This is a genomic window from Erythrobacter sp. NE805, from assembly GCF_046452355.1.
Lineage (GTDB): Bacteria > Pseudomonadota > Alphaproteobacteria > Sphingomonadales > Sphingomonadaceae > Erythrobacter.
This window is the reverse complement of the sequence record NZ_JBKFDI010000002.1, coordinates 166,537-387,954: the sequence shown is the minus strand read 5'-3', so window position 1 is coordinate 387,954 and position 221,418 is coordinate 166,537. Positions and strand designations below refer to the sequence as shown.

219 protein-coding genes, 3 tRNA genes and 2 pseudogenes (2 of these 224 cut by a window edge) are annotated in these 221,418 nt (G+C 68.8%); 133 read left to right on the top strand and 91 right to left on the bottom strand.

All coding sequences use genetic code 11. The features are described from left to right. The 3 genes from ACLBKU_RS09845 to ACLBKU_RS09835 all read left to right on the top strand — a co-directional run. On the top strand, positions 1–289 hold the end of the coding sequence (locus tag ACLBKU_RS09845; protein WP_410179374.1) for a class I SAM-dependent methyltransferase. The gene continues 446 nt to the left of window position 1, outside the view; 289 of the gene's 735 nt are visible here — the last part of the coding sequence; the start codon falls outside the window, past its left edge; the stop codon is at positions 287–289. Between the two features lie 97 nt (positions 290–386). Then, positions 387–1,790 (top strand): NAD(P)H-dependent flavin oxidoreductase, encoded by a 1,404-nt coding sequence (locus ACLBKU_RS09840; protein ID WP_410179373.1) that lies wholly within the window; start codon positions 387–389, stop codon positions 1,788–1,790. A 10-nt stretch (positions 1,791–1,800) separates the two neighbouring features. After that, positions 1,801–2,418 carry a hypothetical protein gene (locus ACLBKU_RS09835; protein ID WP_410179372.1) on the top strand — a complete coding sequence of 206 codons (618 nt, stop codon included), beginning with the start codon at positions 1,801–1,803 and terminating at the stop codon, positions 2,416–2,418. Here the strand turns inward: ACLBKU_RS09835 and ACLBKU_RS09830 are convergent. Next, entirely contained in the window at positions 2,415–3,425 is a 1,011-nt protein-coding gene (locus ACLBKU_RS09830) for a 2-hydroxyacid dehydrogenase (protein ID WP_410179371.1), read from the bottom strand. The two genes, ACLBKU_RS09835 and ACLBKU_RS09830, sit on opposite strands and share 4 nt — an antisense overlap. Before the next feature lie 84 nt (positions 3,426–3,509). On the opposite strand from ACLBKU_RS09830, the gene ACLBKU_RS09825 reads away from it, so the two are divergent. After that, positions 3,510–4,004, top strand: coding sequence for an SH3 domain-containing protein (locus ACLBKU_RS09825; protein ID WP_410179370.1), 495 nt, complete (start codon positions 3,510–3,512; stop codon positions 4,002–4,004). Positions 4,005–4,031: 27 nt separating this feature from the next. Here ACLBKU_RS09825 and ACLBKU_RS09820 read toward each other — a convergent pair whose 3' ends face one another. The 3 genes from ACLBKU_RS09820 to ACLBKU_RS09810 all read right to left on the bottom strand — a co-directional run bounded on the left by ACLBKU_RS09820 (position 4,032) and on the right by ACLBKU_RS09810 (position 6,316). Next, positions 4,032–4,430, bottom strand: a complete 399-nt coding sequence (locus ACLBKU_RS09820; protein ID WP_410179369.1) for a hypothetical protein — start codon at positions 4,428–4,430, stop codon at positions 4,032–4,034. Positions 4,431–4,506: 76 nt separating this feature from the next. Further along, the gene (locus tag ACLBKU_RS09815; RefSeq protein ID WP_410179368.1) at positions 4,507–5,703 is read right to left on the bottom strand and encodes a thiolase family protein; all 1,197 of its coding nucleotides are present in this window, start codon (positions 5,701–5,703) and stop codon (positions 4,507–4,509) included. 301 nt (positions 5,704–6,004) lie between these two features. Continuing rightward, positions 6,005–6,316, bottom strand: a complete 312-nt coding sequence (locus ACLBKU_RS09810; protein ID WP_410179662.1) for a GIY-YIG nuclease family protein — start codon at positions 6,314–6,316, stop codon at positions 6,005–6,007. A gap of 252 nt (positions 6,317–6,568) precedes the next feature. On the opposite strand from ACLBKU_RS09810, the gene ACLBKU_RS09805 reads away from it, so the two are divergent. The 25 genes from ACLBKU_RS09805 to ACLBKU_RS09685 all read left to right on the top strand — a co-directional run bounded on the left by ACLBKU_RS09805 (position 6,569) and on the right by ACLBKU_RS09685 (position 28,123). Continuing rightward, positions 6,569–6,877, top strand: a complete 309-nt coding sequence (locus tag ACLBKU_RS09805) for a hypothetical protein (protein WP_410179367.1) — start codon at positions 6,569–6,571, stop codon at positions 6,875–6,877. 207 nt (positions 6,878–7,084) lie between these two features. Then, entirely contained in the window at positions 7,085–8,515 is a 1,431-nt protein-coding gene (locus ACLBKU_RS09800) for a coniferyl aldehyde dehydrogenase (protein ID WP_410179366.1), read from the top strand. A gap of 145 nt (positions 8,516–8,660) precedes the next feature. Further along, positions 8,661–9,035 (top strand): NADH-quinone oxidoreductase subunit A, encoded by a 375-nt coding sequence (gene ndhC / locus ACLBKU_RS09795; protein WP_264394503.1) that lies wholly within the window; start codon positions 8,661–8,663, stop codon positions 9,033–9,035. A 35-nt stretch (positions 9,036–9,070) separates the two neighbouring features. Continuing rightward, on the top strand, positions 9,071–9,610 hold the full coding sequence (locus ACLBKU_RS09790) for a NuoB/complex I 20 kDa subunit family protein (RefSeq protein ID WP_206073190.1): 540 nt from the start codon (positions 9,071–9,073) through the stop codon (positions 9,608–9,610). A gap of 10 nt (positions 9,611–9,620) precedes the next feature. Next, the gene (locus ACLBKU_RS09785) at positions 9,621–10,412 is read left to right on the top strand and encodes an NADH-quinone oxidoreductase subunit C (protein WP_410179365.1); all 792 of its coding nucleotides are present in this window, start codon (positions 9,621–9,623) and stop codon (positions 10,410–10,412) included. Then, on the top strand, positions 10,409–11,620 hold the full coding sequence (locus tag ACLBKU_RS09780) for an NADH-quinone oxidoreductase subunit D (protein ID WP_410179364.1): 1,212 nt from the start codon (positions 10,409–10,411) through the stop codon (positions 11,618–11,620). Before ACLBKU_RS09785 ends, ACLBKU_RS09780 begins: the two co-directional genes overlap by 4 nt. Next, on the top strand, positions 11,617–12,048 hold the full coding sequence (locus ACLBKU_RS09775) for a hypothetical protein (RefSeq protein WP_410179363.1): 432 nt from the start codon (positions 11,617–11,619) through the stop codon (positions 12,046–12,048). Before ACLBKU_RS09780 ends, ACLBKU_RS09775 begins: the two co-directional genes overlap by 4 nt. 41 nt (positions 12,049–12,089) lie before the next feature. Then, entirely contained in the window at positions 12,090–12,758 is a 669-nt protein-coding gene (gene nuoE, locus ACLBKU_RS09770; protein ID WP_410179362.1) for an NADH-quinone oxidoreductase subunit NuoE, read from the top strand. Further along, positions 12,759–12,902 carry a hypothetical protein gene (locus ACLBKU_RS09765; protein WP_410179361.1) on the top strand — a complete coding sequence of 48 codons (144 nt, stop codon included), beginning with the start codon at positions 12,759–12,761 and terminating at the stop codon, positions 12,900–12,902. Next, the gene (locus ACLBKU_RS09760) at positions 12,899–13,075 is read left to right on the top strand and encodes a hypothetical protein (protein ID WP_410179360.1); all 177 of its coding nucleotides are present in this window, start codon (positions 12,899–12,901) and stop codon (positions 13,073–13,075) included. The genes ACLBKU_RS09765 and ACLBKU_RS09760 overlap by 4 nt, the downstream gene beginning before the upstream one ends. Beyond that, complete coding sequence (gene nuoF, locus ACLBKU_RS09755) at positions 13,075–14,367, top strand: NADH-quinone oxidoreductase subunit NuoF (RefSeq protein WP_410179359.1); 1,293 nt, start codon at positions 13,075–13,077, stop codon at positions 14,365–14,367. Before ACLBKU_RS09760 ends, nuoF begins: the two co-directional genes overlap by 1 nt. Before the next feature lie 116 nt (positions 14,368–14,483). Then, the gene (locus ACLBKU_RS09750; protein WP_410179358.1) at positions 14,484–14,732 is read left to right on the top strand and encodes a hypothetical protein; all 249 of its coding nucleotides are present in this window, start codon (positions 14,484–14,486) and stop codon (positions 14,730–14,732) included. Next, positions 14,725–16,740 carry an NADH-quinone oxidoreductase subunit NuoG gene (nuoG, locus tag ACLBKU_RS09745; RefSeq protein WP_410179357.1) on the top strand — a complete coding sequence of 672 codons (2,016 nt, stop codon included), beginning with the start codon at positions 14,725–14,727 and terminating at the stop codon, positions 16,738–16,740. The genes ACLBKU_RS09750 and nuoG overlap by 8 nt, the downstream gene beginning before the upstream one ends. Further along, positions 16,737–16,901 carry a hypothetical protein gene (locus tag ACLBKU_RS09740; protein ID WP_410179356.1) on the top strand — a complete coding sequence of 55 codons (165 nt, stop codon included), beginning with the start codon at positions 16,737–16,739 and terminating at the stop codon, positions 16,899–16,901. The genes nuoG and ACLBKU_RS09740 overlap by 4 nt, the downstream gene beginning before the upstream one ends. Further along, the gene (nuoH, locus tag ACLBKU_RS09735) at positions 16,901–17,965 is read left to right on the top strand and encodes an NADH-quinone oxidoreductase subunit NuoH (RefSeq protein WP_410179355.1); all 1,065 of its coding nucleotides are present in this window, start codon (positions 16,901–16,903) and stop codon (positions 17,963–17,965) included. The genes ACLBKU_RS09740 and nuoH overlap by 1 nt, the downstream gene beginning before the upstream one ends. 8 nt (positions 17,966–17,973) lie before the next feature. Continuing rightward, positions 17,974–18,462 carry an NADH-quinone oxidoreductase subunit NuoI gene (gene nuoI / locus ACLBKU_RS09730; protein WP_086607641.1) on the top strand — a complete coding sequence of 163 codons (489 nt, stop codon included), beginning with the start codon at positions 17,974–17,976 and terminating at the stop codon, positions 18,460–18,462. A 132-nt stretch (positions 18,463–18,594) separates the two neighbouring features. Beyond that, complete coding sequence (locus ACLBKU_RS09725) at positions 18,595–19,218, top strand: NADH-quinone oxidoreductase subunit J (protein WP_410179354.1); 624 nt, start codon at positions 18,595–18,597, stop codon at positions 19,216–19,218. After that, a complete protein-coding gene (gene nuoK / locus ACLBKU_RS09720) occupies positions 19,215–19,520 on the top strand; it encodes an NADH-quinone oxidoreductase subunit NuoK (protein ID WP_267619349.1) in 306 nt (101 codons plus the stop codon). The genes ACLBKU_RS09725 and nuoK overlap by 4 nt, the downstream gene beginning before the upstream one ends. A gap of 7 nt (positions 19,521–19,527) precedes the next feature. Next, a complete protein-coding gene (gene nuoL, locus ACLBKU_RS09715) occupies positions 19,528–21,585 on the top strand; it encodes an NADH-quinone oxidoreductase subunit L (RefSeq protein WP_410179353.1) in 2,058 nt (685 codons plus the stop codon). 14 nt (positions 21,586–21,599) lie between these two features. Beyond that, positions 21,600–23,162, top strand: coding sequence for an NADH-quinone oxidoreductase subunit M (locus ACLBKU_RS09710; protein WP_410179352.1), 1,563 nt, complete (start codon positions 21,600–21,602; stop codon positions 23,160–23,162). Continuing rightward, the gene (gene nuoN / locus ACLBKU_RS09705; RefSeq protein ID WP_410179351.1) at positions 23,162–24,640 is read left to right on the top strand and encodes an NADH-quinone oxidoreductase subunit NuoN; all 1,479 of its coding nucleotides are present in this window, start codon (positions 23,162–23,164) and stop codon (positions 24,638–24,640) included. Before ACLBKU_RS09710 ends, nuoN begins: the two co-directional genes overlap by 1 nt. Then, a complete protein-coding gene (locus tag ACLBKU_RS09700; protein ID WP_410179350.1) occupies positions 24,637–25,350 on the top strand; it encodes a biotin--[acetyl-CoA-carboxylase] ligase in 714 nt (237 codons plus the stop codon). Before nuoN ends, ACLBKU_RS09700 begins: the two co-directional genes overlap by 4 nt. A gap of 14 nt (positions 25,351–25,364) precedes the next feature. After that, entirely contained in the window at positions 25,365–26,159 is a 795-nt protein-coding gene (locus tag ACLBKU_RS09695; protein ID WP_410179349.1) for a type III pantothenate kinase, read from the top strand. A 24-nt stretch (positions 26,160–26,183) separates the two neighbouring features. After that, positions 26,184–27,839 (top strand): ribonuclease J, encoded by a 1,656-nt coding sequence (locus ACLBKU_RS09690; RefSeq protein WP_410179348.1) that lies wholly within the window; start codon positions 26,184–26,186, stop codon positions 27,837–27,839. Next, a complete protein-coding gene (locus ACLBKU_RS09685; RefSeq protein ID WP_410179347.1) occupies positions 27,839–28,123 on the top strand; it encodes a DUF1467 family protein in 285 nt (94 codons plus the stop codon). The genes ACLBKU_RS09690 and ACLBKU_RS09685 overlap by 1 nt, the downstream gene beginning before the upstream one ends. Here ACLBKU_RS09685 and ACLBKU_RS09680 read toward each other — a convergent pair. Next, entirely contained in the window at positions 28,120–30,555 is a 2,436-nt protein-coding gene (locus ACLBKU_RS09680; RefSeq protein ID WP_410179346.1) for an ATPase, read from the bottom strand. The two genes, ACLBKU_RS09685 and ACLBKU_RS09680, sit on opposite strands and share 4 nt — an antisense overlap. A gap of 68 nt (positions 30,556–30,623) precedes the next feature. Here ACLBKU_RS09680 and ACLBKU_RS09675 point away from each other — a divergent pair, with 68 nt between their 5' ends. The 4 genes from ACLBKU_RS09675 (at position 30,624) to ACLBKU_RS09660 (ending at position 34,648) form a co-directional block, all read left to right on the top strand. Then, positions 30,624–30,944 carry an Hpt domain-containing protein gene (locus tag ACLBKU_RS09675; protein WP_410179345.1) on the top strand — a complete coding sequence of 107 codons (321 nt, stop codon included), beginning with the start codon at positions 30,624–30,626 and terminating at the stop codon, positions 30,942–30,944. Between the two features lie 119 nt (positions 30,945–31,063). Continuing rightward, on the top strand, positions 31,064–32,269 hold the full coding sequence (locus tag ACLBKU_RS09670) for a hypothetical protein (protein ID WP_410179344.1): 1,206 nt from the start codon (positions 31,064–31,066) through the stop codon (positions 32,267–32,269). Positions 32,270–32,312: 43 nt separating this feature from the next. Then, positions 32,313–33,245, top strand: a complete 933-nt coding sequence (locus tag ACLBKU_RS09665; protein ID WP_410179343.1) for a hypothetical protein — start codon at positions 32,313–32,315, stop codon at positions 33,243–33,245. Between the two features lie 8 nt (positions 33,246–33,253). Further along, positions 33,254–34,648 (top strand): sensor histidine kinase, encoded by a 1,395-nt coding sequence (locus ACLBKU_RS09660; protein ID WP_410179342.1) that lies wholly within the window; start codon positions 33,254–33,256, stop codon positions 34,646–34,648. Between the two features lie 302 nt (positions 34,649–34,950). Here ACLBKU_RS09660 and ACLBKU_RS09655 read toward each other — a convergent pair whose 3' ends face one another. Both ACLBKU_RS09655 and gltX read right to left on the bottom strand, forming a co-directional pair. Continuing rightward, positions 34,951–36,237: a citrate synthase gene (locus ACLBKU_RS09655; RefSeq protein ID WP_410179341.1), complete on the bottom strand. Its 1,287-nt coding sequence runs from the start codon at positions 36,235–36,237 to the stop codon at positions 34,951–34,953. Between the two features lie 55 nt (positions 36,238–36,292). Further along, a complete protein-coding gene (gene gltX / locus ACLBKU_RS09650; protein ID WP_410179340.1) occupies positions 36,293–37,729 on the bottom strand; it encodes a glutamate--tRNA ligase in 1,437 nt (478 codons plus the stop codon). A 172-nt stretch (positions 37,730–37,901) separates the two neighbouring features. Between gltX and ACLBKU_RS09645 the strand changes: the two genes are divergently transcribed. Further along, positions 37,902–40,115, top strand: coding sequence for a ComEC/Rec2 family competence protein (locus tag ACLBKU_RS09645; RefSeq protein WP_410179339.1), 2,214 nt, complete (start codon positions 37,902–37,904; stop codon positions 40,113–40,115). 194 nt (positions 40,116–40,309) lie between these two features. Here the strand turns inward: ACLBKU_RS09645 and lexA are convergent, their stop codons facing one another. The 11 genes from lexA to ACLBKU_RS09590 form a co-directional block, all read right to left on the bottom strand. Then, positions 40,310–40,993: a transcriptional repressor LexA gene (lexA, locus tag ACLBKU_RS09640; protein ID WP_410179338.1), complete on the bottom strand. Its 684-nt coding sequence runs from the start codon at positions 40,991–40,993 to the stop codon at positions 40,310–40,312. Positions 40,994–41,184: 191 nt separating this feature from the next. Beyond that, a complete protein-coding gene (locus ACLBKU_RS09635) occupies positions 41,185–42,381 on the bottom strand; it encodes a molybdopterin molybdotransferase MoeA (RefSeq protein WP_410179337.1) in 1,197 nt (398 codons plus the stop codon). Next, a complete protein-coding gene (gene moaC / locus ACLBKU_RS09630; protein ID WP_410179336.1) occupies positions 42,378–42,863 on the bottom strand; it encodes a cyclic pyranopterin monophosphate synthase MoaC in 486 nt (161 codons plus the stop codon). The genes ACLBKU_RS09635 and moaC overlap by 4 nt, the downstream gene beginning before the upstream one ends. Next, positions 42,860–43,660, bottom strand: coding sequence for an indole-3-glycerol phosphate synthase TrpC (gene trpC / locus ACLBKU_RS09625; protein WP_410179335.1), 801 nt, complete (start codon positions 43,658–43,660; stop codon positions 42,860–42,862). Before trpC ends, moaC begins: the two co-directional genes overlap by 4 nt. A gap of 82 nt (positions 43,661–43,742) precedes the next feature. After that, positions 43,743–44,738, bottom strand: a complete 996-nt coding sequence (gene trpD, locus ACLBKU_RS09620) for an anthranilate phosphoribosyltransferase (RefSeq protein WP_410179334.1) — start codon at positions 44,736–44,738, stop codon at positions 43,743–43,745. After that, positions 44,735–45,346 (bottom strand): anthranilate synthase component II, encoded by a 612-nt coding sequence (locus tag ACLBKU_RS09615; RefSeq protein ID WP_410179333.1) that lies wholly within the window; start codon positions 45,344–45,346, stop codon positions 44,735–44,737. Before ACLBKU_RS09615 ends, trpD begins: the two co-directional genes overlap by 4 nt. Next, positions 45,343–45,897: a YcxB family protein gene (locus tag ACLBKU_RS09610; RefSeq protein ID WP_410179332.1), complete on the bottom strand. Its 555-nt coding sequence runs from the start codon at positions 45,895–45,897 to the stop codon at positions 45,343–45,345. Before ACLBKU_RS09610 ends, ACLBKU_RS09615 begins: the two co-directional genes overlap by 4 nt. 7 nt (positions 45,898–45,904) lie before the next feature. Beyond that, complete coding sequence (locus tag ACLBKU_RS09605) at positions 45,905–46,210, bottom strand: hypothetical protein (protein WP_410179331.1); 306 nt, start codon at positions 46,208–46,210, stop codon at positions 45,905–45,907. Positions 46,211–46,239: 29 nt separating this feature from the next. Continuing rightward, positions 46,240–47,115 (bottom strand): phosphodiester glycosidase family protein, encoded by an 876-nt coding sequence (locus ACLBKU_RS09600; RefSeq protein ID WP_410179330.1) that lies wholly within the window; start codon positions 47,113–47,115, stop codon positions 46,240–46,242. Further along, complete coding sequence (locus ACLBKU_RS09595; RefSeq protein ID WP_410179329.1) at positions 47,112–48,632, bottom strand: anthranilate synthase component I family protein; 1,521 nt, start codon at positions 48,630–48,632, stop codon at positions 47,112–47,114. Before ACLBKU_RS09595 ends, ACLBKU_RS09600 begins: the two co-directional genes overlap by 4 nt. A gap of 11 nt (positions 48,633–48,643) precedes the next feature. Next, complete coding sequence (locus ACLBKU_RS09590; protein WP_410179328.1) at positions 48,644–50,584, bottom strand: SurA N-terminal domain-containing protein; 1,941 nt, start codon at positions 50,582–50,584, stop codon at positions 48,644–48,646. 231 nt (positions 50,585–50,815) lie between these two features. Between ACLBKU_RS09590 and tpiA the strand changes: the two genes are divergently transcribed. From tpiA to ACLBKU_RS09575, 3 genes are all read left to right on the top strand, one after another. Next, positions 50,816–51,589, top strand: coding sequence for a triose-phosphate isomerase (gene tpiA / locus ACLBKU_RS09585; protein ID WP_410179327.1), 774 nt, complete (start codon positions 50,816–50,818; stop codon positions 51,587–51,589). A gap of 107 nt (positions 51,590–51,696) precedes the next feature. Next, positions 51,697–52,062 carry a preprotein translocase subunit SecG gene (gene secG, locus ACLBKU_RS09580; RefSeq protein WP_410179326.1) on the top strand — a complete coding sequence of 122 codons (366 nt, stop codon included), beginning with the start codon at positions 51,697–51,699 and terminating at the stop codon, positions 52,060–52,062. Positions 52,063–52,186: 124 nt separating this feature from the next. Further along, positions 52,187–53,824 carry a CTP synthase gene (locus ACLBKU_RS09575; protein ID WP_410179325.1) on the top strand — a complete coding sequence of 546 codons (1,638 nt, stop codon included), beginning with the start codon at positions 52,187–52,189 and terminating at the stop codon, positions 53,822–53,824. 424 nt (positions 53,825–54,248) lie between these two features. On the opposite strand, the gene ACLBKU_RS09570 is transcribed toward ACLBKU_RS09575, so the two are convergent. Beyond that, complete coding sequence (locus tag ACLBKU_RS09570) at positions 54,249–54,716, bottom strand: Hsp20 family protein (RefSeq protein ID WP_410179324.1); 468 nt, start codon at positions 54,714–54,716, stop codon at positions 54,249–54,251. A gap of 147 nt (positions 54,717–54,863) precedes the next feature. Between ACLBKU_RS09570 and grxC the strand changes: the two genes are divergently transcribed. The 4 genes from grxC (at position 54,864) to ACLBKU_RS09550 (ending at position 56,541) form a co-directional block, all read left to right on the top strand. After that, a complete protein-coding gene (gene grxC, locus ACLBKU_RS09565) occupies positions 54,864–55,127 on the top strand; it encodes a glutaredoxin 3 (protein ID WP_410179323.1) in 264 nt (87 codons plus the stop codon). Then, positions 55,127–55,957 carry a carbon-nitrogen hydrolase family protein gene (locus tag ACLBKU_RS09560; RefSeq protein ID WP_410179322.1) on the top strand — a complete coding sequence of 277 codons (831 nt, stop codon included), beginning with the start codon at positions 55,127–55,129 and terminating at the stop codon, positions 55,955–55,957. The genes grxC and ACLBKU_RS09560 overlap by 1 nt, the downstream gene beginning before the upstream one ends. A gap of 6 nt (positions 55,958–55,963) precedes the next feature. Then, positions 55,964–56,431, top strand: a complete 468-nt coding sequence (locus ACLBKU_RS09555; RefSeq protein ID WP_410179321.1) for a DUF1178 family protein — start codon at positions 55,964–55,966, stop codon at positions 56,429–56,431. A 33-nt stretch (positions 56,432–56,464) separates the two neighbouring features. Further along, positions 56,465–56,541, top strand: a tRNA-Arg gene (locus ACLBKU_RS09550). Here ACLBKU_RS09550 and ACLBKU_RS09545 read toward each other — a convergent pair. Together ACLBKU_RS09545 and ACLBKU_RS09540 are read right to left on the bottom strand one after the other, a co-directional pair. After that, positions 56,542–57,762: an MFS transporter gene (locus ACLBKU_RS09545; protein WP_410179320.1), complete on the bottom strand. Its 1,221-nt coding sequence runs from the start codon at positions 57,760–57,762 to the stop codon at positions 56,542–56,544. It lies immediately after the preceding tRNA gene. After that, a complete protein-coding gene (locus tag ACLBKU_RS09540; protein ID WP_410179319.1) occupies positions 57,759–58,676 on the bottom strand; it encodes a haloalkane dehalogenase in 918 nt (305 codons plus the stop codon). Before ACLBKU_RS09540 ends, ACLBKU_RS09545 begins: the two co-directional genes overlap by 4 nt. Positions 58,677–58,820: 144 nt before the next feature. Between ACLBKU_RS09540 and ACLBKU_RS09535 the strand changes: the two genes are divergently transcribed. The 4 genes from ACLBKU_RS09535 (at position 58,821) to ACLBKU_RS09520 (ending at position 63,055) form a co-directional block, all read left to right on the top strand. Beyond that, positions 58,821–59,990, top strand: coding sequence for an acyl-CoA dehydrogenase family protein (locus ACLBKU_RS09535; protein ID WP_410179318.1), 1,170 nt, complete (start codon positions 58,821–58,823; stop codon positions 59,988–59,990). 99 nt (positions 59,991–60,089) lie between these two features. Continuing rightward, positions 60,090–60,413 (top strand): FtsB family cell division protein, encoded by a 324-nt coding sequence (locus ACLBKU_RS09530; protein WP_410179317.1) that lies wholly within the window; start codon positions 60,090–60,092, stop codon positions 60,411–60,413. Positions 60,414–60,574: 161 nt separating this feature from the next. Next, positions 60,575–61,657, top strand: a complete 1,083-nt coding sequence (gene pdhA / locus ACLBKU_RS09525) for a pyruvate dehydrogenase (acetyl-transferring) E1 component subunit alpha (RefSeq protein WP_410179316.1) — start codon at positions 60,575–60,577, stop codon at positions 61,655–61,657. 3 nt (positions 61,658–61,660) lie between these two features. Then, a complete protein-coding gene (locus ACLBKU_RS09520) occupies positions 61,661–63,055 on the top strand; it encodes a pyruvate dehydrogenase complex E1 component subunit beta (RefSeq protein WP_410179315.1) in 1,395 nt (464 codons plus the stop codon). A 27-nt stretch (positions 63,056–63,082) separates the two neighbouring features. Here the strand turns inward: ACLBKU_RS09520 and ACLBKU_RS09515 are convergent, their stop codons facing one another. Genes ACLBKU_RS09515 through ACLBKU_RS09505 form a run of 3 tightly spaced genes read right to left on the bottom strand, consistent with a single transcriptional unit; the run spans position 63,083 to position 66,389 of the window. Next, a complete protein-coding gene (locus tag ACLBKU_RS09515) occupies positions 63,083–63,766 on the bottom strand; it encodes a TadE/TadG family type IV pilus assembly protein (protein WP_410179314.1) in 684 nt (227 codons plus the stop codon). Beyond that, positions 63,763–64,380 carry a TadE/TadG family type IV pilus assembly protein gene (locus ACLBKU_RS09510; RefSeq protein WP_410179313.1) on the bottom strand — a complete coding sequence of 206 codons (618 nt, stop codon included), beginning with the start codon at positions 64,378–64,380 and terminating at the stop codon, positions 63,763–63,765. Before ACLBKU_RS09510 ends, ACLBKU_RS09515 begins: the two co-directional genes overlap by 4 nt. Continuing rightward, positions 64,380–66,389 carry a pilus assembly protein TadG-related protein gene (locus ACLBKU_RS09505; RefSeq protein WP_410179312.1) on the bottom strand — a complete coding sequence of 670 codons (2,010 nt, stop codon included), beginning with the start codon at positions 66,387–66,389 and terminating at the stop codon, positions 64,380–64,382. Before ACLBKU_RS09505 ends, ACLBKU_RS09510 begins: the two co-directional genes overlap by 1 nt. Before the next feature lie 210 nt (positions 66,390–66,599). On the opposite strand from ACLBKU_RS09505, the gene ACLBKU_RS09500 reads away from it, so the two are divergent. Together ACLBKU_RS09500 and ACLBKU_RS09495 are read left to right on the top strand one after the other, a co-directional pair. After that, entirely contained in the window at positions 66,600–67,253 is a 654-nt protein-coding gene (locus ACLBKU_RS09500) for a hypothetical protein (RefSeq protein ID WP_410179311.1), read from the top strand. A gap of 71 nt (positions 67,254–67,324) precedes the next feature. After that, positions 67,325–67,765 carry a hypothetical protein gene (locus tag ACLBKU_RS09495; protein ID WP_410179310.1) on the top strand — a complete coding sequence of 147 codons (441 nt, stop codon included), beginning with the start codon at positions 67,325–67,327 and terminating at the stop codon, positions 67,763–67,765. Between the two features lie 4 nt (positions 67,766–67,769). Here ACLBKU_RS09495 and trmFO read toward each other — a convergent pair whose 3' ends face one another. Further along, complete coding sequence (gene trmFO / locus ACLBKU_RS09490) at positions 67,770–69,155, bottom strand: methylenetetrahydrofolate--tRNA-(uracil(54)-C(5))-methyltransferase (FADH(2)-oxidizing) TrmFO (protein ID WP_410179309.1); 1,386 nt, start codon at positions 69,153–69,155, stop codon at positions 67,770–67,772. Positions 69,156–69,226: 71 nt separating this feature from the next. Between trmFO and ACLBKU_RS09485 the strand changes: the two genes are divergently transcribed. Continuing rightward, complete coding sequence (locus ACLBKU_RS09485) at positions 69,227–69,892, top strand: lysoplasmalogenase family protein (RefSeq protein WP_410179308.1); 666 nt, start codon at positions 69,227–69,229, stop codon at positions 69,890–69,892. Between the two features lie 79 nt (positions 69,893–69,971). Beyond that, complete coding sequence (locus ACLBKU_RS09480) at positions 69,972–70,361, top strand: VOC family protein (RefSeq protein WP_410179307.1); 390 nt, start codon at positions 69,972–69,974, stop codon at positions 70,359–70,361. Here ACLBKU_RS09480 and gyrA read toward each other — a convergent pair. Next, complete coding sequence (gyrA, locus tag ACLBKU_RS09475; RefSeq protein WP_410179306.1) at positions 70,358–73,174, bottom strand: DNA gyrase subunit A; 2,817 nt, start codon at positions 73,172–73,174, stop codon at positions 70,358–70,360. The two genes, ACLBKU_RS09480 and gyrA, sit on opposite strands and share 4 nt — an antisense overlap. Positions 73,175–73,502: 328 nt before the next feature. Here gyrA and ACLBKU_RS09470 point away from each other — a divergent pair, with 328 nt between their 5' ends. Then, positions 73,503–74,852 carry a hypothetical protein gene (locus ACLBKU_RS09470; RefSeq protein ID WP_410179305.1) on the top strand — a complete coding sequence of 450 codons (1,350 nt, stop codon included), beginning with the start codon at positions 73,503–73,505 and terminating at the stop codon, positions 74,850–74,852. Between the two features lie 70 nt (positions 74,853–74,922). Here the strand turns inward: ACLBKU_RS09470 and ACLBKU_RS09465 are convergent, their stop codons facing one another. Next, a complete protein-coding gene (locus ACLBKU_RS09465; protein WP_410179304.1) occupies positions 74,923–75,633 on the bottom strand; it encodes an NYN domain-containing protein in 711 nt (236 codons plus the stop codon). Positions 75,634–75,723: 90 nt separating this feature from the next. Between ACLBKU_RS09465 and lipA the strand changes: the two genes are divergently transcribed. Continuing rightward, the gene (gene lipA, locus ACLBKU_RS09460; RefSeq protein WP_410179303.1) at positions 75,724–76,695 is read left to right on the top strand and encodes a lipoyl synthase; all 972 of its coding nucleotides are present in this window, start codon (positions 75,724–75,726) and stop codon (positions 76,693–76,695) included. Further along, on the top strand, positions 76,695–77,156 hold the full coding sequence (locus tag ACLBKU_RS09455; RefSeq protein ID WP_410179302.1) for a type II toxin-antitoxin system RatA family toxin: 462 nt from the start codon (positions 76,695–76,697) through the stop codon (positions 77,154–77,156). Before lipA ends, ACLBKU_RS09455 begins: the two co-directional genes overlap by 1 nt. Here ACLBKU_RS09455 and ACLBKU_RS09450 read toward each other — a convergent pair. The 3 genes from ACLBKU_RS09450 to ACLBKU_RS09440 are packed head-to-tail and all read right to left on the bottom strand — an operon-like array spanning position 77,117 to position 79,369. After that, on the bottom strand, positions 77,117–77,629 hold the full coding sequence (locus ACLBKU_RS09450; protein ID WP_410179301.1) for a CinA family protein: 513 nt from the start codon (positions 77,627–77,629) through the stop codon (positions 77,117–77,119). The genes ACLBKU_RS09455 and ACLBKU_RS09450 overlap by 40 nt on opposite strands. Before the next feature lie 4 nt (positions 77,630–77,633). Beyond that, positions 77,634–78,197: a hypothetical protein gene (locus ACLBKU_RS09445; protein ID WP_410179300.1), complete on the bottom strand. Its 564-nt coding sequence runs from the start codon at positions 78,195–78,197 to the stop codon at positions 77,634–77,636. Between the two features lie 11 nt (positions 78,198–78,208). Then, the gene (locus ACLBKU_RS09440) at positions 78,209–79,369 is read right to left on the bottom strand and encodes a bifunctional 2-C-methyl-D-erythritol 4-phosphate cytidylyltransferase/2-C-methyl-D-erythritol 2,4-cyclodiphosphate synthase (protein WP_410179299.1); all 1,161 of its coding nucleotides are present in this window, start codon (positions 79,367–79,369) and stop codon (positions 78,209–78,211) included. Between the two features lie 79 nt (positions 79,370–79,448). Between ACLBKU_RS09440 and dusB the strand changes: the two genes are divergently transcribed. The 7 genes from dusB to hflX all read left to right on the top strand — a co-directional run bounded on the left by dusB (position 79,449) and on the right by hflX (position 88,817). After that, positions 79,449–80,465 carry a tRNA dihydrouridine synthase DusB gene (gene dusB / locus ACLBKU_RS09435; RefSeq protein WP_410179298.1) on the top strand — a complete coding sequence of 339 codons (1,017 nt, stop codon included), beginning with the start codon at positions 79,449–79,451 and terminating at the stop codon, positions 80,463–80,465. 3 nt (positions 80,466–80,468) lie between these two features. Further along, positions 80,469–81,569: a two-component system sensor histidine kinase NtrB gene (locus tag ACLBKU_RS09430; protein WP_410179297.1), complete on the top strand. Its 1,101-nt coding sequence runs from the start codon at positions 80,469–80,471 to the stop codon at positions 81,567–81,569. A gap of 4 nt (positions 81,570–81,573) precedes the next feature. Continuing rightward, on the top strand, positions 81,574–83,016 hold the full coding sequence (locus tag ACLBKU_RS09425; RefSeq protein WP_410179296.1) for a sigma-54-dependent transcriptional regulator: 1,443 nt from the start codon (positions 81,574–81,576) through the stop codon (positions 83,014–83,016). A gap of 73 nt (positions 83,017–83,089) precedes the next feature. After that, the gene (locus tag ACLBKU_RS09420) at positions 83,090–85,315 is read left to right on the top strand and encodes an ATP-binding protein (RefSeq protein ID WP_410179295.1); all 2,226 of its coding nucleotides are present in this window, start codon (positions 83,090–83,092) and stop codon (positions 85,313–85,315) included. Between the two features lie 40 nt (positions 85,316–85,355). After that, on the top strand, positions 85,356–86,738 hold the full coding sequence (locus tag ACLBKU_RS09415) for a sigma-54-dependent transcriptional regulator (protein WP_410179294.1): 1,383 nt from the start codon (positions 85,356–85,358) through the stop codon (positions 86,736–86,738). Between the two features lie 163 nt (positions 86,739–86,901). Continuing rightward, a complete protein-coding gene (gene hfq, locus ACLBKU_RS09410; RefSeq protein ID WP_410179293.1) occupies positions 86,902–87,498 on the top strand; it encodes an RNA chaperone Hfq in 597 nt (198 codons plus the stop codon). A gap of 26 nt (positions 87,499–87,524) precedes the next feature. Then, positions 87,525–88,817, top strand: a complete 1,293-nt coding sequence (gene hflX, locus ACLBKU_RS09405; RefSeq protein ID WP_410179292.1) for a GTPase HflX — start codon at positions 87,525–87,527, stop codon at positions 88,815–88,817. Between the two features lie 6 nt (positions 88,818–88,823). On the opposite strand, the gene mazG is transcribed toward hflX, so the two are convergent. Genes mazG through ACLBKU_RS09360 form a run of 9 tightly spaced genes read right to left on the bottom strand, consistent with a single transcriptional unit; the run spans position 88,824 to position 96,778 of the window. Then, positions 88,824–89,591: a nucleoside triphosphate pyrophosphohydrolase gene (gene mazG, locus ACLBKU_RS09400; RefSeq protein ID WP_410179291.1), complete on the bottom strand. Its 768-nt coding sequence runs from the start codon at positions 89,589–89,591 to the stop codon at positions 88,824–88,826. A gap of 37 nt (positions 89,592–89,628) precedes the next feature. Next, positions 89,629–89,826 (bottom strand): hypothetical protein, encoded by a 198-nt coding sequence (locus ACLBKU_RS09395; RefSeq protein ID WP_410179290.1) that lies wholly within the window; start codon positions 89,824–89,826, stop codon positions 89,629–89,631. Then, entirely contained in the window at positions 89,823–90,605 is a 783-nt protein-coding gene (locus ACLBKU_RS09390) for an MBL fold metallo-hydrolase (protein WP_410179289.1), read from the bottom strand. The genes ACLBKU_RS09395 and ACLBKU_RS09390 overlap by 4 nt, the downstream gene beginning before the upstream one ends. Next, a complete protein-coding gene (locus tag ACLBKU_RS09385; protein ID WP_410179288.1) occupies positions 90,602–91,378 on the bottom strand; it encodes a TatD family hydrolase in 777 nt (258 codons plus the stop codon). The genes ACLBKU_RS09390 and ACLBKU_RS09385 overlap by 4 nt, the downstream gene beginning before the upstream one ends. Continuing rightward, complete coding sequence (metG, locus tag ACLBKU_RS09380; protein WP_410179287.1) at positions 91,378–92,928, bottom strand: methionine--tRNA ligase; 1,551 nt, start codon at positions 92,926–92,928, stop codon at positions 91,378–91,380. The genes ACLBKU_RS09385 and metG overlap by 1 nt, the downstream gene beginning before the upstream one ends. Then, the gene (locus ACLBKU_RS09375; protein WP_410179286.1) at positions 92,921–93,877 is read right to left on the bottom strand and encodes a DNA polymerase III subunit delta'; all 957 of its coding nucleotides are present in this window, start codon (positions 93,875–93,877) and stop codon (positions 92,921–92,923) included. Before ACLBKU_RS09375 ends, metG begins: the two co-directional genes overlap by 8 nt. Then, the gene (tmk, locus tag ACLBKU_RS09370; RefSeq protein WP_410179285.1) at positions 93,874–94,509 is read right to left on the bottom strand and encodes a dTMP kinase; all 636 of its coding nucleotides are present in this window, start codon (positions 94,507–94,509) and stop codon (positions 93,874–93,876) included. The genes ACLBKU_RS09375 and tmk overlap by 4 nt, the downstream gene beginning before the upstream one ends. Further along, on the bottom strand, positions 94,506–95,681 hold the full coding sequence (locus tag ACLBKU_RS09365) for a D-alanyl-D-alanine carboxypeptidase family protein (protein ID WP_410179284.1): 1,176 nt from the start codon (positions 95,679–95,681) through the stop codon (positions 94,506–94,508). The genes tmk and ACLBKU_RS09365 overlap by 4 nt, the downstream gene beginning before the upstream one ends. A 53-nt stretch (positions 95,682–95,734) precedes the next feature. Further along, the gene (locus ACLBKU_RS09360; protein WP_410179283.1) at positions 95,735–96,778 is read right to left on the bottom strand and encodes a lytic transglycosylase domain-containing protein; all 1,044 of its coding nucleotides are present in this window, start codon (positions 96,776–96,778) and stop codon (positions 95,735–95,737) included. Positions 96,779–97,086: 308 nt separating this feature from the next. Between ACLBKU_RS09360 and ACLBKU_RS09355 the strand changes: the two genes are divergently transcribed. The 6 genes from ACLBKU_RS09355 to ACLBKU_RS09330 all read left to right on the top strand — a co-directional run bounded on the left by ACLBKU_RS09355 (position 97,087) and on the right by ACLBKU_RS09330 (position 104,461). Beyond that, a tRNA-Ser gene (locus ACLBKU_RS09355) sits at positions 97,087–97,176 on the top strand. 134 nt (positions 97,177–97,310) lie between these two features. After that, positions 97,311–97,667: an Arm DNA-binding domain-containing protein gene (locus ACLBKU_RS09350; protein WP_410179282.1), complete on the top strand. Its 357-nt coding sequence runs from the start codon at positions 97,311–97,313 to the stop codon at positions 97,665–97,667. Positions 97,668–97,982: 315 nt separating this feature from the next. After that, the gene (locus ACLBKU_RS09345) at positions 97,983–100,820 is read left to right on the top strand and encodes a TonB-dependent receptor plug domain-containing protein (RefSeq protein WP_410179281.1); all 2,838 of its coding nucleotides are present in this window, start codon (positions 97,983–97,985) and stop codon (positions 100,818–100,820) included. 79 nt (positions 100,821–100,899) lie between these two features. Further along, positions 100,900–102,351, top strand: coding sequence for a putative basic amino acid antiporter YfcC (gene yfcC, locus ACLBKU_RS09340; protein ID WP_410179280.1), 1,452 nt, complete (start codon positions 100,900–100,902; stop codon positions 102,349–102,351). Continuing rightward, on the top strand, positions 102,351–103,577 hold the full coding sequence (locus tag ACLBKU_RS09335) for a cyanophycinase (protein WP_410179279.1): 1,227 nt from the start codon (positions 102,351–102,353) through the stop codon (positions 103,575–103,577). The genes yfcC and ACLBKU_RS09335 overlap by 1 nt, the downstream gene beginning before the upstream one ends. Beyond that, positions 103,577–104,461: an isoaspartyl peptidase/L-asparaginase family protein gene (locus tag ACLBKU_RS09330; RefSeq protein ID WP_410179278.1), complete on the top strand. Its 885-nt coding sequence runs from the start codon at positions 103,577–103,579 to the stop codon at positions 104,459–104,461. Before ACLBKU_RS09335 ends, ACLBKU_RS09330 begins: the two co-directional genes overlap by 1 nt. A 639-nt stretch (positions 104,462–105,100) precedes the next feature. Here ACLBKU_RS09330 and ACLBKU_RS09325 read toward each other — a convergent pair. After that, entirely contained in the window at positions 105,101–105,985 is an 885-nt protein-coding gene (locus ACLBKU_RS09325; protein WP_410179277.1) for a LysR substrate-binding domain-containing protein, read from the bottom strand. 87 nt (positions 105,986–106,072) lie between these two features. On the opposite strand from ACLBKU_RS09325, the gene ACLBKU_RS09320 reads away from it, so the two are divergent. From ACLBKU_RS09320 to ACLBKU_RS09305, 4 genes and pseudogenes are all read left to right on the top strand, one after another. Then, positions 106,073–106,768 (top strand): nitroreductase, encoded by a 696-nt coding sequence (locus ACLBKU_RS09320; RefSeq protein ID WP_410179276.1) that lies wholly within the window; start codon positions 106,073–106,075, stop codon positions 106,766–106,768. Beyond that, positions 106,765–108,576 (top strand): AMP-binding protein, encoded by a 1,812-nt coding sequence (locus ACLBKU_RS09315; RefSeq protein ID WP_410179275.1) that lies wholly within the window; start codon positions 106,765–106,767, stop codon positions 108,574–108,576. The genes ACLBKU_RS09320 and ACLBKU_RS09315 overlap by 4 nt, the downstream gene beginning before the upstream one ends. Positions 108,577–108,590: 14 nt before the next feature. Next, on the top strand, positions 108,591–109,445 hold the full coding sequence (locus ACLBKU_RS09310) for an SDR family oxidoreductase (RefSeq protein WP_410179274.1): 855 nt from the start codon (positions 108,591–108,593) through the stop codon (positions 109,443–109,445). A 49-nt stretch (positions 109,446–109,494) separates the two neighbouring features. Next, positions 109,495–110,225 (top strand): annotated as a pseudogene (locus ACLBKU_RS09305) (acetyl-CoA C-acyltransferase); the annotation flags it as partial. A gap of 142 nt (positions 110,226–110,367) precedes the next feature. On the opposite strand, the gene lpdA reads toward ACLBKU_RS09305, so the two are convergent. The 4 genes from lpdA to ACLBKU_RS09285 form a co-directional block, all read right to left on the bottom strand. Continuing rightward, positions 110,368–111,780 (bottom strand): dihydrolipoyl dehydrogenase, encoded by a 1,413-nt coding sequence (gene lpdA, locus ACLBKU_RS09300; RefSeq protein WP_410179273.1) that lies wholly within the window; start codon positions 111,778–111,780, stop codon positions 110,368–110,370. Beyond that, complete coding sequence (locus ACLBKU_RS09295) at positions 111,770–112,180, bottom strand: acyl-CoA thioesterase (RefSeq protein ID WP_410179272.1); 411 nt, start codon at positions 112,178–112,180, stop codon at positions 111,770–111,772. The genes lpdA and ACLBKU_RS09295 overlap by 11 nt, the downstream gene beginning before the upstream one ends. 6 nt (positions 112,181–112,186) lie before the next feature. Then, a complete protein-coding gene (locus tag ACLBKU_RS09290) occupies positions 112,187–112,873 on the bottom strand; it encodes a hypothetical protein (protein WP_410179271.1) in 687 nt (228 codons plus the stop codon). A gap of 71 nt (positions 112,874–112,944) precedes the next feature. Next, a complete protein-coding gene (locus ACLBKU_RS09285) occupies positions 112,945–114,402 on the bottom strand; it encodes a 2-oxo acid dehydrogenase subunit E2 (RefSeq protein WP_410179270.1) in 1,458 nt (485 codons plus the stop codon). Between the two features lie 139 nt (positions 114,403–114,541). Here ACLBKU_RS09285 and ACLBKU_RS09280 point away from each other — a divergent pair, with 139 nt between their 5' ends. Further along, a complete protein-coding gene (locus tag ACLBKU_RS09280) occupies positions 114,542–114,994 on the top strand; it encodes a universal stress protein (protein WP_410179269.1) in 453 nt (150 codons plus the stop codon). A gap of 1 nt (position 114,995) precedes the next feature. Here the strand turns inward: ACLBKU_RS09280 and rnr are convergent, their stop codons facing one another. From rnr to radA, 9 genes are all read right to left on the bottom strand, one after another. Then, on the bottom strand, positions 114,996–117,296 hold the full coding sequence (gene rnr, locus ACLBKU_RS09275) for a ribonuclease R (protein ID WP_410179268.1): 2,301 nt from the start codon (positions 117,294–117,296) through the stop codon (positions 114,996–114,998). A 113-nt stretch (positions 117,297–117,409) separates the two neighbouring features. Beyond that, complete coding sequence (locus tag ACLBKU_RS09270) at positions 117,410–118,759, bottom strand: M28 family peptidase (RefSeq protein ID WP_410179267.1); 1,350 nt, start codon at positions 118,757–118,759, stop codon at positions 117,410–117,412. 119 nt (positions 118,760–118,878) lie between these two features. After that, complete coding sequence (locus ACLBKU_RS09265) at positions 118,879–120,423, bottom strand: aminoacyl--tRNA ligase-related protein (RefSeq protein ID WP_410179266.1); 1,545 nt, start codon at positions 120,421–120,423, stop codon at positions 118,879–118,881. 61 nt (positions 120,424–120,484) lie between these two features. Continuing rightward, positions 120,485–121,066, bottom strand: a complete 582-nt coding sequence (gene phaR, locus ACLBKU_RS09260; protein WP_410179265.1) for a polyhydroxyalkanoate synthesis repressor PhaR — start codon at positions 121,064–121,066, stop codon at positions 120,485–120,487. Positions 121,067–121,135: 69 nt separating this feature from the next. Next, entirely contained in the window at positions 121,136–122,200 is a 1,065-nt protein-coding gene (alr, locus tag ACLBKU_RS09255) for an alanine racemase (protein ID WP_410179661.1), read from the bottom strand. Between the two features lies 1 nt (position 122,201). Then, positions 122,202–123,848, bottom strand: coding sequence for an MFS transporter (locus ACLBKU_RS09250; protein WP_410179264.1), 1,647 nt, complete (start codon positions 123,846–123,848; stop codon positions 122,202–122,204). A gap of 52 nt (positions 123,849–123,900) precedes the next feature. After that, positions 123,901–124,344 carry an iron-sulfur cluster assembly scaffold protein gene (locus tag ACLBKU_RS09245; RefSeq protein WP_410179263.1) on the bottom strand — a complete coding sequence of 148 codons (444 nt, stop codon included), beginning with the start codon at positions 124,342–124,344 and terminating at the stop codon, positions 123,901–123,903. Beyond that, positions 124,341–124,895 (bottom strand): CvpA family protein, encoded by a 555-nt coding sequence (locus ACLBKU_RS09240; RefSeq protein WP_410179262.1) that lies wholly within the window; start codon positions 124,893–124,895, stop codon positions 124,341–124,343. The genes ACLBKU_RS09245 and ACLBKU_RS09240 overlap by 4 nt, the downstream gene beginning before the upstream one ends. Positions 124,896–124,909: 14 nt before the next feature. Then, a complete protein-coding gene (gene radA / locus ACLBKU_RS09235) occupies positions 124,910–126,277 on the bottom strand; it encodes a DNA repair protein RadA (protein ID WP_410179261.1) in 1,368 nt (455 codons plus the stop codon). A 74-nt stretch (positions 126,278–126,351) separates the two neighbouring features. On the opposite strand from radA, the gene ACLBKU_RS09230 reads away from it, so the two are divergent. After that, the gene (locus ACLBKU_RS09230; RefSeq protein WP_410179260.1) at positions 126,352–128,679 is read left to right on the top strand and encodes a patatin-like protein; all 2,328 of its coding nucleotides are present in this window, start codon (positions 126,352–126,354) and stop codon (positions 128,677–128,679) included. Between the two features lie 97 nt (positions 128,680–128,776). Here ACLBKU_RS09230 and ACLBKU_RS09225 read toward each other — a convergent pair whose 3' ends face one another. From ACLBKU_RS09225 to dnaK, 3 genes are all read right to left on the bottom strand, one after another. Beyond that, positions 128,777–129,400 carry a DUF6445 family protein gene (locus ACLBKU_RS09225; protein ID WP_410179259.1) on the bottom strand — a complete coding sequence of 208 codons (624 nt, stop codon included), beginning with the start codon at positions 129,398–129,400 and terminating at the stop codon, positions 128,777–128,779. Continuing rightward, the gene (dnaJ, locus tag ACLBKU_RS09220) at positions 129,401–130,543 is read right to left on the bottom strand and encodes a molecular chaperone DnaJ (RefSeq protein WP_410179258.1); all 1,143 of its coding nucleotides are present in this window, start codon (positions 130,541–130,543) and stop codon (positions 129,401–129,403) included. A 91-nt stretch (positions 130,544–130,634) separates the two neighbouring features. Then, positions 130,635–132,557: a molecular chaperone DnaK gene (dnaK, locus tag ACLBKU_RS09215; protein WP_410179257.1), complete on the bottom strand. Its 1,923-nt coding sequence runs from the start codon at positions 132,555–132,557 to the stop codon at positions 130,635–130,637. Between the two features lie 171 nt (positions 132,558–132,728). Between dnaK and ACLBKU_RS09210 the strand changes: the two genes are divergently transcribed. Both ACLBKU_RS09210 and ACLBKU_RS09205 read left to right on the top strand, forming a co-directional pair. Beyond that, positions 132,729–133,217 carry a copper chaperone PCu(A)C gene (locus tag ACLBKU_RS09210; RefSeq protein ID WP_410179256.1) on the top strand — a complete coding sequence of 163 codons (489 nt, stop codon included), beginning with the start codon at positions 132,729–132,731 and terminating at the stop codon, positions 133,215–133,217. 56 nt (positions 133,218–133,273) lie between these two features. Next, positions 133,274–133,720: a vgr related protein gene (locus ACLBKU_RS09205; RefSeq protein ID WP_410179255.1), complete on the top strand. Its 447-nt coding sequence runs from the start codon at positions 133,274–133,276 to the stop codon at positions 133,718–133,720. On the opposite strand, the gene ACLBKU_RS09200 is transcribed toward ACLBKU_RS09205, so the two are convergent. The 3 genes from ACLBKU_RS09200 to hrcA form a co-directional block, all read right to left on the bottom strand. Next, positions 133,717–133,983, bottom strand: coding sequence for a glycine zipper domain-containing protein (locus ACLBKU_RS09200; RefSeq protein ID WP_410179254.1), 267 nt, complete (start codon positions 133,981–133,983; stop codon positions 133,717–133,719). The two genes, ACLBKU_RS09205 and ACLBKU_RS09200, sit on opposite strands and share 4 nt — an antisense overlap. Positions 133,984–134,088: 105 nt before the next feature. After that, positions 134,089–134,664, bottom strand: a complete 576-nt coding sequence (locus tag ACLBKU_RS09195; protein WP_410179253.1) for a nucleotide exchange factor GrpE — start codon at positions 134,662–134,664, stop codon at positions 134,089–134,091. A gap of 17 nt (positions 134,665–134,681) precedes the next feature. Beyond that, the gene (hrcA, locus tag ACLBKU_RS09190; RefSeq protein WP_410179252.1) at positions 134,682–135,725 is read right to left on the bottom strand and encodes a heat-inducible transcriptional repressor HrcA; all 1,044 of its coding nucleotides are present in this window, start codon (positions 135,723–135,725) and stop codon (positions 134,682–134,684) included. Positions 135,726–135,880: 155 nt separating this feature from the next. Between hrcA and rph the strand changes: the two genes are divergently transcribed. Both rph and rdgB read left to right on the top strand, forming a co-directional pair. Further along, positions 135,881–136,594: a ribonuclease PH gene (rph, locus tag ACLBKU_RS09185; protein WP_410179251.1), complete on the top strand. Its 714-nt coding sequence runs from the start codon at positions 135,881–135,883 to the stop codon at positions 136,592–136,594. Continuing rightward, a complete protein-coding gene (gene rdgB / locus ACLBKU_RS09180; RefSeq protein ID WP_410179250.1) occupies positions 136,591–137,217 on the top strand; it encodes an RdgB/HAM1 family non-canonical purine NTP pyrophosphatase in 627 nt (208 codons plus the stop codon). The genes rph and rdgB overlap by 4 nt, the downstream gene beginning before the upstream one ends. A 4-nt stretch (positions 137,218–137,221) precedes the next feature. On the opposite strand, the gene ACLBKU_RS09175 is transcribed toward rdgB, so the two are convergent. Beyond that, positions 137,222–137,728: a CAP domain-containing protein gene (locus ACLBKU_RS09175; RefSeq protein ID WP_410179249.1), complete on the bottom strand. Its 507-nt coding sequence runs from the start codon at positions 137,726–137,728 to the stop codon at positions 137,222–137,224. A 109-nt stretch (positions 137,729–137,837) separates the two neighbouring features. Here ACLBKU_RS09175 and hemW point away from each other — a divergent pair, with 109 nt between their 5' ends. Further along, the gene (gene hemW / locus ACLBKU_RS09170) at positions 137,838–138,989 is read left to right on the top strand and encodes a radical SAM family heme chaperone HemW (RefSeq protein ID WP_410179248.1); all 1,152 of its coding nucleotides are present in this window, start codon (positions 137,838–137,840) and stop codon (positions 138,987–138,989) included. Then, on the top strand, positions 138,986–139,876 hold the full coding sequence (locus ACLBKU_RS09165; protein ID WP_410179247.1) for a tyrosine recombinase XerC: 891 nt from the start codon (positions 138,986–138,988) through the stop codon (positions 139,874–139,876). The genes hemW and ACLBKU_RS09165 overlap by 4 nt, the downstream gene beginning before the upstream one ends. Before the next feature lie 4 nt (positions 139,877–139,880). Here ACLBKU_RS09165 and ACLBKU_RS09160 read toward each other — a convergent pair whose 3' ends face one another. The 5 genes from ACLBKU_RS09160 to rsmI form a co-directional block, all read right to left on the bottom strand. Next, the gene (locus ACLBKU_RS09160; protein WP_410179246.1) at positions 139,881–140,498 is read right to left on the bottom strand and encodes a DedA family protein; all 618 of its coding nucleotides are present in this window, start codon (positions 140,496–140,498) and stop codon (positions 139,881–139,883) included. Positions 140,499–140,562: 64 nt separating this feature from the next. Beyond that, entirely contained in the window at positions 140,563–140,952 is a 390-nt protein-coding gene (locus tag ACLBKU_RS09155) for a limonene-1,2-epoxide hydrolase family protein (protein WP_410179245.1), read from the bottom strand. Positions 140,953–140,985: 33 nt separating this feature from the next. Next, entirely contained in the window at positions 140,986–141,951 is a 966-nt protein-coding gene (gene gshB, locus ACLBKU_RS09150; RefSeq protein ID WP_410179244.1) for a glutathione synthase, read from the bottom strand. A 140-nt stretch (positions 141,952–142,091) separates the two neighbouring features. After that, complete coding sequence (locus ACLBKU_RS09145) at positions 142,092–142,484, bottom strand: YraN family protein (RefSeq protein ID WP_410179243.1); 393 nt, start codon at positions 142,482–142,484, stop codon at positions 142,092–142,094. Next, complete coding sequence (rsmI, locus tag ACLBKU_RS09140; RefSeq protein ID WP_410179242.1) at positions 142,481–143,338, bottom strand: 16S rRNA (cytidine(1402)-2'-O)-methyltransferase; 858 nt, start codon at positions 143,336–143,338, stop codon at positions 142,481–142,483. The genes ACLBKU_RS09145 and rsmI overlap by 4 nt, the downstream gene beginning before the upstream one ends. Positions 143,339–143,380: 42 nt before the next feature. Between rsmI and ACLBKU_RS09135 the strand changes: the two genes are divergently transcribed. The 4 genes from ACLBKU_RS09135 (at position 143,381) to ACLBKU_RS09120 (ending at position 147,702) form a co-directional block, all read left to right on the top strand. Beyond that, positions 143,381–144,583, top strand: a complete 1,203-nt coding sequence (locus ACLBKU_RS09135) for a penicillin-binding protein activator (RefSeq protein WP_410179241.1) — start codon at positions 143,381–143,383, stop codon at positions 144,581–144,583. A gap of 59 nt (positions 144,584–144,642) precedes the next feature. Further along, positions 144,643–146,643, top strand: a complete 2,001-nt coding sequence (gene parE / locus ACLBKU_RS09130; RefSeq protein ID WP_410179240.1) for a DNA topoisomerase IV subunit B — start codon at positions 144,643–144,645, stop codon at positions 146,641–146,643. Beyond that, positions 146,636–147,019, top strand: coding sequence for a hypothetical protein (locus tag ACLBKU_RS09125; RefSeq protein ID WP_410179239.1), 384 nt, complete (start codon positions 146,636–146,638; stop codon positions 147,017–147,019). Before parE ends, ACLBKU_RS09125 begins: the two co-directional genes overlap by 8 nt. A 146-nt stretch (positions 147,020–147,165) precedes the next feature. Continuing rightward, positions 147,166–147,702, top strand: coding sequence for a hypothetical protein (locus ACLBKU_RS09120; RefSeq protein WP_410179238.1), 537 nt, complete (start codon positions 147,166–147,168; stop codon positions 147,700–147,702). 1 nt (position 147,703) lies between these two features. Here the strand turns inward: ACLBKU_RS09120 and ACLBKU_RS09115 are convergent, their stop codons facing one another. Then, positions 147,704–148,891: a glycosyltransferase family 87 protein gene (locus ACLBKU_RS09115; RefSeq protein ID WP_410179237.1), complete on the bottom strand. Its 1,188-nt coding sequence runs from the start codon at positions 148,889–148,891 to the stop codon at positions 147,704–147,706. A gap of 121 nt (positions 148,892–149,012) precedes the next feature. Between ACLBKU_RS09115 and ACLBKU_RS09110 the strand changes: the two genes are divergently transcribed. The 3 genes from ACLBKU_RS09110 to ACLBKU_RS09100 all read left to right on the top strand — a co-directional run bounded on the left by ACLBKU_RS09110 (position 149,013) and on the right by ACLBKU_RS09100 (position 151,721). Further along, a complete protein-coding gene (locus ACLBKU_RS09110) occupies positions 149,013–150,341 on the top strand; it encodes a serine hydrolase (RefSeq protein ID WP_410179236.1) in 1,329 nt (442 codons plus the stop codon). Between the two features lie 83 nt (positions 150,342–150,424). Continuing rightward, a complete protein-coding gene (locus ACLBKU_RS09105) occupies positions 150,425–151,288 on the top strand; it encodes an AAA family ATPase (protein ID WP_410179235.1) in 864 nt (287 codons plus the stop codon). A gap of 13 nt (positions 151,289–151,301) precedes the next feature. Beyond that, a complete protein-coding gene (locus tag ACLBKU_RS09100; RefSeq protein WP_410179234.1) occupies positions 151,302–151,721 on the top strand; it encodes a GFA family protein in 420 nt (139 codons plus the stop codon). A 15-nt stretch (positions 151,722–151,736) separates the two neighbouring features. Here the strand turns inward: ACLBKU_RS09100 and ACLBKU_RS09095 are convergent, their stop codons facing one another. After that, positions 151,737–152,672 (bottom strand): L,D-transpeptidase family protein, encoded by a 936-nt coding sequence (locus tag ACLBKU_RS09095; RefSeq protein ID WP_410179233.1) that lies wholly within the window; start codon positions 152,670–152,672, stop codon positions 151,737–151,739. A 236-nt stretch (positions 152,673–152,908) separates the two neighbouring features. Then, entirely contained in the window at positions 152,909–154,309 is a 1,401-nt protein-coding gene (locus ACLBKU_RS09090; RefSeq protein ID WP_410179232.1) for a methyl-accepting chemotaxis protein, read from the bottom strand. A 143-nt stretch (positions 154,310–154,452) separates the two neighbouring features. Here ACLBKU_RS09090 and ACLBKU_RS09085 point away from each other — a divergent pair, with 143 nt between their 5' ends. Both ACLBKU_RS09085 and ACLBKU_RS09080 read left to right on the top strand, forming a co-directional pair. Further along, positions 154,453–155,637: a vWA domain-containing protein gene (locus tag ACLBKU_RS09085; protein ID WP_410179231.1), complete on the top strand. Its 1,185-nt coding sequence runs from the start codon at positions 154,453–154,455 to the stop codon at positions 155,635–155,637. Positions 155,638–155,714: 77 nt separating this feature from the next. Next, positions 155,715–156,074: a hypothetical protein gene (locus tag ACLBKU_RS09080; protein WP_410179230.1), complete on the top strand. Its 360-nt coding sequence runs from the start codon at positions 155,715–155,717 to the stop codon at positions 156,072–156,074. Here the strand turns inward: ACLBKU_RS09080 and ACLBKU_RS09075 are convergent. Next, the gene (locus ACLBKU_RS09075; RefSeq protein WP_410179229.1) at positions 156,071–157,363 is read right to left on the bottom strand and encodes a spinster family MFS transporter; all 1,293 of its coding nucleotides are present in this window, start codon (positions 157,361–157,363) and stop codon (positions 156,071–156,073) included. The two genes, ACLBKU_RS09080 and ACLBKU_RS09075, sit on opposite strands and share 4 nt — an antisense overlap. A 72-nt stretch (positions 157,364–157,435) precedes the next feature. Further along, positions 157,436–158,647 carry an exo-beta-N-acetylmuramidase NamZ domain-containing protein gene (locus ACLBKU_RS09070; protein ID WP_410179228.1) on the bottom strand — a complete coding sequence of 404 codons (1,212 nt, stop codon included), beginning with the start codon at positions 158,645–158,647 and terminating at the stop codon, positions 157,436–157,438. A gap of 89 nt (positions 158,648–158,736) precedes the next feature. Between ACLBKU_RS09070 and ACLBKU_RS09065 the strand changes: the two genes are divergently transcribed. Further along, positions 158,737–159,237 (top strand): TspO/MBR family protein, encoded by a 501-nt coding sequence (locus ACLBKU_RS09065; RefSeq protein WP_410179227.1) that lies wholly within the window; start codon positions 158,737–158,739, stop codon positions 159,235–159,237. Here ACLBKU_RS09065 and ACLBKU_RS09060 read toward each other — a convergent pair. Continuing rightward, positions 159,234–159,749, bottom strand: coding sequence for a hypothetical protein (locus ACLBKU_RS09060; RefSeq protein ID WP_410179226.1), 516 nt, complete (start codon positions 159,747–159,749; stop codon positions 159,234–159,236). The genes ACLBKU_RS09065 and ACLBKU_RS09060 overlap by 4 nt on opposite strands. A 77-nt stretch (positions 159,750–159,826) precedes the next feature. Between ACLBKU_RS09060 and tyrS the strand changes: the two genes are divergently transcribed. From tyrS to ACLBKU_RS09030, 6 genes are all read left to right on the top strand, one after another. Further along, a complete protein-coding gene (tyrS, locus tag ACLBKU_RS09055) occupies positions 159,827–161,056 on the top strand; it encodes a tyrosine--tRNA ligase (protein ID WP_410179225.1) in 1,230 nt (409 codons plus the stop codon). Positions 161,057–161,157: 101 nt separating this feature from the next. Next, the gene (locus ACLBKU_RS09050; RefSeq protein ID WP_410179224.1) at positions 161,158–161,496 is read left to right on the top strand and encodes a PilZ domain-containing protein; all 339 of its coding nucleotides are present in this window, start codon (positions 161,158–161,160) and stop codon (positions 161,494–161,496) included. A 72-nt stretch (positions 161,497–161,568) separates the two neighbouring features. Then, entirely contained in the window at positions 161,569–162,849 is a 1,281-nt protein-coding gene (locus ACLBKU_RS09045; RefSeq protein ID WP_410179223.1) for an MFS transporter, read from the top strand. Further along, positions 162,846–163,766 carry a cysteine synthase A gene (gene cysK / locus ACLBKU_RS09040; protein WP_410179222.1) on the top strand — a complete coding sequence of 307 codons (921 nt, stop codon included), beginning with the start codon at positions 162,846–162,848 and terminating at the stop codon, positions 163,764–163,766. Before ACLBKU_RS09045 ends, cysK begins: the two co-directional genes overlap by 4 nt. Further along, positions 163,763–164,467 carry a dienelactone hydrolase family protein gene (locus ACLBKU_RS09035; RefSeq protein WP_410179221.1) on the top strand — a complete coding sequence of 235 codons (705 nt, stop codon included), beginning with the start codon at positions 163,763–163,765 and terminating at the stop codon, positions 164,465–164,467. Before cysK ends, ACLBKU_RS09035 begins: the two co-directional genes overlap by 4 nt. 99 nt (positions 164,468–164,566) lie before the next feature. Continuing rightward, positions 164,567–165,106, top strand: coding sequence for a hypothetical protein (locus ACLBKU_RS09030; RefSeq protein WP_410179220.1), 540 nt, complete (start codon positions 164,567–164,569; stop codon positions 165,104–165,106). 163 nt (positions 165,107–165,269) lie between these two features. On the opposite strand, the gene ACLBKU_RS09025 is transcribed toward ACLBKU_RS09030, so the two are convergent. From ACLBKU_RS09025 to ACLBKU_RS09010, 4 genes are all read right to left on the bottom strand, one after another. Next, complete coding sequence (locus ACLBKU_RS09025) at positions 165,270–167,075, bottom strand: acyl-CoA dehydrogenase C-terminal domain-containing protein (protein WP_410179219.1); 1,806 nt, start codon at positions 167,073–167,075, stop codon at positions 165,270–165,272. Positions 167,076–167,129: 54 nt separating this feature from the next. After that, the gene (locus tag ACLBKU_RS09020) at positions 167,130–167,582 is read right to left on the bottom strand and encodes a MerR family transcriptional regulator (protein WP_410179218.1); all 453 of its coding nucleotides are present in this window, start codon (positions 167,580–167,582) and stop codon (positions 167,130–167,132) included. A gap of 30 nt (positions 167,583–167,612) precedes the next feature. Next, positions 167,613–168,008 (bottom strand): phosphoribosyl-AMP cyclohydrolase, encoded by a 396-nt coding sequence (hisI, locus tag ACLBKU_RS09015; protein WP_410179217.1) that lies wholly within the window; start codon positions 168,006–168,008, stop codon positions 167,613–167,615. 372 nt (positions 168,009–168,380) lie between these two features. Continuing rightward, positions 168,381–169,070, bottom strand: a complete 690-nt coding sequence (locus tag ACLBKU_RS09010; RefSeq protein WP_410179216.1) for a ComF family protein — start codon at positions 169,068–169,070, stop codon at positions 168,381–168,383. Between the two features lie 56 nt (positions 169,071–169,126). Here ACLBKU_RS09010 and ACLBKU_RS09005 point away from each other — a divergent pair, with 56 nt between their 5' ends. Beyond that, positions 169,127–169,891: a methyltransferase domain-containing protein gene (locus tag ACLBKU_RS09005; RefSeq protein ID WP_410179215.1), complete on the top strand. Its 765-nt coding sequence runs from the start codon at positions 169,127–169,129 to the stop codon at positions 169,889–169,891. On the opposite strand, the gene ppdK is transcribed toward ACLBKU_RS09005, so the two are convergent. The 3 genes and pseudogenes from ppdK to ACLBKU_RS08990 form a co-directional block, all read right to left on the bottom strand. Further along, positions 169,888–172,560, bottom strand: coding sequence for a pyruvate, phosphate dikinase (gene ppdK, locus ACLBKU_RS09000; RefSeq protein ID WP_410179214.1), 2,673 nt, complete (start codon positions 172,558–172,560; stop codon positions 169,888–169,890). The genes ACLBKU_RS09005 and ppdK overlap by 4 nt on opposite strands. Before the next feature lie 134 nt (positions 172,561–172,694). Then, positions 172,695–174,951 (bottom strand): annotated as a pseudogene (glyS, locus tag ACLBKU_RS08995) (glycine--tRNA ligase subunit beta). Then, a complete protein-coding gene (locus ACLBKU_RS08990; RefSeq protein WP_410179213.1) occupies positions 174,951–175,883 on the bottom strand; it encodes a glycine--tRNA ligase subunit alpha in 933 nt (310 codons plus the stop codon). The pseudogene glyS and the gene ACLBKU_RS08990 overlap by 1 nt, the downstream one beginning before the upstream one ends. Positions 175,884–176,024: 141 nt before the next feature. Here ACLBKU_RS08990 and ACLBKU_RS08985 point away from each other — a divergent pair, with 141 nt between their 5' ends. The 10 genes from ACLBKU_RS08985 (at position 176,025) to ACLBKU_RS08940 (ending at position 184,256) form a co-directional block, all read left to right on the top strand. Further along, positions 176,025–177,041: a TraB/GumN family protein gene (locus ACLBKU_RS08985; protein ID WP_410179212.1), complete on the top strand. Its 1,017-nt coding sequence runs from the start codon at positions 176,025–176,027 to the stop codon at positions 177,039–177,041. A 239-nt stretch (positions 177,042–177,280) separates the two neighbouring features. After that, positions 177,281–177,481, top strand: a complete 201-nt coding sequence (locus tag ACLBKU_RS08980; protein ID WP_410179211.1) for a helix-turn-helix transcriptional regulator — start codon at positions 177,281–177,283, stop codon at positions 177,479–177,481. After that, positions 177,478–177,933, top strand: a complete 456-nt coding sequence (locus ACLBKU_RS08975) for a hypothetical protein (protein ID WP_410179210.1) — start codon at positions 177,478–177,480, stop codon at positions 177,931–177,933. Before ACLBKU_RS08980 ends, ACLBKU_RS08975 begins: the two co-directional genes overlap by 4 nt. 48 nt (positions 177,934–177,981) lie before the next feature. Continuing rightward, a complete protein-coding gene (locus tag ACLBKU_RS08970; RefSeq protein WP_410179209.1) occupies positions 177,982–179,007 on the top strand; it encodes a TraB/GumN family protein in 1,026 nt (341 codons plus the stop codon). 26 nt (positions 179,008–179,033) lie between these two features. Further along, a complete protein-coding gene (locus ACLBKU_RS08965) occupies positions 179,034–179,921 on the top strand; it encodes a TraB/GumN family protein (protein ID WP_410179208.1) in 888 nt (295 codons plus the stop codon). 124 nt (positions 179,922–180,045) lie between these two features. Next, the gene (locus tag ACLBKU_RS08960; RefSeq protein WP_410179207.1) at positions 180,046–180,654 is read left to right on the top strand and encodes a 50S ribosomal protein L25/general stress protein Ctc; all 609 of its coding nucleotides are present in this window, start codon (positions 180,046–180,048) and stop codon (positions 180,652–180,654) included. Between the two features lie 90 nt (positions 180,655–180,744). After that, positions 180,745–181,326 (top strand): aminoacyl-tRNA hydrolase, encoded by a 582-nt coding sequence (gene pth / locus ACLBKU_RS08955; RefSeq protein WP_410179206.1) that lies wholly within the window; start codon positions 180,745–180,747, stop codon positions 181,324–181,326. Between the two features lie 10 nt (positions 181,327–181,336). Then, positions 181,337–181,843, top strand: a complete 507-nt coding sequence (locus ACLBKU_RS08950) for an AAA family ATPase (protein WP_410179205.1) — start codon at positions 181,337–181,339, stop codon at positions 181,841–181,843. Between the two features lie 71 nt (positions 181,844–181,914). Then, the gene (gene ychF, locus ACLBKU_RS08945) at positions 181,915–183,015 is read left to right on the top strand and encodes a redox-regulated ATPase YchF (protein WP_410179204.1); all 1,101 of its coding nucleotides are present in this window, start codon (positions 181,915–181,917) and stop codon (positions 183,013–183,015) included. A gap of 47 nt (positions 183,016–183,062) precedes the next feature. Then, entirely contained in the window at positions 183,063–184,256 is a 1,194-nt protein-coding gene (locus tag ACLBKU_RS08940; protein WP_410179203.1) for an ectonucleotide pyrophosphatase/phosphodiesterase, read from the top strand. A gap of 106 nt (positions 184,257–184,362) precedes the next feature. Here the strand turns inward: ACLBKU_RS08940 and mutL are convergent, their stop codons facing one another. Continuing rightward, complete coding sequence (gene mutL / locus ACLBKU_RS08935) at positions 184,363–186,258, bottom strand: DNA mismatch repair endonuclease MutL (protein ID WP_410179202.1); 1,896 nt, start codon at positions 186,256–186,258, stop codon at positions 184,363–184,365. A gap of 206 nt (positions 186,259–186,464) precedes the next feature. Between mutL and ACLBKU_RS08930 the strand changes: the two genes are divergently transcribed. The 6 genes from ACLBKU_RS08930 (at position 186,465) to ACLBKU_RS08905 (ending at position 192,505) form a co-directional block, all read left to right on the top strand. Beyond that, the gene (locus tag ACLBKU_RS08930; RefSeq protein WP_410179201.1) at positions 186,465–187,508 is read left to right on the top strand and encodes a rod shape-determining protein; all 1,044 of its coding nucleotides are present in this window, start codon (positions 186,465–186,467) and stop codon (positions 187,506–187,508) included. A gap of 35 nt (positions 187,509–187,543) precedes the next feature. Continuing rightward, the gene (mreC, locus tag ACLBKU_RS08925; RefSeq protein WP_410179200.1) at positions 187,544–188,491 is read left to right on the top strand and encodes a rod shape-determining protein MreC; all 948 of its coding nucleotides are present in this window, start codon (positions 187,544–187,546) and stop codon (positions 188,489–188,491) included. Next, positions 188,491–189,045: a rod shape-determining protein MreD gene (locus tag ACLBKU_RS08920; RefSeq protein WP_410179199.1), complete on the top strand. Its 555-nt coding sequence runs from the start codon at positions 188,491–188,493 to the stop codon at positions 189,043–189,045. Before mreC ends, ACLBKU_RS08920 begins: the two co-directional genes overlap by 1 nt. Further along, positions 189,045–191,177, top strand: a complete 2,133-nt coding sequence (gene mrdA, locus ACLBKU_RS08915) for a penicillin-binding protein 2 (RefSeq protein ID WP_410179198.1) — start codon at positions 189,045–189,047, stop codon at positions 191,175–191,177. The genes ACLBKU_RS08920 and mrdA overlap by 1 nt, the downstream gene beginning before the upstream one ends. Further along, the gene (gene rodA, locus ACLBKU_RS08910) at positions 191,174–192,313 is read left to right on the top strand and encodes a rod shape-determining protein RodA (RefSeq protein WP_410179197.1); all 1,140 of its coding nucleotides are present in this window, start codon (positions 191,174–191,176) and stop codon (positions 192,311–192,313) included. The genes mrdA and rodA overlap by 4 nt, the downstream gene beginning before the upstream one ends. Before the next feature lie 116 nt (positions 192,314–192,429). Beyond that, a tRNA-Lys gene (locus ACLBKU_RS08905) sits at positions 192,430–192,505 on the top strand. A gap of 125 nt (positions 192,506–192,630) precedes the next feature. Here the strand turns inward: ACLBKU_RS08905 and ACLBKU_RS08900 are convergent. Then, entirely contained in the window at positions 192,631–193,134 is a 504-nt protein-coding gene (locus ACLBKU_RS08900; RefSeq protein ID WP_410179196.1) for a PEGA domain-containing protein, read from the bottom strand. Between the two features lie 154 nt (positions 193,135–193,288). Here ACLBKU_RS08900 and ribB point away from each other — a divergent pair, with 154 nt between their 5' ends. The 4 genes from ribB to ACLBKU_RS08880 all read left to right on the top strand — a co-directional run bounded on the left by ribB (position 193,289) and on the right by ACLBKU_RS08880 (position 196,484). After that, a complete protein-coding gene (ribB, locus tag ACLBKU_RS08895) occupies positions 193,289–194,536 on the top strand; it encodes a 3,4-dihydroxy-2-butanone-4-phosphate synthase (RefSeq protein WP_410179195.1) in 1,248 nt (415 codons plus the stop codon). A 23-nt stretch (positions 194,537–194,559) separates the two neighbouring features. Next, complete coding sequence (locus tag ACLBKU_RS08890) at positions 194,560–195,072, top strand: hypothetical protein (protein WP_410179194.1); 513 nt, start codon at positions 194,560–194,562, stop codon at positions 195,070–195,072. A gap of 5 nt (positions 195,073–195,077) precedes the next feature. Then, a complete protein-coding gene (gene ribH, locus ACLBKU_RS08885; protein WP_410179193.1) occupies positions 195,078–195,500 on the top strand; it encodes a 6,7-dimethyl-8-ribityllumazine synthase in 423 nt (140 codons plus the stop codon). A gap of 531 nt (positions 195,501–196,031) precedes the next feature. Then, entirely contained in the window at positions 196,032–196,484 is a 453-nt protein-coding gene (locus ACLBKU_RS08880) for a MarR family winged helix-turn-helix transcriptional regulator (RefSeq protein WP_410179660.1), read from the top strand. Positions 196,485–196,489: 5 nt separating this feature from the next. Here ACLBKU_RS08880 and eno read toward each other — a convergent pair whose 3' ends face one another. Next, entirely contained in the window at positions 196,490–197,776 is a 1,287-nt protein-coding gene (gene eno / locus ACLBKU_RS08875; protein WP_410179192.1) for a phosphopyruvate hydratase, read from the bottom strand. 213 nt (positions 197,777–197,989) lie between these two features. Between eno and ACLBKU_RS08870 the strand changes: the two genes are divergently transcribed. The 6 genes from ACLBKU_RS08870 to ACLBKU_RS08845 all read left to right on the top strand — a co-directional run bounded on the left by ACLBKU_RS08870 (position 197,990) and on the right by ACLBKU_RS08845 (position 200,818). Next, positions 197,990–198,634, top strand: a complete 645-nt coding sequence (locus ACLBKU_RS08870; RefSeq protein WP_410179191.1) for a hypothetical protein — start codon at positions 197,990–197,992, stop codon at positions 198,632–198,634. 24 nt (positions 198,635–198,658) lie between these two features. Further along, a complete protein-coding gene (locus tag ACLBKU_RS08865) occupies positions 198,659–199,096 on the top strand; it encodes a phage holin family protein (RefSeq protein ID WP_410179190.1) in 438 nt (145 codons plus the stop codon). After that, on the top strand, positions 199,093–199,473 hold the full coding sequence (locus tag ACLBKU_RS08860; protein ID WP_410179189.1) for a hypothetical protein: 381 nt from the start codon (positions 199,093–199,095) through the stop codon (positions 199,471–199,473). The genes ACLBKU_RS08865 and ACLBKU_RS08860 overlap by 4 nt, the downstream gene beginning before the upstream one ends. Next, positions 199,470–200,015 carry a hypothetical protein gene (locus ACLBKU_RS08855; RefSeq protein WP_410179188.1) on the top strand — a complete coding sequence of 182 codons (546 nt, stop codon included), beginning with the start codon at positions 199,470–199,472 and terminating at the stop codon, positions 200,013–200,015. Before ACLBKU_RS08860 ends, ACLBKU_RS08855 begins: the two co-directional genes overlap by 4 nt. A gap of 84 nt (positions 200,016–200,099) precedes the next feature. Then, a complete protein-coding gene (locus ACLBKU_RS08850; protein ID WP_410179187.1) occupies positions 200,100–200,330 on the top strand; it encodes a DUF4170 domain-containing protein in 231 nt (76 codons plus the stop codon). 5 nt (positions 200,331–200,335) lie between these two features. Further along, complete coding sequence (locus ACLBKU_RS08845) at positions 200,336–200,818, top strand: GNAT family N-acetyltransferase (RefSeq protein ID WP_410179186.1); 483 nt, start codon at positions 200,336–200,338, stop codon at positions 200,816–200,818. A 267-nt stretch (positions 200,819–201,085) separates the two neighbouring features. Here ACLBKU_RS08845 and ACLBKU_RS08840 read toward each other — a convergent pair whose 3' ends face one another. From ACLBKU_RS08840 to carA, 5 genes are all read right to left on the bottom strand, one after another. After that, positions 201,086–201,373, bottom strand: coding sequence for a hypothetical protein (locus ACLBKU_RS08840; RefSeq protein ID WP_410179185.1), 288 nt, complete (start codon positions 201,371–201,373; stop codon positions 201,086–201,088). A 23-nt stretch (positions 201,374–201,396) separates the two neighbouring features. Continuing rightward, complete coding sequence (greA, locus tag ACLBKU_RS08835) at positions 201,397–201,873, bottom strand: transcription elongation factor GreA (protein ID WP_410179184.1); 477 nt, start codon at positions 201,871–201,873, stop codon at positions 201,397–201,399. A gap of 117 nt (positions 201,874–201,990) precedes the next feature. Then, entirely contained in the window at positions 201,991–205,317 is a 3,327-nt protein-coding gene (gene carB, locus ACLBKU_RS08830) for a carbamoyl-phosphate synthase large subunit (RefSeq protein WP_410179183.1), read from the bottom strand. Continuing rightward, entirely contained in the window at positions 205,317–206,105 is a 789-nt protein-coding gene (locus tag ACLBKU_RS08825; protein WP_410179182.1) for a hypothetical protein, read from the bottom strand. The genes carB and ACLBKU_RS08825 overlap by 1 nt, the downstream gene beginning before the upstream one ends. Positions 206,106–206,137: 32 nt before the next feature. Next, a complete protein-coding gene (carA, locus tag ACLBKU_RS08820) occupies positions 206,138–207,319 on the bottom strand; it encodes a glutamine-hydrolyzing carbamoyl-phosphate synthase small subunit (protein WP_410179181.1) in 1,182 nt (393 codons plus the stop codon). 142 nt (positions 207,320–207,461) lie between these two features. On the opposite strand from carA, the gene ACLBKU_RS08815 reads away from it, so the two are divergent. The 5 genes from ACLBKU_RS08815 to ACLBKU_RS08795 all read left to right on the top strand — a co-directional run bounded on the left by ACLBKU_RS08815 (position 207,462) and on the right by ACLBKU_RS08795 (position 213,697). Beyond that, on the top strand, positions 207,462–207,914 hold the full coding sequence (locus tag ACLBKU_RS08815; RefSeq protein WP_410179180.1) for a GatB/YqeY domain-containing protein: 453 nt from the start codon (positions 207,462–207,464) through the stop codon (positions 207,912–207,914). Between the two features lie 188 nt (positions 207,915–208,102). Next, a complete protein-coding gene (gene dnaG / locus ACLBKU_RS08810; RefSeq protein WP_410179179.1) occupies positions 208,103–209,959 on the top strand; it encodes a DNA primase in 1,857 nt (618 codons plus the stop codon). Positions 209,960–210,042: 83 nt separating this feature from the next. Continuing rightward, positions 210,043–212,076 (top strand): RNA polymerase sigma factor RpoD, encoded by a 2,034-nt coding sequence (rpoD, locus tag ACLBKU_RS08805; protein WP_410179178.1) that lies wholly within the window; start codon positions 210,043–210,045, stop codon positions 212,074–212,076. Next, on the top strand, positions 212,076–212,687 hold the full coding sequence (locus ACLBKU_RS08800) for a hypothetical protein (protein ID WP_410179177.1): 612 nt from the start codon (positions 212,076–212,078) through the stop codon (positions 212,685–212,687). Before rpoD ends, ACLBKU_RS08800 begins: the two co-directional genes overlap by 1 nt. A 110-nt stretch (positions 212,688–212,797) precedes the next feature. Beyond that, entirely contained in the window at positions 212,798–213,697 is a 900-nt protein-coding gene (locus ACLBKU_RS08795; RefSeq protein ID WP_410179176.1) for a sterol desaturase family protein, read from the top strand. 8 nt (positions 213,698–213,705) lie between these two features. On the opposite strand, the gene ACLBKU_RS08790 is transcribed toward ACLBKU_RS08795, so the two are convergent. The 3 genes from ACLBKU_RS08790 to ACLBKU_RS08780 all read right to left on the bottom strand — a co-directional run bounded on the left by ACLBKU_RS08790 (position 213,706) and on the right by ACLBKU_RS08780 (position 215,606). Further along, positions 213,706–213,888 (bottom strand): DUF3008 family protein, encoded by a 183-nt coding sequence (locus ACLBKU_RS08790; protein ID WP_410179175.1) that lies wholly within the window; start codon positions 213,886–213,888, stop codon positions 213,706–213,708. A gap of 76 nt (positions 213,889–213,964) precedes the next feature. Then, a complete protein-coding gene (locus tag ACLBKU_RS08785; protein WP_410179174.1) occupies positions 213,965–214,393 on the bottom strand; it encodes a DUF6766 family protein in 429 nt (142 codons plus the stop codon). Between the two features lie 67 nt (positions 214,394–214,460). Then, complete coding sequence (locus ACLBKU_RS08780) at positions 214,461–215,606, bottom strand: sterol desaturase family protein (RefSeq protein WP_410179173.1); 1,146 nt, start codon at positions 215,604–215,606, stop codon at positions 214,461–214,463. A gap of 103 nt (positions 215,607–215,709) precedes the next feature. Between ACLBKU_RS08780 and ACLBKU_RS08775 the strand changes: the two genes are divergently transcribed. The 8 genes from ACLBKU_RS08775 to ACLBKU_RS08740 all read left to right on the top strand — a co-directional run bounded on the left by ACLBKU_RS08775 (position 215,710) and on the right by ACLBKU_RS08740 (position 220,678). Further along, complete coding sequence (locus ACLBKU_RS08775; protein ID WP_410179172.1) at positions 215,710–216,189, top strand: RpiB/LacA/LacB family sugar-phosphate isomerase; 480 nt, start codon at positions 215,710–215,712, stop codon at positions 216,187–216,189. A 41-nt stretch (positions 216,190–216,230) separates the two neighbouring features. Beyond that, positions 216,231–217,508 carry a serine hydroxymethyltransferase gene (gene glyA / locus ACLBKU_RS08770; RefSeq protein ID WP_410179659.1) on the top strand — a complete coding sequence of 426 codons (1,278 nt, stop codon included), beginning with the start codon at positions 216,231–216,233 and terminating at the stop codon, positions 217,506–217,508. A gap of 13 nt (positions 217,509–217,521) precedes the next feature. After that, positions 217,522–217,737, top strand: coding sequence for a hypothetical protein (locus ACLBKU_RS08765; RefSeq protein ID WP_410179171.1), 216 nt, complete (start codon positions 217,522–217,524; stop codon positions 217,735–217,737). Positions 217,738–217,745: 8 nt separating this feature from the next. Continuing rightward, entirely contained in the window at positions 217,746–218,207 is a 462-nt protein-coding gene (gene nrdR, locus ACLBKU_RS08760; RefSeq protein ID WP_410179170.1) for a transcriptional regulator NrdR, read from the top strand. Positions 218,208–218,214: 7 nt separating this feature from the next. Further along, entirely contained in the window at positions 218,215–218,961 is a 747-nt protein-coding gene (locus tag ACLBKU_RS08755) for an RNA methyltransferase (RefSeq protein WP_410179169.1), read from the top strand. A gap of 90 nt (positions 218,962–219,051) precedes the next feature. Continuing rightward, positions 219,052–219,336 carry a hypothetical protein gene (locus tag ACLBKU_RS08750; protein WP_410179168.1) on the top strand — a complete coding sequence of 95 codons (285 nt, stop codon included), beginning with the start codon at positions 219,052–219,054 and terminating at the stop codon, positions 219,334–219,336. Between the two features lie 303 nt (positions 219,337–219,639). Then, positions 219,640–220,254, top strand: a complete 615-nt coding sequence (rpsD, locus tag ACLBKU_RS08745) for a 30S ribosomal protein S4 (protein WP_410179167.1) — start codon at positions 219,640–219,642, stop codon at positions 220,252–220,254. 142 nt (positions 220,255–220,396) lie between these two features. After that, positions 220,397–220,678 (top strand): AAA family ATPase, encoded by a 282-nt coding sequence (locus ACLBKU_RS08740; RefSeq protein ID WP_410179166.1) that lies wholly within the window; start codon positions 220,397–220,399, stop codon positions 220,676–220,678. A 55-nt stretch (positions 220,679–220,733) separates the two neighbouring features. Here ACLBKU_RS08740 and ACLBKU_RS08735 read toward each other — a convergent pair whose 3' ends face one another. Continuing rightward, positions 220,734–221,045 carry a chorismate mutase gene (locus ACLBKU_RS08735; protein ID WP_410179165.1) on the bottom strand — a complete coding sequence of 104 codons (312 nt, stop codon included), beginning with the start codon at positions 221,043–221,045 and terminating at the stop codon, positions 220,734–220,736. Positions 221,046–221,110: 65 nt separating this feature from the next. Continuing rightward, on the bottom strand, positions 221,111–221,418 hold the end of the coding sequence (gene tgt, locus ACLBKU_RS08730) for a tRNA guanosine(34) transglycosylase Tgt (protein ID WP_410179164.1). It continues 829 nt past the right edge of the window; only the last 308 of its 1,137 coding nucleotides appear in the window; its start codon lies beyond the right edge, outside the window; its stop codon occupies positions 221,111–221,113.

The window sequence follows — 221,418 nt, the reverse complement described above, 5'->3', positions numbered from 1 at the left end:
CCGCATCTTCATGGTGCATATGTACCACGAGGTCACCGAGCCCTACGCCTTCCTGTGGAACATGTGGCCCGCCCTGAATGCCGACGGGCAGATCGTGGTGGTGGAGAGCGAGAGCCGCGTCGGAAGCCACGGCCTGCCGCACACGCTGCTGTTTTGCGAGTTCGAGGCGGTCGGCTATGTGCTCGTCGAATATACCGAAAGGCCCGACATCAAGGGCTATTTCGCGCGCTTCCAGAAAGGCAAGGCGCGGCGCTCGCCCGAGGCGATCGAGGTGTGCAGCGCCTCCTGAAACGCCCGCGGCGCGCGAGGTTGCGGGGCGGGGCGCGCGCGACTATGGGCAAGATCTGATAAGCCGCGCCGCTCCCGGCGCTCGAGAGGATTGTTCGTTGTTCAAGGGATTGTCTCCGATCGTCTACGGCGGTCGCGAAGTCTGGCCGCTGGTCGAGGGCGGCAAGGGTGTTTCGGCCACCAACCACGCGAGCTCGGGCGCCTGGGCGGCCGCCGGCGGCATCGGCACGGTGAGCGCGGTCAACGCCGACAGCTACGATGCGGACGGCAACGTCATCCCTCAGGTCTATCACGGCCGCACCCGCGAGGAGCGCCATCAGGAGCTGATCCGCTATGCCATCGAGGGCGCCACCACGCAGGTGAAGAAGGCCTACGAGATCGCCAGCGGCCGCGGTGCGATCAACATCAACGTGCTGTGGGAGATGGGCGGGGCGCAGGCCGTGCTCGAAGGCGTGCTCGAGCGCACCCGCGGCCTCGTCACCGGGGTCACCTGCGGGGCGGGAATGCCCTACAAGCTCGCCGAGATCGCCGCGCGCTTCAACGTCAGCTACTTGCCGATCGTCAGCTCGGGCCGCGCCTTCCGGGCGCTGTGGAAGCGCTCCTACCACAAGGTCGCCGAGCTGATGGCAGCGGTGGTCTACGAGGACCCGTGGCTGGCGGGCGGGCACAACGGCCTCTCCAACGCCGAGGACCCGACCAAGCCCGAGGACCCCTATCCGCGCGTCAAGGTGCTGCGCGACACGATGCGCGCCGAGGGCGTCTCGGACGACGTGCCGATCGTTATGGCGGGCGGGGTGTGGTATCTGCGCGAATGGAACGACTGGATCGACAATCCCGAGCTCGGGAAGATCGCGTTCCAGTTCGGCACGCGCCCCCTGCTCACCCGCGAGAGCCCGATCCCGCAGATCTGGAAGGACATGCTGCGCACCGTCGAGCCCGGTGACGTGCTGCTCCACAAGTTCTCGCCCACCGGCTTCTATTCGAGCGCGGTCAAGACCCCGTTCCTCTACGACCTGATGCACCGCTCGGAGCGCCAGATCCCCTATTTCAAACGGGGCGAGGAAGAGGGCACGGTGCAACTCGGCGAGGACGGCAAGGCGAGGAGCTTCTGGGTCCGCCCAGAGGACAAGGCCCGCGCCGAGATGTGGATGCGCGCCGGCCACACCGAGCCGCTCAAGACCCCGGAGGGCACGATCGTCTTCGTCACTCCGCAAGCCCGCGAGACGATCCGCCAGGACCAGCAGGACTGCATGGGGTGCCTCTCGCACTGCCAGTTCTCGAGCTGGAAGGACCACGACGACTACACCACCGGCCGCCTCGCGGACCCGAGGAGCTTCTGCATCCAGAAGACGCTCCAGGACATCGCCCACGGCGACGACCCCGACCGCAACCTCGCCTTCGCGGGCCATGCCGCCTACCGCTTCAAGACCGACCCCTTCTTCTCGAACGGTTACACACCGAGCGTGGGCGAGCTGGTCGAGCGGATTTTGACGGGGGATTGAGAGGATTGAGATGGCTCGGCGCAGGCGTCGTCACGAGTGGGCTGACCATCCCGAGCTTCTGACTTCGATCCGAACGCCTTGGGACAAATACCAGAAGGCGGATTGGAACTTCGCCCGATATGAGGATGAGGTCTTCAAGCGGCCGTGCAACGCCGAAAATGTCTGCTTCACCGCGCTCGATTTCTGCGTTGCTCTGACGTCTCTTCGGGATTGGACAAGGGTCTCGCTCGCCAGAGATATAAGAGCCGGTCTCAGGCAACTGCCAATTGGCTTGGCAGGCCTATCTGAATTCGACGCATTCGCGCGACAGCTGATACCTTGGATGTTTGCTGTCGAAGCGATTGCCAACACGACAAAGCATGCTGAATATCGAGATACGGGTTGGCCAAGAGGCATAGCTATGCCTCACACGTTCGTTCCGATAAACCTGAAAGAAGAACACGACAACTGTCGCGATGGGCTAGACCTGTTTGCCTTCATGCATCGCCATAAAGATGTTGCTTGGTGGGATGTAGCACTTCGACAGCAAGGCGATGAAGAAGCGACACCCGGCTACATCGCGTTCGGCGACGCGCTGGAGGGTTGGGAGCAAGTCCTGACGACCCTTGGCTATAGGCCAGCGGACTAGCGCACCAGCGCAGTCAGCACCTGGTCAGGCGGGCGGTGGCCGTCGGCCCACATGCGGATGTTGGCGATCACCTTGTGCCCCGAATCCTCGCGGCCCTCGGCGGTGGCGCTGCCGATGTGGGGGAGGGTCATGACGTTGGGGTGGGCGAACAGGCGCGGGTCGACATGGGGCTCGTCGGGATAGACATCGAGCCCCGCGCCCGCGAGCTGCCCCGACTCGAGCGCCGCGATCAGCGCCTCCTGGTCGATCAATTCGCCGCGCGCGGTGTTCACGATGCTGCTGCCCGGCTTCATCAGCGCGAGCCGGCGCGCGTCGACGAGGTGGCGGGTCTCCTCGGTCAGCGGACAGTGGAGGGTGAGGATATCGGCCTCGGCCATCAGCGCGTCGACTTGCGCCACGTAGCGCGCGCCGAGCATCCGCTCGAGCGCCTCGGGGAGACGCTTGCGGTTGGTGTAGGCGATCTCGAGCCCGAAGGCGCGGGCGCGGTGGGCGACCGCTTGCCCGATGCGCCCCATGCCGACGATCCCGAGCACCTTGCCGGCGAGCTTCCGCCCGAGCAGGCCCGAGGGCGCCCACCCGGTCCACTCGCCGCGGCGGACCAGCGCGGTGCCCTCGCGGATGCGGCGCGGCACGCCGATGATTGCGGCCATCGCGAGGTCTGCGGTGTCGTCGGTGAAGACGCCGGGGGTGTTGGTGACGATGATCCGGCGCGCGGCGGCGGCGGCGAGGTCGATGTGCTCGGTCCCTGCGCCGAAGCTCGCGATCAGGCCGAGGCGCTCCCCCGCACCGGCGATCAGCTCGGCGTCGATCCGGTCGGTGACGGTCGGCACCAGCACGTCGCAGTCCTGCATCGCCGCGGCGAGCTCGGCGCGGCTGAGGGGGCGGTCGGCCTCGTTCAGCACCACGTCGAACAGCTCGCGCATCCGTGCCTCGACTTCCGGCATCAGGTGGCGGGTGACGATCACGCGCGCAGGGAAGGCGAGCGGGCGGGAGGGGCGCTGGGTCATGGCTGTGGGCTAATGCCAGTGGGGCGGGCGGGTCAAGGCTCATGGCCTTGAATCAGCGCCGCTGTCGGAGCTATCGGAGGGGGCATGCGGACCTTCCGGATCTTCACCATCTTCGCGCTTGTGACGCTTGGCATTGTTGGATGTCTCGCTCCGCTGAGGGCGCAGGACCGGGCGCTCCCCTACTGGGCGAGCCTGCGCTACGAGAAGGTCAACATGCGCGTGGGGCCGAGCAACGAATACCCCATCGCATGGGTCTATCTGCGCATCGGCCTGCCGGTGAAGGTCGTGCGAATCCGCGAGGGCTGGCGGCTCGTCGAGGACCCCGAAGGCACGCAGGGCTGGATCGCCGCAAGCCAGCTCGACCCCGAGCGCGGCGGGCTCGTCATCGGCGAAGGCCTCGCCGAGGTCCGCGCCCAGCCCTCGCCGACCAGCGCGATCAAGTGGCGCGCCGAGCCGGGCGTCGTCACCCGCCTCAAGACCTGCCGCGAGGGCTGGTGCGAGGTCGACATCCAGGGCCGCAAGGGCTGGATCGCCGCCGCGCGGCTGTGGGGATCGGAGCAGCTCCCGGGCGACGAGTGACCCCGCCGCCCGGCGCGCTCCTGCCGGTCAGGTCTTGGGCTTGACCGTGACGCTCTCGCCGTTCTCCGAGGTGGCCGTGAACGAGCCGTCGGCGCCCGGGGCGCTCTCGGTCCAGCAGGTCGGCAGCTTGCCTTCCCCGGCGGTGAAGCACGTTCTGCCATCGACCACGGCCCAGCGGCCTTCGGTTACCGCACCATCGGCCGCCGTGTCGACATAGGTGCCGTCGGCATTGAGCACGCTGGTGCCCTCGGTGCCCTTGGCGTCGACGACCGTGTAGGTCCCCGCCGGCGAGCCGTTGGCGGTGGTCATCGCCGCCGCAGCGGTCTCGGCCGCGGCCGGCGTCTCCTCGTCGGCAGGCGCCTCGGACGCAGGCTTGCTGCAAGCCGCGAGCACGGCGAACGAAGCCAGAATGGCGTATCTCTTCATGATGTTCCCCCTCCACTGGCCGATGCGGCCGGAAGGGGACTTATCACGAGCCGCAGCGCTGCGGCAAATCGGCCCCTCAGACGAGCTCGACCGCGACCGCCGTCGCTTCCCCGCCGCCGATGCACAGGCTCGCGACGCCGCGGGTCTTGCCCTGCTGCTTGAGGGCGTTGATGAGCGTGACGACGATCCGCGCGCCGCTCGCCCCGATCGGGTGGCCCAATGCGGTGCCGCCGCCGTTGACGTTGATCTTCTCGTGCGGGATGCCGAGGTCGCGCATCGCGAACATGGCGACGCAGGCGAAGGCCTCGTTGACCTCGAAGAGATCGACATCGTCGACCCCCCAGCCGGCGCGGGCGAGCACCTTCTGGATCGCCGGGATCGGCGCGGTGGTGAACTGCGCGGGGGCCTGGGCGTGGGCGGCGGTGGCGACGACGCGGGCGACGGGGCTGAGGCCCTTGGCCTCGGCGACGCTCGCGCGGGTCAGCACCAGCGCCGCGGCGCCGTCGGAAATCGAGGAGGAGGTCGCGGCGGTGATCGTCCCGTCCTTGGCGAAGGCGGGCTTCAGCTGCGGGATCTTGTCGGGGCGGCCCTTGCCGGGCTGCTCGTCATGCTCGACCACCACGTCGCCCGCGCGGGTCGAGACCGTCACCGGCACGACCTCGTCGGCGAAGGCGCCGCTCGCGATTGCCTTGTTGGCGCGGGCGAGGGACTCGATCGAATAGGCGTCCATCTCCTCGCGGGTCATCTGGTAGGCGTTGGCGGTTTCCTGCGCGAAGGTGCCCATCGCCCGGCCCGGCTCGTAGGCGTCCTCGAGCCCATCCAGAAACATGTGGTCATAGGCCGTGTCGTGGCCGAGCCGCGCGCCCGAGCGGTGCTTCTTGAGGAGGTAGGGCGCGTTGGTCATGCTCTCCATGCCGCCCGCGACCACCACGTCGATCGTGCCGCTGGCGAGCGCCTCGGCGCCCATGATCAGCGTCTGCATGCCCGAGCCGCACACCTTGTTGACGGTCGTCGCCTCGACCGAGAGCGGCAGCCCCGCCTTGATCGCCGCCTGCCGCGCCGGCGCCTGGCCGAGCCCCGCGGGCAGCACGCAGCCCATGTAGGCGCGGTCGATGTCCTCTACCGGCACGCCCGCGCGCTCGACCGCGGCCTTGACCGCGATGGCGCCGAGATCGGTCGCGGAGACCTCCGACAGCGCCCCCTGCATCGCGCCCATCGGGGTGCGGGCATAGGAGAGGACCACGATCGGATCGGCGGGGGAAAGCTGGGTCATGGCAAAGTCCTTGCGTGACGGGGGAATATGCCGGGCGATGTAATGCTGCGATGCGGCATTGGCAATGAGGGGGGGGAGTTTCAGCGGCGGGGCGATCCCTTCCGCCACCCCACTTTCGTCACCCCGCACGCGATGCGGGGTTAGGCGTCTCTTCGACAGGGCGCCTTCCTCCGCGGCAGCGAGAAGGCAGCCGAGCCCCGTGTCCCCGGCCTGCGCCGGGGCTGGCAGGCACGGGGCGACGCTGATTTTCCGGCTTGGTCTGCCTCCCACCCCGTCGCCCCGGGCTTGATCCGGGGCTTGGCTACTTCTGCCCGACCTCGGGCGCGAACCATTGCTCCCACAGATCCTCCCAATCGGGATTGTCCGCTTCGATCAGCGCGAACTTCCATTCGCGCCGCCATTTCTTGACCAGCTTTTCGCGGGCAATGGCGCTTTCGATGGTGTCGTGGCGTTCGACGTAGACCAGCCGCCGCATTCCGAAATCGAGCACATGCTGAGAGCCGCTGCCCTCACGGTGCTGATACACGCGGGCGATCGCATCGGCGGTCACGCCGACATACATCCCGCCGCGAAAGCGGTTCGCCATGATGTAGACCCAGCCACCCCTTTCTATTTGCCGAGTATCGCGCCAACGCCGAAAGAAGAAAAGCCAAGCCCCGTGTCCCCGGCCTGCGCCGGGGCAGGCAGGCACGGGGCGACGGTGATTTTTTGGCTCTGTCCCCCTCAACCCTCGTCGCCCCGCACTTGATGCGGGGCTTGGCTTTTGTCCAAGCGGAAGAGCAGGTTTGGCGGAATTTCGAGCGAAAGCGGAATTGCAGCTGTCGACCCCATTGCGGACATGGGAGCGCTCGGGCATTCACTCACCATGCTCATCGACCGAGTGCTCACATCTGTGCTGCTGTTATCGTTCGGAATTGCTTGCGCGCCTTCGAGCGATGCGACGATGTGCAAGGGATGGTCGAATTCGCAGTATATCGATCTCGCACGCAAGCAGAAGAAAGGCATGCTCAGCCGATCAGTGAAGGCCGAGGAAACAAACTTTGCTTCTGACGAAGCCACCGTGGCGGATGATCCGACTGGCTATGCAGCGAAAGTAAGCTTTCAGGGGAAAGACGGGCGCAGTTTGATCGCCCTGATCGACGAGGATTGCTACGTCGGGTGGACAAAAAGCTAAGGCAGCAATCCACCCACTAGCAGTCGTTCGCGGTGTTCAGCCCCCATACTGGAAGCCGACGCGGAGCCGTCGTCGCAGGGCGGGGGCAGCCAAGCCCCGTGTCGAGCACGGGGCGATGAAGGAATGGGGCAGCCCCGCTTGCGCCCCCGCGCGCTTTGCGCGACAACGCGTCGCAAATCAAAACGCATATGTCCTTGGGAGAACGACATGGCCGACGATCGCCGCGATGAACTCGAAGCCCTGCTCGCGCGCCAGCGCGCCGCCTTCACCGCCTCGCGCCCCGAGCCGCTCTCGCAGAGGAAGGACCGCATCCGCCGCGCGATGGCGCTGGTGAAGGACCATGGCGAGGCCTTCGCCAAGGCGATGAGCGCGGATTTCGGCAGCCGCTCGCAACATCAGTCGATGCTCACCGATATCGCCGCGACGGTGGGGGCGGGGCGCCATGCGCTCAAGCACATCGACGCCTGGTCGAAGCCGGAGAAGCGCAAGGTGCAGTTCCCGCTCGGGCTGATGGGCGCGCGCGCCGAGGTCCGCTACGAGCCCAAGGGGGTGATCGGCATCCTCTCGCCTTGGAACTTCCCGGTGCAGCTCGCCTTCGGGCCGCTGATGCAGGTGCTCGCCGCGGGCAACCGCGCCATGATCAAGCCTAGCGAATTCACCGAGCGGACGAGCGAGCTGATGGCCGAACTGACCGCCCAGTATTTCGCGCCCGAGGAAGTCGCGGTCGTGACCGGCGGGCCGGAGGTGGCGGCGGCGTTCTCGAGCCTGCCCTTCGATCACCTCGTCTTCACCGGATCGACCGCGACGGGCCGCCGGGTGATGCAGGCCGCAGCGGCGAACCTCGTCCCGGTCACGCTCGAACTCGGCGGCAAGTCGCCGGTGGTGATGGGCCGCAGCGCCGATTTCGCCAAGGCGGGTGAGCGCATCGCGATCGGCAAGATGATGAACGCAGGCCAGATCTGCCTCGCGCCCGACTACCTGATGGTGCCCGAGGACAAGGCCGACGAGGCGGTCGCGGGCGTCACCGGCGCGGCGGCGGCGATGTATCCGCGCCTCCTCGACAATGACGACTACGCCTCGATCATCTCAGACCGCCATTTCGAGCGCCTCCAGGGCCTCGTCGCCGATGCCAAGGAGAAGGGCGCCGAGGTGATCGAGGTCAACCCGGCGAACGAGGACTTCGGCAATGCCAACCAGCGCAAGATGCCGCTCACCGTCCTCAAGGGCGTCAACGACGGCATGACCGTGATGCAGGAAGAGATCTTCGGCCCCGTCCTGCCGGTGATGACCTACAAGTCGGTCGATCAGGCGATCGATTACATCAACGCGCACGACCGCCCGCTCGGCCTCTACTATTTCGGCGAGGACAAGGGCGAGCAGGAGCGGGTGCTGACCCGCACCATCTCCGGCGGGGTGACGACCAACGACGTGGTGTTCCATGTCTCGATGGAGGACCTGCCGTTCGGCGGGGTCGGGCCATCGGGGATGGGGAGCTATCACGCCATCGAGGGCTTCCGCGAGTTCAGCCATGCGCGCGCGGTCTATCACCAGCCCAAGATCGACATCGCCAAGCTCGGCGGGCTGAAGCCGCCCTACGGCAAGGCCACGGAGGGTGCGGCGGCGCGGATGATGAAGTAGGGGGCTCGCGAGGCGGGTCTGTCGCCCGCAACTTCTGTTCGAAATCCTGCAACTCAGCTCCGGGCTTTTCCCCGAGTCCGGCCCTTGCGCAAGCGGCGCGAGAGGCCTAGGTGGCGCCTCGGGATTAAACAGCTTGGACATCGCCGTGGTCGACCTCAGCCAGTATCTGCCGATACTGTTATTCGTGCTCGTTGCCCTCGGGCTTTCGGTGCTGTTCGTGGTCGCACCGATGGCGGTGTCGCGCCTCACCGGCGTGCACAATCCCGATGCCGAGAAGCTCTCCGAATACGAGTGCGGCTTCCCCGCGTTCGAGGACGCACGCAGCCAGTTCGACGTGCGCTTCTACCTCGTCGCGATCAGCTTCATCGTCTTCGATCTCGAGGCGGCCTTCCTGTTCCCCTGGGCTGTGAGCCTCGACGTCACCGGCTGGACCGGGTGGGGGGGCATGATGGTGTTCCTCTTCATCCTCGCCGTCGGTCTCGCCTATGAATGGAAGAAGGGGGCTTTGGACTGGGAATGACCAACATCGTTTCTCCTCCCCAGGGACTGCCCGACATGTCGAAGCTGGCCACCGCGCAGGGCGGCGAGGTCCGCGCGCCCGATGCGGACTTTTTCAAGGCGCTCCAGACCGAGGTCACCGACAAGGGTTTCCTCGTCACCTCGACCGAGGAGCTGTTCCAGTGGGCGCGCACCGGCAGCCTGTGGTGGATGACCTTCGGGCTCGCCTGCTGCGCGGTCGAGATGATCCACGTGAACATGCCGCGCTACGACATGGAGCGCTTCGGCGCCGCCCCGCGCGCCTCCCCGCGCCAATCGGACGTGATGATCGTGGCCGGCACGCTGTGCAACAAGATGGCCCCGGCGCTGCGCAAGGTCTACGACCAGATGTCGGACCCCAAATATGTGATCAGCATGGGCAGCTGCGCCAATGGCGGCGGCTATTACCACTACAGCTATTCGGTGGTGCGCGGCTGCGACCGCATCGTGCCGGTCGACATCTACGTTCCCGGCTGCCCGCCGACCGCCGAGGCGCTGCTCTACGGCGTGATGCAGCTGCAGCGGAAGATCCGCCGCGTGGGCACGATCGAGAGGTAAGGGCAGGGACATGACCGTTCTCCACTCCGCCCCGAAGTTCGCTTCGAACGAGGGCGTGATCGACGCCATCAGCGAGACGATCAGCGTCTGGCTGATCGAGGCCAAAGAGGCCCACGGCGAGGTGATCTTCCGCGTCGAGCGCGAGGCGATCGCCCGCGTGCTCCAGATCCTGCGCGACGACCACGCCTACCAGCAGCTCATGGAAATCGCCGGGGTCGACTACCCCAGCCGCCCCGACCGCTTCGAAGTCGTCTACATGCTCCAGAGCCTCACCAGGAACCACCGCGTGATGGTGAAGTGCTCGGCCTCGGAGGATACCCCCGTCCCGACCGTCACCACGCTGTGGCCCAACGCCGGCTGGCTCGAGCGCGAGGTGTTCGACATGTTCGGCGTGACCTTCGCCGGCAACCCGGACCTGCGCCGCATCCTCACCGACTACGGCTTCGAGGGGCACCCGTTCCGCAAGGATTTCCCGATGACGGGCTACACCGAACTGCGCTATTCCGAGGAGGAGAAGCGCGTGGTCTACGAGCCCGTCGTGCTGCCGCAGGAGATGCGGACCTTCGACTTCCTCAGCCCCTGGGAAGGCGCGGACTACGTGCTGCCGGGTGACGAGATGTCGCGCGGCACGCCGCCGGTCGCCGAGCCCAAGGTCACCGACAGCCCGGCCCAGACCGGCGCGGGCAAGGACGCCGACAAGGCCGCCAAGGACCGCCTCTCTCCGCCGCCGCCGACCCAGACCGACACCGGCAAACCCGCGCCCGGCGCCCCCGATCCCACCTCGAAGGAGGGTGGACGATGAGCATGAAGATCGAGGAATCGCCCACCACCGGGGGCGAGGTCATCACCAACTACACGATCAACTTCGGCCCCCAGCACCCCGCGGCGCACGGCGTGCTGCGCATGGTGATGGAGCTTGACGGCGAAGTGATCGAGCGCATCGACCCGCACGTCGGCCTGCTCCACCGCGGCACCGAGAAGCTGATCGAGCAGAAGACCTATCTTCAGGCGCTCCCCTATTTCGACCGCCTCGACTACTGCTCGCCGCTGTGCATGGAGCACAGCTACGTGCTCGCCATCGAGAAGCTGCTGAACCTCGAGGTGCCGCTGCGCGCCCAGTACCTGCGCGTGCTGTTCGCCGAGCTGACCCGCATCTGCAACCACATGCTCAACATGGGGGCGCACATCCTCGACGTCGGCGCCTTCACGCCGAACCTGTGGATCATGGACCTGCGCGAGGACTGCCTCAACTTCTTCGAGCGGGCGAGCGGGGCGCGGATGCATAGTGCGTGGTTCCGCCCGGGCGGCGTCCACCAGGACGTGCCGGAGAAGCTGCTGGTCGACATCGGCGACTGGCTCGACAACCGCTTCTTCCAGCTGTTCGAGGACGCGATGAGCCTCGTCATGGACAACCGCATTTTCAAGCAGCGCAATGTCGACATCGCCGTCGTGTCGCGCGAGGACGCGATCGCCTGGGGCTTCTCGGGCCCGATGATCCGCGCCGCCGGCCTGCCGTGGGACCTGCGCAAGAGCCAGCCCTACGACGTCTATGATCGCATGGAGTTCGACATTCCGGTCGGCACCAACTCCGACTGCTACGACCGCTTCATGGTGCGCGTGAAGGAAGTCTACGAAAGCGCGAAGATCATCCGCCAGTGTCTGCGCGACATGCCGGGCGGGCCGATTGCCTCCACCGACACCAAGGTCGTGCCCCCCAAGCGCGGCGAGATGAAGCAGTCGATGGAAGCGCTGATCCACCACTTCAAGCTCTACACCGAAGGCTTCCACGTGCCCGCGGGCGAGGTCTATGTGGCGACCGAGAGCCCCAAGGGCGAATTCGGCGTCTATCTCGTCAGCGACGGCACCAACAAGCCCTACCGCTGCAAGATCCGCCCCACCGCCTTCTCGCACCTTCAGGCGATGGACTTCATGTCCAAGGGCCACATGCTGCCCGATGCGACCGCCATTCTCGGCGCGATCGACGTGGTGTTCGGGGAGTGTGATCGGTGATTGGGCTTATCCCGCTTTTGGCCGCCGTCGCGGCCCAACCTGAACATAGTGTTCGAGAGATTGGCACTTTCGCGATCGAAAGCCTGCCCTTGGTCATTGGCTTCGATGAAGCACTGCAGGCACACGACGAAGTTGCGATGCGTGCGTTGGCAGCGGACGATCTCCAGATCGAACCGCTTTTTGGGCGGCTTCTGGACGAAAACAAGTCGCTCAAGTTCAAGGATTTGTATGATTTCGTGTCCCGTTGCACTCAAACAGGGCGAATGAGCGCCAACCATGTATCGGTTACGGTGCATTACGATTGTCCCAAAGAGATGCGGGGAAACATGGTTTTCAATTTCGACGACGGGAAGATTAGCCGCGTCGCGATAGGCGAACTGCCGACTGCTGACGTGGTAAAGATCTACCCGAAGGACCGAAAGAATTGACATGATTCTGCGCGACTTTCAAACCGAATGCAGGCCCATCAATGGCTGACCGTACCCCCGCTCCCGATACCCCCGAACTGCGTGCCCGCTGGGGAGGCTTCGCGTGGACGCCGGAGAACAAGAAGACCGCCGACTGGCACATCGCCAAGTATCCCGAAGGCCGCAGCCGCAGCGCGGTTATGCCGCTGCTCGATCTCGCCCAGCGGCAGGTCGGCGCGGAGACCGATACGCAGGGGTGGTTGCCGCTGCCGGTGATCGAATATGTCGCGAAGTATCTCGATATGCCGGTGATCCGCGTGCTCGAGGTCGCCAGCTTCTACTTCATGTACAACCTGAAGCCCGTCGGCAAATTCCACGTACAGGTGTGCGGCACCACGCCCTGCATGCTGCGCGGGTCTGACGACATCATGGCCGCCTGCAAGAAGCGCGGCATGGTGAAGGGCGGCATCTCGGCCGATGGCCTCTGGACCCTCACCGAGGTCGAATGCATGGGCAATTGTGCCACCGCGCCGATGGTCCAGATCAACGACGACAACTACGAGGACCTGACCCCCGAGCGCCTCGAAGCGGTTCTTGATGCGCTGGCTGCGGGGCAGCAGCCCAAGACCGGCACGCAGGAGCCCGGGCGCCACACCTCCGAGCCGGTCGGCGGGCCGACCACGCTCAGGGAGATGGTGAGCGGGAACCACGATTACCGGGGCGAGTGGTAAGTGACCTCGCTCGTCTACCTCCTTGGCGCGCTGCTGCTCGGCTTCATCGCCTTCAAGGTGCTGATGGGCGTGCTGCGCATCGGGGTGATCGTGTTGATCCTCGGCGCGCTCGCGGTGGCCTATTCGCAAGGGGCGTTCGGATGAACGGGCTGACGCTGCTCGTCGCGATCCTCGGCCTCACCGGCTTTGCCGGCGGGGCGGTGCTGAGCGCGACCGGGCAGAAGGAGATGGGCGTGGTGCTGATGGGCGCAGGGCTCGTCTTCCAGGTGATTTCGCTGGTGCGCATCAGGCGCGCCAAGGCAAAGGGAACGCAGTGATGCTCGCGGATAAGGACCGCATCTTCACCAATGTCTACGGCTTCCAGGACTGGGGCCTCAAGGCAGCGCAGGCGCGCGGCGACTGGGACGACACCAAGGCGCTGCTCGCGCGCGGGGCAGATGCGATCATCGAGGAGATCAAGGCGAGCGGCCTGCGCGGCCGGGGCGGGGCGGGCTTCCCGACCGGGCTCAAGTGGTCCTTCATGCCCAAGGAAAGCCGCGACGGGCGGCCGAGCTTCCTCGTCATCAATGCCGACGAATCCGAGCCGGGCAGCTGCAAGGACCGCGAGATTCTCCGCCACGATCCGCACAAGCTGGTCGAAGGCGCGCTGGTCGCCGGCTACGCGATGCGCGCGCGCGCGGCCTATATCTACATCCGCGGCGAATATATCCGCGAGGCCGAGACGCTCCAGAAGGCCATCACCGAGGCCTATGACGCCGGGCTGATCGGCAAGAACGCCTGCGGTTCGGGCTACGATTTCGACGTCTTCATGCACCGCGGCGCGGGGGCCTATATCTGCGGCGAAGAGACCGCGATGATCGAGAGCCTCGAGGGCAAGAAGGGCCAGCCCCGGCTCAAGCCCCCCTTCCCGGCGGGCGCGGGGCTCTATGGCTGCCCGACCACGGTCAACAACGTCGAGAGCATCGCGGTCGCCCCGACGATCCTGCGGCGCGGCGCGAGCTGGTTCGCGAGTTTCGGGCGCGAGAACAACAAGGGCACCAAGCTCTTCCAGATCTCGGGTCACGTGGAAAAGCCCTGCGTCGTCGAAGAGTCGATGAGCATACCCTTCGAGGAGCTGATCGAGAAACATTGCGGCGGGATTCGCGGCGGGTGGGACAACCTGCTGGCGGTGATCCCCGGCGGCTCCTCGGTGCCGCTGGTGCCCGCCGAGCAGATCCGCCACGCGCCGATGGACTTCGACGGCCTCAAGGAACTCGGCTCAGGCCTCGGCACCGCAGCGGTGATCGTCATGGACAAGTCGACCGACATCGTCCGCGCGATCAGCCGGCTCTCCTACTTCTACAAGCACGAGTCCTGCGGCCAGTGCACCCCTTGCCGCGAGGGCACGGGCTGGATGTGGCGCATGATGGAGCGCCTGCGCACCGGCGATGCGGCGGTCGAGGAAATCGACATGCTGCAGGAAGTCACCAAGCAGGTCGAAGGCCACACCATCTGCGCGCTCGGCGACGCGGCCGCGTGGCCGATCCAGGGCCTCATCCGCCACTTCCGCCCCGAGCTCGAGCGGCGGATCAACGAGCACAACGCCAAGTTCGCGGAGGCGGCGGAGTGAGAACTGCGACCGCAATCTCCATTCTTGCAGCAATCGCAGCCAGCCCTGCGCTCGCTTGCGTCCCAACGTCGCCGAATGCGGAAGCGTGGGCGAATTGCGCCTATGGAGTGGCGAAGGTGACCGGCGAACAGGATTTTCTGAAGAACATGGCACGCGCGATGGTCAACCAGAAGAAGTTGAAGCCCACTGCGATGCCGCGATGGCAGAAGCTACAAGCACGCATCGATGAAAAGTGCGGCGTGTATGCCGTGGTTCTGAAGCGCGACACCCAGCTTTACAGCAAGTCACACGATGTGCCGGCGGACCAGTTCAGGGCTATCGCCAACACCTTCTCACTTTACGAATCTCGGGTGCCCCATGCCTAAAGTCACCGTAGACGGTCAGGAAATCGAGGTCCCGGCGGGCGCGACCGTGCTCCAGGCGTGCGAGATGGCGGGCAAGGAGATCCCGCGCTTCTGCTATCACGAGCGGCTCTCGATCGCCGGCAACTGCCGCATGTGCCTCGTCGAGGTGAAGCCCGGGCCGCCCAAGCCGCAGGCCTCCTGCGCGCTGCCCGCTGCCGAGGGGCAGGAAATCCGCACCGACTCACCCATGGTCAAGAAGGCCCGCGAGGGGGTGATGGAGTTCCTGCTCATCAACCACCCGCTCGATTGCCCGATCTGCGACCAGGGGGGCGAGTGCGATCTCCAGGACCAGGCGGTCGCCTATGGCCGCGGCGGCTCGCGCTATCACGAGAACAAGCGCGCGGTGACCGAGAAGTACATGGGCCCGCTGATCAAGACGATCATGACCCGCTGCATCCACTGCACCCGCTGCGTGCGCTTCTCCGAGGAGATCGCGGGCGTGGACGAGATCGGCGCGCTTTATCGCGGCGAGGACATGCAGATCACCACCTACCTCGAGAAGGCGGCGGCGCATGAACTCAGCGCCAACGTCATCGACCTGTGCCCGGTCGGCGCGCTGACCTCGCGGCCCTATGCCTTCGAGGCGCGGCCTTGGGAATTGAAGAAGACGCTCTCGATCGACGTCTCGGACGCGGTCGGGGCCAACATCACGCTGCACTCGCGCGGCCGCGAGGTCATGCGGGCGCTCCCGCGCATCAACGACGACGTCAACGAGGAGTGGCTGTCGGACAAGGGCCGCTACCAGGTCGACGGGCTGACGAAGCGCCGCCTCGACCGCGTGTGGGTGCGCCGTGACGGCAAGCTCCAGCCGGCCGACTGGAGCGAGGCCTTCGGGATGATCGCGGGCGCTCTGGAAGGCGACAAGGCCAGCATCGCCGCGGTGGCGGGCGACCTGCTCGACGCCGAGACGATGTTCGCCGCCAAGGCGCTCGTGAACGCCTGCGGCTCGAACCTCACCGAGGCGCGCCAGACCGGCATGACCTACGACGTGTCGAACCTCGCGGCAGTCAACTTCAACAGCACCTTCGCCGGGATCGAGACCGCCGACGCGATCCTGATCGTCGGCAGCAATGTCCGCTGGGAGGCGGCGCTGCTCAACGTCCGGCTGCGCAAGGCGGTGAAGGCGGGCGCGAAGGTCTATATCGTCGGGCCGGAATGGGACCCGACCTATCCGGCGACCTTCCTCGGCTCCGACCTCAAGCTTTTGAACCGCATCCCCAAGGAGCTAGGCGATGCGATGAAGAATGCCCAGCGCCCCGCGGTGATCGTGGGCGCGGCGGCGCTCGCTAGGGGCGCGCTTCCGGCGGCGCTCAAGCTGGTCGACAAGTTCGATCTGGTGCGTGAGGGGTGGAACGGCTTCAACGTGCTCCACATCTCGGCGGCGCGCATGGCCTCGCTGATGCTCGGCTTCACGCTTCCGGGCGGGATGGGCGACATCGCCGCCGCTGCGCCGAAGGTGCTCCTGAGCCTCGGTGCGGACGAGATGGACTATGCGCCCTACGCGGGGAGCCTCAAGGTCTATATCGGCCACCACGGCGACAAGGGCGCGCATCACGCCGACATCATCCTTCCCGCCGCCTCCTATGCCGAGAAGGACGGGACCTACGTCAACACCGAAGGCCGCGTGCAGTTCGCCGAGAAGGCGGTCTTCGCCCCCGGCGACGCGCGCGAGGACTGGACGATCCTGCGCGCGCTCGCCGATGCGCTAGGGGTGACGGTCGGCTTCGACAGCTTCTCCGAGTTGCAGGCGCACATGATTGTCGCCGTCCCCGCCCTCGGGGAAGAGGGCCTCGCCGATTACGGCGCGCTGCCCAAGGCGGACAGCGCCGCCAAGGCCGAGGGCGAGATTGCGGGCTACCCGATCAAGGACTTCTACCTCACCAACCCGATCGCCCGCGCGAGCGCGGTGATGCAGCGCTGCTCGGACGAGCTGCTCCACGGGGCGGAAGTGCGGGAGGCCGCGGAGTGAGCGAGAACCTGACCATTTTGGCGGCAGTTGTGGCGGCGTTTGTCCTGATCATCGCCATCATCCGCATCTCGATGTGGGCGACCAGTCGCAAGCCGACTTCTTCCTTCAAGAAGGAGCGTCCCGATGCAACCGAAAGCAACAGCGGCGGATACAGCGTCTGATGACTAGTTTCTTCCAATCCCTCGGCCTGCCCTACGAATGGGCGTGGACCGTCGCGACGCTGACCGGGATCATCGTGATCTCGCTGCTCGTCATGTTCGCCGTCGCCATGGTGATCTATGTCGACCGCAAGGTGCTGGGCGCGATCATGCTGCGGCGCGGGCCCAACGTGGTCGGGCCCTTCGGCCTGCTCCAGAGCTTCGCCGACGGGCTGAAGGTCTTCCTCCAGGAGACCATCATCCCCTCGGCCGCGAACAAGGGCATCTTCCTGATCGCGCCGATCATCACCTTCACGGTCGCGCTCGCGGCCTGGGCGGTGATCCCCTTCGATGCGGGCGTGGTGCTCTCGGACATCAACGTGGGCCTGCTCTACATCCTCGCGATCAGCTCGATGGGCGTCTACGGCGTCGTCATGAGCGGGTGGGCGTCGAACTCCAAGTACCCGTTCTTCTCGGCGATGCGCGCCTCGGCGCAGATGATCTCCTACGAGGTCTCGATCGGCTTCGTGTTGGTCTGCGTGGTGCTGTTCGCGGGCACCTTCAACCTCTCGGGCATCGTGAACGCGCAGCAGGGCTTCGGGCTCGGGCTGATCAACGCCTATGCGGTGCACCCGCTGCTCTTCCCGATGTGGGTGGTGTTCTTCATTTCGGCGCTGGCCGAGACCGCGCGCGCGCCCTTCGACCTCACCGAGGCCGAGAGCGAGCTCGTCGCAGGCTACCAGACCGAATATTCCTCGATGAGCTTCGCGCTGTTCTGGCTGGGTGAATACGCCAACATCCTGCTGATGTGCTCGCTCAACACGCTCCTCTTCTGGGGCGGGTGGCTGCCGCCGCTGGACATTCCGGTGCTCTACTCGGTGCCGGGGATCATCTGGTTCCTGCTCAAGACCTTCGTGTTCTTCTTCATGTTCAGCTGGATCTGGGCGACCGTGCCGCGCTACCGCTACGACCAGCTGATGCGCCTCGGGTGGAAGGTGTTCCTGCCGATGAGCCTGTTCTTTGTCGCCGCTACCAGCAGCTGGCTGATGGCCACCGGTGGCTTCGGCGAACAGTTCGCGATCTTTTGAGAGCTTCGATGACCTCCGTCTCCCACCTCATCAAATCGTTCACCCTCTGGGAATTCCTCAAGGCGCACGCCTTGACGCTGAAGTATTTCTTCAAGCCCAAGGTGACGATCAACTATCCCTTCGAGAAGGCCCCGCTCAGCCCCCGCTTCCGCGGCGAGCATGCGCTCAGGCGCTATCCGAATGGCGAGGAGCGCTGCATCGCGTGCAAGCTGTGCGAGGCCGTGTGCCCCGCGCAGGCGATCACCATCGAGAGCGAGCCGCGTGAGGACGGCAGCCGCCGCACCACCCGCTACGACATCGACATGACCAAGTGCATCTTCTGCGGCTTCTGCCAGGAAGCATGCCCGGTCGATGCGATCGTCGAAGGGCCGAACTTCGAATATTCGACCGAAACCCGCGAGGAGCTGCTTTACGACAAGGCCAAGCTGCTCGCGAACGGTGACAAATGGGAAAGGGCCATCGCGGCCAACCTTGAAGCCGACGCCCCCTACCGCTAGGGCGCGCCGGACATAACGACAACCGCGGGGGCAGGGCGAAATCCTGCTCTCGCTCGAGACTATGGGATCAACAAGGACGACACTCGGGGCGGCGCGCATGGCGGGCGGCAATTCCGAAGGTTGGGGATCATCATGATACAGGCCATCGCCTTCTACTTCTTCGCGGCCATCGTCGTCGCCAGCGCCGTCATGGTGATCTGGTCGCGCAACCCCGTGCACTCGGTGCTTTGGCTGATCCTCGCCTTCTTCAACGCGGCGGGACTGATGGTGCTGCTCGGCGCGGAGTTCATCGCGATGCTGCTGGTGATCGTCTATGTCGGCGCGGTCGCGGTGCTGTTCCTGTTCGTCGTGATGATGCTCGACATCGACTTCGCCGCAATGCGCGCGGGCTTCGCGCGCAACGCGCCGCTGGGGCTCGCGATCGCGGGCATTCTGCTGGCCGAGCTGCTGCTGGGCGTGGGGGCCTATAACGCCGGCGGGCTGACCCTCGGCACGCCCGACGGCGCTGCGGTGCAGGCGGCGGATGCGAGCAACATCGAGGCGCTCGGCGCGCTGCTCTACGGCCGCTACATCGTGCTCTTCGAGATCGCCGGGATCATCCTCCTCGTCGCGATGATCGGGGCGATCGTGCTGACCTTCCAGCCGCCCAAGCCCGGCGCGCGCGCGCGGCAGGACGTCGCCAAGCAGATCAGCCGCCGTCCCGAAGAGGCCACCGTCATGAAGAACCCGGAAGTCGGGCAGGGAATCGAGCTATGATCGGCATCGAACATTATCTCACCGTCGGCGCGATCCTGTTCGTGCTCGGGGTGCTGGGTATCTTTTTGAACCGCAAGAACGTGATCGTCATCCTCATGGCGGTCGAGCTGATCCTGCTCGCGGTGAACATCAACCTCGTCGCCTTCAGCGCCTTCCTGAACGATCTCGCCGGGCAGGTCTTCGCGATGCTGGTGCTGACCGTCGCCGCCGCCGAGGCCGCGATCGGGCTCGCGATCCTGGTGATCTACTTCCGCACCCGCGGCTCGATCGCGGTCGACGACATCAACCGGATGAAGGGGTAAGATACTCGTGCATCCGATCCTCGTCATCGTTTTCGCGCCGCTGGTGGCTGCCCTTATCGCGGGGCTCGGCAACCGCATGATCGGCAATGTCGCGGCCAAGTCCGTGACCACCGCCGGGCTGTTTCTCGCCGCGGGCCTGTCTTGGCCGATCTTCCTAGGCTTCCTCGGCGGCACAGCCACGCCGGAAGTCGTGCCGGTGCTCAAGTGGGTCCAGAGCGGCACGCTGACCTTCGACTGGGCGCTCAGGGTCGACACCATGACCGGGATCATGCTGGTCGTGATCAACTCCGTGTCCGCGCTCGTGCACCTCTATTCCTGGGGGTACATGGAGGAGGACCCGGACCAGCCGCGCTTCTTCGCCTACCTTTCGCTGTTCACCTTCGCGATGCTGATGCTCGTGACGGCGGACAACCTCGTCCAGATGTTCTTCGGATGGGAAGGGGTGGGGCTTGCCTCCTACCTGCTGATCGGCTTCTGGTTCAGGAAGCCCTCGGCGGGCGCGGCGGCTATCAAGGCCTTCGTGGTCAACCGCGTCGGCGACCTCGGCTTCATGCTCGGGATCTTCGGCACCTATCTCGTCTTCCAGACGACCTCGATCCCCGAGATCCTGGCGGCGGCCCCAGGGATGAGCGGCTCGACGATCACCTTCGTGGGCATGCGCCTCTACACGATGGACATCCTGTGCATCCTCCTGTTCATCGGCGCGATGGGCAAGAGCGCCCAGCTCGGCCTCCACACCTGGCTGCCGGACGCGATGGAGGGCCCGACGCCGGTCTCCGCGCTGATCCACGCCGCCACGATGGTGACCGCCGGCGTGTTCATGGTGTGCCGCCTCTCGCCGATGTTCGAGACCGCGCCGACCGCGCTCACCCTTGTCACCATCGTGGGTGCTGCGACCTGCTTTTTCGCCGCGACGATCGGCACGACGCAGTGGGACATCAAGCGGGTGATCGCCTATTCGACCTGCTCGCAATTGGGCTACATGTTCTTCGCCGCGGGCGTGGGCGCCTACGGAGCGGCGATGTTCCACCTCTTCACCCACGCCTTCTTCAAGGCGCTGCTGTTCCTCGGCGCGGGCAGCGTGATCCACGCGATGCACCACGAGCAGGACATGCGCTATTACGGCGGCCTGCGTAAGCACATCCCGCTGACCTTCTGGGCGATGATGGCGGGGACGCTGGCGATCACCGGGGTCGGCATCCTCGGCGTGTTCGGCTTTGCGGGCTTCTACTCGAAGGACGCGATCCTCGAGGCGGCCTTCGCGCGCCACAACGGAGCGGGACAGTTCGCCTTCTGGGCGGGCGCGATCGCGGCGCTGCTGACGAGCTTCTACTCGTGGCGCCTGATGTTCCTGACCTTCTGGGGCAAGCCCCGCTGGGCGCTCTCCGAGCACATCCAGCACGCCGTCCACGACGGGCACCATGACGGCGACCACCACAACGCGCCGCACCAGGAGCACGCCGGGCACGACGCGCACCACTCGGTGCCCTCGGCCCACGAGGACGACGGCACTGCGGGCTACCACCCGCACGAGAGCCCGGTCTCGATGCTGCTCCCGCTCGGCATCCTCAGTCTCGGCGCGGTCTTTGCGGGCTTCGTGTTCCACCACCAGTTCATCGACGATGCGGCGTTCTGGAACGGCTCGATCTTCTATAATGAGGGCCTGATCCACGCGATGCACGGCGTGCCCACCTGGGTGAAGCTGACCGCGACCGTGGTGATGTTGGTCGGCCTCGCCGGTGCGTACCTCGCCTACATCGCGAAGCCCGGCATTCCCGCCGCTTTCGTGGCCCGCTTCGGAGCCCTGCACAATTTCGTGTTCCGCAAGTGGTACTTCGACGAGCTCTACGACGCGGTCTTCGTGAAGCCCGCCTTCGCCTTCGGCCGCGCCTTCTGGAAGCTCGGCGACATCGGCACGATTGACCGCTTCGGCCCCAACGGCATCGCCTGGGTGGTCGAGCGCTCGTCGGTCGCCGCCAAGTCGATCCAGTCGGGCTACGTCTACACCTACGCGCTGATCATGCTCCTCGGGCTGGTCGCCGCGGTCACCTACGTTCTGCTTTAGGAGCGCGCTTCGTAATGGAAGGCCTTCCCATCCTGTCGCTGATGATGCTCGTGCCGCTGGTCGGCGCGCTGGCGTGCCTGTTTGCGGGCGCGAGCGCGGCCCGCTGGATCGCGCTCGGGGCGACGCTCGTCACCTTTGCGCTCGGCCTCGTGCTGTGGTCGAACTACCAGATCGGCGGCCCGCAGTGGCAGTTCACCGAGCGCGCCGCGCTCTTCGCGGGCTTCAGCTACGCGCTCGGGATCGACGGGATCGCGCTGCTGCTCATCATGCTCAGCGTCTTCCTGATGCCGATCTGCATCCTCGCGAGCTGGGATTCGATCGAAAAGCGCGTCGGCGAGTACATGGCGGCCTTCCTGTTCATGGAGGTGCTGATGATCGGCACCTTCGCGGCGCAGGACCTGTTCCTGTTCTACGTCTTCTTCGAGGCGGGCCTCATCCCGATGTATCTCATCATCGGCGTGTGGGGCGGGGACAACCGCATCTACGCGAGCTACAAGTTCTTCCTCTACACGCTGCTCGGCTCGGTGCTGATGCTGATCGCGATGTTCTGGATGGTCGCCGAGGCGGGCACCTCCGACATCCCGACGCTGATGCAATACGGCTTCCCGCCGCAGGCGCAGACGTGGCTGTGGCTGGCCTTCTTCGCCAGCTTCGCGGTCAAGGTGCCGATGTGGCCGCTCCATACCTGGCTGCCCGACGCGCACGTGCAGGCGCCGACCGCGGGTTCGGTGATCCTCGCGGGCGTGCTGCTCAAGCTCGGCGGCTACGGCTTCATCCGCTTCAGCCTGCCGATGTTCCCCGAGGCTTCCGCGCAGCTCGCCTGGCTGGTCTTTGCCCTCTCGATGGTCGCGGTGGTCTACACCTCGCTGGTCGCGCTGGTGCAGGCCGACATGAAGAAGCTGATCGCCTATTCCTCGGTCGCGCACATGGCGATCGTCACCGTCGGCCTGTTCGCCTTCAATGTGCAGGGTCTCGAGGGGGCGATGATCGTGATGCTCAGCCACGGCCTCGTCTCGGGCGCGCTGTTCCTGTGCGTGGGCGTCATCTACGACCGCCTCCACACCCGCGAGATCGCGCGCTACGGCGGCCTTGCGATCAACATGCCCTATTACGCGCTGTTCTTCCTGCTCTTCACCATGGCCTCGATCGGCCTGCCGGGCACCAGCGGCTTCGTCGGCGAGTTCCTGTCGCTGGCGGGCATCTACCAGACCTCGAGCACGGTCGCGCTGGTCTCGACGACGGGCATCATCCTCGGCGCGGCCTATATGCTCTACCTCTACCGCCGCGTCGCCTTCGGCGGGCAGACGAACCCCGATGCCGCCGCCATGTCCGACATCAGCCCGCGCGAGTGGGTGATGATGGCGCCCATCGCCGCCGCGGTGCTGTGGATGGGGGTCTATCCCGAGAGCTTCCTTGCGCCGATGCGCGCCGACATCGCCGCGCTCGACGCGCGCCTTGCCGCCGCCGCTCCGGCCTCCGACGCGCGCCTTGCGCCCGGCACGCCGCGGGCCGAGGCCGCCAACGCGCTCCACCATGACACTGCCGAACATTCCGCCGCCGGGGAGGGCGCGCACTGATGGACTTCGCGCCTTCCTTCGCCCTGGTCCTGCCCGAGCTCGTGCTGAGCGGGGCGGGCCTCGTCCTGCTGCTGGTCGCCGCCTGGGGCGGTGACAAGGCCGCGCGCCCGATCGCCATCGCCGCCGCAGCCGCGCTGTTCGCCGCGGGCTTCCTGATTGTGCCCGGCCTCCACTTCGGCACCGACGGTCCGGCGACGCTCGCCTTCGGGGGGCTCCTCAAGGTCGACAGCTTCGCGCTCTTCGCCAAGGCGCTGATCTGGCTCGCCGCGATCGCCGCGCTGATGATCGCGCCCGCCTTCTTCGCCGGCCCCGCCGCCGGGACCGAGCGCGGGATGCGCGCCGAATATCCGGTGCTGATCCTGTTCTCGAGCGTCGGCATGGGGCTGATGGTCTCGGCGAACGACTTCATGAGCCTCTACCTCGGGCTCGAATTGACCAGCCTCACCTCCTACGTGCTCGCCGCGATCCTGCGCCGTGACACGCGCTCGGGCGAGGCGGGGCTCAAGTATTTCGTGCTCGGCGCGCTGGCGAGCGGCATTCTGCTCTACGGGATGAGCCTGCTCTACGGCTTCACCGGCGGCACGGGCTTCGCGGCGGTGCGGGCGGGCCTCGAGGGCACGCTGGGCTATGGCGCGCTGTTCGGGGTGATCTTCGTGCTCTCCGGCCTTGCCTTCAAGATCAGCGCCGTGCCGTTCCACATGTGGACCCCCGACGTCTACGAGGGCGCGCCGACGCCGGTCACCGCCTTCTTCTCGACCGCGCCCAAGGTCGCCGCCGTCGGCCTCACCGCGCGGGTCGTCTTCGAGGTGTTCGGCGCGCAGGTCGCCGCCTGGCAGCAGATCGTGATGTTCATGGCATTGGCCTCGATCGTCTTCGGCGCATTGGGAGCCATCGGGCAGGAGAACCTGAAGCGCCTGCTCGCCTATTCCTCGATCAACAATATCGGCTTCATCCTGCTCGGCCTCGCGGTGGCGAACGCCGACGGCGCGAGCGCGATGCTGGTCTATCTCTTCATCTACGTCGCGATGAGCATCGGCAGCTTTGCCGCGCTGCTCATGCTGCGGGGCGAGGAGGGGCAGCTCTACGAGACCTTCGCCGACATCCGCGGCCTCTCGGTCACCCGTCCGGCAATCGCCTGGGCGCTGCTGCTGTTCATGTTCAGCCTCGCCGGCATCCCGCCGCTGCTCGGCTTCTACAGCAAGTTCGTGGTGTTCCAGGCGACCATCGAGGCCGGGCTCGTCGCCTTCGGCGCGATCGCCATCGCCGCGAGCGTGATCGGGGCCTTCTACTACATCAAGTTCGTCAAGGTGATGTTCTTCGACGAGCCGGCGGGCGTGGTCACCGGCAGGAGCGGGGCGGCGCACTGGGTGCTGCTCGGGCTCACGGCGCTGATCGTCTCGCCATTGGGCTACCTCCTCACCCCGTCGCTGACCGACCTCGCCGACAAGGCCGCGGCCTCGCTGTTCCTCGCGGCTTGATCACGCTCGTCGAAGCGACCGGCTCGACCAACGCCGACCTCGCCGCCGCGGTCCGCAGCGGCGAGGGCTGGGCGGAAGGGCAGTGGCTCGTCGCTCGCCGCCAGACCGCCGGGCGTGGACGCCAGGGGCGCGAATGGTTCGACGGCGCGGGCAACTTCATGGGCTCGACCGTGGTGGTGCTCGGGCCCCGTGCCGGTCCGCCGCCCGCCTCGCTCAGCTTCGTCGCCGCGCTCGCAGTCCGCGACGCCGCCGCCGGGGTGATCGGCGAGGGTGCGGCGCTCGCCCTCAAGTGGCCCAACGACGTGCTCCTGGGCGGGGGCAAGCTCTCAGGAATCCTCCTCGAGATGGTGCGCGGTCACATCGTCGTCGGGATCGGGGTGAACCTCGCCCGCGCGCCGGACGTACCGGACCGCAGGACCGCCGCGCTCGCCGATGTCGCGCCGCCGCCACCCCTCGAGGAATTCGCCGCCAGCCTCGCCGCCTCCTTCGACCGCCGCCTCGAGGCGTGGCGCACCTACGGCCTCGCCGCGAGCCTCCAGGCCTTCCTCGCCGGTTCGATCCACGCCGCCGGCTCGCCGCTCACCGTCCACGACACCGACGGCTCGGTGCGCTCGGGCACCTTCGCGGGGCTCGACGAATCCGACGGCGCCTTGCGGCTGCGCTTGGCGGATGGCAGCGAACGTGTCATTCGCGCCGGGGATATTTCCTGAGAGGGACCACCACCATGCTGCTCGCTGCCGATGTCGGGAACACCAATGTCGTCTTCGCGCTGTTCGACCTCGCCGCGGACGGCACGCATACCATCCGCGCGCGCTGGCGGATCGCCACCGACCCGCGCCGCACCGGCGACGAATACGCGGTGTGGCTGCTCCAGCTGCTCAAGATCGAGGGGATCGAGCGCGACCAGATCACCCAGATCATCGTCGCCTCGGTGGTCCCCCGGGCCGACCACAACCTCACCGTGCTGTGCCAGAAATATTTCGGCAAGACGCCCTTGTTCGCCGGGCAGGGCGCGGCGCGGTGGCGCTTCGAGATCGACGTCGACCAGCCGAGTTCGCTCGGGGCCGACCGCGCGCTCAACATCCTCGCCGCGCACCACAAGTACGGCGGCGACCTCATCGTCGTCGATTTCGGCACCGCGACCAAGTTCGAGGCGGTCGACTTCACCGGCGCCTACAAGGGCGGCTCGATCGCGCCGGGGATCAACCTCAGCCTCGACGCGCTGGTCGGCAAGACCGCCAAGCTCCCGCGCATCGCGATCCGCGCGCCGGAGAGCCGCTCGGTGATCGGCCGCAACACCGAGGACCAGATGCTGATCGGCGTGTTCTGGGGCTATGTCGCGATGATGGAGGGCATGGTCGACAAGATGAAGGCCGAAATCGGCCGACCCGCAAAGGTTGTAGCCACGGGCGGGCTCGCCATATTGTTCGACGACGCGACCGACATCTTCGATCACGTCGATGCCGACCTGACCCTCGATGGCCTCGCGATCCTCGCGCGCCAGGCGCAAGACGGCTGACCCTCTCACAGAACCGGACAGAACTTGAAAAACGACTACACCCCCGAAGACGAACTCCTGTTCCTGGCCCTCGGCGGCTCCGGCGAGATCGGCATGAACGTCAATCTCTACGGAGCCCAAGGCAAGTGGATCATGGTCGATCTCGGCATGACCTTCTCGGGCAACGAATATCCCGGCGTCGACCTCGTCTTCGCCGACCTCGACTTCATCGAGGAGCGCCGCGACGACCTGCTCGGCATCGTCCTCACCCACGCGCACGAGGACCATATCGGCGCGGTGCCCTATTTCGCCGGCGACCTCGGCGTGCCGCTCTACGCGACGCCCTTCACCGCCGACCTCGTCGCGAGGAAGCTCGAGGAGGCGGGGCTGCTTGGGCAAGTGGAACTCAACATCATCGAGGAGGACCACGGCCAGCTCGAGCTCGGGCCCTTCACGATCACCTATCTGCCGCTCGCCCACTCGATCGCCGAGGGCAACGCGCTGCTGATCGACACCCCGCATGGGCGCGTCTTCCACACCGGCGACTGGAAGCTCGACGAGGAGCCGATCATCGGCGAGCCGACCACCGAGGAGGAACTGCGCCAGATCGGCAAGGAAGGCGTGCTCGCGTTGGTCTGCGATTCCACCAATGTCTTCAACCCCAACCCCTCGGGCTCCGAAGGCGCGGTGCACCGCGCGCTGATGGAGGAGGTCGCGCGCCACAAGGGCAAGCGCGTCGTCGTCACCACCTTCGCGAGCAATGTCGCGCGGCTCCAGACCCTCGGCGAGGTCGCGCGCGAGACCGGGCGGCAGATCGTCGTCGCGGGCCGCTCGCTCGACCGGATCATCGAGGTCGCGCAGGACAACGGCTATCTCGAGGACTTCCCGACCCCCGTCGATTTCGAGACCGCGATGGGCCTGCCCCGCGGCGAGGTGCTGATCCTCGCCACCGGCGGGCAGGGCGAGCCGCGCGCCGCGCTCGCGCGGATGGCGGAGGAGAACCACCCGATCGAGCTCACCGCGGGCGACGTCGTGCTGTTCTCCTCGCGCCAGATCCCCGGCAACGAGATCGCGATCGGCCGCATCCAGAACCAGCTCGCCGCGCGCGGGATCACGATGGTGACCGACCGGCAGGCGCTGATCCATGTCTCGGGCCACCCGGGCCGCCCCGAACTCGAGGCGCTCTACGACTGGCTGAAGCCGGAAATCCTCGTCCCCGTCCACGGCGAGATCCGCCACATGGCCGAGCAGGCGCGGGTCGGGAAGGCCTGCGGCATCCCCTCGCAGGTCGTGCAGAAGAACGGCGACCTCGTGCGCCTCGCGCCGGGCAAGCCCGGCAAGATCGCCGAAGTGCGCGCCGGGCGTCTTGTGCTCGATGGCGACATCATCGCGCCCGCCAATGGCGAGGCGATCACCATGCGCCGCCGCATCGCGGGCGAGGGCGTGCTGGTCGTGGTGCTGGCGCGCGGCGCCAGGCCGGTGATCGAGGCGGTCGGCCTGCCGCTCGACGAGGACCTGCCCGAGTTCCTCGAGGAGGCATCGAACGACGTGCTCGCCGCGATCAACCGCCTCAAGGGCCGCGACGCGAAGGACGAGGCGGCGATCCGCGAGGCCGCGCGCCTCGCCGCGCGCCGGGCGGCGCAGCGCTGGTCGGGCAAGCGCCCGCAGGTGCGCGTGGTCATGCCGGGGCTTGCCACCTGATGCAGCTCACCTCAATCGCGGCGATCTACTTCCTGTTCTGGGTGATGAGCGCCTTCGTCATGCTGCCCTTCGGCGTGCGCACCGCCGAGGAATTGGGCGCCGAGAAGGTTCCCGGCCAGGCCGACAGCGCCCCGGCCAATTTCCGCCCCGGCCGCCTTGCCCTGCGCGCGACCCTCGTCGCGGCGGTTCTGACCGCGCTGTTCGTCGCCAATTTCAGCTATGGCTGGGTGACGGCGGCCGACATCGACATCCTCCCCAAGCCGCCGTCCGCCGCCGCGACCTAGGTCCGCAGGCGCTCGATGGCCTGAGCGAGCGCGACATAGAGCTTGCCCATGTCCGAGCCGAGCATCGTCACGCTCAGCACATGCCCGTCGCGGGTCGAGAGCGTCTGGCGCAGCAGCGCCTCGAAGTCGTGGATGTAGCGGCTGACGTTCGCCTTGAAGCTCTCGTCGCTGGTGTAGAGCGCGGCGATGTCCTTGGCGGTCCCCTTGTCGAGGAGGCTCACCGCGCGGCGGGTGAAGATCCCGCGGTCGCCCTTGAGATAGGCATCCCACGCGGTATCCGCGACGTCGCTCGCCAGCGCGCCCGAGATGTCGATCGCGGCCGAGTTGAGGCTGTCGGTGATCAGCGCCATGCGCCGGGTGAAGTCGTTGCCGACCTGCTCCTCGGCCATCTCGCGGGCACGGGTGACGCGCTGTTCGAGGTTGCCGGTGAGCTCGTTGACCTTGACCAGCTGGTCGCGCAGCTGGATCGCCGCCTCGCGCCCGACGCCCGCGGCATGGGCCGCCGACTGTTCGAGCTTGCCGAGCGTGGTCGCGGTCTCGGTGCGCAGGGTCTTCTCGAGCGCCTCGACCGCCTCGCCGGCAAGGCTCGCGGCGAGCGCGGGCACCCGCTCGCGCGCGCCTTCGTCGAGTGTCGCGAAGGTCGCGAGGATCGCCGCCTCGAGCGTCCCGAGCGCCTCGCGCAGGGCCTTCTGCGTTTCCCCGGCGAGGGTTCCGCTTTCCTCGGCAAGCCGCGCGAAGCCGCCGCGCAGGCCATTGAGCCGCGCCAGCGCCTCCTCGGTCTCTGCGGCGAGGCGCGTGCGGAAGTCGGCGACAGCGCTGTCGGCGGCGTCGATCTCGGCCCGCGCGCGCAGCAGGTAGTCGGACAGGTCCCCGCCCGCCTGCGCGCTGCTCAGCATCAGCCCGTGGACATGACGCGCGCGCGCCTCGGCACCGTCGAGCGCGGCGTTGGCGACCTCGATCCCGGTCGCGAGATCCTCGCGGCAGGTGCGGCTGCCCGACTGGAGGATCTCGAGCAGGCGCACGCTGCTGTCGGTCAGCTGCACCAGCTGCGCCTCGGTCGCGGCCAGCGCCGCGCGCTTGTCGGCGAGCTGGCGTTCGAGCGTGCCGAGGCCTTCGCCAAGCGAATCCTTCGCCGCATCGCTGGTGGCGGCGACCTCGCCCACCACCCGGCCCAGTTCGGCGGCGCGCCGGGTCATGGCCTCGCCCTCGGCGGCCAGCTTCGCGATGTCGGCCAGCTGCGCCTCGCGGCGGCGGGCGAGCTCGTCGTCGAGCGCGGCGAGGCGCTGGGCGAGCAGCTCGCTCGCCTGCGCGGCCTGGGTCTCGAAGGCGGCGCGGCGCTGCTCGATCAGCTCGTCGAAATTGCGGTTCCTCGCCTCGATATGGTCGTCGAAGCGGGTCGCCTCCTGCCGCAGGTGGACGATCCGCGCCTGCGCCGAGGCGCTGGTGCTCTTGTCGAGCTCCTCGACGAGCCGCAGCTTCTCCACCAGGCTCTCGTGGAGTGCGGCGATGGCGGCGGCGAAGCTCGCCTCGGCGCTGCCGCTCGCCTCGGCGAGCCGCGCCGCGACCGCCTCGGTCGCGTGCGCGACCGCTTCGGAGCGCGCTTCCAGCGCTTCGAGCACAGCACCGAACTCGGCGCCGAGGCGCCCGGTTCGGGCCTCGCTCTCATGGCCGATCGCGGCAAGGCGCTCGAACCCGCCGGTCAGCTTGGCGACCTGCTCCTCGGCGACCCGGCCCGCGCTGCCGATCTGGTTGGCGACGTCGCGCGCGGCGTTGGCGATCACCGGCAGGTCGTCGCGCAGCCGGTTCATGTTGCCGAGCGCGGTCTCGCTGGTGGTGGCGATCGCCTCGACCTGCGCGCCGTTGGTGGCGATGAGGCCCTGCAACTCGCCGGCATGGGCCGAGAGGCGCTCGGCGGCGATCCGGCCGAGCGCCTCGAGGTCGCGCGCCTGCGCGGCGATGAACTCGCGCGCGAGGCTGAGCTCGCGGTTGACGACCTTGAGCCGCGCCTCGAGCGCCTCGCTCTCGCGGGTCATCGCGGCGGCGGTGGCGGCGAAGCGCCGTCCCTCGGCCTGCGAGGAGCGCATCGCGAGCAGCCAGGCGATCCCGATCAGCGCGACCGGCACGGCCCATTGGACGATCCACCCGGCCCATTCGCGCGGGGAAGCCCCGCTGCGGATGTCGGGGAGCAGCGCCCAGGCGAAGAACGCGGTCCAGCCCGCCACCGCGCCCAGCGCCAGCGCCGGGGCGAGCCAGCCGAAGCGGGTGGGGGAGGGGAGCGGGGCGTCATCGTCCTCGGCGCCGCTTTCGACCCACGCGCTGTCGAGCTCGAGCATCTCGTCGCCCATGCCGTCGCTCTCCGGAACCTCCGGCGCATCTGCCCCGCCCGAGCCGCTCCCGCGCCCCAAGGCGCGCATCTGGTGCCGTCCTGTCATGCCGCAGTCTTACCACACTGGTTCCGGCGATAAACCCCGCTTTAACCACTCGGGACTATGCCGGGGGCATGGCGTTCAACCACGGTGCCCTCGATGCGACCCTCGCGGCGGCGGCCGGCGACGATGCCGCGCTGCTGCGCGAGCTGCGCGCCGCCTTCCTCGAGAGCGCCACGCGCCAGCTCGACCTGTTGAAGCGCGCGCGCTGCGACGGGAACTGGCACGTCGCGGCGATGCGCCTCAAGGGCCTCGCGGCGAGCTTCCACGCCGAGGACCTCCTCCAGGCCGCCGAGATCGCGCTCCACGCCGCGCCCGGCGAGCCGATGGCGATCCGCGAGATCGACGGCGTGATCGCCCGCTTCGCCCGCGCCCAGGCGCGCGAGACGCGCTGACGCAAGCGCGCGCTCGGCGTCGGGCACAGCCGCGCCCGACACCTTGAACCTCGCCAGCGAAACCGCCACCCTTGCCGCGCGCCCCGCCGGGGGCACGGGTTCATGGCAAGGGAAGTGGCATGCGCATCGGCCTGATAGCCGCGCTGCGGCGCAGCGAGGAGGGGACCCTGCGCGCCGAGCTCCCGCTCGCCGGGCGCCCGGTGCTCGCCTGGCAGGCGGCACTGCTCGGCGAGCTCGGGGTCGAGCGGGTGCTGTGCCTCACCGACACGCCGACGCCGACCGGCGCGGTGCTCGCGCTCCAGCACGCGCTCGAGGCGAGCGGGACCGCGTTCCACGCGCTCAGGGGCTTCGCCGCGATCCCCGCGCTGGTGCGCGCCGAGGACGACCTCGTGATCCTCGCCGACGGGCTGGTGCCCGATCCGCAGGTGGTGCGCGCCGTCTTGGGCGGAGGTGAGGGCGCGCTCGTCCGGGCGGTCGCCACCATCCCCGCCGACCACCCGCTCGCCGCGGCGCACCCCGAGGATTTCGAGCGGATCGACGCCGCGCGCCACTGGGCGGGCGTCCTCGCGATGCGCGGCGCCCCGGCGCAGCAGCTTGCCGAGATGCCCGCCGATGCCGACGCGATCGGCCTCTTGCTGCGCCTCGCGCTCCAGGCCGGGACGCCGACCCGCGACCTCGCCGCGCGCGAGCTGGTGCCCGAGAGCTGGCTGCTCGCCGCCAACGCCGCCGTCGCCGCCGAAGCCGGGAGCGGCCTCATCGCCCGCGCCGCGCCGCCCGCCGATTGGCGCGCGCCGATGTCCGCGCTGGCCGCGAGGCTGGTCCGCGCGGTGGTGCCGCGCGGGCTCGGCGAGGGCCGGCTGATCGCCGGGGCGAGCGCACTGGTGCTGCTGCTCGCCGCGGTGCTGGTCGCCGCCTTCGGCCCGCCCGCCGCGGCGCTGACGCTCGCCGGGCTCGGGGCCTTCGCTGCCGAGGTCGCCGCGATCCTCACCGCGCTTGCCAATCGGCTCAGCCGAACGCCGGGCGACCGGCGCGGTGCGGCGGCGCTGGCGGCGGCGGTCGACGTGCTGGGAGGGCTGACCCTGTGGTTCGCGCTCGCGCCGTGGCCCGCGTGGCAGCCGCTCGCGGTGGTCGGCCCGCTGGTGGTCGGCCTCGCCCGGCTCGTCGCGCGTCGCCCGCACGGCGCGCTCGCCAGAGCCGCCTCGGATCGGGCGAGCCTGCTGCTCCTGCTCGCCGCCGCGAGCCTTGCAGGCCTGCTCCCCGAAGCGGCGGCCTGTCTCGCCTTGGGGCTGCTTGCAGCTTTGCTGCTGCACCGCGCCGGGGATTGATCTAACCCGTCCTTAACCAAGCGGGCACTATGTCCGTGTACCGATGGGCGAAGAGACGATGGACCTTGCCGCCGACCATGCTGTCGAGGCGATCCTGCGGGACGAGCTCGCGCGGGAAGCCCGCGCGCTGGCTGCGGTCGTGCCTGTCCTGCGCCACCTGCTCAGCGCCGATGCCGACGCGCTCGTGAGCGACGCCGTGCTCGCGCGGGTGCGGGGCATGATCCTCGATATCGCCGCGCAGCTCGACGCCGCGCTCGCGGGCCGCGATCCGGCGGTGCGCGAGGGCGGGGACCCCGCCGCGCGCGAGGCGCTCGCCGGCCGGCTGATGGGCGACGAGGCGCTGCTCGCCCATTGCCACGCGCTCGCCGCCGAGAGCCTGATCGCCGGTCGCCTCCAGCAGCGCCAGGCGCTCGATCCCGTCCTGAGCCCGCTGCTCCAGGAGCTGATCGCCTCGCCCGACCCCGAGGTCGCCGGCCTCGCGATGAGCGCGCTCGCCGCGCAGTCGCGCTTCGTCCAGGGGCAGCGGCGCATGGAGCTGCCGCTTTGGGAGCTTCCGGCCGAGCTGTTCCACGCGCTCGTCGCCCATGCGCAGGCTTCGGCGCCGGACAGCGGCGCGCTGGTGCGGCTCCAGGCGGGCTACGACGAAGCGGCGACGCGGATCGGCCTGCTGGCGAGGCTGGTCGCGGCGATGCGCCGCGGCGCGGTTGCGGCGCTGGCTCTCGACCATGCGGGCCTCGCGCTCTTCGCCAGCGCGCTCGCCGCCGCTGCGCGCACGGCGCGCGAGGCGGCGGTGCTCGCCTGCCACGAGGGGCAGGCCGCGCGGCTCGCCCTGCTGCTGCGCGCCGCCGGGCTCGGGTCCGAGGCGGCCGAGCGCCAGCGGCTCCTCCTCGCGCCCGGCGCGCCGCTGCCCCCGGGCCTCGCCGCGCTCTCGCCCGAGCAGGCCGCCGCGCTCGCCGGGGCCGCGACGGCGCGGTGACGACCGGCATGGACGCGACCCACAGCCTCCTCGGGGCCTATGGCCTCACCGATGCGCAGCACCGGCTGCTCAGCGCCGACGCGCCGCTCGCCGAACTCCAGGAGCGCTGCGGGGGCGACCTGCCCGGCACCCTCGCGATCCCCGAGCTGCTCGCGCTCGTCCAGCAGGCGCGCGCCATGGGCCTCAGGATCGCGCGTGCCTTCAGCGCCTTCGACGGCGATGCCGAGGTCTCGGGTTTCGCGCGCATCCATCCGCTGGGCGAGGCCGAGGGGGGCGGCTGCGAGGTGCTGGTCGAGAACTGGCAGCGCAGCCCGGTCACCCCGCCGAGCAGCCGCGACTTCGCCGAGCGCCTCGACGCGATCGACCGCGCGACCGCCGAGGTCACCGCGCGGCTCGACGCGCGCCAGCGGCTCCAGGTGCTGAGCGCCCGTGCCGCCGACGCCGCCGCGCTCCAGGCCGCCGCGCTCGCCGCGCCGGGGCAGGTGTGGAGCGAGCTGGTCGAACTCACCGGAATCGCCCACCAGCAGCCGCTCCACTGGCGCCTGCTCGACGGCGCCTCCTGCCGCTTCGCCGGCTCGCAGCGGCACTGGCGGGTGCGGCTCATCCCGCTCGGCCCCGACCCGCAGGCCCCGGCAGGCTTCGAGCTGCTGCTGATCGCCGAGGAGCCGCTGGACGAGAGCGCGCCGCCTTCGCCCGAGACCCCAGACGCCTCGCCTGCGCGGCTCGTCGGCACCGCGCTCACCCCGGTGCTGCGCCAGCCGGTGGCGCGGATCATCGCCAATGCCGAGACGATCCGCGCGCGCCTCGCCGGGCCCTTGCGCGAGGAATACAGCGACTACGCCGGGACCATCGCTAGCGCCGGGCAGCACCTCGCCGCGATGCTCGACGACCTCGCCGATCTCGAGGTGGTCGAGACTCCCGGCTTCACCACCGCGAAGGAGCCGGTCGACCTCGCCGACGCGGCGCGGCGGGCGGCCGGGATCCTCGGCGTGCGCGCGCAGAACCGCGAGACGGTGCTGGTGGTCGAGGGCGAGCGCGGCGCGGCGGTCGCCACGGCCGAATTCCGGCGCGTGCTGCAAATCCTCATCAACCTCATCGGCAACGCCATCGCCTACGCCCCGGCGGCGAGCACGGTGACGATCACCGCGCTCGCATCCCACGGCGAGGGGCGCGTGGCGGTGACGGTCGCCGACGAGGGGCCGGGCGTCACACCCGAGCAGGCGGAGCGGATCTTCGACAAGTTCGAGCGCCTGGGGCGCGACAGCGACGGCGGGCGCGACGGCGGCTCGGGCCTCGGCCTCTACATCTCGCGCCGCCTCGCCGAGGCGATGGGCGGCACCCTCACGGTCGGCGCAGCGCCGGGCGGGGGCGCGCTGTTCACGCTGGAACTTCCCTCGAACTGAAGCGGCAAGGCCGGCTCGTTCAGCAAGTACATGCGGGGCCGGGATTTCGGCGGTCCGTGTGTAGGATCGGCGTTCGGGCAATCCTTCCCGCTCGCATCAACTTCGGCGGCGCCATTCAACAAGTCCGATGAGAGACGCCCCGACCGCGGCAAGCCCAGCGCCTCGCCAGGCCCAGGTGCGCTCGCCGAGCATGATGCTGCCGCGCGGCCAGTCGAGCAAGCCCAGGCCCTGCAGACCCCAGATGCAACCGAGGGCGACAAGGAACATCCCTGCCGCCCTCAGCATAAGCATTGCTCAGGCGCTCAGCGCTGGCTGAGCGGGATATAGTCGCGCTGCGTCGGCCCGGTGTAGAGCTGGCGCGGGCGCCCGATCTTCTGGCCGGGGTCGCTGATCATCTCGTTCCACTGCGCGACCCAGCCGACCGTGCGGGCGAGCGCGAAGAGCGCGGTGAACATGGTGGTCGGAAAGCCGATCGCCGAAAGGATGATGCCCGAATAGAAGTCGACGTTGGGGAAGAGCTTCTTCTCGATGAAGTAGGGGTCGGAGAGCGCGATCTCCTCGAGGCGCAGCGCGGTCTCGAACAGCGGGTCGGTGACCTTGAGCGCATCGAACACCTCGCGCACGGTCTTCTGCATCACCGTCGCGCGCGGGTCGTAGTTCTTGTAGACGCGGTGGCCGAAGCCCATCAGGCGGAAGGGATCGTTCTTGTCCTTGGCACGCTCGATATAGTGCGGGATGCGGTCGGGGGTGCCGATCTCCTTGAGCATGTTGAGCGCCGCTTCGTTCGCGCCGCCATGCGCCGGGCCCCACAGGCAGGCGATGCCCGCCGCGATGCAGGCGAAGGGGTTCGCGCCCGAGGAACCGGCGAGCCGCACGGTCGAGGTCGAGGCGTTCTGTTCGTGGTCGGCGTGGAGGATGAAGATCCGGTCCATCGCCCGCTCGACTGCCGGGATCACCTCATAGGGCTCGGCCGGCACGCCGAAGGTCATGCGCAGGAAGTTGCCGGTGTAGCTCAGCGAGTTGTCGGGGTAGATGAAGGGCTGGCCGACCGAATACTTGTAGGCCATCGCCGCGATCGTCGGCATCTTGGCGATCAGGCGGTGCGAGCTGATCTTGCGGTGCTCGGGGTCCGAGATGTCGGTGCTGTCGTGATAGAAGGCCGAGAGCGCGCCGACCACGCCGCACATGATCGCCATCGGGTGCGCGTCACGCCGGAACCCGCGGTAGAAGGTCATCAGCTGCTCGTGCAGCATGGTGTGGCGGGTGATGGTGCGGCTGAAGTCGTCGAGCTCCTGCTTGCTCGGCAGTTCGCCGTTCAGCAGCAGGTAGGAGACCTCCATGAAGCTCGAATCCTCGGCGAGCTGGCCGATCGGATAGCCGCGGTGGAGCAGCACGCCCTCGTCGCCGTCGATATAGGTGAGCGCGCTCTCGCAGGCCGCGGTCGAGGTGAAGCCGGGGTCGAAGGTGAAGGCACCCGTCTGCGCATAGAGCTTGCGGATGTCGATCACGTCGGGGCCGGTGCTGCCTTCGAGTACCGGGTACTCGTAGGTCTTGCCGCCGATGTCGAGTTTTGCCGTCTTGTCTGCCAAGATCTGTCTCCTGTCCAAAAACCCTGTAGTGCCCCAGTGCGACGGGCCGATGTCCCTAGGCCGCCTGGGCGTCGAGGCGGGCGAGCGCCTCGTCGCGTCCGAGCAGGACCAGCACATCGAAGATGCCGGGTGAGGTGGTCGTCCCGGTCAGGCCTGCGCGCATCGGCTGCGCCAGCTTGCCGAGACCCAATCCAAGCTCCTCCGCAAGCGCCTTCGTAGTGGCTTCGAGCGCCTCGCTTGTCCAGTCGTTTTGCGCTGCAAGAACGTCGTGAATCTTGCGGAGGATCACCGGCGCGTCGCCCTTGAGCAGCTGGGCGGCCTTTTCGGTCATTGCGAGCGGGCGCTTGGCGAAGAGGAAGCCAGCGCCCTCAACCACTTCGCCCAAGTTCTTCGCGCGCACCTTGAGGACCGGCATGGCCCGGGTGAGCAGCGCCTCGTCGGCCCCTTCGCCGATCCGCGCGGCGACCAGCGCGGCGAGCCGTGCATCATCCGCCTCGCGCAAGTAGTGGCCGTTCAGGCTCTCGAGCTTCTTCATGTCGAACCGCGAGGGGCTCTTGCCCACCCCGTCGAGGTCGAAAAGCGCGATCGCTTCCTCGCGGGTGATCTCCTCGCGGTCCCCGTGGCCCCAGCCGAGGCGCAGCAGGTAGTTGAACAGCGCCTCGGGAAGGATTCCGAACTCGTCGCGATAGGCCTCGACCCCGAGCGCGCCGTGGCGCTTCGAGAGCTTCGCCCCGTCGGAGCCGTGGATCAGCGGGATGTGGGCATAGACCGGGTCGGGCCAGCTCCCCTCGATTTCGTTCATCGCCCGGATGACCGGCAGCTGGCGGAAGGCGTTGTTCAAGTGATCGTCGCCGCGGATCACGTGGGTCACGCCCATGTCGTGATCGTCGACCACCACCGCGAGCATGTAGGTGGGCGTGCCGTCGGCGCGCAGGATGACGTAGTCGTCGAGCTCCTCGTTCCGCACCGTCACCGCGCCCTGGACACGGTCGTGGATCGTGACCTCGCCGTCGAGGGGCGTCTTGATGCGAATGACGAAGGGCGCGCCCTCGGGCGCCTCGGCGGGATCGCGGTCGCGCCAGCGTCCGTCGTAGCGCAGCGGCTTCTTCTGGGCGCGCTGCTCCTCGCGCATCGCCTCGAGCTCCTCGGGGGTGGCGAAGCACTTGTAGGCGTGGCCCGCGGCGAGGAGCTGCCAGGCGACCTCGGCATGGCGCTCGGCGCGGTCGGACTGGAAGATCGGGGGCGCGTCGTAGTCGAGGCCCATCCAGTCGAGACCCTCGATGATCGCGTCGATCGCCTCCTGGGTGCTGCGCTTCCTGTCGGTGTCCTCGATGCGCAGCAGCGTGCGGCCGCCGTGGTGGCGCGCATAGAGCCAGTTGAACAGCGCCGTGCGCGCCCCGCCGATATGCAGGAAGCCGGTCGGCGAGGGGGCGAAACGGGTGACGACCTCGCTGGCGCCCTCGGCGGGGGGGGTGCTGCTTTCGCTTGCCATGAGCCTCACATTCCTGTTCTCTTTCGAACGGCTTGCATCTGCGCTGGCGGTGGGGGCGAGCCGGTCGGGGGGCAAGCCGATGCGCGATGTGCCGGTCATTCCGATGGGGGAGGAGCCCGGCGGAGAGCCCGCCGGAGAACCACGAGCGCGCCCTTGGCAAAGTGCGCGAGGCTTGTCCAGCATCGCCGCGGGCGCGCGGGCGGGGCGGGCGCTCGACGCGGCGGAGCGGTTCCTGGGCGAGGCGGGGTTCGAGCGCGCACCGTGGCTGGCGGTGGCCTTCGCTGCCGGGATCATCGCCTGGTTCGCGCTGCCGACGCCGCTTCACTGGATCGCCGCGATCGCGGGCGGCGCGGGCCTCGCGCTCGCCGCGCGCCTCGCCTGGCCGCCGGGGAGCCTGGCCGACGAGACGCGCGCCAACCTGCGCCTCGCGCTTATTGCCTGCGGACTGGTCTTCGCCTTCGGGGTGGCGGCGGTCTGGGCGCGCTCGACCATCGTCGGCGCCGAGCCGATCGCGCGGCCGGTGGTGGCGGTGATCCACGGCGCGGTGCTCGAGCGCGAGGACCAGCCTGCCGAGGGCCGCCTGCGCCTCACCCTGGCGATGCGCGAGGCGGAGAGCGGGACCGCGCGCAAGGTGCGGGTTAATGTGCCGCTCGAGAACCTCGCGGGCGGCATCCCGGAGGGCCTCGCAGAGGGCGCGGTGGTGCGGCTGCGCGCCCGGCTGATGCCGCCCGCCCACCCGATGCTCCCGGGGAGCTACGACTTCGCCCGCGCCGCCTGGTTCAGCGGGCTGGCGGCGACCGGCACCATCGTCGGACCCTTGGAGGTTCTGACCCCCGCGCCCGCGAGCGGCGGGATCGCCGCCGTCCAGCGCGCGCTCTCCGAGCACGTGCGGTCCCGCGTCCCGGGCTCGCCGGGCGCGATCGCGGCGGCCTTCGCGAGCGGCGACCGCGGGGGCATCGCCGAGACCGACGCGACGGCGATGCGCGACGCGGGGCTCACCCACCTCCTCTCGATCAGCGGGCTGCACGTCAGCGCGGTGGTCGCGGCGGCCTATTTCGCGGTGCTGCGCCTGCTCGCGCTGTGGCCCGCGCTCGCGCCGCGGGTGCGGCTCCCGGTGGTCGCAGCGACGGCGGGGGCGCTGGCGGGGATCGGCTACACGCTGCTCACCGGCGCCGAGGTGCCGACCGTGCGGAGCTGCGTCGCGGCGCTGCTGGTGCTCGGGGCGCTCGCGCTGGGGCGCGATGCGCTGTCGATGCGGATGCTCGCGCTCGCGGCGGGCTTCGTGCTGCTGCTGTGGCCCGAGAGCGCGATCGGGCCGAGCTTCCAGATGAGCTTTGCCGCGGTCCTCGCGCTGATCGCCCTCTCGAACGCCGCGCCGGTCAAGGCCTTCCTCGCCCCGCGCGACGAGCCGTGGTGGGTGCGCACCGGACGGCACACGGTGATGCTGTTCGCGACAGGGGTGGTGATCGAGCTGGCGCTGATGCCGATCGTCCTGTTCCATTTCCACCGCGCCGGGATGTACGGCGCGCTCGCCAACGTGGTCGCGATCCCGCTCGTGACCTTCATCGCCATGCCGCTGATCGCGCTCGGCTTTCTCGCGGACCTGCTGGGAGCTGGCGCGCCGGTGTGGTGGGTGGTCGAGCGCGCGCTGGCGCTGCTGCTGTGGATCGCGCACTTCACCGCCGGGCTCGCCGGATCGGTCCGGCTGATGCCGCAGATCGACGGGCTGACGGTGGCGCTCTTCGCCGCCGGGGGCCTGTGGCTCGCGCTGTGGCGGGGGCGGGTGCGGCTCGCCGGACTGCTCCCGGTGGCGGCGGCGAGCGTGCTCGCGGCGACGACGCCGATCCCCGACCTGCTGGTCGCCGGGGACGGGCGGCAGGTGGGGATCACCGTCGCCGGGCCCGATGGAGAGCGCCGCCTGCTCTCGCTGCGCGACAGCCGCTCCTCATATACCCGCGACAATCTCATGGAGCTTTCCGGGATCGCCGCCGACCCGGTGCCGCTCGCGCAGTGGGAGGGGGCGCGCTGTTCCTCGCAGTTCTGCACCCTGCGGCTCGAACGCGGGGGGAGGGAGTGGGTGCTGCTGCTCGGGCGGGGGCACGAGCGGATCGACATCCGCGACCTCGCCGCGGCCTGCCGCGAGGCGGACATCGTTGTTTCCGAAAGGTTTCTCCCCCGCTCCTGCCGCCCGCGCTGGCTCAAGGCAGACCGCCGCCACCTCGAGAAAAGCGGCGGTCTCGCGATCAATCTCGACAAGCCGGCGATCACCTCGGTCGCCGAGAGCCAGGGTGCACATGGCTGGTGGCGCGAGCCGCCGCCGTACCCCGTTGGACAAAAGCGCCCCTCCCGGCAAACCGGGCCCAAGAGGGGGGTAAATGGGGGCTAGAAGGGGTCTGAAGGGGGGATAACCGGGGTCTGGAGGCGGGCGAAGGCCAGCAAAAAGGGGCCTCGCGAAAGGCCCCTTGAATTCCAACAGCAGGTAAAGCCGCCGCCGGGGTGACGGGCCGCGCCCCGCGCCGCGAGCGCAGCGACCCGTCACCCGGCCGCGGCGCCGTCAGCGCCGTCGCGGCCCCCAAGGGCTCAGTGGTAGCGGCGCAGCAGCCCGGCGAGCTTGCCCTGCACCTCGACCTCGTCGGGGCGGTAGAACTGCGGGTCGTAGGCCGCGTTCGCCGGATCGAGCCGCACCTGCCCGTTTTCGCGGCGCAAGTACTTGAGCGTCGCTTCCTCGCCGCGCACCAGCGCGACCACGATCTCGCCGTCGCGCGCGGTGCTGGTGCGGCGGACCAGCGCGAAATCGCCGTCGAAGATCCCGGCCTCGACCATCGAATCCCCCGAGACCTCGAGCGCATAGTGCTCGCCCGGGCCGAGCAGCGCGGCGGGAACGGGGAGGGTCGACTGGCCCTCGAGCGCCTCGATCGGGGCGCCGGCGGCGATGCGGCCGTGGAGCGGCAGCTCGATCACGTCGTTGGCCGGCTCCGCCGCGCGCGGGGCTGGCGGGGTCAGCGGCACCACGTTGCTCGGCGCGCTCGCGGCGCGCGCGGGCGTCGTGTCGCCGGGCTGGCGGATCACTTCGAGCGCGCGCGCCCGGTTGGGCAGGCGGCGCAGGAAGCCGCGTTCTTCCAGAGCCGAGATCAGGCGGTGCACGCCCGACTTGCTCTTGAGGTCGAGCGCCTCCTTCATTTCCTCGAACGAGGGCGAGACGCCGGTCTCCTCCAGCCGCTGCTGGATGAAGACGATGAGCTCGCGCTGTTTTGCGGTCAGCATTGGTCTAGACTCCTGTGGTCGCACCCACGACGGACCCTGCGGGGAGCCGCCGTGCCAATCCCTTGCGTGCGCCAAGAGGCACCTTACCGGTGCGTTGCTGCACTCTGTTCGTTCTTAAGGTGAACGAACAAGGAACGAATAGGCAACTGTGGGAAAGCTGTCAACAGGCGCCGACGGCAAACCCGCGCAATTCAGCCATTCCGGAGCATGACGACCGTCACCGCAGCTCCAGCCGGCAGCGCGGGCGCGTGGGCGGCGCGGTCGATCAGGCAGTCCGCCGCGGCCAGTGCCGAGAGCGCCGAGGAGTCCTGCGAGCCGGCGAGCCGCACCGCGTTGCCGCTCCGCACCGCGCGCAGGAACTCGCGGCGCGGGCCGATCGCGGGGAGCTCCTCGCCCGCGACCAGCGTCTCGGCGCGGGGGAGCGGCGCGGGGTCCCCTTGCGCGGCGCGCACCAGCGGCAGGGCGAAGAGGAAGCCGGTGACGAAACTCGAGACCGGGTTGCCGGGGAGGCCGAGGATCACCTGCGCGCCCCCCTCCAATTTGGCGCGCGTCGCCACCAGCAGCGGCTTGCCCGGCTTGATCGCGACCCGCCAGAAGGCGGTCTCGGCCCCCCACTCGGCGAGCGCGGGCTTGACGAGGTCGTGATCGCCCACCGAGGCGCCCCCCGAGGTGACGAGGATGTCGGCGCCCTCGGCCTCGGCGAGCGCCGCGGCTAGCGCTGTGCGGTCGTCGGGCACCGGGCCGATGCGCGTGACCTCGCAACCGAGCTCCCCAAGCATCGCGGCGAGCATCGCGGCATTGCTCGCCGGGACCTGGTGGGGGAGGCAGGCGGCGGGATCGGGGCTGAGCTCGTCGCCCGAGTCCATCACCGCCACGCGCACCCGCCGGGTGACGGCGAGCGTCCCGTGCCCGGCGGCGAGCGCGAGGGCGAGCCGCCCGGGGGTGATGCGCGTGCCCTTGCCGAGCAGCCGGTCGCCCGCGTGGAAGTCGAAGCCGCGCGGGCGGATGTGGCGTCCGGGCGGGGGGAGATCGGTCGCGATGATCCGGCCGTCCGCGTCGAGGGCGTCCTCCTGGAGGAGCACGCGGTCGGCGCCGGGCGGAACCATCGCCCCGGTCGAGATGCGCACGCATTCGCCGGTCGCGAGCACGTCGCGATAGGGCGCCCCGGCGCGGCTCTCGCCGACCAGCCGCCACGGCCCCTCCCCGGGGGCGAGCGCATAGCCGTCCATCGCCGAGAGGTCGGCGGCGGGCTGGGTGCGCGCGGCGACGAGGTCCGCGGCGAGGATGCGGCCGAGCGCGGCGTCGGTGCGGATGATCTCGGAAGGGAGCGTAGGGGCGAGGGCGAGCAGGCGGGCCTGCGCCTCCTCGAGGCCGAGCGGCGCGTTCATGCGCCGAGGGGTTCCGGCGCGGTCCAGTCGCCCGACTTGCCGCCGGTCTTCGCGATCAGGCGCACCTCGGAGATCACCATGCCCTTGTCGATCGCCTTCGCCATGTCGTAGATCGTGAGCAGTGCGATCGAAGCGGCTGTCATCGCTTCCATTTCCACGCCGGTCTTGCCGGTCAGCGAGGCCGCGGCGGTGACGCGGATGGCGGTGTCTTCGAAGGCGAAATCGACCGTCACCGCCTCGAGCCCCAAGGGATGGCACAGCGGGATCAGCTCGCCGGTGCGCTTGGCAGCCATGATCCCGGCGATCCGTGCCGTGGCGAGGACGTCGCCCTTGGGGGCGTTGCCCGCGCGGATCGCGGCGAGGGCCTCCGGCGACATCGTGATGCGCCCGGAGGCGACCGCCCGGCGCTGGGTCGCGGGCTTGCCGCCGACATCGACCATCCGCGCCGCGCCGGTCTCGTCGAGGTGGGTGAGCTTGGTCATGCCGCCTGTTCTGTCCCGATGAGGGCGCGGGTGGCACTCGCAATATCGTCAGCGCGCATCAGGCTTTCGCCGACGAGGAAGGTGCGCACGCCTGCGGCGGCGAGGCGGTCGCAGTCGGCGCGGGTGTTGATGCCGCTCTCGCCGACCAGCAGCGTGCCTTGCGGCGCGAGCGGGGCGAGGCGCTCGGTGGTGGCGAGGTCCGTGGTGAAGGTTTTCAGGTCGCGGTTGTTGACCCCGATGAGGCGCGAGCGGAGATGCGCGGCGGCGCGGGCCATTTCCGCCTCGTCGTGGACCTCGACGAGGACGTCCATGCCCTGTTCGGTGGCGGCGGCCTCGATCTCGGCCATCTGCGCGTCGGAGAGGGCGGCGACGATGACGAGGATCGCGTCGGCGCCGATGGCGCGCGCCTCGAGGCACTGCCAGGGGTCGACCATGAAGTCCTTGCGCAGGACGGGCAGATTGCAGGCCGCGCGGGCGGCGACGAGGTAGTCCTCGTGCCCCTGGAAGTAGGGCGCGTCGGTGAGCACCGAGAGGCAGGCGGCGCCGCCTGCCTCGTAGGCCCGCGCGTGGTCGGCGGGGCGGAAGTCGGCGCGGATCAGGCCCTTGGAGGGGCTCGCCTTCTTGATTTCGGCGATGAGCGCGTAACCGGAGGCGGCGCGCGCGCGCAGGGCGGCCTCGAAACCGCGGGGGGCGGTCCGGGCGCGCGCGCGCTCCTCGAGCTGCGCGGGGGTGGTGGCGGCCTTGCGGGCGGCGACCTCTTCGCGCTTGGTGGCGCAGATTTCCTCGAGCTTGTTCATCGGTCCATGCCTTTGCCGTTCGCCTCGAGCGAAGTCGAGAGGCTTGTCCGGGGTGTCTCGACTTCGCTCGACACGAACGGGCCTACTTTGCGAGCGCGATCCACTTCTCGAGCAGGGCGAGCGCCGCGCCCGAGTCGAGCGCCTCGGCGGCCAGCGCCGCGCGGCTCTGCCAGTCGGACCCGCGCCCGGCGACGGTCAGCGCACCGGCGGCGTTGAACAGCACCGCGTCGCGGTAGGGACCGGGGGTGCCCATGAGGAGCGCCTTCAGGGCCGCCGCGTTGTGCTTCGCGTCGTCCCCGCGGATCGCCTCGATCGGGGCGTGGGGGAGGCCCGCCGCGCCCGCGTCGATGCGCTCCATGCGGAAGGCGTTGCCGGTCACCACCGCGACCTCGTTGCCGCCCGCGAGGCTGAGTTCGTCGAGGCCCTCGTCGCCCGAGACGATCAGCGAGCGGCCGGTGCCAAGCCGCGCCATCGCGCCCGCATAGATCGGGACATAGGCGGGCCGGGCGATGCCGATCAGCTGGCTCGCGACCCGAGCGGGGTTCGAGAGCGGGCCCATCAGGTTGAAGATCGTCCGCTTGCCGATCTTCTGGCGGATGGGCTGGATGCGCGCCATCGCCGGGTGGTGGTTCTTCGCGAAGAGGAAGCAGATGCCGACTTCGGCCAGCGTCTTCTCCGCGGTGCGCCCGGCTGCGTCCATGTCGAGGCCGAGCGCTTCCAAGGTGTCCGCCGCGCCCGCCTTCGAGGAGGCCGCGCGGTTGCCGTGCTTGGCGACCGGGACCCCGCAGGCGGCGACGACGAGGCTCACCGCGGTCGAGACGTTCAGCGTGTGGTGCCCATCGCCCCCCGTGCCGCAGACGTCGATCGCCCCCTCGGGCGCGCTTATGGGGATCAGCCGCGCCCGCAGCGCCCGGGCGGCGCCCGCGATCTCCTCGGCGGTCTCCCCACGCTCGGAGAGGGCGACGAGGAAGGCGGCGATCTCCTCCTCGGACGGTGCGCCGTCGAGCAGGATGCCGAAGGCCGCCTCGGCCTCGGCCTCGGTGAAGGGCTCGGGTCCGACCGCAGGGAGCAGGCTCATGCGGTGAGCCTTGCGGGGAGCACCGGATCGATCCCGCAAAGCCGCACGAAATTGGCGAGCAGGGCGTGGCCGTGTTCGGTGGCGATGCTCTCGGGGTGGAATTGTACGGAATGGATCGGGAGCGAGGCGTGGCGGAAGCCCATGACGCTCGGGTGATCGCTCCCCGGCGTCTCGGCGTGCGCGTTGGCGACGAGCTCTTCCGGTACATCGACCACCTCGAGGGAGTGATAGCGCGTGGCGATGAAGGGGGAGGGGAGCCCCTCGAACACTCCCGTCCCGTCATGCGTGACCGGCGAGGTCTTGCCGTGCATCAGCCCGCCGCGCTGGACCGTCCCGCCGAAGTGCTGCCCGATCGCCTGGTGCCCGAGGCACACGCCCATGAGCGGCTTGCCCGCATCCGCACAGGCCGCGACGAGATCGAGGCTGATCCCTGCCTCGTTGGGCGTGCAGGGGCCGGGCGAGATGAGGAAGCCTGCGGCGTTGGTCCGGATCGCCTCGGCCGCGGTCAGCGCGTCGTTGCGCTCCACCCGCACCTCTGCGCCCAGCTCCATGAGGTAATGGACGAGGTTGAAGGTGAAGCTGTCGTAATTGTCGATGACGAGGATCATGTGATGCCGCGTTCCACTTGGGCTGCGATGAGGTGATTTCGCACCGCGTCGATGATGGCGGGGTCGATCTGCGCCTTGGGCAGGAGCAGGGCATCCCTCTCGCTGACGGCGAGGGACATGACCTTCGCGTTCTCGTGCCAGCGCCTGAACTGCGGCCATGCGAGGGTGACTTCCGCGATCGCGGTCGTGAGGCGCAGGCCCTGCGCATCGATGGCCATGTCGGCCCCCGACCCGAGCCGCCGCGCCTCGGCCAGCGATTTGCGGACGCGGCGCGGCAGGAACGCAATCACCAGAACGACGATGAAGAGCCAGACGAACGCGCCGTATTGGGCGCCCTCGAGAAGGCTGCCCAGCGCCCGCTCGCGGTTCCAGCCATGGTTGTAGGTGTCGAGTCCGATAAGGAGCGCCGCATAGAAGATCCACAGACCAAGGAAGCCGAGGACCAGGCGCTGCAGACTCCAGCGGTGGCGCAGGAGCAGCCAGCTGGCCGCGCGCCAGTCCGCCTCAGTCGGCTCGATGCGGAATCGCAAGGGTTCGGCAATCTCGCTCATGCCGTCATCACTTGTTCTTCTTTTTCATCAGAAACATCCAACCGTCCTTCGATATGTACAAGATGCCGCCGATGATCACTACAAGGCATGCCGCCAAGAATTCAAAACTGTCAGCAGACTCACGCAAGAAGTAGATACCTACGAAACCGCACCAGAGAAATGCGAGGCCGCAGAAACGGAAAATATGTTCGTATGTTTCGAAGAAGATACGTTTCCTAACATCGAGAATGTGGTTCACGAAGTATTCGGGGGGGATTTTCCACTTGTATTGGTAATCCACACCGACCACCAAAAGCGTGATCGCGGCCACCATCAGAAGATCTTCCTCCATGCCGGACAAGGTCAATCTGCCGGAGATGAGGCAGGCTGGACAGCCGCGGGTGGAGACGCCGCCCCCCGCCTGGTCACCACGATGATCGGCCCGACGCGCCCGCCGTCCTGCCGCCCGCCTGCCGGGTCCCACAGCGAGGACACCGCGCCGTCGAGGTAGAGCGCGTTCTGAACCTTCAGCACATCGCGATAATAACGCGCGAGCTGGCCGAAGCTCACCGGCGTGTCGCTGATCACGAAATGCGCTCTTCCGTCCGGGCCGACGCCCACGGCGTTGCGGATTGCCTTGGAGGGGCCGTTGTCCTGCACCTCGGGGTGCATCTTGCCATTGTCGAGCAGCAGCGGGCCCGACTGGGTGCCGAACTCGGGCCGGTCGCCGACGGTGTTGAAGAAGGTGTTGCTCCCCATGACCTTCCAGGAGCCGCCGCTGCCGAAGAACACCCCGTTCGGCTTCATGTAGAAATTGCCGGCGCCCTCGCCCCGGTCGAGTTCCTTCATCCGCTCGCCATTCTCGACGTAGTAGCCGAGCGCCTTAAGGTCGTCGCCATACATCCCGCCGTTCATGGCGAAGGCGATGGTGGCGGGATCGACGGTCGCGGCGAACTTGGCGAGGCTGCCGAAGGGCTGCTTGTCGGGGCCGACATTCGCCATGCCGATGCGGTGCTGTGCGGGATCGGCGATGCAGTGAGTGAGCGCCGCGTCCTCGAACGTCACGCTTTCGCAGGCCGAGGGACCGAGCGCCTGCTCGGGCGTCGCGGTGGCGGCGGGCTCGGGGCTCGCCTCGACCGAGCCGTCGAGCGCGGTGCGCGTGACCGGCTGGCCCTCGGGACTCTCGGAGCAGGCGGCGAGGGCGAGGAGGACGCCCGCGAGGATCGCGAGGCGCCTCATTGCCCGTATCCCGGCTCGCCCGCGACGCGCACGGCTTCGCGCGCGGCGGCGATCAGCGCCCCGGCCTTGGCGCGGCATTCGGCGAGCTCGTAGTCGGGCTCGCTGTCGGCGACGATCCCGGCGCCCGCCTGAACGTGCATCACCCCGTCCTTGACCACTGCGGTGCGCAGCACGATGCACGAATCGAGCGAGCCGTCGGGCGCGAAATAGCCCACGCCCCCGGCATAGGCGCCGCGGGTCTCGGGCTCCAATTCGGCGATGATCTCGCAGGCGCGGATTTTCGGCGCGCCCGAGACCGTTCCGGCCGGGAACCCTGCGAACAGCGCGTCGAGCGAGTCCTTCGCCGGGTCGAGCCGCCCGATCACGTTGCTGACGATGTGCATCACGTGGCTGTAGCGCTCGATGGTGAAGCTGCCGGTCACCTCGACCGTGCCCGCCGCCGCGACCCGGCCGACATCGTTGCGCCCCAAGTCGAGGAGCATGAGGTGCTCGGCCCGCTCCTTGGGATCGGCGAGGAGGCTGGCCTCGTTGGCGAGGTCCTCCTCGCGGCTCGCCCCCCGGGGGCGGGTGCCCGCGATCGGGCGGATCGTGACCTCGCCCTCGCGGACGCGCACAAGAATTTCCGGCGAGGAGCCGACCAGCGCGAAGCCGGGGAGGTCGAGGAAGTAGAGGAAGGGCGAGGGGTTCACCCGCCTGAGTGCCCGGTACAGCGCCAGCGGGGGCAGGGTGAAGGGGCAGGTGAAGCGCTGGGCGAGGACCACCTGGAAGATGTCGCCGGCGAGGATGTAGTCCTTCGCCTTGAGGGCCATCGCCTTGTAGTCCTCGGGGGCGATGACGGGGGCGAGGTCGGGGAGGCTCTCGGGCAGGCCCTCGCGGACCTCGGCGGGCATGCCCGTGCCCAACTGGCTCAGCGTCGCATCGATCCGCTCGCCCGCGCGCGCGACCGCGGCTTGCGCGTCGCTCGCCTCCCAGATCGGCGCGATCGCGAAGAGCGCGTTGGTCAGCCCGTCGAAGACGAGGATCACCGTCGGCCGCACGAACAGCATGTCGGGCAGCTGGAGCGGGCTGTCAGGCGCGCGCGGCAGGGTCTCGACGAGGCCGATGGTCTCGTAGCCGAGATAGCCGACGAGGCAGGCGAGGGCGGGGGGGAGCCCTTCCGGCATGGGGTCGATGCGGCAGGCCGCGGCGAGCGCGCGCAGTTCGGCCAGCGCGTCGCCGGGGAGCGGGGCGAAGGCCGCGCGGTCGGTCTTCCAGTTGCGATTGATCTCGGCGCGCGGGCCCTCGGCCCGGAACACGAGGTCGGGGTCGAGCCCGAGCAGGCTGTATCGCCCGCGCACCTCGCCGCCCTCGACGCTCTCGAGCAGGAAGTCGCCGCGCCCGGGCACGATCAGCCGCCGCGCCGCGCCGACCGGCGTGTCGCTGTCGGCGATGATGCGGCGCCACACCAGCGCGGGCTTGCCCTCGGCGAGGCGGGGAATCGCGGCGGCGGCGTTCTCGGGCAGTCCGGCGGCGGTCACGGGGCTCGCGCTTACTGCTGCTGCTCGCCGGCGAGCTGGCGGCGGACCGCGGCGATGGCCTCGGCGTTGCGGGTCACGCCCAGCTCCTTGCGCATCGCGGCGGTCGCCTGTTCGCGATATTCCTCGGCGAGCGCCTGGCCGAGCTGCTGGCGGGTCTGGGCGACGAGCCCCGGCTCCTTGTCGATCGGCAGGGTGCTGATGTCCTCGAGCGCGACGATGTACCAGCCGATGTCGCGCGGCGCCTCGAGCGTCTTGGCGGTGCCCTCGGCCATGCTGAACAGCAGCACCAGCGGGGCGGGCACGCGCTGCTGGCGCTGGGCGAGGAGCTGGCGGCGCTCGAGGTCGATCTTCTCGCGCTCGAAGCCCGGCCTGTTCTCGGCGGCGAGCGCGGCGTCGAGGCTCATGCCGCCGCGCACCTTGGCGAGGATCCGGTCGGCGGCCTGCTTGGCGAGCACCGCGCCCTGCGCGCGCTTCCAGCCGGCGATCGCGGCCTCGCGCACCTGCCCGAGCGGCGGGGCGGAGGCTTCCTCGACCCGCGCGACCTCGAAGATCACGAAGTCGCGGCCCGGGACGACCTCGGCGAGCTGTGGCTCGCTCTCCTCCATCTGGAAGGCGGTCTGGAGGACGGGGGCGAGCTGGGGCACGATCGTCGCGCCCTGCTGGCCGAACACCGTGCCGTCGGCGAGCAGCGCCGGGGTGGTCTCGACCTTGAGGCCGTATTGCTTCGCGACCTCGGCGAGCGCGGTGCCGCCGTCGACCTCGCCCTCGATCTCGGCGACGAGGTCGGCGATCGCGGCGGTGCGCTTCTCGGCGGTGAGCGCCTCGGTGATCTCGGGGGTCGCCTGGGCGAGGCTCCGGGCGGCGATCCGCTCGACCCGGTCGACGCGGGCGACATACCAGCCGAGCTGGCCCTGCGCGGGCTCGACGACGCCGCCCTGCGCGGCGGCAAAGGCATTCTTCGCGAAGGCGCTGCTGGTCGCCGAGGCGAGCGCGGCCTGGTCGCGGGCCTCGCCCTTAGAGGCGGTGAAGCCGGCCTCGCGCGCGACGGTCTCGAGCGCCGCGCCGCCGCGGATGCGCGCGGCGAGGGCCTTGGCGGCGTCCTGCGTCGGGACGACGAAGCTGGTCAGCGCGCGCTTCTCGCTCGCGGCATATTTGGCGGCGTCCTTCTGGTAGCGCGCCGCGATCTCGGCGGCGGTGGGCGTCGCATTCACCTTCAGCGTGTCGGCGCCGAACACCGCGAAGCGCAGCGTGCGCCGCTCGGGGCGGATGAAGCGGGTGCGGTTCTCGGCATACCACGCGGTAAGCTGCGCGTCGGTCGGATTGCCCGCCGGGGCGAAGGCCGCCGCCGGGACCAGCGCGATCTCGCCCTTGCGCTTCTCGAGCACGAGCGAGGCATATTGACGCGCGATCTTCTCGGGGAGCAGCGGCGCGGCGACGGCGGGCGCGAGCAATTGCTGGGCGAGGAGGTCGCCCTCGAGCCCGCGGCGGAAGCTCTTGTCGGTGAGCCCGCGGCGCCCGATCGCGGCGAGATAGGCCTTCTCGTCGAAGGCCCCGGTCAGGCCCTGGAAGGCGCCGATCTTGAGGATCTCGCTGTTGACGAGGTTCTCGCCCGCGCGCAGGCCATGGGCTCGCGCATATTCGGCGATGACGAAGCGGTCGATGATCTGGCTCACCACCTCGTCGAAGCCGCCCCCGGCGACGAATTCGGGCATGGTCAGCGTCGGGTTCTGCTGGCGCACCTGCTCGAGCGCGGTGTTGGCGCCGGTGGTCAGCTCGGTGACCGGGATCGCCTCGCCGCCGACCACCGCCATCCGGTCGGTCGCGGCGATGCCGCCGAAGGTCCGCCCGGTGATGTCCGAGGCCGCGAAGGCGAGGCCCATCAGCGCCAGAAAGGCCAGCGCGATCGCGAGCCCGACCTTCGAGGCGAAAAAGCGGCGGAAGAAGGAAATCATCTGTGTTCGGACCCGATCCCAGGCTGGCTGACGGCACGGTGCGCCCGGCACCGCGTTTGCGGCACGCGCTTTAGAGGCCCTGCGACCGCGCGGCAACAGGTCACCGCGGGTTTTGACAGTCGCGCCGTCCCCGGCTAGCGGACGCGGCCCCGGGGCACTACAGCAAAACCGAGAATCACGGAGCCGCCCCCGGCTATCCCTCTCAATAATAACAAGGTGCAGGACAAAAGCATGACCCGCCGACCCTACATCGTCGGAAACTGGAAGATGCACGGCACCCGCGCGATGCTCTCCGAGGCGCGCGCCATCGATCGCGCGGCGCAGCGCCACATGAAGGTCGAGGTGGCGCTCGCGCCGCCCTACACGCTGATCCACCCGATCCACCGCGAGGCCGAGCAGATCGCGGTCGGCGCGCAGGACTGCCACCACGCCGACGGCGGGGCGCACACCGGGGACATCTCGGCGGCGATGATCGCCGATGCGGGCGCGACCTTCGTCATCCTCGGCCATTCCGAGCGCCGCCAGGACCACGCCGAGAGCGATGCGCTGGTGCGCTCCAAGGCCGAGGCCGCCTTCGCTGCGGGCCTCAGGGTCATCATGTGCTGCGGCGAGAGCCTCGCAACGCGCGAATCGGGCGGCGCGGCCCGCTTCGTGCGCGCCCAGCTCGCCGCCTCGCTGCCGCCGGTGGACGCCATGCCCGCCGAGCTCGCTGACCGCCTGTGCATCGCCTACGAGCCGATCTGGGCGATCGGCACCGGCATCGCCGCGACCACCGAGGACATCGCCGCGATGCACGCCGAGATCCGCGCGCTGCTCATCGAGCTTCTTGGGCCGGAGCACGGCCCGGAGGTGCGCATCCTCTACGGCGGCTCGGTCAAGCCCGACAACGCCGCCGCGATCTTCGCCGTGCCCGAGGTGGGCGGGGCGCTGGTCGGGGGCGCGAGCCTCACCGCCGACAGCTTCATGGGCATCGCGCTCGCCGCGAGCGACCCGCTCGAGAGCTGAGCCGGGAGAGCCGACCCGCCCGGGCTTGCCGGGAGGGGATTGCGGCCCTACATGGCGCGCAACAATCACCGGGCGTGTCGTGACGCGCCCAGCCGCGAGAGCACTTCATGTCCGTTTTCCTGTTCCTCACCGTGATCCAGGCCCTCGTGGCCGCCGCGCTGGTCGGCGTGGTGCTGATGCAACGCTCCGAAGGCGGCGGGCTCGGCATCGGCTCGAGTCCGGGCGGTGCCTTCGGCGCGCGGGGGGCAGCGGACTTCCTGAGCCGCTCGACCAAGTGGCTGGCGATCGCCTTCGTGACGCTCTCGATCATCCTCGCCGCGCTCGCGGTGCGCGAGAGCCGGGTCGGCGGGGTGACGAGCACGCTCGACCGCAACGTGCCCGCCGCCGCGCCCGACCTGCTCGCCGATCCGGCCCCGGCCCCGAGCGGCGCGGCCGCGCCTGCCGAGGCTCCCGCTCCGGCGCCCGCGCAGTAAGCGTCCCGAGGGAGCGCCTTACCGCTCCCTCGCTTCTCCCGGCCACACCGCTGTGGATGGCGCCGCGCGTGCGGCTGCAATCCGCTTGCCCCGAATCCTCTTGTTTGCTTAAGGCCCGAATCCCATGGCGCGGTACATTTTCATCACCGGCGGCGTGGTCTCCTCGCTCGGCAAAGGTCTCATGGCGGCATCGCTCGCGGCGCTGCTCCAGGCGCGCGGCTACAAGGTCCGCATCCGCAAGTTCGACCCCTACCTCAACGTCGATCCGGGCACGATGAGCCCCTACCAGCACGGCGAGGTCTACGTCACCGACGACGGGGCGGAGACCGACCTCGACCTCGGGCATTACGAGCGCTTCACCGGGGTCTCCTCGCGCCAGAGCGACAACATCACCTCGGGCCGCATCTACCGCGACATCATCGCCCGCGAGCGGCGGGGCGACTATCTCGGCGCGACGGTGCAGGTGATCCCGCACGTCACCGACGCGATCAAGGCCTTCGCGCTCGCCGACCAGGACGACCACGACTTCATCCTGTGCGAGATCGGCGGGACGGTGGGCGACATCGAATCGCTGCCCTTCATGGAGGCGATCCGCCAGCTCCGGAACGAGCTCGAGCCGTTCCAGACGGTCAGCGTCCACGTCACGCTGGTGCCCTACATCAAGGCGGCGGGCGAGCTGAAGACCAAGCCGACCCAGCACTCGGTGCGCGAGCTTGCCGCGCTCGGGATCAAGCCCGACATCCTGCTGTGCCGCGCCGAGCACCCCATACCCGAGAGCGACCGCCGCAAGATCGCGCAGTTCTGCAACGTGCGCGCCGAGGCGGTGATCCCGGCATTGGACGCGCCCTCGATCTACTCGGTGCCGCAGCAATACCACGCCGAGGGCCTCGACCGCGAGGTGCTGCGCGCCTTCGGCATCACCGACGCGCCCGCGCCCGATCTCTCCGCGTGGGAGGATGTCACCGACCGCCACTTCAACCCCGAGGGCGAGGTCACGATCGCGGTCGTCGGCAAGTATGTCGGCTTGCAGGACGCCTACAAGAGCCTCAACGAGGCGCTGATCCACGGCGGGCTCGCCAACCGGGTCAAGGTCAACATCAAGTGGATCGACGCCGAGATCTTCGAGGGCGACGACGACAGCGAGATCATCGCCGCATTGGAGCCGATGCACGGCATCCTCGTCCCCGGCGGCTTCGGCGAGCGCGGCAGCGAGGGCAAGATCGCGAGCGTGCGCTTCGCCCGCACCCGCGGCGTGCCGTTCTTCGGCATCTGCCTCGGGATGCAGATGGCCTGCATCGAGGGCGCGCGCGCGGCGGGCTTCGCGCACGCCTCCTCGACCGAGTTCGGCCCCACCGACACGCCGGTGGTCGGCATCATCACCGAGTGGATGAGCGCGGAAGGGCTCCAGAGCCGCGCCGAGGGCGGGGACCTGGGCGGCACGATGCGGCTCGGCGCCTATCCGGCGAAGCTCAGTCCCAACAGCCACACCTCGCGCATCTACGGCGGGGCGGAGCTGATCTCCGAGCGCCATCGCCACCGCTACGAGGTCAACAGCGCCTTCATCGAGCCGCTCGAGAAGCAGGGCCTGATCTTCTCCGGCATGAGCCCCGACGGGCTGCTCCCCGAGATTGTCGAGCGGCCCGACCACCCGTGGTTCGTCGGCGTGCAGTTCCACCCCGAATTGAAGTCGCGGCCCTTCGATCCGCACCCGCTGTTCGCCGGCTTCATCGCCGCGGCGCTCGAGCAGTCGCGACTCGTCTGACACCTTCCTGTCATATTTGGCAGGGGATAAGCCGTCGCCGCTGTCCCGCTCCGGGACGGCGCCGCGAAGCACCGGCAGGGTGATTTCGCTAAATGTTGCAAGCCCTTGTTTCGCAAGCATCAGTCCCGCTGCGAGGCTCGCAGGGCTTGCAGATAGGCCTTGCGCGCCGTCGTCATTCCGCATTAGACGGAGGGCAGCTTTTCACGTTTCGTGAGGCTTCAGGGGGCCATGGGTTCGCCGTCCCGGACAAGGGGACGCGCGGGCCGCATCACCCGCCTCCTGCCCGCGATCCACGAGCTTGCCTGGTCTTGTACGTCTTCTGCGACCCGGACGGACAGGACCATGCGAGGCGACGCAAGTCGCGGGGGCGGACCGCAAGGCCCGCCCCCATTTCATTTCTCGGCTTTCCGCTTGGCGCCCGGCCTCAGGCCGCGTCGCTCTCGCCCGAGGGCACCGCGGTGAGCGTCGCGGTTCCGCCGATCGCGATCTTGCGGGGCTTCATCGCGTCGGGCACCTCGCGCACGAGGTCGATGACGAGGAGGCCGTCGGCGAGGTCCGCGCGCTCGACCCGCACGAAATCGGCGAGTTCGAAGCGGCGCTCGAAGCCGCGGTTGGCGATGCCGACATGGATCAGCTCGGCGCCGTCCTCGCTCTCCTCGCGCTTCTTGCCCTGCACGACGAGCAGGTTCTGCTGCGCGGTGATGTCGATATCGGCCGGGCGGAAGCCGGCGACGGCGAGGGTGATGCGGTAGTTGTCCTCACCGCGGCGCGAGATGTTGAAGGGGGGGTAGTTGTCGCCCGCATTGAGCCGCGCCTGGTTCTCGAGCAGGTCGAACAGGCGGTCGAAGCCCACGGTGGAGCGGCGGTAGGGGGTGAAATCGAAACGGGACATAGGTGCAAATCCTCTGATGAGCGATGCAACGTGACGCGGGCCTGCCGGATGCAGCACCCGCCTTGGCGCCCCCGCGTCTCCCGGGACTGGCGAAACGCGGCGACCCGCCCTATCTGGTTCGGCGAGACACGCTTTCAAGAGGTCACGATGGCTGCCCCGAAGATCGACATCTACACCAAGTTCGCCTGCCCCTTCTGCGTGCGCGCCAAGCGCCTGCTGACCGACAAGGGCGCGGTCTTCACCGAGCACGACATCACCATGGGAGGCCCGGGCCGCGACGAGATGCTCGCCCGCGCGCCGGGCGCGATGACGGTGCCGCAGATCTTCATTGGCGACGTCCACGTGGGCGGCTCGGACGACCTCGCGGCGCTCGAACGCGCGGGCAAGCTCGACGTGCTTCTGGCGGGCTGATGCCGAGGATCGCGCTGCTCCAGATGACCTCGGGGATCGATCCCGAGGCCAATCTCTTCGCCATCGAGGAGGCGGCGGAGGAGGCTGCGGCGAAGGGTGCCGAGGTGCTGTTCACGCCCGAGATGTCGATCCTGCTCGACCGCGACCGCGAGCGGGCGCGCGGGTGGATCGAGAGCGGCGGACCGGGCGAGGTTACCGAAAGGCTCTTCAATCACGCCGGCGACTTCGGGATCGACATCGCGCTCGGCTCGCAGGCGGTGCGCAGCGCGGGCGGCAAGTGGGCGAACCGCTCGATGTATTTCAGCCGGCATGGCGAGGGAGCCGTGGATCCGGTCACCTACGACAAGATCCACATGTTCGACGTCGATCTCGCGAGCGGCGAGAGCTGGCGCGAAAGCAATGCCTACGAACCGGGCCGCGAGGTGGTGACGGTGGAGGGCACCCCGCTCGGGCGGCTCGGCCTCGCCGTGTGCTACGACCTGAGGTTCCCCGCGCTGTTCGGTGCATTGGGCGACCGGCGCTGCGATGCGATCGCGCTCCCCGCCGCCTTCACCAAGCCCACCGGCGCGGCGCATTGGCACGTGATGCTGCGCGCCCGCGCGATCGAGGCCTCGGCCTTCGTCATCGCCGCCGCGCAGGTGGGCCGCCACGAGGACGGACGCGAGACCTATGGCCACAGCCTCGTCGTCGATCCCTGGGGCGAGGTCCTGCTCGACATGGGCGGCGAGGCGGCGGGGCTCGGCTTCTGCGACATCGACCTCGCCCGCATCGCCGAGGTGCGCGCGCAGGTGCCCTCCCTTGCCAACCGCCGCGAAATCGCCAAATCCTGACCCGCCATGATCGTCTACGACCTTGCCTGCACCGACGGACACCGCTTCGAAGGGTGGTTCGGCTCCTCCGCCGACTTCGAGGACCAGCGCGCGCGCGGGCTTCTCGCCTGCCCCTCCTGCGGATCGGGCGAGGTGAGCAAGGCGCCGATGGCCCCCGCGGTGCCCGCCAAGGGCAACCAGCGGCAGGAGGTGCTCCCGGCCCCGGCCACGCAGCCGATGGCGAACACGCCCATGGCGCCCGAGGTCCAGAAGGCGCTTCGCCAGCTCGCCAAGGTGCAGGCCGAGGTCCTCAAGAACAGCACCTGGGTCGGCGACAGGTTCGCCGAGGAAACCCGCAGGATGCACTATGGCGAGCGCGACGAGGCCCCGATCCACGGGCAGGCGAGCCTCGCCGAGGCGAAGGCGCTGATCGAGGAGGGCGTGCCGGTCGCCCCGCTGCCCTTCCCGGTCGCGCCGCCGGACAAACGCAATTGAAAGGTAGGCCCCGGCTGCTATGAAGCGCCCCGGGACCCCGTAGCTCAGCAGGATAGAGCATCAGATTCCTAATCTGAGGGCCGCGCGTTCGAATCGCGCCGGGGTCACCATCATCCCTCCTGCGCGCGCCGCCAGCGCCGCTCGGCATGAAAGGCGAGCGCGACGACCGCGCTCGACATGGCGAGCAGCAGCCCGCAGGTCGCGCCCCAGCCGCCCCACTCGAACACCGCCGTGCCCGCCGCGCTGCCGATCGCGCCGCCGATGAACATGATGACGATGTAGCTGGTGGTGAGCCGGGTGCGGATATCCGGCGCGAGGGCGAAGAGCGTCATGCGCCCGGTCACGTCGATGCTCGGGCCGACGAGGTTGGTGAGGAACAGCGGCACCAGCACGGCCCAGATCGAGAAGCCCAGCGGGTAGTAGAGCGCGATGCCGGCGAACTGCACGCAGGCCGCCGCGATGCGCGCGCGGCGCGGGCCGACCCGGTCCGCCCAGCGCCCGATGCGCGGCGTGGTGACGACGCTGATCGCGGTGATCGCGGCGAGCAGCCCCACGTCGTCGGTACCGTAGCCCATCTCGGGCCCGGTGAGGTGCAGCGAGAGCGCCAGCCAGCTCGCGGTGAAGATCGCGAAATTCAATCCCTGCATCGCTGCCGAGAGCCGCATGTCGGGGTGCTTCGCGGCGAGGGTGAAGACCGAGGCGATCAGCGCGCCGTAACCCGCCGGCGGATGCTTGGGGCTGGTGGCCTCGCTCTTCATGGCGAAGGGGAGGAAGGCCGTCACCGCCAGCATCAGCACGAAGGCGCCGACATAGACCGTGTGCCAGTCGGTGCGCGCGGCGACCACCCCTGCGCCCACGCGGGCCACGAGGATGCCGAAGATCACCGCCGCGGTGAGCTGTGCCGTGACCTGCCCCAGCCGCTCGGGCGCGACCCGCTTCGAGGCGAAGGCCGGGATCAGGTAGGGCGCGATGGTGACGAAGCCGAGCAGCGTCGAGGCGGCGGTGAAGAGCGCGAAGTTCGGCGCGATCACCATGCCCCCGAGGCAGGCGGTCTGCGCGGCGACGAAGATCAGGCACAGCTTGCGGTTCGAGGCGAAGTCGCCGAGCGGCAGCAGCAGCAGGATGCCGAGCGCCAGCGCGAGCTGGTTGAGCGCCGGCACGAGCCCGATCTGCGCCTCGCCCACCCCGAAGCCCCGCGCGACGTCGCCGATGATCGGGTGGATGTAATAGGCGTTGGCGGTCACCACCGCGATGGTGAGCGCCAGCGCCCGCTCCTGCGTGCGGGTGAGGTAGGCGAGGGCAGGGGCGGGGGCGGGCGCGGTGGGGGTCAAGCGAGGAAGCCGGCCTTCCGCGCCGTGTCGATCACCCCTTGCGCGAGAGCCTCGGGGTGATCCTCCTGGCTGAAGTGCCCGCATTTCGGGAGCATCGCGTGGGGCTGGCCCGCGGCACCCTTGATGCGCTTCGCAAGCAGCGGCCCCGCGGACCCGAGCACCGGGTCGTCCTCGCCGAACAGCGTGAGGAAGGGCCTGTCGAAACCGGCGAGGCCCTCCCATGCCGCCTTGTTCTCGGCGACCCCGTCCTTGTCGTCCTCGACCGGGACGAGCTGTGGGAAGGCCCGGGCGCCGGCCTTGCTCGGCTCGTCGGGGAAGGGCGCGTCATAGGCGGCGATCTCTTGCGGAGAGAGCGTCGTCTGGCAGCCCCGGTCCATGATCCCGCCGATCTTGAAATCGGGCGAGGAGCGCGCGAACTCGCGCCACGCGAGGAACCCCGGCGAGGCCTGGCCGCCGCCGGTCGGAAGGAAGGTGTTGCTGGCGACGACGAAAGCGAAGCGCTCGGGCTCCTGCCCGACCATGCGCAAGGAGAGGAGCCCGCCCCAGTCCTGGCAGAACAGCCCCGCGATCTCAGGCACCACGGCGTTGCGCCACTGCTTCAGCCAGTCGACGTGGCGGGCATAGGTGTAGAAGGCCTGATCGTCCGGCTTGTCGCTCTTGCCGAAGCCGATGAGGTCGGGGGCGAGGCAGCGCAGGCCCGCCTCGACCAGCAGCGGGATCATCCTGCGGTAGAGGTAGGACCACGAGGGCTCGCCGTGGAACAGCAGCACCGGCGGGGCGTCCTTCGGCCCCTCGTCGAGGTAGTGCATCCGCGCCGACAGCCCCTCGCCGAGGTCGATGGTCAGCCAGTTCTCGGCGAAGGGGTAGCCGGGCAGGTCGGCGAAGCGTGCGGGGTCGTGAGCGATGATCTGCATGAGGATTCTCCCGTGTCCGTGCTGTTGAGTAGCAGATCGAAACCCGATTGCCAGCGCCCGCGTCTTGTCCGAAAGCAGGCAAATTGGTGAGGTGGACTTCGCCCCCGCGAGCGGGCAATCCCCGCCGCGAACAGGAGGATGCCCGTGCCGACGTCTGCCCACGAACCCGAGGAACTCGCCGAAATCCGCCGCGCGGTGCGCGCGCTGTGCGACGGCTTTCCGGGGGAATACTGGCGGGCGAAGGATGCGGCCCGCGAATACCCGGCCGAGTTCGTCGATGCGCTGACCAAGGCGGGCTTTCTCGCCGCGCTGATCCCGGCCGAGCACGGCGGCAGCGGCTTGAGCCTCGAGGCGGCCTGCGTGATCATGGAGGAGATCCAGGCCTCGGGCTGCAACGGCTCCTCGGCCCATGCGCAGATGTACATCATGAACACCCTGCTGCGCTATGGTTCGCCGGAGCAGAAGGCGGCCTACCTCCCGCGCATCGCGAGCGGGGAGCTGCGGTTGCAGGCCTTCGGGGTCTCGGAGCCGACCAGCGGGACCGACACCCTGAGCCTCAAGACCCGCGCGGTGCGGGACGGCGACGAATACGTCGTCAACGGCCAGAAGATCTGGACCAGCCGCGCCGAGCATTCCGACCTCATGCTCCTCCTCGCCCGCACCACCCCGCGCGAGGAGGCGGCGAGCAAGACCGAGGGACTCTCGATCTTCCTCGTCGACATGCAGGCAGCGCTCGGCAACGGCATGACCGTGAAGCCGATCCGCACGATGATGAACCACTCCTCCTGCGAGGTGTTCTTCGACGACCTGCGCATCCCCGCCTCCTCGCTGATCGGCGAGGAAGGGAAGGGCTTCCGCTACATCCTCTCCGGCATGAACGCCGAGCGCATCCTGATCGCCGCCGAGTGCATCGGGGACGCCAAGTGGTTCATCGCGAAGGCGACCGGCTACGCGAAGGACCGGAGCGTCTTCGCGCGGCCCATCGGCCAGAACCAGGGCGTGCAGTTCCCGATCGCGCGCGCCTATGCCCAGATGCGCGCCGCCGAGCTGATGGTCCACCACGCCGCGCGGGTCTATGACGAGGGCGGCAACCCGGGGGAGGAGGCAAACATGGCAAAGCTCCTCGCCTCCGAGGCGAGCTGGGCGGCGGCGGACATGTGCGTCCAGACCTTCGGCGGCTTCGGTTTCGCCGAGGAATACGATGTCGAGCGCAAATTCCGTGAGGCGCGGCTCTACACCGTCGCGCCGATCTCGACCAACCTCATCCTTTCCTACCTCGCCGAACACGTCCTCGGGCTGCCGCGCTCCTATTGAGAGCGGGGGATTCCCACGCATATCATCGCATTGTTCTTGCAGCACGGGGCCAAGTGTGATTCTGTGCACCCGCAGCATCCGGGGATTTTGGCAGGCACCATGCGCAGGGCGGGGACAGACAGCAGGCTGAAGCGGCTGGTGGCGCTCGCCGCGCTGCTGCTGCTCGCCGGCTTCGCGGTCGCCGGCCCCACCGGGCTCCTCGCCTGGAGCGAGAACGCCGCCGCGCTCGAGGCGCGCCAAGCCGAGATCGCCAAGCTCACCCACGAGCGCGACGGGCTGCGCAACCGCGTCAAGCTGCTCGATCCTGAGGCGGCCGACCCCGATCTCGCCAGCCAGCTGGTGCGCGAGCACCTCGGCGTGATGCGCGAGGACGAGGTGGTCATCACCCTCGACGAGGACGAGAAACCCGTCACCACGCCCTGATTTCGGCGCAAGGCCTTTTCGCATTGCCCTGATTTCGTATGCGGCTTCCGGTTTCTGCAACCTCTTGCCGTTGCGTCACCCTCATGCCCCTGACTATAGAGACAGGACTTGGACGCGCGCTTCTCCTCCCCGTGAGCGCGCCAATGAGAGGGATAACCGACTTGGCCCGAAAGCCCAAAGCGCCTCCAGGGGCGAGCTCATCCGTTGCCGCGAGCGACGATGCCGATTTCATCCTGCACTCGCTTCAGGAGGCCTTCGAGGCGAACAAGCGCTACGCCGCCTCCGAAGCCGAGATGCTCGAGTTCTACCGCCAGATGCTGCTGATCCGCCGCTTCGAGGAGAAGGCCGGCCAGCTCTACGGCCTCGGCCTGATCGGCGGCTTCTGCCACCTCTACATCGGCCAGGAGGCGGTCGCGATCGGGCTCCAGTCGGCGCTCGACAACGAGCGCGACTCCGTCATCACCGGCTACCGCGACCACGGCCATATGCTCGCCTACGGGATCGATCCCAAGGTCATCATGGCCGAGCTGACCGGGCGCGAGGCGGGGATCTCCAAGGGCAAGGGCGGGTCGATGCACATGTTCTCGACCGAGCACAAGTTCTACGGCGGCCACGGCATCGTCGGCGCGCAGGTGGCGCTGGGCGGCGGGCTGGCGCTCGCGCACCAGTACAACGAGGACGGCGGGCTGTGCCTCGCCTATTTCGGCGACGGCGCGGCCAACCAGGGGCAGGTCTACGAGACCTTCAACATGGCCGCCCTGTGGAACCTCCCCATCGTCTTCGTGGTCGAGGACAACCAGTACGCGATGGGCACGGCGAGCAAGCGCTCCTCGGCCGAGACGCGCTTCTACCGCCGCGGCACCGCCTTCCGCATTCCCGGCATGGAGGTCAACGGCATGGACGTGCTCGAGGTCCGCGCCGCCGCCGAAGTCGCCTTCGCCCATGTCCGCGCGGGCAAGGGCCCGGTGCTGATGGAATGCAACACCTACCGCTACCGCGGCCACTCGATGTCCGACCCGGCCAAGTATCGCACCCGCGAGGAGGTGCAGGAGCAGCGCGACCATCACGACCCGATCGAAGGTCTCAAGAAGGTGCTGATCGAGGCGGGCAAGAGCGAGGACGACCTCAAGGCCATCGACAAGGCGATCCGCGCCGAGGTCGCCGCCGCTGCCGATTTTGCCGAAACCTCGCCCGAGCCTAAGCCAAGCGAACTCTACACCGACGTTCTGGTGGAGGAATACTGAGCCATGGGGATCGAACTCAAGATGCCGGCGCTTTCGCCGACGATGGAGCAGGGCACGCTCGCCAAGTGGCTCAAGCAGGAAGGCGACCGGATCGAGCCGGGCGACATCATCGCCGAGATCGAGACCGACAAGGCGACGATGGAATTCGAAGCCATCGATGAAGGCGTGCTCGAGAAGATCCTCGTGCCCGCCGGGACCGAGGATGTCGCGGTCGGCGCGGTGATCGCGCTGATCGCCGGGGAAGGGGAGGAGCCCGCCTCCGCGCCCGCGCCCGCGCCTCCCGCGGCCGAACCCGAGGTCGCCGCGCGCGGCGAGGAAGGGAAGGGCGAGGGGAACAGCGCCCAGCCCGCCGCCGAGCCGCTCATGGCCAGGGCCGCGCCCGCGCACGACGCCGCGCTTCCCGAAGGCACGACCTTCACCAGCACCACGGTGCGCGAGGCCTTGCGCGACGCAATGGCCGAGGAAATGCGCCGCGACGGCCGCGTCTTCGTGATGGGCGAGGAAGTCGCCGAGTACCAGGGCGCCTACAAGGTCACGCAGGGCCTGCTCGCCGAGTTCGGCCCCAAGCGCGTGATCGACACGCCGATCACCGAATACGGCTTTGCCGGCATCGGCACCGGTGCGGCGATGGGCGGCCTCAGGCCCATCGTCGAGTTCATGACCTTCAATTTCGCGATGCAGGCGATCGACCACATCATCAATTCGGCCGCCAAGACCAATTACATGAGCGGCGGCCAGATGCGCTGCCCGATCGTGTTCCGCGGCCCCAACGGCGCCGCCAGCCGCGTCGCCGCGCAGCACTCGCAGAACTACGGGCCGTGGTATGCGAGCGTCCCCGGCCTCATCGTCATCGCGCCCTATGACGCGGCCGATGCCAAGGGGCTGATGAAGGCCGCGATCCGCTCCGAGGACCCGGTGGTCTTCCTCGAGAACGAGCTTGTCTACGGGCGCAGCTTCGACGTGCCCGATGTCGAGGACTACGTGCTCCCCATCGGCAAGGCGCGGGTGGTGCGCGAGGGCAGCGACGTCACCATCGTCAGCTATTCGATCGGCGTCGGCCTCGCGCTCGATGCGGCGACGAAGCTCGCCGAAGAGGGCATCGATGCCGAGGTGATCGACCTTCGCACCCTGCGCCCGCTCGACAAGGAGACCGTCCTCAGGAGCCTCGCCAAGACCAATCGGCTGATCGTCGCCGAAGAGGGCTGGCCGACCTGCTCGATCGCCTCGGAAATCATCGCGATCTGCATGGAGGAGGGCTTCGACCACCTCGACGCGCCGGTCCTGCGGGTGTGCAACGAGGACGTGCCGCTGCCCTATGCCGCCAACCTCGAGAAGCTCGCGCTGATCGATGCCGCGCGGATCGCCGAGGCGGCGCGCAAGGTCTGCTACAAGTCGTGACGGCTCGCTCGGCGGGTCGCCCGATCCTTACGGGCGGTTCGCCGAGTAGACGTTGCAGCGCGCCACGGGTGCTGCCGGCGTCGAGTTGTAGAGGCTGTTGAGATCGCGGTTGTCGCGCACGTTGAAGGCGGCGGTGTAGCGGATCACCTGGTTGTCGAAGAGGTTGAGCGGGGTGATCGAATCGAAGTCGTAGGCGACCTCGACGAACATCACCGCGGTTCCCGCCGAGGCGGTGATGAGCCGGCCGGGCTCGCCCATCCCGGCGAAGGAGGTGCCGGTCGCGCCGGCGCCCTCGACGCCGTAGCTCGAATTGAACACCTTGGCGCCGCGGCAGCGCTGCCACTTGATCCACTGCCCGCCCGAGGAATTGCGCTGCAGGCTCGAGACGATCACGCGGCCCTGCTGGAAGATGCGGATGTTCTCGCCCAGCTTCTCGGCGCCGATGAAGGTGTCGTTGACGTCGCTCTCGAACACCTTGCGCGCGGTGAGCACGTCCTGCTCGCCGATCCGCGAGGCGTTGTCGGCGACCTGCGAGGCAACCTGGCTGACCTGCATGTGGGTGATGACCATCAGCGCGGTGTCGGTGCCGAGCATCCCCATGCTCAGCACCAGCGGCGCGGCGAAGGCGAACTCGACCAGTGCAAGGCCCGAGGTGTCGCGTCCGAAGCGGCGGGTGAGGCGCCGCAGGCGATGGGCGGTGATCCGCGTCATGTGCAGTTCCTGACAGTCGTGATGCGCTTGTTCTGCTCGTCGAAGGGCTGGTTGCGCAGCGTGGTCGAGGCGGTCAGCGTGACGTTCTGCGAAAGCCCGATCATCGTGAACAGCGGGAAGATGCGCGGGTAGGTGACGGTCGCCTGGTAGACCACCACGTCGCGCGCGCCGCCGATCCCGTCCTTGCCGCGATCCGCGTCCCAGCGGCTGTTGTCGTTGCTGTCGACATAGGGCTCGTTGTTGTCGCAGCGCCCGTTGCTGTTCTGGTCGGTGTAGTCCTCGGGCTTGTCGACATCGGTGAAGTCGAAGTGCGAGAGCTTCTGGAAGGTCACCGTCGCGCCGCGCGGCATCACCGCGGCGACCTGGTCCTGCACCTTGGCGTCGATCGTCGACTGGCGGGTGAAGCCGCTCTCGAGCGTGAGGTCGCGGCCCGCCTTCTGCATCGCGCCGAACAGCACCGAGCTGGTGTACTGGGTGTGCGCCATGTCGAACAGGCCCATGATCATCAGGACCAGCACCGGGCCGACCATCGCGAACTCGACGATCGTCACCCCGTCGCGGTTACGCGCAAGGCGCCGCAGCGCGCGCGGCCTGAGGGAGGCCTGCCGCCGCATCACTGGGTGAGCCTCAGCTGCGCGATCTTCTGGGCGATTTCCTGGAACCGGGCCTGGAGCGTCGCGCTGTCGTTCGCCTGGAAGGCGCGGCCCGGCGAGGCGCAGGACGTGAGGTTGCTGGTCAGCGACGTCCCGAAGGCGACCACCCAGACGGTGATGTTCTCGGCCTGAGCGGCGCGGCAGATCGCCTGGAGACGCGCGGCGCGGCGGTTGAACTCGCGGGTGCCGTCCCCGTTGCCGGTGATGCGGCGGTCCCACCACTCGACGCCGTGGGTCGAATAGTTCTCGACGTTGTTGACCTGCACGCCGTCGGTCATGAACACGATGTGGCGGGCGATCGGGTCGCCGTTGGGCGCGGTCGCGTTCTCGCTGGCGAAGATGCCGCGCGGCGACAGGAAGCGGGCGCCCCACACCATCCCGATGTCGTGATAGGTGTTGCCGCCCGGGACCAGCGCGTCGACGTAGCTCTGGAGATCGGTGCGGGTGAACGGCTTGCCGGTCGCGATCTCGCGCAGCTTCAACGCGGCGGGCGGGCAGGCCCAGCCGGGACGCGACTGGGTGGTCGACTGGCCTCCCGCGGTGCGGTCGGCGTCGGTCACGGCCGCGGTGGTGCGGTCGTTGCTGCCGTCACGCCGTTCCCAGACGGCGTTCTGCAAAGCCGGGTGCCAGCGCTGTGCGTCGGTGGTCGGCACGAGGTTGATGTCGATGTCGAAGGCGTTCGCGGGCTGCGGGTTGTAGGTGTCGGTGAGGACGGTGTCGGGCTCCTCGATGCAGCCCGCCCAGCTGACGGCGGTCATCGCCCCGTTGGTGCCGATCGGCATGTTGACGGTGTAGGGACTCGCGAAGACCGTGGTGAGGTCGACCGCTTCCCAGCCGGACGGGCTGCCCGACGGGTTGTTGACGTTGCAGGGGTTCGTCGCGCCGGTGGTGACCTGGCAATACATCCAGTCGCGGAACTGCGGGGTGATATCGGTCTGGGTCGCAGGCCGGGTCTTGCGCACCCGCGCGCGGCAGCCGGCGCGGTTGTCGGAGCTGCCGCCCGACCACTGGTCGAGCACCCACTGGGTCGTCGCGAAGACCTCCCACGTCTCGTTCTGGCCGTTGACCGAGACCGTGTATGTGCCGGGATAGTTGGTGCACACGCTTTGCGCGGTGGTCCCGGCGCTGCCGTCGGTGCGGAAGCGGTAGTTGTTTGTGCCGCCGGTGTTGAAGTTCGCGGTGTTGCGCGGCAGCCACTCGGTCGCATCGCTGTAGGTGTAGGGGTCGCCGATATTGCCGCCCGGCAGCGCCGCCGGGTTGTAGCGCGCGACGCGCGACTGGTAGCTGTGGGTGTTGGCGAGGTGCGCGCGCGGGATCGAGAAGCCGACATTGACCTGCTGCGAATAGGGCACGACCCCGTAGCGCACCTGCGCGGCGGGCGAGGTCGAGGCCTGCACGGTGTCGTAGAAGCTCATCACCGCGCTGCGCAGCGCGACGATCTTCGAGCCCGAGCCCGAGTTGCAGTTCGACCCGTCGGGGCAATCGGCCATCGAGCCGGTGACGTCGAGCACGAACATGATGTCCGAGTTCGAGATGTTCACTTCCGCGCTGCACGTCGCCTGGAGCGAGAACTGCGTGTAGCCGAAGGCGCCCATGACGGTGGTCGGCAGCGTCGCGCTCGCGGTGCCGTTGACCCGGCGCGAGGTGTCCATCGTGAAGCTGCGGGTGCGGCCGGTGGTGCCGAAGATGCCGTCGTTGAAGTTCTGGTCGAAGAAGTTGAGCGCGACCTGCTGGTTGGCCGTGGTGAAGGTGTTGCCCGAGCCCATCGCCTGGCGCCCGGCGAGCGCACCGGCGTCGCAGGCGGCCTGGAGGCGGGCGGCGGCCATGTAGTAGCGGCTCGCGTCGATCCCGCCGCCGACCATCGCCAGCAGCGGCATCAGCGAGGCCGCGGCGATCGCGAGGGTGTTGGCGGTAACGTCGTGCAGCAGTCGTCCGAGGAACGACCTGCCAGCCTGATTGTCACGCCCCATCGGTTCGGTGCCCTTCCCCTGAAGCCCGCGCGCCATGCACGGACGATCCGGATTCACCGTCCGGCCTTAAGCGGGTCTGGTAAGCGCATCGCCAAGGATCATGGTTAGCAAGATCCTAACGCCGCCCCCCGGTCATCAAACTGGCCCATCGTCCCGGGACGGGACAGCCCGCTTGCAAAGCCGTCGCGCGTCTGGCTAGGCGCTTGCACCGTGACCGACGCCTCCGCCGACATCCTGCCCCCCGAGGCCGAGCTCGCGCTGGCGTGGAGCGGCGGGCGGGTGCGTGCGCCGTTAAGCATGGCTCTTCACCTCGATCGGCGCCTGGCGCGGATCGTCGCGCGCACCACCGAGCCGATGCTCGGGCAGATGCGGCTCGCCTGGTGGCGCGAGGCGCTCGGCAAGCCCGTCGCGGAGCGCCCGCGCGGGGATGCCGTGCTCGACGGGCTGGGGGTGCACTGGGCCGGGCGCGAGGCGGCGCTGGCGGCGATGGTCGACGGCTGGGAGGTGCTCGTCACCGCCGAGCGGCTCGGCCCCGACGAGGCCGCCGCCTTCGCGGCCGGGCGGGGTGCGTTCTTCGCCGCGTTTAGTGATGACGCCGCGACTGGTGAACGCCTGGGCGCGGCGGGGCGGTGCTGGGCGCTCGCCGATGCTGCCGCAGGGGTGTCCGACCCGGGCGAGCGCGCCGTGCTGGTCGCCGTCGGCCTTGCGGAGGGGGCGCGGGCAGGGCGCTTGCCGGCCGACCTGCGCGGCCTCGCGGTGCTCGCCGGCCTCGCGCGGCGCGCGCTCGCGCGCGGCGGGCGCCCGCTGATGGAGGGCCGCGGCGCGCCGCTCGCTGCCCTGCGGGCCGCTATCTTTCGCGCCTGATTGCGTGTAGTCAGGCCACCGGGATCGGGAGCAAAGAGGGGGGCAGACCTTTGCGACAGGCGGTGCTGGGAGTGCTCGGGGGGCTGGCCCTCGCCGGGATCGGGGTGTTCTGGTGGCAGGGCCGCGCTGCGATCGAGCAGGGCGCCCCGCCGCCCGCGCCTGCCTCGCCCAGGCCCGACCCGATGAACCTCCCGCTCGCCGATCCGGGCAGCCAGAAGGGCCCGCTCCCCCCGGAACTTACCGAACGCAGCCGCGAACAGCAGCGCTTCGATCACCTTGACCGCAATCGCGACAATCTGATCACCCGGAACGAGATGCTCGCCACCCGCACCGATGGCTTTCGCAAGCTCGACAAGGACGGCAACAACCTCCTCACCTTCGAGGAATGGGCGGTGACCACCGTCGACCGCTTCGAGGGCGCGGACAAGGACAAGGACGGGCGCCTCACCCGCGCCGAATTCGCGACCACCGCACCCAAGCCCGCGGCGAAGAAGCCCGCCTGCAAGTGCTGAGGGCTCAGGCGGCGACCGCCTCGCGGCGCTTGGCGATCCAGCGTGCAAGGTCAGCCTTGGCGCGGCTCGTATAGGCTTCCTTGCGCACCTTTTTGCCAACCTCGTGGAGCGGCGGGAAGAGCCCGAAATTGACGTTCATGGGCTGGAAAGTCTCGGCCTCGGCATCGCCGGTGATGTGGCTGAGCAGCGCGCCCAGTGCTGTCGTCGCGGGGAGCGGCTGCCACGCACGGCCCGCCAGCTCCGCCGCCGTCATCATCCCGGCGACCAGCCCGATCGCGGCGCTCTCGACATAGCCCTCGCAGCCCGTCACCTGGCCGGCAAAGCGGATATGCGGCGCGGCCTTGAGGCGCAACTGGCGGTCGAGCACCTCAGGCGAATTGAGGAAGGTGTTGCGATGGAGGCCCCCCAGCCGCGCGAACTCGGCGTTCTCGAGCCCCGGGATGGTGCGGAACAGCTCGATCTGAGCGGCATACTTGAGCTTGGTCTGGAAGCCGACCATGTTCCACAGCGTGCCGAGCTTGTTGTCCTGCCGCAGCTGCACCACCGCATAGGGCCAGCGCCCCTGCGGGAACTCCGGCGAGGTGTCGAAGGGGTTGTCGAGCCCCACGCCCTTCATCGGGCCATAACGCAGTGTCTCGACCCCGCGCTCGGCCATGACCTCGATCGGCATGCAGCCGTCGAAATAGGGGGTGTCCTTCTCCCACTCCCTGAATTCGGTCTTCTCGCCCTCCATGAGGCCGCGGTGGAAGGCGAGGTACTGCTCCTTGGTCATGGGGCAGTTGATGTAGTCCCCACCCTCGTTCGAGGCCTCGGTCCGCTTGTTCCAGCGCGACTGGATCCACACCTTGCTCATGTCGATCGAATCGCGGTGGACGATCGGCGCGATGGCGTCGAAGAAGGCGAGCCGCTCGCTTCCCGTGGCGCGCACGATGCTGGCCGCCAGCGCCTCGGCCGTCAGCGGCCCGGTGGCGACGATGGTGAGGCCGGCCTCGGGCAGGGTGTCGACCCGCTCGCGCACGATGGTGACGTTGGGGTGCTCCCGAAGAGCCTTCTCGACCTCGGCCGAGAATACGTCCCGGTCGACCGCCATCGCGCTTCCCGCGGGCACGCGCGCGACTTCGCCGGCGCGCATCACGAGGCTGCCGAGCGCGCGCATCTCGTGGTGGAGCAGACCGACGGCGTTCTTCGTGTCGTCGTCGGAGCGGAAGGAATTCGAGCAGACCAGCTCCGCCAGCCCGTCGGTCTGGTGCGCGGGGGTCATCGCGCCCGAGCCGCGCATCTCCGACAGGCGCACCTTCGCTCCGGCCTGCGCGAGCTGCCACGCCGCCTCGCTTCCGGCGAGGCCGCCGCCGATGATGTGCACATCGTGCAAAGTCGCTTGGCTGCTCATGGCGGGGCCCGTAATTGCGTGTTAGCCCGCCTGCAAGCCCGCTTGAGGGCGGAGCAGACGGGAAGGGGACGATGCCGAAGCGCGCGCTGATCGAGAAGAGGCCCTGGCTGCTGGCGAGCCTCGCCGCGGCGACCGCCTATTACTTCCTGCGCGACAACCCGGTGGGCGAGGGGACCTGGGGCCTGCTCCTCAAGGGGGCGGGGGTCGCGCTGCTCGCGCTCTACGTGCTGCTGCGCGTCCCCCACGGCAAGCACCGGGGCGACGGCTTCCTGCTGGTCGGCGCGCTGGTGCTGGCGGCGGCGGGCGATGTCGCGATCGAGCTCGATGTCCTCGCCGGCGGCGCCTGCTTCGCCGCCGCGCACATGGTCGCGGTGGTGCTCTATCTCAGGAACCGCCACCCGCGGCCCTCGCCGACGCAGAAGCTGATGGGGGCAGGCCTGCTGATCGGCACCCCGCTGGTGAGCTATGTCCTGAGCGGTCAGCCGGAGGTGGCGATCTACGCCGCCTTCCTCGGCGCGATGGCCTCGGCGGCGTGGATGAGCCACTATCCGCGCTACCGGGTCGGCACCGGGGCGGTGCTGTTCGTGCTGAGCGACTGGCTGATCTTCTCGCGGATGGGAAGCTTCGACCTCGAGCCGCTGCCGACGATCCTGATCTGGCCGCTCTACTATGCCGGCCAGCTGATGATCGCGACCGGCATCGTGCAGTGCCTGCGGGGCGAGCAGCCGGTCAGGTAGGACCGGGCTTGCGGCGAGCGGCGTCGCGGGCGGTAGGCGGGCGTGATAGGATCGCACGGGTGAACCCACGAGGTGCCCCGTGATCGACCATATCGGGTTCGCCGTCAGCGACATCGCCCGCAGCCGTGCCTTCTACGACGCCGCGCTCGCGCCGCTCGGCCTGGCCCGCGTGATGGAGTTCGGCCCGGACCAGACCGAGAGCGGCGGGACGGCGCTCGGCTACGGGCGCGAGGGCGAGCCCTTCTTCTGGATCGGCGACAACGAGAAGGTCGGCGAGGGCACGCACATCGCGCTCCCCGCCGCGACCCGCGATGCGGTCGATGCCTTCCACGCGGCGGCGCTTGCCGCCGGCGGCCGCGATCACGGTGCGCCGGGGCTGCGCGAACACTACGGCCCCGACTACTACGCGGCCTTCGTGTTCGACCCCGACGGCGTCAACCTCGAGGCGGTCTGCCGGGCCAAAGCCTAGGTCGCCGCCGCGTCGCTTCCGCTATCGAGCGGCGGAAACTCCGACCCCTGTTCGACCATTTCGGCGACCACGGCCTCCTCGGCGGGGTTCTCGGGCTCGGCGGTCTCGTCGATCAGCGCCGCGCCGACGATGTGTTCGCCCTTGGCCACGTCGAAGATGCGAACCCCGGACGAGCCGCGACCGGAGATCGCGAAGCCCTTGAGGCTCTCGAAGCCGCCCTCGATGCAGTGGCGGAAATCGACCGCAACGCGGATCAGCTTGGCCTGGTCGGTCACCAGCATCAGCTGCGAGCCGTGGCGCACCGGGAAGCTCGCCACCACCGGGCCGTTGCGCTCGGGGTTGCTTTCGGGCGCGCCGATATTGGTGATCCCCTGACCGCCGCGCGCGGTCTTGCGGTATTCGTAGGCCGAGGAGATCTTGCCGTAGCCGTTGGCGGTGATGGTGAGGATGAACTCCTCGGCCTCGGCCATCGCGGCTTGCCGGTCGGCGGGGAGCGCGGGCTCGGCGCCGTTGTTCTTCCACTTGGCCGCGCGGACGTAGGCCTCGCGCGTTTCCATGTCGGCGGTGAGGGGGGCGAGCACCGCCATGCTGACGACCTTGCCGCCCTTCCTGAGGCTCATGCCGCGCACCCCGATGCCGGTGCGGCTCTTGGTTTCGCGCGCGTCGGTGGCGGCGAAGCGGATCGCCTTGCCAGAATCGCTGGCGAGGAAGATCTCCTGGTCCTCGGTGAGGAGCTGAACGCCGATCAGCCGGTCGCCCGATCCTTCGACGAAGCCCATCGCGTACTTGCCCGCGGTAGGGATGTTGGTGAAGGCGTCCATCGAGTTGCGGCGCACCATGCCCTGTTCGGTGGCGAAGACGATGTTGAGATCGGCCCACGCGGCCTCGTCCTCGGGGAGCGGCAACACGTTGGTGACGCGCTCGTCCTCGCCCAGCGGCAGGAGGTTGACCATCGGGCGGCCCTTGGTCGTGGGGCCGCCCTCGGGCAGCTTCCACACCTTCATGCGGTAGACGCGGCCCGTGTTGGTGAAGAACAGCACCGGGTTGTGGGTCGAGGTGACGAACAATTCGACGACCGCGTCCTCGTCCTTGGTCGCCATCCCCGAGCGGCCCTTGCCGCCGCGCGCCTGCGCGCGGAAGGTGTCGAGGGCGGTGCGCTTGATGTAGCCGCCGTGGGTGACGGTGACGACCATCTCCTCGCGCTCGATCAGGTCCTCGTCCTCGAGGCCGTCCCAGGCGGGCGCGATTTCGGAGAGGCGCGGGGTGGCGTAGGTGGCGCGAATTTCCTCGAGCTCGCCGCGCATCACGCCGTAAAGCTTCACGCGGTCGGCGAGGATTGCGAGGAATTCCTCGATCGCGGCGGCGAGACCCTTGAGCTCGTCGCCGATCTCGTCGCGCCCGAGGGCGGTGAGGCGGTGGAGACGCAGTTCGAGGATCGCCTTCACCTGCCGCTCGGAGAGGCGGTAGGTGCCGCCGTGCTCGTCCGCCGAGGGCTCGATCGCCTCGACGAGGCGGATGTACTGCGCGATGTCGCCGATCGGCCATTCCTTGGCGAGCAGCCGCGCGCGCGCCTCGGCCGGGTTGCGGGCGCTGCGGATCATCGCCACCACCTCGTCGAGGTTCGAGACCGCGACCACGAGGCCGAGCAAGAGGTGGGCCCGCTCGCGCGCCTTGTTCAATTCGAACTTGGTGCGCCGGGTGATGACCTCCTCGCGGAAGGCGATGAAGCTCTGCACGATGTCGCGCAGGGTCAGCACCTCGGGGCGGCCGCCGCGGATCGCCAGCATATTCGCCGGGAAGGAGGACTGCGCCGGGGTGTGGCGCCAGATCTGGTTGAGCACGACCTCGGGCGTCGCGTCGCGCTTGAGATCGACGACGACGCGCACGCCTTCGCGCGAGCTTTCGTCGCGGATGTCGGCGATGCCCTCGATGCGCTTGTCCTTGGCGGCTTCGGCGATCTTCTCGACGAGGTTCGACTTGCCGACCTGGTAGGGGATCGAAGTGAAGACGATCGACTGGCGCTCGTTCCGGCCGCGCTCGACCTCGTGGCGGCAGCGCATCAGGATCGAGCCGCGCCCCGTGGTGTAGGCCATCCGCGCACCGTGCGTGCCGAGGATCAGCGGCGCGGTCGGGAAATCGGGGCCGGGGATGAAGCGGATCAGCTCTTCGGAGGTGATGTGCGGGTTCTCGATGTAGGCGAGGCACCCATCGATCACTTCGCCCAGATTGTGCGGCGGCACGTTGGTCGCCATGCCGACCGCGATCCCGCCCGCGCCGTTGACCAGCAGGTTGGGGAAGCGCGCCGGCAGCACCGTCGGCTCCTTGCGGGAGCCGTCGTAGTTGTCGGTGAAGTCGACCGTGTCCTTGTCGAGGTCGTCGAGCAGCGAGTTCGCGACCCGCGCCAGGCGCGCCTCGGTGTAGCGCATCGAGGCCGGCGGATCGGGGTCCATCGAGCCGAAATTGCCCTGACCGTCGATCAGCGGCACCCGCATCGACCACGGCTGGGTCATGCGCGCGAGCGCGTCGTAGATCGCCGCGTCGCCGTGCGGGTGGTAGTTGCCCATGACGTCGCCGACGATCTTGGCACTCTTGCGGTAGGGCCGCCCGGCGACGAAGCCGCCTTCCTGGCTCGCGAAGAGGATGCGGCGGTGGACCGGCTTCAACCCGTCGCGCACGTCGGGCAGCGCGCGCGCGACGATCACGCTCATCGCGTAGTCGAGGTAGCTCGACTTCATCTCGTCGACGATGTCGATGCGGTCGAAACCGCCCATCGGGGCCGGCGGGGAATCGAGGATGTCGCTGTCGTCGCTCAAGATCGGGACCGTTTCTGTGTGTGTCTGCGCGCAAGGGAGCGCGGCGGGCCGGGCCATAGCAGGGCCGGCAAGTCGCTTCCATCTAGGCACTTGCCGAAGGTTTCGCCACCTTTTGGGCAGAACGGGAGGGGAACGGGACGCGCTTTTTCCACATTTCCCCGCCGCATGGGCGACAGGCGCGCGGCGCGGGCATTCAAAGCCCGTTCAGCACGCTGCGCCTAGCGGGAATTGCAAATCCCGTCGGAGCCGTTCAAAGGCTCTGGCGGATTTCGGGCAGCGCGGCTTTCCGGGAAGGGACGCGTCGGCTGCTCTACTTGTGGAGGATGCATTGACCTACCTGTCTTCGCCCCGTCGTCCGGCTGCCCTCGCGCGCCAGCTCGCCCTTGCCGTGGCGCTCGCTAGCGGCACCGCGCTGCTCGCCGTCCCGGGTGTCACCGATGCGGCCTATGCCCAGAAGAAGAAGAAGGGCGACAAGGAAGAGGCCGGCAAGCCGGTCTATACCGAGGCCTTCGTCAAGGCCTACCAGCCGGTCGACACCGCGCTCAAGGCCCCCGGCGCCGACCTCGCGGCACTGAAGCCGCAGGTCCTCGCGCTGGTTCCGCTCGCGACCTCGCCGGACGAGAAGCTTGCGCTCGGCGCCATGATGTTCAACGCCGGCATCACCGGCAAGGACCCGGCGCTCCAGTTCCAGGGCGTCGAGCTGATGCTCGCCAGCGGCAAGCCCGCCGGTGACGAGCTCGGCCGCTACAACGTCGTCGCCTCGCAGCTGGCCTCCTCGCTCAAGCAGTACGACAAGGCGCAGAGCTACCTGCAGAAGGCGATCGACCTCAACTACAGCGCCCAGGGGCTCACCGCCGCCGATCTCCAGCTCAACATGGCCGAGCTCTACTTCTCGCAAGACCGCGACCAGGAGGGCCTGAAATATCTCAGCGACGCGATCGCCGCGCGCAAGACCGCCGGTCTCAAGGTCGACGAGCGCTGGTACAAGCGCGGGGTCTCGATCGCCTATTCGGGCGAGATCGTGCCGCAGGTCTACGACTTCGTCGAAAGCTGGGTCGCCGACTACCCCACCGAGGCCAACTGGCGCGACGCGGTCAATCTGACGCGCAACCTCAACGAGTTCGAGGGCCCGGTGATGCTCGACCTGTTCCGCCTCGGCGACCGGGTCGAATCCCTCTCGGCCAAGAACGACTACGTCGCCTATGTCGAGGTCGCCGACACCCGCCGCCTGCCCGCCGAGGTCAAGAAGGTGATCGACGAGGCCTATGCCAAGAGCGTCATCCCTAAGGGCAGCGACAGCTGGGTCGAGGAGCAGTACAAGCTCGCCACCAACCTGATCGCGCAGGACAAGACTGCGCTGCCGGTGCTCGAACGTGACGCGAGCGCGGCTAGCGCGCAGCTGCGCACCGTGATGGCGGCGGCCGATGCGCTGCTGAGCTACGGCGAATATGCCAAGGCTGCGGGCTTCTACGAGAAGGCGCTGGGTCTTCCCGGTGCGGACAAGAACCTCGTGCTCACCCGCCTCGGCATCGCGCAGGTCGGCACCGGCAACACCGCCGCCGCGCGCGAGACCTTCGCCAAGATCGAAGGGCCGCGCGTCCCCGTCGCCCGCCTGTGGAGCGCCTATGCCGCGCAGCAGGCGGCTGGCGCAGGCACGAGTGCCGCGACCGGCAGCTGAGCTGGCTTCGCCAGACGCGAATTCGGGGAGCGCCGGGCCGCAAGGTCCGGCGCTCCTTTCGTTTCGCGGGTCAGCGCAGCCGCTTGACGTAGACCTGATTGTCGTCGCGCCGCTCGACCTTGAAGTTGTCGAGTGATGCGAACAGGTCGGACAGGCGCTTGAAGCCGTAGTTGCGCACGTCGAAGCTCGAACGGTTGCCAGCGATCTGTCCGACCTGCTGGAGCAGCGCATAGCCCTCGTCGTCGCGCTTCGCCTCGCGGTAGGCGGCGAGGATCAGTTCCTTGAGGTCCTCGGTGGGCCCCTTATTCTTGGGGCCCGCCGGCGCCTCGTCGAGGGTGCTGGCAATCAGCTCGTCGATGAACAGGAAACGCGTGCACACCGCCCGGAAGGGCTCCGGCGTCTTCTTCTCGCCGAAGCCGTAGACGATGACGCCGTCCTGCCTGAGCCGGGTGACGAGCGGGGTGAAGTCGCTGTCCGAGGTCATGATCCCGAAGCCGTCGACCTTGCCCTGATAGAGGAGGTCGATGGCGTCGATCGTCATCGCCATGTCGGTCGCGTTCTTGCCCTTGGTGAGGTCGAACTGCTGGTGCGGCCGTATGCCGAAGCGGTTGGTGATCGTGTCCCAGCCTGCAAGATTGCCCTTCGCGAAGTTTCCGTAGGCGCGGCGAATATTGACCTGGCCGAGCTCGGCCATGACGGTCAGCACAGGGTCGATCGCATCCGGGCGGGTGTTGTCCGCGTCGATGAGCAGCGCGATATTTCTGAGGGTTGTGTCCGACATCGGCCGAGTATGCAGAACCTGCAAGACGGCTGCAAGGATTGGCACCCGGCCACGCTTGCGGGAGCGCTTCCACGCGCCTAAATGGCCCTGATGAATGACCTCGCCAGCACGCCGCAGCCGTCCGCACCGGAAGAGCGGCCCGCCCGCCAGCGCAAGCCCGACTGGATCCGCGTGCGCGCGCCGGTCAGCGAGGGCTACAACGAGACCCGCCGACTGATGCGCGAATTGAACCTCCACACCGTGTGCGAGGAAGCGGCTTGCCCCAATATCGGCGAGTGCTGGACCAAGAAGCACGCGACGGTGATGATCCTCGGCGACGTCTGCACCCGCGCCTGCGCCTTCTGCAACGTCAAGACCGGGATGCCGCGCGCGGTCGACCCCTTCGAGCCCGAGAACACCGCGATCGCCGCGGCGAAGATGGGGCTCGAGCACATCGTCATCACCTCGGTCGACCGCGACGACCTGCCCGATGGCGGCGCCTCGCAGTTCGTCAAGGTGATCGAGGCGCTGCGCCGCACGACGCCCGCCACCACCATCGAGATCCTCACCCCTGATTTCCGCGGCAAGATGCGCCGCGCGGTCGAGATGATCTGCGAGGCGGGGCCGGACGTCTACAATCATAATCTCGAAACCGTGCCCCGGCTCTATCCCACGATCCGCCCCGGCGCGCGCTACTACGCCTCGCTCCGCCTGCTCGAGGAGGTGAAGGCGCACAACCCGCTGATCTTCACCAAGTCGGGGATCATGCTGGGGCTGGGCGAACAGCGGCTCGAGGTGCACCAGGTGATGGACGACATGCGTTCGGCCGAGGTCGATTTTATCACCATGGGGCAATACCTCCAGCCGACCCCGAAGCACGCGAAGGTTGAGGAGTTCGTCACCCCCAAGGCCTTCGCCGCCTATGGCGCGATCGCGCGGGCCAAGGGCTTCCTCCAGGTCGCGTCGAGCCCGCTGACGCGGTCGAGCTACCACGCCGGCGACGACTTCGCGAAGATGCGCGCCGCCCGCGAGGAGAAGCTCGCCCGCGACGCCGCGCGCTCGGGGGCCAAGGCAAGCGCCTAGTGCCCGGCATCCGCGAAACCCGCCGCCTGCCCTACAGCGCCGAGCAGATGTTCGATCTGGTCGCGGACGTCGGCCGCTATGCCGAGTTCCTGCCCTGGGTGATCGCCACCCGCGTGCGCTCGAACAGCGAGACCGAGATGGTCGCGGACATGATGGTGGGCTTCAAGGCGATCCGCGAAAGCTTCACCTCGCGCGTCGCCAAGCGGCGGCCCGAGGTGATCGACGTGCATTATGTCGACGGGCCGCTGTCGGACCTCGACAATGTCTGGACCTTCCGGCGGGTAGACGATCATACCTGCGAGATCGACTTCCTCGTCGACTTCACCTTCAAGAACCGCATCTTCGAGAAAATCGCGGGCCAGTATTTCGACCGCGCCTTCCGCAAGATGGTCGAGGCTTTCGAGACCCGCGCCGCGGCGCTCTACGGCAGCAGCAGCTCGAGCGCGCAGAGCGTCGCCTGACGCCGGATTTCGGCCCGGCCGTCGGGGCCCTCGCCGCCCTCGAAGAACTTGAGCTCGCCTTCGGGCTCGCCCGTCTCGCCGCGGACCACGCGGGCAAAGACGACGGTGCCGACCGGCTTGTTCGGGGTGCCGCCGCCGGGGCCCGCGACGCCGCTGATCGCCACTGCGACATCGGCCCGGCTGCGGTCGAGCGCGCCCTTGGCCATCGCCCAGGCACAGGCGATCGAGACCGCGCCGAAGGTCTCGATGATGTCGCGGCCGACGCCAAGCATCTCCATCTTGGCCTCGTTCGAATAGGTCACGAAGCCGCGCTCGAGCACCGCCGAGGAGCCGGCGATCTCGGTGATCGCCCCGGCGACCAGCCCGCCGGTGCAGCTCTCCACGGTCGCGACCTTGCGGCCCGCCGCCGCGTTCTCGGCGACGACCCGGGCGGCGAGCGCGGCGATGTCGTCGGGGAGGAGCGAGCGCGCCATCGCCTTACTTCGCCGCGCGCGGCGGCTGCGCGGCGCCGCAGACCGGCGGATTGTCGAGCTTCGCGATCTCGATCAGGAAGGCGACGAGCCCGCCGACATTCTCGCGCGGGAGCGGGCTGTTGAGCTCCATCGCGCGCTCGATCTTGCCGCAGTCGGCGGGCTTGATCTCCTCGGCGATCATCTGCCCGAGCAGCCCGTCGACGAAGGGGCGGACCGTGCTCTCCGGCATGCCGCCGAGCATCTGGCCGATATCGACGCCGCCCGCTTCCTCGCCCGCGCCCTTCTGCGCCATGAACACCTTGATGAGCCGGTAGGCGCCGGGCCAGGCCTTGTCCTGCCCGGCGCGGAACGGCGCCACGAAGGCCTCGCCGCCGGTCGCGATGAAGCCGTTCCTCGCGAGGCGATTGGCGCAGGTGGTGCGCGCCGCGTCGAAGATGATCGGCATGGCGTAGATCGCCGCGTCCGAGACGTCGGCCGGGGCGACGCAGGCCTGCTGCTGCGCCTGCGCGGCCTGAGCCGAGGCGAGCGCGGCGAGCGCGAGGGCGGGAGCGATCAGGCGTCGGGTCATGCGGGTTCTCCTCAGGCGGTGCGGGTGACGAGGACGATGGCCTGTGCGGCGATGCCCTCGCCGCGGCCGGTGAAGCCGAGTTTCTCGGTGGTGGTGGCCTTGATGCTCACCGCGTCCTCGCCGACCCCCATCAGCCGGGCCACCTCGGCGCGCATGGCGGGGCGGTGCGGGCCGATCTTCGGAGCCTCGCAGACGAGGGTGAGGTCGATATTGGCGATCGTGTAGCCTGCCGCGCGGGCGAGGGTGACGGCGTGTTCGAGGAACCGCCCCGAGCGCGCGCCGCGCCACTGCGGGTCGCTCGGCGGGAAGTGCGTGCCGATGTCGCCTTCGCCGACCGCGCCGAGCACCGCATCGGTGATCGCGTGGAGCGCAACGTCGGCGTCGGAATGCCCGGCAAGGCCCTTGTCGTGGGGGATCAGCACGCCGCCGAGCCACAGCTCCTCGCCCGCCTCGAGACGGTGGACGTCGAAGCCCTGTCCGATGCGGAAGGCGGGTGCGGCGGATTGGTCCATGAGGTCCTCGGCAAAGGTGATCTTCCTGAGGCGCTCGTCGCCCGCGACCAGCGCCACGCTGCCCCCGTGTGCCATGAGCACCTGCGCGTCGTCACCCGCATCGGTTGGCCCTTGCCAGACGCGGTGGGCGCCGAGGATCGCGGGGTAGCGGAACGCCTGCGGGGTCTGGACGCGGCGCAGGCGCTCCCGCTCCGCCTTGCCGGCCATGCGCTCCGAGGCGTCGGCGAGGGCGATGCTGTCGACCACCGGCAGGACCGGGATGGCGCCCGGATCGCTCTCGAGGGCAACGAGCAGCCGGGCGATCACGTCGCGCGGCAGGTCGGGGCGGGCGGCGTCGTGGATCAGCACACGCTCGGGCGCGGCCGCGGCGAGTGCCTCGAGCCCGGCGCGCACCGAGTCCTGCCGGGTCGCGCCGCCGTCGACGAAGCGCACCCCCGCGATGCCCGCCAGCGCGGCCTCGGCTTCGGCGCGGGTATCGGGGGCGATCACCACTACGAGCAGATCGGCACCCGCGCGTGCGAGCGCCTCGACCGACCAGCGGATCACCGGTTTGCCGCGCAAGTCCCTGAACTGCTTGGGCCTGTCTCCCCCAACGCGCAAGCCCTTGCCAGCCGCCACGACGATCGCGGCAAAGGAGGGAAGGGGAGCGGCGCTGTCCATCGGGGCGTTCGCTTAGGGTCTGGACGGGCTCTCGGCAATCCACTAAGCGCATGCTCAATTTTTAGGCAACTTTGCGTCGATGACCCCGCTTCCCCCTCCGCCGGCCCTCAGGCCGATCGCCATCGGCCCGGTCACGGTCGCCGAGCCGGTCGTGCTCGCGCCGATGACCGGCGTCACCGACATGCCGTTCCGCACTTTGGTGCGCCGCTACGGCTCGGGGCTCAACGTCACCGAGATGGTGGCGAGCGAGGCGGCGATCCGCGAGACCCGCGTCAGCACTCAGAAGACGGCATGGGATCGGATCGAGGAGCCGGTCTCGATGCAGCTCGTCGGCTGCGATCCCGCCAGCATGGCCGAGGCGGCGAAGATCCAGGAAGGCAACGGCGCGGCGATCATCGACATCAATTTCGGCTGCCCGGTGCGCAAGGTCGTCGGCCAGTTCGCCGGCTCCGCGCTGATGCGCGAGGTGCCGCTCGCGGTCCGCCTGATGGAGGCGACAGTCAAGGCGGTGAAGGTCCCGGTGACGGTCAAGATGCGGATGGGCTGGGACCACAACAGCCTCAACGCCCCCGAACTCTCGCGCATCGCCGAGGATCTGGGCGTCCAGATGATCACCGTTCACGGCCGCACCCGCAACCAGATGTACAAGGGGAGCGCCGACTGGGCCTTCGTCCGCAAGGTCAAGGAGGCGGTTGGCATCCCCGTTATCGTCAACGGCGACATCTGCTCCATCGCCGACGCCGCCAAGGCGCTCGAGCAATCGGGCGCGGACGGGGTGATGATCGGCCGGGGCGCCTATGGCAGGCCGTGGCTGCTCGGGCAGGTGATGCACTGGTGGCGCACCGGCGAGGCGCGCCCGGCACCCGGGATCGACGAGCAATATGCGCTCGTCGTCGAGCACTACAACCGGATGCTCGACCACTATGGCCGCGACACCGGCGTCAAGATGGCGAGGAAGCACCTCGGGTGGTACACCAAGGGTCTCCACGGCTCGGCCGAGTTCCGCAACCGGGTCAACTTCATCGACGACGCGGGCGAGGTGCTCGGCGAGATCGAGCGCTTTTACGCCCCCTTTCTCATGCAGCAGGCGGCCTGAGGCGTGGCGAGCGCCGCGAGCGGGTTCGACGAGGGCCGCCCGGACGCGCGCGCGCAGCTCGCCGGGCTGATCTTCGCCCTCGTGCTGGTCGACCCTGAAGGGCGCATCGCCGAGGTCAACCACGCCGCCGAGGACCTGCTCGGCACCAGCGCCAGCCGGCTCGTCGGCACCCGGCTCACCGAGCGCATCGGGCCGCTCGATCCGCGGGTCGAGGCGCGCCTCACCGCGAGCGACGAGGCGCTGGTCGCGCGCGACCTCACGGTCCGGGTCGGCCCGCAGGAGGCGCGCATCAACCTCACCGCCTCGCCGCTCGGCGGCTATCCGGGATGGCGGGTGGTGACGCTCTCGCAGATCGGTCACGACGAGGCCGGCCCCGGCGGCGGCGAAGCGATGCTCGGCGCGCCGGCGGTGCTCGCGCACGAGATCAAGAACCCGCTCGCCGCGATCCGCGGGGCGGGGCAGCTCGCCGCGCGAAAACTGCCGCACGCCGACAAGAAGCTCGCGCGGATGATCACCGACGAGGTCGACCGGATCGCGCGGCTGATCGACCGGATGCAGCAGCTGGGCAGCACCCGGCCCGGCCCGGTCGATGCCTGCAACCCGCACGAGGCGATCCGCGCCGCGGTCGCGACGATGCGCGCGGCAGGCGGCGAGGGCGGGACGATCGATATCCGCGAGGAGTTCGACCCCTCGCTGCCGCCGGTGCTCGCCAACCGCGACGCGCTCGAACAGGTGCTCATCAACCTCGTGTTCAACGCCCGCGATGCCGCGCTGGCCAACGCCGGGGGGAAGCAGGGCGGGGTGATCGTCGTCCAGACCCGCTTCGTCAGCGGCCTCGCCTTCAGCGCAATCCGCAACGGCCGCGCGGTGCCGCTGCCGATCGAGATCACCGTCAGCGACAATGGTGCGGGCGTCGATCCGGCGCTGCGCGACCACGTCTTCGAGCCCTTCGTCTCCTCCAAGCCCTCGGGGCAGGGCCTCGGCCTGTCGCTGGTGAGGAAGCTGGTGCGCGACATGAACGGCAACGTCAGCCACGACCGCGACCAGCGCCAGGGGCTCACCAACTTCCGCCTGCACCTGCCGCAGGCGCCTGACGCAGTCTGAGCCTATGCCCGCGCACAGCGATCCGATCCTGCTGGTCGAGGACGACACCGCGATCGCCACGGTGATCATCGCCGCGCTCGAGGACGAGGGCTTCGCCATCGCCCATTGCACCAGCATCGCCGCGCGCGATCGGCAGCTCGCGGGGCGCAGCTTCGCGGTGATGCTCACCGACGTGATCCTCGAGGACGGCGACGGCCTTGCCAGCCTCGCCGCGGTGCGCGAGCGCGCGCCCGAGATGCCGGTGATCGTGCTCTCGGCGCAGAACACCCTCGATACCGCGGTCCGCGCGAGCGAGAGCGAGGCCTTCGAATATTTCCCCAAGCCCTTCGACCTCGACGAGCTGGTCCACGCCGTGCGCCAGGCGGCGGGCGCGCGCGCACCCTCGAGCGACGAGGGCGGCGCGGCGCTCGCGGGGGGCGAGGGCGAGAAGATGCCGCTGGTCGGGCGCAGCCCGGCAATGCAGGGCGTCTACAGGATGATCACGCGCGTGCTGCGCAACGATCTCACCGTGCTTGTCACCGGCGAGAGCGGGACCGGCAAGGAGCTCGTCGCCGAGGCGATCCACGAGCTCGGCAACCGGCGCACCGGGCCCTTCGTCGCGGTCAACACCGCCGCGATCCCCGCCGACCTCGTCGAGAGCGAGCTGTTCGGCCACGAGAAGGGCGCCTTCACCGGCGCCATCGCCCAGGCGATAGGCAAGTTCGAGCAGGCCAATGGCGGGACGCTGTTCCTCGACGAGATCGGCGACATGCCCGCCGAGGCGCAGACCCGGCTGCTGAGGGCGCTGCAATCGGGGCGCATCCGGCGCGTCGGCGGACGGCAGGAGATCGCGGTGAACGTGCGGATCATCGCGGCGACCAACCGCGACCTCACGCCGATGATCGCCGCGGGGACCTTCCGCGAGGACCTGTTCTACCGTCTCAACGTCGTGCCCATCGTGCTCCCGCCCTTGCGCGAGCGGCGCGAGGACATCGCCGCGCTCGCCCAGCACTTCCTGGTGCTCGCCGCGGAGGACGGGTTGCCGCGCCGCGTGCTCACCCCAGAGGCGATCGAGCGGCTCGAGGTGCGCAGCTGGCGCGGCAACGTGCGCGAGCTGCGCAATGTCGTCTATCGCCTCGCCCTGATGGCGCGCGAGGAGCGGATCGACGCCGACGCGGTGGGCGACATCATCGGGCCCGAGGTCACCCTTTCCGCCGTCCCGGCCGGCGAGGGGCAGGCGGGCTTCGGCGCGGCGCTCGCCGGTTGGCTCGCCGCCGAGAGCCCGCCGCCGGGCGCGCTCTACCACCGTGCGCTGGCGGCTTTCGAGAAGCCGCTCATCGAATATGCGCTGGGCCGCACCGGCGGGAACCAGCTGCGCGCGGCCCAGTTGCTCGGGATCAACCGCAACACCCTGAGGAAGCGCATCGGCGAGCTCGGGCTGGAGCCCGACCGCTTCTCGGCCTCCTGACGGCGCAATCGCACAGGGCCTTCGTCAGATTGCCCTTGCAAAACTGCCACACCGTTGTTGTAAAGCGGCAACGATGGAGCAATCCCCGCCCCGCACCGCGAACCTCGTTCCCCGTCAGCCGCCGCGCTGGTGGCGGCGTTTCGTGCTGGCGGCGCGGCGGGCGAACATCTTCCTGTGGCTCGAAGGCCTCGCGGTCGTCGCGCTGGTCGCGGCGATCATCGCGACCTGGTCGGCCTACAGCCGCACCGGAGCGCCCGACGACCTTCTGCCGACGATGCAGGTCTCGGCGCTGCTGATGGCGACGCTGGTCCCCGCGATGATGCTGCTGGTGCTGATCGGCCGCCGCCTCGCGCTGCGCCGCGCGGCGGGCAGCACCGCGCGGCTCCACGTGCGTCTCGTGTTCTTCTTCTCGATGGTCGCCGCGGTGCCGACGTTGCTCGTCGCCGGGTTTGCCGCCTTCCTGTTCCAGACCGGGGTCGACTTCTGGTTCTCCGACGAATCCCGCGGGCTGATGGAGAACGCCAATGCGCTCGCCAAGAACTACTACGATGCCAACCAGCGCGACGTCGAGCAGAACTCGATCATCATGGCCGCCGACATGCGCGACACGCTGGTGCGGGTGCCGATCACCGATCCCGATTTCCCCGATTTCTACCTCTACCAGGCGCAGGGCCGCGAGATCTCCGAGAGCGCGATCCTCCAGCGCATGTCGGACGGCTCGTTCCGGACCGCCTTCGCCTTCAATCTGCCGCAGGACACCGGGCACCTCCAGTTCAGCCGCGAGGCGGTGCCCCGGCTCGATCGCGGCGACCCGGCGGTGGTGGTGGGCAGTCCGGAACGGATCGAGGCGCTGGTGCCGATCGACGCGCAGTCGGGCATCTACCTCTACAACGCGCGCACCACCGAGGAGTCGATGTTCAACTCGTGGTCGCGCGCGCAGTCGATCGTCACCGCCTACGACCGGCTGACGGGAAGCGCGCGCACGCTCCAGCTGCGTTTCAACATCGCGCTCGTCGGGGTCAGCCTGCTGCTGGTGAGCCTCGCGATCTGGTTCGGCCTGCGTTTCGCCGATCGCCAGGTCGAGCCGCTGACCGCGCTGGTGGGGGCGGCGCGCAAGGTGGGGCAGGGGAACTTCGCCCTGCGACTGGAAGGGCGCACCGGGGCGGACGAGATCGGGCTCCTCAACCGCGCCTTCAACCGCATGACCGCGCAGCTCGAGAAGCAGACCCAGGCGCTGGTCAGCGCCAACCGCCAGATCGACGACCGCCGCGCCTTCACCGAGGCGGTGCTCGAATCCGTCACCGCCGGGGTCGTCTCGGTCGATGCCGAGACCATTGTGACGCTGATGAACTCCTCCGCGCAGGCGCTGCTCGCCCCGCCCGGCGCGCCGCCGCTCACCGGCCAGTCGCTCGTCGCGGTCTCGAGCGAGCTCGCGCGGGTCATCGCCGAGGGCAAGGAGCGCGCCGTCGTCACCCATGCCAAGGGCACCGAGCTCCTCACCCTCGCGGTCAAGGTCGCGCCGGGCAAGAGCGGCCACGTCATCACCTTCGAGGACATCACCCGTCAGCTGCTCGACCAGCGCCAGGCGGCGTGGTCCGACGTCGCGCGGCGGATCGCCCACGAGATCAAGAACCCGCTCACCCCGATCCAGCTTGCCACCGAGCGGCTGAAGCGGCGCTACCGCAAGCAGGTCGGCGAAGAGGACCGGGACCTGTTCGACGACCTGACCAGCACCATCGTCCGACAGGTCGGGGACCTCAGGACGATGGTCGACGAGTTCTCTTCCTTCGCGCGCCTCCCCAAGCCGGTGTTCCGCGACGAGGACGCGCTCGACCTCGTCCGGCAGGCGGTGTTCCTGCAGGAAGTCGCCCACCAGGGGATCGCCTTCTCCGTCGATTCCAGCGACCTTGCCGACCGCGAGGTGCGCTGCGACCGTCACCAGTTCGGACAGGCGATGACCAACGTGCTCAAGAACGCGGTCGAGGCGGTCGAGGCGAGGGCGCTCGAGGCGAAGGGCGCCTTCGCCGGCACCATCGGCGTCACCGTCAGCGATGACGGCGAGGCGATCGTCATCACCGTCGAGGACAACGGCGTCGGCCTTCCCGCCAATCCGGAGCGGCTCACCCAGCCCTATGTCACCACCCGCGAGAAGGGCACCGGCCTCGGCCTCGCGATCGTCAACAAGATCGTCGACGAGCACGGCGGCGACATGAGCTTCGCCAGCGCGCCCAGCGGCGGCACCCGCGTCACCCTGCGCTTCGCCCGCGATCCTCTCCCTGTCGAGGGCGAGGGCGCATGAACCCGTCTCTCCCCCTGCCTCCCGCCGAAGGACCTGCCCGATGGCTCTCGAAATCCTGATCGTCGACGACGAGCGCGACATCCGCGAACTGGTGGCCGGCGTGCTCGGCGACGAGGGCTATGCCTGCCGCACCGCCGCCGACAGCACCGAGGCGCTCGCGGCGATCGACGAGCGTCGCCCCTCGCTCGTGCTGCTCGACGTCTGGCTGCACGGCAGCCAGATGGACGGGCTCGAGCTGCTCGACGCGATCAAGGCGCGCGAGCCGAACCTTCCCGTCATCATCTTCTCGGGCCACGGCAACATCGACACCGCGGTCGCGGCGGTCGGGCGCGGGGCGATGGACTTCATCGAGAAGCCCTTCGAGGCCGAGCGCCTCCTCTTGCTGGTCGAACGCGCCACCGAAACCGAGCGGCTGCGGCGCGAGAACTCGCGCCTGCGCGAAGGGAGCTGGGGCAGCGCCGAGTTCACCGGCAACTCGCCCGCGATCAACGCCGTGCGCGCAACCCTGAAGCGGGTCGCCAGCACCGGCAGCCGCGTGCTCATCTCGGGACCTGCGGGCGCGGGCAAGGAGGTCGCCGCGCGCCTGCTCCACGCCTGGAGCGCGCGCGCCAACGGAGCCTTCGTGCTCGTCAACTCGGCACGGATCACGCCCGAGCGTTTCGAGCAGGAGCTGTTCGGCGAGGAAGTGAACGGCAAGCAGGTGCGCCCCGGCCTCCTCGAGATGGCCGACGGAGGCACGCTCTATCTCGACGAGATCGCCGACATGCCGCTCTCCACCCAGGCGCGCATCCTGAGGGTGCTCACCGACCAGAGCTTCGTGCGCGTCGGGGGCACGCGGCAGATCGGGGTCGACGTGCGGGTCGTCTCCTCGACCACCCGCGACCTCACGGTGGAGATGGCCGAGAAGCGCTTTCGCGAGGACCTGTTCTACCGCCTCAACGTGGTGCCGGTGACGATCCCCTCGCTCGCCCAGCGGCGCGAGGACATCCCTGCGCTCGCAGAGCATTTCTTCACCCGCTACTCGAACGACCAGGGCCTTGCGCCGCCGGAGATCGCGGCCGAGGCGATGGCGGCGCTCCAGGCCTATGATTGGCCGGGCAATGTGCGCCAATTGCGCAATGTGGTGGAGCGCACGATCATCATGACGCCGCGCGAGCGGCTCGGCACTGTCGAGCCCGACATGCTCCCGCCGGAGATCGTCGGCGGGCAGATCGGGCTCGCCAGCGACAGCCTCTCGGCGATCATGGGCGTGCCGCTCCGCGAGGCGCGGGTCAGCTTCGAACGGGAATATCTCTCGATCCAGATCCGCCGCTTCTCGGGCAACATCTCCAAGACCGCGAGCTTCATCGGCATGGAGCGTTCCGCGCTGCATCGGAAGCTCAAGCTGCTCGGCATGGCCGACCGCCGCGACGACGAGGAGTGAACGCGCCGGGCCGGCCCCGGAAATTTGCGTCAAATCAAGCCTTGTCGGGCGGCGGTGCAGTCGCCATTATGAACCAGTGCACGGTCGCCGCCTTCGCGTTTCGCGGCAGCCTCATACCCCGCGGACCGCACAAAGCGGCCGCCAAGAACAAGGAGCCACGACCATGTCCAGCGGGCGAACGCTCTCTCCGCGTCCGATCAAGCGCGCCGCCCCGCCCAGCGAGGCGCGCAGCGAGGCGGAAGCCAAGTCCGGCGGCACCACCGCGACCCGGCCCGGCAATCTCCAGGACGCCTTCCTCAACCTGCTGCGCAAGAACAAGATTCCCGTCACCATGTTCCTGGTGAAGGGCGTCAAGCTGCAGGGCATCGTCACCTGGTTCGACAATTTCTCGATCCTGCTGCGCCGCGACGGCCAGTCGCAGCTCGTCTACAAGCACGCGATCAGCACCATCATGCCCGGCCAGTCGCTAGACCCGGCGCAGTTCGGCAGCCAGTCGGGCGGACGCAAGCAGAAGCTCCTCCAGGACGTGTTCCTGAGCCGCGTTGCCGAGGCCGAGGTTCAGGTCACGATGTTCCTGGTGAACGGCGTGATGCTCCAGGGGCGCATTGCCGCCTATGACCTGTTCTGTATGCTGCTCGAACGCGACGGCGCAGTGCAGCTTGCCTACAAGCACGCCGTCTCGACCATCCAGCCTGCCTCGCCGGTCGACCTCAGTGTCGACGACGAGGATGACGGCGAGCATGACGGGATAGACGACTGAGCTTCGACAGCGATTTCCAGGACGAGGTGACCCGCGGTGCGCGGGCCATCGTCCTGTGCCCCGACATCCGCGCGCTGCGCTACGATCTCGACCCGGCCGAGCGCCTCGCCGAGGCCGAGGGGCTGGCGCTCGCGATCGGCGTGGTCATCGCTCATTCGGCGATCCTGCCGGTGCGCCAGATGCAGCCCAACACCCTGTTCGGCTCGGGCCAGGTCGAGAACATCGGCATCTGGTGCGAGCAGCACGAGGCGGAGCTGGTGATCGTCGACGGTGCGCTGACCCCGATCCAGCAGCGCAACCTCGAGGACCGGCTCAAGCGCAAGGTGATCGACCGCACCGGGCTGATCCTCGAAATCTTCGGCGAGCGCGCGGCGACGGCGGAAGGCCGCTTGCAGGTCGAACTGGCGCATCTCGATTACCAGCAGAGCCGCCTCGTGCGCAGCTGGACCCACCTTGAACGCCAGCGCGGCGGCTTCGGCTTCCTCGGCGGCCCGGGCGAAACCCAGATAGAGGCCGACCGCCGGATGATCCGCCAACGCATGGGTCGGCTCCGGCGCGAGCTCGATCAGGTGCGGAAGACCCGCCAGCTCCATCGCGACCGCCGCGGCCGTGCGCCCTGGCCGGTGGTGGCGCTGGTCGGCTACACCAACGCGGGAAAGTCGACGCTCTTCAACCGCTTGACCGGGGCCGAGGTGATGGCCGAGGACCTGCTCTTCGCGACGCTCGATCCGACGATGCGCGCGATCGGCCTGCCCGGGGTGGAGAAGGCGATCCTCTCCGACACGGTGGGCTTCATTTCGGACCTGCCGACCCAGCTCGTCGCCGCCTTCCGCGCGACGCTGGAGGAAGTGACCGCAGCCGACGTGATCTGCCACGTGCGCGACATGGCGAACCCCTCGCACGCCGCGCAGAAGAAGCAGGTGCTCGACGTGCTCGCCGACCTCGAGGTGGTCGATGCCGAAACCGGGGCGAGCGCGATCCCGATCCTCGAAGTCTGGAACAAGTGCGACCTTTTGAGCGCTGAAAGCCTTGCAGAATTGCGCGAGGCGGGGGAGGGGCAGGGGGCCGTGATCCTGTCCGCGGCGACGGGGGAGGGGGTGGATCTCCTCGAGGCCGAGCTCGCGCGCCTGCTCACCGGCGGCGCGCAAGAGGTGAGCTTCATCCTCCCGGTCAGCGACGGGCGGCGCATCGCCTGGCTCCACGCGCACGGCGATGTGCTCGGCGAGGAGGATGCGGGCGAGGGCGACGGCGGCCCGTTGCGGCGGCTGACGGTGCGGCTAAATCCCAAGGAGCTGGGGCAGTTCGCGAGCCTTGTCTGAGGCTTGTCAGGCTTTCTTGACCTGCTGCCAGAGCTCCTCCTGGGCCTCCAGCGAGAGTGTGGCGAAGTGCTCCGGCCCGGCGAGGGCCTCCATCGCCCGGAAGCGCCGCTCGAACTTGAGGTTGGCGGCACGCAGGGCCTCCTCGGCGCTGATCCCGTGGGCGCGGACGAAGTTGACGACCGCGAAGATGAGGTCGCCGGCTTCCTCGACGCGGGCCTCATCGGAAGGCGCGGTCTTCAGCTCGGTGATCTCCTCGGCGATCTTCGCCTCGGAGCCCGAGGGATCGGGCCAGTCAAAGCCGGTGCGCGCCGCGCGCTTCTGGAGCTTCTCGGCGCGCATCAGCGCCGGCAGCGCGAGCGCCACGCCGTCGAGCGCGCTGGTCACGCCCTTGGCGGCGCGCTCCTCGGCCTTGAGGTCTTCCCAGCGCGTCTCGTCCATCGTCCCGCCGGCAGCAGCGAAGATGTGCGGGTGGCGCGCCTCCATCTTGTCGGCAATCGCGTCGGCGACCTCGGCGAAGGCGAAGTGGCCGGCTTCCTCGGCCATGCGCGCGTGGAAGACGACTTGAAGCAGGAGGTCGCCGAGTTCTCCCTTGAGCTCGGCCATGTCGCCGCGCGCGATCGCGTCGGCGACCTCGTAGGCTTCCTCGATCGTGTAAGGCGCAATGGTCGCGAAATCCTGCGCGAGATCCCATTCGCAGCCGCGCTCCGGATCGCGCAATCGGGCCATGATCGCGATCAGACGGTCGATAGGGGACTGGTCAGGGTTGTCGCTCATCCGATCCTCAAGATGGATAATATATATTATGTAAAATCTAGAGCAGCGCCGCGGCGGTGCCCTGCGCCACCTGGAACCATGCGACGAGGACATAGAGCCCGAGGAAGATCGCGAGCCAGATCAGCCCCATCTTCAGCATCTGGCTCCACCCGAGCCGGAAGGACGCGACCGCGCTGCCGGCGATCACCAGCCAGCCGAGGCCCGCGATCACCGGCAGCACCAGGTCGGCATTCATGCGACCAGCTCCAACCCGTCATATCCCACGGTGACGAAGTCCGGCACCTCGGCGCACAGCGCGCCGTAGTCCATGCTCTTGTCGAGATGGCTCAGCACAACGCGGCCCGCGCGGCTCCGCTCTCCGAGCTCGATCGCCATGCCGAGATGCGCATGGGTCGGATGCGGCTCGCGGCGCAGGCAGTCACTGACGAGGATGTCGACCTTATGGAACAGATCGACCATCTCGTCGGATATCGCACTGAAATCGGTGGCATAGCCGATGCTCTTCCCATCGGCTTCGAAGCGATAGGCGGTGGTCTCCCCGGGTCCGTGCGCCATCTGGCACCAGTCGACCCCGAAGCCCGCGATCATCCGCAGCCGATCCAATGTGTCGAGCGTGCAGATCGTCGGATAGCCGTCCTGCCCGGCGAAGACATATCCGAAGCGCTGTCGTAACCGCCGCACCGTCTCGGTCGCCGCGAAGCCCGGGATCGGCCCGCCGCGCCCGTAGCGCAGCACCCTCAGATCGTCGATGCCGTGGCAGTGATCGGCATGGTCGTGCGTCCAGAACACCGCGTCGATATGCCCGATGCGGTTCGCGAGCAGCTGCGCGCGGCAATCGCTCGAGGTGTCGACCAGCAGCCGCTTGCCTTCGTCGCTCTCGACCATGATCGAGACCCGCGTGCGGCGGTTCCGCGGCTCGGCCGGGTCGCAGTCGCCCCAGTCGCCCGCGCCGTCGGGCCCGCCCAGCCGCGGCACCCCGGTCGAGGTGCCCGAGCCGAGCATCACCAGCTTCACGGGCGCGCCTTGGTGAAAAGGTTGAGGAAATTGGCGGTGGTGACCCGCTCCAGATGTTCCACATCCGTTCCGCGCAAACCCGCTACGAAGGCGGCGGTGTCGGCGACATAGGCTGGCTCGCACACCCTCCCCCGATGCGGGACGGGGGCAAGGAACGGGCTGTCGGTCTCGACCAGCAGCTTGTCCTCGGGAATGATCTTCGCGACTTCCTGCAGCTCCTTGGCGTTCTTGAAGGTGACGATCCCCGAGAGCGAGATCGTCAGCCCCAGCGCCAGCACCTTGTCGGCGAAGTCCGCCGAGGCGGTGAAGCAGTGGATCAGCGCGGGAAAGGCCCCCTTCCCCATCGCCTCGGCGAGGATGGCGTGCGTGTCCTCCTCGGCGTCGCGGGTGTGGATGACGAGCGGCAGCTGCGTCTCGCGCGCGACGTCGATATGCATCCGGAACAGCGACTTCTGCGCCTCGCGATCCGACTTGTCGTAATAGTAGTCGAGCCCCGTCTCGCCGATCGCGATCACCTTGGGGTGGCGCGTCGCCTCGAGCAGCGCGGCGCGGCCGAGGTCCTGATGGGCGTCCGCCTCGTGCGGGTGGATGCCGACGCTGGCGAAGACGTCGCTCTCGCGCGCGGCTGTGCCGACCACCTGCTCCCACTCGGACTGGCGGGTCGAAATGTTGAGAAAGGCTCCCACCCCCGCTGCCCGCGCGCGCTCGAGCACGCCCTCACGGTCCTCGACGAGGCCCTTGTACTCGAGGTGGCAGTGGCTATCGACCAGCATCAGGCGGCCTCTTCGGCGGGCAGCTCGAGCCGAGGGAAGAGCGGGGTCGGCGGCGCGACGGTGAAGCTGTCGGCGACGAGGCGGTTGAACCACTCGCTGTCGGCGATGGCCGCATAGCCGCGCTCGCCCTCGGGAATTCCGAGCTGGTCGAGCAGCGCCGCGGCCTTGGCCGGGATCACGGGCTGGATGGCGATGGCAAGGTCGCGCAGCGCCATGAACAGCGTCTGGAGCACCGCCTTCATCCGCTCGGGATCGGTCTTCTTGAGGCCCCAGGGCGCCTGCTCGTCGACATACTGATTGCAGGCATAGACCGCGCGCATCCAGGCCTCGATCCCGGTCGAGAAGGCAAGCTCCTCGAATTCGCCCACCAGTTCCTCGGCGCAGGCCTTGCGGACCTGCGCGAGGAGCGCCGCGTCTGCCTCGGCCTGTTCGAAGGCCTCGAGTTTTCCGTCCATGTTCTTCGCGATCATCGACAGGGTGCGCTGCGCGAGGTTGCCGAAGGAGTTAGCAAGCTCGGCATTGGCTCGCAGAACAATGGCTTCGGGTGAATAGCTGCCATCCTGTCCGAAGGCGACCTCGCGCAGCAGGAAGTAGCGCAGGGCATCTACGCCGAAGCGTTCCGCAAGGTCGAGCGGGTCGGTGACGTTACCGAGCGACTTCGATTCCTTCTGCCCGCGATTGAGCAGGAACCCATGCCCGAACACCCGCTTGGGGAGCGGCAGATTGGCGCTCATCAGGAAGGCCGGCCAGTAGATCGTGTGGAAGCGCACGATGTCCTTGCCGATGAGGTGCAGGCTCGCCGGCCACAGGTCGCCCATGTCTTCGGGATAGCCGAGCCCGGTCAGGTAGTTGGTGAGCGCGTCGACCCAGACATACATGACGTGCCCCTCGCTGCCGGGCACCTTCACCCCCCAGTCGAAGGAGGTGCGGCTGACCGAGAGGTCGCGCAGGCCCTGCTCGACGAAAGCGATCATCTCGTTGCGGCGGCTCGCCGGCTCCAGGAAGCCGGGGCTCTTCAGCAAGTCAAGCAGTTGGTCCTGATACTTCGAAAGCCGGAAGAACCAGCTCTCCTCGATCGTCCACTCCACCGGGGTGCCCTGCGGGGAGAGCTTCTCGCCCCCCTCGCCGAGGGCGAGTTCGCTCTCGTCGTAATAGGCCTCGTCGCGCACCGAGTACCAGCCCTCGTAGCGGTCGAGATAGAGGTCGCCGGCGGCCTCCATCGCCTGCCAGATTGCCTCGCTGGCGCGGTGGTGGTCCGGCTCGGAGGTGCGGATGAAACGGTCATAGGACACGTTCAGAGCGTCGCACATCGCTCTAAAATACCCGGACATTTCATCCGCGAGATCGGCGGGGGTGCGACCCTGTTCCTCGGCCTTGCGGGCCATCTTGAGGCCGTGTTCATCGGTGCCGGTCTGGAACCGCACGCGGCGGCCGCGGAGGCGCTGGAAGCGCGCGATCACGTCGGCGGCGATCGCCTCGTAGGCGTGGCCGATGTGGGGCCTGCCATTGGGGTAGCTGATGGCGGTGGTGATATAGAAGGGGTCAGCCATGGGCCGGTTCGCTAGCCGGGGCGGCGGCGACAAGCAAGGTGCCGATCTCGAAGGGGAGCATGCCGGGGTCGAAATTGGCCGTCGGGGCCTCGGCGGCGAGCTGCACCAGCGCAGCATGGGTATCGATCAGCCGGAGGCGCCGCTCCGGATCCTCGGTCGTGCGCGCGGCGCGGGCGGTGAGCGACTGGGCGAGTTCGAGCACCGCCTGCATCCGCTCGCGCTCGGCGCGCGGACCGATCAGCCGGGCGAGTTCGCCGCGCCCGGTCATCCCGCTGTCCCCGCTCGCGAGCAGCCCGGCAATGACCCGCGCGATCGGCGCGAGGTCGAGCTCGGCAAAGCGCAGCGCCGCGCCGAAGGAGCCCTCGGCGGCGGCAATCGCCTGGATGTCGGGCACCACCCCCTCCTCCTCGAGCATCCGGGCGAGCTGATCGTCGCTCAGCACCGGGAAGCGCAGCGTGCGGCAGCGCGAGCGGATCGTCGGCAGGAGCCGCGCCGGGCGGTGGGTGACGAGCAGGAAGAAGGTGCCCGCGGGCGGCTCCTCGAGGCTCTTCAAGAGCGCGTTGGCGGCCGATTTCTCCATGTCGTCGGCGGGATCGATGATGATTGCGCGGCGGCTCCCCAGCGTCGGGCGGGTGACGAGCCGCTTCTGCATCGCGCGGATCTGCTTGATGCGGATCGAGCGGGCGAGCTCGAAGGGCTTGCCGTCGGCCTGTGCCTTCTCGGCCTTCTCGTCCTTGGGGCCATAGGTGAGGATGATGATGTCGGGGTGATCGCCCGCGGGCTGGGGGACGCCCGGCTCGGCGACCAGCTCGCGCGCGGCGGCGAGGGCGAAGTCGCGCTTGCCGAGACCCGCCTTGCCCGCGAGCAGCCATCCGTGGTGCATCCGCTCGCCTGCGAGCGCATCGCGCCAGGCGCGCCATGCCTCGGCATGGTTGGGCCAGCGCGTCACGGGATCAGGTCCGCGATGGCGGCGAGGATGCGGGCGTGGACCTCCTCAGGCGAGCCGAGAGCGTCGATCCGCGCGAAGCCCTGCGGGTCCGCTTCGGCGAGCGCGTGGAAGGCGGCGGCGACGGCGCGGTGATAGGCGGCGGAGCGCCCCTCGATGGCGTCGGCCGCCGCGCCCCGCGCCGAGAGCCGGCCCGCGAGCGCGGCCTCCTCGGCTTCGAGGAGGATCACCCGGTCGGGCCTGAGGCCATCGCTGCCGAAGGCGTGGAGCGCGGTGACGGCGGCGTCGCCGAGGCCCCCCGCCCCGCCCTGATAGGCGCGGCTCGAATCGACGAAGCGGTCGCAGATCACCCATTCCCCGCGGGCGAGCGTCGGGCGGATCAGGCGGGCGACATGATCGGCGCGGGCGGCTGCGAAGAGCAGCGCCTCGGCCTCAGGCGTCCAGCCCGCCTCGCCGGGGGGATGGAGCAGCAGGCTGCGGATCGCTTCGGCGCCGGGCGTGCCGCCGGGCTCGCGGGTAACGACGACGCCGAGCCCGCGCGCGCGCAGCGCCTCGGCGAGGAGGCGCGCCTGGGTCGACTTGCCCGCACCCTCCCCGCCCTCGAAGGCGATGAAGCGGCCCTGCGCGAGGCTCACGAGAACAGCCCCGCCACGGCGTTGACGATGCGGTCGAGCGGCCCCGCGGTCGCGACCGCCTCGGCGGCGTAGAGCGGGATGCGCGCCGGGGAGACGCCGGGCGCGGTCACCTCGAGCACCGCCACCTCCTGCCCGGCGGCAAGCGGGGCGCGCAGCGGGCCCTCGTAGCGGATCGTCGCGGTGAGGCTCGGCGTGGCGCCCTTGGGCAGATCGATGGTGACCGGCCCCGCCGCCTTGAGCGCGACATGGCGCGTCCCGCCGTCCTGCACCCGCGCCTCGCCGATCACCGCGCCGGGCGCGAAGAGCTGGCGGCGGTCGAAGGCGGCGAAGCCCCACTCGACATAGGCCTTGGCGAGCTTGGCGCGCAGCCGCCCGTTCTCCACGCCAGCCAGCACCAGCACCAGCCGCTGCCCATTTCGGCGCGCGGTGCCGAGGTAGGAGAAGCCGGATTCGTTGGTGAAGCCGGTCTTGATCCCGTCCGCCCCGGGCACGCGGCCGATCATCGGGTCGTGGTTGGCCTGCGCGATCCCTTTGTAATCGAACCCCATCCGGCCGATGTAGTAGCCGAACTCGTCCGGATGGCGGGTGATCAGCGCCCGGGCGAGCGTTACGAGGTCGCTCGCGGTGGTGAAGGTCCGGCCCTCGTCGGGAAAGCCGTTGGGCGAGTGGAAGTGGCTCCCGGTCATGCCGAGCCCCCAGGCGGTGCGGTTCATCGCCGCGGTCCAGGCCGCAACCGAGCCCGCCTGCCCGTCCCCCAGCACCGCCGCGCCGTCGTTCGCGGAGACATTGGCGATGCCGAGCAGCAGGTCCTCGACCCGTACCCTTTCGCCCGCATCGAGGAACATCGTCGAGCCCTTGCGCCGCCAGTCGCGCGCGACTTCGGGGCGCACCTCGAAGACCTGGTCGGGGTGGAGGCGCCCCGCCTTCATCAGCTCGAAGGCGAGGTAGAGCGTCATCACCTTGGTCACCGAGGCGGGCATGAAGCGCCGGTCGGGGTTGCGGGCGTGGAGCACCTGCCCGGTGCCGAGATCGACGAGCAGCGCGACCGGGGCCTCGAGCGCGGTCGGGATCGCGGGGACCACCCGCCCCGGATCGGGCACGCTCGCCTGCGCCGGGAGCGCGAGGGAGAGCAGGGCGGCAAGGGCAATCAGGGGCTTCAGCGTCGGGAGCATCACGGCGCCGGCTATACCCACCCCTCCCCCGCTTGGCGAGGCGGGGCGCCCGCTCAGTTCACGATTTCGTCGGCAAGCAGTCCCACGGAGAGGGCGTAATAGCTCGAGCAATTGTACTCGAGGATCACCCGGTAGTTGCCGGTGAGGAGCCAGGCCGGGGTGCCCGGGCCATCGGGCTGGAAGAACGCCGCCATGACGTCATCGCTCAAGGGGCGCTGGGGGGTGACGCCGAGCGCCCGCCACTCGGCGACGGTCATCCACCGGCTGAGGCGCTCGTGGACCCGCGGGCAAACCGGGGAGACCAGCCGGGTGCGGTAGGCCGCCCCGTCGAACCCCTCCGCCACCGCGGCGCGCACCCCCCACGGCTGCCCCGGCCGCCAGCCGGCGTCGCGGAAATAGTTGGCGATCGAGGCGAAGGTGTCGGCCCTGTTGGAGAAGATGTCCGCGCGCCCGTCTCCATCACCGTCAGCGGCGAGGCGCAGGTAGATGCTCGGCAGGAACTGCGGGTTGCCGAAGGCCCCCGCATAGCTCCCCACCAGCTGCGAGCGGTCGTAGCCCCGCTCGGCGATCTTCATGAGCGCGACGAATTCCCCGGCGAAGAGCTCGCGGCGGCGGCCCTCCCAGGCGAGGGTCGCGAGGCTGCGGGCGAGGTCGAACTCGCCCTTGACCCGGCCATAGCTGGTCTCGTGCCCGAAGATCGCGACGAGGATCGGACCCGGCACGCCGTATTGCGCCTCGACCTGCGCGAGGAGCTCGCGGTGCTGGCCGTAGACCGCGCGCCCGCCCCCGATCCGCGCCGCGTCGACATGGGCCGCGATATAGCCCGACATCGGCGGATAGCCGCGCGACGTGGCGCTGCCGGGCTGGTTGGCGTCGAGCGCGATCACCCGCGGATTGGGGGTGAGCCCCGCCGTCATCCGCTCGATCGTGTCCTCGCGCACGCCTTCCGCCCTCGCCCGCGCCTTGAGCAGCTCGAGATAGGCGTCGAAGGGCAGGCCGTCGGCGCTCACGCCCTGCGCCGCGACGGGGAGCGAGGCAGGGGGCGCACCGAGCGCCGCGAGCGCCAGCGCGGCGGCGGAAAGGAGGCGGGGAATCATCGGCCTAGGGATGTCACACCTTGCCTGAATTCCCAACAACCGAACTGGGGATGATCTGCGGCGCGGGTTCCTTTTCGCTCGACCCGCCGCAGGACCCTCGTCGACACGATCGGCAGCGCGATTGTTTCACGTGAAACGTCGAGAGCAACGCGCTTTACAGCGGGTCTGGAAGGGGCTGGAGGGGGTCTGACGGGGGTCTAAGCGGGGCTAGACGATGCGTGACAGAAGGCTGGATGGCACCGACGCACAGCTCGCAATGCACAGGAGCGTGACAACCCCGCCGTTCGGCGCTAGCCGACTGCGGCATAGGACAGGTGGCCGAGTGGTTTAAGGCAGCGGTCTTGAAAACCGCCGTAGGTGCAAGCCTACCGTGGGTTCGAATCCCACCCTGTCCGCCACCGGCCATTCCCGCACACTCTATGCCGACAAAATCCAAGGACTACCTTGGTTCAGTCGGTGATTCGGGTCCCACGCCATCCCTGCCAAACCTCGGGCGTCCGATTGGATTTATGGGAATTCGCGTGGGAGAATCATGGCCATGGGAAGGCTCTCTGCAACGACTGTGAAATCGGCAAGCCGGCCGGGAAGACTCGGTGATGGCGAAGGCCTTTATCTGGTGGTGACCGGGTCGGCGACCGAGAGCTGGATGGTGCGGGTTCAGAAGCACGGGATGCGGCGCAACTTCGGTCTGGGCAGTGCGTCCAAGCTATCCGCTAGCTGTAGCAAGCGAACGGGTGCGCGAGATCGGGACCTGGGTCGAGCCGGGACTGGACCCGTTGTTCGGGCGGCGGAAGGCGCAAGGCGTAGGCCCCACCGGCAAACGGAGAGTGAGATCGCCAAGCATGCGATAAAGCCCTGGCCCTCGGAGGCGAAGCCGGCGGGCGATTGAACGCTGTTGCGCCAGATAGCAGGTGGCTCGCAAGAATCTTGCACCCCACAGGTATCCATGACATATTCGCCAGATGGTCAGCTTGTTTTTCTGTCCCGCCACTGGCCAAGTGGCTGTGCGACGGTCGGTCGAGTATCACCTCACCGACTGGTTCAACGAGTGATCCTCCACCGCGCGGGATAGGCGCGGATCGATCGCAGCGAGTGGCGCCGTGGCGCGACGCTGCACTCCACCACAGGTCCGGGCTCTCTCTCGCTGATCCGCCTCGCGGCCGCGCGCCGTGCTTCAGGGTTTCAGGGGGTTAATCTCATGTCATTGCAAACACCGCTTTATCGCGGCGCGCTGCGCGTCGCCTCCATTCTGCTTGCCGGCGTTGCCACGCCCGCTCTGGCTCAGGCCGAGGCGCAGCCGGCCGATGCCCAAGCTGACGTCAGCGCCACCACCACAGAACAGTCCGCCGAAGAGGGGCAAACCATCACGGTCACCGGCAGCCGCATTGCCGGCTTGCCCAAAGACGGGCCGGTCCAGACGCTGACCGTGACGCGGGACGATATCGTCCAGTCGGGCGCCGGCACGATCATCGAAGTGCTGCAAGACCTGCCCGTCACCAGCGGCGGCGGCCAGACCTTCTCCACCGCGACCGCCGGTGCGCTGTCCTCCGACACGCCGGTCGGCGCTTCGGCGGTATCGCTGCGGGGACTTGGTGCCTCCTCCACCCTCACGCTCATCAACGGACGCCGCGCCCAGATCAGCGCCTTCGCGCGCGGGCAGGAGAGCTTCATCGATGCCAGCTCCATTCCCCTCGCCGCGATTGAGCGGGTCGAGGTGCTGCCGTCCGGCGCATCGGCGATCTACGGTGCGGACGCCGTGGCGGGGGTCGTCAACTTTGTGCTGCGCGAGGATTTCAAGGGGCTGGAGCTGTCCGGCTCCTACGGCAATTCCACCGCCGGGACAGACGAAGGCCGCTTCAATATCTCCGGTGTGTTCGGTGCCCAATTGGGTGAGCGCAATTCGGTGATGCTGGTGGTCGATTATTTCCGCCGCAATCCCTTCTTCCTGCGCGACCGGGCGATCAGCCGCAACAGTTTCAGCCCGAGCCAGCAGGGCTTCTTCCCGAGCTTCAACGATCTGTTCCTGCAGACCAACGACCAGACCGAGGGACCGGGGAACGGCGGCTGCGCGCCCGAGGATTTCGGGGTCGGCAACCTCGGCGAGTTCTGCGAGGTCAACAACAACGCCTTCGTCTCGGCCAATGACCGGCTGGAAACGCTGGGCGGGTTGTTTACCCACCAGTTCCGCATCACCGACGGTCTGACCTGGTACAACGATGTCATCTACCAGCGCGTCCGTTCGCGCGGGGTCAGCAGTCCGGCCAACTTCAGCCGCGCGCCGGTCGACCCCGAAAACCCGTTCTGGCCTGCCGCGCTCAAGCAGGACATCGTCGACGAAGCCGGGGTGGACGACTTCAGCGAATTCTTCGGCTTCCCGATCTTCGCCTGGGGCAAGGTGCCCGAGCCGCGCGGGGTCGAGGTCGAATCCGACAGCTACCGGATCACCTCCGGCCTCAAGGGCGACCTGACCGGCGATTGGGACTTCGATGTCGCCTTCCTGTTCGGCGGCAATGACCGGGTGCAACGCGGAACCTCCGGGCTTTACCGGTCGGGCGCGTTCTACGATCTCAACCTCGGCAACATCTGCACCGACGGCAGCCGGGTGAACCGCTGGACGGTCAACGCGGCCCGGCCGAGCGCGCGCTTTGTCGGCAATACCTGCGAGGGCTCCGGCAAATCGACCCTGTGGTACAACCCCTTCGGCGGTCAGACCGAGCAGGAGGATGGCGTGCTCGACCTGCTGGAAACGCAGGCCGAACGGCGCGGCAAGTCGCGGCTCTATGCGCTGGATGGCTTCGTCAATGGCACGGTGCTCGATCTGCCGGCCGGCCCGGTCAAGGCTGCGTTCGGCGGCGAATTCCGGCGCGAAACGCTGAGCGATGTGCCCTCGGGCCTTGCGGTCGCGACACCGACCAACCCCGATCCGATCCTCGGCTTCTCGTCCACCAGCGCCGATGCCACGCGCAACAACTGGTCCGTGTTCGGGGAGTTCTACGTCCCGGTGACCGAGACCTTCAACCTGCAACTGGCCGCGCGTTACGACGATTTCCAAGGCTTCGGCAGCGACTTCAATCCCAAGGTCTCGGCGCGCTGGCAGCCGGTGGAGTGGCTCGCCCTGCGGGGCAATTACTCGACCAGCTTCCGCGCGCCTTCCCTCGCGCAAAGCGGGGCGGGGGTGTTGCTGTCGTCCTATCGCGTCGATTGCCGGGCCACGCCGCAGGCCTGCAACAACAACGCCAACGCCACCGGCCAGGCGCTGCTGTCCGAGGACGTCGGCAACCCCAATCTCGAAGCGGAAAATGCGCGCAGCTTCGGCGGCGGGGTGGTGTTCCAGCCGAGCAATGCGATCGAACTGCTGATCGATTACTGGAACATCCGGCACGAAAATCTGGTCGGCATCGACGAGGATGATTTCATCCGCCGCGCGCTGGCGGGGGAATTCCCGGTGGTCGGTTCCGGCCTGCTGCCGACCGGCTCACCCGGGCTGGAGGTGACCAACGGCTTTGTGTCCGACGCGCATTTCCAGATCACCAATCTCGGCTTCCAGAAGACCGACGGGATCGATGTCGCCTACACCCACCGCTTCCCCGAAGGCCCGCTCGGGCTGTTCACGTTGACCGCGGACGTGACCCACATCCTCAACTTCGACCGGCAGGCGTCGCCCTCCAGCCCGGTTGAACGGCTGGCGGGCGATTACCTCTATCCCGACTGGGTGGGGACGGCCCGGCTGCGCTGGCGCAAGGATGCATGGCGTGCTTCGGTCGCAGGGTTCTACACCAGCGGCTATCGCGACGATCCGACCAACCGCACGCTCGATGCGCTCGGCCTTCCGCGTGACGGGGAATACTTCGTCGACGACTACATCACCTTCGACCTCGCCGTGAGTTACGATTTCGCCGAAGGCAGCTTCGTGCAGCTGGCGGTGCGCAACGTGCTTGACGAGGATCCCCCGCTGGTGCTCGGTTCGTCGTCCAATGTCGACCTGTTCAATCACGATCTCATCGGTCGGTTTGCCACGGTCAGCATCGTGACGCGGTTCTGAGCCACGGTGAGGGTCGCACCACCCGGGCCTCGCGCGTCAAGGGCGCGCAGGGCCCGGGGCGGCGCGGCGAGGAGAATGCATGACCGACGATCCCGCGCTGCCCCCGGCGAAAAGCTGGCAGATGCCCGACACGCTGCTGATCCTGTTCACGCTCGCCGTGCTGGCGTGGGCGGCGACCTGGCTGTTCACGCCGGGACATTTCGCGCTGGCGGGCGATCCGGCCCGGATCGTGCCGGGCAGCTTCATCGCCGCCGCGGGGCCAAGCCCCGCGCCGATCATGGGCGGGGAGGCGCGCACCGGCTTCATCGACTTCCTGTTTGCAGGGCTGGTCACCGGAGACCGCAATTCGGCTGCCATCGGCCTGATGGCCTTCATCATCGTGCTCGGCGGCGTGTTCGGGATGGTGATGAAGACCGGCGCGATCGACGCCGCGCTGCAATCCGCCCTGCCCGGCGGCAAGGCGCGTAACGAGACGCTGATCATCGCGTTGTGCATCGCCTTTTCGCTGGCAGGCGCGGTGTTCGGAATGTCGGAGGAGGCGATTGCCCTCACCCTGCTGCTCGCGCCCGCGCTGACCCGCGCAGGCTATGATGCGGTGACGGCGGTGCTGGTCTGCTACGGATCGAGCCAGATCGGCTTTGCGACCAGCTGGATGAACCCCTTCAGCGTGATTGTTGCGCAGAGCATTGCCGGCCTTGCGCCCTTGTCGGGGCTGGAGGTGCGCGCGGTGCTGTGGCTGGGCTTCACCCTTGCCGCCGCGCTGTTTGTCGCACGCCATGCCCGCGCGGTGCGGCTGGGGGAGCGGGCCCGGATCGGGACGCTGGGCGAGGCAGCGGCAGACGCTCCGGCGATGGCGTTCACCTTCGCTCACAAGCTGGTGCTGCTGAGCGTGATCGCCGGGGTCGGCTGGGTCGCGTGGGGTGTTTCGACGCGCGGCTACTACCTGCCCGAGATTGCCGCGCAGTTCTTCGCCGTCGGCATCGCCACCGCCGCGATCGCCCATCTCGGCCGAATTCAAGGCGCGCGCGTGCACGCGATGGTCGATGCCTTCCGCGAGGGCGCTGCGCAATTGCTCCCCGCGGCGCTGGTGGTCGGCGCGGCCAAGGGTATCCTGCTGATTCTGGGCGGAGATGATCCTGCGCGGGCCTCGCTGCTCAACACCTTGCTCGACAGCCTGAGCAGCCTCACCGCCGCGATGCCCGAGTGGCTGACAGCCTGGACGATGTTCATGGTGCAAAGCCTCATCAACCTCTTCATCGCCTCGGGATCGGGGCAGGCGAGCGTCACCATGCCGATCATGGCCCCGCTTGCCGACCTGTCGGGAGTGACACGGCAGACGGCGGTGCTGGCATTCCAGTTGGGCGACGGGTTCACCGATCTCGTCAATCCGACCTCGGCCGTGCTGATGGCCTGTCTGGCAGCGGCCCGGATCGGGTTCGGCGAATGGCTGGCCTTCATCTGGCGGCCGGTGCTGGGATTGATCGCGCTATCGAGCGTGGTGATGGTTGCGGCCCATCTGGGAGGATATTGATGCGGGCACGGTTCATTCTGGCGGGCCTTGCTTTGGTGGCGAGCCCCGCAGCGGCGCGGGCCGAGGGCGGCACGCTGGTGATCGTCGGCGGCGGGCTTGATCCGGCCAATGCCGAGATCTTCGCCGCGCTGCTCGATGCCCGGCCCGAAGGCGAGCCCGGTATCGCGATCATCCCGGCGGCCTCGGGCGAATCCGCCGCCTCGTCGCGGGCCTTTACCGCCGCGCTGCAACGCCATGGCGCCAAGCCGGAGGACATCGTGACCATCCGCCTCGCCGCCGTCGACGACCCCGGCACGCCTGATGTGGATGAAAGCCGATGGGCCGGCAACGCGCATGACCCGGCGGAGATCGCCGCGGTGGAGCGCGCGGGCGCGATCTGGTTCCTGGGCGGCGATCAGGCGCGGATCACGGCGCTGCTGCGGGAGAAGGACGGCAGCGACTCTCCGATGCTGGCAGCGATCCGTCGCAGGCTGGCGGCCGGTGCGGTGGTCGGCGGCACCTCGGCCGGGGCAGCGATCATGAGCGAAGGGATGATCGGTCAGGGCGACAGCTTGGGCGCGCTGCTGGTCAGCGCGGGCGGCGAACCGCTCGAACTGACGCGCGGGCTCGGGTTCCTGAAAGGCGCGCTGGTCGATCAGCATTTCGGTGAGCGCGCGCGGCTCGGGCGGCTGGCAGTGGCGATCACCGACCCGGATCGGCCGCAGCGCATCGGCCTCGGGATTGATGAGGACACCGCGCTGATCGTCACCCTCGGCGAGGCCCGTGCACAGGTGAAGGGCAACGGCTATGTCACCCTGCTCGATGCCCGAACGGCGCAGCGGACCCCCGGCCGGCGGATCGGGATCGCAGGGCTGAGGCTCGGGCTGGCGGGCACAGGCGACAGCATCGATCTTGCCGAGCCGGGGGTCACCCCCGCCCCTGTCCGCAAACCCACGGCGGGGCGCGAATACGTCGAACGCCCGCTGCTCGCAGGCGGCGGCATGGCCTATGGCGACCAATCGCTTGCGGGGGTCGTGGGGGAAGGATTGTTGGACAACGCCGCTGCCAGCGTGACCGAACGCCACTCCTTTGCTGGCCTCGAGGGCGTCACCTACCGCTTCGCCAAGACCGGCGCGGCGCGCGGGTGGTGGGGCCGCGATGCACAGGGCCGCGCCCGTTACACGATCGAAGGCGTCGCCTTCGACATCACGCCGATCACCGTTGCAATCAGGAAGGCCACAGATTGATGCCGCACCCCCACGTCATCGCATTGCACGGCGGAGCAGGCGTCCACCCCACCCGCGACTATCGCGAGGTCGAGGTGCATCTTGGCGCGCTGGTGCGGGACTGCGAGGCGCGGCTGGCAGCGGGAGCAAGCGCAATCGACGTGGTCGAACACGCGGTCGCGGCGATGGAGGCGAGCGGCCTTTATGTCGCCGGACGCGGGTCTGCGCCCAATGACCGGGGTGAGGTCGAATGCGACGCCGCGATCATGGACGGGGCGCGGATGCGAGCGGGCGGCGTATGCGCAGCGGTGGGCCTCGTCCACCCGATCAGCGCAGCGCGCGCGGTGCTCGAACAGACGCCCCATGTGCTGATTGCAGGCGCAGGCGCGCGGCGCTTGGCCGAGGAACAGGGAATGGCGCTCGTCACCGACAGCGCTGCCCATTACCGATTGCCGGTCGGGGTGGAGGTGGAGGAACTGCTCCAGCCCGACAGCGGCCTGGCGCATGGGACCGTCGGCGCGGTGGCGCTGGACCGGCAAGGCCGGCTGGCCGCGGCGACCTCGACCGGCGGCCTGTTCGGCAAGCGCGCCGGGCGCGTCGGCGACACCCCGATCACCGGCATCGGCAACTGGGCGGACGGCGATATCGCGGTCAGCTGCACCGGGATTGGCGAGGCTTTCATCTACGCGGGCGGCGCGCGCGATATCGCTGCGCGCATCGCCTACGGCAGGGCAAGCCTCGAGGATGCCTGCAACGCGATGCTGGCAGAGGTCGCGCGTCAGCAGGGGGATGGCGGCGTCATCGCGGTCGACAAGAAAGGCGTGATCACCCTGGCGTTCAATTCGCCCGGCATGAAACGGGCTGTGGCAGGCGCAAATCACCCGCCGTTTGTTGCCATTCTCTAGTAGATCCAGGCATGAGGAGGGCGCGGGTCTGATCGAAGGTGAAGCAATCACACGGAATGACGATCCGTGATGTCCGCTTTCCACCCACAGGCGGTCATGAGCATGGCCCTCACGCACTCGCAAAAGTGGATTGACGGCTCTTGGCGGAACCGGACGTTCGATCTCGGCTCCGTAGATGACGGTCTCTGGGTCGATCAGTGCCACAGGACTTTCGATCTTCAGGCCGAGAGGCATCCTTCCTGTGACCGATATGGTCACTGGAGAACGATCATGGAAACGCCTGAAACCGAAACAATCAGCAATAAGTACCCAGTAGCGAACGCGGACTGTTGGCGCCAAGCGCGCTCTCAAGCCGAAGCGGAACTGGCAAATCCGATATCATCACAACGAACGCCGCCGCTGGCGTGATCCTGCGCTGTTTGACCTTGCGTTCGACAGCAAGCTGCGCGGCTGCGACCTTGTGCGAATGTGTGGTCGGTCGCGCTGCATTGACTGGCAGCTTATGCGCAAGAACCCGACCAGATCCTCTCAACCGGCCGGCCTCGCGCAGGAATGCAATTGGGCCCGCTGCTCAAAGTTGGCTCCTGAGCAGACGTATCTGAAAGCCGAGTATCTGTTTTCGCGTATGCCAATCCGCAGTCAGACGCTCCTCTGAAGCGCCGAAACGATCGTTTCCAATCTGCGGTCGGTCGCCATGTGCTGCGGATATGCGGCGAACACCGGCCAAAGGTCGACAACAGTGCCGCGCAGGATCTCCACAAGCGCACCACTTTGCACAGCTTGGGCGGCGACATAGTCCGGCAAAGCCGCGATGCCTGCGCCCTCCAGCGCCAGATCATGAAGTGCTGCAAAGTCGGAGATGATCGCCACCGGTGCTATTTCCAGAACGCTTTCCCTGTTCTTCCATTTCAGTCTCCAGGTCGTTCGCGGAGTATAGGTTTTCGCTGCGAGCAGTCGATGCGACTGCAGATCGTGCGGCGCTCGCGGTTCCGGATGCCGGTGCAGGTAGGACGGCGCAACGTAGAGCCCACCGCCAACCGAACCGAGCCGGACAACTTTCCAGCCCGACGGCACCTCGTCAGAGAGTCTGATGGCAATATCATGGGGATCGGTTAACAGGTCGACGTAGCGGTCGGAGAGGTTGAGGTGAAACGCCAAACGAGGGTGTTGTTCCATCAGTTTGGCGATCGCGGGAACGACGACCAAGCGCCCGTAGGCGGTCGGCATTGTCATCCGGATCGCCCCAGAGAGAATGGCATCTTCGCCCATCACGCGCAGCTCGGCCCTGCGCAGGCCTGCAAGCGCAGCCCGGGCTTCGTCCGCGAAGATTAGGCCTGCTTCCGTCAGGCTGAGATGGCGGGTGGAACGCGCCAGCAGGCGGCAGCCGAGATGGTCTTCAAGCTGAGCGATACGCCGGCTCACGGTGGACTGGCTCAGTCCGAGCTCACGTGCGGCATCGCCGAAGCCGCCCACGTCGATCACCGTTAGGAACGCCTCTATCGTGGCAAGCTGCGCGCCACTCATTCACAATTCGCAATAGTCATATCGATCCTTGTCGGTCTGCAATCCGAAATATGCATGAAGCACCGATCCGATCAAGGAGCGATACAGATGGTTGGTGTTTCACAGGCGGTCCAATCCCGCCGTTCGGTAAGATCATTTTTGCCGGACCCTGTCCCCGCGGGCACCCTGCATGAGATACTCGAACTCGCGCAGCTTGCGCCGTCGAGCAGCAATATGCAGCCGTGGCGCGTCTTCGCCGTCACTGGAGCGCCGCTTGCCGATCTATTGCAACGCGTGCGGGAAACGGCAGCGGCCAATCCACGCGGCGAGCCGCCTGAATATCCGATATATGCTCCCGATCTCAAAGACCCGTACAACGCCCGCCGCATCGCCTGCGCGGAAGATCTTTATGGCCACATCGGTGTCGCGCGGGAGAACAAGCTCGGTCGTCTGATGCACTTCGCCCGCAATTTCGCCTTCTTCGGCGCGCCGGTGGGCCTGATTGTGACCATCGACCGCACGATGGAGCGCGGCCAATGGGCTGATGTAGGCATCTGGCTTTCGACCTTCATGCTGCTGGCACAGGAACGCGGGCTTTCGACTTGCGCCCAGGCGGCGTGGGCCGGGATGAATCGGACCGTCCGCAGCGCGCTGGCCATTCCCGATGAATACCTGGTCTATTGCGGCATCGCATTGGGATACGCCGATCCCGAAGCGCAGATCAACACTCTGCGCATAGGGCGAGAGCCGATCGAATCTGCGGTGACGATGATCGGCTTCGAAGAAGCGGCAGAAGCTCGATGACGAGGCCCCCTCTTGCGCTCGCGCTCGCACCCTTTGCCAACAGCGCGGACATCGCCGCCTTCGCGGCAACGCCGATCGAGGAGCGCATCGCTGTTTCGTCCACTTATGCGTTGATCGAGGCGGCGGCTGCGGCCTGGCCCGATGCGCCGGCGATTACCTTCCTGCCACGCGGGCTAGCGAGCGATGTCCCCGCGAGCCTGTCCTTCGCCGCGCTCGCCCGGCGCGTCACAGCCGTAGCCAATCTGTTCGTGGAGCTCGGTGTCGGGCGCAGCGACGGGGTGGCAGTGCTGCTGCCGACAATGCCCGATGCCTTCACAGCCATCTGGGCGGCGTCAGCCGTCGGCGTGGCGGTCCCGGTCAACCCGTTGCTGCGGCCGGACCACATGGTCGAGATCATGCGTGCGGCGAGGGTCAAGGTGGTAGTAAGCGTGGGCCCGGAGATCGACGCCGATCTTGCTGAAGGCGCATCGAGAATAGCCGAAGCAGTGGGAGCAAGGCTCGTCATTGCGCTGGGCAGCGCGCCGGCCGGTGCCGTCGACCTGGAGGCGGCCATGGCCGCGCAGCCGGACAATGTGCTGTCCGTTCCGCGTCCGACACTCGATGACATCGCAAGCATCTTCCACACCGGCGGCACCACGGCGCGGCCCAAACTCGTCGCGCACACGCATCGCAACCAGCTCGTCTGCGCCGTGCAGGTTGCAAGCGGCAGCGACCTTGCTCCGGGCGACGTGCTCTTGAGCGCGCTGCCGACCAACCATGTCATTGCCGGTATCGCCACAGGCCTCACCGTTATAGCGACGGGTGCGCATATGCTGATCCCGGGGCTCGCGGGCTTCCGGAACCCCTACCTTTTGCAAGACTTCTGGAAGATCGTCGCACGCCACCGGGTGTCCGGCTTCTCCGCCGTGCCAACGGTCCTTACCGCGCTGATGGGTGTGCCGGTCGATGCCGACATTGCGAGCTTGCGTTATGTCTCCTGCGGTGCGGCACCCATGCCGAGGGCGCTGATCGAGGGCTTCGAGGCCAAGACCGGCGCGCGGGTTTTTGAATCCTACGGCATGACCGAGGCGACGACGATAGTGTCGAGCAATCCGCGCGGCGCGCCGCGGCGGGAAGGATCGGTCGGCCTGCCCGCCCCGTATATCGATCTGCGCGTGAACGCGGATGGCGAAATCCTCATCCGCGGCCCGGCGGTGGTGCAAGGCTATCTCGGACAGGCGGCGGTGGCCGATGCCGATGGGTGGTTTCCGACCGGCGATCTCGGGCGGCTCGACGAGGACGGCTACCTGTTCCTCACCGGGCGGGCCAAAGATCTGATCATCCGTTCGGGCCACAATATCGACCCGCGCATGATCGAGGACGCACTCCAGTCGCATCCTGCGGTGGCCCTGGCTGCGGCGGTGGGTCGCCCCGACGGTTACGCAGGCGAGGTTCCGGTCGCTTTCGTGACGCTGCGGGAGGGAGCCGAGGTTGCCGAGGCCGAGCTTGAACGCCATGCCCGCGACTATGTGGCCGAACGTCCGGCAGCTCCGGCCACCGTCACCATTCTGCCCGCTATGCCGCTGACCCTTCTGGGCAAGATCTTCAAGCCCCGGCTGCGCCTGCTCGCTTCGGCCGTAGCCCTGCAATCCGTGCTCGACGGCTTGCAGGGCTTGTCCGGCGGGACCGCCAGGGCAAGAGCCCCGGACGATGCTGAGGCGGACATCGTGGTCGAACTTTCGCACACCGCAACGCCTGATGACGAAGCCACCATTCTCGCCGCGGCGCGTGATCTCCAGATCGCCGTCACCCTCGCGCGCGTGCCTTGAGAAGTAAAAGCAACATGACTGCACATGCATCAGCACTTTTCGCGCCAGGGCTGTTTAAGGGGCGCGTCGTCGCCGTTACCGGCGGTGGCAGCGGCATCAATCTCGGGATCGCCGACACGCTGGCGAGCCTCGGCGCGGATGTCGCGATTTGCGGGCGGACCGCATCGCGCCTCGAGGCGGCTGCAGAGAAGCTTCGGGCGCATGGCGGCCGGGTGCTGCCGGTTGTCGCCGATGTGCGGGACTTCGGTGCGCAGACAGCGTTCCTTGCCGAGGTGGAAGCCACCTTTGGTCCGGTCTCGACACTTGTCTGCGGTGCTGCCGGCAATTTTCTCGCGCCTGCCGAAAAGCTGAGTTCCAACGGGTTCCGCACCGTGATCGAAATCGATTTGATCGGCTCGTTCAATTCGACCCGCGCGGCGTTCGATCAGCTGCGCCAAACGCGCGGAAACATCGTCTATGTTTCGGCCGGCCAGGGCTTCATGCCCTATGCCTTTCAGGCCCATGCCGGGGCCGCCAAGGCCGGGATCGAGCAGATGATGCGCAATCTGGCACTCGAGTGGGGGCCCTATGGCATCCGCGTCAACAGCGTTGCACCCGGCCCGATCGCAGATACGGAGGGGCTACTCCGGCTTGCCAATCCGGCAGAGCTCGAACGCTTCGTGCGTGCGATCCCATTGCAACGGCTCGGCGAGGTCGGCGAGATCGGACAAGCCGTCGCCTTCCTTGCCTCTCCGCTCTCGGCCTATATCACGGGCACGCAGATCGTCTGCGACGGCGGGCAGAACCTCGCCGGTTCGGGCCTACTCAACCACAGCGTCGGCAAGATGCTTGCCTCAGCGGCTGCTACAGGAGAGCCGTCCCATGGCTGAGGCCTTGATCTTCGATGCTGTCCGCACCCCCTGAGGGAGAGGCAAATCCATCGGCGCGATGCACGAGGTCACCCCGGTTCGCCTCGCCGCACAGGTGCCGACAGCGCTAGCGATCGCAATTGTCTCGATGGAGGACTGGTCGAACAGTGGTTCTGGGCTGCGTTTCGCCGGTGGGCGAGCAGGGCGCGGACATTGCCCGCGTCGCGGCCCTCGCCGCAGATTATCCCGAGACCGCCGCAGCGGTCCAAGTGAACCGCTTCTGTGCTTCGGGCCTCGAAGCGTGCAACATCGCTGCTGCCAAGGTCATGAGCGGCGAGGCGGTGCTGGCGATCGGCGGCGGCGTTGACTCGATGTCGCGTGTTCCCATGGGATCGGATGGCGGCGCATGGCACACCGATCCCCAAGCGGCGTTCAAGACCCATTTCTCGCCGCAGGGGATCGGTGCCGATGCGCTTGCAACGATGGGCGGTTATAGCCCCGCAATCCTCGATGCCTTCGCGGTGGAAAGCCATCGCAAGGCCGCGACCGCCTGGGCGAAGGGGCCGTTTTGCCAAGTCGATCGTGCCGGTGACTGATGTGGCTGGCGAGGTCGTGCTCGAGGCCGATGAACACGTCCGGCCGGAAACCGATCTACATTCGCTTGCAGCGCTTGCGCCCTCCTTTGCCGTTCTTGGCGAAACCGTGCCTGGTTTCCACAGGGTGCTCTTGCAGCGATACCCGCACATCCAACGGGTCGAGCACCTTCATCACGCAGGCAACTCCAGCGGCATCGTCGATGGCGACCATGGAAAACCTGGCTATTCGGATCGGCGAGGACGGCATCGCTGTGGTGATGTTCGACGTTGCCGGACACAGCATGAATCTCATGAACCGGTAGATCGCGCCCAGGAGCCGGGCGGCGCCGGGAGCACCAGGCGTCGCCTCAGAAGTGCAGCGCCCTCCCGTAGGCGTCGAGCACGCTCTCGTGCATCATCTCGCTGAGCGTGGGGTGCGGGAAGACGGTCTGCATCAGCTCGGCCTCGGTGGTCTCGAGCACCTTGCCGACAGTGTAGCCCTGGATGAGCTCGGTGACCTCCGCGCCGATCATGTGCGCGCCGAGCAGCTCGCCGGTCTTCGCGTCGAAGATCGTCTTGATGAACCCCTCCGCCTCGCCGAGCGCGATCGCCTTGCCGTTGCCGATGAAGGGGAAGGTGCCGACCTTGACGTCGAGGCCCGCTTCCTTCGCCTTGGCCTCGGTCATGCCGACGCTGGCGACCTGCGGGTGGCAATAGGTGCAGCCGGGAATCGCGCTGCGGTCGAGCGGGTGCGGGTGGACCTCGGTGTTGCCGAGCTCCTTTGCGATTGCCTCGGCGGCGGTGACGCCCTCGTGGCTCGCCTTGTGTGCCAGCCACGGCCCCGGGGTGCAGTCGCCGATCGCCCACAGGCCCTTCGACTTCGTGCGCCCGTAGGGGTCGATCTGGATAAAGCCGCGTTCCATGTCGACGAGGCCGTCCACCCCGAGGTTCTCGGTGTTGGGGACGATGCCGATCGCGACGATCACGTGGCTGAAGTCGCTGGTGGTGCTCGCGCCCGCCTTGTCCTTGATGGTCGCCTGGATGCCGCTGTCGGAGACTGTCAGCGCCTCGACCCCGGCGCCGGTCATGATCGTGATGCCCTGCTTCTTGAGGCTCTTCTCGAGGAAGGCCGAGACGTCGGCGTCTTCCACCGGCACGATGCGATCGAGCATCTCGACCACCGTCACCTTGCTGCCGAGGTCGTTGTAGAAGCTCGCGAACTCGATCCCGATCGCGCCCGAGCCGATCACCAGCAGCTTCGTTGGAAGCTCGGCGGGGGTCATGGCGTGGCGATAGGTCCACACCCGCTTCCCGTCGGCGGGGGCGAAGGGCAGGTCGCGAGCGCGCGCGCCGGTGGCGAGGATGACGTGCTTCGCCGTCAGCTGTTCCTCGCCCTTGTCGGAGGTCACCGTCAGGCTGGTCGGCCCGGTCAGCCGCCCCTCGCCCATGTGCACGGCGATCTTGTTCTTCTTCATCAGGTGCGTGACGCCCTGATTGAGCTGTTTCGCCACCCCGCGGCTGCGCTTGACGATGGCGGCGAGGTCCGCCTCGATCTGGCCCGCGACCTTGAGGCCATAGTCGCCCGCGTGGCGCATGTAATGGAAGATCTCGGCCGAGCGCAGCATCGCCTTGGTCGGGATGCAGCCCCAGTTGAGGCAGATGCCGCCGAGGTTCTCACGCTCGACAATCGCGGTCTTGAGGCCCAGCTGCGCGCAGCGGATCGCCGCGACATAGCCGCCGGGGCCCGAGCCCAGCACGATCACGTCATAGTCATTGGCCATTGTCATTGTCCTTGGGGAGGAGAAGGGTTTCGGAAGCGGCAAGCGCGCGGGGGCGGTTGTCCTCGTCCAGCAATACGAACTTGAAGATGCCGCTCGCGACCTTGGTGGTGGCCTCGCCGTTGCGTTCCCGGGCGATGGCTTCGGCGGCGATGGTGAGCGAAGTGGTGCCGGTGGCGAGGAGGTCGCAATAGACGCTCAGCTCATCCCCCACCGCCATAGCGCCCGGGAAGGCGAAGTCGGTCGCCGAGACGACCACCGCCTTGCCTTGCCCCACCCGGCTCGCGAGCGAGCCAGCGCCCAGCGCCATCTGCGCCATCAGCCATCCGCCGAACACCCCGCCATAGGGGTTGGTGTCGGCCGGCATGGCGGTGACGCGGATCTGAGGGGAGCGGTCAGTCATGGGGGCTCATGCTTTTAGTGCGGGGTTCTTGTCGGCTTCTTCGCGTGAATCGAGTGTCCAGAAGGCCGCTTGGTATCTGCTGAATTCCTCTATCCTTAAAAGTGATAGCATAACTTCATTAGCCATTTGTCGGAGCGAGGCGTGGTGGATGTTATCCACGTAGCTGAAGTCCGAGGTCATTTCCGGTGTGAGTGCATCCTGCTCGGGTACCTCATCAACGATATGCAGATTTCCATGATAGGACTGCAGGACCGTCCCTCCTTGAGAGGTTGCCCATTTAACACTTGTTACTGCATTTCGAAGAAAGTCGAGATATTCTCCGCTTAATAGAGACCGATCGAAATGACCGAACCCCTCCTTATCTCTGACGGTTTCGATCAATTGTCGGCGAGTGATCCGGTGACTACCTCTGCACCAGATATTCTCTTCCAGCCAATCAACAACTGATAACTCATATAGCTTGGGGTTCGGCGTTGGTTGGAAACTGATGCGGCCGGAGGTTACGACAAGAGAGACGATCAAATCAGAGTCGCTAAAGATAGAGTTTTTCTGGATCGAGGTGAAACTAATGTCATCGAGACCAGATTGAGATAGCAAGGATATACTGTTTCGGCCGCGGTTGACGGTGAGGGTGTAAAGATATCCGGCAATCAAAATGGCTGCGTCTTCGTCTCCGTTATCGTAATCGCGCATAGCACGTAGAAGGAAGCGAACCTGCCGGTGTATGGCCACGACCGGATCGCGCGAAACTTCCCGCATTGCCCTTAGACCACCAGCCCCATCGGGTTCTCGACCAGCTGCTTGATCGCCTCCATCAGCTGCGCGCCGTCGGCGCCGTCGATGGCGCGGTGGTCGAAGCTGCCCGAGGCATGGAGCACCGTCGCCACCTCGATCGCGCCGTTCACCACATAGGGCTGCTCCTGCCCCGCGCCGACCGCAAGGATCATGGCCTGCGGCGGGTTGATCACCGCGTCGAACTGCTTGATCCCGTACATCCCGAGGTTGGAGAGGCTCGCCGTGCCGCCCTGATATTCGTGCGGCATCAGCTTGCCGTCGCGCGCCTTGCCCGCGAGCGTCTTCATCTCGGTCGAGATCGCGGCGAGGCCCTTGGTGTCGGCATGGGTGATGACCGGGGTGATGAGGCCCGAGGGCGCGGCCACCGCCACCGAGATATCGGCGCGGCTGTAACGGCGCAGCGTGTCGCCCTGGTAGCTGACATTGCACTGCGGCACGCGGATCAGCGCGCGGGCGAGCGCCTTGATCAGGAGATCGTTGACCGACAGCTTCACCCCGTCCGGTTCCAGCGACTTGTTGAGCTGGCTGCGCAGCTCGAGCAGCGGATCGAGGCGAATGTCGATGGTGAGGTAGAAGTGCGGGACGGTCTGCTTGCTCTCGGTGAGGCGGCGGGCAATGACCTTGCGCACGCCCGAGAGCTTCTCGTCGACGAAGGGCGCGCCGCCCTCGATGGCCGGAGCGGGCGCTGGCGCGGGCACTGCGGCGGGTGCGGGCGCGCTCGCGGCAGGTGCGGCAGCCGCGGCAGGAGCGGCCGCGCCGGGTGTGAAGCTCTCGACGTCGTCCTTGACGATCCGCCCGTTGGGGCCGCTGCCCTTCACCTGGGCAAGGTCGATGCCCTTGGCGGCGGCGATGCGCCTGGCGAGCGGCGAGGCGACGATCCGCTCGCCCGAGGCCGGAGCCGAAGCGGCGGGCGCCGGTGCGGGCGCTGCGGCAGGCGCGGGCGCGGGCGCGGGCGCGCCGCCGCCCTTGGCGATCGCGGCCTCGACGTCTTCCTTGGTGATCTTGCCCTTGGGGCCGGTGCCGGTGAGGCCGGCAAGATCGATGCCGTTCGCCTCGGCAAGCTTCTTCGCGGTGGGTGTTGCGCCCGGGCCGTCGTCCGCGGGAGCCGCGGCGGGCGCGCTGGCAGCGGGTGCCGGAGCCGCCTCCTTCGCCGCCGCCGGAGCGGGCGCAGGCGCCGCTTCCTCGCCCTCGACCGCGAGCCGCGCGATCACCGCGCCGACCTTCACGCCCTCGGTGCCTTCCTCGACGAGGATCTCGGCGATCACCCCCTCGTCGACCGCCTCGAACTCCATCGTCGCCTTGTCGGTCTCGATCTCCGCCATCACGTCGCCCGAGGCAACGCTGTCGCCGACCTTCACCAGCCAGCGCGCCAGCGTGCCCTCTTCCATGGTGGGCGACAATGCCGGCATCTTGATGTCGAGGGCCATGATCCGCTGATACTCCCGTGGTCGATCCTTGGGGCTGTCTCTGGCCAATTCCCTTGGCCCGGGCAAGGGGTCGGAGACGGCGCGCTTGCCAAATAATACGAATGCACCGATACCTTCGGCCCACACGGGGCCCGAGAACATGCGCACATTCCTGGTGATCATCGACGAGAGCGAGGAGGCGACCGCGGCCCTGCGTTACGCCGCGCGGCGGGCTGCGGCGGTGGGGGGTGCGGTGCACCTGCTCGCGCTGGTGCCGCAGCAGAACTTCTCGGCCTTCGGCGCGGTGCAGGCGACGATCGAGGCCGAGGCGCGCGACCGGGCGGAGATGCTCGCCCACGGGGTCGCGGGGAACCTGCTCGCGGAGAGCGGGATCATGCCGACGATCTCGGTCAAGATCGGCTCCGGCCAGAAGATCGTCAGCGAGTTCCTCGCCGAGCATTCCGAGGTCGCCGCGCTGGTGCTCGGCGCGGCGAAGGGCAGCAGTCCCGGGCCGCTGGTCACGCATTTCTCGGCCGCGGCAGGATCGCTGCCCTGCCCGCTCTACATCGTCCCCGCCGATTACGACGAGACCGCCGCCGCCCACGCGGGCTAGCCTATTTCTTGCGTCCCTGATGGCGGATGTTGCCCGGCCGCCCGCGCTTGCCGACCATGAACTTGCCAGCCTTTTTCGGGGGACCTCCCGCGGGCGCGCGGCGGCGCTCCTCGGGGCGCTTTCCGCGCGGCTCGATCACCTGTGCGTCCTGATCGGGCAGCACGAATTTCAGCGATCCGGTGAGCGCATTGGCCTCGGCGAGCCTGAGCTTCAACCGGTCGCCAATCGCGTAGGTCGTGCCGCTCTCGGTGCCGACCAGTGCCTTGGCGGCCTCGTCGTTGCGGAAGTACTCGCCCCCGAGCGTCGAGATCGGGACGAGCCCGTCGCCGCCGAGGCCGGTGATGGTGGCGAAGAAGCCGAAGCTCTGCACCCCGGTGATGCGCGTGTCGAAGACCTCGCCGACGCGGTTCGATAGCCACGCCGCGACGTAGCGGTCGATGGTGTCGCGCTCGGCCTCCATGGCGCGGCGCTCGGTCTGGCTGATCGCGTCGGAGACCTGCTCCAGGCTCGCGCGGTCGCGGTCGGAGAGGCCCGAGGTGGCCGGGATCGAGCCCGGCGGGGCGGGCTGTTCGAGCTTGTAGGCATCGACCAGCGCGCGGTGGACGAGGAGGTCGGAATAGCGGCGGATCGGCGAGGTGAAGTGCGCATAGGAGCCCAAGGAGAGGCCGAAGTGCCCGGCATTGGCGGGGCCGTAATAGGCTTGCGTCTGGCTCCTCAGCACCGCCTCCATGACGAGCGCCTTCTCGGCCTCGTCCGAGATGTCCTTGAGCATCCGGTTGAAGAGACCCGGCGTCACAACCTGACCGAGCGCGAGCTTCTTGCCCATGGTGGCAAGGTAGTCGCGCAAGGCGATCAGCTTCTCGCGGCTCGGCGGCTCGTGGATGCGGTAGACGACGGGCGCGGTCTTGGCCTCCAGCGCCTTGGCGGCGGCGACGTTGGCGGCGATCATGAAGTCCTCGACGACGCGATGCGCATCGAGCCGCTCGCGCACTGCGATCGAGGCGATGCGGCCCTGCTCGTCGAGCACCACGCGGCGTTCGGGCAGTTCGAGCTCGAGGGGGTTGCGGGCATCGCGCGCCGCGGCGAGCGCGCGCCACGCGGCCCAGAGGTTGGCGAGGTATTCAGGAGGGTTTCCGGCATCCACCTGCGCCTGCGCGTCCTCGTAGGCGATGTTGTGCGCGATCCGCACCAACGCGCGGGTGAAGCGGAAGCTCGTGACCTTGCCCTCACCGCTGATGTGGAGGTGGCAGGCCATCGCGGCACGGTCCTCGCCCTCCTTCAATGAGCACACGTCGGCGCTGAGCACCTCGGGGAGCATCGGCACCACGCGGTCGGGAAAATAGACCGAGTTCCCGCGCTTCCGCGCCTCGCGGTCGAGCGCGCTGCCCGGGCGGACGTAGAAGCTGACGTCGGCGATGGCGACCACGGCGTTGAAGCCGCCCTGCCCGTCGGGCTCGGCCCAGATCGCATCGTCATGGTCGCGCGCGTCGGCGGGGTCGATCGCGACGATGGGCAGGTGCCGCAGGTCCTCGCGCGCCTTCTCGGACAGCTTGAGCTTCGCCGCACGCGGGGCTTCCTCCAGCACCTCCTCGGGGAAGATGTGCGGGATGCCGTGCTTGGCGATGGCGATGAGGCTGAAATTGCGCGGCGCGTAGGGGTCGCCGACCACCTCGAAGACCTTAACGCCCGCCCGCTCGGAGCGCCCCACCCGCTCGGCGATCACCAGCTGGCCTTCCTCGGCGCTGCCCAGGTCGGCGATGGGGGAGGACTGGCGCACCCGCTTGTCGACCGGCGCGAGCCAGGCCTTGCCGGTGCGGTCGATCTCGACGACGCCCATCAGGCCTTGGGTAGCGGCCGGGAGCTTCTTCATCGGATGCGCGACCCATCCGCGTTCCGTCTCCTCGGTGCGCGCGAGGATGCGGTCGCCGCGCTTCAGCGCCGGGGGCCGTTTCGCACCTCGCATCTTCGGCTCGCGCACCACGAGCCGCGGCGGCTTGCCGGGGGCCTCGGGGTCCCAGTTGTCGGGCTCGGCGATGAGCTCGCCATCGTCGACGTCGACGATCTTCAAGGTCGTGACCTTCGGCACCCCGCCCATCCGGTGATAGGCGCTCTTCTTGCCGTCGATCAGGCCCTCCTCGGCCATGTCCTTGAGGAGCGCCTTCAATTTGATCTTCTCCTGCCCCTTCAGCCCGAAAGCCTTGGCGATCTCGCGCTTGCCGGCGGGGATGTCGGAGGACTGGATGAAGTCGAGCACTTGGCTGCGGCTCGGCATCCCCTGGGGGAGCTTGGGAGGCTTGGGCATGCCCTCCCCTTAACCGCTCGGGCTGAGCTTGTCGAAGCCCTGCCCTTCCTTTTTGCGTCGTGCCGAAAGGAAGAACGGCCCTTCGACAAGCTCAGGGCGAACGGACGGACCCGCTACTCCCTCCCCACCGGCTCAAAGGCCCCGCCGGGGACCGCGCTGGAGACGGGGGAGCAATAGCCGCCCGCGCAGGCAGCGACGCCGAACATCCAGTCGTCGCCGCGGACTTTCTTGACCAGGCTGAACGTGCGGTCCTGACCGGTTGCGACCGGGCCGTCGATGGTCATCAAGGTAGCACCCTCGCCCCAATCCGGGGCATCGGTCGCGCGGGTAACGACAGCATAGACCTGCGCGCCGGGGACCGAATTCCACTTGATCTCGGTATCCACCCGCACAGCCGCGTCCACCGTCACCTTCGGCGGCATCGGCGCGCGGGCCAGCGCATCGAGCGCGCGCACGTTGAGCTTCGTCACCCCGGCGAGGTAGGCGAAGTCCATTTCGTCGATGGTGTCGCCGTATTTCACGCCCTTCTCGGTGCGCAGGTCCTGGTGCTGGTGGTCGTAGTCCTCGACGCCGACCGAGAAGCGGATTGCGGGGTAGCCCTTCTCGAGGAACGGCACCTGGTCCCCGCCCCGGCCCATGCGGTCGGTGCGCCAGATTGGGCGGACTTGCATCTCGCCCGGGTGCTTCGCCGCAAGCTCCGCCACCCAACGCGAAAGGTTGCGCGAGGGCGTGTCGTTCTCGCCGCCGAACCGCGTCGCCGCCGCGCGCAGCTTGTCGGTGAGGTCGGCGCGGGGCCCTTCCGAGAAAACGCGCACCACCTTGGGCTCGCAATAGCCATCGCTCCCGCAGGAATTGCCGACGATGTCGTTGTTGAGGACCGCCTTGACGGTGAAGCCTTGGCTTTGCGCCCAGTCCGCGAGGATGCGCCCGCCGTGGAGCCCCTGTTCCTCGCCCGAGAGCAGGGCGTAGATGATCGTGGTGGGATATCTCGTGCCCGAGAGCACCCGCGCCGCCTCGATCACCAGCGCGGTCCCGCTGCCGTCGTCATTGGCGCCGGGGGCGTCGGAGGTCGCATCCATCACGTTCGACACGCGGCTGTCGATGTGGCCCTGGACGATGACGACTTCATTGGGGCGCTCGGAGCCGCGCTGGATCGCGACCGCGTTGCGCACCAGCGTTGGCGCGGGGATGCGCGGGCCGGTGACGGTCTCGCTGACGGGGAGCACCTCGAGGCACCCGCCGCACTTGGCGCCGATGCGGCGGAACTCATCCAGCCCCCAATCGACCGCTGCGCCAATCCCGCGCTGGGGGTCGGTCTGAGAGGACAGGGTGTGCCGCGTGCCGAAGCTCACCAGCTTGGCGACGTCCTGCTCGAGCCGCTCGGCGGAGACCGCGTCGGCGGGGTGGGTTTGGGCGGAGAGCGGGGCAGCCGCGAGGGCGGCGAGCAGGATCAGTTTGCGCATGCCAGCCTTGTCGCGGCCCGGCCCCTCGAACGCAACCCTCGTCATCCCCGCGCAGGCGGGGATCCAGCCAGAGTCTCGGGTTAGCTGGACCCCCGCCTTCGCGGGGTGACGAAAGTGGCTTAGTAAGCGCGCGCCACAAGGATGCGCTCGACCGCCTTCTCGCCGGTGAAGATGCACGTGCCGCTCGCCGGCTCGGCGCCGCGCGGCACGTTGCGGATGGTGAGCTTCGAAGCCTTCAACTGCTCGACCACCTTCTCGAGCGCGCTGCCTGTGGGCCTGGCCCACTCGACCTCGACCCAGCCGGGGTACTTGCCGCCCTTCTCGAAGTGGCGGGTCACCGCCGACCAATCGGTGAGGCCGCGGGTGATGTTCGCATCGCGCCGCGTGCGGGCCTCCTCGAAGAGCGCGCGCTGGATCGCCTCGAGCAGCGCCCCCGCCCCGGCGACGAACTCGTCCTTCGCGGGGTACGTGAAGGCGGGCTTGCCGTTGCCCTCGTTCCACAGCCGGTCGCGGCGCAGCACTGCGAGCTTGCCCTCGGCCATGTCGCGCGGGCCGACCTCGATGATGACGGGCGCGCCCTTGCGCACCCAGTCCCAGCGCTTGGCGGCGGCCTTGCCGGGCTTGGTGTCGAGCAGCACGCGGATGCGTTCGCCCAGCGCGGTCTGCGCGGAGAGTGCGGCGCGCATCCCATCGCAATAGGCGATCAGCTCGGCATCTTCCGGCGCTTCGCGCAGCATCGGGATGATCACGATCTGTTGCGGCGCGATGGCCGGCGGCACGCGCAGCCCGTCGTCGTCGCCGTGGGTCATGATGACGCCGCCGATCATGCGGGTCGAGACGCCCCAGCTGGTCGTGTGGCAATATTGCTGGCTGCCCTCGCGGTCCTGGAACTGGATCCCCGCCGCATGGGCGAAGTTGGTGCCGAGGTAGTGCGAGGTGCCGGCCTGAAGCGCCTTGCCGTCCTGCATCATCGCTTCGATCGACCAGGTTTCGACCGCGCCGGGGAAACGCTCGTTCTCGGGCTTCTCGCCGGCGATCACCGGGAGCGCGAGGTCATCCTCGGCGCAGGCGCGGTACATTTCGAGCGCGCGGTGCGTCTCTGCGAGCGCGTCCGCGCGGGTCTCGTGCGCGGTGTGGCCCTCCTGCCAGAGGAACTCGCTGGTGCGCAGGAACATCCGCGTGCGCATCTCCCAGCGCACGACGTTGGCCCACTGGTTGGTGAGCAGCGGAAGGTCGCGCCACGACTGCACCCAGCGCGCCATGGCATCGCCGATGATCGTCTCCGAAGTCGGACGGACCACCAGCGGCTCCTCGAGCTTCGCCTCGGGATCGGGGATCAGCCCGCCCTTGCCGTCGGCGATCAGCCGGTGGTGGGTGACCACCGCCATCTCCTTGGCAAAGCCCTCGACATGCTCGGCCTCGCGGGTGAAGTTGGCGAGCGGGATAAACAGCGGGAAGTAGCAGTTCTGCACCCCCGCGGCCTTGATGCGGTCGTCCATCAAGCGCTGGATGCGCTCCCAGATGCCGTAGCCCCACGGCTTGATGACCATGCAGCCGCGCACGCCGGATTCCTCGGCAAGGTCGGCGGCGGAGATGACTTCCTGGTACCACTTGGCGAAGTCGTCTTCGCGCGTGACGGTGAGGGCGTGGCGGATCTGGGACACGGGGAGTGGGCTTCCTGCTAGAACGAGCGCGGCTGCTGCCGCCGGCGCAGGCCGCTAAGCGCTATTTGCCGAGTTCGTCCAGCTTCTTCTGCATCGCCGCCATCTGCTCGCGCAGCACCGCGATCTCGTCGCGGCTCTCCGAGGCTTGCGCGGGGGCGGCGGACTTGGGCTTGCTCTTGGAAAGGCCCGGCATGAAGACGTCGGCGGCGGCGCGCATCATCGCCATGTTGGTCTCGTGCAGCGCGGCAAACGGCGTCGCGCTGATGCCCTTCTCGAAGGCCTCGCGGATCTTCGCCTGGTTGTCGCGGAAGTTCGCCATGCTCGCCTCGAGGTAGGAGGGCATCAGCGCCTGCATCGAATTGCCGTACATGCCGATCAATTGCCTGAGGAAGCTCACCGGGAGCATCTGCTGGCTGCCGTTGGCTTCCTCGTCCATGATGATCTGGGTCAGGATCGAATGGGTGATGTCGTCACCGGTCTTGGCGTCGAGCACCTGGAACTCGACATTCTCGCGCACCATCCGGGCGAGGTCCTCGAGCGTGATGTAGCTGGAGGACGCGGTGTTGTAGAGCCGCCGGTTGGCGTACTTCTTGATGATGATCGCGCCGCCTTCACCCGACGCGGTTTTCGTCCTGCCTGCCATGCTTTTCTCGACCCCGGATTTATGTCCTTTGAGGCCCCTTAGCACTTGCACACGTTGCGGTGCAACACGTCACGCCGATGACAGCGATTCGCGGCGCAGGCGGTGGCCGATCACGGTGAGCATCTCGTAGGGCGAGAGGCCCTTTTGCTGCGCAGCATCGGCAATGTCCCAAGGCACCGCGAGCCAGTCTCCGGCGGCGAGTTCGGGTGCCTCGGCGAGGTCGACCACCACCATGTCCATCGACACCTTGCCGAGGATGGGGAGCGCGCGACCTTCGTGCAGGAGCGCGTTGCCCGCCCCGCGCTGGCGCAGGAAGCCGTCGGCATAGCCGATCGACACGGTGCCGACACGCATGTGGGTGCTCGCGATGAACTGCGCGTTGTAGCCCACCCCCTCGCCCGGCGCGATGTGGCGGCACTGGAGGAGCTGCGCCTCGATCCGGACGACCGGCGCGATGTGCCCGGCGAGCTCCTCGCGCGGGACGCCGCCGTAGAGCGCGATGCCGGGCCGCGTGACGTCGAAGGCGAAGCCGGCGCCGAGCGCGATCCCGGCGCTGTTGGCGAGGCTGAGGCGCCGGTGCGCGATGCTCTCGGCCGCCTCGCCGAGGAGCTCGGCCTGCATCCGGTTCATCGCGGTGCGCTCGTCGGCGCTGGCGAGGTGGCTCATCAGCATGTCGACCTCGAGCGCGGCGATGCGCGGGTCGCGCGCGTCGCTTGGGCCGATGCCGAGGCGGTTGATGCCGGTGTCGACCATCAGGTGGCAGAGGCCTCCCCCGCTCGCCTGCCACAACTCCGCCTGCTCGAGCGAGTTGATGACCGGCACCGCGCCGGTCGCGCGGGCATAGGCGCAGTCGGCCTCGCTCATCGGGCCGTGGAGCACCGCGATCCTGTCGCCCGGCACGTGGCGGATCACGTCCGCGACCTCGCTCCAGTGCGCGACGAAGAACAGCGCGCAGCCGGCGTCGCGCAGCACCGGCACGCAGGTGTCGACCCCGAGGCCATAGGCATCGGCCTTGACCGCCGCGCCCGCGCTCGCCGTGCCGGACAGGGCGTCGAGCGCGCGCCAGTTGGCGGCGAGCGCCTGCGTATCGACGCTCAGGCGCAGGGTGGGAGGAGGCGGGACGACAGGCAAGATGTCACGCGTCTACGACATCATCGTCTTGAAAGTCCTTGGGCGGACCCCCCGGGATTCCCCACCAGGCGACAAGCAGCCCGAAAGCCACGACGGCCCAGGTGTACCACAGGCCCGCATAGATATCGCCGGTGCGCGCGACGATCACCCCGGCGATCAGCGGCAGGAAGCCGCCGAGGTAGCCCGCGCCGATGTGGTAGGGGATCGACATCGAGGAATAGCGGATGCGCGGCGGGAACATCTCGGAAAGCAGCGCCGCGACCGAGCCGTAGGTCAGCGCCGAGAGCATCCCCAGCCCGAGCAGCACGCCGATGATGCCGATCACCCCGCCGATCGAGGGCTCCTGCTTGGCAAAGTCGAAGCCGTAGGCGGCGAGGCCCTCCTGCAGGCCCTGCTTGCGCGCCGCGCCGTCGGCGAACCATTCGGGCGCGATCGCGACCGGCTCGCCGCCCGCGGTGATCGCGAGCGTCTCGCCGGGGGTCAGGGTATAGGCGACCCCCGAGGCGGTCAGCGTCTCGAGGATCTTGCCGCAATCGGTCTGATCGCGCTGGAACAGCTCGGCGAAGGGATCGGTCTGGCACGCCGGGCCGCTCACCACGATCGGGGTGCGCTCGGCCGCCTCGGCGAGCTTGGGGTTGGCGAAGCTCCCCATCAGCCAGAACAGCGGGAAGAGCAGCACCAGCGTCAGCCCCGCGCCGATGATGATCGGCTGCTTGCGCCCGATCCGGTCGGACCACTTCCCGACGAGGACGTAGAAGCTCATCACGATGAGGCCCGAAATCAGCAGCACCAGCTCGACCGTGAGGTCGGAGACGTGCATCGGTCCCCTCAGGAAGCTCATCGCCGAGAAGAACCCGGTGTACCAGATCGTCGTCAGGATCCCGGTGATCCCGAACAGCGCGACGAACAGCCGCTTGGGGTTGCCGGGATAGGTGAGGCTCTCGACGAAGGGATTGCCCGAGGTCTCGCCCGCTGCCTTCATCGCCTGGAACACCGGGCTCTCCGAGAGCTTGAGGCGCATCCACAGCGAGATCGCGAGCAGCGCGATCGAGAGGAGGAAGGGCACGCGCCAGCCCCAGGCGGCAAAGGCGTCCTCGGGGATCAGCGCGCGGCAGGCGATGACGACGATGATCGAGAGCACGAAGCCCCCCGCGACGCTCGCCTGGATGAAGCTCGTGTAGAAGCCGCGCTTCTCGGGGGGAGCGTGCTCGGCGACATAGATCGCCGCGCCCCCGTATTCGCCGCCCAGCGCGAGGCCCTGCACCACCCGCAGCAGGATGACGATGATCGGGGCGGCGACCCCGATCGTGTCGATCGTGGGGATGAGGCCCACCCCGGCGGTGGCGATCCCCATCAGGGTGACGGTGACGAGGAAGGTGTACTTGCGCCCCAGCCGGTCGCCGAGGAAGCCGAACAGGATCGCGCCCAGCGGGCGGAACGCGAAGCCGACCGCGAAGGTCGACCACACGAGCAGCAGACCGAGTGTCTCGTTGTCCGTGGCGTAGAAGGCGTCCTTGAGGATGTAGGCGAGCGTTCCGTAGATGAAGAAGTCGTACCACTCGAAGATCGTGCCCGCGCTCGAGGCGCCGATCACCAGCCGGATTTCCTTCTCGCTCGGCTCGCGTCCGGCGAGTGCCTCAGCCTCTGACATGTCCCTGATCATCCCCTTGCCCGCGTGTGCCGCGACGTTCTCTGCGCCGTCACTAGCCGTTGCTTCTCGCTTGGGAAAGCGCCTCGACGGCGGCCTTCCACGGCAAGAGCAGCGCGCCGTGGCGGCCCGGATGGGCGAGCGCCGGGGCGAGCGGGTCGAGGCCCGGCCAGCTGTCCGGCAGCGTGCCCTCCCCTGCCAGCCAGGCGGCCAGGCCCTCGGCGGTCGCCGCGACGCGGGCGGGCTCGGCCCCGGCGCTCGCTTCGGCGAGCAGCGCGGCGGAGGCCTGGCCGATCGCGCAGGCGCTCACCTGCATGCCGATCCGGGCGATGCGCCCCTCGGCATTGAGCGCGAGCCCGAGCGCGATGACGCTCCCGCAGCTGCGCGAGCGCGCCTCGGCGCGCAAGGGAAGGTCGGCGGTGATAGGAAAGCGCGCAAGGCCCGTCGCGAGGCCGAGCAGCGCGGGCGAATAGAGCTTCGCCGCCCCCGCGCGGGTCACCGCCGCCGCCGGGCCGCGCGGGCGGCGGCGGCCTCGCGCTCGTCGGCCTCGATCCTGAGGCGGTCGCGGGTGATCGCGATCTGCGGGATGAGCTGGCGCGAGAAGGCATCGGCCGCCGCATAGGTGCGCGCGGTGATCATCCACGTAGGCCGGCCATAGTAGCCCCACTCCTCGTCCTTGCCGATCGCCAGCACCGCGAAGGCGAAGACCGCGATCAGCGCGCCCTTGACCGCGCCGAAGCCGAAGCCGAGCACCCGGTCGACAGGCCCGAGCACCGCCCCGTCCGAGGCCTCGGAGACATTGCCGATGATGACCTTCATCGCCGCATAGGGGATCAGCAGCAGCATCGCGAAGGCGAGCAGCGAGACCGCGGGCTCGGCGCGGTAGAAGCTGCGCAGCCCCTCGGTAAGGCCGGGGTGGAGGAAGTGGAGCGCCAGTGCGGCCATGATCCACGCGGCGAGGCTCAGCACTTCCTGCACCAGCCCGCGCAGGAAGCCGCCGACCGCCGCGACGAGGACGATGATGCCGATGAGGATGTCGAGGACGGCCATGTGCGCCGAAACGATTATGCGCTGCCCACCACCTGGTCAACGACGTTCGCAAGTGCGGTAAGCCCGCGATAGTCTGCCCCGGCCCCGCTCTGGGCAGCCCCAGCCGGGCCGTAGCAGCGCGCGAAGCCGAGCTTGGCCGCCTCGCGCAGCCGCAGCGGCGCATGGGCGACGGGGCGGATCTCGCCCGCGAGGCTCACCTCGCCGAACCACGCGGCCTTGTCGGGGAGCGGCCGGTCGGCAAGCGCCGAGACCAGCGCGGCGGCGACCGCGAGGTCGGCCGCGGGGTCCGTCAGGCGGTAGCCCCCGGCGATGTTGAGATAGACTTCGGCCGAGGAGAAATTGAGCCCGCAGCGCGATTCCAGCACCGCGAGCAACATCGCGAGGCGACCGGAGTCCCACCCCACCACCGCCCGGCGCGGGGTCGCGCCCGATTGCAGCCGCACGATCAGCGCCTGGATCTCGACCAGCACCGGCCGGGTGCCCTCGAGCGCCGGGAACACCGCGCTCCCCGCAAGCGGCGTCTCGCGCCCCGAGAGGAACAGCAGCGAGGGATTGGCGACCTCCTCGAGCCCCTCGGAGGCCATCGCGAAGACCCCGATCTCGTCAACCGCGCCGAAGCGGTTCTTGAGGGCGCGCAGGATGCGGTACTGGTGCGAACGCTCGCCCTCGAAGCTCATGACGACATCGACCATGTGCTCCAGCACGCGCGGCCCGGCGATGGTGCCGTCCTTGGTGACGTGGCCGACGAGCACCAGCGCGCAGCCGCTCTCCTTGGCGTAGCGGATCAGCTGGAGCGCGCAGCCGCGCACCTGGCTGACGGTGCCCGGCGCGCCCTCGATCGTGTCGCAATGCATGGTTTGGATCGAATCGATCACCAGCAGCGCGGGCGCCGGCCCCTGCCCCAGCGTCGTGAGAATATCGCGCACCGAGGTTTCCGAGGCGAGCCGGATCGGCGCATCGGCCACGCCCATGCGCGCGGCGCGCAGGCGCACCTGCCCGGCCGCTTCCTCGCCGCTGACATAGACCACGTCATTGCCCCCCCGCGCGATGGTCGCCGCGGTCTGGAGCAGCAGGGTCGACTTGCCGATCCCCGGATCGCCGCCGAGCAGCACCGCCGAGCCCGGCACCAGCCCGCCGCCCAAGGCGCGGTCGAACTCGGCAAGGCCCGTCGATTTCCGCACCGGCAGCTGCGTCGGCGCGTTCAGCGGCTCGAACGCCAGCGCCCGCCCGCCGCTCGACAGGTCGTGCTTCTGCGAGAACACCGTCGCGGGCACATCCTCAACGAGCGTGTTCCACTGCCCGCAGTCGGCGCATTGCCCCTGCCAGCGGTGCGAGACCGAACCGCATTCCTGGCAGACGTAGCGGCGTTTCGTTTTTGCCATATGTCATGCCCCATAACGAGAACAGATGACGAACGCAATTGCCATGCGCGTGTCATCCCCGCTAGACACGCCGAATGCGCCAGAAGGAATTGCGCCTTGCTCTCGTGTGCTACGGCGGGGTCAGCCTCGCGGTCTATATGCATGGGATCACCAAGGAGGTGTGGCACCTCGCCCGCGCGAGCCGCGCCTTCCACCATCCGGCTGCCGTGCCGCTTAACGGGGTGGCGGCGGCCTATCGCGACTTCCTCGGCGTGATCGAGCGCGACCACGGATTGCAGGTGCGCGTGCTCCCCGACATCCTGACGGGCGCGAGCGCGGGGGGGATCAACGCGGTGTTCCTCGCCCAGGCGATCCACGCCGGGCACAGCCTCGAACCGCTCACCGACCTGTGGCTCAAGAACGCCGATGTCGAGGCGCTCACCGATCCCGAGGCCGAGCCGATGTGGCGCTATGCCAAGCTCTGGGCGCAGCCGATCGCCGAGTGGTTCCTCTCGCGCCCCGGCAACGCGGTGAGCGCCACGGTCTCGCCCGGCACCCGCGCCGAGGTGCGCACCAAGGTTTCCAAGCTGGTGCGCGGGCGGTGGTTCAGCCCGCCGTTCTCGGGGGAGAAATTCTCCGCCATGCTGTTCGAGGCGCTCGCCCGCATGGCCGAGGAGGGCGATTGCATCCCGCTGCTTCCCGCTGGCTACCCGATCGACCTTGCCGTCACCGCCACCGACTTCCGCGGCCATCCGGAGACGCTGCGCCTGAATTCGCCGCCGCAGGTCGAGGAGAGCGAGCACCGCCTGCCGATCACCTTCCGCGCGCGGGTCGGCGAAGGCGGCTCGCGGCGGGAGGGCGGCAGGCTCGCCGACCCGCTCGAACTGGTGCTCGCCGCGCGCGCGACGGCGAGCTTCCCCGGCGCCTTCCCGCCGCTGACCCTCGCCGAGATCGACCGCCTCGCCGAGGCCGAGGGGCATTGCTGGGAAACCCGCCAGGCCTTCCTCGCGCGCACCATGCCCGCCCACGTCGCGCGCGGAACGGTCGGCGAGGTCGCGCTGATCGACGGCGCGGTGCTGGTCAACGCGCCCTTCGGCGCCGCGCTCGCCGCGCTCTACGGCCGCCCCGCCCAGCGCGAGGTCGACCGGCGCTTCGTCTACCTCGACCCGCGGCCCGAGGGCATGGGGCCGACCCCCGCGATGCGCGCGCGCGAGATCGGCTTCTTCGGCGCGATCTTCGGTTCGCTCTCGACCATCCCGCGCGAACAGCCGATCCGCGACGACCTCGAGCGCATCGAGCAGCAGTCGCGCGACGCGGGGCGGCTGAAGCGCATCGTGATGGAGCTGCAACCCGACATCGACCGCGCGGTGGAAAAGCTGTTCGGCTATACCTTCCTCCTCGACCGCCCCACGCCCAAGCGCCTCGCGGCGTGGCGCGCCAAGGCCCAGCAGGCCGCGGCAGAGCGGGCGGGCTATGCCTTCGGGGCTTATGCGCTGACCAAGTTCGAGGGGATCCTCGACCAGCTTTCCGCGCTGACGCTCAAGGCCGCCGGGCAGCCGATGGCCGAGCCCGGCCCGCTCGCCGAGGCGCTGCGGCGCGAGCTCGAGGCGCGCGGGCTCACCCGGCTCACCGATGCGAGTGGCGGGGCGACCGCGCCGGCGATCGCCTTCTTCCGCGCGCACGACACGGGCTTCCGCATCCGTCGCCTCGAGCTCCTCGCAAGGAAGCTCGCGCGTGACTGGCAGCTCGATCCCGACATTCCCGAGGAAGCGAGCGACCGCGCGCGCGACCGGCTCTACGAGATCCTCGCGCTTTACCACGCCGCCGACGAGGACGTGCGCCACTCGGAACGCTTCGCGATGCTGGCGCTGGAGGCGATGCGCGCGCCCGGCGCGGTGCTCGACCACCTCGCCACCCAGCGGCTGCTGCCGGCGACCGACTTGCGCGCCGAGGAGATGCTGATCGACGCACTCGAGGACATGCCGCGCGTCCTCAAGCGGCGGATGCTGCTCACCTATCTGGGCTTTCCCTTCTACGACGTCGCCACCCTCCCCCTTTCGCGGCGCGAGGGGTTCGACGAGTTCAATCCGGTGAAGATCGACCGCATCTCCCCCGACGACGCGCGTTCGATCCGCGAGGGCGGCACGGCGGCGACGCTCAGGGGCATCGAGTTCTACAATTTCGGCGCCTTCTTCAGCCGCGACTACCGCGAGAACGACTACCTGTGGGGGCGCCTTCACGGAGCGGAGCGGATGATCGACCTCGTCGCCTCGACGGTGGGCGGGGCGGTCCCCGAGGCGACGATCCGGGCGGGCAAGCGCGCGGTGTTCCTCGCGGTGCTCGAGGAGGAGGAGGTAGCGGGGCGCTGCCAGCAGGGCCTCGTCGACCAGATCCGCATGGAGGTGCGCGAGCGGATGGGGTAGCGCCCACCCCCGTTCCCGTTCGGGCTGAGCTTGTCGAAGCCCTGCACTTCCTCCCGAAGAGAAGAACAGCCCTTCGACAAGCTCAGGGCGAGCGGGCCTAGTTTCCGACCACCCCGAAGAACAGCAGCATGACCAGCCGCGAATCCTCCGGGCTCGTGCCGAAGCCCGCGGCGGCGTCGTGGAACTGCCAGGGGGAGAACAGCAGCAGCCGGTTGAAGCGCGCGGGCACGCGCATCGTGCGCTCCCACTTGGCCGGGAGGCAGGTGTCGCGGTTGACCACATCCTCGATCAGCGCGTTGACGTCGCCATAGCCCGAGGCGGCAATCCGCGCCGGGTCCTGCGGGACGGCCTCCAAGCCGGTGCGCTTGTGGCGGAAGAAGTCGGTGCCGCCCGCTTGCGGAAGCGCACAGTCCTCGGGGCGCGAGAGGTAGAGGATGCCCGAATAGGCCGCCGGATCGATATGGACGCCGCTCCGGCCCTTGGCTCCTTTGCCAGTCAGCCGGCAATGGCCGTGCTGCGTGCCCGGCGCCGGACCGAGCGTCACCCCCAGCAATCGCGAGACCGCCGCGTCGATCGGCGCGGTGTCGAAGGCGCGGGTCGAGTTCAGCCCCGGGAAGTTGCCGTGCTGCGCGGCCGGGTCATAGCCGAGCCCCAGCGCCTTGCGCCGCGCCGCCCAAGGATCGGCGAGGAAGTCGTCGACGATCAGGAGCGAGGGGAGCATCTAGCCCCCGAAGGCGTCCTTGAGCTTGGCGAAGAAGCTCCGGCTTTCCGGGCACTCGTCCCCGGTCTCGGTCGCCTTGAACTCCTCGAGCAGCTCCTTCTGGCGGCGCGAGAGCTTGGTCGGCGTCTCGACCACGATCTCCGCGACGAGATCGCCGCGCCCGCGTCCCTGGAGCACCGGCATCCCGGCGCCGCGGATGCGCAGCTGCTTGCCCGACTGGATCCCCGCTGGGATGTCGAGCCGGTTGGTCGAGCCGTCGAGGTCGGGGATTTCGACGCAGCCGCCCAGCGCCGCCGTGGTGAAGCTCACCGGCACGCGCGTGGCGAGCGTCGTGCCCTCGCGCTCGAACAGCGGGTGGGGCTTGACGTGGAGGAAGATGTAGAGATCGCCCGGAGGCGCGCCGCGCTGGCCGGCCTCCCCCTTGCCCGAGAGGCGGATGCGGGTGCCGGTGTCGACCCCTGCAGGAATGTCCACCTTCAAGGTCTGCGGCCGGTCGACCCGGCCCTCCCCGCGGCAGACGCGGCAGGGGTTCTCGATCACCGTGCCGCGGCCCGAGCAGGTCGGGCAGGGGCGCTCGATCACGAACAGGCCCTGCTTGGCGCGCACGCTGCCCATGCCGTGGCACAGGTTGCACTGGCGCTCGGAGGTGCCGGGGGTGGCGCCGCTGCCGTCGCAGGTGTCGCAGGATTGCGAGACCTCGATCTCGATCTCGGTCGTCTTGCCGTGGAAGGCCTCCTCGAGGCTCACCTGCATGTCGTAGCGCAGGTCCGCGCCGCGGCGGCTCTGCTGGCGCTGCTGGCCGCCGCCGAAGGCGCTGCCGAAGATCGTCTCGAAGATGTCGCCGATGTCGGCGAAGTCGCCGCCGCCTCGGCCGCCGAAGGGACCGCCGCTCCCGCCGCCGTTCATCCCTTGCGTGAAGGCCTCGTGGCCGTAGCGGTCATAGGCCGCGCGCTTCTGTGGGTCCTTGAGGCAATCGTACGCCTCGTTGATCGCCTTGAACTTCGCCTCGCAGGTCGCATCGCCCGGGTTGCGGTCCGGGTGATACTTCATCGCGAGCTTGCGGTAGGCGCTCTTCAAGGTGTTCCCGTCGCAGTCGCGGGTCACCTCGAGAAGCGAGTAGTAATCGAGCTGGGCGCTGGACATCGTCGTGACCTAATCCCCGTTGCCGCCGCCCGCCGCCGCGCCGGATCGGTGATCCGGACGCCGCGGCGAGCCTGTGGGATGCATCGGGGCCTTAGCCCTTCTTGTCTTCGTCGACCTCGGAGAACTCGGCGTCGACCACGTCCTCGGCCGGAGCCTCGTTCGCGGCGGCAGCGGCCTCGCCCTCGGGCCCTGCGGCCGCTTGCGCTTCGTAGATCTGCTGGCCCATCTTCATCGCAGCCTGCGTGAGCGCCTGCGCCTTGGCGTTGATGTCGTCGGGATCGCCGCCCTCGAGCGCGGTCTTCACCGCCGCGATCGCCGCTTCGACATCGCTCTTGGTCGCAGCGTCGATCTTGGCGCCGTGCTCCTCGAGCTGCTTCTCGGTCGCATGGACGAGGCTGTCGGCCTGGTTGCGCGCTTCCGCGGCAGACCGGCGCTTCTTGTCCTCCTCGGCGAACTTCTCGGCGTCCTTGACCATCTGGTCGATGTCGGCATCCGAGAGACCGCCCGAGGCCTGGATCTTGATCGTCTGCTCCTTGCCGGTGCCCTTGTCGCGCGCCGAGACCGAGACGATGCCGTTCGCGTCGATATCGAAGGTCACCTCGATCTGCGGCACGCCGCGCGGGGCCGGGGGAATGCCGATCAGGTCGAAATTGCCGAGCAGCTTGTTGTCCGCCGCCATCTCGCGCTCACCCTGGTAGACCTTGATCGTCACCGCGTTCTGGTTGTCCTCGGCGGTCGAGTAGGTCTGGGTCTTCTTGGTCGGGATGGTGGTGTTGCGGTCGATCATGCGGGTGAACACGCCGCCCAGCGTCTCGATGCCGAGCGAGAGCGGGGTCACGTCGAGCAGCAGCACGTCCTTGACGTCGCCCTGCAGCACGCCCGCCTGGATCGCCGCACCCATCGCGACGACTTCATCCGGGTTCACGCCGGTGTGCGGCTTCGCACCGAAGAACTGCTCCACGACCTCGCGCACCTTGGGCATGCGGGTCATCCCGCCGACGAGGATCACCTCGTCGACCTGATCCTTGCCGATCCCGGCATCGGCGAGCGCCTTGCGGCACGGCTCGAGCGTGCGCTGGATCAGAGCGTCGACCATCTTCTCGAGGTCGGCGCGGGTGATCGTCTCGACGAGGTGCAGCGGGGTGGTGGTGCCGCCTTCCATGCGCGCGGTGATGAAGGGCAGGTTGACCTCGGTGGTCGCGGCGCTCGACAGCTCGATCTTGGCCTTCTCGGCCGCCTCCTTGAGCCGCTGGAGCGCGAGCTTGTCGGCCTTGAGGTCCATGCCTTCCTTCTTCTTGAAGGAATCGGCCAGGAACTCGACGATCGCGTTGTCGAAGTCCTCGCCGCCGAGGAAGGTGTCGCCGTTCGTGGACTTCACCTCGAACACGCCGTCGCCGATCTCGAGGATCGAGACGTCGAAAGTGCCGCCGCCGAGGTCATAGACGGCGATGGTCTTGCCGTCTTCCTTGTCCATCCCGTAGGCGAGCGCCGCGGCGGTCGGCTCGTTGATGATGCGCAGCACTTCGAGACCGGCGATCTGCCCTGCGTCCTTGGTCGCCTGGCGCTGCGCGTCGTTGAAATAGGCGGGCACGGTGATGACGGCCTGCGTCACGCTCTCGCCGAGGTAGCTCTCGGCGGTTTCCTTCATCTTCTGGAGGATGAAGGCGCTGATCTGCGAGGGGCTGTAGTCCTCGCCTCCGGCGTGGACCCAGGCATCGCCGTTCTTGCCCTTGGTGATCTTGTAGGGGACGAGCTCCATGTCCTTCTTGGTCATGGGATCGTCGAAGCGGCGGCCGATCAGCCGCTTGATCGCGAAGAGGGTGTTGTCGGGGTTGGTGACTGCCTGGCGCTTGGCAGGCTGGCCGATGAGGCGCTGGCCATCCTTGGTGAAGGCGACGATCGACGGCGTGGTGCGCGCGCCTTCCGAGTTCTCGATCACCTTGGGCTTGCCGCCGTCCATGACTGCGACGCAGGAGTTGGTGGTGCCGAGGTCGATACCGATTACTTTACCCATTGTTTCCCCATCCATAAGGACATTGTTGGACACCGCTGCCTTCGGCTTCCCGAGAAGTCGGCAAAGCGCCTCGGCGGCTCGTTTGTGAGGGCGATATAGGTGTGCTTTCGCTTGGCACAAGAGAGCCGCGCCTCTAGTTTTCGGGGGCTTGCCACAAGGAGACACACCGCCGTGATTGCCCTCGCCCGCACCCTTCCGACGGCGCTCGCCGCTGCCCTGCTGATGCCGCTTGCCGCCTGTTCGGAGGGCGGCGGGACCTCGACCGCTGCCGAAGGCGAGCCGAGCGCGGGGCTCACCGTGAGCAACGCCCGCGTTGTGCTCGCGCCCGTGGCGGGCAACCCGGCGGCGGTCTATTTCGACCTGTCCTACACCGGGGCGCCGGGCGTATCGCTGACCGGCGTGGAGGTCGCGGGTGCGGGCATGACGATGATGCACGATTACGCCGAGGAGGCGGGCAAGATGATGATGGTGATGACGGACGAGGTGCCGCTCAGTGAAGGAACGCCGGTGAGCTTCGCGCCCGGCGGGCTGCACGTCATGGTGATGCAGCCCTCCGAGGCGCTCGCGCCGGGGAGCACGGCGAAGATCACCCTCACCCTCTCGAACGGCACGACGGCCACGGTCGAGGCGCCGGTGCGCGCCGCCGGGGACGAGCGCTGAGCGAGCCCGCGCCCGCCTGTCCCGTTGGCGGCGAGCGCGCGCTGACACCGGGCGAGGTGGCGCTCGCGCGTTCGGTCTTCGGGACCGCGATCGACTACGCGCCGGTCAGGGTCATACGCCGCAGGTTCTTCCCCTTCCAGCCGCGCGGGGTGACGATGGCGCCGATGGGACACATCCACTTCCACCCGCGCGCGCCGCACTATTGCGACGACTTCGCCGCCGCCTCGCTCGAGCGGCAGGCGCATTTCATTCACGAGTTGACCCACGTGTGGCAGGCGCAGCGGCGCGGGCGCTGGTATCTCGTCCTGCGCCGCCACCCCTGGTGCCGCTACGATTACGCGCTGAAGCCCGGCCTGCCACTCGATGCTTACGGGCTCGAACAGCAGGCCGAGATCGTGCGCCACGCGTTCCTCGTGAGGAACGGCGTCGAGGTCGCCGGAGCGGCGAACGCGGCCGCCTACGCGGGGCTCGTCGCCTTCCCGGGAGCGGAAGCTGCGCTCTAGCGGCAGCTCACCCGCCGCTCGCGGCCGTCGCGGTCGATCCGGTAGCAGCGGCCGTCGTTCTTCTTGATGAGGGTGCCGCCAGCCGCGCCCGCCGCCGCGCCGATCGCCGCGCCGGTGCCGATGTCGCCGCCGGTCACCGCGCCCACCGCCGCGCCCGCCGCCGCGCCGGCCAGCGCGCCTTCGCCGGCGTAGTTGCCGGCACAGGCGCCCAGCCCGAGCATCGCGGTGAGCCCGAGGGCGGCGGCCTTGAGGTTGCTGGTCATGTCATTCTCCTTGCATTGTCCATGCAAGGGCAACCGGACAGGCGCGCGCGATGTTCCGCCGCTCGCCCCGCGTGCGGCGGCGCTCGGCGCGAGATGCACGAAACGTCAGTCGGGCTTCTTCGCCACCGCGACCATGGCCGCGCGCAGCAGGCGGTCCTTGATCATCCAGCCCGACTGCATCTCCGAGACCACAGTTCCCGGCTCGTGATCGTCGGAGGGGACCTCGATCATCGCCTGGTGCTGGTTCGGGTCGAGCGGCAGGCCGACCGCGGCGATGCGGGTGATGCCGTGGCTGGCGAAGACCTTCTCGAGCTCACGCTGGGTCGCCTCGAGGCCGGTGACGAGGCCCTTCATGCTGTCGTCGCTGCGGAGGGTCTCCGGGATCGCCTGCACGGCGCGCGCGAGATTGTCGGCGACGCTCAGGATGTCGCGCGCGAAGCCGGTCGCGGCATAGGCGCGGGCCTCGTCCTTCTCGCGCTCCAATCGGCGGCGCACGTTCTGCGTCTCGGCCTGGGCGTAGAGCACCTCCTGCTTCGCCGCGTCGAGATCGCGGCGCAGGCCCTCGAGCGCCTCGGCGAGGCTGTCGTTCGCGGGCTCCTCGGCGCCCTCGCGGAAGTGTTCGGGCACACCCTTCAATTCGTCTTCCGCCGCCTGGTCCAGCGGCTTGTCGTTCTCGGTCATGTCGTAAAGCTTTCCATTCAAGCGATGAGCTTGCCCAGCGATCGGGCGGTGAGGTCCACCATGGGCACGACCCGCGCGTAATTCAACCGCGTCGGGCCGATAACGCCCAGCACGCCGACCACCCGCCCCTCGCGGTCGCGGTAGGGCGAGGCGATGACGCTGGAGCCCGAAAGCGCGAACAGCCGGTTCTCGCTGCCGATGAAGATGCGGGTCGCCTCGGCCTCGCGCGCCGAATCGAGGAGCTGCGCGACCGACTGCTTGTTCTCGAGGTCCTCGAGCAGCATCCGCACCCGCTCGATGTCGCCCAATGCCGCCTCGTCGAGGAGGTTCGCCGCGCCGCGCACGATGAGGACGGGGCGCGCGGCGGCGTCCTCGCTCCACACCGCGAGGCCGCGCTCGACGAGGTCGCGCGAGGCATCGTCGAGCTGCGACCGGCCCGCGGCGATCTCGGCGCGCATCGCCTGCGCCGCCTCGGCGAGGGTGCGCCCGGCGAGCCGCGCGGTGATGTAGTTCGACGCAGCCTCGAGCGCGGCGTGGCTCAGCGCGCCCCCGATCGTCAGGACGCGGTTCTCGACCCCGCCGTCCTCCCCCACCAGCACGGCGAGCGCGCGGCCCTGCCCGAGGTCGACGAGGTTGAACTGGGCGAGCTTGTGTTCGCGCGGCGCGACCAGCACCATCCCCGCCGCGCCCGAGAGGTCGGAGAGGATCGCGGAGGCCTGCTTCAACGCCGCCTCGAGCGGGCCGGCTTCTGCGAGCCGCGCCTCGATCGCCGCCTGCTCCTCGCGGGTCGGCTCGGCGACGCGCATCATCCCGTCGACGAAGATCCTTAAGCCCGCATCGGTCGGCATCCGCCCCGCGCTGGTATGCGGCGCGGCGAGCAGGCCCAAGGTCTCGAGGTCCGCCAGCACCGAGCGGATCGAGGCGGGCGAGAGGTTGAGCGCCCCGTCCGCCGCGAGTGTCTTGGAGCCGACCGGCTGCCCGCTCGCGATATATTCCTCCACCACGCGCTGGAAGATGTCGCGCGCACGCTGGGTCAGTTCGGTGACGGGGAGCGAGGTCATGCCTGGCAAACTAGGAAATGTTGCCCCCAAACTCAAATTCCGCTCGTGCTGAGCTTGTCGAAGCAGTGCACTTTCTTCTAGCGGGGGTTCCCAAGAGAAATGCAGCCCTTCGACAAGCTCGGGGCGAACGGGTTTTCCCGATTGGAGAAACGAACATGCGCCCATCCGGACGCGCGCCCGACGAGATGCGCGCCATCACGGTTCAGACCGGCTTCACCCGCCACGCCGAGGGCTCGTGCCTGATCGGCTTCGGCGACACCAAGGTTCTGTGCACCGCGAGCGTCGAGAAGGGCGTCCCGCCGTGGCTGCGCGGCAAGGGCGAAGGCTGGGTGACGGGCGAATACTCGATGCTCCCCCGCGCCACGCACACCCGCGGGGCGCGCGAGGCGGCCAAGGGCAAGCAGTCGGGCCGCACGCAGGAAATCCAGCGGCTTATCGGCAGGAGCTTGCGCGCCGTGGTCGATCTCCAGAAGCTCGGCGAGCGGCAGATCACCCTCGATTGCGACGTCATCCAGGCCGATGGCGGCACCCGCACCGCGGCGATCTCGGGCGCGTGGATCGCGCTGCGGCTCGCGGTGAACGGCTTGCTGAAGTCGGGCGACATCAAGCACGATCCGATTCAAGCGCAGGTCGCGGCGGTCTCCTGCGGGATCTACAAGGGCACGCCGGTGCTCGACCTCGACTACGACGAGGATTCGAGCGCGGATGCCGACGGGAACTTCGTGCTCCTCTCGGGCGGGAAGATCGCCGAGGTGCAGGCGACCGCCGAGGGCGCGACCTATGACGAGGAGGGCCTGCTGCGCCTCCTGCGCCTCGCCCGGATCGGCTGCGACCGGATCTTCGCGGCGCAGATGGATGCGGTGAAGTGACCCGAAAGCTTGGCTCCGGCTCGCTGGTGATCGCCACGCACAACGCGGGCAAGCTGAAGGAAATCTCGGCGCTGCTCGAGCCCTATGGCGTCAAGTGCCTCTCCGCCGGTTCGCTCGGCCTGCCCGAGCCGGCCGAGACCGGGACCACCTTCGCGCAGAACGCGCTGCTCAAGGCGCGGGCGGCGGCGGAGGCTTCGGGGCTGGCGGCGCTCGCCGACGACAGCGGGCTCTCGGTGGCGGCACTCGATGGACGCCCCGGGGTCTACACCGCCGACTGGGCCGAGCGGCAATGGTTCGAGGGCGCGCCGGGGCGCGACTGGTATATGGCGATGGGCAAGGTCGAGGGCCTGCTCGCCGAGAAAGGCCCCGGGGTCGACCGCTCCGCCGCCTTTCACTGCGTGCTCGCGATCGCCTGGCCCGACGGGGAATACGCGATCTACGAGGGGAGCTGCCCGGGCGCGCTGATCTGGCCGCCGCGAGGTCGCCTCGGCTTCGGCTACGATCCCGTCTTCGTGCCGACCGGGCAGACCCAGACCTTCGCCGAGATCGCGCCGGAGGAGAAGCACGCGATCAGCCACCGCGCCGACGCCTTCGCCAAGCTCGTCGCTGCGCAGTTCGGCTGACGGTTCAGCGCCGCGCGACCTGCGGGGCGCCGGGGTCGATGGGGTAGCCCCAGATGTTGCCCGCCGGCCAGTAGCGGCACACCAGCACCTCCTCGGCCGGCGTCGTCGCGATCGCGCAGCCGACCTCGCGGGTCTGCGGCCAGATCACCTGGGTGTAATGCGCGACATCGCTCCAGCGCCCGCTCGCCGAGACCTCGGGGAACTGGCCGGGGCGGAACAGCGCTTTCTCCGCGACGAAGAAGCCGACCTTGGTCCAAGCGTCCCAGTGGCCCCGCGGCCCGCGCCACAGGTTCTCGCCTTGCCCTTGGCGCTGCTCGAGGTTCGCGTGATCGTAGCGCCCGCTTGCGGCGAGGTGCGCGGCCCAGCCCGCCGCGTCGCGTGCGAGCCGGTCGCTCCACGCGAGCGGCGGTGCGCCCGCCTCGGCGCGGGCGAGGTTGTGGGCCTCGAGAAGATCGTGCTCTTCCCGAGTGGGCGCGCGTGAGGCTTGCGGAGCGGCGGGCGCGGCTGCCATAAGCAGCGCTGCACAGGCACATCGCAAGGGAAGGTTCAGGGCGGCTCGCGTCGGCATGGCCTCATGCGTGAGGCCCAACCGGTTAATCCGCCCCGAAAGTCTCTCGTTAATGGCCCGCGCACTCTATATCCACTGGCCCTTCTGCGCGAGGAAGTGCCCCTATTGCGACTTCAACTCGCATGTGCGCGAGGGGGTCGATGTCGCGGCTTGGGAGGCCGCGCTGATCGCCGACATGCGCGCCGAGGCGGCGGTGGCGGGGGGCGAGGCGCTCACCTCGATCTTCTTCGGCGGCGGCACCCCCTCGCTGATGCCGCCCGCCCTCGTCGCTTCGCTGCTCGCCGAGGCCGAGGCCCTGTGGGGTTTCGCGCAAGGGATCGAGATAACGCTCGAGGCCAACCCCTCCTCGGTCGAGGCGGCGAGCTTCGCAGGGCTGGCGGCGGCGGGGGTCAACCGCGTGTCGCTCGGGGTGCAGTCGCTGGACGATGCGGAGCTCAGGTTCCTCGGACGGCTACACGGCGCCGAGGAGGCGCTGCGTGCACTCGCGACCGCGCAGGAGCACTTCGCGCGGGTGAGCTTCGACATGATCTACGCCCTGCCCGGCCACACGCCGGAATTGTGGGAGGCGCGCCTCGCCCGGGCGCTCGGCCTGGGGACGGGGCACCTCTCGCTCTACCAGCTCACTATCGAGCCCGGCACGCGCTTTGCGAGCGACGTGCGGCGCGGGCGGCTCGTGCCGCTCGGCGACGACGCGGCGGCCGAGCTGTTCGACGTGACGCAGGCGATGACGGGCGCGGCGGGGCTGCCGGCCTACGAGACCAGCAACCACGCCCGCGCAGGCGAAGAGAGCCGCCACAACCTCGCCTATTGGCGCTACCAGGACTATGCCGGGATCGGCCCCGGTGCCCACGGACGGCGCGGGGGCGTGGCGACGGTCAGGCACAAGAAGCCCGAGAATTTCCTCGCGGCGGTCGCGGCGCAGGGCGACGGGATTGCCGAGGCGCGCGCGCTCGATGCCGCCGAACAGGCCGCAGAGGCGCTGCTGATGGGCCTCAGGCTCACCGAGGGGGTGGACCTCGCCGCGCTCTCGGTCCGCTTCGGCCTGCCGCGCGAGGGGCTGGTGGAGGAGGAGGCCCTCGCCCGCTTGCGCGGTCTCGGGATGATGTGGGCCGAGGGCGATCGGATCGGGGTGCTGCCCGCCGGGCGGGGCGTGCTCGATGCGCTGCTCGCCGAGGTGGTTGCCGACGCGTTGGTCGAAGCATGAGCGCCCCCGAGCTTCTCAAGGCGTGGCGGGCGCACCTCGCCGAGAACCGCCGGCGTTCGCCGCACACGGCGCGCGCTTATGTGGCGGCGGCGCAGCGGCTCGTCGCGGCGCGGGGGTGCGAGACCTGGGAGGATGCCGCGCGCACCGAGGTCCACGACCTGCGCACGCATCTTGCGGCGCGGCGTGCCGAGGGGCTTGGCAATGCCAGCGCGGCGCGCGAGCTCTCCGCGCTCAAGGCCTTCATCGCCTTCGCGCGCGAGCAGGCCGGCGATCCCGATCCGGCGCCCCCCCGCCTCAGGGGCCCGCGCCTCAAGAAGGGCCTCCCCCGCCCCGTCACCCCCGACGAGGCGGTGAACCTCGCCGCGCTGGTGGACGACCTCGCCGAGAAGGACTGGATCGGCGCGCGCGACCGCGCCGTGCTGCTGCTGCTCTACGGAGCGGGCCTGCGCATCGCCGAGGCGCTGTCGCTCACCGGCCGCGAGGCGGACCCCGGCGAGGTGCTGCGCGTGACCGGCAAGGGCGGCAAGCAGCGCGTGGTGCCGGTGCTGCCGATCACCCGGGCGGCGATCGCCGAGTATGTAAAGCTCTGCCCGTTCCCTCTCCCCGCGAACGGACCTCTGTTCCGCGGGGCCAAGGGCGGGCCGCTCAGCCCCGGCATGGTGCAGCGCGCCGTGGCGCAGGCGCGCCGCGCGCTGGGGCTGCCCGAGACCGCGACGCCGCACGCGCTCAGGCATTCCTTCGCCACCCACCTGCTCGGCGCGGGGGCGGACCTGCGCTCGCTCCAGGAGCTGCTCGGGCACGCCTCGCTGGGCTCGACCCAGATCTACACCCGCGTCGATGCTGCGGCCCTGCTAGAGAACTACCGCAAGGCGCACCCGCGGGGGTAGGAGCCTACTCGCCGGATTCGTGATGGCGCACCGGCTTCCAGGTGACCACGCGGTAGATGTAGAACACCACGCCCAGCAGCACGAAACCGACCACGCCGTAGCCCGCGAATGTCTCGAAGCGCTCGACCAGCGGCGCGGCGGCGCGGCCGCCGAAGATCAGCACCGCGTTCCAGATCCCCGAGCCCAAGAAGGTGAACAGGCAGAAGCGCCACAGCTTCATGTGCGCCAGCCCCGCGGGAAGCGAGACGATGGTGCGCAGGATCGGCGAGAACCTGAGGGCGAAGACGATCCCGTCGCCATACTTGCGGAAGATGTTGCGCGCCTTGGTGAACTCGTCCCACTCGAAGGTCAGCCAGCGGCCCCAGCGGTCGATGATGCGCTTCAGCTGCTCCTCGCTCCAGACCTTGCCGATCCAGTACCAGAACAGGTTGCCGACCACCGTCCCGAGCGTCGCCACCACCCACACCGCGCCGAAGGTCATCTGTCCCTTCGCGACGAGCAGCCCCGCCCCGCCCATGATGACCTCGGACGGGATCGGCGGGAAGACGTTCTCGGCCATCATCAGGAAGAAGATGCCGAGGTAGCCGCCCTTGTCGAGCAGTTCGAGGAGGAAGTCGGTCATGGTGCGCGAGGGCTTTCCGTTGGTTGGCGATCGGCCCGCTGCCGCCGCGCGCAGGCGAGCGCTGTCAGGTCGCCCCGGCAGCCAGCTCGGGCCATTGCCGCAGCAGCGTGCCGAGATCGAAGTATTCGCGCCATACCGCAATTTTGCCGTCGCGGAAGACGAATACGCCGGTCACCGGCAATTCGACCCAGCCGCGGGCGATGCGGTGCCGGTCGAGCCGCTCGGTGAACACCGTCTCCCCCTCGACCGCCGAGCGCAGGACGATCAGCTCGTTCGCGGTGGTGGGTGCGAAGAACGGCTCGAGCGTCGCGCGCACGCCCGCGGGGCCGGTGACGCTGCCCATCGGCAGGTTGGTGTATTCGCAGTCGTCCGCGAAATACGCGAGCGCGGTGTCGTAGTCCTTGGCGGCGACCGCGTCGATGACGGTGCGGACGATGGCGAGCAGATCGGGCATGGCGGCGACTCCTGTAGCACTCGCTACAGAATATCAGTCGCGCCCCCTCGCCGCAACCCGCGCCGCGATCGCGTCCCAGATCATGCCGGCCGTGTCGGTGCCGTTGAAGCGGTCGATCGCCACGATCCCCGTCGGCGAGGTGACGTTGATCTCGGTCAGCCACTTGCCGCCGATCACGTCGATGCCGACGAAGGTGAGGCCGAGGCGCTTCAAGTCGGGCCCGAGGGCGGCGCAGATCTCCTGCTCGCGTGTCGTGAGCTCAGTGCGTTGCGCACTCCCGCCCATCGCGAGGTTCGAGCGGAACTCGCCCTCGCCCGGAATGCGGTTGATCGCGCCCGCGACCTCGCCATCGATGAGGACGATGCGCTTGTCGCCCTTCGCCACCTCGGGGAGGAAGGGCTGGACCATGTGCGGCTCCGGCCAGGTCTGGTTGAACACCTCGAACAGCGCGGTGAGGTTCTCGCCCGTCTCGGGCACGCGGAAGATCGCCTTGCCGCCGTTGCCGTGGATCGGCTTGACCACGATCGCGCCGTGCTTCGCCATGAAGCGCCGCACCTCCTCGACCGAGCGCGTCACCAGCGTCGGCGGCATGAAGCGGCGGTAGTTCAGCACCATCACCTTCTCCGGCGAGTTGCGGACGTTCGCCGGGTCGTTGACCACCAGCGTCTCCTTGCCAATCCGCTCGAGGAGGTGGGTCGCCGTGATATAGCCCATGTGGAACGGCGGATCCTGGCGCATCAGCACCACGTCGACATCCCGCCCGAGATCGAGCCGCACCTGCTCGCCGCGGGTGAAGTGGTCGCCCACGACGCGCTGCACCGTCACCGGGAAGGCGTGGGCGAAGAGACGGTCGTCCTCGTCGAGGGTGAGGCTCTCGACGTGGTATTCGTAGACCGTGTAGCCCCGCTCCTGCGCGGACAGCATCAGCGCGAAGGAGCTGTCCCCTGCGATGTTGATGCGGTCGAGGGGGTCCATCTGGACGGCTATTCTCAGGGTCATCGGGGCCTCGCGCTCGCGTATCTCGACTGCAGTTTCAGGGATTCGCCTGAAACCGCCGCTCGATACGAACGGGTTTCGTTCGCCTCCCTAGCCGTTCGTGTCGAGCGAAGTCGAGACACCACGCGCAAGCGGGCGCGGGTTCATGAGAACGGCATCCACGCATTCTCGATGTGGGTCGGCTTGCGCCCCGGCGCCAGCAGAATGACGTCGATGCGGATGTCCTCACCGCTGGAGGCATAATCCTGCCAGACCAGCTCGACCGCGGCGGCGACGCGGCGCAGGCGGCGCTCGTCGATGGCCTCGGCGAGGTCGGCGGAGCGCGCGCGCCACTTGACCTCGACGAAGGCGACGAGGCCCGCCTTGGCCGCGACGAGGTCGATCTCGCCGCGCTTCGTCTTGACCCGCTCGGCGAGGATGCGCCAGCCGGTATGGGCGAGGAACATCGCCGCCTCGGCCTCGCCCTGTCGGCCGCGCTGGTCGGCTTCGTGGCGCTGCTCGGGGGTGCGGCCCACCTTCACCGGCTCCTCGCTCATCCGCCCTTCAATTCGAGCGCGCGCGCGTAGAGCGTGGCGCGGTCGACGCCGGTCGCCTTCGCGACGATCCCCGCCGCCTTGCCCGGCCCGGCCTCCGCGAGCGCCGCGCGCAGCAGGGCGTCGGTGTCGGGCGCGGGGGCCTCGTCCACGCCGGGCGGGCCGACCAGCAGCACGATCTCGCCCTTGGGGGGATGCACGGCATAGTGCGCGGCGAGGCTCGCAGCGGTGCCGGTGCGGCATTCCTCGTGGAGCTTCGTCAACTCGCGCGCCACCGCCACCTCGCGCGCCGGCCACAGCTCGGCGATCGCCGCGAGGGATCGTTCGAGGCGCGGCGCGGTCTCGTAGAAGACCAGCGTCGCGGCGACCCCCGCGAGGCTCTCGAGCGTCTCAACCCGCGCCTTGTCCTTGACCGGCAGGAAGCCTGCGAAGAGGAAGCGGTCCGACGGCAGCCCCGCCATCGCCAGCGCGCTGATCGCCGCACACGGCCCGGGGATGCTCGTCACCGTCACCCCGCGCGCGCGCGCCTCGCGCACCAGGCGGAAGCCCGGATCGGAGATCAGCGGCGTCCCGGCATCCGACACCAATGCGACTGGCATTTGCCTCGCTTCGTCGATGATCCGGGCGCGCGTCTCGGGCGAGGCGTGATCGTCGAGGCGCTGGAGCCGCGCCTTGATCCCCAAGTGTTTCAACAGCTTGCCCGCGACCCGCGTGTCCTCGCAGGCGACCAGCGCAGCGCCGCGCAGCACGTCGATCGCGCGCAGCGTGATGTCGCCCAAGTTGCCAATCGGGGTCGCCACGATATACACCCCGGGCTCGAGGGTTCCTGCGGGTGGAGTGGGGAACGCGGCGGTCATGACGGGCCGGTTCATGGAGCACGGCAGAGGGGTCGGCAAGAGATGAAGCTTCGGATGGGGCCCGCGCAAGGCTGGCGGTTCGGCACATTCGCGCGGCACGTGACGGGGCGCAATCTCGCGCTCGCGGGTGCGGCGCTGCTCGCGGCGGGGTGCCAGGTGGTGCCCAAGGGAAGCGGCCCGGCGACGACCGGCCCCGCCCCTGCCCCCGAGCCCTCCGAGACCGCGCTCCCGACCGACACCGGGCGCCACCGCATCGCGCTGCTCGTCCCGCTCTCGGGCGAGGCGGGCGGGGTCGGCCAGGCGATCGCCAATGCGACGACGATGGCACTGCTCGACACCAAGGCATCGAACCTGCGCATCACCACCTACGACACCGCCGACGGGATCGGCGGCGCGGCGCGGAAGGCGATCGCCGACGGCAACCGGCTGATCCTCGGCCCCCTCAATGCCGAGGCGGTGCCCACGGTGCAGGCCGCCGCGCGCCCTGCCGGGGTGCCGGTGATCGCCTTCGCCAACGACCCTTCGGTGGCATCGCCCGACGTCTTCGTGATCGGCCATATGCCCGAACAGTCGATCCGCCGCTCGGTCGCCTATGCCCGCACCAAGGGGGCGACGCGCTTCGCCGTCCTTGCGCCCGAGGGCGATTACGGCACCCGCTCGGTATCGGCGCTCGAGAATGCCCTGAGGGACTACGGCGGCGCGGTCGCGGCGCGGCAGACCTACACGCGCGGCAACACCTCGATCGTCAGCGCCGCCTCGCGCCTCAGGGCGGCGGGCGGCTTCGACACGGTGCTGATCGCGGACTCCGCGCGGTTCGGGATCGACGCGGCGGGCGAGCTCGCCAAGGGCCGCACCAAGCCGCGCATCCTCGGCACCGAGCTGTGGAGCGGCGAGGCCTCGATCGCGAAGGCCGCGGGGCTCAACGGCGCGCTGTTCGCCGCGGTCTCGGATCAGCGCTTCGGCCGCTTCGCCGACAGCTATGCCGCACGGTTCGGCAGCCAGCCCTACCGGGTCGCGACGCTCGGCTATGATGCGGTGCTGCTGACGCTGAGGGTGGCGCGCGACTGGAAGGTCGGCACGCCCTTCCCCAAGGCGATGCTCTACGACCGCGGCGGCTTTCTCGGGGTCGACGGGGCCTTCCGGTTCTCGCGGAGCGGCGTGGTCGAGCGCGCGCTCGAGGTGCGCGAGGTCAAGGCGGGCGACGTCACCGTCGCCGACCCCGCGCCGACGGGCTTCGGCAAGTGAGTATAATCCCGGGGGGTGGCTTGTGAGGGTCGGGGGCGCGGCCCTATAAGCGCCGCGCCATGGCCGACACCTCTCCCGACGACCTCTTCGCCAACACCCCGACCTCGAGCGGCGACTACAATGCCTCCGCGATCGAGGTGCTCGAGGGGCTGGAGCCGGTGCGCCGCCGGCCGGGGATGTATATCGGCGGGACCGACGACCGCGCCTTCCACCACCTCGCCGCCGAGGTGCTCGACAACGCGATGGACGAGGCGGTGGCGGGCCATGCGACCCGGATCGAGATGCGCCTCGAGGAAGGCAACCGCCTCTCGATCGCCGACAACGGCCGCGGCATCCCGGTTGACGAGCACCCCAAGTTCCCCGGCAAGTCGACGCTCGAGGTGATCCTCTCGACGCTGCACTCGGGCGGCAAGTTCTCCGGCAAGGCCTATGCGACGAGCGGCGGCCTCCACGGCGTGGGCGTCAGCGTGGTCAACGCGCTGTCCTCCTTCACCCGCGTCGAGGTGGCGCGCGACAAGCAGCTTTATGCGCAGGAGTTCTCGCGTGGGCAGACGCAGGGGCCGATCCAGAGCCTCGGAGCCACGCCCAACCGCCGCGGCACCACCGTCACCTTCGTTCCCGACACCGAGATCTTCGGCGAGCGGAGCTTCAATCCCAAGCGACTGTTCAAGCTGGCGCGCTCCAAGGCCTACCTCTTCGCGGGCGTGGAAATCCGCTGGAAATGCGCGCCTTCGCTGGCGTCCGAGGACGTGCCCGCCGAGGCCGTCTTCAAGTTCCCCGGCGGGCTCGCCGATCACCTCGCCGAGCAGATCGGCACGCGCGAATGCGTCACCGCGCAGCCCTTCGCGGGCTCGCAGGACTTCCCCGCCGTCGACGGCGTGCAGCAGGGCCGCGTGGAATGGGCGATCGCCTGGCCGCTCTATTCCGACGGGGCGACGAGCTGGTATTGCAACACCGTCCCCACCCCCGACGGCGGCACCCACGAGCAGGGGCTGCGCACCGCCCTCACCCGCGCGCTTCGCGCCTTCGGCGAGCTGGTCGGCCAGAAGAAGGCGAAGGACATCACCGCCGACGACGTGATGACCGGCGCCGAGGTGATGCTCAGCGTGTTCATCCGCGATCCCCAGTTCCAGTCGCAGACCAAGGACCGGCTCACCTCGCCCGAGGCCGCGCGCCTCGTCGAGAACGCGGTGCGCGATCATTTCGACCACTTCCTCACCGACAACATGGAGCGCGGCAAGGCGCTGCTCGGCGAGGTGATGGAGCGCATGGACGAGCGCCTCAAGCGCAAGCAGGAGCGCGAGATCAAGCGCAAGAGCGCGACCAACGCCAAGAAGCTGCGCTTGCCGGGCAAGCTCACCGATTGTTCGGGCGAAGGCGGGCGCGAGACCGAGCTGTTCATCGTCGAGGGGGACAGCGCGGGCGGCAGCGCCAAGCAGGCGCGCGACCGCAAGAGCCAGGCGATCCTGCCGATCCGCGGCAAGATCCTCAACGTGGCGAGCGCCACGGCGGACAAGATCCGCGCGAACAGCGAGATCGCCGACCTGATCCTCGCGATGGGCTGCGGCACCCGCAAGGACTGCGACCCAACCGCGCTCCGGTATGACCGCATCATCATCATGACCGACGCCGACGTCGACGGCGCGCATATCGCGACGCTGCTGATGACCTTCTTCTTCCAGGAGATGCCCGAGATCGTGCGCGCCGGGCACCTGTTCCTCGCCCAGCCCCCGCTCTATCGCCTCACCGCCGGCAAGGAGAGCCGCTACGCCCGCGACGACGCGCACCGCGCCGAGCTCGAGGCGAGCGTGTTCAAGGGCAAGCGCGTCGAGGTCGCGCGCTTCAAGGGCCTCGGCGAGATGAACCCGCAGCAATTGCGCGAGACGACGATGGCGCCCGAGACCCGCAGCCTCATCCGCATCACCCTGCCCGCCGAATACGAGCAGCGCGCGAGCGTCGCCCGGCTCGTCGACGAGCTGATGGGCCGCAATCCCGAACACCGCTTCAACTTCATCCAGAACCGCGCGGGCGAAGTGGACCGCGACCTGATCGATGCGTGAGCCGGGCGGGAGCGAGGCTCCCGACGCGCGCGAGGACGAGGCGGGGATCTTCGCCGGCGACCGGCGCCTCGCGCGCCCCGATGCCTCGGTCCCCGACTGGGAGGTGCCGGACACGGCCTATCGCCCGGTGCCGATCGTGTGGTTCACCGCGGCGCTGCTGACGCAGAACGTGGCGCAGTCGGTGCTGCTCGGGGTCCTCGGGGGGCAGCACCCGGTGGTGAACCTCGCGGCCTCGGTGCTGGCGAGCGCGGGGATCGGGTGGTGGACCTGGGACCGCGGCATGGCGCAGGCGAGCGGGGCGTGGAAAGTCGCCACCGTGGTCATGCTCGCATTGTTCTTCGCGCTGTTCGCGCTCGCCCACCTGCCGCGGCTGTAATCGCGAGCTCCGCTCCAGCATCGCGCCGACTGTTTTCCTTAAGGTTTTCGGGCTTGCTCCTGATCCGATCCTTTCCTTCATTGCACATTGCTTGAAAGAGGCGCATTTTTTGCGCCAGCGACACGAAGATGCGCAGGAGAGAGGACATGGCTACACGTGCGTTCAAGACCCGCACCGTCCTGATAACCGGGCTCGCCATCGCGGCGGCCGCGCCGGTGCTTGCGGCGGGCGAGGCGGTGCTCGATCTCGGCAGCGGGAGCAGCGCGGCGCCGGGCGGGACGATCGAGGTCGAGTCCTTCTCGTGGGGCGTGCACAATGCCGGCACGCACCGCTGCCCCGCCGCCGGGGAGAAGGGTCGCTGGATGGCGCCCGAGGTGATCAGCTCCAAGGGCGCGCGCGCGGCCTCCGCGGCACCGGGCGCGCCCCCGGGGGCGGCCTGCGTCGCGATCCTCACCGCGCGCGAGGCGGCGACGGGGCAGGCGACCGGGCGGCGCAAGGGCTGGGACGGCTGCGTCAAGGGCAACCACATCGCCCAGGCGAACCTCGTCCACCGCGACCTCGCCTACCGGCTCGGCGGCGCGACGATCGAGGAATGCACCGCCGATGGCATGGTGCTGTCCTTCGACACGGTCACCACCGAGCGGGTGCCCCGCGCGATCCTGACCGTCTCGGGCTCGAACTAGCTCAGCCGCGCTCCGCCAGCACCCGGCGGCGCACCAGCACGAACAGCGCGAGCAGCACCGCCGGCATGATCGGCAACCCCGCGGCGAGCGCGAGCGGGCGGGCGAAGGCGGCGGCGGCGAAGGCGGCGAGGATCGCGAGGCGCTCCCAGTCGCCGAACCCGGTGGCGCGGGCGCGGGCGTAAAGGTAGGCGAGCGGGAAGGCGGTCAGCACCATGTCGTAGTCGAGCACGAAGGGCGTCGCGAGCGGCGCTCCGGCGAGCACCAGCGCGGCAAGGCCCGGGGTGAACCCCCGCCGCCACGCCGCCGCCGCCACCGTGACCGCCAGCGCGAGGGAAGCTGCGACCTGCACCGCGAAGGCCGCCCCGCTCGGAGCGCCGAGGAGCCTCAGCCCGGCGAAGAGGCTGACCATCTTGGCGAAGCCGATCTCGCCGGTCGCCGTGGCATTGCTCGCGGCCTGCGTCACCGCCAGCCAGTCGCCCCACACCTGCGGCCCGAAGGCGAGGGTCGAGGCCGCCGCCAACGCCAAGGCCGAGAGCGCCGCCCCGGCGATGGCGCGCCATTGTGCGCTCGCGAGCAGGGCGACGGGCACGAGCAGTCCGAACTGCGGCTTGATCGTCGCGAGCCCGATCAGCACGCCCGCCAGCCACGGGCGCTTCTCGACCAGCAGCAGCCCTCCCCCCAGGAGGGCCGCGACGAGGAAGGCAGTCTGGCCGTGGGTGAGCGTGACGATCACCGGCGGGAAGGCGAGCGCGAGGAGCCAGCCCGGCCCATCCAGCCCCAGCCTGCGGAACCACGCCCGCATCGCCGCAAGGAAGGCCGCCCCCGTCACCGCCAGCCACGCCGCGAGCGCCGGGAAGTAGCCGAGCCACCCCAGCGGCCAGACGAAAGGCAGGAAATTGGGCGGATAGAAGAACGCGGTGTACTCGCCCGGCAGCGCGTAGAACTCGCGCTGGGCGGCGACGTGGGCGGCGATGTCGTAGACGTTCGCGCCCCTGCGGAGCATCTGCCCCGAGGTCCAGAAGCTGATGAAGTCGGTCCCGATCAGGAAGCCGTTGGCATCGACCCCGCCCTCGGAGCCCAGCAGGATCGCCGCGAGCATCGCCACGTTCACGCCGCCGAGCAGCATCAGGTAGGCGCGCGCGCGTTCGGCCCCCAGCCATTCCGCCCTGCGCAGGAAATCCGCCCTCATGCGACCCTCCCTGCCGCCTCGCGCCGCGGGTGTCCATCGCCGCAAGCCGCTGGCATGTGGGCAAGGAGCCTGCCAGTCTCGCTCCCGCGAGTCGGTGTGGCCGCGAATGGGGAGCGAAATCATGCGATTGACGAGCCGGGCGGCCATCGCCCTTGCCTGCCTCGGGATGGGGTTCCAGCCGCTCGCGGCGCAGCAGGCGCCGGCGCCGCCGCCCGCCCCGCCGCGAGAGCCCGTGCTGATCCTCGCGGACACGCCGCTCGCCGCGCGCAGCCTCCAGCTGGTGAGGCTGCTCAACGGCGAGATGGAGCCCTACGAGATGTTCACCGACGGCTTCCGCGCCGCGATCCCAGACGCGCAGATCAAGGCGCTGAGCACCAACCTCACGGCGCAGCTCGGACGCGCGCTCGAGCTCAGCGTGCTGAGCCCCCGGGAGGGTGCGCGCGCGGCGCTCGAGATCCGCTTCGAGCGCGGGGTGGCCAAGGGCGGTCTCGCGATCGATCCGGAACAGGCCTACCTCATCAACGAGCTGCGCTTCACCGCGATCGAGCCGCTCGCAGTCGCCGGCGACACGCCTGCCAAGGCCGCCGCGGACCTCGCCGCGCTGCCCGGCGCAGTGGGCGCATGGTTCGCGCCCCTCGACGGCGGCGCGCCGCTCATAAGCCTCAACCCCGACACGCCGCTCGCGCTGGGCTCGGCCTTCAAGCTCTACGTGCTCGCCGCGCTCGCCGAGGACGTGAAGGCGGGCAGGCGCAAGTGGTCCGACGTGGTGCCGCTCTCCGAGAAGAGCCTGCCTTCCGGCCAGCTCCAGAACTGGCCCAGGGGCGCGCCGGTGACGCTCCACAGCCTCGCCAGCCTGATGATCTCGCTGAGCGACAACACCGCGACCGACCAGCTGATCCGGGTGCTCGGCCGCGAGCGCATCCTCGAGGCGATGAAGGACAGCGGCCACAGCCATCTCGCCGCCAACGCGCCCTTCCTCAGCACCCGCGAGCTTTTCGCGCTGAAGGCCGACCCGGCGCTGACCGCGGCCTATCGCAACGGCAACGCGCAGGCCCGCGCCGCCCTGCTCGAGGGGATCGCCGGCGAGGTCCCCACGCTCGAAGCGGTGAACGCCGCCTTCGCGAACGGCCCCAAGGCGCTCGACCTCGAATGGTTCGCCTCGCCCGCCGACATCGCGCGGCTCTTCGCCTTCATGCGCCGCACCGCCGACCCGCAGGCCTTCGCGATCCTCGCGATCAACCCGCAGACGACCCCCGCCATCGAGGAGCGATGGGCCTATGCCGGCTTCAAGGGCGGCAGCGAGCCGGGGGTCATCAATCTCACCTGGCTCGTCACCGACAAGGCGGGGCGCGACTGGGTGATGACGCTGGGGTGGAACAACCCCGCCGCCGTGGTCGACGACGCCAAGGCCCTCGCCCTCGCCCAGCGCATCCTCCAGCTGCCTCGCTGATTTGGCAGGCCCCCACCCCCTTGCGCCCGCCCGGCGCGCGCCTTAGTGCGGGCCGGGCGAAATTCAGTCTCACAGGAAAACCCATGGCCGACCAGCAGCAGCAGCGTTTCGAAGGCACCAAATCCTACATCGCGACCGAGGACCTCAAGGTCGCGGTCAATGCCGCCGTCACCCTGCGCCGCCCGCTGCTCGTCAAGGGCGAGCCCGGCACCGGCAAGACCGTCCTCGCGCACGAGATTGCCAAGGCGCTGGGCGCGCCGCTGATCGAGTGGAACATCAAGTCGACCACCAAGGCGCAGCAGGGCCTCTACGAATATGACGCGGTCGCCCGGTTGCGCGACGGCCAGCTCGGCGAAGAGCGGGTCCACGACATCCGCAACTACATCAAGAAGGGCAAGCTGTGGGAGGCCTTCACCTCGCCGCAGCTCCCGGTGCTGCTGATCGACGAGATCGACAAGGCCGATATCGAATTCCCGAACGACCTCCTCCAGGAACTCGATCGCATGAGCTTCGACGTCTACGAGACGCAGGAGCGCATCGCGGCCAAGGAGCGCCCGATCGTCGTCATCACCTCGAACAACGAGAAGGAGCTCCCCGACGCCTTCCTACGGCGCTGCTTCTTCCACTACATCAAGTTCCCCGACCGCGAGACGATGCAGGACATCATCGACGTCCACTTCCCCGGCATCCAGAAGACGCTGGTGAAGAAGGCGATGGATATCTTCTACGACCTGCGCGAGGTGCCGGGCCTCAAGAAGAAGCCCTCGACGAGCGAGCTGCTCGACTGGCTGAAGCTGCTGCTCAACGAGGATATGCCGCTCGACGTGCTCCAGAGCAGCAACCCCGCGAGCGCTATCCCTCCGCTGCACGGGGCGCTGCTCAAGAACGAGCAGGACATCATGCTCTTCGAACGCCTCGCCTTCATGGCGCGGCGCAACCCCACCTGAGGCGCGCGCGGGCGTGCACGAGGGCGGCTGCCTGTGCGGCGCGGTGCGGTTCGTCGCCGCTGCCGAGCCGCAGGGCGCGCGCTACTGCTGGTGCCGCGATTGCCAGCGGATCGCCAGCGGCATGGCGACGGTCAACGTGCTCTTCGACGAGGAGGCCGTCACCTATTCGGGCGAGATGACGCTGCTCAGGCTCGTCGCCGACAGTGGCAACACCGTCGAGCGGGGGTTCTGCAAGCTGTGCGGGGCGCAGATGTTCAGCCGCACCGTCGTCGGCCCGAAGCAGCCGATGCGGGTGCGCGCGGGGACGCTCGACGATCCGGAGATCTGTCCGCCGAGCCTGATCATCTGGGGCAAGAGCGCGCCGCGCTGGGCACCCTTCCCGCCGGGGATGCCGGTGCTCGAGGCCGGGCCGGGCTCGGCGCCGCTCGTCTGACCCGGTCGAGGTCGCCTAACCGACCGGAAAGCAGCCGATCCCGTCGCGCTTCAAGGCCTTGCATGTGGCATGGGCGTCGGGGGCCGAGACGCGCAGGCGGTAGTATTGGGTGCCGTTGACCACCGCCGGGACGATCGCCATCCGCATGGCTTTCAACTCGGGCCTTCGACCGGCAATCTCCTCCCAGTGGGCCGAGGCCAGCGCCGGGGAGAGCGTGGCGGCGAGCTGGATGGTCTGACCTGCGGCAGGCGCGGCCGCAGCGGGCGGCGGGGCCGGAATCGTCCGCGCGGCGGGCGGCCTCGGGGCGGCCTCGTCCGATCGGCGTGCCAGCATCGCCCGCTCGCGCCGGATGAGGTCGGGCGCGATCGGAACTCTGGCATCGCTGGCCTTCGCGAGCGCCAGCGCCTCCTCGCCCTTGCGCAGGGGCCCCTTGTGAATGATGACCGCGGTCGCGGCCGGGTTGGTGATCGCGTAAAGCTCCTTGGCGAAGGGTTTGGGCACTCTGATGCAGCCATGCGAGGCGGGGTAGCCCGGCAGGTGACCTGCATGAATGGCGATGCCGCTCCACGTCAGGCGCTGCATGAAGGGCATGGGCGCGTTGCTGTAGCGGTTCGAGCGGTGGAAGGGCTTCTTCTGGAGCACCGCGAAAACGCCCGCCGGGGTCGCCTTGCCGCGCCGCCCGGTCGACACCGGGCTCGAACGCCACAACACGCCGTCCCGGAACACATGCATGCGCTGCGAGGAAAGGCTGATCGTGATCACGACCCCGCTGGTGAGCAGCTCGTCCACGGTGCGGGTCGGCGGAGGTTCGGGCGCCGGCTTCGCCGCGACCGTCGCGGCGGCGACGCTCTGCGCGGGTGGCGGTTCTTCTCCCCACGCGCTCGGGACGCAGGAGTTGGCCGCGAGAGCACTCGCCAGTAGCGTCACATCCCTGAGCCGCGCCAGCCGCACCCCCCGCACCTCTCGTTAGCCGCGATGGTTAACGGCTAAAGCGGTATGTCTGGCGGCGCAAGCGGAAGCGTGGCTTGGGCGAGCCGGCGTGCAGAGCGGCCCAGACCCCGCTTAGACCCCCCTTAGACCCCGTCTAGACCCCCTCCAGACCCCTCTTAAGCGGCCATTTTCATGGCGTGTCAGGAGCATTCAGGCTGGAATCGACGCGCAGGACGTCGCTCCCGGCAGGGCCAGAATCAGTCAAAACTGTAGGCAAGCTCGAAATCGCCCCAGCGCCGGCCGCCGATAACTAGGGGGACATAGACGTTGCGGACCACATGATAGGTCTCGCCGTCGCCCTCCTGGCGGTAGACCGCCATCATGTAGGGCGCGGAGGAGGCCTTGGCCTTGCGGTCGATCGCCTCGAGCATGATCCGCCCGTTGCGGCAGAACTGGGTGTCGTGGTTGATGTCGCCGGTGGGCTTGCGGCTGCGCTCGGTGATGTGGGTCGGAAGGAAGCCGTTGAGGTCGGTGCAGGCGGCGGCCAAGACTCTGGAATCGCTCCCCTTCGCCCGATCGAGGAAGGGGCGCCACTCGGCGTCGGCCCACTCGGTGAGGCGCGTGCGGAACAGCTGCGGATTGGTGCCGGGGATGGGCTGATAGTCGGTGTCGAAGATCGCCGCGCTGCTGATCGCGCCCTTGGCAAGCGCCGCCTCGGTGTGGGCGACAAGCTCCTGGCACATCGCCTGCGCCCGCGCCACCATCGCGCTGTCCTCGGGAGAAAGTCCTGCATGAACAATGCGATCGAACATCTCCGAGGCGGTGATCTCGAGCTCCTCCATCTTGCGATGGGCGCCGTGCAGGCGATCCTCGTTCTTGCGCGCGGCGGCATCGAAGCCGTTCAGCACCCGCTGGACCTTGTCGACATGGGAGGAGATCGTCCCGGTAGAGCGGGCGATGACGTCGTTCTGCTTGTCGACCTCCTCGACCAGGGCGCCGACATTGGCCATGGTGCTCTCGATCCGCGCGACCGAGGCACGGGCCTCGCCGCTCGCCTTGGAGCCCGCCTCGATGCGGCCGATCACCACCGCGGCCTCGCCGCCCAGGGCGTCGATGGTCGAGGCGATTTCTTCGGTGGCCTTGCGGGTGTCGCTGGCGAGGCTCTTCACCTCGGCGGCGACGACCGCGAAGGTGCGCCCGGCATCCCCTGCGCGCATCGCCTCGATGGTCGCGTTGAGGGCGAGGATGTTGGTGGTTTCGGCAATCTCGCCAATGTCTTGCGCCGATCTCCTCACCTGCTCCATCGCTGCCGAGAAGCTGGTGACGTGCTGGCCGAGCGTGTCGACAAGCTCGATCAGCGAGGCGATCTGCCCGAGCGAGGACTGGATCAGCGCCGTCCCCTCCGACAGCCGCTCGATGGCGCGTTCCGAGAGCAGCCGCGCCTCGTCCGATGCCTCGGCGACCTTGGTCTGGTCGGCCTCCAGTGCGCGGACCGTCTCGGCGAGCGCCTCGTGCTCGGAGCGCAGGGTCTTGGAGGACTGGATCACCGCCTCCACAACACCCGCGACATCGGTGCAGCCCACCGTCACCGCCCCGCAGCTCTCCGGGATCATCCCGAGGGCATGGGCATTGGCAGTGTCGATGGCGATCTGGTACATGTCGAGAGGAAGCCCTTGTCTTGTCTCGCACCCTGTTAGTCTCGGGATGGTAAGCGAAGGGTTAAGGAATGCCCCCTGCCCCCCTCGCGCCCCCTCAGAAAGGGGACTGGTCAGGCCTCGCAGGTCCGGTTAAGCAGGCGCCCATGTTCTTCAATTTCGTCGACGAGCTCAGGGCCGCCGGGATCGGCGCCTCCTTCAAGGAGCACCTCACCCTGCTGGAGGCGCTCGACAAGGACGTCATCGAGCAGACTCCGGAAGCCTTCTACTACCTCTCCCGCGCGACCTTCGTGAAGGACGAGGGTCTGCTGGACCGCTTCGACCAGGTGTTCCAGAAGGTCTTCAAGGGGATCATGACCGATTACGGCCAGCACCCCGTCGACATCCCCGAGGACTGGCTGAAGGCCGTCGCCGAGAAGTTCCTGACGCCCGAGGAGATGGAGGCGATCAAGTCCCTCGGCGACTGGGACGAGATCATGGAGACGCTCAAGAAGCGTCTGGAAGAGCAGGAAAAGCGCCACCAGGGCGGCAACAAGTGGATCGGCACCGGGGGCACCAGCCCCTTCGGCAATTCCGGCTACAACCCGGAAGGCGTGCGGATCGGCGGCGAGGCCAAGCACGGCCGCGCGATCAAGGTTTGGGAAAAGCGCGAGTTCAAGAACCTCGACAACACCAAGGAACTCGGCACCCGCAACATCAAGATGGCGCTGCGCCGGCTCAGGCGCTTCGCCCGCGAGGGCGCGGCCGACGAGCTCGACATTCCCGGAACCATCGAGGGCACCGCCAAGCAGGGCTGGCTCGACATCCGCATGCGGCCCGAGCGGCGCAATGCCGTGAAATTGCTGCTGTTCCTCGACGTCGGCGGGTCGATGGACCCCTTCATCAAGCTCGTCGAGGAGCTGTTCAGCGCCGCCACCGCCGAGTTCAAGAACCTCGAATTCTTCTACTTCCACAACTGCCTCTACGAGGGCGTGTGGAAGGACAACAAGCGCCGCTGGCAGGAACGCACCAAGACCTGGGACGTGCTCCACAAATACGGCCACGACTACAAGATCGTCTTCGTGGGCGATGCGGCGATGAGCCCCTACGAGATCACCCATCCGGGCGGCAGCGTCGAGCACATGAACGAGGAGGCGGGCGCGGTGTGGCTCCAGCGCGTGACCAACACCTACCCCGCGACCGTGTGGCTCAACCCGGTGCCCGAGAAGCAGTGGGGCTATTCGCAGTCGACCAAGATGATCAAGCAGATCGTCGGCGACCGGATGTATCCGCTGACGCTCGAGGGGCTGGACGACGCGATGCGGGAGCTCTCGCGCAAGCACGGGGCTTGAGGCCTGCGCTCATCCTCGTTGCCGCGGGGCTTGCGGTGTCGGCCTGTTCCTCTCCGGCTCCGCCCCGCGACGTTCCCATGGCCCGTTCCGAACCCGTTCCGGACAGCGAACGGGAGGAGGGCATGTCGGCAAGACGGTTCGTCGGTCCAGGTCTGGTCTGCGGACTCGGTTTTGCCATCGCCTTGCACCCGGACGAGCGGTTCAGCACCTTCGATCCGATGATGGACTTCGTGACACATCGCCTCGAAGGTTCGGGACGCGCGGCGGTGATCTACGAAGGCAATTATCCGCAGCCTGCCGACGCATATCTCGATACGGGACGGACTTTTCCTGATGTGGTGGCGCTGCACCTTGATGGCTACGACAAGACCTTGGCCGAGCGCATTCTCGTGAAGGGTGATCTCCCCTCTGAGTGCGAAGCCTCGGCGCAGCCCTAGCCCTTGCGGTCGAGCTCCGCATCGAGGTGCAGGCTGCACCGCCAGAAGAAGAACGCCGGCACCAGCCCCAGCACCGCCGCGCCGTAGAGCACGTAGCGGACCGACTCCGCGCCGTATGCCGGTTGCAGCCCGTCGGACAGCATCCCGAAGAACAGCGGCCCGAGGCCGAGCCCGACGAGGTTCTGGAAGAACAAGAGGCTCGCCGCCGCCACCGCGCGCGCCTTCAGCGGCACGAGGCCCTGCGCCGCGGCGTAGCAGGGGCCGTAGTAGAAGGAATTGAGCATCGTCGGCACGAACAGCAGCACCAGCGCCAGCGGCCAGCTCGGCGCGTGGTAGGCGGCGATCGCGATCGGCACCGCGAGCGCCATGCCGATCGCGGGCGCGCTCAGCACATGGCGGCGGTTGACCGCGCCGAAGCGGTCGGCGAGGTAGCCGCCGAGCCACGTTCCGAGCATCCCTCCGGCCCCCGCGATCAGCCCGAACCACAGTCCGGTCTGGCCCGCGCTGAGGTCGTGCGTGCGCTGGAAGAAGATCGTCGTCCAGGTCGCCTTGCCATAGGCGAGGAAGGACGCGCCCGAGCCGGCGAGGAGCAGCAGCACATAGGCGCGCGAGCGCATGATGGCGCCGACCGCCTCGCCGAAGGGGAGCGCGGCGGGCCTGTCCTCGGCGCGCGGCAGGCTCGCGGCCTCGGCGCGGCGCGGCTCCCGCAGCACGAACCAGACGGCCGGGGCCAGCAGCAGCCCCGGCAGGCCGACGACGAAGAAGGCCTCGCGCCAGCCGACGAGGTCGGACAGGGTCCCGCCGATGATCATGCCGAGCAGGGTCCCCAAGGGGATGCCGAGCGAATAGAAGGCGAGCGCCGAGGCGCGCCGGTCGGGCGGCACGATGTCGCTGATGAGCGAATGCGCGGGCGGCGTGCACCCCGCCTCGCCCACGCCGACGCCGATGCGCGCGAGGAGCAGCTGCCAGAAGTTCTGCGCGAGCCCGCACAGCGCGGTCATCGCCGACCACAGCGCGAGCGCCACCGCAATGAGGCGCGGGCGGCTCGTCGTCGGCCGGTCCGCGAAGCGCGCAATCGGGATGCCGAGGAAGGTGTAGAACAGCGCGAAGGCAAGCCCCGTCATCAGCCCGATCTGGGTGTCCGACAGCTTGAGGTCGCGCGCGATCGGCTCGGCGAGGATGTTGACGATCTGCCGGTCGATGAAGTTGAAGACATAGACCGCCAGCAGGATCCACAAGGTGAGGCGGACGGACTGCCCGCCCGTGCCGCTCGCTGCCGCGGTTGCCATCGTCCTGTTCTCTCCCATGGGTGGCGGTTTGCCCGCCTTGTCGCGCCTGCTTTCGTGCCGGAGCGACGCTGCTCAGTAAAGCAGGTGCTCGCGCACTTCGGCAACCCATGCCGCTTCGTCATGTGACGTCATGGCGTCGAGATCGTCGGGCCGCGCCGCAGGATCGTCGACCCATTCGCGTAGAGCAGGCCCGCCGTTGATGACGTCGATCGCGAGCCGCTCGCGCTCGTATTCGTAGGGGAAGTCGCGCCACAGCGGGTAGTCGGGGTAGAGCACCCGGATCGCCTTGAAGGCGAGCGCCTGCAAGCGCCAGGGGCGGAAGGCATGGTGATCGTAAAATCCGCCTTCCGCGTGGATCATCAGTGCGTTGCAGAGCTTTCCTGCGTGCTTGTGGAAGGTCGGCTCGAACCAGCATTCACGGATTGCACAGCCCGCCAGCCAGTCCGGCGCGAGCTTGCCCATCACCTTGTGCACCCCGCTCGCGTCCACGTCCGGCGCGCCGAACAGCACCTCGAGCGGGCGCGTGGTGCCCCGCCCCTCGGACAGGGTCGTGCCCTCGAGCATCACCGTGCCGGCATAGGCGCGCGCCATGTTCACGTTGGCGGCATTGGGCGAGGGGTTGATCCACAGGCGCGACGCCGGCCAGCCGAAGCCCTCGCCGTCGGGACGCCAACCCTCCATCGCCACCACCTTGTAGGCGACGTCGAGACCGAAATGGGCGATGAACCACTGGCCCATCTCGCCCATCGTGAGGCCGTGCCGCATCGGCATCGGCGCGGCGCCGACGAAGCTCTCCTGCCCCGGAACCAGCAGCGTCCCCTCGACCGGGCGCCCGGCGGGGTTGGGCCGGTCGAGCACCCACACCTCCTTGCCCGCCTTGGCCGCCTCCTCGAGCAGGTAAAGGAGCGTGGTGACGAAGGTGTAGATCCGGCAGCCGAGGTCCTGGAGATCGAACAGGAAGACGTCGGCGCTCGACATCATCTGCCCTGTCGGGCGGCGCACCTCGCCGTAGAGCGAGAAGACCGGGATGCCGTAGCGCGGGTCCATCTCGTCCGCGGTCTCGACCATGTTGTCCTGCTTGTCGCCCTTGAGCCCGTGCTGCGGGCCGAAGGCGCTGTTGACCTGCACGCCCGCTGCGATCAGCGCGTCGAGGCTGTGGACGAGGTCCGCCGTCACGCTCGCGGGATGCGCGACGAGCGCGACGCGGCGCCCCTTGAGCTGGCGCAGGAGTTCGGGATCGGCGAGCAGCCGGTCGATGCCGGTCTTGAAGGAGCCTGTCGTCATCGGGCGAAGCGTTGGAACAGCGGGCGGACAAAGGCAATCCTTTGCTGGAGGCCCGGGAACATTGCGCGCAGGCAGCCAGTTACCTTGCCATGGACATCGACTGGACATCTGCCGCCATCGCCGCCGGATGGGCGATCATCCTCGGCGGCGCAGGCGGCGCGCTCACCGAGATCGGCGCGTGGTATCGCGACCTCAAGAAGCCCGTCTGGCAGCCGCCCGACTGGCTGTTCGGCCCGGCCTGGACGGTGATCCTCGGCCTGTCGGGCTGGAGCTTCTACATCGGTCTCACCGAGGCGCCCTCCCCGGAGGCGCTGGCGCACGTGTGGGGCCTGTTCGGCGTCAACTTCGCGCTGCACTTCGCCTGGTCGCCGCTGTTCTTCAAGCTGAAGCGCCCCGACTGGGCGCTCGGCGAAAACATCTTCCTGTGGCTCTCGGTGCTGAGCCTCGTGGTGCTGCTGCCGCGCAATGTGGGCGACAGCTTCGCCGGGTGGCTCAACGTCCCCTACCTCGTGTGGGTGAGCTTCGCCTTCGTGCTCAACTGGAAGATCGTGCAACTGAACCGCCCGTTCCGGCAGGCGGCGGGAATCTAGCGCTCGAGGATCAGCGCGCGGTTCGCCTCGGAATGGAACTCGGGCCGGCCGGGCGGGAAGGCGAGCGCCCAGTACTGCTTGCTTCCGTCGGCGTTCTCGACAACGGAGTTGAGTGCGACCTGCGCCGGGTCGGCAAGCGCGGCGGCGATGCTTGCGGTGAGGACGAGGCCGTGATCGTCATGGGCGCAGGCGAGCGCGACAGCCGCGACCTGCGCATCGCGCATCCCCGTCCGGAACGAATCGAAGTCGTAGGCCGCCCACGCGCCCGAGGGCGAGAGGTTGAACTCGCGGTAGGCGGTGCCCCCGAGCGGCTGCCAGAAGATCTCGAAGCAGGTCGTCTGCCACAGGTTGTCGCGGCGCTCCGGGGCCGCGGGCGAGGGGACGACGATCCCCGCGATATGCCCGTCGAGCCGGAACTCGGCCTCGCAGCCCTCGGCCGTCGCGCGCACCGCGGCGGTGACGGCGCGGATCGGACCGAGGTCGCAGGTCACGTGGAGCATCAGCGGGTGCATCGCGCCTGTCTGCCGCCTCCCCTCGCCCCCGGCAAGCCACTTCCCGTCGCGCACCCCGCCTGATAGGGGCGCCTGCCATGAGCACCTACGAATCCGCCCTCCTGCGCCTGCTCGACGAGCGGGGCTACATCCACCAGCTGACCGACGCCGCGGGGCTCGACGCGCTTGCCGCGAAGCAGGTGGTGCCGGGCTATATCGGGTTCGACGCGACCGCGCCTTCGCTCCACATCGGCAGTCTCGTGCAGATCATGATGCTGCGCCGTCTCCAGCAAGCCGGGCACAAGCCGGTGGTGGTGATGGGCGGCGGCACGACCCGGATCGGCGATCCGACGGGGCGCGACGAGAGCCGCAAGATGCTCACCGACGCGGCGATCGAGGCGAACATCGCCTCGATCATGACGGTCTTCGACAAGCTCCTGACCTTCGGGGACGAGCCGACCGACGCGGTGATGGTCAACAACCACGACTGGCTCGGGCAGCTCGGCTACATCGAGCTCCTCCAGGAAGTCGGCACGCACTTCACGGTCAACCGCATGCTGACCTTCGACTCGGTGCGCCAGCGGCTTGAGCGCGAGCAGCCGATGACCTTCCTCGAATTCAACTACATGATCCTGCAAGGGTATGATTTCAGGCACTTGGCCTGCGAACTCGGCGTGCGCTTGCAGATGGGCGGCTCCGACCAGTGGGGCAATATCGTCAACGGGATCGAGCTCGGCCGCCGCATGGACGGGACCGAGCTGTTCGGGCTCACCACCCCGCTGCTGACCACCGCGAGCGGGGCGAAGATGGGCAAGACCGCGGCGGGCGCGGTGTGGCTCAACGAGGAGCAGCTCCCGGCCTACAACTTCTGGCAATACTGGCGCAACGTCGACGATGCCGACGTCGGCCGGTTCCTGCGGCTGTTCACCGACCTCCCGCTCGAGGAGATCGCCCGGCTCGAGGCACTCGCGGGCGCGGAGATCAACGCGGCCAAGATCGTCCTTGCCAACGAGGTCACGAAGCTCGTTCGCGGCGAGGAGGCGGCGATCCGCGCCGAGGCGACCGCGCGCGAGACCTTCGCGGGCTCGGGCGCGGGCGAGGACCTGCCGAGCATCGCCACCGGCCCCGAGGGCATGCGCATCGCCGCGCTGCTCACCGAGGTGGGCCTTACCGCCTCGAACGGCGAGGCCAAGCGCAAGCTCGCCGAGAACGCGGTCAGGCTCGAGGGCGAGGCGATCACCGATCCGGCGCACCTGGTGCTGCCGGATGAAGGCGAGACCCTGCGCCTCAGCCTCGGCAAGAAGAAGCACGCGCTCGTCCGCCGCTGAGCCGACCCTGTCCTTCAGGATAGAGGCCGCTTTTACGAATTGTCAGCCTTTCCCGGGCTATTCCCTCGGCGTCACACAGACGGAGGGAAGGATCGCGACACGTGGCGAGCGGAGCTAATCTCAGCGTAACCGATCTGCGGCGCGCCGCGCGCCATCCGGTCGACTTTCCCGCGATCGTCGAGCATTTCGTGCACGGCGATCTCCACCTTCACGTCTGCAACCTCTCCGCGCACGGCTTCATGGTCGACAATGCCGAGCGCCTCGCGCGCGGCGACCGGATCATCATCCGCCTGCCGGTGGTGGGCCGGATCGAGGCCTACGTGATCTGGACCCGCGACACTCGCGCCGGCTTCCAGTTCGAGCGGATCATCCGCCTCGACGATTTCGTCGCGATCATCGACCAGCTGCAGCCCAACCCGCGCCTGCGCCGGCCCCGCTGATCCAAGCGCAATTGCTGGCCTGACAAGTTTCGCCTGCTTGGCAGCGCGCGGATCGGCTGCCATGGCGCGCCGGTGACCGATAGCCTGCCCGAGCCCACCTCCCCGTTTCTGATCGCCGACTACCGCCGCTACTGGCTGGCGCGGTTCCTCGGCGTCTTCGCGACGATGTCGATGGTGGTGCTGCTCGGCTACCAGCTCTACGCGGTGGCGCGCGACGACTACGGCATGAGCGTCGCCGAGGCCTCGTTCCAGCTCGGGCTGCTCGGCCTTGCGCAGTTCATTCCCCTGTTCGTGCTGACCCCGGTCGCGGGACTTGCCGCCGACCGCTTCGACCGGCGCCACGTCGCCGCCTTCGCCAACGGGATCGACGCCTGCGTCGCGGTGGTGCTGGCGCTCGCGACCTGGGCCGATGCGCTGAGCCTCCCGATCCTCTTCACCCTCGCGGCGGCGCATGGCGCGGCACGGGTGTTCCTCGGCCCCTCGATGAGCGCGATCGCGCCCAATGTCGTGCCCCCGGCCCTGCTGCCGCGCGCGATCGCCGCCTCCTCGATCGCCTGGCAGACCGCGAGCGTCGCCGGGCCGGCGGTGGGCGGGCTGATCTTCGCCGAGCGCGAGTGGCTCCCGCACGCGCTCTCGGCCGGGCTGCTTGCGGCCGCGATGGTGCTGATCCTAACCGTCCGCCCGATCCGCGCCCGGCACGAGGGCCCGCCGCTGAGGCCCCTGAAGCAGATCATCGACGGCCTTGCCTATGTGTGGCGCGAGCGGTTCCTGCTCGGTTCGATCACGCTCGACCTCTTCGCGGTGCTGCTCGCCGGGGCGACCGCGCTGCTGCCGGTCTTCGCGCGCGACATCCTCCACGTCGGACCCGAGGGTCTCGGCCTGATGCGCGCAGCCCCCGCCTTCGGTGCGGCGAGCGTCGCGCTGTGGCTCTCGTTCCGCCCGCTCGAGCGCGAAGTGGGGGCCAAGATGCTCATTTCGGTCGCCGCCTTCGGGGCGCTGACCATCGCCTTTGCCTATTCGCGCAGCTTCGCGCTCTCGCTCGCGATCCTCGCAGGCATGGGCGCGGTCGACATGGTCTCGGTGTTCATCAGGAGCTCGCTCGTCCAGCTCTTCACCCCCGACGACAAGCGCGGCCGCGTCTCGGCGATCTCGGGCCTCGCCATCTCGGCCTCGAACGAACTCGGCGAGATGCAGTCGGGGCTCGCCGCAGCGCTGTTCGGGGCGGTCGGCGCGGTTGTATTCGGCGGAGCGGGTGCGATATTCGTGACCTTGGTGTGGGCCTGGTATTTCCCCGAGCTCCGCCGCGCCCGCAGCTTCGAGCCGCAGGAACTCAAGAGGGAGGTATCTTCATGAAGGCCGACAACATTCTCGCCACCATCGGCGGGACCCCGCATATCCGCCTCGCGCGGCTGTTCCCCGATCACGAGGTGTGGGTGAAGTCCGAGCGGGCCAATCCGGGCGGCTCGATCAAGGACCGCATCGCCCTCGCGATGGTCGAGGACGCCGAGGCGCGCGGCGCGCTCAAGCCGGGCGGCACGATCGTCGAGCCGACCTCGGGCAATACCGGGATCGGCCTCGCGATGGTCGCCGCGGTCAAGGGCTACCGGCTCGTCCTCGTCATGCCCGAGAGCATGTCGATCGAGCGCCGCCGCCTGATGCTCGCCTATGGCGCGAGCTTCGATCTCACCCCGCGCGAGAAGGGCATGAAGGGCGCGATCGAGCGCGCGATGGAGCTCGTCGCCAGCACCCCGGGCGCGTGGATGCCGAGCCAGTTCGACAATGCCGCGAACCCCGCGGTCCACGCCCGCACCACCGCGCAGGAGATTCTCGCCGACTTCGCCGAGACGCCCATCGACGTGCTCATCACCGGGGTCGGCACCGGCGGGCACCTCACCGGCTGCGCGGAGGAGCTGAAGAAGCACTGGGCCGGCCTCAAGGCCTATGGCGTCGAGCCCGCGCTTTCGCCGGTCATCAACGGCGGCCAGCCCGGCCCGCACCCGATCCAGGGCATCGGCGCCGGCTTCATCCCCGGCAACCTCCACACGAACGCCATCGACGGGGCGATCACCGTCGATGCCGAGGAGGCCAAGGAAATGGCCCGCCGCGCCGCGCGCGAGGAAGGGATGCTGGTCGGCATCTCCTCGGGCGCGACCCTCGCGGCGATCGCCAGCAAGCTGCCGGAGCTGCCGGCGGGCGCGCGGGTGCTCGGCTTCAACTACGACACCGGCGAGCGCTATCTCTCGGTCCCCGACTTCCTGCCGGTCGAATGAGCGCGCTCGAGCGGATCGCCTATGCCGACGGGGACACCGCGCTGACCGGGTGGCTGGCGCGGCCCTCGGGCCCGGCACGGGCGGCGGTGGCGGTGTTCCCGACCTTCATGAACACGACCCCCGGGGTCGAGGCCAAGGCGCGCGCGCTCGCCGCGGCGGGATGCGCGGCGCTGATCGGGGATTTCTACGGCCCTGCCGCCCCGCACGACATGGCGAGCGCCTTTGCGGCGATGACCGCCCTGCGCGCCGACCCGCGGGCGATGCGGGTGCGGCTGCGCGCGACGCTGGAGGCGCTCGAGGGGCTCGCACCGGGCGTCCCGGTGATTGCGATCGGCTTCTGCCTCGGCGGGATGGCGGTGCTGGAGCTCGCCCGCGACGGCGCGGACTTCGCGCTGGCGGCGAGCTTCCATGGGCTCCTCGCAACGCCCCTGCCGGCCGCCGCGCCGATCAAGCCGCGGCTGCTGGTCTGTCACGGCGACGCGGACTCGCTGGTGCCGCGCGCCGACGTCACCGCCTTCTGGGAGGAGATGGACGCGGTCGGCGCCGATTGGCACTTCCTGTCCTTCGCGCGGGTCGAGCACGGCTTCACCAATCCGCTTGACGCCATGGGCGAACCCAACCCCGCCTATGACGCGACTGCCGACCGCCAGTCCTGGGCGGCGCTGATGGGGCTGATCGACGAGGTCGCGCCGGCGCGGTGAGCCGGTCCGGCATAGGCCGATTCCTTAACTTTCCGGGCGCTAGCACCAGCGGATCGTCCGCAAGGACATCTCGCGAACCTCCCCGGGACACGGCGTGGCATGAAATTCATCAAGCTCGAATCGCGCGGCGGCAACTATCTCGTGGTGGCCGAGAACGTCGCGTGGCTGCGCACCGCGGAGAACGGGCAGACCAATGTCGGCATCATCGGCAGCCAGCCGCTGCTGGTGGTCGGCTCGGTCGAGGAGGTGGCGGCGAAGATTCTGGCGAGCGTCAACGGGCAGGAGGAGGCCGCGCCCGCCGCGCCTGCGCTGGCGCCTGCGCCGCAGCAGGTTCCTCCCCCGGCGCCGCAGCAGGTCGCTGCCCCCGCTCCGCCTCCGCCCGCTCCGGAGCCGGAGCCGGAGCCCGAGCCCGTCGCGGTGGCTCCCGCACCCGAACCCGTCGTCGCGGCCGCTCCCGAACCGGAGCCCGCTCCCGCGCCCGAGCCGGTGCGCCTCCCGGTCAAGGTCGCCGCTGCGCCCCGCCCTCGCCCGGCGCTCGGCGGCTCGGCAAGCCTGTGGGAGCGCCCCGTCGCGCCCCCGGCGGCCAAGGGACTCAAGATCAAGGCCGGCTCGCAGCGGATGATGGGGATGCTCGAGTAGCCGCGCCCTGGCCCGGTCCAGACCCGGTCTTGACCCCCTCCAGACCCCCTCCAGATCCCTCTTGCCCCCCTTCATCACCGCTGTGCGGCGATGTTTCGCGTGAAACAAAGGGCCACCCTGCCGGTGCAGGATGGCCCTTCGTTCACGTAGGATCGGAGAAGCCTCAAGCGGCGGTCGCGAAGGCCTCTGCGGGCAACTTCATCATGTATTCGCTGCCCGCCTCGAGCTTGCGCCGCAGCGCCCCGGCGTCGGGAAGGAAGCGCTCGGCGTAGTAGTTCGCCGAGACCAGCTTCGCCTCGTAGAAGCCGCGGTCCTCGGGCTCGCCAGCAAGGGTGGCCGCCGCGACCTTGCCCATCTTCAGCCAGAAGTAGCCGAGCGTGACGATCCCCATGATGTGCATGTAGTGATGCGCGCCCGCGCCGAGGTGGTTCGGATTCGCCATGGCGTTCTGCATGAACCACATGGTCGCCGCCTTCTGCTCGCCCAGGGCCTTCTCGAGGCGTTCGGCGACCGAGGCGAGCTCGGGCACCTGCTTCGCCGAAGCGATCTCCTCGTCGATCATCGCGAAGAAGGCCTGGATCGCCTTGCCGCCGCCCGCGGCGAGCTTGCGGCCGCACAGGTCCATCGCCTGCACGCCGTTCGCGCCTTCGTAGATCATCGCGATGCGGCTATCGCGCACGAACTGCTCCATGCCCCACTCGCGCACATAGCCGTGGCCGCCATAGACCTGCTGCATGTTGGTGGCGATGTCGTAGCCCTTGTCGGTGCCGTAGCCCTTGATGACCGGGGTCATGAGGCCGATCAGCAGGTCGGCCGTCTCGCGCTCCTCCGGCGTCTGCGCCTTGTGGGTGAGATCGACCTGGAGCGCACCCCACAGGCACAGGGCGCGCATCGCCTCGGTGAAGACCTTGGCGTCCATCAGCATCCGGCGCACGTCGGGGTGGACGAAGATCGGATCGGCCTTGGCTTCCGGGTCGGCCGGGCCGGTCAGCGCGCGGCCCTGGCGCCGGTCGAGCGCGTAGTTGACCGCGTTCTGATAGGCGACCTCGGCCTGGGCATAGCCCTGAATGCCGACGCCGAGCCGGGCGGCGTTCATCATGATGAACATCGCGGCGAGCCCCTTGTTCTCCTCGCCGACGAGGTAGCCGGTGGCGCCGTCGTAGTTGAGCAGGCAGGTGGCGTTGCCGTGGATGCCCATCTTCTTCTCGATCGAACCGCAGGTGACGCCGTTGCGTTCGCCGGGGTTGCCGTTCTCGTCGAGGATGAACTTGGGCACGATGAACAGCGAGATGCCCTTGGTGCTGTCAGGCGCGCCCGGGGTCTTGGCGAGCACCAGGTGGATGATGTTGCTGGTGAGGTCATGCTCGCCGGCCGAGATGAAGATCTTGGTGCCGGTGATCGCATAGGTGCCGTCGCCGTTCGGCACGGCCTTGGTGCGGATCATGCCGAGATCGGTGCCGCAGTGCGGCTCGGTAAGGTTCATGGTGCCCGACCACTCGCCCGAGATCATCTTGGGCACGTAGGTCGCCTTCTGCTCCTCCGAACCCTTGGCGATGATCGCGGCGATCGCGCCGTTGGTGAGGCCGGGATACATCGCGAAGGCCTGGTTGGCGGTGCCGGTATATTCCTCGAGCACGAAGCCGAGCACGTGGGGGAGACCCTGCCCGCCGAATTCCTCGGGCTGGGCGAGCGTGCCCCAGCCGCTCTCGACATAGGCCTGGTAAGCCTCCTTGAAGCCCGGGGGGGTGGTGACGCTGCCGTCTTCGTGACGGGTGCAGCCGTGTTCGTCGCCCGCCTGGTTGATCGGCGCGAGCACCTCGGCGCAGAACTTGCCGGCCTCGTTGATGACCGTGTCGATCATGTCGGGGGTGGCGTTCTCGAAGCCCGGCAGGTTGCCGTAGCTGGCAAGGTCGAGCACCTCGTTGACGACGAAGCGCGTGTCGCGGGTGGGCGCGGTATAGGTCGGCATGACGGATCCCTCTGGTATGCGGCGGATTTGAACTTGTGCGGGAGCCTTAGCGGCTCAGCCGAGGTCGAGCTTTTCGATTTCGGCCACGAAGTCGGTAAGTTCCTTGATCGACGAATCGATGTCGTCGCGCTGGGCCTTCAACTTGGCGATATGCTCGCGGCACTTGGCGATGGTGACCCGGCGCTGCTCGACCCGGCCGTCGTCAAGATCGTAGAGGTCGATCATCTCGCGGATCTCGGTGAGCGAGAAGCCGACATTCTTGGCGCGCATGATCCACGCGAGGCGGGCGCGGTCGCGCTTGGAATAGACGCGGGTGAGGCCGATGCGGGCCGGGCTGATCAGCCCCTCGTCCTCGTAGAAGCGCAGCGCGCGGGCGGTGCAGCCGAATTCCGAGGTAAGGTCGGAAATGGTGAACTGTTCGCGTTCGTGAACGTCCGGGCGCTCGAGATGGGCGCCGTTGCGGCGCGGCTCGGCGGCGAGGTCGGAGGGTGCGGGAGCGGTAGCCATGCCGCCCTCTACCTTACGTTTACGTGAGCGTCAAGTCCCTCGCAACGACAACAAGGGTTCGCCCTCGCGCAGCTCGATCTGCCGGTAGAAGCAGCTTCGCTCGCCGGTGTGGCACGTCGGCCCGGCGGGCGTGGCACGGATCACCAGCGCGTCCTGGTCGCAGTCGACCAGCACCGCCTCCACCGCGAGGACATGGCCCGAGGTCTCGCCCTTCATCCATAGCCTGCCGCGCGAGCGCGACCAGAAGTGCACCTTGCCGGTGGCGAGGGTCTGCTCCAGCGCCTCGGCGTTCATGTGCGCGACCACCAGCACCTCGCCCGAAGCGTCGTCGACCACGACCGCGGTGAGCAGCCCCGCCGAATCGAACCGCGGCGCGAATATCGTCCCGCGCTCGCGTTCCTCGGGTGTCAGGCAAGTCTCGGTCACTGAACGCTCCCATTTGGCCAGATCATGTCGCGGCTCATGCGACGATTGTTGCAATGTGACAACAGCACGCTGCAAAAAACGCGCCGGTCTCCGGTTAGGTCTTCCGCCCGCTGCAACAGAGTGGAACAAGACGGACAGGAACTCTCGCAAGGGGTTCTCCGCCGAACAGCGGCACCGCCCGGTGCCTCGTTCAGGGGGTGACCGGACCGCAGACTGGCAGCGGGGTGCCAGTGCGACCGGTTGAACGATAGGGACAGGATCCCGGCAGCCAATCTAGGGGGTGGCTGCCAAGGCCCGCAAGGGTGGATCCACACCGTTTCGTCACGTGGCGCCCGGGATCGCAAGGTCCCGGGCGTTATGTTTTGGCTGGACTCAGACATGTTCGAGGCGGTGCTCGGCATCGACCCGCGCGAAGCAGGCGAGCGCGATGCTTGCCGGCCGTGCCCCGGCGATCGCGGCGATGCACGCGCGGCTCGTCGCTCCGCTGGTCAGCACGTCGTCGACCAGAACCACGTTGCGCCCTGCGAGCCGCGCGGCGTGCGCCGGGTCGAGCCGGATCGCGCCGCGCAGCACCCGCTCGCGGTCGTCGCGCCCGAGCCCGCCGAGGTTCGGCGTGCGCCTGTGCCGCACCAGCGCGGCGACCTCCGCCCTGCCCTTGCCGAAGCGCTCCAGCTCGCGCGCGAGCAGCGCCGCCTGGTTGAAGCCGCGCTGCCACAGGCGCCAGCGGTGGAGTGGCACCGGCACCAGCAGCGGCGGCGGACGGCCCGGCGCAGGCTCGGGCATGCGCGCGGCGATCAGCCGGGCGAGCAGCCGCGACAGCGCGATCCGCCCGCCATGCTTGTAGGCGAGCACCAGCCGGCGCGAGGTGTCGTTGTAATAGGTCGCGGCATAGATCGCCACGACGCCGCCCTCGGCGAGCGGCGGCACCTCGAGCGTCGCCCAGCATTCCGAGCACAGCCCGTCCTGCGCGGCGAGCGCGACCCCGCAGGCGGCGCAGCGCGGCGGGTAGACGAAATCCACCAGCGGTTGCACCGAGCGCACGAGATCGCGGACGACTGCCATCGCCCCGGAATGTCGCATGGCTTGCGCTTGGTAGGCAAGCGCGGCAGTGCGGGCGCATGAACGCCCGCGCGATCCCCACGATCTTCAGCCCGCACCGCCGGGCGATGCGCCTTCTGCGTGCCGCACGGCGCGCGGTGCAGCCGGGGGCCGCGCGCTTCCTCGCCGAGGACATGGTCGAGGACACGCTCGAACGTCTCGCCTTTCTGCGCTTCGAGCCCGCCCGCGCGCTGGTGATCGGCGACTGGACGGGCACCCTCGCCGCCGCGCTGCGCGCCCGGGGCACCGAGGTCGCGGCACCGCAGGGGTTCGATCTCGAGGCGCCCCATCCGGTCGGCGGGCACGACCTGATCGTCGTCCTCGGCCTGCTCGATGCCGTGAACGACTTGCCCGGCGCGCTGATCCACCTGCGCGCGGCGCTCGCGCCCGGCGGGCTGGTGATGGCGCACTTCATCGGCGGGCAGAGCCTCCCGGCCCTGCGCGCCGCGATGCTTGCCGCCGAGCCCGAGCGGCCGGCGGCGCGCATCCACCCCTTGGTCGATCCGCGCGCCGCCCCCGCCCTGCTCCAGCGCGCCGGGTGGAAGGACCCGGTGGTCGACACCCACGCGCTGACCGTGCGCTATTCCTCGCTCGACCGGCTCGTCGCCGACCTGCGCGACCAGGGGCTCGGCAATGCCCTCGCCAGGCCCGCCGCGCCGCTCGGCAAGGCGGCACTGGAGCGCGCCCGCGCCGCCTTCGCCGCGCAAGCCGATGCGGATGGCAAGACGGCCGAGACCTTCGAGATCGTCACCCTCACCGGGCGGCGCTCGCTCGCCGGGACCTAGGCCCTCTTCAGCGCAGCCTGGGCCGCCGCCAGCCGCGCGATCGGCACGCGGTAGGGCGAGGCGCTGACGTAATCGAGCCCGACGCTCTCGCAGAAGGCGATGCTCGCCGGGTCCCCGCCGTGCTCGCCGCAGATGCCGAGCTTGATGTCGGGCCGCGTCGCCCGGCCCCGCTCGGCCGCGAGCTCGACCAGCTGGCCGACGCCCTCGACATCGAGGCTGACGAAGGGATCGCGCGGGAAGATCCCCTTCTCGACATAGACGCTGAGGAACCGTGCGGCATCGTCGCGGGAGACGCCGAGGGTGGTCTGCGTGAGGTCATTGGTGCCGAAGGAGAAGAACGCCCCCTCCTCGGCGATCTCGCCCGCCATCAGCGCGGCGCGCGGCAGTTCGATCATCGTGCCCACGAGGTAGTCGACGCGCGTGCCGGTCTCGGCGAAGACGGCCTCGGCCTCGCGGTCAACGAGGGCCTTGAGGATCGCGAGCTCGCGCTTGGTCGCGACCAGCGGGATCATGATCTCGGGCAGCGGAGCCTCCCCGCTCGCGGACTTCACCGCGCAGGCCGCCTCGAAGATCGCGCGGGCCTGCATGGCGTAGATCTCGGGGAAGGTGATCCCCAAGCGGCAGCCGCGGTGGCCGAGCATCGGGTTGAACTCGTGGAGCTCGCCCGCGCGGCGCTTCAGGTGATCGACCCCGAGGCCGGTCGCGTCCGCCAGCTCGGCGAATTCCTCGTCGGCGTGCGGAAGGAACTCGTGGAGCGGGGGATCGAGCAGGCGGATCGTGCAGGGCAGGCCCGCCATCACCTCGAAGATCGACTGGAAGTCCGCGCGCTGTTCCGGGAGCAGCTTGTCGAGCGCCCGCCGGCGGCCCGCCTCGTCGTCGGCGAGGATCATCTGGCGCACCGCGCTGATCCGCGAGGCCTCGAAGAACATGTGCTCGGTGCGGCACAGCCCGATCCCCTCGGCCCCGAATTGGCGCGCCATGCGGCAGTCGTCGGGCGTCTCGGCATTGGTGCGGACCTTCATGCGCCTGAGCTTGTCGGCCCAGACCATCAGCGTGCCGAAATCGCCCGCGAGCTCGGGCTCCACCGTCGGGACGATGCCGAGCATCACTTGCCCGGTCGAGCCGTCGAGGGTGATGGCATCGCCCTCCTTCAGCTCGGTGGAGCCGATCTTGAGGGTGCGCGAAGCCCGGTCGATCGAGACGGCGCCCGCACCCGAAACGCAGGGGCGCCCCATCCCGCGGGCGACCACCGCGGCGTGGCTGGTCATGCCGCCGCGCGCGGTGAGAATGCCCTGCGCCGCGTGCATCCCGTGGATGTCCTCCGGCGAGGTCTCGACACGGACGAGAATGACCTTCTCGCCGCGGCCCGCCCATTGCTCGGCGGTGTCGGCATCGAGCACGATCTTGCCTGCCGCTGCGCCCGGCGAGGCCGGCAGACCCGTGGTCAGCACATGACGCTCGGCATTGGGGTCGAGGGTCGGGTGGAGCAACTGATCCAAGGCCATCGGGTCGACGCGGCGCACCGCCTCGCGCTCGTCGATCAGGCCCTCGCCCACCATGTCGACCGCCATCTTGAGCGCGGCCTTGGCCGTGCGCTTGCCCGAGCGGGTCTGGAGCATCCAGAGCTTGCCGCGCTCGACGGTGAACTCGATGTCCTGCATGTCGCGATAGTGCCGCTCGAGCAGATCGAAAACGCGGGCGAGCTCCGCATAGGCTTCAGGCAGAGCCTCTTCCATCGACAGCGGCTTCGCCCCCGCCGCCTCGCGCGCGGCCTTCGTGAGGTATTGCGGCGTGCGGATGCCCGCGACCACGTCCTCGCCTTGCGCGTTGATCAGGTATTCGCCGTAATAGGCGCGGGTGCCGGTCGCCGGATCTCGGGTGAAGGCGACCCCGGTGGCGCTCGTCTCGCCCATGTTGCCGAACACCATCGCCTGGACGTTGACCGCGGTGCCCCAGTCGCCGGGGATGTCGTTGAGGCGGCGGTAGACCTTGGCGCGGTCCGAATCCCAGCTGTCGAACACCGCGCGGATCGCGCCCCACAACTGCTCTGTCACGTCCTGCGGGAAGGGTCGGCCAAGTTCCTCCTCGACGATCCCCTTGTACTCGCCGACGAGCGCCTGCCAGTCCTCGGCCCCCATCTCGGTGTCGTTGTAGAAGCCCTTGTCTTCCTTGGCGATCTCGAGCGCCTCTTCGAACAGCCCGTGATCGATCCCGAGCACCACGTCGGAATACATCTGGATGAAGCGGCGGTAGCTATCCCAGGCGAAGCGCGCGTCCCCGCTCGAGGCCGCAAGCCCCTCCACGGTCGCATCGTTGAGCCCGAGGTTGAGGACCGTGTCCATCATCCCCGGCATCGACACCCGCGCGCCCGAGCGGACCGAGACCAGCAGCGGATCGCCCGCGTCGCCGAACCGCTTGCCGACGGTCGCCTCGACATGGGCAAGCGCCTTCGCCACGGCGGTCTTCAGGCCATCGGAGAAGCCCGCACCGTCCCTGAGGTAGGCGACGCATTCCTCGGTGGTGATGGTGAAACCCGGGGGGACCGGCAGGCCGATCGAGGCCATCTCGGCAAGGTTCGCGCCCTTGCCCCCGGTGACGGTCTTGTCCTTCTGGCGCGGGTCGGAATGGTCGGCGGCGCCTCCGAATACATAGACCGTCTTCAAGCTCATGGCAGTCCCCGAGGCAAGTGGTTAAGCGGACAAAGCGGACAAAGCGGACACCCTGTCCGCCTTGAATCGGGTGCCTTCCCCTTGAAATCGCCCGCCTTCTTCAAGCGGACAGGACAGGGGGGCGGCGGGAGAAATCATCCCTCGATCCGGCCGAAATCGGCGACACGGTGCACCGCATCGCGGAAACGCGCCAGGAGAGCGAGACGCGCATCGCGCTTCTCGGCCACGGGGTCGTTGACGGTCACCTCTTCAAAGAACCGGTCGATGGGGGCGCGCAAGGTGGCCAGCGCAGCCATCGCGTCGGCGAACTTCTCGGCCTCCACCGCGGCGGCAGCGCGCGGGGCGGCGGCGTCGAGCGCGTCGATCAGCGCCTTTTCGGCCGGCTCCGGGGTGTAGGAAAGCCCGGGATCGGCCCTCGCCTCGGCGGCGAGGATGTCGCCCACGTCGGGATCGTCGACCAGCGCGAGCGGGTCCTCCTCGCCGGTGTCGGGGATGCCCTCGTTGCGCTCCTTGAGGCTGGCGAGGACCTGCGGGTCGGGCATGGCCGAGGGGCCTTCGTAGCCCTCCTTCTTGAGGATGTTCGCCGCGCGCTTGTAGCCCGCGAGGAGGTTGGCGCCGTCCTCGGTGTTGACGAAGGCCTGAAGCGCATGGACGCGGGCGAGCAGGCGAACGAGATCGTCTTCCCCGCCGAGCGCGAAGACCGCATCGATGAGGTCGTGCCGGACGCCCGCCTCGCGCTGCTGCACCTTGAGGCGGTCGGCGAAGAAGTCGAGGAGGTCACCTTCGGCCACGCCAAAACGCAGGCCGTTCTCGGTGATGAGCCGGATGATGCCGAGCGCGGCGCGGCGTAGGGCAAAGGGATCCTTCGAGCCGGTCGGCTTTTCGTCGATCGCAAAGAAGGAGCGCAGCGTATCCAGCTTGTCCGCCAGCGACACCGCCACAGTCACCGGCGCGGTGGGCACATCGTCCCCCTGCCCGACCGGCTTGTAGTGATCGCGGATCGCCTCGGCGACCTCGTGCGGCAGACCTTCCTTCGCGGCGTAATGGCCGCCCATCAGACCCTGCAATTCGGGGAACTCGCCGACCATCTCGGTGACGAGATCGGCCTTGGCGAGGCGCGCGGCTGCTTCCGCGAGGTCGGCCAGACTCCCCTCCCGCAGGCGGGAGGGGGGTATCGGTGACAATCCCCTCCTCGCACAACCACCGCGCCAGCTTCGCGACGCGCTCGACCTTGTCGGCGACGGTGCCGAGCTTCTCGTGGAAGGTGATGCGCGACAGCTTCTTCGCGTGCTCGGCGAGCGGGGTCTTCTGGTCCTGCTCCCAGAAGAACCGCGCGTCGGACAGCCGCGCCGCCAGCACCTTGCGGTTGCCGTCGACCACCACCGCCGGATCGGCGGGGGTGATGTTGGCGGTGCAGACGAAGGCGTTGGCGAGTCTACCCCCCTCCCGCTTGCGGGAGGGGTCGGGGGTGGGATAGTCGGCGGGCGCGGCTTCGTGTCCACCCCCTGCCCCTCCCGCAAGCGGGAGGGGGGTTTCACACACGAAATACTTCTGGTTCACCCGCGCGGTGAGCTGGATCACTTCGGGCGGCACGTCGAGGAACGCCTCGTCGAAGCGGCCGAGCAGCGGCACGGGCCATTCGGTGAGGCCGGCGTTCTCCACGACGAGGCCCTCGTCCTCGACCAGGGTGAGCCCCGCCGCGGCGGCGGCGGCGCGCGCGCCCTCGCGGATCATGCGCGCGCGCTCCTCATGGTCGACGATCACGTGGCAGGCGCGCAGCTTCTCGGCGTAGTCATCGGCGCTGCCGATGGTGATCGGGCCCTCGTGGTGGAAGCGATGCCCCATCGTCGCCGCACCCGAACGGATGCCGCCGACCTCGATGTCGATCACCTCGGAATCGAGCAGCGCGACGATGCCCGAGAGCGGGCGCACCCAGCGGATCGAGTCCGTGCTGATCGAGGCCGCGCCCCAGCGCATCGATTTGGGCCAGGCAAAGTCGCGGATGATCGCGGGGATTGCTTGGGCCAGCACCTCGGCCATCGCCCGGCCCGGGGTGTTCACGACCGCGAACCACGTCATGCGGCCCTTGACGTCCCGCAGCTCGAGAGCCTCGCGGGTCACGCCGTTCTTCTTGCAGAAGCCGTCGATCGCGGCATCAGGCGCGCCTTCGGGCGGGCCCTTGGCTTCTTCGGACACGGCTTCGGTCGCGAGCGGCAACCCGCGCGCGATCAGCGCGAGGCGGCGCGGGGTCGACCAGACGGTGAGTTCGGTCACCGCAACGCCCGCGGCATCGAGCTCGCGACGGAACAGCTTTTCGAGTTCGGCGCGCGCGCCCGCCTGCATCCGGGCAGGGATTTCCTCGCAGCGCAGTTCGAGCAGGAAGTCGGCCATCAGACGAGACTCCACCCGGGGTATTTCGCCTGCCACTCGGGCGTCATCTTCGCCGCATAGGCCTCGCACGACGAGCGCGCGAGGTCGCGCACCCGGCCCATGTAGCTGGCGCGCTCCTGCACGCTGATCACGCCGCGCGCCTGGAGGAGGTTGAAGACGTGGCTCGCCTCGACCGCCTGTTCATAGGCGGCGATGGGAACGCCAGCGGCCAGCGCATTGCGGCATTCGGCCTCGGCCTTGGCGAAGAGGTCGGAGAGCGCGTCGGTGTTCGCCACCTCGAAGTTCCACTTCGACATCTGGCGCTCGTTCTCAAGGAACACCTCGCCATACGTCACCCCGGCGCCGTTGAAAGCGAGATCATAGACGTTGTCGACGCCCTGGATGTACATCGCGAGGCGCTCGAGCCCGTAGGTCAGTTCGCCCGCGACCGGCTTGCAGTCGAACCCGCCCATCTGCTGGAAATAGGTGAACTGGGTGACTTCCATCCCGTCGCACCACACTTCCCATCCAAGGCCCCATGCGCCGAGCGTCGGGCTCTCCCAATCGTCCTCGACAAAGCGAATGTCGTGCGCCAGCGGGTCGATGCCGATCGCAGCGAGGCTCTTGAGGTAGAGTTCCTGGATATCCGACGGCGAGGGCTTCAGGATCACCTGATACTGGTAGTAGTGCTGGAGCCGGTTGGGGTTCTCGCCATAGCGCCCGTCGGTCGGGCGGCGGCAGGGCTGGACGAAGGCGGCGTTCCACGGTTCGGGGCCGAGCGCGCGCAGGGTCGTCGCAGTGTGGAAGGTCCCTGCCCCCATGCGCATGTCATAGGGCTGGAGGATGATGCAGCCGGCCTCGTGGCTCCAGAAATCGTGGAGCGTCAGGATCATGTCCTGGAACGAGCGCGCGGGATCGCGCGCCGGGGGGGTGAAGAGGGGTGCAACGCTCATGGCGGCTCGCCATGGCGGAAGCCCTCCCGGGCGTCAATGACGCAGCGCAGCATAGGCCGCGCTCAAGCCCCCGCTTGACATCCCCCGCCGAGGCGTCAGCATTGAAATACGGGGAAGAATCGGACGAGCGCAGGGGCGGGCATGAAGGGAGTTTCGACACGGATTTCGCTCGCGGCGGCGCTCGGGCTGTGTGCTGTGCCGCTTGCCGCCGCGCCTGCGGTAGAGGCGGCGTCCGCGCCGCTACGCACGGAATGCCCGGTGCGCCACGACGGCTTCCACGGGGTCGAGATCCAGCGCGCCCCGCGGCAGGACTACACGATCGCGCCCGCGCTGTGGAAGCTCTCGGACGCCGACACCACGATCCACATCTTCGGCACCATCCACGTTCTGCCCGAGGGGTTCCGCTGGCGCACCGCGCTGTTCGACAAGGTCGCCGCCGAGGCCGAGGAGGTGGTATTCGAATCCCGCGACGAGGAGCTTGCCCCGCCCGAAGGCGAGACCTCGGCCGAGGACCAGCGCTTCCTCGACCTGATGGCGCGCTATGCCGCCTCGGTGCCGCTCTCGGAGCGGGTCGCCCCGCGCAACCGGGCGAAGCTCGCGCGGATCATGACGCTCGCCGGGATCGAGCCCGCCGAGGCCGACAAGCTCCCCCCGGTGATCGCGATGTTCACCCTCTCCGCGATCCACAATGTCGCCGAAGGGAGCCTCGCGGATTTCGGCGTCGAAACGGTGATCGAGAAGGAGTTCCGCGACAGCGGCCGTCCGGTGGGGGCGATCGAGGACCCGGTGGCGGTGATGGAAAGCCTGCTCGCCATCGACGAGGGGCAGATCGTGGCGATGCTCGACGCCGAGCTCGACCTGTGGGACGGCTGCGCGCTGGTGAGCTCGGCCGAGGCCGACTGGTCGGACGAGCACAGCTGGGCGCGCGGCAGGATGGCCGAGGCAGACATCGCCGAGATGTCCGACGATCCCTTCGAGAAGGCCTTCTACAAGGCGATCCTCGTCGACCGCAACCGCGCCTGGACGGGCTGGCTCGCCGAGCGGATGAAGCGCCCCGGCAAGCTCCTGCTGGCGGTCGGCGCGGCGCATCTGGAGGGCCCGGATTCGGTGCCGCTGATGCTCGAGAAGGAGGGCCTCACGGTCGAGCGGGTGCAATAGCCCTGGTCAGCCTCGCATGACACGAAGTCAGGTCTTCTTGACATAGTCAGCGAATCGCGACATAAGGTCAGGGACACCTGACAGCGAGTCGGGTCAACCTGACGGAGAATCCCCATGGTGACCTTCGAACCCAGCCCCGGCGTGAAGCGCGTGATCGTCTTCGCGGTCCTGCTCCTGAGCGGCTTCGGCGCCGGCACGCTGATCGCCCGGCTCGCCGATCTCCTCGGCCTGTGACGCCCGTGAAGAACCGTCTCAAGGTCCTGCGCGCCGAACGCGACTGGAGCCAGGCGGAGCTCGCCGGGCGGCTCGATGTCTCGCGCCAGGCGGTCAATGCCATCGAGACCGGCAAGCACGACCCTTCCCTCCCTCTTGCCTTCCGCATCGCCCGCCTGTTCGACATGGCGATCGAGGACATTTTCGACGACGGAGAACCCGCATGATCCCCGACGACAAGGCCCGCCCGCTCGGCCCCGGCGAGGCGCGAACCCGCCAGCGGTTGCGCCGGCAATGGATCTACCTCGCGGTGGCGGTGGTGCTGGGCGGCGTGCTCGGCGGCCTCACCGGCTTCTTCGATCAGAGCGAAGGCAGCTCCTTCCTCGGCGACTTCGCGGCGATGCGCCTCCCCGCGCCGCTTGCGCTGGCACTCGCGCTCGGCTTCCTCGCCGCGCTGCTCGCCCTGCCGCTCTACGGCTTCCGCCTGATCGACGACTACAAGCGCGAGCGGAACCTCATCGCCTTCACCGGCGGGTGCCTGTCGGTGATCTCCGGCTACCCGGTCTGGGCGGTGCTCCACGCCGGCGGCTTCGTGCCGGCCCCGCACGCCTTTGGGATGTTCGCGATCGCCTATGTCTCGATGATCCTTTCCTTCCTCTACGCCCGCTGGCGTCTCTGACCTGTGCCTGACCCTTCCAACCCTCCCCTACGAAAGGAACCTGCCTCCATGAAACCCGCCGCGCTGTTCATCGCCGCCGCCTCGAGCCTCGCGCTCCTCGCCGGGAGCCCCGCCCTTGCCGAGACCGCCAAGCCGGCCAAGGCCGAGGCCGCCGCCACCGCCACTGCCGCCAAGCCCAAGGGCCCGGCGCTGTGGAAGGTCGCCGACAAGGACACCACCATCTACCTGTTCGGCACGGTCCACGTCCTGCCCCAGGGCATCGAGTGGTACGACACCACCATCCGGTCCGCGCTCGAGGGCTCGGACATCCTCGTCACCGAGATCCCGATGGACCCGGCGAGCGAGGCCGCGATGCAACAGCTCGCCGTGACCCGCGGCAAGCTGCCCGAGGGCACCACGCTGCGCTCGCTGCTCAACGACGAGCAGAAGGCGCAATACGCCGCGGCCCTCGGCAAGCTCGGCGGCAAGATCGAGGCCCAGCAGCTCGCCGCCGCCCCGGCCGAGGCGAGGGCGCAGTACGAGGACGCCAAGGCCAAGGGCCTCGTCCCCAACCCCGCCGACGCGCTCGCCGCCAATTTCGACCCGATGAAGCCCTGGCTGGTCGGCCTTACCATGTCGATCCTGCCGCTCACGCTCGAGGGCTATGACCCCAATAGCGGCGTCGAGAAGGTGCTGCTCGCCAAGGTTCCCGACAAGGCCAAGGGCGCGCTCGAGACCGCCGAGTTCCAGCTCGGCATCTTCGACGGGATGCCGCAGGACGCGCAGGTCGCCTTCATGGTCGATGCCGCGAGCAACATCGACCAGACCAAGCCGACGCTCGACCGCATGGTCGCCGAATGGGGCGAAGGCGATGCCGAGGGGCTCGCCGCGGTGATGAACGAGGGCATGGACGACCCCAAGGTCGCCGAGGCGCTGCTCTACAACCGCAACGCCAACTGGGCCGACTGGATCAAGACCCGCCTCGCCCAGCCCGGCACGGTGTTCATCGCGGTCGGCGCCGGCCACCTCGCCGGGCCCAAGAGCGTGCAGGACTACCTGAAGCAGAAGGGCATCAAGGTCAGCCGGGTCAAGTGACCGGGCAGCCTTCCGGGGCGGGGGCGATGCGGTGGGTTGCCGCGCTCCTCGCCCCGCTCCTCCTGCTGATGCTCGCCGGGTGCAGCGATGCGCCCGGCGGGGGTGGCCCGGGAGAGCCCGCCAACCCGCTGCTCTACGAGATCGCCGCCGCCGACGGCACGCCCAAGGGCTGGCTGCTCGGCACGATCCACGCCCTGCCCCCGGGCACCGGGTGGCGAACCCCCGAGGTCGGCCGCGTCCTGGGCGCGGCCGACCTTCTCGTCGTCGAGGTCGAGGGCCTTGCCGACGAGGCGGCGCTGGCGCGGACCTTCGCGGGGCTCGCCGCGAGCCCCGGCCTCCCTCCGCTCGCGGCGCGCGTCCCGCCCGACCTCGCCGCCCCGCTCGCCGCGCTGATGGACCGCGGCGGCTTTGCCCCCGACCGCTTCGATGGCACCGAGACCTGGGCCGCCGCGCTCGCCCTCGCCCGCGTCGATGCCGCGGGCGACCCTGCCGAGGGCGTCGACCGCGCGCTGATCGCCGACTTCGCAGGCCGCCCGGTGCGCGAACTCGAGGGCGCGGCCGGGCAGCTCGCGATCTTCGACCGCCTGCCCGAGCCGCAGCAGCGCGCGATGCTCGCCGCGGTGGTTCGCGAGGGCACCGATCCCGCGCGCGATCCCGAGCGGCTCCAGCGCGCCTGGATCGCGGGCGACGCAGCGGCGATCGCGGCGTCGACCCGCGAGGGAATCCTCGCCGACCCGAGCCTGCGCGAGGCGCTGCTCACGGCGCGCAACCGCCGCTGGGCCGAGGCGGTCGCGGCGCTGCTTGCCGAGGGCAAGCGCCCGCTCGTGGCCGTCGGCGCGGCGCATCTCGTCGGCCCCGAGGGGCTCGCCGCGCTGCTTCAGGCGAAAGGCTACCGGCTGCGGCGGCTCACCTGACGGCCAAACCGGTTGCCAACCGGGCATTCACTCTCTAAGGGGCCGCGCTTCGGCGCTTCCGGACATCCCTGGAGGCGGTTGCGCCGTGTGACTGAACTTCAACACGCATTCGAAAGGCATCCGTATGAGCGAGACTCTGACGCTGCCGGCCGAAGCGCGCGAACGGGCTGGCAAGGGAGCCTCCCGAGCACTTCGCCGCGATGGTCGGACCCCTGCTGTCATCTATGGCGGCAAGGAAGAACCCACCCTGATCCACGTCGAGCAGAAGGAACTGGTCCGTCAGCTGATGACCGGCCACTTCATGAACTCGATCGTCAACATCGAGATCGGCGGCAAGACCGTTCGTACCCTGCCCAAGGACGTCGCCTTCCACCCGGTGACCGACCGTCCGACCCATGTCGACTTCCTGCGCCTCGGTGCGGATTCGCAGGTCACCGTCCAGGTCCCGGTGGTGTTCACCAACGAGGAAGCCTCGCCCGGCCTCAAGAAGGGCGGCGTGCTCAACATCGTGCGCCACGAGCTCGAACTGGTCTGCGCAAGCGACGCGATCCCCGACGAGATCCATGTCGACGTGACCGGCAAGGACGTCGGCGATTCGATCCACATCAGCGACGTGACCCTGCCCGCGGGCGTCGCCAGCGCGATCACCGACCGCGACTTCACCATCGCCACGCTCGTCGCCCCCTCGGCGCTCAAGAGCAGCGAAGGCGACACCACGACCGAAGGCGAATAAGCGCTCCTTCGACGTGACGGCTAACGGACGCCGGGCCTCGCAAGGGGTCCGGCGTTTCGTTTTGTGCGGGGGGCAGCTAGGGGAGACGTCATGCAGATCTGGGTCGGCCTCGGAAATCCCGGACCGCGCTATGCGCTCCACCGGCACAATGTCGGCTTCATGGCTGTCGACGTGATCGCCGAGATGCATTCCTTCGGGCCCGTGCAGACCAAATTCTCCGGGTGGGTGCAGGAGGGGCGGATCGGCGGCCGGAAGGTGCTGCTCCTGAAGCCCGCGACCTTCATGAACGAGAGCGGCCGCTCGGTGGGCGAGGCGCTGCGCTTCTTCAAGCTCGGAACCGAGGCGCTCACCGTGTTCCACGACGAGCTCGACCTTGCCCCCTTCAAGGTCAAGGTCAAGCAGGGCGGCGGGCACGCGGGGCACAACGGCCTGCGCTCGATCGACCAGCATTGCGCGAGCCTCGGCGCGCCCGACTACCGCCGCATCCGCCTCGGCATCGGCCATCCCGGGCACAAGGACCGGGTGACCGGCCACGTCCTCGGCAACTTCGCCAAGGACGAGGGGGACGATCTGGCCGATATGCTGGGGGCAGTGGGTGCCGAGGTCGAATGGCTCGCCAAGGGCGACGACGTGCGCTTTATGAACGATGTCGCGCTCAGGATGCAGGGGTGAGGCGCGGCGGATGCGCCGCGTGATGATCATCGGCCCCTGCGGGTCGGGCAAGAGCACCCTCGCCCGGGGGCTTGCGCCCCGCCTCGGCCTGCCGCTTATCCACATGGACCAGTTGGGCTGGAAGGAAGGCTGGGTCGAAACCGAAGATGCCGAGCTCGGTGCGCGGCTCGGCGAGCTCGTCGCGCAAGACCGATGGCTGATCGAGGGGCATTATGGTAGCCTTCTCGCCCCGCGCCTCGCGCGCGCGGACACGGTCATCTATCTCGATTTCCCGATCCGCCTGTGCCTGTGGCGGCTCGCCAAGCGGGTCTGGACCATGCGCGGCCGGGTCCGTCCCGACATGGCCGAGGGTTGTCCCGAGCGGTTCGACGCGGGCTTCTTCTGGTATGTCGCGCGCTGGAAAGCCGGCCCCCGCAAGCGCACCGAGGCAAGGCTCGCGGGCTACCGGGGCAACCTCGTCCGGCTGCGCAGCCCCGCCGCCCTCGCCGCCTGGCGCCAGCGTCAGGGGCTCGCCTGATCCGCCTCTAGCCAGCGCCCCGCCCGCTCGCTAAGGGCGGCGCTTTCCAGCTATCCGAGAGAAAACACATCATGGGTTTCCGTTGCGGGATCGTCGGCCTGCCGAATGTCGGCAAGTCCACGCTGTTCAATGCGCTCACCGAGACGCAGGCGGCGCAGGCGGCGAACTATCCCTTCTGCACCATCGAGCCCAATGTCGGCCAGGTCGCCGTGCCCGACGAGCGCCTCCAGAAGATCGCCGCGATCGCCAAGAGCGCCAAAATCATCGAGACGCAATTGGGCTTCGTCGACATCGCCGGCCTCGTGAAGGGCGCAAGCAAGGGTGAGGGCCTCGGCAACCAGTTCCTCGGCAACATCCGCGAGGTCGACGCGATCGTCCACGTCTTGAGGTGCTTCGAGGATGACGACATCCAGCACGTCGCCAACAAGGTCGATCCCATCGCCGATGCCGAAGTGGTCGAGACCGAGCTGATGCTCTCGGACCTCGAGAGCCTCGAGAAGCGCGTTCCCGCCGCCGCCAAGCGTGCGACCGGGGGCGACAAGGAGGCGAAGGCGATGGCGAGCGTGCTCGGCCAGGCGCTCGAACTGCTGCGCGAGGGCAAGCCCGCGCGCCTCACCGTCCCCAATGACGACGAGGAAGCGCGGCTGTTCAAGCAGGCGCAGCTGCTCACCGCCAAGCCGGTGCTCTACGTCTGCAACGTCGCCGAGGAGGACGCCGCGACCGGCAATGCTCTCTCCGAGAAAGTCTTCGCCAAGGCCGCCGCCGAGGGTGCCGAGGCGGTGGTCGTCTCCGCCGCAATCGAGGCCGAACTCGTCGCCATGCCCGAGGAGGACCGCGGCGAATTCCTCGAAGCCCTCGGCCTCACCGAAAGCGGCCTCGCCCGGGTGATCCGCGCCGGATACAAGCTCCTCGGGCTCAAGACCTTCTTCACCGCCGGCCCCAAGGAAGCGCGCGCCTGGACCTTCCCGGCAGGCGCCAAGGCGCCGCAGGCGGCGGGCGAGATCCACTCCGACTTCGAACGCGGCTTCATCCGCGCCGAGACCATCGCCTACGAGGACTACATCTCCTTGGGCGGCGAGGCGGGCGCGAAGGAAGCGGGCAAGCTCAGGCAGGAAGGCAAGGAATACGTCGTGCAGGACGGCGACGTGCTGCTCTTCAAGTTCAACGTCTGAGCGCCCGCATTCCCGCCCTGCCATCTTTCGCGCGTAAAGGCCCAGCCATGCGACTGATCCTGCTCATCGCCGCCCTGCTCCTCCCCGGCGGGCTTGCCGCCAAGGAGCGCCCGGTCACCGTGCTCGTCAGCATCGACGGCTTCCGCGCCGACTACCTCGCGCGCGGCATCACCCCGCGGCTTGCGGCGCTGGCGAGGGAAGGCGTCACCGGGCCGATGCGGCCGAGCTTCCCGACCAAGACCTTCCCCAACCACTACGCGCTCGTCACCGGCAAGCACCCCGATCGCAACGGCATCGTCGGCAATTCCATGATCGACCCGCGCCGCCCGGGGGTGATGTTCAGCCTCGGCAACGACAAGCAGGCGCTCGATCCCTTCTGGTGGAGCGAGGCCGAGCCGATCTGGATCGCCGCCGAGAAGGCGGGCCTGCGCAGCGCGACGATGTTCTGGCCGGGGAGCGAAGTGCCCTTCGAGGGGCGCCGGCCGAGCGACTGGCTGCGCTACGACAAGAACTTCTCCAACGTGCAGCGGGTGAACACCCTCATCGACTGGCTGCGCCGCCCCGCCGACATGCGCCCGGCCTTCGCGACGCTCTATTTCGACACGGTCGACACCATCGGTCACGATTTCGGCCCCGACAGCGCCGAGGTGAACGCCGCGCTCGCCGAGGTCGATGCGCGGATCGGCGAGCTGGTCGACGGCGCGGCGAAGCTCGGCGTGCGGCTCAATCTCGTGGTGGTCGCCGATCACGGGATGCGCGCGATCGACGAGAGCCGCAGGATCAAGCTCGAGGACTTCGTCGATCCGGCGAGCTTCATCCTCGTCGAAGGCGGACCATACGCGGCGATCGAGCCGGTCACCGGCACCGACGACCGGGTTGCCGAGGCGTTGCTCGTGCCGCACGAGCACATGACCTGCGCGCGCAAGGAGAACCTTCCAGAGCGGCTCCACTGGGGCCGGAACCCGCGCGTGGCGGCGATCATCTGCATCGCCGAACCGGGCTGGGTGGTCGGAGCAGGCACCCCGCCCCACCCGATCCGGGGCGGCGCGCACGGCTACGACAATGCCGACCCCGAAATGCTCGCGCTGTTCATCGCCCGCGGGCCCGCCTTCGCGCGAGGAGCGACGCTCCCGGTGTTCGACAATGTCGCGGTGACGGCGTTGCTGCGCGCGGTGCTCGGCCTGCCCGAGGACCCTGACGCGGACGGGAAGCTGGCGGATGTGAAGGCGGCGCTGAAGTAATCACGCCGTCATCCCGGCGAAGGCCGGGACCCAGCGCCTTCAAGCCTCCCCTTGCCGCTCTGGCTCCCGGCCTTCGCCGGGATGACGGGCGAGATGGAAGGAGGCCCTAATGCCGTCCGAACAGCTTCTCGACGTCTTCCATGCTGAGCTTCACCCACGTCGGCCGTCCGTGGTTGCACTGGCCGGAACGCGGCGTCGCTTCCATCTCGCGCAGCAGCGCGTTCATCTCGGCGACGCTGAGGGTGCGTCCGGCGCGCACCGAGCCGTGGCAGGCCATCGTCGCCAGCACCAGCTCGAGTCGCTCGGCGAGCAGCAGCGCGCCCGAGTCCTCCTGCTTGCCGTGCTTGGCGATGTCGTCGGCAAGATCGCGCAGCAGGGCGGTGCTGTCCGCTTTCGGCAGCGCAGCGGGGAGCGCGCGCACGAGCATCGCGGCGGGCCCGAAGCGCTCGATCACGAGGCCGTAGCGCGCGAGACCCTCGGCGGCGTCCTCGAGCCGGTCGCAATCGACCTCGTCCATCTCGACGACATCGGGGACGAGCAGCGCCTGCGAGCGGCGCACACCGTCCGCCGCCCCCGCGGCGCGCAGGCGCTCGAGCACGAGGCGCTCATGCGCGGCGTGCTGGTCGACGAGCACGAGGCCGTCGGCCGCCTCGGCGACGATATAGGTGCTGGCGACCTGCCCGCGGGCGATGCCGAGGGGGTACTCGCGGGCTTCGGAGGGGACTGGCGCAGATTCCTCGGCGCGGCCCTGGGGTTGTGACCATGCCAGCGTGGCGTCGCGCAGCATAAGCCCCTCCCGCTCGCGGGAGGGGTTGGGGTGGGCCTGTGGCGGCCAGAGTTGCCTCGGGGTCATTCCCACCCCCACCCCCGGCCCCTCCCGCAGGCGGGAGGGGAGGAACTCGGGCTGCTCCAGAACAGGCTCGCTGACCCACCGCGTCATCGCCGCGCGATCGGGCCCCTGCGCGCTCCTGCGGTCGCCGGTCGCCAGCGCCTGACGCAATCCCGAGACGATGAACCCGCGCACCCCCGCGGAATCGCGGAAGCGCACCTCGGTCTTGGCCGGGTGGACGTTCACGTCGACGTCCTGCGGGGGCAGGTCGAGGAACAGCGCGAGCACCGCGTGGCGGTCGCGCGCGAGCATGTCGGCATAGGCGCCGCGCACCGCGCCGACCAGCAGGCGGTCCTTCACCGGCCGACCGTTGACGAACAGATACTGGTGGTCGGCCACGCCGCGGTTCCAGGTCGGCAGGCCCGCCACACCGGTGAGGCGCATGACCCCGTGCGGCGTGTCGCGCTCGAGCTCGATGGGCACCGAGTTGTCCTTGAGCTCGTGCGCGATGATGCGGGCGACGCGGGTGGCGAGTTCCTCGCCCGCTTGCAGGGACAGCACCGTCCGCTTCGCCCCCTCGCCGAGCGTCTCGAGCGTGAAGGCGATATCGGGCCGCGCCATCGCGAGGCGGCGCACCACGTCGAGGCAGGCGGCGTATTCGCTGCGGGCCGAGCGCAGGAACTTGCGGCGCGCGGGGACCTTGGCGAAGAGCTCCTCGACCCTGACCCGCGTGCCGGGCGGGAGCGCGGCGGGCTCGTCGGCGAGCAGCGCGCCGTGATCGACCACCCGGCGCCACCCGTCGGCGGCAGCACCCTCGCGGCTCTCGATGGTCAGGCGCGCGACGCTGGCGATCGACGGCAGCGCCTCGCCGCGGAAGCCGAGCGTCGACACAAGCTCGATCGCCCCGCCCTCGCCGATCAGCGATTCGGGGAGCTTCGAGGTCGCGTGCCGCTCGAGCGCGAGCGCCATCGCTGCCGGGCCCATCCCGCAGCCGTCGTCGACCACCTCGATGCGCTGCAAACCCCCGTCCGCGAGCACCACGCCGATTCGCCGCGCGCCGGCGTCGATCGCGTTCTCGACCAGCTCCTTCAATGCCGCCGCCGGGCGCTCGACCACCTCGCCCGCGGCGATGCGGTTGACGAGATCCGAGGGCAAGCGGCGGATTTGCGGCATGGCGGGCACGCTAGCGCCGGGCCGATGCGAATTCGAGGGGAAGGCCGGCAAAAATCGGATCGGCCGTGGACAAATATTTTGGCCTTTTGCGCGCGGATTCGCTAGGCGCGCGGGTGTCATGTCATAATCGGGTCCACAACCCCCGCAGCCGCACCCCCGACAGCGGTCCGCGGACGGGGCCCGCCATTACCGGAACACCACCACACATGAGCTTCCTGTCCAATCTCTTCAAGTTCGGCTCGCAGAACATGGCGATCGATCTCGGCACCGCCAACACGCTGGTCTACGTGCAGGACCAGGGCATCGTCCTCAACGAGCCCTCGGTGGTGGCGATCGAGACGATCAACGGCATCCGCCGCGTCAAGGCCGTGGGCGACGATGCGAAGATGATGATGGGCAAGACCCCCGACTCCATCGAGGCGATCCGCCCCTTACGCGACGGCGTGATCGCCGACATCGAGGTCGCCGAGCAGATGATCAAGCACTTCATCCAGAAGGTGCATGGCAAGAAGTCGATGTTCCGCTATCCCGAGATCGTGATCTGCGTCCCCTCGGGCTCGACCTCGGTCGAACGCCGCGCGATCCGCGACGCGGCCTCGAATGCGGGCGCCTCGGACGTCCACCTGATCCTCGAGCCGATGGCCGCCGCGATCGGCGCCGACATGCCGGTCACCGAGCCGGTCGGCAGCATGGTCGTCGACATCGGCGGCGGCACCACCGAGGTCGCGGTGCTCTCGCTGCGCGGTCTCGCCTACACCACCTCGGTGCGCACCGGGGGCGACAAGATGGACGAGGCGATCGTCTCCTACGTGCGCCGCCACCACAACCTGTTGATCGGCGACGCCACCGCCGAGCGCATCAAGAAGGACTACGGCATCGCCATGATCCCCGAGGACGGGATCGGCGAGACGATCACCCTGAAGGGCCGCGACCTCGTCAACGGCGTGCCCAAGGAGATCACCATCAACCAGGCGCACGTCGCCGAGGCGCTGTCGGAACCGATCGGCGCGATCGTCGAGGGGGTGCGGATCGCGCTCGAGAACACCGCACCCGAACTCGCCGCGGACATCGTCGACCAGGGCATAGTGCTCACCGGCGGCGGTGCCTTGATCCGGCGGCTTGACGAGCACCTGCGCGAGGAGACGGGCCTGCCCGTCTCGGTCGCCGAGGACCCGCTCACCTGCGTCGCCATCGGCACCGGCCGGGCGATGGAAGATCCGGTCTATCGCGGCGTGCTGATGACCGCGTGATCCGCGGCGCTCTGATCCAGAAGGGACTCTAAGCCATGGCGCCCCCCTCTTCGCGCCGCTCGGGCTTTTCGAAGAAGGCGCAGTACTCGCTGTTCACCGGCTACCTGCTGGCCGGGGCGGGAGCGCTGCTGGGCTTCGCATTGCTGGCGCTCTCGCTGTGGCAGCCCGCCGCCTTCGCCCCGTTGCGCGGCGCGGCGACCGACGTCGTCGCGCCGGTCGGCACGGCGAGCGCGGTCGGCCGCTCGACCTCGCAGGGGGTGCTGGCCGGGATCGCGGGCTACTTCAACGCCGGACGCCAGAACGCCGAGCTGCGCCGCGAGGTCGAGATCGCCCGCATCCGCCTCGCCGAGGCCGAGGCTGTCAAAGCCGAGAACCGGCGGCTCAAGGGCCTGCTCGGCCTCAGCGAGGGCACCGCGAAGCCGGTCGCCTTCGCGCGGCTCGTCGGATCGAGCGCCACCAGCGGGCGGCGCCATGCCTATATCAGCGCGGGCGCCAATGACGGGGTGCGTCCCGGCATGCCGGTGCTCTCCGAGCGCGGGGTGATCGGCCGGGTGCTCGAGACCGGGCGGTCCTCGGCGCGCGTGCTGCTGCTCACCGACAGCGAGAGCGTGCTGCCGGTGCGCCGCGCGAGCGACAACGTCATCGCCTTTGCCGAGGGGCGCGGCGACGGATTGCTGCGCATCCGCCTCGTCAACCTCGGGGTCAATCCGCTGAAGGTCGGCGACACGGTGGTGACGAGCGGCGCGGGCGGCTACTACCGCCCTGGCGTCGCGGTCGCGGTGATCGCCAAGCTCACCCCCGACGGCGGGATCGGCCGGCTCGTCGCGGAACCCGGCGCGACCAATTTCGTCGCGATCGAACCGATCGCCCAGCCCGCCGCCCTCGAGGCGCTCGCCGCGGCCGAGCGCCGGCCGCCGGGCGCGGCGCCCTCCGCGACGCCGAAGCCCGTGGCGCCCGCCCCCGCGCTCGAAACGCTGGACTGATGCAGCGGCTCGATCCCCGCGCACGCTCGGACATCTACGGGCGGCGCATCAACCGCGCGCCCTCGCCGCTGCGGGCGCGCAGCGTGCCCTACCTGTCGATCATGGCGGGCTCGGTGCTGCCGGTGCTGCTGATCGCCGATCTCATGCCGCTTTCGCCCTCCTTCGGCTTCCTGATGCTGCTCGGATGGCGGATGGTGCGCCCCGGCCTGATGCCGCTGTGGGCGGGCGCGCCGCTCGGGGCCTTCGACGACCTCTTCAGCGGCCAGCCCTTCGGCAGCGCGGTGCTGCTGTGGTCGCTGGCGATGATCGCGATCGAGGTGATCGAGACGCGCTTTCCCTGGCGCGGCTTCTGGCAGGACTGGTTCACCGGTGGGGTCATCACGGTGGTCTACTGGCTCGCCGCGCTGATCGTCTCGGGCGCGAGCCTGACCCCGGAAATGCTCGCCGTCGCGCTGCCGCAAGGCTTGCTGTCGGTGCTGCTCTACCCGATAATCGCGCGCGTGGTGGCCGGGCTTGACCGGTTCCGGCTCGCCCGCGCGCGGAAGCTCGACTGATGAAGATCCCGTTCCTCGGCGACCGGCCCGGACGCAACCCCAAGATGATCAGCGCCTCGATCCTGCGCAGCAGTTTCGAGCGGCGCTCGGTCGTGATCGGCGCTTTCCAGGGCACCATCGGGGTGATGCTGGCGCTGCGCCTCGGCTATCTTTCGGTCGCCGAGAACGAGAAGTACCGGCTCGAATCCGAGAGCAACCGCGTCAACCTCACGCTGATCCCGCCGCGCCGGGGCTGGATTCTCGATCGCAACGGCGCGCCGCTCGCCTCGAACCGCGCCGACTTCCGCGTCGACCTGATCCCCGAGCGGCTCGAGGATGCCGAGGGGACCATCGACCGGCTCGGCGAGCTCCTCCAGCTCGAACCGGCGCGCATCGCCGACATCAAGGACAAGGTCTCGGCCGCGCGCGGCTTCCAGCCCGTCGAGGTCGCGAGCAGCCTGCGCTACGAGCAGTTCGCGGCGCTCTCGGTGCGCCTGCCCGAGTTCCCCGGCGTCGTCCCGCAGCGCGGCTTCTCGCGCTTCTACCCGACCGGGTGCACCGTCGGCCACCTGATCGGCTATGTCGGCCCGGCCTCTTCCGACGAATACGAGAAGGACCCCAATCCGCTGCTCATCACGCCGGGCTACAAGATCGGCAAGGACGGGGTGGAGAAGCAGTTCGAGAAGGAGCTGCGCGGCATCCCCGGCGCGCGGCGCGTGGAAGTGACCGCCAGCGGCCGGATCGTGCGCGACCTCGAGACGCGCGAGGACGTGCAGGGCCAGCCGGTGAAGCTCACCATCGACGGGCCCTTGCAGGACTATGCCGCGCGGCGCATCGGGCTCGAGAGCGGCTCGGTGGTCATCATGGACTGCCGCACCGGCGACCTCCTGTGCATGGCCTCGATGCCGAGCTTCGATCCGAATTCCTTCTCCGACGGGATCGGCGGGGTGGAATACGCGATGCTGCGCGACGACGAGCGGGTGCCGCTGCGCAACAAGGTCCTGAAGGGGCTCTACCCGCCCGGGTCGACCGTCAAGCCGATGGTCTCGATGGCGCTGATGAAGGCCGGGATCGACCCGGAGGAGACGGTACATTGCGCCGGCGGCCTCAGGGTCGGCAACCGCGTGTTCGGCTGCTGGAACCGCCGCGGGCACGGCACGACCAACATGGCCAAGGGCATCTACCAGAGCTGCGACGTCTATTTCTACGCGATGGCGCAGCGCATCGGCATGGACCCGATCGCCGACATGGCGCGGCGCTGCGGGCTCGGGCAGGAATTCCCGTTGCCGGTCACCAGCCAGTTCTACGGCACCGTCCCCGATCCCGCGTGGAAGATGAAGAAGTGGGGCCGCGAGTGGCAGACCTTCGACACGGTCAACGCCACCATCGGCCAGGGCTACATGCTGGCGAGCCCCCTGCAGCTCGCGGTGATGGCCTCGCGCATCGCCACCGGGCACCACGTGATGCCGCGCCTGACGCTCGGGACCCCGCCCAAGGGCTTCGACGACATCGACTTCCCGCTCGAGCAGGTCCAATACGTCCGCAAGGCGATGAGCGACGTGGTCAACGGCCCGGGCACCGCCGGCCGCGCGCGGCTGCCTGTCGAGAACGTGCTGATCGCCGGCAAGACGGGCACCGCGCAGGTCGTCTCGCTGTCGATCTCCAACGGCAAGTCGGGGCCGTGGAAGTACCGCGACCACGGGTTGTTCATCTTCTTCGCCCCCTATGACAACCCGCGCTACGCCGGGGCGGTGGTGATCGAGCACGGCGGCGGGTCGGGCGCGGCCTACCCGATCGCGCGCGATGTGATGACCTTCCTGTTCGATCCCGCGAAGGGGCTGGAGGCGCTCGCCGCGCTCGAGGCGCAGTGGGGCGGCACCGCGCAGCAGCGGCTCGAGGCGCGCTATGCCGCCTATGCCGCCGCGCGCGGGGCGAGCGTCAGCCGCCCGCCGCGGCGCGAGGAGGAGATCTTCGACCGCGTCGAGGCCGAGGCGCGCCGCGCCGCCACCCAGACCGACGCGATCGCCGACCAGGTGATCGCCCCGCGGCCTGAGGCGAACCCCTCGGCCGCCCCGCCCGCCGCTCCCGTCCCCGCACCGGCCTCCCCCGCGCCCGCACCGCCAACCGCCCCTGCCCCGGAAATCAACCCATGAGCACGCTCACCGCCCGCAGCGGGATCGTCCCCGAGCCGATCGCCCGGCTGCCCTGGGAGATGCTGATCCCGCTGGTGCTGCTCACCGGCTTCGGCGGCCTCGTGCTCTACTCGGCGGGCGGCGGGGCGATGATGCCCTTCGCCCTCCCGCACTTCATCCGCTTCCTCGTCTTCTCGGTGATGGCCGCGGTGATCGCCTCGCTGCCGCGCGATGCGGTGCGGATGCTCACCTATCCCGCCTACACCGTGGTGCTGCTGATGCTGCTCGCGGTCGAGATCGTCGGCCAGGTCGGCGGCGGGAGCCAGCGCTGGCTCGACTTGGGCGGCTTTCGCATCCAGCCGTCCGAGTTGATGAAGCCCGCGGTGGTGCTGGCGATGGCGCGGTTCTACGAGACGCTGCCCTCGGGGATGATCGGCTCGTGGCGCTCTGTCCTGCCCTCGGGGATGCTGATCGTCCTGCCGATCGCGCTCGTGCTGCTCCAGCCCGACCTCGGCACCTCGATCGCGATCGCCTTCGGGGGCGTGGTGGTGATGTTCCTCGCCGGGCTGCCCCTGTGGTGGTTCCTGACCGCCGCCGGCGCCGGCGTGGCGGCGATCCCGGTGGTCTATTTCTTCCTCCTCCACGATTACCAGCGCGCGCGGATCACGACCTTCCTCGATCCCGAGAACGATCCCTTGGGCGCGGGCTACCACATCGCCCAGTCGAAGATCGCGATCGGCTCGGGCGGGATTTTCGGCAAGGGCTTCAACAATGGCACCCAGAGCCACCTCAACTACCTGCCCGAGCCGCACACCGACTTCGTCTTCGCCTCGATGGCCGAGGAATGGGGGCTGATGGGCGGGCTGTTCGTGCTCGCCATGTATGCGCTGATCCTGCGCTGGGGCTGGAAGGTCGCGACCGAGGCGCAGGACCGCTTCTGCGCGCTGCTCGCCGCCGGGGCGACCGCGACGATCTTCTTCTACATCGCGATCAACCTCTTGATGGTCATGGGCATGGCGCCAGCCAAGGGCATCCCGCTGCCGTGGATGAGCCACGGGGGCTCGTCGATGATGACCAACATGATCTGCATCGGCCTGTTGATGATGGTCAACCGCTGGAACCGCACCGCCCCGCGCCGGGGTCTTTCCTTCGACTGACGATTTGTCGCGATTAGGCCCTTGCCAGCACCAACGAGCGCGCTAAATGCAGCGCCTCACGCGAATCGGAACACGCTCTCGAGCGCTCCGGATCGCGCCTCCGACCCGGTCGGAATGGACGCATAGCTCAGTTGGTAGAGCAGCTGACTCTTAATCAGCGGGTCCTAGGTTCGAGCCCTAGTGCGTCCACCATCCCTCTCCAGACCTGACGAGGCTCGCGGCACGGCACGCCCTATCGCTCGAAGCCCGCGGTCCACGAAAAAGGGCCGCACCCGCAGGCGCGACCCCCTTCGTTCGAACGCCGGTGGCGGCGCGTCCTATTCCTCGAGGCCGGCGAGCTTCGCCCCGATGGTCTTGGCGACGTCGACCCGCACCGAATCGTTGTGCGCTTCGACGGTCATGACCACCTTGCCCTTGTCGTCGAGCAGCACCGCCTCGTCCGCGGTGCCTTCCTTGGCGAGCCGCACGATCAGCGGACGCGGGTAGAGGCGGTTGGAGGAGCCGTTGGTCCCGTCGACCACCGCACCAATGCCGCCGCCGAGCAGGATGTTGCCGAAGCTGCCGCCGCCGAGCTTCGACTGGATCAGCACGTAGGTCGGCTTGTAGCCCGGGTAGGAAAGATCGACGCGCTGGTCGGTCTTGCGCTTCATCTCGAGGCTGCACGGAGTCTTGCATTCCATCCCGTTGGTGAACTTCGCCGTCGCCCCCTCGGGGTTGGTTTCGGTCGTGTAGTCCACGTTCGTGCCGTTGAGCACGGTCGCGCAGCCGCTCGTGGCGAGCGCGCTCGCAGCGGCAAGCGCCGCCAGCATCAGCTTTTTCATTGAGCCCCCTGTATGGTCATCGCAGCGAAGAGATTCGCTAGGGCTTTGATAGCTGTACGATTTCCGGCGTCAAAACGAAAAATCCGGCGCGCGGTGCGGGTACGTAGTCGCGCCCGCAGCTTGTACTCACATCGCGATGTGATACACTTGTCCGATGAACACATCGCTGATCACACGCGTTCGCGATCTCGTCACATCTGGCACCATGACCCGCGCGGGGCTCGCGCGGGCCGCGGGTCTCCACGCCAACACCTTGCGCGACTGCACCGAGGCGGGCTGGAACCCCACCGCCGAGACGCTCGCCAAGCTCGAGGCCTTCCTCGCCGCCAATGCGGACCGCCCGGTGCTCGCCACCATCGAGGAGATCATCGACGAGGCGAGGAACGGGCGCATGTACATCCTCGTCGACGACGAGGACCGCGAGAACGAGGGCGACCTCATCATCCCGGCGCAGATGGCGACCCCGCAGGCGATCAACTTCATGGCGACGCATGGCCGCGGCCTGATCTGCCTCGCGCTCACCAAGGAGCGGGTTGACCACCTCGGCCTCACCCCGATGAGCCGCAACAACAAGGAATCGATGCAGACCGCCTTCACCATCTCGATCGAGGCGAAGGAGGGCGTCACCACCGGCATCTCGGCGGCAGACCGGGCGCGCACGATTTCGGTCGCGATCGATGCGGCCAAGGGCGCGGACGACCTTGTCACGCCGGGGCACGTCTTCCCGCTGATGGCGCGCGACGGCGGAACGCTGGTGCGCGCCGGGCACACCGAGGCGGCGGTCGACATCTCGCGCCTCGCCGGCCTCAACCCGAGCGGCGTGATCTGCGAGATCATGAACGAGGACGGGACCATGGCCCGGCTCGACGACCTCATCACCTTCGCGCGGCGGCACGACATGAAGATCGGCACGATCCGTGACCTGATCGCCTACCGGATGCGCAACGATCACCTGGTCGAGCGCCTGTCCGAACGCGCCTTCACCTCGGATTACGGCGGCCAGTGGCGGATGATCACCTATCGCGACCGGGTGGCGGGCTCGGAAGCCTATGTGCTCCAGAAGGGCCATGTCATCCCCGGCGAGCCCACCCTCGCCCGCGTTCACCCGATCTCGGTCTTCGACGACGTGCTGGGCCAGCCCGGCCCGAGAAAGCGCACCCTCCAGCGCGCGATGCAGGCGGTGGGCGAACACGGCTCGGGGGTGATCGTGATCTTGACGGGGCGCGTCGGCACAGGCGCCTGGCAGCCGGGCGAGGAGCTGCGCAACATCGGCATCGGCTCGCAGATCCTCGTCGACCTCGGGGTGACCGAGATGGTGCTGCTCTCGAACAGCCGCCCCGACCTCATCGCGATCGAGGGCTACGGCCTCACCATCACCGACTTTCATCCGATCCCGGAATGACGCAGGCCCCGCCCCCCGTTCGCATGCGCGGTGCGCGCGACGAGGCGGCGCATCCCAAATACGCGCATCTCGAGATCGAGCGGCGCTGGCTCGTCGACCCAGCCGCGGTGGCCGGGCTCGTGCTCGAGGATCCGATCGCGATCGCCGATCGCTACATCATCGGCACCCGCATCCGGCTGCGGCGGATGCAATGCGGCGGCGAGGCGGTCTACAAGCTTACCCGCAAGTATCGGTGCGAGGATGCTGCCAGCCGGCCGATCGTGACGGCCTATCTCGACGAGGACGAGCATGCCGTGTTCGCCGCGCTCCCGGCGCTGCCGCTGGTGAAGACCCGCTTCAAGCTAGAGCATGCGGTCCGCGCTTTCTCGCTCGACCGGTTTGGGGGGAACTTGCAGGGCCTGTGGCTGAGCGAGATCGAGTGGCCCAGCCTTTCCGAACTCGCCGCGCTGGCTGACCCGCCCTGGGCGATGCGCGACGTGACCTATGACCCCGCCTACCAGGGCGCCTCACTCGCCCGCTCGGGCATTCCGGAGTAACTGACATGGCCGACATCCTCATCGTCGAAGCGCGTTTCTACGCCCACCTCAACGACATGCTGATCGCCGGCGCCCGCGCGGCGCTGGAAGCCGAAGGGCACACAGTCGAGGTGCTGACCGTTCCCGGCGCGCTCGAGATCCCCGGCGCAATCGCGCTCGCCGCCGAGGCCGACCGCTACGACGCCTTCGTCGCGATCGGCGTGGTGATCCGCGGCGAGACCTATCACTTCGAGATCGTCGCCGGCGAAAGCGCACGGGCGATCATGGCTCTGACGATGGACGGCATCGCGATCGGCAATGGCATCCTGACGGTCGAGAACGAAGCGCAGGCGCTGGTGCGCGCCGATCCCGCGCAGAAAGACAAGGGCGGCGAGGCGGCCAAGGCGGCGCTCACGCTGCTCGCCTTGCAGGACCGGTTCGGGCGTTAAGCCGCCGGGGCCGAACCGTCCCGATCCGGGCCGGAGACGCGACTACGTGGTTCTACTGAGTAGATTTGCATAAGCCGCTAACCCGATAGAGGACCGGCTTCGGCTGTCGCTCGCACGGCGCGGGTGGCACGAAGCAGACGCACTCTCAGTGGGACCCGACCTTGCCAAACCTTGATGCTGCCGCGCCAGACCGCTCTGGGGTGGAGACGATACTCGATGCCCTCGCACTTCAGCTCGCGGCACTCGACCGGGAGGGCGAGCACATCGCCGCCGCTCACGTCGACGCTGCCATCCAGACCCTTCTGACAAGATTGCGGAAAAGCGGGGCTCAGTATCCTGTTGATTCCGGCCTAAGTGTCATCCCCTAAAGCATCGAAGGATTTCCTCCGCTACCGATCGAATATCGAAACTGAAGAGCGGTCGGGGGGGCACCGGCTTCTTTGCAGGGTAGTGGAAATGGCCGATTTCTCAGGTGAGATCGAAGGACGGGTCCTGGATTCGGACGCTCGGCACACGCCTGACGTCGCGGCGGTGTTGAGCCCCCTCGCAGACGAGTTGATGGCGGTGGCCTCGCGGCTGCGCTGCGCGGCGAGCTCCATCCCTGCCAAGTGCGTGCCCTGCGAGGCCCGCATCCCCTCGCCCTCCGGCGGCTCGCTCGCGATCGCTCGCATGGTCTATGCCCTGCGGCGCAAGCGCGCGGCCCTGTTCGGCAACCCCGACCTGTTCGGCGAACCGGCCTGGGACATTCTCCTCGACCTGTTCATCGCTCAGGCCGAGGGAAAATGCGTCTCCGTGTCGAGCGCCTGTATCGGCTCGGCCGCGCCCCCCACCACCGGGCTGCGCTGGCTCGGCGTGCTCGCCGACGAGGGCCTCGTGGTGCGCGAGAGCGACCCGGAGGACAACCGCCGGGTCCATGTCCGGCTGACCACCAAGGGCCACTCGGCGATGCAGCGTTTCCTCGATACCGTCGAAGCCGGGTCCTAGCCGCCTCAGGAACGCGCGCCGAAGCAGGCCCTGCCGGCGTAGAGCGCGCTGTCGGCGAGCTCCTCCTCGATGCGGATCAGCTGGTTGTACTTGGCGAGCCGGTCCGACCGCGCCAGCGAGCCGGTCTTGATCTGGCCGCAATTGGTCGCGACCGCGAGGTCGGCGATGGTCGCGTCCTCGGTCTCGCCCGAACGGTGGCTCATCACGCAGGTGTAGCGCGCGCGGTGCGCCATATCGACCGCGGCGAGCGTCTCGGTGAGCGTGCCGATCTGGTTGACCTTGACCAGCAGCGAGTTGGCGAGCCCGCGCCCGATGCCGTCGCGAAGCCGCGCCGGGTTGGTGACGAAGAGATCGTCGCCGACCAGCTGGACCCGCTCGCCGAGCAGCTCGGTGAGTGCCGCCCAGCCCTCGAAATCGTCCTCGCTCATGCCGTCCTCGATCGAGCGGATCGGGTATTCGGCGCAGAGCTTGCCGAGGTAGTCGGCCATCTCCTGCGGGGAGAGGCTGAGGCCCTCGCCGCTGATCTCGTAGCGGCCGGCCTTGAAGAACTCGGTGGCCGCGCAGTCCAATGCGAGCACGATGTCCTCGCCCGGGGTGAAGCCCGCCTGCGCGATCGAATCCATGATGAAGTCGAGCGCCGCGCGGGTGCTGGCGAGGTCGGGCGCGAAGCCGCCCTCGTCGCCCACCGCGGTGGCGAGGCCCTTCTGGTGGAGGCCCTTCTTGAGGGTGTGGAACACCTCCGCGCCCCAGCGCACGGCCTCGGCGATCGAGTCCGCGCCCACCGGCATGATCATGAATTCCTGGATGTCGATCGGGTTGTCGGCGTGCTCGCCGCCGTTGATGATGTTCATCATCGGCACGGGGAGCATATGCGCCGAGACCCCGCCGAGGTAGCAATAGAGCGGCAGGCCCCGCGCGTTCGCCGCCGCCTTGGCGACCGCGAGGCTGGTGCCGAGGATCGCGTTCGCGCCGATCCGGCTCTTGTTCGCCGTCCCGTCGAGAGCGATCAGCGACAGGTCGATGTCGCGCTGGTCCTCGGCGTCGAAGTTCTCGATCAGGAGCTCGCGGATCTCGGTGTTGACCGCTTCGACGGCCTTCAGCACGCCCTTGCCGAGGTAGCGCGCCGCATCGCCGTCGCGCAGCTCCACCGCCTCGTGCGCGCCGGTCGAGGCGCCCGAGGGCACCGCGGCGCGGCCGAAGCTGCCGTCGTCGAGCAGGACATCGACTTCGACGGTCGGATTGCCCCGACTGTCGAGGATCTCGCGGCCGTGGATGTCGATGATGGCGGTCATGTTTGGCTCCGGCTGTAAAGTGGTTTAGAGTGACAGCACACTTCGTGCCTATGGTAACGCGAACGGCTTGATTCTGGTGTGTTGATTCCAGCAAGGGCCGGACGCGACACGTCCCTATGCGCGGCAGGGCCCGCGTGCAAGCGGGCGGCGCGCAGGACCGGACCCGGGCCCTCGAACGACGCAGAAGAACGCCGAATGACAAGGAGAAGCGTGATGGCAGATACCCCCTCCCCCGCCAAGAAGACCCCCGCCAAGTCCGCCAAGGGCGCGACGACCAAGAGCGACGGCCCGACCAAGGTCGCCTCGCGCAAGACCGCCGCGACCGCGGCAGCGGCCGCGCCCGACGCCGAGCCGGCGGCCGTCGCAGCGCCCTCGCCCAAGGTGATCGAGGCCAAGAGCCGCTTCAACGCCGCGCTCGAGGAAGCCAAGGCCGGCGCCGCCGCCCTGCGCGCCGAGGCCGAGACCCGTATCACCACCGTCGGCGGCCAGGCCCGCGGCAAGGGCGATGATCTCGTCTCCGAGGCGAAAGCCTATGGCGAACAGGCGCTCGGTCGCGCTGGCGAACTCGCCGTCGAGGGCAAGAAGGTCACCAGCGACGCCATCGCCTCGCTCGGCAAGGTGGTCGGCGACACCGCCGCGCAGATCGACGAGAAGCTCGGCGTCCAGTACGGCGACTATGCCCGCAAGGCCTCGCGCACGCTCCAGGAGACCTCGGCCAAGCTCGATGCCAAGAGCGTCGAGGAACTGGGCGAGGATGCGCGCGAAATGGTGCGCAAGAGCCCGGCCGCCGCAGTCGGCATCGCCGCAGTGTTCGGCTTCTTCCTCGCGCGGGTTTTCAGCGGCGGCAAGAAGCGCTGATCCGGACCGAGGGCACCACCCGCGATGCTTGACACCGAGCCCGGCGCGCCGCGCAGCGCGGACGATGACCTCGCCCTGCCCGCGCCTGCGCCGGATCCTCCCGGCGAGGAGGAAGAGGGCTCGGGCCTCTCCGGCCTGAAGGACGACCTCACCGCGCTGGCCGAGGATGCGCGCACTTATGCCGCGGCGGAGATCGTCTTCCAGAAGACCCGCGCCGCGCTCGCCGGCAAGGCTGCGGCGCGCGTGGCGGTCTACCTGGTGCTGGCGCTGGTGCTGCTCAACCTCGCGCTGATCGCGCTCGCGGTCGGCGCGGTGATCGCTCTTGCTCCGCTGGTGACGATCTGGGGGGCGATCGGCATCGTGGTCGGCGTGCTGCTCGCCGGCACCGTGTTCCTCGTGATGCGCGCCGCGGCGCAGGGCAAGCTGCTCGGAGCGATGTTCGGCGGGGAGGAGGGCGCATGACCGCGCTTCCCCCGCGCTTCCTCGAGGACCGCGAGCTTCGCGACAAGGCGCGCGCGGTGCTCGCCGAGGATATCGCGCGGCTTCAGGACAACCTCGGCGAGGAAGGCATCGCGAGCCGCGTGTCCTCGGGCGTCACCTCCTCGATCACCGGCCGCATCCGGAGCGGCGCGCGCGACGTGCTGGAGCAGGCGAAGGCGCAGGCGGCGGACAGCAAAGGCGTGCTGGCGCTGCTCGTCGGCGCCTTCCTGATGTGGCTCGCGCGCGAGCCGATTTTCGCGTGGTTTCAGGACCTTCGCGACGAGCTCGCCCAACCCGACCTCGACCCGACCGACGACGCCGCCCCCCCCGAGGCGGCACCTTCAGGAGACCCCGAATGAGCACCCCCTCCCCCACCGACCAGCGCGATGCGCTGCGCGCCAGGATCGAGGCGGCCGAGCGCCGCAATGCCGAGCGCACCCTCGCCGACCAGGCGCGCGAGGCGGCGGGCGCTGCCGCCGACTATACTCGCGCGCACCCGCTGACGGTGATCGGCGGGGCGGTCGCGCTGGGCCTCGCCATCGGCCTCCTCACCCGCCCGGGACGGCGTGTCGCCCGGCAGGCCGGCGAGGCGATCTCCGGAGCAGCTTCAAGCGCTTCGGCCGGCGTGAAGCAGGCCACCACCCGCGGCCGCTCGCGGATCGGGGCGATGATCGGCGATGCGGCGTTCAGCTACCTGATGGCCGCCGTCGAGGAACTGCTCGAGACTGCGCGGGCCGGGCAGGACAAGGCCGCCGAGCTGGGCGATGCGACGGGGACGCAGGCGAAGCGGCTCTCGGCGGGCGCCTCGGAAGCGGCCGACAGCACCCGGGCGCTGGCCCGCAAGACCGCCGACGTCGCGGTGGGCGTGGTGCGGGACCTCAGGCGCAAGACCAAGGTCTAGGGCGCGCCGGAGCCCTCGAGGCTTGCCCTCGGAGCATCATGCGCTAGAGGGGCGCCGACTGTTCCTCCCCAAGGGCTTACGACAATGCCAGAAACCACCCCCACCCAGCGGCTCCACCTTGTGATGGGCGGCCGCGTGAAGGATCCGCAAGGGATAGAGTTCCAGGATCCCGAGAGCATTCACGTCGTCGGCGTGTTCAGTTCCTACGACGCTGCGGTCGATGCCTGGCGCGCGCAGGCGCAGCGCACGGTCGACGATGCGGAGATGAAATACGTCGTCGTCCACATCCACAAGCTGCTGACTCCCGAGGATTAATCCCCGTGGCCGCGATCCGGCCCTATCGTCCGGAGGACGCTCCCGCGCTCGCCGAGATCACCCTCGCCGCGATCCGGACGACCGCGCTCGCCGCCTATTCGCCCGAGCAGGTCGAGGCCTGGGCGGCGCGCTATTCGGTGCAGCGCCTGTTGAACGGGGCCGGAAAGGGGGACACGATCCTCGTCGCGGCGGACGCGGCCGACGCGCCGCTTGCCTACACCGTGCTCGAGGCGGGCGGGCATTGCGACATGCTCTATTGCCACCCCGAGCACACCGGGAAAGGCCTCGCCCTCGCCCTGCTCGAGGCCGCCGAGGCCGAGGCGCGGGCGCAGGGGGTGGTCCGGCTGTTCACCGAGGCGAGCGAGCTGGCCCGGCCGGTCTTCGCCAAGGCGGGCTACGAGGTGCTCCACCGGCGCGACTTCGCCATTCCCCACGAGGACCGCGAGGTGGCGATCCACAACTACGCGATGGCGAAGGCGATCGGGTGATGTTTCACGTGAAACACCACCGATAGTGGGGGTCTGGAGGGGGTGTAGAGGGGGTCTAGGACCGGCTAACGGCGGGCTTGCGGAAGCCTAGAGGAGGCTAAAGCCCCGCTTATGCACGACCGGACGTCGGCCCGTTCACCCCGAGCCGGTCGGAAGCAACGCTGATCTGCCGGATCAACGGCTGTACGTCTTTCGCGCCGTGGGCAAAAGGAAAGGCAGTCCTTCGACAAGCTCAGGACGGACGGACCTTTGGGCGCGCCATGACGCTCACCGCAGCGCCGCCACCGCCGCCGCCACCCCGACCGCGAGCAGCGCGAAGAGCGCGCGGGTGCGGCGGTCGGCGCGGCGGTCTTCCCAGCGCGCTTCGTCGAGCCACCACCTGCCCTTGCCGTCGGTCCTCAGGACGTCGAGGCCCTTCAGCCGCTCGAAGGCGCGGCGGCGGACGAGGAAGTTCGGTTCGTAGGGGATGGCGTCGGCCATGCTGGTCGCGCCTTCGCGCTGGAAATGACGAACGACCTTGCGCTCGGCAATGACCGCGACGGGAACACCAGCCATTCAACGCCCCCCTTTGGCAGCCGTCAGACGAACTCGATCCGGTCGACGAGGTAGAACTTCTCGCCCGAGGGCACCGTCACCTCGATCTCGTCGCCGACCTGCTTGCCGATCAGCGCGCGCGCGAGCGGCGAGTTGTAGCTGATCCGGCCCTTGTTCGCGTCCGCCTCGGTCTGGCCGACGATCTGGTAGCGCACCGGCTTGTCGTTCTCGTCGAGCAGCGTCACGGTCGCGCCGAAGATGATCTTGTCGCCCGAGAGCGTGGTGGGATCGATGATCTGCGCGCGGCTGACCTTGTCCTCGATCTCGGCGATCTGCGCCTCGACCTGGCCCTGACGTTCCTTGGCGGCATGGTATTCGGCGTTTTCGGAAAGGTCGCCGTGCGCGCGCGCTTCCTCGATGGCCTCGACAATCTTGGGACGTTCCTCGCGCAGGACCTTGAGGTCGGCGGTCAGCCGCTCGTAACCCTCGGCCAGCATCGGGACCTTATCCATCGTCGCCATCGTTCCGGTTCTTTCTCTCTCTTTGCCCGCCACCACCCGCTGAGGGAAGAAAGCGCCCTTGCCGCCGTCCGATCCGCACGGCGTCAGGCACTTTCCTGGTGTCGGGGGGAGTTTCAATCAGCTGCCATAATAGTCCTGCAGGGAGCGGACTTCAAGCGACGAGGGCCGGATCGCCGAAATCGCCGCCGCTGCCGCCACGGATGCCGTCGCAGTCGTGTAATAGGGCACCTTGCCGGCGAGCGCGGCCTGGCGGATCGACTTGCTGTCCTCGAGCGACTGCCAGCCTTCGGTGGTGTTGAAGATCAGCGCGATATCGCCGTCGATGATCCGGTCGACGATATGCGGCTGGCCTTCCGCCACCTTGTTGACCCGCTCGACGGCGAGCCCCTGTTCGGCGAGGTAGGTCTGGGTACCCCCGGTCGCGATCACGCGGAAGCCGTGTTCGATCAGGCGTTTGACCCCTGCGACGATGACCGGCTTGTCGGTGTTCTTGACCGAGACGAACACGGTCCCCGCCTGCGGCAGGTGCGAGCCTGCGCCGATCTGCGACTTGAGGAAGGCGGCCTCGAAGGTCGCGTCGATGCCCATCACCTCGCCGGTCGACTTCATCTCGGGGCTGAGCACGGGGTCTGCGCCGGGGAAGCGCGCGAAGGGGAACACCGCCTCCTTGACCGCCATGTAGGGGAGGTCTCGTTTGAAGGGCGGGAAGTTCGACAGCGGCTCGCCCGCCATGACGCGCGCGGCGATCTTGGCGACCGGCTGGCCGATCGCCTTGGCGACGAAGGGCACGGTGCGGCTCGCGCGCGGGTTGACCTCGATGAGGTAGACCTGCCCGTCCTTGACCGCGAACTGGATGTTCATCAGGCCCTTCACCCCGAGCGCGAAGGCGAGCGCCTCGGCCTGGCGCTCCATCTCGCCGATGATTTCCTGCGGAAGGCTGTAGGGCGGGAGGGTGCAGGCGGAGTCGCCCGAGTGGACCCCCGCCTCCTCGATGTGCTGCATCACGCCCGCGATGCGCACTTCAGTGCCGTCACACAAGGCATCGACATCGCACTCGATCGCGTCGCGCAGGTACTGGTCGATGAGGACGGGCGAGTCCCCGCTGACGTTCACGGCGGTGGCGATGTAGGCATCGAGCTGGGCTTCGCTGTCGACGATCTCCATCGCCCGGCCCCCGAGCACGTAGGAGGGGCGCAGCAGCACCGGGTAGCCGATCCGCGCGGCGACCGCGGCGGCCTCGTCGCGGCTGCGGGCGATGCCGTTCTCGGGCTGCTTGAGCTTGAGCTTGCTCACCAGCTTGGCGAAGCGTTCGCGGTCCTCGGCCAAGTCGATCGCGTCGGGCGAGGTGCCGAGGATCGGGATCCCCGCATCCTCCAGCGCCTGCGCGAGCTTCAGCGGGGTCTGCCCGCCGAACTGGACGATCACCCCGAGGAGCTCGCCCCGCGACTGCTCGACACGCAGGATCTCGAGCACGTCTTCGTCGGTGAGCGGCTCGAAATAGAGGCGGTCGGAGGTGTCGTAGTCGGTCGAGACGGTCTCGGGGTTGCAGTTGACCATGATCGTCTCGAAGCCCGCTTCCGCGAGCGCGAAGCAGGCGTGGACGCAGCAATAGTCGAACTCGATCCCCTGCCCGATGCGGTTGGGGCCGCCGCCGAGGATAACGATCTTTTTCCGGTCCGACGGGTCGGCCTCGCATTCGGGGGCGCCGAAGCTCGGGGCCTCGTAGGTCGAATACATGTAGGGCGTGATCGCCTCGAACTCGGCGGCGCAGCTGTCGATGCGCTTGAAGACCGGGGTGACGCCGAGCTTGTGGCGGAGCGCGCGCACCTCGTCGGCGCTGGTTGCCCCGGCCATCGCGACGAGCGCGTCGTGGAGGAGGCCCGAGCGCTTGGCCTGGGTCTCGCCCAGCCCGCCCGCGACGCCCACCGAGCGCACGGCGAGGGTCGCGAGGCGCCTGTCGGAGAAGCCCATGCTCTTGAGGCGGCGGAGCCCGGCGGCGTCGATGGGCAGGCCGTCCTTCTGGAGCTCGCGCTCGGCGGCGATGATCCCCTCGATCTGGCGCAGGAACCACGGGTCGTAGTGCGTGACCGCGGCGATGTCCTCGACGGTCAGCCCCTCGCGAAAGGCCTGGCCGACCTTGAGCAGCCGGTCCGGGGTGCGGCGCGAGAGGGCGGCGGTGATGACCTCGCGGCCCACGCCCTCGAGCTCGATCACGCGGTTGAACCCGTCGAGCCCGGTCTCGAGGCCCCGCAACGCCTTCTGCACCGATTCCTGGAAATTGCGCCCGATTGCCATGACTTCGCCGACGCTCTTCATGGCGGTTGAGAGGTCGTTGGCCGCGCCCTTGAACTTCTCGAAGGCAAAGCGCGGGATCTTCGTCACCACGTAGTCGATGGTCGGCTCGAAGCTCGCCGGCGTCGCGCCGGTGATCTCGTTGGTGAGCTCGTCGAGGGTGTAGCCGACCGCAAGCTTGGCGGCGACGCGGGCGATCGGGAAGCCCGTCGCCTTGGAGGCCAGCGCCGAGGAGCGGCTGACGCGCGGGTTCATCTCGATGACGATCAGCCGCCCGTCCTTGGGATTGACTGCGAACTGGACGTTGGAACCGCCTGTTTCGACGCCGATTTCCCTCAGCACGGCGATGCTCGCCGAGCGCATGATCTGGTATTCCTTGTCGGTCAGCGTCAGCGCCGGGGCGACGGTGATCGAGTCCCCCGTGTGCACGCCCATCGGATCGACATTCTCGATCGAGCAGATGATGATCGCGTTGTCCTTGCGGTCGCGCACCACCTCCATCTCGAACTCCTTCCACCCGAGGAGCGATTCCTCGATCAGGACTTCGGTGGTGGGCGAGGCGTCGAGGCCTTCCTTCACGATCTGGTCGAACTCGGCCTTGTTGTAGGCGATCCCGCCCCCGGTGCCGCCGAGGGTGAAGGAGGGGCGGATGATCGCCGGAAGGCCGGTGCGCTCCAGCACCGCGCGGGCCTGTTCGAGCGTGTTGGCGACGCCCGAGCGCGCTGATTCCAGCCCGATCGCATCCATCGCCTCGCGGAACCGCTGGCGGTTCTCGGCCTTGTCGATGGCGTCGGCCTTGGCCCCGATCATCTCGACGCCATATTTCTTGAGGACGCCCATTTCATCGAGCTTCAGCGCGCAGTTCAGCGCGGTCTGCCCGCCCATCGTGGGGAGCAGCGCATCGGGGCGCTCCTTGGCGATGATTTTCGCCACGATCTCGGGGGTGATCGGCTCGATATAGGTGGCGTCGGCGAACTCCGGGTCGGTCATGATCGTCGCCGGGTTCGAGTTGACGAGGACGACGCGGTAGCCCTCCTCCTTGAGCGCCTTGATCGCCTGCGTGCCGGAATAGTCGAACTCGCACGCCTGGCCGATGATGATCGGGCCGGCGCCAATGACGAGGATCGAGGAGATGTCGGTTCTTTTGGGCATCAGGAGTCCAAGCCAATATGTTTGAGGAGAGCCGTAGCTAAAGCCGACGCAAGCGCACCAATTGCTTCTTTTTCATAGCGTTTGGCGAGAAACTGAAGCGTGTCGATTAGAGTGTATTGAATGAGATACAACTTGACACAGCCAGCCCTGACAAATTCACGTCCGGCACGAAGCTGTCCCAAGATCAGATCCCGAAGACGTGGGTCTTCGCCAACGCCGTTGAGCGCTTCGACTGCGTCAATGACTGCGGTGGTTTCGGCCTCGAACTCAGCAGCCTGATTGTGCGAGAATGTGACGATCCGATCTGAAGCTGGCGCATTGGTTGAATCAGAAAGCGATAGAAACTCTTCAAGTGAGCCAGCTTGTTCTACTTGCCTTCGCAGCCCACTAAGTGCTCGTTTCAGCCATTCATCGCCAAGCTCTGCGTAGTCTTCAACGACAGGATGTTCCGCTAACGCGTGCGCGTTGGGGTAATCGGACGGTCGCTGCACGAGACCAACTATGTCTCCGCCCTCGACGGCAGCGGTGTTCTCTGCCCGCGCAGCCTCTAGGAACTGCCGAAACTTGTTCGGGTAGGTCTTTACGAATTCGCCCGCGAATGAATCGTCCGAAACCCGGACCAAGCCACAGTCAGCTAAAGTTCTGACTGCATTTCTGACGACTGCATCGGAGAGAGCAAAGCCGCATCGGTCCTCAGCTTCAGCCTTCAGCTCTTCCCAGCTCCCTTGAAACGCACGTGCAGAGAAACCGGTAAACGGCTCATCGCGATCGACAACTCGCCCGATCATGGCGAGCGCAACATAATCATAAAGTGGCCTATTCACCCCAGCCCCCCCACGAACTTCTCGAACAGATAGAAGCTGTCCTGCGGCCCCGGGGAAGCCTCGGGGTGATACTGCACCGCGAAGGCCTTCTTGCCCTTGATCGCGATCCCGCAATTCGTCCCGTCGAACAGCGACACGTGGGTCTGCTCGACATGCTCCGGCAGGGTCGCCGCGTCCACCGCGAAGCCGTGGTTCATCGAGGTGATCTCGACGAGGCCGGTGGTCTCCCCCCAGCCCTCACCCACGCGCTGCACCGGATGGTTCGCGCCGCGGTGGCCCTGGTGCATCTTGATCGTCTTCGCCCCCGCCGCGAGCGCGAGGAGCTGGTGGCCGAGGCAAATGCCGAAGATCGGTATGTCGGCTTCGAGCAGCTGGCGGATCACCGGCACGGCATACTCGCCGGTCGCGGCCGGATCGCCGGGGCCGTTGGAGAGGAACACGCCGTCGGGCTTCAGCGCCATGATCTCGTCGAACCCGGTCTTGGCGGGAACGACGGTCACCTTCGCGCCGGCCTTCACGAGATTTCGAAAAATGTTGTCCTTCGAGCCGTAGTCGATCGCCACCACGTGCGGCTTGGCATCGAAGGGCGCTCTCCCGTAGCCCTTGCCGAGCGTCCAGGAACCGCCCTCCCAGCCTTCATGCTTGTCGCGGGTCACGCGGATCGCGAGGTCCATGCCCTCGAGCCCCGGCCACTCAGCCGCGCGCTTCAGCAAGGCGTCGAGATCGAACTTCCCGTCCGGCGCGTGGGCAATCACCGCGTTGGGCGCGCCCGACTGGCGGATGCGGCGGGTGAGCGCGCGGGTGTCGACCCCTGCGAGCCCGATCTTGCCGTTCCTCGCCAGCCACTCGGCGAACCGTTCCATCGAGCGGAAATTCGAGGGCTCGGTCACGTCCTCGCGCACGACGCAGCCGACCGCGCCCTCCACCTTGCTCTCGACGTCCTCGCCGTTCGCGCCGACATTGCCGATATGCGGGAAGGTGAAGGTAACGATCTGCGCGGCGTAGGAGGGATCGGTCATGATCTCCTGGTAGCCGGTCATCGCGGTGTTGAAGCACACCTCGCCGACGCTCGCGCCGACATGGCCGAAGCCGCGGCCCCAGATAACGGTGCCATCGGCCAGAACAAGAACGCCGGTCGCCCCTGATGGTTGCGCGCGAGAGGGTGCGGGGTCGGCCATGGGGCGCTCCGTTGACTTGGGTTTCCGGCGATGGTGCTAAGTTTTGCCCGCTAGGCTCCTCGCCCCCTGCCGTCAACCTAGGCGTGTGGCACTAGTTGCGTTAGGGGCGCGCCCATCAAGTCATTCCACAGGAAAAGATGTGATGATCCGAGACGATATCAAGGCCGCCACCATCGCCGCGATGAAGGCGGGCGAGAAGGACCGCACTGCCGCGCTCCGTCAGATCAGCGCCAAGATCAAGGACCGCGACATCGAGGAGCGCACCTCCGGCAAGTCGATCCCCGACGACGAGCTGGTGGTGAGCGTGCTCCAGAAGATGGCCAAGCAACGCCGCGAATCGATCGAGATGTACGAGGCGGGCGGTCGCACGGAGCTCGCCGCCGTCGAGCGCGCGGAGCTCGCCGTGATCGAGGAATTCCTCCCGCAGATGATGGACGAGGCCGCCACGCGCGCGGCGATCGAGGCGATCAAGGCGGAGATCGGCGCATCCTCGATGAAGGACATGGGCGCGGTGATGACCGAACTGCGCGCCCGCCACGGCGCGGTGCTCGACGGCAAGCTCGCGAGCGGGCTGGTGAAGGCGGCGCTTTCGTAACGCCTCGCATCGTCGCCCCGTGCTCGACACGGGGCCAGGCTTTTCTCTGCGAACCTTGAGGTAGGAAGCCAAGCCCCGGATCAAGTCCGGGGCGACGAGAATGCGGAATGTTTCGCTATCCACACAGGGTGCACAACCCCCTCGCCCCGCGCCTCGACACCTCCTCGCGGGAAAGGCACTACCCCCCCATGGCCATCACCCCGCAATGGAAGGACGAGCTGCGTGCGCGGATCACGCTGTCCTCGCTTGTCCAGCGCTCGGTCAAGCTCACCCGTGCGGGGCGGGAGTGGAAGGGGTGCTGCCCGTTCCACGACGAGAAGACGCCGAGCTTCTACGTCAACGACCAAAAGGCCTTCTACCACTGCTTCGGCTGCGGGGCGCATGGCGATGCGATCAGCTGGATGGTCGACAACCAGGGCCTTCCCTTCATGGACGCGATCAAGGAGCTCGCGGGCATGGCGGGCATGGAGGTCCCCGCCCCCGATCCCGTCCAGGCGAAGCGGGCCGAGGCGCGCGCCAGCCTCATCGACGTGACCGAGGCGGCACAGCGCTTCTTCGTCGAGAGCCTTGCAGGGCCGAGCGGCGCGGCGGCGCGCGAATACCTGCAACGGCGCGGGTTCTCGCCGCAGGTGATGCGCGAGTTCGGCTTCGGGTGGGCGCCCGACGACCGCCAGGCGCTCCCCAAGGCGCTCGCGCAATTCGGCGAGGAGATGCTCGAAGGCGCGGGGATGCGCGCCGCCAACGAGCAGGGCGAGCGTTATGACCGGTTCCGGGGGCGCGTCATGCTGCCGATCCAGGACCAGCGCGGGCGGGTGATCGCCTTCGGGGGGCGCATCCTCGACAAGCGCGAGGGGGTGGCGAAGTATCTGAACTCGCCCGACACCGAGCTCTTCGACAAGGGGCGCACGCTCTACAACCTCCACCGCGCCGCGCCCGCCGCGCGCCAGTCGGGTCGGGTGGTTGTGGTCGAGGGCTACATGGACGTGATCGCGCTCGCCAATGCGGGGATCGCCGATGTGGTGGCGCCGCTCGGCACCGCGCTGACGGAGATGCAGCTCGAGATGCTCTGGCGCATGGTCGAGGTGCCGATCCTGTGCTTCGACGGCGATGCGGCAGGCCAGCGCGCGGCGATGCGGGCGATCGCGCGGGCGCTGCCGCTGCTCGCCCCGATGCGCTCGCTGGGGATCGTGCGCCTTCCCATGGGGCTCGATCCCGACGACCTTATCAAGGCGCAAGGGGGCAAGGCGATGGAGGCGCTGCTCGCGAGCCCGGCGAGCCTCATCGACACGCTCTGGGCCTTCGAGCGGGATGGGCAGGCACTCACCACCCCGGAGGCGAAGGCTGGCCTCAAGGCGCGGCTCATGGCCCATGTCGAGACCATCGCCGATCCCGAGATCAAGAGCCTCTACCGGCGCGAATTGTCGGACCGCTTCTCGGCCTTCGCCTATCCGCCGCGCCCGCCCCGCCCCGCCCCGCAGCAGCGCGGCCCGTGGCGGGGCGCCCCGCCGCCGCCGCCGGGGCTGTCCGAGGAGGCGCGCGAGCGGCTTGTCGCGCTGATGGCTGGGGCGCAGCGGCAGGGCCTGCTCGCCGCGGTGCTCGCCGGCCTGGCGCGCCATCCGGGCGAGATCGCGCGCCACACCGAGGCGCTCTCCACCCTCGCCCGGCACGCGCCCGACGCCGCGCCGGTGATCGAATCGCTCCTCGCGCTTGCGGAAACGCTTGATTCGCGGCTGGCAACCGCCATATGCACCTCCACGCAAGGCCAACCCGCCCCGTCGGCAGATATCCGCTACGCCTTTCTCGATGAAGGCACCGATCCCGACGCTGCGCGCGAGGAACTGGCTGAAGCTGTGTCGCTGCTGGTCGAAAGGCCGGCGCTTGAGGCTGCGCTTGCGGCCACGATCGCGCGTTTCGACAGCGATCCGGAAGGATCGTTTGCCGAGCAGACGCGTTTGCGCACGCAGCTCATGGCGGTCGAGGACAGGTTGAAGGCCTTCGGGCGCCGCAAAGCGGGCGCGGGGGCGGGCACGGACGATACCGCCTGACCGGGCGGGCATGGGATAATCGGGTGATCCGGCACGCGGCGCGACGCGGCGGATCATCCCTGGGAATGGAAACGTACGGAAATATGGCCGAGAAGGAAGATGCCCCGCTGATCGATCTCAACGAGGCTTCGATCAAGAAGCTGATCAGCAAGGCGAAGAAGCGCGGCTATGTCACCTATGACGAGCTGAACGAGGCCCTGCCCTCGGGCGAGATGAGCCCCGACCAGATCGAGGACATCCAGACCGCGCTCTCCGAAATGGGCGTGCAGATCGTCGAGAGCGACGAGGACGCCGAGGCCGAGGCCGAGGACCGCGAGGGCGATGACGGCGACGACGTGATCGTCGGCGAGGACGAGGACGACGAGGACGAGGACGGCAAGAAGGCCCCCAAGGACGCCCGCGCCGCCAACAAGAAGCTCGCCACCGGCGAGCGCACCGACGATCCGGTGCGGATGTACCTGCGCGAGATGGGCGCGGTCGAACTGCTCAGCCGCGAGGGCGAGATCGCCATCGCCAAGCGCATCGAGGCGGGCCGCGACATGATGATCATGGGGCTGTGCGAGAGCCCGATCACCTTCCACGCGATCATCCAGTGGTCCGAGGCGCTCAACAACGGCGACATGCAGCTGCGCGAAATCCTCGATCTCGACGCGATGCTCTCCAAGGAGCCCCCAGCCGAGAAGATGGCCGAGGGTGCCGAGGATGACGACGACGACGAGATTTCCGAGGCGACCGCCGGCCCGACGATCCGCGAGGACGACGAGGTCGAGGACGAGCCCGAGGCCGACAGCGACGAGGACGAGGACGGCGAACCCCGCCAGAAGCGCGAGGAGGAAGAGGAGGAGGACAACACCCTCTCCCTCGCCCAGATGGAAGCCGCGCTGAAGCCCGAGGCGCTCGAGCGTTTCGCGCGCATCACCACGCTGTTCAACGCCTTCGAGAAGCTCCAGGCCGAGCGGGTCGACACGCTCGCCGCGGGCAATGCCTTCCCCGCGGCCAAGGAGGCCAAGTACGAGCAGCTGCGCGAGGACCTCACCGCCGAGGTCGAGAGCGTCCAGTTCCACGCGACCAAGATCGAGTTCCTGGTCGACAACCTCTACGCCTTCAACCGCCGCCTCACCACGCTCGGCGGCCAGATGCTGCGCCTCGCCGAGCGCCACAAGATCAAGCGCCTCGACTTCCTCAACGCCTATGTCGGCAACGAGATGGACGATGCGTGGATCAAAGAGCGCGCCAAGAAGGACAAGAAGTGGGCCGCCTTCCTCGAGCGCGAGGAGGACGCGATCGAGCGCATCCGCGTCGAGATCGCCGACATCGCCGCGCAGACCGGCATGAGCCTCAATGAGTTCCGGCGCATCGTCAACATGGTCCAGAAGGGCGAGCGCGAGGCGCGCATCGCCAAGAAGGAGATGGTCGAGGCGAACCTGCGCCTGGTGATCTCGATCGCCAAGAAATACACCAACCGGGGCCTGCAATTCCTTGATCTCATTCAGGAAGGCAACATCGGGTTGATGAAGGCGGTCGACAAGTTCGAATACCGCCGCGGCTACAAGTTCTCGACCTACGCGACGTGGTGGATCCGTCAGGCGATCACCCGCAGCATCGCCGACCAGGCGCGCACCATCCGCATCCCGGTGCACATGATCGAGACGATCAACAAGCTCGTCCGCACCAGCCGCCAGTTCCTCCACGAGGAAGGCCGCGAGCCGACGCCCGAGGAGATGGCAGCGCGCCTGTCGATGCCGCTCGAGAAGGTGCGCAAGGTGATGAAGATCGCCAAGGAGCCGATCAGCCTCGAAACCCCCATCGGGGACGAGGAAGATTCGCACCTCGGCGACTTCATCGAGGACAAGAACGCGATCATCCCGGTCGATGCCGCGATCCAGGCGAACCTCAAGGAGACCGTCACCCGCGTCCTCGCCAGCCTCACCCCGCGCGAGGAGCGCGTGCTGCGGATGCGCTTCGGGATTGGGATGAACACCGATCACACGCTTGAGGAAGTCGGCCAGCAGTTCTCGGTGACCCGCGAACGCATCCGCCAGATCGAGGCGAAGGCGCTCCGCAAGCTCAAGCACCCGAGCCGGTCGCGCAAGATGCGCTCGTTCCTGGATCAGTGATGATGCGGCTCGTGCGACCCGTCCTCGTGCTGCTCGGCGCGCTTGCCCTCGCGGCTCCGGGGGCGGTCGCCGCGCAGGAGGCCGCCTACGTGCCGCCGCCCGAGGAGCTCGCGCTCGCCCGCGAGATCATCGCGGTCATGTACCCGGCCGACAAGCGCGACGAGATGCTGCTCGAGATGTCGACCAACCTCGCCAAGCAGGCGATGGCAGGCGGCATGGACAACCCGGTCTTCAGGGAGCCGGGGATCAAGGCGATCATGGATCGCTTTGTCGCCGATCTTCCCGAGGTGTTGCGCCCGGCCTTCGTCAAGCACATGCCGCAGATCTTCGAGGCGACTGCGGTCGCCTACACCCGCCTCTTCACGCTCGAGGAGCTCAGGGACATCCGCGCCTTCGCCGGGACGCCGAGCGGACAGCGCTATTTCGCGAGCACCAACCAGGTCATGTCGGACCCCGCGATCGCCGCAGCCAATGCGGCCTATTTCGCCGAGGTGATGCCGCTCCCCCGCCAGATGGGCGCCAAGGTCCGCAAGGAGGTCGAGGACTACCTGAAGGCCAATCCGGAGGTCCTCGAGCGGCTCGCGAAGGCGGGCGTCGGCCAGAAGCCTTGAGGACGGCGAGCATCGCGGCCGCCTGACCCTCGATCGCCCGTCCCCGGCATGCGCCTGCCAGCGGACGCAAGCCCTTCACATGGCCGCCGATTGCGGTAAGCTGCCGCCTTATGGAGAGCCTCGAACAAGCTATCGCCTTCATCGGCGGCCCGGCGTCGCTGTGGATCCTCGCGGGGGTCTATTTCGGCAGCGTGATCCTCGAACGCCTCTGGGCGCTGCGGCATAATCACGATTACGATGACCGCGACGCGCTCGCCAGCATCGGGCTGAACCTGCTGACGAGCACCCTCAAGATGGGGCTCGGGGTCATCTTCCCTATCGTCATCTACGTGCTGGTCTATGACAACTGGCGGCTGCTGGGTCCCCTGCCGCTGGTGCCGGCAATCGTCGTCGCCTTCATCGTGCATGATCTCAGCTATTACTGGGAGCACCGGCTCGGCCACCGGGTCGGCCTGCTCTGGGCCTTCCACGCGATCCATCACTCGTCGAACGCGTTCAACCACTCGACCGCCGCCCGCGGATTCTTTCTCGACAACATCCCGCGCCCCTTTTTCGACAGCGTCGCGGCGCTGCTCGGAGTGCCGCCGGTGGTGTTCATCGCGGTGAGCGTCGCCAAGAATGCCTTCGGGATCTGGAACCACGCAAGCTATGTCGGCCGTCTCGGCTGGCTCGACCGCTGGCTGGCGACGCCGATGATCCACAAGGTCCACCACGCCAACCAGCCCCAGTATATCGACACCAACTATTCACAGGTGCTGATCGTGTGGGACCGCCTGTTCGGCACCTACGCCGAAGTCGGCGAGGAGCCCAATCCGGGGCTGGTCAAGCCGGTGCATGACGACAACCCGCTCACGGCGCAGTTCGCCGGCCTCAGACAGCTCAGGGACCGGATGGACACGGCGGAGCGTTGGCAGGACAAGCTCGCCTATCTGTGGCGCCCGCCCGAATGGTCGCACGACGGGGTGTGCCGCTCGGACTGCCCGAAATATGCCGGGCTGAGCGCCGCCTGAGGCGCGGTTCAGCCCTTCTTCTCCGGCAGTGACTTGCGCCGGGTATGCGCGAGTTCCTCGAGCTCCTTCTCGCTCATCGATTCCGCCATGCTCTTCGAGGCACCCTTGAGCTTCGACTTCGGCGTGTCCCCGCGCTTGGCGGAGAGCGCGGCTCCGGCGGCTTTCTGCTGAGCCTTGGACTTGGCGGGCATGGGGTGTTCTCCTGATTCTTGCCGCGCGAGGATGGGCGGGAGGGGGGCGCAGCGCCCTAACCCTTGTCGCCCACCTTCATTCGTGCGGCTTGGCGTGGCCCTTGCCGCGCAGGAAGCGCGCGTCGATCTCGGCGATGATCGCCTCGCCCTCCGCGCCCCGGGCGCGCAGCAGGGCGTCGACCTTCGCCTCGAGCCGGTCGCCGCTTTCCTTGGAGGCGGGCGAGCCGACATAGAGGAAATAGGCAAGGCCCACGACCTGCCAGAGCAGTTGCAGGAATTCCGACTGCCAGTTCTCGAAGGTGTCGCGCAGCATCTCGTCGAGATAGCCGCCGACCTCGACCGCCTGCCCGTGCTGCGCCGCCTCGTCGGCGAAGGCGCGCCATCCGAAGTACCAGTGCAACCCCAGCGACACGAGGAAGAAGGCGAGCGTCAGCCAGCCATAGAGGTACTTGCGGAGGATACCCCAGTGCTTGTCGGACGGGTCGGCTTGGGCTTTGCTGGGCATGGCTGGCTCCTAGATTGGCGAAGGAGCGGCAATCTATGGCGCGCGAACCCTGCGGCCCTAAACCATGTCACCGGCGCAAGGGCCACACGAGCTGGGCGAGCCAGCCCTCGGGCGCGCGTTCGCCGGCGATGCCGTAGCCCTCGGGCCAGCGGCCCTCGGGCAGATGGTGCGTGCCCAGCCAGCGGTCGATCATCGGGAGGTGGACCGCGAAGTTCACGTCCCGCGCCTCGGGCTCGCTGGCGTGGTGCCAGTGGTGGAAGCGGGGCATGGCGATCCACTTCTCGAGCCACGCGGCGCGGGGCGCGAAGTTCGCGTGGATGAAGACCGCGTGGAAGCTCACCAGCACGAGATAGGCGAGCACCGCGCGCTCGTCGAACCCCGCCACCAGCAGCGCCAGCAGCACGAGGCCGCGCGTCACGATCACGTCGACGAGGTGGAGTCGCGAGCCCGCGATCCAGTCCATCGTCTCGACCGAGTGGTGCACCTTGTGGAAGCGCCACAGGAGCGGCACCCGGTGGAAGGCGCGGTGCATCGCATATTGCGCAAGGTCCGCGATCAGGACCGCGAGGGCGAACTGGAGGACGAGCGGCAGGCTCTGAACCGCGCCCTGCAAGGCGGGCACCGCCAGCACCCCGCCCAGCGCCACCGCGGGGGCGAGCACGGCGAGGCTCATCACCTGCGCCAGCGCGTGGCTCGCGAAGAAATACTGCGTGTCGGTCAGCCAGCCCTTGCGGAACGCGCCCTGTTCCCGGCGCAGCGGGAAGGCGCGTTCGAGCGGCACGAACAGCCCGGCGGTGGTGAGCGTCCCCAGCACGAACCAGTCGAGCCCGAGGTAGACCTGGCTCGCGCCCCCGCGCGGGATCTCCACCCCGCCCGCCCCCAGCGCCAGCGCCGCGCCGGCCAGAGCGAGGCCGGTCAGCCCCAGCGCCTTCCTGCGCCGCAGCAATATCGACAGCCCCGCGAGCGCCATCGCCACCAGCAGGCCGAGGTCGATCGCGAGCCGCACCAGGCCGAGCGGATAGCGCGACCGCAGCTCGGGCAGGGTCAGGTATTGCGGGAAGTGCAGGCACAGCACCGCCATCAGCGCCAGCAGCGCGAGCACGATCCCCAGCACCCCGCTCAGCCAGCCCGTGCCGAAGTGGCGCGGCCGCCCGTCCGCGAAGACGCGGGCGAGCCATTGCTCGGCGCTGATCCGGGGCGCGGGGGCAGCCATGCCTCCCCCTACCACGCGCTCTACCGCCAAGTGGTTAAGCCCCTCGTCGAAAAAGGCCGCCTGCGGGGTGGAGAAATCCCGGGGCAGCGCCTATAGGCGGGCCATGCGCATCGCCATCGCCTCCGACCATGCCGCCGTGGAGCTCAAGGCCGAACTCGCCGAATGGCTCGTCGAGGAGGGCCACGAGGTCGCCGACCTCGGCCCCGAGCCGGGGCAGAGCGTCGACTATCCCGATTACGGCTACCGCCTCGCCGAGATCATCGCGGAAGGCACGGTCGAATTCGGCATTGCCCTGTGCGGCAGCGGCATCGGCATCTCGATCAGCGTCAACCGCCACCCGCAGGTGCGCTGCGCGCTCGTCTCCGAGCCGCTCTCGGCCGCGCTCGCACGCGAGCACAATGACGCCAACTGCATCGCGATGGGCGCGCGGCTCGTCGGGATCGAAATGGCCAAGTCCTGCGTTGCGACCTTCCTCGACAGCGAGTTCGCCGATGCCGGCGATCCGGCCGGGCGCCACCAGCGCCGGGTCGGCAAGCTCGGCAAGCCCCCCTTCTTCTCCGACCATATCGAGACCCATCAATGAGCACCGCCCCCCTCGATTTCGCCGCGCGCACCGATTCAGCGATGGACCGCTTCTGGCATGACGACCTCGCCGCGGCCGACCCCGAGATCGCCGCGGCTACGGCCAAGGAGCTCGCCCGTCAGCGCGACAAGATCGAGCTGATCGCCAGCGAGAACATCGCCTCGCGCGCGGTGCTCGAGGCGGCCGGCTCGGTGTTCACCAACAAATATGCCGAGGGCTATCCGGGCAAGCGCTACTACGGCGGCTGCGACTATGCCGACGTCGTCGAGACCCTCGCGATCGAGCGCGCCAAGGAGCTGTTCGGCTGCGCCTTCGCCAACGTCCAGCCCAATTCGGGCTCGCAGATGAACCAGGCGGTGTTCCTCGCGCTCCTCAACCCAGGCGACACCTTCATGGGGCTCGACCTCAATTCGGGCGGCCACCTCACCCACGGCTCCCCGGTGAACATGAGCGGCAAGTGGTTCAACGTCGTCTCCTACGGCGTCACCCGCGAGACCGAGACGATCGACATGGACGAGGTCGCCGCCAAGGCCCGGGAACACAAGCCGACGATCATCATCTGCGGCGGCACGGCCTATTCGCGCACCTGGGACTTCCCGGCCTTCCGCGCCATCGCCGACGAGGTTGGCGCGGTGCTGCTGTGCGACATGAGCCACATCTCCGGCCTCGTCGCGGGCGGCGCGCATCCCTCGCCGTTCCCGCATTGCGACATCGTCACCTCGACCACCCACAAGTCCCTGCGCGGCCCCCGCTCGGGCATCATCCTGTGGAACGACGAGAAGTTCACCAAGCCCTTGAACATGGCCGTGTTCCCCGGCCTTCAGGGCGGCCCGCTGATGCACATCGTCGCCGCCAAGGCGGTCGCCTTCCGCGAGGCGCTGCGCCCCGAGTTCAGGACCTATGCGCACCGCATCGTCGAGAACGCCCGCGCGCTCGCGGCGAGCCTCGAGGAGAACGGCCTCAGGATCGTCAGCGGCGGCACCGACAACCACTCGATGCTGGTCGACCTCACGGCCAAGAACGTCACCGGCAAGGACGCCGAGAAGGGTCTCGATCGCGCCTTCCTCACCTGCAACAAGAACGGCATCCCCTACGACACCCGCTCGCCCTTCGTGACCAGCGGCATCCGCCTCGGCACCCCGGCGGGCACGACCCGCGGCTTCGGCCCGGAGGAGTTCAGGACCGTCGGCAAGCTCATCGCCGAAGTGGTCGAAGGGCTTGCCAAGAACGGCCCCGAGGGCGACGCGCAGATCGAGGAATCGGTGCGTCAGCGGGTCGGCGCCCTGTGCGCTGCCTTCCCCGTCTATCCCGGCATGTAAGGAGTTCCCCCTGATGAACGAACCCAACGGAACCCAGGACTGGGTCGAGGACGTCAAGGCCGAAGTTTCGGGCATGGCCAAGGAGGGGATGAACCATCCCTCGACCAAGCCGGTGCTGACCGGCGCCGCGGTCGGCGCGCTCGCGGGCGCGATCCTGCCGGTGGTCTCCTGGCCGATCGGCCTGCTCGCCGGCGCGGGCTACATGCTCTATACGAGGATCAAGAAGTAAGCCTCTGAATGCGCTGCCCGTTCTGCGCCCACGACGATACCCAGGTCAAGGACAGCCGCCCGACCGAGGACAATGCCTCGATCCGGCGGCGGCGCCAGTGCTCGTCCTGCGGCGCGCGCTTCACCACCTTCGAGCGGGTGCAGTTGCGCGAGGTGGTGGTCGTCAAGTCCGGGGACCGGCGCGAGCCTTTCGAGCGCGCCAAGCTCGAACAGTCGATCGCGCTCGCCTCGCGCAAGCGCGGGATCGACCAGGAGCGACTGGACCAGCTCATCAGCGGCATCCAGCGCCAGGTCGAGACTTCGGGCGAGGCCGAGGTGCCCTCCTCGCATATCGGCGAGCTGGTGATGGAGGGCCTCAGGCAGATCGATTCGGTCGCCTATATCCGCTTCGCTTCTGTCTACCGCGATTTCTCCGAGGCACGCGACTTCGAGGAATTTGCCCACACCGTCCAGCAAGCCGCGAAGGACTAAGCCAAACATGGCCGATCTCAACAAGCCGGTGATCGTCCTCGTGCGCCCGCAATTGGGCGAGAACATCGGCAAGGCGGCGCGTGCGATGCTCAATTTCGGGCTCACCGAGATGCGCCTCGTCGCCCCCCGCGACGGCTGGCCCAACCCCTCGGCAGGCCCCGCGGCGGCGGGGGCGGACATCGTGCTCGAACAGGCGAAGGTCTACGAAACCACCGCCGAGGCGGTCGCCGACTGCGCGCACGTCCACGCCACCACGGTGAGGAAGCGCGGGGTCACCAAGCCGGTGATCGGCGCCGACGAGGCCGGGCGGCAGGTCCACACGATGCCGGGCCGCCACGCGATCATCTTCGGGCCCGAGCGCTCGGGGCTCGAGACCGAGGACGTCGCGCTCGCCCGCAACATCCTGACGATCCCGATCAACCCCGAGTTCGGTTCCTTGAACCTCGCCCAGGCGGTGATCCTCGTCGCCTACGAGTGGTCGCGGATGGGGCGCGAGCTCGCCGATGCCGGGGAGGCGCTGGTGCAGCCCACCCTCGAGGACACGCTCCCGCCCGCGCCGCAGGAGGAGCTCGAAGGGCTGATCGCCCATTTCGAGGCGCTGCTTGAGCCGCGCGGCTATTTCCGCCCCGCGACCCGCGCCGAGGCGACCCGCCGCACCTTGCGCGGGTTGCTCACCAAGCCGGGCTGGAACCACCTCGAGGTGCGCACCCTGCGCGGCGTGCTGAGCGCGATCGAGAAGCCGCCGCGCGATTGAGCCGCGGCGCGCGAGCGAAGGCGGTTTACAGGCGCGGCCCAAGGGGTTAGGCCGAAGCTCCCCTCCCCCTGCAACCCCGCGAGATTCCCGATGAAATCGATTCTCCCGCGTTCCGGCGCGCTCGTTGCCGCCGTGCTGTTCGCCGCCGCCGCTCATGCCGCGCAGACCGCTCCCGCCGACACGCCCGCGCCCTCCGCCACCGAGCAGCCCGCCGCCGACCCCGCCGCCGACAAGGCCGAGGCTGCCGCGACGGGCGAAGCAAAAGCCGAGGACCGGCAGATTTGCCGCTACATCAAGGCCGACGCCTCGAGCCGCCGCAAGACCAAGGTCTGCCGCACCGCCGAGGAATGGCGCGAGCTCAACAACATCCGCTGATCTGACGCCCGGATCGCGCATCGCGGCGCGCAAGGCCTGCCTCACCCGCCAGGAATGGCAGCCGCGCTCGGACCCTGCCCACGACGAACTCGAGGCCCGCAACCGCGCGACCGGCGACAGCTGAGCCGCCGGCACGACGGCGAGGCTTGACCGGGCGGCCAATCCTGCTATGCGCGCGCCTTCGCAAATGGGCCCTGCACCCCGGTGAAGCAGGCGCCGCATTCCTCCCCCGGTGGCGGAATGGAGCGATTCCGGGTTGAAGCCCGCCATACCGGCGGGTCAGCACATTGAAGGATACGACACATGTCGAAGCGCAAGAGCGCCAAGCACAAGCTCGACCGCCGCATGGGCGAGAACATCTGGGGCCGCCCCAACTCGCCCGTCAACAAGCGCTCCTACGGTCCCGGCCAGCACGGCCAGCGCCGCAAGGGCAAGATGAGCGACTACGGCCTCCAGCTGCGCGCCAAGCAGAAGCTCAAGGGCTACTACGGCGACGTCACCGAGAAGCAGTTCAAGCGCAACTACCTCGAAGCCTCGCGCATGAAGGGCGACACCAGCCAGAACCTGATCGGCCTGCTCGAGCAGCGTCTCGACATGGTGGTCTACCGCGCCAAGTTCGCGCCGACCATCTTCGCCGCGCGCCAGCTCGTCAGCCACGGCCACATCCACGTCAACGGCCAGAAGTGCAACATCGCCTCGCGCCGTGTGGCGGTGGGTGACGTCATCAGCCTCGGCGCCAAGGCCAAGGAGATGGCGCTCGTGATCGAGGCGCAGAGCCTCGCCGAGCGCGACATTCCCGACTACGTCATGCCCGACGGCAACGACAAGGTGACCTTCACCCGTGTGCCGAAGCTCGACGAAGTGCCCTACCCGGTGACGATGGAACCGAACCTGGTCGTCGAGTTCTACTCGCGCTGATCGGGCGCCGGCGCCGAACGGCAAGCAACGGGGCGGTCCTTCGGGGCCGCCCTTTTCTTTTGCGATAGCGCGCGTCAGGCAGGTAAGGGTTCACGAGTTCCACCTCGCAACCCGGCGGGCACATCGCATGCCAACGGCCCATATGATCCACGGCTATCCCGGCGTCGGCAAGACGAGCCTAGCCTATCGGCTGGAGCAGGAATACGCCGCCATCCGCGTCACGCACGACGAATGGATGACCCGGCTCTTCGGGTTCGATCCGCCGGCGGAGCACTTTGCCGATCATGCCGCGAGAGTGTCCGCGCAGATCGAGGCCGTGTGGACGCGATGCCTTGCGCTCGGCATGGACGTGGTCCTCGACCTCAACTTCTGGAGCCCGGGGGAGCGGGAGGAGATCTCTTCCTCGATGCGGGACGGGAGGTGACATCCGCCGCCCCCGGAGCGACTCCGATGCTGTGCACAACCCCCTGCCGGCGCAGTCAGGCCCTGACCCGGTCCCACTCGCCGAATTCATAGGCGATCGAGCCCTCGACGAGCCGCTCCCAGATATCGGCCACGACCTCGGCCGGAATCCCGCGCGCCTCGGCCTCGGCGACGGCGGCGGCGATCACCGCGGCCTTGCGCGCCTCGTCGCGCACCGCCTCGCGGGTCGGCTTGATCCGGGCGGCGGCGCGCATGTAGCCGAAGCGCCGGGCGAGCAGCGCCACCAGCTCGCGGTCGAGCGCGTCGACGCCGGCGCGCACCTCGGCCATGGTGATGCAGTCCTCGGGGCTCAGGGGAAGGTCGGTCATGCGCGCGGCCCTAGAGTGAGGAAGCGCCTCTTGTCGAGGGGCTTCCCGTGCCCGCTCCGGCCGCGTCAGGATTTCGGCCGGAGATAATCGCGGCGGAAGTCGCTGGCGAAGCTGGCGAACCGGTCCGCCGCGATGGCTTCGCGCATGGCCTGCATCAGCGCCTGGTAGAAGCTGAGGTTGTGCTCGGTCACCAGCATCGCCCCGAGCATTTCGCCCGATTTGACGAGGTGGTGGATATAGGCGCGGCTGTAGATCGCGCAGACCGGGCAAGCGCAGCGCGTGTCGAGCGGGCCGGTATCCTCGGCGTGGCGGGCGTTCCTCATGTTGAGCGGCCCGCCCCACGTGAAGGCCTGCCCGTTGCGGCCCGAGCGGG

Excerpts from the sequence above, each read along its gene's own strand:
- ACLBKU_RS08850 (WP_410179187.1), top strand. The coding sequence starts at position 200,100 with ATGCCAGAAACCACCCCCACCCAGCGGCTCCACCTTGTGATGGGCGGC.
- ACLBKU_RS09485 (WP_410179308.1), top strand. The coding sequence starts at position 69,227 with ATGCCGAAGCGCGCGCTGATCGAGAAGAGGCCCTGGCTGCTGGCGAGC.
- trmFO (WP_410179309.1), bottom strand. The coding sequence starts at position 69,155 with ATGAGCAGCCAAGCGACTTTGCACGATGTGCACATCATCGGCGGCGGC.
- ACLBKU_RS09155 (WP_410179245.1), bottom strand. The coding sequence starts at position 140,952 with ATGCCCGATCTGCTCGCCATCGTCCGCACCGTCATCGACGCGGTCGCC.
- ACLBKU_RS09605 (WP_410179331.1), bottom strand. The coding sequence starts at position 46,210 with ATGGTGGCCGCGATCACGCTTTTGGTGGTCGGTGTGGATTACCAATAC.
- ACLBKU_RS09835 (WP_410179372.1), top strand. The coding sequence starts at position 1,801 with ATGGCTCGGCGCAGGCGTCGTCACGAGTGGGCTGACCATCCCGAGCTT.
- ACLBKU_RS09325 (WP_410179277.1), bottom strand. The coding sequence starts at position 105,985 with ATGAGTGGCGCGCAGCTTGCCACGATAGAGGCGTTCCTAACGGTGATC.
- ACLBKU_RS09815 (WP_410179368.1), bottom strand. The coding sequence starts at position 5,703 with ATGACCCAGCTTTCCCCCGCCGATCCGATCGTGGTCCTCTCCTATGCC.
- mazG (WP_410179291.1), bottom strand. The coding sequence starts at position 89,591 with ATGAGCGACAACCCTGACCAGTCCCCTATCGACCGTCTGATCGCGATC.
- ACLBKU_RS09505 (WP_410179312.1), bottom strand. The coding sequence starts at position 66,389 with ATGGGGCGTGACAATCAGGCTGGCAGGTCGTTCCTCGGACGACTGCTG.
- ACLBKU_RS09240 (WP_410179262.1), bottom strand. The coding sequence starts at position 124,895 with ATGGCCGTCCTCGACATCCTCATCGGCATCATCGTCCTCGTCGCGGCG.
- ACLBKU_RS08790 (WP_410179175.1), bottom strand. The coding sequence starts at position 213,888 with ATGCCCGCCAAGTCCAAGGCTCAGCAGAAAGCCGCCGGAGCCGCGCTC.
- rnr (WP_410179268.1), bottom strand. The coding sequence starts at position 117,296 with ATGCCCAAGCCTCCCAAGCTCCCCCAGGGGATGCCGAGCCGCAGCCAA.
- ACLBKU_RS09350 (WP_410179282.1), top strand. The coding sequence starts at position 97,311 with ATGGCCATGGGAAGGCTCTCTGCAACGACTGTGAAATCGGCAAGCCGG.
- ACLBKU_RS09510 (WP_410179313.1), bottom strand. The coding sequence starts at position 64,380 with ATGCGGCGGCAGGCCTCCCTCAGGCCGCGCGCGCTGCGGCGCCTTGCG.
- moaC (WP_410179336.1), bottom strand. The coding sequence starts at position 42,863 with ATGACCAAGCTCACCCACCTCGACGAGACCGGCGCGGCGCGGATGGTC.
- ACLBKU_RS09360 (WP_410179283.1), bottom strand. The coding sequence starts at position 96,778 with ATGATTCCCCGCCTCCTTTCCGCCGCCGCGCTGGCGCTCGCGGCGCTC.
- ACLBKU_RS09230 (WP_410179260.1), top strand. The coding sequence starts at position 126,352 with ATGCGCCAGAAGGAATTGCGCCTTGCTCTCGTGTGCTACGGCGGGGTC.
- ACLBKU_RS09295 (WP_410179272.1), bottom strand. The coding sequence starts at position 112,180 with ATGACTGACCGCTCCCCTCAGATCCGCGTCACCGCCATGCCGGCCGAC.
- gshB (WP_410179244.1), bottom strand. The coding sequence starts at position 141,951 with ATGACCCTGAGAATAGCCGTCCAGATGGACCCCCTCGACCGCATCAAC.
- ACLBKU_RS09660 (WP_410179342.1), top strand. The coding sequence starts at position 33,254 with ATGGACGCGACCCACAGCCTCCTCGGGGCCTATGGCCTCACCGATGCG.
- ACLBKU_RS09675 (WP_410179345.1), top strand. The coding sequence starts at position 30,624 with ATGGCGTTCAACCACGGTGCCCTCGATGCGACCCTCGCGGCGGCGGCC.
- ACLBKU_RS08785 (WP_410179174.1), bottom strand. The coding sequence starts at position 214,393 with ATGCCCAGCAAAGCCCAAGCCGACCCGTCCGACAAGCACTGGGGTATC.
- ACLBKU_RS09365 (WP_410179284.1), bottom strand. The coding sequence starts at position 95,681 with ATGCTCCCGACGCTGAAGCCCCTGATTGCCCTTGCCGCCCTGCTCTCC.
- ACLBKU_RS08800 (WP_410179177.1), top strand. The coding sequence starts at position 212,076 with ATGATGCGGCTCGTGCGACCCGTCCTCGTGCTGCTCGGCGCGCTTGCC.
- ACLBKU_RS09135 (WP_410179241.1), top strand. The coding sequence starts at position 143,381 with ATGAAGCTTCGGATGGGGCCCGCGCAAGGCTGGCGGTTCGGCACATTC.
- ACLBKU_RS08970 (WP_410179209.1), top strand. The coding sequence starts at position 177,982 with ATGAAACCCGCCGCGCTGTTCATCGCCGCCGCCTCGAGCCTCGCGCTC.
- ACLBKU_RS08890 (WP_410179194.1), top strand. The coding sequence starts at position 194,560 with ATGCGCGGTGCGCGCGACGAGGCGGCGCATCCCAAATACGCGCATCTC.
- radA (WP_410179261.1), bottom strand. The coding sequence starts at position 126,277 with ATGGCAAAAACGAAACGCCGCTACGTCTGCCAGGAATGCGGTTCGGTC.
- ACLBKU_RS09710 (WP_410179352.1), top strand. The coding sequence starts at position 21,600 with ATGGAAGGCCTTCCCATCCTGTCGCTGATGATGCTCGTGCCGCTGGTC.
- ACLBKU_RS09540 (WP_410179319.1), bottom strand. The coding sequence starts at position 58,676 with ATGCAGATCATCGCTCACGACCCCGCACGCTTCGCCGACCTGCCCGGC.
- ACLBKU_RS09160 (WP_410179246.1), bottom strand. The coding sequence starts at position 140,498 with ATGACCGACTTCCTCCTCGAACTGCTCGACAAGGGCGGCTACCTCGGC.
- ACLBKU_RS08815 (WP_410179180.1), top strand. The coding sequence starts at position 207,462 with ATGATCCGAGACGATATCAAGGCCGCCACCATCGCCGCGATGAAGGCG.
- ACLBKU_RS09685 (WP_410179347.1), top strand. The coding sequence starts at position 27,839 with ATGCAGCTCACCTCAATCGCGGCGATCTACTTCCTGTTCTGGGTGATG.
- ACLBKU_RS09030 (WP_410179220.1), top strand. The coding sequence starts at position 164,567 with ATGAAATTCATCAAGCTCGAATCGCGCGGCGGCAACTATCTCGTGGTG.
- mreC (WP_410179200.1), top strand. The coding sequence starts at position 187,544 with ATGGCGCCCCCCTCTTCGCGCCGCTCGGGCTTTTCGAAGAAGGCGCAG.
- ACLBKU_RS09635 (WP_410179337.1), bottom strand. The coding sequence starts at position 42,381 with ATGAACGCGCCGCTCGGCCTCGAGGAGGCGCAGGCCCGCCTGCTCGCC.
- ACLBKU_RS09555 (WP_410179321.1), top strand. The coding sequence starts at position 55,964 with ATGATCGTCTACGACCTTGCCTGCACCGACGGACACCGCTTCGAAGGG.
- gltX (WP_410179340.1), bottom strand. The coding sequence starts at position 37,729 with ATGGCAAGCGAAAGCAGCACCCCCCCCGCCGAGGGCGCCAGCGAGGTC.
- tyrS (WP_410179225.1), top strand. The coding sequence starts at position 159,827 with ATGAGCACCTACGAATCCGCCCTCCTGCGCCTGCTCGACGAGCGGGGC.
- lpdA (WP_410179273.1), bottom strand. The coding sequence starts at position 111,780 with ATGGCCAATGACTATGACGTGATCGTGCTGGGCTCGGGCCCCGGCGGC.
- ACLBKU_RS08930 (WP_410179201.1), top strand. The coding sequence starts at position 186,465 with ATGAGCTTCCTGTCCAATCTCTTCAAGTTCGGCTCGCAGAACATGGCG.
- trpC (WP_410179335.1), bottom strand. The coding sequence starts at position 43,660 with ATGAACAAGCTCGAGGAAATCTGCGCCACCAAGCGCGAAGAGGTCGCC.
- ACLBKU_RS09385 (WP_410179288.1), bottom strand. The coding sequence starts at position 91,378 with ATGCTGGTCGATAGCCACTGCCACCTCGAGTACAAGGGCCTCGTCGAG.
- ACLBKU_RS09195 (WP_410179253.1), bottom strand. The coding sequence starts at position 134,664 with ATGACCGAGAACGACAAGCCGCTGGACCAGGCGGCGGAAGACGAATTG.
- ACLBKU_RS09665 (WP_410179343.1), top strand. The coding sequence starts at position 32,313 with ATGGGCGAAGAGACGATGGACCTTGCCGCCGACCATGCTGTCGAGGCG.
- dusB (WP_410179298.1), top strand. The coding sequence starts at position 79,449 with ATGACCCCGCTTCCCCCTCCGCCGGCCCTCAGGCCGATCGCCATCGGC.
- ACLBKU_RS09165 (WP_410179247.1), top strand. The coding sequence starts at position 138,986 with ATGAGCGCCCCCGAGCTTCTCAAGGCGTGGCGGGCGCACCTCGCCGAG.
- ACLBKU_RS08940 (WP_410179203.1), top strand. The coding sequence starts at position 183,063 with ATGCGACTGATCCTGCTCATCGCCGCCCTGCTCCTCCCCGGCGGGCTT.
- ACLBKU_RS09610 (WP_410179332.1), bottom strand. The coding sequence starts at position 45,897 with ATGAGCGAGATTGCCGAACCCTTGCGATTCCGCATCGAGCCGACTGAG.
- ACLBKU_RS09465 (WP_410179304.1), bottom strand. The coding sequence starts at position 75,633 with ATGTCGGACACAACCCTCAGAAATATCGCGCTGCTCATCGACGCGGAC.
- pth (WP_410179206.1), top strand. The coding sequence starts at position 180,745 with ATGCAGATCTGGGTCGGCCTCGGAAATCCCGGACCGCGCTATGCGCTC.
- ACLBKU_RS08860 (WP_410179189.1), top strand. The coding sequence starts at position 199,093 with ATGACCGCGCTTCCCCCGCGCTTCCTCGAGGACCGCGAGCTTCGCGAC.
- carB (WP_410179183.1), bottom strand. The coding sequence starts at position 205,317 with ATGCCCAAAAGAACCGACATCTCCTCGATCCTCGTCATTGGCGCCGGC.
- lipA (WP_410179303.1), top strand. The coding sequence starts at position 75,724 with ATGAATGACCTCGCCAGCACGCCGCAGCCGTCCGCACCGGAAGAGCGG.
- ACLBKU_RS08960 (WP_410179207.1), top strand. The coding sequence starts at position 180,046 with ATGAGCGAGACTCTGACGCTGCCGGCCGAAGCGCGCGAACGGGCTGGC.
- nuoE (WP_410179362.1), top strand. The coding sequence starts at position 12,090 with ATGGCTGACCGTACCCCCGCTCCCGATACCCCCGAACTGCGTGCCCGC.
- ACLBKU_RS09725 (WP_410179354.1), top strand. The coding sequence starts at position 18,595 with ATGATACAGGCCATCGCCTTCTACTTCTTCGCGGCCATCGTCGTCGCC.
- ACLBKU_RS09615 (WP_410179333.1), bottom strand. The coding sequence starts at position 45,346 with ATGATCCTCGTCATCGACAATTACGACAGCTTCACCTTCAACCTCGTC.
- ACLBKU_RS09330 (WP_410179278.1), top strand. The coding sequence starts at position 103,577 with ATGCCGCACCCCCACGTCATCGCATTGCACGGCGGAGCAGGCGTCCAC.
- nrdR (WP_410179170.1), top strand. The coding sequence starts at position 217,746 with ATGCGCTGCCCGTTCTGCGCCCACGACGATACCCAGGTCAAGGACAGC.
- ACLBKU_RS08975 (WP_410179210.1), top strand. The coding sequence starts at position 177,478 with ATGATCCCCGACGACAAGGCCCGCCCGCTCGGCCCCGGCGAGGCGCGA.
- ACLBKU_RS09025 (WP_410179219.1), bottom strand. The coding sequence starts at position 167,075 with ATGCCGACCTATACCGCGCCCACCCGCGACACGCGCTTCGTCGTCAAC.
- eno (WP_410179192.1), bottom strand. The coding sequence starts at position 197,776 with ATGACCGCCATCATCGACATCCACGGCCGCGAGATCCTCGACAGTCGG.
- ACLBKU_RS09270 (WP_410179267.1), bottom strand. The coding sequence starts at position 118,759 with ATGCGCAAACTGATCCTGCTCGCCGCCCTCGCGGCTGCCCCGCTCTCC.
- ACLBKU_RS08740 (WP_410179166.1), top strand. The coding sequence starts at position 220,397 with ATGATCCACGGCTATCCCGGCGTCGGCAAGACGAGCCTAGCCTATCGG.
- glyA (WP_410179659.1), top strand. The coding sequence starts at position 216,231 with ATGGACCGCTTCTGGCATGACGACCTCGCCGCGGCCGACCCCGAGATC.
- ACLBKU_RS09120 (WP_410179238.1), top strand. The coding sequence starts at position 147,166 with ATGGCTACACGTGCGTTCAAGACCCGCACCGTCCTGATAACCGGGCTC.
- carA (WP_410179181.1), bottom strand. The coding sequence starts at position 207,319 with ATGGCCGACCCCGCACCCTCTCGCGCGCAACCATCAGGGGCGACCGGC.
- ACLBKU_RS08775 (WP_410179172.1), top strand. The coding sequence starts at position 215,710 with ATGCGCATCGCCATCGCCTCCGACCATGCCGCCGTGGAGCTCAAGGCC.
- ACLBKU_RS09570 (WP_410179324.1), bottom strand. The coding sequence starts at position 54,716 with ATGTCCCGTTTCGATTTCACCCCCTACCGCCGCTCCACCGTGGGCTTC.
- ACLBKU_RS09445 (WP_410179300.1), bottom strand. The coding sequence starts at position 78,197 with ATGACCCGACGCCTGATCGCTCCCGCCCTCGCGCTCGCCGCGCTCGCC.
- ACLBKU_RS09590 (WP_410179328.1), bottom strand. The coding sequence starts at position 50,584 with ATGATTTCCTTCTTCCGCCGCTTTTTCGCCTCGAAGGTCGGGCTCGCG.
- ACLBKU_RS08985 (WP_410179212.1), top strand. The coding sequence starts at position 176,025 with ATGAAGGGAGTTTCGACACGGATTTCGCTCGCGGCGGCGCTCGGGCTG.
- ACLBKU_RS09035 (WP_410179221.1), top strand. The coding sequence starts at position 163,763 with ATGAGCGCGCTCGAGCGGATCGCCTATGCCGACGGGGACACCGCGCTG.
- ACLBKU_RS09695 (WP_410179349.1), top strand. The coding sequence starts at position 25,365 with ATGCTGCTCGCTGCCGATGTCGGGAACACCAATGTCGTCTTCGCGCTG.
- dnaK (WP_410179257.1), bottom strand. The coding sequence starts at position 132,557 with ATGGGTAAAGTAATCGGTATCGACCTCGGCACCACCAACTCCTGCGTC.
- rph (WP_410179251.1), top strand. The coding sequence starts at position 135,881 with ATGCGCCCATCCGGACGCGCGCCCGACGAGATGCGCGCCATCACGGTT.
- ACLBKU_RS09575 (WP_410179325.1), top strand. The coding sequence starts at position 52,187 with ATGGCGCGGTACATTTTCATCACCGGCGGCGTGGTCTCCTCGCTCGGC.
- ACLBKU_RS09285 (WP_410179270.1), bottom strand. The coding sequence starts at position 114,402 with ATGGCCCTCGACATCAAGATGCCGGCATTGTCGCCCACCATGGAAGAG.
- ACLBKU_RS09065 (WP_410179227.1), top strand. The coding sequence starts at position 158,737 with ATGGACATCGACTGGACATCTGCCGCCATCGCCGCCGGATGGGCGATC.
- ACLBKU_RS09085 (WP_410179231.1), top strand. The coding sequence starts at position 154,453 with ATGTTCTTCAATTTCGTCGACGAGCTCAGGGCCGCCGGGATCGGCGCC.
- ACLBKU_RS09680 (WP_410179346.1), bottom strand. The coding sequence starts at position 30,555 with ATGACAGGACGGCACCAGATGCGCGCCTTGGGGCGCGGGAGCGGCTCG.
- ppdK (WP_410179214.1), bottom strand. The coding sequence starts at position 172,560 with ATGAGCTTGAAGACGGTCTATGTATTCGGAGGCGCCGCCGACCATTCC.
- grxC (WP_410179323.1), top strand. The coding sequence starts at position 54,864 with ATGGCTGCCCCGAAGATCGACATCTACACCAAGTTCGCCTGCCCCTTC.
- phaR (WP_410179265.1), bottom strand. The coding sequence starts at position 121,066 with ATGGCAGGCAGGACGAAAACCGCGTCGGGTGAAGGCGGCGCGATCATC.
- yfcC (WP_410179280.1), top strand. The coding sequence starts at position 100,900 with ATGACCGACGATCCCGCGCTGCCCCCGGCGAAAAGCTGGCAGATGCCC.
- dnaJ (WP_410179258.1), bottom strand. The coding sequence starts at position 130,543 with ATGTCCAGCGCCCAGCTCGATTACTACTCGCTTCTCGAGGTGACCCGC.
- hemW (WP_410179248.1), top strand. The coding sequence starts at position 137,838 with ATGGCCCGCGCACTCTATATCCACTGGCCCTTCTGCGCGAGGAAGTGC.
- tpiA (WP_410179327.1), top strand. The coding sequence starts at position 50,816 with ATGACCCGCCGACCCTACATCGTCGGAAACTGGAAGATGCACGGCACC.
- ACLBKU_RS08735 (WP_410179165.1), bottom strand. The coding sequence starts at position 221,045 with ATGACCGACCTTCCCCTGAGCCCCGAGGACTGCATCACCATGGCCGAG.
- nuoK (WP_267619349.1), top strand. The coding sequence starts at position 19,215 with ATGATCGGCATCGAACATTATCTCACCGTCGGCGCGATCCTGTTCGTG.
- dnaG (WP_410179179.1), top strand. The coding sequence starts at position 208,103 with ATGGCCATCACCCCGCAATGGAAGGACGAGCTGCGTGCGCGGATCACG.
- ACLBKU_RS09250 (WP_410179264.1), bottom strand. The coding sequence starts at position 123,848 with ATGTCAGAGGCTGAGGCACTCGCCGGACGCGAGCCGAGCGAGAAGGAA.
- ACLBKU_RS09805 (WP_410179367.1), top strand. The coding sequence starts at position 6,569 with ATGCTCATCGACCGAGTGCTCACATCTGTGCTGCTGTTATCGTTCGGA.
- ACLBKU_RS09225 (WP_410179259.1), bottom strand. The coding sequence starts at position 129,400 with ATGCTCCCCTCGCTCCTGATCGTCGACGACTTCCTCGCCGATCCTTGG.
- ACLBKU_RS09115 (WP_410179237.1), bottom strand. The coding sequence starts at position 148,891 with ATGAGGGCGGATTTCCTGCGCAGGGCGGAATGGCTGGGGGCCGAACGC.
- rsmI (WP_410179242.1), bottom strand. The coding sequence starts at position 143,338 with ATGACCGCCGCGTTCCCCACTCCACCCGCAGGAACCCTCGAGCCCGGG.
- ACLBKU_RS09320 (WP_410179276.1), top strand. The coding sequence starts at position 106,073 with ATGGTTGGTGTTTCACAGGCGGTCCAATCCCGCCGTTCGGTAAGATCA.
- mutL (WP_410179202.1), bottom strand. The coding sequence starts at position 186,258 with ATGCCGCAAATCCGCCGCTTGCCCTCGGATCTCGTCAACCGCATCGCC.
- ACLBKU_RS08920 (WP_410179199.1), top strand. The coding sequence starts at position 188,491 with ATGCAGCGGCTCGATCCCCGCGCACGCTCGGACATCTACGGGCGGCGC.
- ACLBKU_RS09060 (WP_410179226.1), bottom strand. The coding sequence starts at position 159,749 with ATGCACCCGCTGATGCTCCACGTGACCTGCGACCTCGGTCCGATCCGC.
- ACLBKU_RS08990 (WP_410179213.1), bottom strand. The coding sequence starts at position 175,883 with ATGAGCGTTGCACCCCTCTTCACCCCCCCGGCGCGCGATCCCGCGCGC.
- ACLBKU_RS08865 (WP_410179190.1), top strand. The coding sequence starts at position 198,659 with ATGCTTGACACCGAGCCCGGCGCGCCGCGCAGCGCGGACGATGACCTC.
- nuoI (WP_086607641.1), top strand. The coding sequence starts at position 17,974 with ATGACCTCCGTCTCCCACCTCATCAAATCGTTCACCCTCTGGGAATTC.
- secG (WP_410179326.1), top strand. The coding sequence starts at position 51,697 with ATGTCCGTTTTCCTGTTCCTCACCGTGATCCAGGCCCTCGTGGCCGCC.
- ribB (WP_410179195.1), top strand. The coding sequence starts at position 193,289 with ATGAACACATCGCTGATCACACGCGTTCGCGATCTCGTCACATCTGGC.
- ACLBKU_RS09335 (WP_410179279.1), top strand. The coding sequence starts at position 102,351 with ATGCGGGCACGGTTCATTCTGGCGGGCCTTGCTTTGGTGGCGAGCCCC.
- ychF (WP_410179204.1), top strand. The coding sequence starts at position 181,915 with ATGGGTTTCCGTTGCGGGATCGTCGGCCTGCCGAATGTCGGCAAGTCC.
- ACLBKU_RS08840 (WP_410179185.1), bottom strand. The coding sequence starts at position 201,373 with ATGGCTGGTGTTCCCGTCGCGGTCATTGCCGAGCGCAAGGTCGTTCGT.
- ACLBKU_RS08755 (WP_410179169.1), top strand. The coding sequence starts at position 218,215 with ATGGCCGATCTCAACAAGCCGGTGATCGTCCTCGTGCGCCCGCAATTG.
- ACLBKU_RS09440 (WP_410179299.1), bottom strand. The coding sequence starts at position 79,369 with ATGGACAGCGCCGCTCCCCTTCCCTCCTTTGCCGCGATCGTCGTGGCG.
- ACLBKU_RS09290 (WP_410179271.1), bottom strand. The coding sequence starts at position 112,873 with ATGCGCGATTACGATAACGGAGACGAAGACGCAGCCATTTTGATTGCC.
- ACLBKU_RS09005 (WP_410179215.1), top strand. The coding sequence starts at position 169,127 with ATGAACGCCCGCGCGATCCCCACGATCTTCAGCCCGCACCGCCGGGCG.
- ACLBKU_RS09105 (WP_410179235.1), top strand. The coding sequence starts at position 150,425 with ATGGCCGACCAGCAGCAGCAGCGTTTCGAAGGCACCAAATCCTACATC.
- nuoH (WP_410179355.1), top strand. The coding sequence starts at position 16,901 with ATGACTAGTTTCTTCCAATCCCTCGGCCTGCCCTACGAATGGGCGTGG.
- ACLBKU_RS09145 (WP_410179243.1), bottom strand. The coding sequence starts at position 142,484 with ATGAGCGAGGAGCCGGTGAAGGTGGGCCGCACCCCCGAGCAGCGCCAC.
- cysK (WP_410179222.1), top strand. The coding sequence starts at position 162,846 with ATGAAGGCCGACAACATTCTCGCCACCATCGGCGGGACCCCGCATATC.
- ACLBKU_RS09070 (WP_410179228.1), bottom strand. The coding sequence starts at position 158,647 with ATGACGACAGGCTCCTTCAAGACCGGCATCGACCGGCTGCTCGCCGAT.
- nuoF (WP_410179359.1), top strand. The coding sequence starts at position 13,075 with ATGCTCGCGGATAAGGACCGCATCTTCACCAATGTCTACGGCTTCCAG.
- ACLBKU_RS09310 (WP_410179274.1), top strand. The coding sequence starts at position 108,591 with ATGACTGCACATGCATCAGCACTTTTCGCGCCAGGGCTGTTTAAGGGG.
- nuoG (WP_410179357.1), top strand. The coding sequence starts at position 14,725 with ATGCCTAAAGTCACCGTAGACGGTCAGGAAATCGAGGTCCCGGCGGGC.
- ACLBKU_RS08950 (WP_410179205.1), top strand. The coding sequence starts at position 181,337 with ATGCGCCGCGTGATGATCATCGGCCCCTGCGGGTCGGGCAAGAGCACC.
- ACLBKU_RS09785 (WP_410179365.1), top strand. The coding sequence starts at position 9,621 with ATGACCGTTCTCCACTCCGCCCCGAAGTTCGCTTCGAACGAGGGCGTG.
- ribH (WP_410179193.1), top strand. The coding sequence starts at position 195,078 with ATGGCCGACATCCTCATCGTCGAAGCGCGTTTCTACGCCCACCTCAAC.
- ACLBKU_RS09790 (WP_206073190.1), top strand. The coding sequence starts at position 9,071 with ATGTCGAAGCTGGCCACCGCGCAGGGCGGCGAGGTCCGCGCGCCCGAT.
- ACLBKU_RS09080 (WP_410179230.1), top strand. The coding sequence starts at position 155,715 with ATGGCCCGTTCCGAACCCGTTCCGGACAGCGAACGGGAGGAGGGCATG.
- ACLBKU_RS09520 (WP_410179315.1), top strand. The coding sequence starts at position 61,661 with ATGGGGATCGAACTCAAGATGCCGGCGCTTTCGCCGACGATGGAGCAG.
- ACLBKU_RS09090 (WP_410179232.1), bottom strand. The coding sequence starts at position 154,309 with ATGTACCAGATCGCCATCGACACTGCCAATGCCCATGCCCTCGGGATG.
- ACLBKU_RS09780 (WP_410179364.1), top strand. The coding sequence starts at position 10,409 with ATGAGCATGAAGATCGAGGAATCGCCCACCACCGGGGGCGAGGTCATC.
- ACLBKU_RS09415 (WP_410179294.1), top strand. The coding sequence starts at position 85,356 with ATGGCTCTCGAAATCCTGATCGTCGACGACGAGCGCGACATCCGCGAA.
- ACLBKU_RS09280 (WP_410179269.1), top strand. The coding sequence starts at position 114,542 with ATGCGCACATTCCTGGTGATCATCGACGAGAGCGAGGAGGCGACCGCG.
- hfq (WP_410179293.1), top strand. The coding sequence starts at position 86,902 with ATGTCCAGCGGGCGAACGCTCTCTCCGCGTCCGATCAAGCGCGCCGCC.
- ACLBKU_RS08780 (WP_410179173.1), bottom strand. The coding sequence starts at position 215,606 with ATGGCTGCCCCCGCGCCCCGGATCAGCGCCGAGCAATGGCTCGCCCGC.
- ACLBKU_RS08965 (WP_410179208.1), top strand. The coding sequence starts at position 179,034 with ATGCGGTGGGTTGCCGCGCTCCTCGCCCCGCTCCTCCTGCTGATGCTC.
- ACLBKU_RS09125 (WP_410179239.1), top strand. The coding sequence starts at position 146,636 with ATGCGTGAGCCGGGCGGGAGCGAGGCTCCCGACGCGCGCGAGGACGAG.
- ACLBKU_RS08795 (WP_410179176.1), top strand. The coding sequence starts at position 212,798 with ATGGAGAGCCTCGAACAAGCTATCGCCTTCATCGGCGGCCCGGCGTCG.
- ACLBKU_RS09825 (WP_410179370.1), top strand. The coding sequence starts at position 3,510 with ATGCGGACCTTCCGGATCTTCACCATCTTCGCGCTTGTGACGCTTGGC.
- ACLBKU_RS08765 (WP_410179171.1), top strand. The coding sequence starts at position 217,522 with ATGAACGAACCCAACGGAACCCAGGACTGGGTCGAGGACGTCAAGGCC.
- metG (WP_410179287.1), bottom strand. The coding sequence starts at position 92,928 with ATGGCTGACCCCTTCTATATCACCACCGCCATCAGCTACCCCAATGGC.
- ACLBKU_RS09560 (WP_410179322.1), top strand. The coding sequence starts at position 55,127 with ATGCCGAGGATCGCGCTGCTCCAGATGACCTCGGGGATCGATCCCGAG.
- parE (WP_410179240.1), top strand. The coding sequence starts at position 144,643 with ATGGCCGACACCTCTCCCGACGACCTCTTCGCCAACACCCCGACCTCG.
- ACLBKU_RS09010 (WP_410179216.1), bottom strand. The coding sequence starts at position 169,070 with ATGGCAGTCGTCCGCGATCTCGTGCGCTCGGTGCAACCGCTGGTGGAT.
- ACLBKU_RS09820 (WP_410179369.1), bottom strand. The coding sequence starts at position 4,430 with ATGAAGAGATACGCCATTCTGGCTTCGTTCGCCGTGCTCGCGGCTTGC.
- ACLBKU_RS08750 (WP_410179168.1), top strand. The coding sequence starts at position 219,052 with ATGAAATCGATTCTCCCGCGTTCCGGCGCGCTCGTTGCCGCCGTGCTG.
- ACLBKU_RS09760 (WP_410179360.1), top strand. The coding sequence starts at position 12,899 with ATGAACGGGCTGACGCTGCTCGTCGCGATCCTCGGCCTCACCGGCTTT.
- ACLBKU_RS08900 (WP_410179196.1), bottom strand. The coding sequence starts at position 193,134 with ATGAAAAAGCTGATGCTGGCGGCGCTTGCCGCTGCGAGCGCGCTCGCC.
- ACLBKU_RS09420 (WP_410179295.1), top strand. The coding sequence starts at position 83,090 with ATGGAGCAATCCCCGCCCCGCACCGCGAACCTCGTTCCCCGTCAGCCG.
- ACLBKU_RS08825 (WP_410179182.1), bottom strand. The coding sequence starts at position 206,105 with ATGATCGGGCGAGTTGTCGATCGCGATGAGCCGTTTACCGGTTTCTCT.
- ACLBKU_RS09075 (WP_410179229.1), bottom strand. The coding sequence starts at position 157,363 with ATGGCAACCGCGGCAGCGAGCGGCACGGGCGGGCAGTCCGTCCGCCTC.
- ACLBKU_RS09200 (WP_410179254.1), bottom strand. The coding sequence starts at position 133,983 with ATGACCAGCAACCTCAAGGCCGCCGCCCTCGGGCTCACCGCGATGCTC.
- ACLBKU_RS09450 (WP_410179301.1), bottom strand. The coding sequence starts at position 77,629 with ATGGCGCGCTCGCTCCTCCCCGACGACATCGCCGCGCTCGCCGCCCGG.
- lexA (WP_410179338.1), bottom strand. The coding sequence starts at position 40,993 with ATGCTGACCGCAAAACAGCGCGAGCTCATCGTCTTCATCCAGCAGCGG.
- ACLBKU_RS08855 (WP_410179188.1), top strand. The coding sequence starts at position 199,470 with ATGAGCACCCCCTCCCCCACCGACCAGCGCGATGCGCTGCGCGCCAGG.
- ACLBKU_RS09315 (WP_410179275.1), top strand. The coding sequence starts at position 106,765 with ATGACGAGGCCCCCTCTTGCGCTCGCGCTCGCACCCTTTGCCAACAGC.
- nuoN (WP_410179351.1), top strand. The coding sequence starts at position 23,162 with ATGGACTTCGCGCCTTCCTTCGCCCTGGTCCTGCCCGAGCTCGTGCTG.
- hrcA (WP_410179252.1), bottom strand. The coding sequence starts at position 135,725 with ATGACCTCGCTCCCCGTCACCGAACTGACCCAGCGTGCGCGCGACATC.
- ACLBKU_RS09020 (WP_410179218.1), bottom strand. The coding sequence starts at position 167,582 with ATGGCTACCGCTCCCGCACCCTCCGACCTCGCCGCCGAGCCGCGCCGC.
- ACLBKU_RS09830 (WP_410179371.1), bottom strand. The coding sequence starts at position 3,425 with ATGACCCAGCGCCCCTCCCGCCCGCTCGCCTTCCCTGCGCGCGTGATC.
- greA (WP_410179184.1), bottom strand. The coding sequence starts at position 201,873 with ATGGCGACGATGGATAAGGTCCCGATGCTGGCCGAGGGTTACGAGCGG.
- ACLBKU_RS09515 (WP_410179314.1), bottom strand. The coding sequence starts at position 63,766 with ATGACGCGGATCACCGCCCATCGCCTGCGGCGCCTCACCCGCCGCTTC.
- trpD (WP_410179334.1), bottom strand. The coding sequence starts at position 44,738 with ATGAGCCTGCTCCCTGCGGTCGGACCCGAGCCCTTCACCGAGGCCGAG.
- rpoD (WP_410179178.1), top strand. The coding sequence starts at position 210,043 with ATGGCCGAGAAGGAAGATGCCCCGCTGATCGATCTCAACGAGGCTTCG.
- rodA (WP_410179197.1), top strand. The coding sequence starts at position 191,174 with ATGAGCACGCTCACCGCCCGCAGCGGGATCGTCCCCGAGCCGATCGCC.
- ACLBKU_RS09110 (WP_410179236.1), top strand. The coding sequence starts at position 149,013 with ATGCGATTGACGAGCCGGGCGGCCATCGCCCTTGCCTGCCTCGGGATG.
- ACLBKU_RS09175 (WP_410179249.1), bottom strand. The coding sequence starts at position 137,728 with ATGGCAGCCGCGCCCGCCGCTCCGCAAGCCTCACGCGCGCCCACTCGG.
- rpsD (WP_410179167.1), top strand. The coding sequence starts at position 219,640 with ATGTCGAAGCGCAAGAGCGCCAAGCACAAGCTCGACCGCCGCATGGGC.
- ACLBKU_RS09670 (WP_410179344.1), top strand. The coding sequence starts at position 31,064 with ATGCGCATCGGCCTGATAGCCGCGCTGCGGCGCAGCGAGGAGGGGACC.
- ACLBKU_RS09395 (WP_410179290.1), bottom strand. The coding sequence starts at position 89,826 with ATGAATGCCGACCTGGTGCTGCCGGTGATCGCGGGCCTCGGCTGGCTG.
- ACLBKU_RS09425 (WP_410179296.1), top strand. The coding sequence starts at position 81,574 with ATGCCCGCGCACAGCGATCCGATCCTGCTGGTCGAGGACGACACCGCG.
- ACLBKU_RS09800 (WP_410179366.1), top strand. The coding sequence starts at position 7,085 with ATGGCCGACGATCGCCGCGATGAACTCGAAGCCCTGCTCGCGCGCCAG.
- ACLBKU_RS09600 (WP_410179330.1), bottom strand. The coding sequence starts at position 47,115 with ATGAGGCGCCTCGCGATCCTCGCGGGCGTCCTCCTCGCCCTCGCCGCC.
- ACLBKU_RS09530 (WP_410179317.1), top strand. The coding sequence starts at position 60,090 with ATGCGCAGGGCGGGGACAGACAGCAGGCTGAAGCGGCTGGTGGCGCTC.
- ACLBKU_RS08870 (WP_410179191.1), top strand. The coding sequence starts at position 197,990 with ATGGCAGATACCCCCTCCCCCGCCAAGAAGACCCCCGCCAAGTCCGCC.
- mrdA (WP_410179198.1), top strand. The coding sequence starts at position 189,045 with ATGAAGATCCCGTTCCTCGGCGACCGGCCCGGACGCAACCCCAAGATG.